Consider the following 230,686-nt stretch of genomic DNA (forward strand, 5'->3'; position numbering starts at 1 on the left):
CGGCCTCGCCGTGGGTCATGGAGCCCGTCGCGGACAGCACGGCCTGGACCCGCTCGTAGCCGACGACCGCGCGGGGCAGCTCGGCCAGCACCCAGCCCAGCGCCCGGATCGGCCAGGACAGCAGGGTGAACAGGTAGGCCACCTCGACGAGGGTCCCCGGGGTGACCGCGCCGCTCTCCAGGCGCATCGACCCGATCAGCAGCACGGCGAGCACGCCGAGGGTGGGCAGCGCCTCCAGCAACGGGTCGAACAGGCCGCGGACCCGGCCGACGGCGACGTTGGCGTCGCGCAGCCGTTCGGCGCGGGCGCGGAACCGCGCGGTCTCCTCGTCCTCGCGGCCGAGGGTCTTGACGACCAGGGCGCCGTCGAAGCTCTCGTGCGCGATCTCGCTGACCTCGGCGCGGAGCTGCTGGGCGCGGGTGGCCAGGGGGCTGAGGCGGCGCTGGTAGAGCAGGTTCAGCACGGCGATCGCGGGGAAGATCAGGAAGCCGACGAGGGCGAGGACCGGGTCGGTGAGGACCAGCGAGACGGCCGCGGTGACCAGCATGACGACCACGCCGACCGCCATCGGCAGCGGCGCCAGCGGCGCCCAGGCCGCCTCGGCGTCGGAGCTCGCGTTGGACAGCAGCTGCCCGGTGGGGTGGCGGTGGTGCCACGACAGGGGCAGCCTCAGGTACTGGCGGGTGACGCCGCGCCGGGAGGATGCCTGCATCCGGTACTGCATGAGGCCGGCGAAGTAGCGCCGGCCGGCCACGCCGAACGCCTTGAAGACCGACACGCCGACGATCAGGGTGGCCCCGAGGGCGAGCGCGCCGCCGGTGACCCCTCCCTGACGGAACGAGGCGAGCACCACGTGCTCGGTCGCCCAGCCCAGTGCCCACGCCGACGCGACCGTCATCACGCCGTACAGGGCGCTGGCCAGGACGGCGGCCGTGAAGACCGCCTTCTCGGCGCGGACGGCCACCCCGAGGACGCGGAGCCCTTTACGCATGACCGCCGAGGTCACCTTGCTCGCCACTCGGGAGGTGTCCTTTCGATGAGAAGAAGCCGGGGGTACGTTTCCACGTAAGTCACTATCACGCCAGATCATGTCCTTATTCCCCGCGCGCCTCGCCCAAGGCGCCCATTACCGGCAAAATCCCCCAAACCTAGGGGTTGTTAGGATCGTCGAATGACCCATGCCCGCGCCGAACGCGCCGCGCTGAGCGACCTGTTCCTCCAGGTCGGACCGGACGCCCCCACCCTGTGCGAGGGGTGGACGGCCTTCGACCTGGCGGCCCACCTCGTGCTGCGCGAGCGCCGCCCGGACGCCGCGGGAGGCATCGCGATCCGGCGGCTGGCCGGCCGTACCGCCGCGGTGCAGGAGTCCCTCAAGGCCCGGCACGGCTACGCCGGCCTGGTGGGGCTGGTCCGCTCCGGCCCGGCGGGACTGTACGGCCTCGTCCCCGGCCTGGACAGCACGGTCAACACCGTCGAGCTGTTCATCCACCACGAGGACGTACGGCGGGCACGGCCGGGCTGGGAGCCGCGGGAGCTGCCCGCGGCCTTCGAGGAGCTCCTGTGGAAGCGGCTGCGCGGCCTCGGCCGCCTGCTGCTGCGCAGGTCGCCCGTGGGCGTGGTGCTGCGCCGCACCGGCGCCCCGGCCGGCGGGGGCCCCCGCGACGTGCTGCTCGGCGGACCCCGGGGCGGCGCGCGGGTGGAGGTGTCGGGCCGGCCCGGCGAGCTGGTGCTCTTCTGCTTCGGCCGCCAGCCGTACGCCAGGGTCGAGCTGAACGGCTCCCAGGAGGCGGTGGCGCGCCTGCGGGACGCCTCCCTGGGGGTCTGAGCGGTCTGAGCGGTCTGAGCCGCTCAGCCGTCACCGTCCCCTGGACCACAGGGCCCTTCTGAGCCGTCGCCGAACAGGCGGGCCGAGGCGCCGGCCTGCGCGATCCGCCGCAGCGCGGCGACCAGCGCGTCGCCGAGCGAGGTCCCGACCACGACCAGCTCGACCATGCCCTCCAGATCCGTCCGCTCGGCCACGGCCGCGACGTCGGCCCGCGCGATCAGCTCCGCCGCCTCGGCGTACTCGTCGAGGCGGTCCAGCATGCCGTCGTAGCCCAGCCCCGCCGCGGTGAGCAGCACGCCCGTGACGGTCTGCATCGCGGGGCTGTCGGGCTCCTCCTCCCAGCCGTGGCGCCGGATCAGCTCCCTGGCCCGGCGCTCGGCTCTGTCCCACTCCTCGCCCTCGCCCGGCTCCCGGCGGGGGGTGACCGCCTTCTGCGCGACGCCGAGCTGGTCGTGCAGGCTACGGCCGGGCTCGCCGAGATGGGCGAGCAGCTCGCGGATGTCGGCGATGGACAGCCCGGCGTAGTCGGCCAGGGCCCGGACCAGCATGATGCGGCGCACGTGCCGCTGATCGTATCTGGCCTGGTTGGGGCTGGTCCGCTCCCCGCCGGGGAGCAGCCCCTCCCGCAGATAGAACTTGATCATCGGCACGGAGACGCCCGTCGTCCGACTCAGCTCCGCCATCCGCACGGCGTTCCTCCTCTTGTGGTCCCCCCAGAGTTTAGCTATAGATAGTAGATATATCCGTTATCCGCTTGGAGGGACGCCCCGTGCCTCGCCCGCACCGCCCCCTGCTGTGCATGTCCGCCGTCATGGCCGTCCTCGCGGTCGTCGCCACCGGCGGCCTCCTCCTCGACGACCGCACCCTGGACGGAGCGCCCGTCTGGGCCAAGCCGCTGAAGTTCGCCCTCTCGCTCGGGATCTACGGGGTCACCTGGTCCTGGCTGCTCTCCCTCGTCTCCCCGGCGACGTGGGCCGCCCGCTGGAGCCGGTGGCTGGGCACCGCCCTGGCCGCCGCCGCCCTGGGCGAGATGGCAGTCATCGTCACCCAGGCGGTCCGGGGACGGCGCAGCCACTTCAACGTCTCCACCCCGCTGGACTCGGCCCTCTACTCGGCCATGGGCACCACCATCATCGTGCTGATGGTCGCCAACGTCCTGGCGGCGATCCTCGTGGCACGCGAGCGGCGGGCGGAGCCGGCGGACACCTGGGCGGTCCGCATCGGGCTGGCCGTCTCCGCCGCGGGCATGGCCCTGGGCTACCTGATGATCCGGCCCAGCGCCGCCCAGCTCGCCGCCCCCGTGGTCACCGTCGTCGGCGCGCACGGCGTCGGCGTCGCCGACGGCGGGCCGGGCCTGCCCCTCCTGGGGTGGAGCACCACCGGCGGCGACCTGCGCATCCCGCACTTCGTCGGCATGCACGCCCTGCAGGCCCTGCCGCTGCTCGCCCTGGCCGTCCGCCGCGTCGCCGACCGGGCGGCCCGGCTCCGCCTGGTCGCCGCCGGCGGCCTCGGCTACGCCGGACTGACCGCCCTGGTGACCTGGCAGGCGCTGCGCGGCCAGCCGCTGCTGCGGCCCGACGGCCCGACCCTGGCCGCCGCCGGGCTGCTCCTGGCCGTCACCGCGGTCGCCGCCCTTCCCGCCCTCTCAGCCCTCGTTCCCCCGTCCGCGCCCGCCGCCCGGCGGGCCGCCGCCCCCGCCGAGGTGAAGCCGTGATCGAGACCCTCTTCCAGCTCAGCTTCCTGGCCGCCGCGCCCTTCTGGGCCCTGATGATCGTCGCGCCGGCGTGGTCGCGCACCCGGCGGATCATCGGCTCGCCGCTGATCGTGCTGCCCTCGCTCGCGGTGTGCCTGACGCTGCTCGTCCCCCTGCTGGCGGACTTCTGGCCCGTGGTGACCCGTCCCACCCTGCCGGGTCTCGTCGCGCTGACCCGCGACCCGCAGGCGCTGTCCGCCATGTGGGCACAGATCATCTCCTGGGACCTGCTGGTGGGCCGGTGGATCTATCTCGACAGCCGGGAGAGGGGGATCCATCCGCTGGTGACGGGGCCGATCCTGATTTCCGCGATCCTGCTGTCCCCCCTATCCCTACCGGTATATCTGGCCCTGAGGGGTTGGACATCGCGGCGTCCCGACCGCACGATAGCGAAGGCGAGTCATGCCGATCCCGCGAAACCGCAATGGGCGGCCGAAGCGGGGCAGGTATGATGATCAAAATCCGGGAGCCACTCGGGCCGAAGATGCCAAAGATCTTAAAATCCGGGTATATACGGCTGGGACGGGAACTGCAGGAGGCCCCCAATGCAGGTCAAGAAGATCCTCACCTATGTGGCGATAGCCTTCGTGGCCTTTTATCTCTTCACCAAACCGGCCCAGGCCGCGGACGCGGTGAACGGCGTCTTCGACGGGATCATCAGGGGGGCCGACCAACTCGCCGTGTTCTTCACACGTGTGCTGACCTGATCCCGGCGGGTCCGCTCCGACCTTCACCCCGGCGCTCCCGCCGACCCCGCGGGAGCGCACGGCATCCCGGAGCCGCGTCCGCCACGACGCCACCGTGACGCCTCAGGCGTCCCCCCGAAAAGCCCCCGAGACCGCGGGGAGACGCGGCGGGGACCCCGGGTGAGCCTCCGGCGGGCCCCTGGGCGCACCCCGGCGAGCCCTCGGTGACCCCGTGGTGACCCCAGGGTGACCCCATGGCGTCACCGGCGCGGCCCGGATGTGCTTCCGCCGTACCGCCGGACGTGTTACGCACGAGACATGTCAGATCGTCACAGCGGGACCGGAGCCCATCCGCCCGACCCGGAGGAGCGGCGCGTCCTCGAACGCGCCGAGACCGAGGGCATCGAACTGGTCCGCTTCCTGTACGCCGACCACGGAGGCGTCATCCGCGGCAAGGCCGCCTCACGCTCCCGGCTCGCCGAGCGGCTCGGCTCGGGCATCGGTCACACCGTGGCGATGATGGCGATGAACATGCTCGACCAGCTCCAGGAGGTCGAGCGCCTCGGCCCGGTCGGCGAGGTCCGCATCGTCCCCGACCCGGCCACCTTCGTCGCCCTCCCCTACGCCCCCGGCGCCGCGGCCATGGTGTCGGACCTGCGCCGCACCGACGGCTCCCCCTGGGATGCCTGTCCCCGCACCTTCCTGCGGGACGCCGTCGACGCCCTGGCCGCCGAGGGCCACGCCCTGGTCGCCGCCTACGAGCCGGAGTTCACCCTCGGCCGACGCGTGCCGTCCCCGACGGGCGGCCTCGACCGGCTGGTCCCGATCGACGACAGCCTGTGCTACGCCACCCCCGGCTTCAACCAGGCCCACGACTACACGATGCGGCTGGTGCGCGCCCTGCAGGGCCAGGGGTTGCGCGTCGAGCACTACCACCCCGAGCTGGGCCACGGCCAGCAGGAGCTGTCCGTCCGCCACGCCCCCGCGCTGCGCGCCGCCGACAACCACGTGGTCTACCGCGAGACCGTCCGCGGAGTGGCCTCCGCCATGGGCCTGTGGGCATCCCTGGCCCCCAAGCCGCTGGCCGACCAGGCCGGCAACGGCGCCCATCTGCACCTCTCCCTGTGGGACCGCGACCTGCGGGTCAACGCCTTCGGTGACGCGGGCGACCGCTACGGCCTCTCGCCCCTCGCCTACCGCTTCATCGGCGGCCTCCTCGCCCACCTGCCCGCCCTGACCGCGCTGACCTGCGGATCGGTCAACGGCTTCCGACGGCTGGCGCCCCGGATGTGGGCGAGCGCCCACGCCTGCTACGGCATGGACAACCGCGAGGCCGCGGTGCGGATCTGCTCCCCCGTGGGCGGCGACGCCGAGGCGTCGGCCAACCTGGAGTTCAAGCCCTCCGACTCCTCGGCCAACCCCTACCTGTCGCTGGGCGCCGTCATCCACGCCGGCCTGGACGGCATCCGCCGTGGCCTCGACCCCGGCGACCCGGTGAACGTCGACCCCGCCACCCTCCCCGAGGGAAGCGTGCCCCGGCTGCCCGCGACCCTCCCGGAGGCCCTAGACTCGCTGGAGGCCGACGAGCTCCTCATGAACGCCCTCGGCCCGCTGCGCGCCGCGGCCTACCTGGCCGTCAAACGCTCCGAGGCCCGCGCCTTCGCCCTCCAGGACGCCGACTACGAGCTCTTCCACCACTTCCGCGTCTTCTGAATCCGGGGGCACACCGGTGGCGGACGTGGACGGCTCCGTGGTGACCGTCTCGCTTCCACTCGTCCGCCCACGCCGCTCGCGGTACGGCGGACGATGCCCCTCCGATGGTTTCGGGTGGCTTTTTCGTGGAGTTTCGGACGGTAATTCACAGCGGATGGTCATCAAGAGGGCGTAAAGTGCGCGAATGCATCCTCCGCAGCACCCCGGCCAGCCGCCGCAGCCCGACCGGCCGGAACAGCCCGGTCAGTGGCCCGGGCAGCACCCGCAGCAGCACGGGCAGTGGCCCCCGGGGACCGGCGGGCAGGGCGGACCGGGCGGACCGGGCGGGCCGCAGCCGTACCACCCGTCCGGACAGTGGTCCCACGGGACCGGCGCCCCCGGGCAGCAGCCCGGCAGCCAGTGGCCGGGCCAGGGCGGCGGACAACCCGGCGGACAATGGCCGGGGCAGGGCGGTGGACAGCCCGGCGGACAGCACGGTGGGCAGTGGCCAGGGCAGCAACCCCAGCACCCGCAACAGCCGTACGGCTCACCGGCCCCGCCGTACGGCCCGCAGGGGCGGCACCCCTACCCCTCCCAGCAGCCGCAGATCCACCCACCCCGGCAGGACGGCCCGCAGGGCTGGCAGCACCAGCAGCCGGGCCCGACGGCGTGGGCGCCGCCGAGCTGGCAGCCCGGAGCGCAACCCCCCAAGAAGGGCGGCGGCCCGAAGGTGGCGCTGCTCGCGGCCGGCGGCGTGCTGGTCCTGGCCGCCGCGATCGGCGGCGTGGTGGTCCTCACCGGCGACGACGACCCCGTGGCGGCCACGCCGGCCGTGACCACCATGCCGAAGGAGGAGCCGACGGAGCGGTCGCAGCCGACCGGGGAGCCGGAGTCCAGCGCGGAGCCGACCGGCAGGCCGACCCCGGAGCCGGAGTCCAGCTCGGGCGGCGGGCAGCAGGGAGGGAACGAGGAGGTCTTCCTGATGACCGTGCGGCAGCGGCCCACGCTGAAGAAGGCGGACTCGGCCACGCTCCTGCGGCTCGGACGCTCGATGTGCAAGGCCCTGGACGACGGCAGTAGCCTCACCGACGTCGCGACCGGCAACGCCGACCGGTACGGGCTGGAGACCTCGGCGTTCGTGACGGGCGCGGCCATCGTGGCCCTGTGCCCCCGCCACCGCGACCTCGTCCCGAGCTGAGACCCGCTGAGGGCCCGGCCGCGACCGGGCCCGCGGCTCAGCGGACGGGGTGGCCCGCTGCGCGCAGGGTGTCCTTCACCTCACCGATCTTGAGCTGGCCGAAGTGGAACACCGACGCCGCCAGGACCGCGTCGGCCCCGGCCTCCACCGCCGGCGGGAAGTCCGCCAGCTTCCCCGCGCCGCCGCTGGCGATCACCGGGATCGACGTGACCGCCCGCACCGCCCGGATCATCTCCAGGTCGTAGCCGTCACGGGTGCCGTCGCCGTCCATGGAGTTGAGCAGGATCTCCCCCGCCCCCAGTTCCTCACCGCGCCGCGCCCACTCCACCGCGTCGATCCCTGTGCCGCGGCGGCCGCCGTGGGTGGTCACCTCGAACCCGGACGGCGTCGGCGGCCCGTCCACCACCCGGCGGGCGTCCACCGACAGCACCACGCACTGCGAGCCGTACCGCCGCGACGCCTCCGTCAGCAGCTCCGGCCGGGCGATGGCCGCGGTGTTCAGGCCCACCTTGTCCGCGCCCGCCCGCAGCAGCCGGTCGACGTCCTCCACCGAGCGCACCCCGCCGCCGACCGTCAGCGGGATGAACACCTGCTCCGCCGTACGGCGCACCACGTCGTACATCGTGGAGCGGTCGGAGCTGGAGGCCGTGATGTCGAGGAACGTCAGCTCGTCGGCCCCCTCCGCGTCGTAGCGGCGGGCCAGCTCGACCGGGTCACCGGCGTCGCGCAGGTTCTCGAAGTTGACGCCCTTGACCACCCGCCCGGCGTCCACGTCCAGGCAGGGGATCACTCGCACCGCGACGGTCATCTCATGTCTCCTTGGTTCACGCGGGCGCTCACGACGGGCGCCTCGCGGTAGGCGTCGACCTCCACCTCGACCAGCATGCGCGGGTCGATCAGGCCCGCCACCCGCACCCCGGTGCAGACGGGCCGCACATCGCCGAACAGCTCGGCATGCGCCCGGCCGACCTCGTCGTAGTGGTCGTCGTCGACCACGAAGTAGCGGACCCGCACCACGTCGCGGCGCGACAGGCCCGCCCGCTCGATCGCGTCGAGCGCGACGCCGAAGGCGGTCAGCGACTGCCGGTAGGCGTCGCCGGCGTGCCGCACCTCCCCCTCCACGGCGGCCGTGCAGCCCGACACGATCACCCACGGCCCGGCCACCACCGCGCGGGCGTAGCCGTACCGTTCCTCCCAGACTCCGCCGCTGAACACCCTCGTGCCCGAGCGGCGGCTCGTCGTGTGCCCCCCGATGTGCCGCATCGTCAGGATCTCACCGCCGCCAGCGCGTCCTCCAGGGAGAACGCCTGCGCGTACAGGGCCTTGCCCACGATGGCGCCCTCGACGCCGATCGGCGTCAGCGCGGCCAGGGCCCGCAGGTCGTCCAGCGACGACACGCCGCCGCTGGCCACCACCGGCCTGTCGGTACGGGCGCAGATCTCCCGCAGCAGGTCCAGGTTGGGGCCCCGCAGCGTGCCGTCCTTGGTCACGTCGGTCACGACGTAGCGGGGGCAGCCGTCGGACTCCAGGCGCTCCAGCACCTCCCACAGGTCGCCGCCCTCCTTGGTCCAGCCCCGGCCGGCCAGGGTGGTGCCCCGGACGTCGAGGCCGACCGCGATCCGGTCGCCGTAGTGGGCGATGGCCTTGGCGCACCAGGAGGGATTCTCCAGGGCGGCGGTGCCGATGTTCACCCGGCGGCAGCCGGTGGCCAGCGCGGCCTCCAGGGAGGCGTCGTCGCGGATGCCGCCGGACAGCTCGACCTTGACGTCGAGCGCGCCCACGACGGTGGCGACCAGCTCGCGGTTGGAGCCCCGGCCGAAGGCGGCGTCCAGGTCGACCAGATGGACCCACTCCGCGCCGGCCTCCTGCCAGGCGAGCGCCGCCGACAGGGGGTCGCCGTAGGAGGTCTCGGTGCCCGCCTCCCCCTGGACCAGGCGGACCGCCTGTCCGTCGGCGACGTCCACGGCGGGCAGCAACTCTAGCGACATCTGATCAGGACCTCCGGTCGAAGACGAGGATGACGAAAAGCGGCGCGAACAGCGCCGAAAGCACCAGCACGCCCAGCCGCGCGGCCCACGAGGACCACAGCAGCCAGGCGATCACCTGCACGATGAGGAACAGGACCGCGACCACGCCGTTCTGCGCCCGGCGGCGGCGGGCCCGGATGCCGCCCTGCGCGGCGATCCGGACGGGCCTGCGGGGCATCAGGGCGGTGACCCTGCCGATCCGCCGGCGCCGCCGGGCCAGCCGGGCCTCCCGCTCCGCACGGAGCGTCGCCTGGCGGGCCCGCTCGGCCTCCCGTTCGGCCCGGCGCCGGGCGCGTTCCCTGCTCACCGCGGCCCGCGACGGATATCCGCCCCGCCCGCCCGGCCGCTCACCCGAGGCTGCCGAGCCAGTTGGCCAGCAGCTGAGCTCCGGCGTCACCGGACTTCTCCGGGTGGAACTGGGTCGCCGACAGCGGGCCGTTCTCCACCGCCGCGACGAACGGCGTGCCGTGCTCGGCCCAGGTGACCAGGGGCGGGACGAAACCGTCGCCCACCGGCATGTCCCAGGACCGCACGCCGTAGGAGTGGACGAAGTAGAACCGGGTCTCCGGGTCGAGCCCGCCGAACAGCACGCTGCCCTCCGGAGCCGCGACCGTGTTCCACCCCATGTGCGGCAGGACCGGTGCCGAGAGACGCTCGACCGTGCCCGGCCACTGGCCGCAGCCCTCGGTGACCACGCCGTGCTCGGCGCCCGTGCCGAACAGGATCTGCATGCCCACGCAGATGCCCAGCACCGGCCGCCCCGCGGCCAGCCGCCGGTCGATGATCCGGTCGCCCTGCACCGCGCGCAGCCCCGCCATGCAGGCGGCGAACGCGCCGACACCCGGGACGACGAGGCCGTCGGCCTCCATCGCCACGGTCCGGTCGGACGTCACCGTCACCTCGGCGCCGACGCGGGCCAGCGCCCGCTCGGCCGAGCGCAGGTTGCCCGAACCGTAGTCCAGGACCGTGACCTTCTTCACCACAGCTTCACCAGCTTCACCACCACAGCACCGCCGCCGTCGTCGCCATCGCCGCCAGGACGGCCAGCAGCAGCGCGCCCTTCTTCAGCCCCTGCTTGTAGAACGAGAGGATCCCGCCGACCAGGAACAGCGCCACGAAGGCCATGGCGACGGCCGTCCAGTTGTCGCTCACGGGCCCTCCCCCGCCCCCGCGGAACCCGCGAGGGTCACAGGACCCCCTTGGTGCTCGGCACCCCACTGGCCCGCGGGTCGAACTCCGACGCCTCACGCAGCGCCCGTGCCAGCGCCTTGAACTGCGCCTCCACGATGTGGTGGGCGTTGCGGCCGTAGGGGACGTGGACGTGCAGGCAGATCGCGGCCTGCGCGACGAACGACTCCAGGATGTGCCGGGTCATCGTCGTGTCGTAGTCGGGGCCGATCATCGGGGCCATGCCCTCGGGCTCGGTGTGCACGAGGTACGGGCGGCCCGACAGGTCGACCGTTACCTGCGCCAGCGCCTCGTCCAGCGGGCACGACGCGCTGCCGAACCGCCGGATGCCCGACTTGTCGCCCAGGGCCTCGCGGAACGCCGCACCCAGCGCGATCGAGGTGTCCTCGATCGTGTGGTGGGAGTCGATGTGCAGGTCGCCCTCGGTCTTCACGGTCAGGTCGAACAGGCCGTGCTTGCCGAGCTGGTTCAGCATGTGGTCGTAGAACCCCACACCCGTGGACACCTCGACCTGCCCGGTGCCGTCCAGGTTGACCTCCACCAGCACCGAGGTCTCCTTGGTGCCGCGCTCCACCCGGCCGCGGCGCTCCGGAACGTCTCCGGCGGGACTGCTCACAGGATCTCCTCCAGGGCGGCGCGGAACGCCGCCATCTCCTCGCTCGTACCGATCGAAACCCGCAGCCACCCGGGCGGGCCCACCTCCCGGATCAGCACCCCCCGGTCCAGGAGGGCCCGCCAGACCGCGTGCCGGTCCTCGAACCGGCCGAACAACACGAAGTTGGCGTCCGAGTCCGCGACCGCGAGACCCCTGCCGCGCAGCCACGTCACCGTGGCGTCACGCTCGGCCCGCAGCGCGTCGACCGTGCCCAGCAGCTCGCGGCCGTGGGACAGCGCCACCCGCGCCGCCGTCTGGGTGAGCGTCGACAGGTGGTAAGGAAGGCGCACCAGCAGCAGCGCCTCGACCACCGCCGGATCGGCCGCGAGATAACCCAGCCGGGTCCCCGCCATCGCGAACGCCTTCGACATCGTCCGCGTGACGATGAGCCGGGGGTGCTCCGGCAGCAGGGTCAGCGCCGACGGGGTGCCGGTCCTGGCGAACTCGAAGTACGCCTCGTCCACCACCACCATGCCCGGCGCCGCCCGCACGACCCCCGCGATCACCTCCGGGTCCAGCGCGGTGCCGGTCGGGTTGTTGGGCGAGGTCAGGAACACGATGGCGGGCCGGTGCTCCTCGATCGCCGCCACGGCCTTGCCAGGGTCGATCCCGAAGTCGTCCTCGCGCGCCGCCGGGACCCACTCGGTCGAGGCGCCCAGAGCCAGGAGCCGGTGCACCGAGTAGGAGGGCTCGAAGCCCATCGCGGTGCGGCCCGGCCCGCCGAAGGCCAGCAGGATCTGCTGGATCACCTCGTTGGAGCCGTTGGCCGCCCACACCCGCTCGCCGGTCAGTCCGTGCCCGAGATAGGCCGCCAGGTCCGCGCGCAGCGCCGTCGCGTCGCGGTCGGGGTAGCGGTTCAGCTCGCCCGCGCCGCGCCGCACCGCCTCGGCCAGGTCGGCGACCAGCGTCTCCGACGGGCCGTAGGGGTTCTCGTTGGTGTTGAGCCGGACCGGGACGTCGATCTGCGGCGCGCCGTACGGCGAAAGCCCCCGCAGGTCGTCGCGGATCGGCAGGTCTTCGAGTCTCATGAGGGGATCTCCCAGTCGAACCGGGCACGGACCGCCGCGCCGTGCGCGGGGAGGTCCTCGGCGTCGGCCAGCACGCACACGTGCGCGGCGGACTCCGCCAGGGCCTCACGGCTGTAGTCCACGACGTGGATGCCGCGCAGGAACGTCTGCACCGACAGGCCCGACGAGTGACAGGCGCAGCCGCCGGTGGGCAGCACGTGGTTGGACCCGGCGAGGTAGTCGCCGAGCGAGACCGGGGCGTAGGGGCCGATGAAGACCGCACCGGCGTTGCGGACCCGCGCGGCCAGCGCCGCGGCGTCGGCCGCCTGGATCTCCAGGTGCTCGGCGGCGTAGGCGTCCACCACCGCGAGGCCCGCCTCCATGTCGTCCACCAGGAGGATCCCCGACTGCCGGCCCGCCAGCGCCTCGGTGATCCGCTCGGAGTGCTTGGTCGCGGCGACCTGCCGGGGCAGCTCGCGCTCCACCGCGTCGGCCAGCTCCGCCGAGTCGGTGACCAGCACCGCCGCGGCGATCGTGTCGTGCTCGGCCTGGCTGATCAGGTCGGCCGCGACGTGCACCGGGTCGGCCGTGCGGTCGGCGAGGATCGCGATCTCGGTGGGCCCGGCCTCGGAGTCGATGCCGATGCGGCCCTTGAGCAGCCGCTTGGCCGCCGCCACCCAGATGTTGCCCGGCCCGGTCACCATGGTCGCCGGCCGGCACTCCTCGGTGCCGTAGGCGAACATCGCCACCGCCTGCGCGCCGCCCACCGCGTACACCTCGTCCACCCCGAGCAGCGCGCACGCCGCCAGGATCGTGGGGTGCGGCAGCCCGCCGAACTCGGGCTCACCCTCACGCGAGTGAGGAACACCATCCTTCTGGGGTGGCGAGGTGACCGCGAGCGACTTTACCCCGGCCTCCTGCGCGGGCACCACGTTCATCACCACGCTGGAGGGGTAGACCGCCCGGCCGCCCGGGACGTAGAGGCCCACCCGGTCGACCGGCACCCAGCGCTCGGTCACCGTGCCGCCGGGCACCACCTTCGTGGTGACGTCGGAGCGCCGCTGGTCGCGGTGGACCAGCCGGGCGCGGCGGATCGACTCCTCCAGCGCCTCACGGACCCGCGGGTCCAGCGCCTCCAGCGCGGCGGTGATCGCCTCGGCCGGGACGCGAGTGGATTCCAGCTCGACGCCGTCGAACCTCGCGGTCAGCTCCCGCACCGCCTCGACGCCGCGATGATGCACGTCCTCACAGATCGGCCGCACCTTCTCCAGGGCGGCTTCGACGTCGAGCTCGGCACGGGGCAGCACGTCTCGCAGGTCCTCGGGCAGGACTCCGCGCAGGTCGGTACGGGAAATCACCCGTCCAGTCTACGGATGCCCGGCACCCGCCGAGGTTCCGTCCGGCATCCGGACATCGCCTTTACGACGTAGATTTCTATCAGACACTAGACTCCGCCCGTGAGCAAGAGCAGGAACAAGGGCGGTCAGGGCACCCCGGCGACGGTCGCGCTGACCAAGGCGGGAACCGGTTTCACCCTCCACCCCTACGAGCACGACGCCGACGCCCAGGCCTACGGCGAGGAGGCGGCCGACGCGCTCGGCGTGCCGTACGAGCGGATCTTCAAGACGCTCGTGGCGGAGGTCGAGGGCGGCCTGGCGGTCGCCGTGGTGCCGGTGGCGGGCAGACTCGACCTCAAGGCGTTCGCCGCGGCGCTGGGGAGCAAGCGGGCCGCGATGGCCGACGCCGCCAAGGTCGAGCGCGTCACCGGCTACGTCGTGGGCGGGATCAGCCCGCTGGGCCAGCGAAAGCCCCTGCCGACGGTGGTCGACGCCTCGGCGCTGGACTTCGAGACGATCTACTTCTCGGCCGGGCGGCGCGGGCTGCAGATCGAGACGGCCCCCGCGGAGCTGGTCCGCCTGACCGGGGCGGTCACCGCGCCCATCGGCAGGACCGGCTGACCGCCGGTCCCGTGCCCATCGGCGGGGCGGCCCGGCCACCGCCGGTCCCGTGCCCCGTCCCGCCGCCGCGGTCCAGGCAGCGCTCCGAGCCGTGCCCGTGCGGGCACGGCTCAGGGGGCGGCGGGCAGGACCACCGAGAAGGCCGCGCCTCCGCCCGGGGAGGTCCGCAGCTCGATCCGGCCGCCGTGCGCCGCCACCAGCGACCACGCGATGGCCAGGCCGAGCCCCGCTCCCCCGTCTCCGGTCCGGGCACGGGAGCCGTCGGCGCGGTAGAACCGGTCGAACACCCGTTCCGCCTGCTCCGGGGTGAGACCGGGACCGCGGTCCTCGACCACCAGGACCGACTCCGCGCCTGACCTTCCCACCCCCACGCGGACGGGCGTGCCGTCCGCGGTGTGCGCGACCACGTTGCCGATGAGGTTGCTCACCACCTGGCGCAGCCGCGCCTCGTCCCCGAGCACCGGCCCGGGTCCGGGCGCGCCGCCCCGTGGGCCCGTCAGCTCGACCGGCCGGTCCGGCGCCAGCGCCCGCAGGTCGAGGAGGGCGTCGGCGGCGAGCGTGCGCAGGTCCATGGGGGCGAGCTCCAGCGGGAAGGCGTCCCCGCCCTCGTCCAGCCTGGCCAGCAGGAGCAGGTCCTCGACGAGCCGGGTCAGGCGCCCCGCCTCGCTCTCGATGCGGGCCATCGCCGGCGCCACGTCGGCCAGGCCGCCCATCCGGTAGAGCTCGGAGAATCCCTTGATCCCGAAGAGCGGGGTGCGCAGCTCGTGACCCACGTCGGCGACGAGGCGCCGCAGCCGCGCCTCCGACTCCGCCCGCGCGGCGAACGCCCGTTCGAGCTGGCCCAGCATGCCGTTGAGCGAGTCCGCGAGGCGTCCCACCTCGGTGCCCGGACCCGCGTCCCGGGGGATCCGCCGGGTCAGGTCTCCCGACGCGATGGCCGCGGCGATGTCCTCGATCCGGCGGAGCGGGCGCAACCCGGCCCTGATCGCGAACCATCCCGTCAGGGTGAGCAACGCCAGCAGGATCACCCCCGCGCCCAGGAGGACCGCTCGCAGCCTCCCCACGGTGGACCGCACCGCGCCGAGGGAGGCCGCGACCACCACGCCGCCGTCCGGCGCGGACCGGGCCGCCCCGGCGGGGGGCGGCGCCGGGGCCCGCCCGGCCGGAACGGGCAGGACGACGACCCGCCAGCTCTCCGGGCCGCGCCCGCCCGCGGCGTCGAAGGGGCGCCGGGCGCGGGCCGCGACCGCCCCGGCGTCGAGGACCGGCAGCTCGGGACCGTCCACGGCGGCCCCCGCGGTCCCCGGCCGCGACGGCAGGCGCGTCTCCTCCCGCACCGTGCCGTCGGGCGCCAGGCGGGCCAGATAGACCTCTGTGATCATGTCGAGGCCGGCCACGCGCCCCTGTACGGCGAGCGCCCCCGGTGAACGCTCCGTCCACATGCCGGGCGGAAGGGCGGCGGCCAGCCCGCCGAGCGTCAGGAGCCGGCCGTCGACACGTTCCACCAGGGTGGAGCGGAACCATTCGACCGCGAAGGACCCGCCGAGGGCGAGTCCCGACGCCAGCAGCGCGCTGGTGATCAACAGGAGCCGGGCGCGCAGCGACGGCCGCGCGGGCCGGAACCGGGGCCACCGGAGGACACGGGCGCGGCCGGCGCCGGCGAGACGGGAGGGCGAGCGCGTCATCGCGGCACGCGCAGCACGTAGCCCACCCCGTGCACGGTGTGGATGAGCCGGGGGCCCGCGGCTCCGAGCTTACGGCGCAGGTAGCTCACGTAGGTGTCGACGATGCCGCAGTCGCCCGCGAAGTCGTACCGCCAGACGTGTTCGAGGATCCGCGCCTTCGGCACCACCCGGCCGGCGTTCAGCATCAGGTGGTGCAGGAGGCGGAACTCGGTGGGCGACAGCCGTACCGGGTCGCCGGCCCACAGGACCTGATGGCCCTCCGGGTCGAGTTCGAGATCGCCGACGACCAGGGTGTGCGCGCCGGGGAGACCGGCGCGGCGCAGGATCGCCCTGATCCTGGCGATCAGCTCCTCCAGGTCGAACGGCTTGGTGACGTAGTCGTCGCCTCCGGCCGTCAACCCGGCGATCTTGTCCTGCGGCGAGTCCCGGGCCGTGAGGAACAGGACGGGCACCGGGGGCCAGGTGAGCTCACGCAGCCGCCGCACCACCTCGAACCCGTCCAGGTCGGGCAGCATCACGTCGAGCAGCACCAGGTCGGGCGGGGAGTCCCGGACCGCGTCGACGGCTTCGGCTCCGGTCGCGGCCGACGCGACGGTGAAACCGGCGAAACGCAGGGTCGCCGACAGCAGTTCCCGCATCGTGGGCTCGTCGTCGACCACCAGCAGCCGCTCCCCGGGACGCGGACGCCCCGGGCCGGACGCGCGATCGTCTGAGTTCATCCGTCCCTCCTCGTCGTCGGCGCCCCGCACGGCCGTCCGCGACGGCGGCCGGCCACCCCCGCCGGGAAGCCCCCGCGCCCGCGGCGCCCTCGCCCTCCCCCGACGGTACGGTGACCGCCACCGGGACGCGGGGAACGTGGGGAACGCGGCAGGGACGCCTCAGGCGTCGCGCCCGCGCAGGACGGCGAACGCGCCGAGCAGCGCCACGGCCACGTAACCGCAGAGCAGGGCGTATCCCGTCCACGGAGCCAGGAGGTCCGGATCAGGGCGCACGCTCAGCAGCCGCCCGCCCGCGTTCGCCGGCCAGTACTTCACCACGAGCTCCGCCGCCCACGGCGGGAGGAGCGGCGCCATGGCCGGGACCAGGATGCCCACCATGATCATGATCGTCAATGCCCCCGCCGTGGCGCGTACCAGGAATCCGGCCGCCAGCCCCAGCAGGGCCGTCGCCGCCGCCAGGAGCCCGCCTCCGGCGAGGGCGCGGCCCACGCCGGGATCCGCGAGGGAGTATGCGGGGACACCCCCGGAGAGCAGCACCGCCCGCCCCACGACGAAGACGGTCAGGGTCGTCGCCCAGCCCACCGGCAACGCCAGGGCCGCGCAGGCCACGGCCTTGGCCGCCAGGAGGCGTCCCCTCCGGGGCACGGCCGTGAGGCTGCCCGGCATCGTGCCCGCGGCGTACTCGACGGTGACCGCCCGGAGCCCGAGGTAGCCGACGACGAGCTGGACGAACATCATGGAGCGGAAGACGGCGTCGAAGGGGTCGAAGCCCGCCCGCTCGGCCGCCGTGCTCTGCGTGTACTCCCTGATCCCCGCACCGGCGAAGAGCGTCGCGAACAGCGCGCCGGTCAGCACGACGGTGAGCGCCGTGACCCAGGTGGACCGCAGGGTCCGCAGCTTGGCCCACTCCGACCGCAGCAGGTCGGGGAACCCCGGCAGCCAGGGGGTGCCGGTGAGCGCGCCGCCGGCGTGTCCGGTCGTCGCCCCGGCGGACGCGCCCGCGCCGGACCGGCCGGCCCCGCTCCCGGCGATGCCCGCAGCGCCCGGTGCACGGCTCCTCACGGCCCGCGGATCCCTCACCCTCATCCTCGCCTCCCGTCCCGCGCGCCGTACTCGGCGTCGTCGCGCGTCAGTTCCATGAACACCTGCTCCAGGGAGGCCCCGCGCGACGTCAGCTCGTGCAGGACCACGCCCCGCGCAGCCGCCAGGCGGCCGACCTCCCCGGCGGTCATGCCGGTCACGACCAGCCCGTCACCCGCCGGGTCCTCCGGACCGGGTACGGCGGGCCGGACGACGGCTCCGGCGCCGGTGAGCTCACGGGCGAACTCCCCCGCGGCCGGCGTCCGCACCAGCACCTCGTCCGACCGGACGAAGGTCTCGAAGGGGGCGTCGGCGATCAACCGGCCGCGCCCGATCACGACCAGGTGGTCGGCGGTGAGCGCCATCTCGCTCATGAGGTGGCTCGACACCAGCACCGTGCGGCCCTGGGCGGCCAGCTCCCGCATCAGGGTGCGGATCCACACGATGCCCTCCGGGTCGAGCCCGTTCACCGGCTCGTCGAGGATCAGGACCCCGGGATCGCCGAGCAGCGCGGCGGCGATGCCCAGCCGCTGTTTCATGCCCAGGGAGAAGGACCCGGCGAGGCGCCCGGCCGCCGGGGCGAGGCCGACCTGGTCGAGCACCTCCCCGGCCCTCGCGCGGGGTATGGCGTTGCTCGCCGCGAGACACCGCAGGTGGTCACGGGCGGTTCGTCGCGGGTGGACCGCCTCGGCGTCGAGCAGCACGCCGACCGCGCGCATCGGCGCGGGCAGGTCGGCGTACCGGACCCCGAGGACCCTCGCCTCGCCGCCGTCCGGCCGGTCGAGGCCGAGGATCATGCGCATGGTGGTCGTCTTGCCGGCCCCGTTCGGGCCGAGAAAGCCGGTGACCTTCCCCGGGCCGACGTCGAAGGTCAGGTCCCTCACCGCGTCCACCGGACCGTGGCGCTTGCACAGCCCTCTCACCTCGATCATCGCGCTCCTCTCCGCGTACGGGTCTTTCCTCGCCGGAGGAGGATGGCCCCGCCGGCCGCACGGCTCCGGAGAGGTTCTGTGAGATCCCTGTGAACCGGAGGGCGCCGAGAGGGTCCGGGGCGGCGAACCGGCCCCGGATGCCCCGTCTCCGGCCCGGGTTCCCAGGGGATTCCCAGATCCGGTCGCCCCCTGGGGGTCCGCCGGCGGCGCGGACGGTCCTTCCCGGTCCGCGTGTTGTGGAGGGTTGACGAGGCGCGCGGCGACGCCCCGGAGCAGACTCGGGCACGGGACGCACACGCGACACGGGAGACGGAGCGACACATGACCGGGGACGAGACGTTCTACCTGACCGCCGTCGAGATGGCCCGGCTGCTGCGCGCCCGTGAGATCAGCGCGGTGGAGCTGCTCCAGGCGCACCTGCGCCGCATCGAGGAGGTCGGCCCGCGCGTCAACGCGATCGTCACGCTGGTGGCCGAGCGCGCCCTGCGGGAGGCGGAGGAGGCCGACCGCGACCTGGCGCGCGGCCACTGGCGCGGACCGCTGCACGGCCTGCCCGTCGCGCACAAGGACCTCGCCGACACCGCCGGGATCCGCACCACGTACGGCTCGCCGCTGTTCGCCGGCCACGTCCCCGACGCCGACGCGCCCGTCGTGCGGCGGATGCGCGCGGCCGGGGCGATCACGGTCGGCAAGACCAACACCCCGGAGTTCGGCACCGGCTCGCACACCGTGAACGCGCTGTTCGGCGCCACCCGCAACCCCTACGACCTGTCGAGGTCGGCGGGCGGCAGCAGCGGCGGCGCGGCGGCGGCCCTGGCGAGCGGGATGGTCGCCCTGGCCGACGGCTCCGACATGGGCGGCTCGCTGCGAAACCCGGCGTCGTTCTGCAACGTGGTGGGACTGCGGCCCACGCCGGGGCGGGTGCCGTCCACCTCCGACACCGCGGCGTGGTTCACCCTGGGCGTGCCGGGGCCGATGGCCCGCACCGTGGACGACCTCGCGCTGCTGATGAGCGCGGTGGCCGGGTTCGACCCCGCCTCCCCGCTGTCGATCGCCGAGAGCGGCGCGGTCTTCGCCGGCCCCTGGGAGGAGGAGGACCTGTCCGGGGTGCGGATCGCCTGGAGTCCCGACCTGGGCGGCCTGCCTGTCGACCCGGAGACGGCGAGGGTCACCGCGGAGGCGCCGCGGGTGTTCGAGGGGCTGGGCGCCCGGGTGGACCGGGTGGACCTGGACCTCTCCGACGCCGAGGACGCCTTCCGGACCTACCGGGCCTGGTACTACGCGCTGTCCTACGGCGACCTGCCGCCCGGCGGCCTCGGGGAGAACGTCCGCTGGAACGTCGAGCGGGGCCGCGAGGTGACCGGCGCCGACCTGGCCAGGGCCGAACGGCTGCGCAGCGGCCTGTACCGGCGGATGAGCGCCTTCTTCGAGACCTACGACCTCCTGCTCGCGCCGGTCAGCCAGGTGCCGCCGTTCCCGGTGGAGGAGCCGTACGTCACGGAGGTCGCCGGGCAGGCGATGCCCGACTACCTGGCGTGGATGCGCTCGGCCTACTGGATCAGCGTGCTGCACGCCCCGGCCGCGTCGGTGCCGTGCGGCTTCACCTCCGGCGGGCTGCCGGTGGGCGTGCAGCTCGTCGGGCGGCCCTTCGCCGACCTGCGGGTGCTGCGGTTGGCCCGCGCCTTCGAACGGGCCACCGGCCACCACCTGCGCCGCCCGTCCTTCCGCTGACCGCCCCGCCCCGGACCCCCGCACCCCGGTTCCCGGGGCGGCGGGTGACGGTCAGCGGTCCAGCGGGCCGCCGTAGCCGGGGAGCGGGCCGTACGGTTCCTCGCCGCCGAAGGGGCGGCGCAGCGGCGAGTCGCGGTAGCCCGCGACGGCCTCCAGCGCGAAGAACAGACCGGCGGCGAGCGTCGGCCAGACGTAGAGCACGCCGTGGGCGGTGAGGTTCAGCGGCCCCGGCACCAGCTGCACCCCCGCCGGCGCGGACCCGGCCACGTCCGCCGCGCCGAGGTTCACCGCCCGGCCGACCGCCAGCGCCAGGTGGGAGCCGAGCAGGCCGCCCACCGCCAGGCCGAGCACCGTCGCGACCGGGCGGCGGCGGCGTGACAGCGCGTATCCGGCGACGCCGCAGGCCAGGCCCAGGACGCCGGTGACGACGGCGAACCAGCCGTCGGCCGCGATGAGGGTCTGGGTGGTGGAGTCGGCCAGGACCCTGCCCTGCCCGGTCACCGCGTACGGCGGGCGGGGGGCCAGCAGCGACCACACGGCGCCGGCAGCCACGCCCAGCACCGCGAGCGCCAGCACCGTGACGGCGAAGTCACGCACGTGTCGCAATGTGGTTCCCCTCACGCTCTGTACTGATGCGCCCGATGTTACCCATGACCCGCCCGGTGCTCCCGGTGAGCGGGGGTGAATCCCGTTAGGCTGTCCGGGTGAGCGAAGAGGTATGGCTGATCGAACCGTCCGGGCCGCTACGGGGCGATGTCGAGGTCCGCGGGTCGAAGAACGGCGTGTCCAAGCACATGGTCGCCGCGATGCTGGGCATCGGGGAGAGCACGATCCACAACGCCCCCGAGGTGGGCGAGGTGGAGATCACCGCGCGGATGCTGCGGGCTCTCGGCATCAATGTGGAGATCACCTCCCGGGCGATCACCATCGCCCAGGGGGAGCAGATAAATCCGCACGTCCCGGCGGCGTTCACCGGTCTCAACCGGATCCCCATCCTGATGCTGGGCCCCCTGCTGCACCTGGCCGGTGAGGCGTTCGTGCCGCTGGTCGGCGGCGACCCGATCGGGCGGCGGCCCGTCGACTACCACGTCGAGGCGCTGCGCGCGATGGGCGCCGAGGTCGAGGTGAGCGACACGGGGGTGTACGCCAAGGCCAAGCGGCTGCGCGGCACCCGGCTGGAGCTCCCGTACCCGAGCGTGGGCGCGACGGAGACGGTCCTGATGTCGGCGGTGCTGGCCGAGGGCAAGACCGTCCTCAAGGGCGCGGCCATGGAGCCCGAGGTCGTCGAGCTCGCCCTGTTCCTGCAGCGCATGGGCGCGCGCATCGAGCTCAGCCCGGACCGGCGCATCGTGATCGAGGGCGTGGAGCGGCTGCACGGCGCGTCCACCTGGCTGAACGGCGACCGGATCGAGGCGTTCTCCTATCTCGCGGCCGGGCTCATCACCGGCGGCGAGGTACGGGTGCACGGCTGCCCCCAGGACCGCCTGGTCACCGCGATCACCACCCTGGCGCGGATGGGCGCCGAACTGGACATCACCGACGACTACGTGTCGGCCTCGGCCCCGGACGGCCTGCGGGCGGCGGCGGTGCAGACCGACACCCACCCGGGGTTCATGACCGACTGGCAGACTCCGCTGATGGTGCTGTTCACCCAGGCCCAGGGCATGTCCGTGCTGCACGAGACGGTGTTCGAGAACCGCCTGGTCTACGTGCCGGCGCTGCAGAGGATGGGCTGCGAGATCGAGGTCTTCGACGTGTGCCTGGGCGGCCCGGCGTGCCGCTACCACGACACCAACGCCAAGCACTCGGCGGTCGTGCGCGGCGTGTCGAAGCTGCGCGGCGCCGACGTGACGCTGCCCGACATCCGGGCGGGCTTCTCGGCGGTGCTGGCCGCCGCGGCGGCGGAGGGCACCTCCACGCTGCGCGGGGTGCACCACATCGAGCGGGGATACCACCGCCCGTTCGAGCAGTTCGCCTCCCTCGGGCTGAAGATCAGCAGAGAGAACGCCCCCGAAAAGTAAAATCTTCCGGCCCGGTGTTTGGCTTTGATCAACCGGACGCACGTTACTATGCGTGACATCGCCACCACCGGAGGTGAGACGAAGCCTCATCGCCTGCCTGCGGGGCCTGCTCGTCTGCGGTGTGCTCGGCGGGTTGCTGGCCGCCGCCGCGGCGATGCCGCTGGCGGGCGGCGCCGGGCTGGCCGGCAAGGAGGTGGCCGCCACCTTCGTCGACCTGCCGCCCAGCCCGCATGAGGAGCCGCTCCCCCAGCGGACGGTCCTCCTGGACCGCAACGGCCGCAAGTTCGCGCAGTTCTACACGGAGAACCGCACGGTCGTGCCGCTGGAGCGGGTCGCGCCGGTCATGCGGCAGGCGATCGTGGCGATCGAGGACTCGCGCTTCTACGAGCACGCGGGCCTGGACGTCAAGGGGACGCTGCGCGCGCTGATCGCCAACACCCAGGCCGGCGGGGTACGGCAGGGCGGCTCCTCGCTCACCCAGCAGCTCGTCAAGAACATCCTGGTGGAGAACGCCGAGACCGACGCCGAGCGCGAGGAGGCCAGGGCGCCGAACCTCAGGCGGAAGATCATCGAGCTGCGGTACGCGCTGGCGATGGAGAAGAAGTACAGCAAGGCCGAGATCCTGGAGCGCTACCTCAACATCGCCTACTTCGGCGCGGGGGCGTTCGGGGTGGAGGCGGCGGCCCAGCGGTTCTTCTCGGTCCCGGCCTCGGAGCTGAGCCTGCGGCAGGCCGCGACGCTGGCCGGGGCGGTGCGCACGCCGTACGCCACCGACCCGTCGCTGGGCAGGCAGCGGCGGATACGGCTGCGGGAGCGCCGGAACATCGTGCTGGACCGGATGGCCCAGCTCGGCATGGTCCCCCGGGCGCAGGCCGAGGAGGCCGAGCGGTCCCCGCTGAAGATCCGGCTGAAGTCCGAGCCGGGCGGGTGCGCGGGCAGCGACTACCCGTACTTCTGCCTGTACGTGCATCGGGAGCTGCTGAACAACCCCGTCTTCGGCGCCGGGCGCGCCGAGCGGGAGCGCCGCCTGGCCAGGGGCGGCATCGTGCTGCGCACCACGCTCGACCCGGCCGCCCAGCGGGCCGCGCAGCGGGCGATCTCCGCGCGGGTCGGGGCCAGGGACACCGAGGTCGCGGCCGAGGCCATGGTGGAGCCGGGGACGGGACGGATCCGGGCGATGGCGGCCAGCAAGAAGTACGGCCGCAACTCCGGCAACGCCAACGACGGCCCCCGCACCACCTACAACCTGCCGGCCGACGTGGCGCACGGCGGCGGCCTGGGCTTCCAGGCCGGATCGACGTTCAAGGCGTTCACCCTGGCCACCGCGCTGAAGCAGGGCTGGCGGTTCGACGACGGCTTCGACACCCCGGGCAGCTTCACCCCCGACCACGGCTTCACCGACTGCCGGGGGCGCAAGGTGAACGACCCCGGCGCCGAGATCCTCAACGCCAGCGGGGAGGGGACCGGCGGGCCGTACAGCATCTCCACCGGCACGTGGAAGTCGGTGAACATCTTCTACATGATGCTGGAGCAGCGGGTCGGGCTGTGCAACGTCGTCACGACGGCCAGGTCGCTCGGCGTCGCCCGCGCGGACGGCAAGCCGCTGCGGGAGGTGCCGACCTTCACCCTCGGGGTGAACGAGATGGACCCGGTGACGGTCGCGGCGGCGTTCGCCGCGTTCGCCGCCCGGGGCCGCTACTGCCACCCGATGGCGATCACCGAGATCTCCGAGCAGGGGGGCCGGCGCATCCAGGTGCCGCCGAGCTGTGGCCGGGCGATCGAACGCGACGTGGCCGACGCGGTCAGCCACGTGCTGTCGGGGGTGTTCACCAAGGGCACCATGACGGGGCAGGGCATCGGCCGGGACGCGGCGGGCAAGACCGGCACCAACAACGGCTACACCTCGGCGTGGTTCGCCGGCTACACCCCGGACCTGGCCGCGGCGGTCAGCCTGGGCGACATCCGCGGCTCCTACCGCTACCCGCTGCGCGACGTGACGATCGGCGGTGAGTACTACGGCGCGGTCCAGGGCGCCTCCCTGCCGGGCCCCATCTGGGTGGCCTCCATGGAGGCGGCGCTGCGCGACGTCCCGGAGCGGCACTTCCACACCCCCGACATGCGGCGCTTCGGCGGGGGGCACACGCCGGGCCTGGAGAAGGAGGAGGACGAGAAGAGACGGCGGGAGGCGGTCGGCCGGGACGGCGAGTGGCGCGACGGGGACCGGGAGCCCATCGGCCGCCGGGAGGGCGGGTGGCGGCGCGGTCACCGGGACCGCCTCTCCGCCGAGCGCGCCTACCGGGTGTGGCGGGAGGAGTGGCGCCGCTGGCGGCGCGGCCACCGCTGACCCGCCCCGCTGCTCCCCGCCCGGACGGTCCCGCCCCCGCCCGGAGGCCGGGCGGGCTCACCCGGTGGGGACGGACGGGGCGGATCCGTCCGGGGAGTCGCCCGGCGTCACGGGTTCGGCCGTCGGAGCCGGCCCCTCGGACGCGGCGCTCCCATCCGGCGGGTCGGGCCGGTCCATGGACCCGAGCCCCTCGCCGATCCTCCGCAGCTCGCGCCCGACCGCCTCCGGGCCGCCGAGGTCCCCGGCGTAGGACGGGCTGAGCATCACCTCGGCCCGCCGCGTGCCCCCCAGGTCGAGGAGGAGGGACGGGGTGCCCGGCCCCCCGTCCTCGTCGACCCATTGGTTCACCAGGTACGCGGTACGGCCGCCGACGGTCACCTCCTCGCCCTCGCCCCGGTCGCGGTGGTCCCGCAGCCGCTCGTCGAACTCCCCGGCCGCCGACCCCTCGTGGACGAAGATCTGGACGCAGTAGGGGCCGTTCTCGTCGCCGTCGTAGTTCCAGGCCGTGGTGTACTTCTCCGCCCGGTCAAGCCACCAGTGGGTCCAGCGCAGCCTCGGGGGCAGGTAGGTGACCTTGACGTGGCCGAGGACCCGTTCGTTGAAGACCCGGGAAGACCCGGCCGGGCCCGTGGCGACGGCGGAGGGCCCGTCGCTCGCCGTCACCGGCGCGGGGCCCCGGGTGAGGAACAGGTGGACCGGGACCACCGCCGCGACCACGGCCACCGCGACGGCCAGCGCGGCGCGCCCGGCCCGCCGGGTGTTCCCACCACGGGCGGAACGCATGACGCGCTGGGCCAGATCCGGCGCGGCGCGCAGCTCCCGTGTCTCCTCCGCCATGACCCGGCGCAGGATCTCCTCAAGAGCAGGCACTTCCGAGCACCCCTTCCAGTGACTCGTGGCCGACGGCCGTCCTGAGCTTCGCGAGAGCCTTCGACGCCTGGCTCTTCACCGTGCCCGCCGAGCAGCCGAGGATCTCGGCGGTCTGCGCCTCACTGAGGTCCTCCCAGTACCGCAGGACGACCACGGCGCGCTGCCGGGGCGGCAGCGCGCGCAGGGCGTCCATGAGCATCCCGCGCAGGTCGAGGTCGACCTCCCGGGCCGGCCTCTCGGGCGGGGTGTGGGTGGGCAGGATCCGCAGGATCGCCCGGCGCCGGGCGCGGTTGATGGCGGCGTTGACGATGACGCGGCGGACATACGGTTCCGGATTGTCGTGCCGCACCCGATCCCACCTGCGGTACGTCCGCTCCAGCGCCGTCTGCAGGAGGTCCTCGGCCTCCCGCTCGTCACCGCACGCGAGGTGGGCGACGCGCAGCAGGCTGGTGCCCCGCGCGGCGACGAACGCGACGAACCCGTCGTCGTCGGGACCGCTCATCCCTGTTCGTCCGATCTCATGTCCCCTCAGACAACCGGGCCGGGCGGAAGGTTGCCCGGTACCCGCGACCTGCCTGACCGCGCCGGAACGTGCCCGGCTGTTGCGGAACGGGAGAATCCGATCATCCGGGCAACCCGGGACGCCGCCCGGTTGTATCAGGTGTCATGAAATCGATCATTCTCCGAGGGCCGTCCGGGCGCTCCGGCCCGCCCGCCCGCCGGGCGGCCTCGGCCGCAATCGCCATGGCCGTCGCGGGAGCCGTCATCCTGCCGGGCACGACCGCGACGGCGGGCACGGCGGAGGCCGCCGGGCCCCGGCCCGTGACCGCCGCCCGCGCGGGGACGGCCTCCGCGGAGGGCGCCTACTGGCACACGAGGACGCTGACGACGTACACCCGCTCCCGCCCGCTCGGGCGCGGCGCGAACCGCTACCGGGTGGTGGAGCGGGAACTCCTGGAGGAGTGGACCGCGCGCGACGGCGAATCCTGGTCCGGCGTCCGCAAACTGGGAGTGCGGCCCGCGACCGCGGCGGACGAGCGGGCGTGGCGCCGGGACGGCTCCCCCACCACGTGGAAGGACGGGGGCCTGCGGCTGTCCACCCGGCCGGACGCGGGCGCCCTCAACAAGACCAGGAACGTCACCGGTTTCTACCTGGTGGAGCGGTGGCGGCCGTACCGGGAGATCCAGGGGCTTCCCACGGAGCCGGAGGCGCTCAAGGCGTGGATCGAGAAGGCCGCGCGGAACGCGCCGAACCCGGACGACGAGCCGGATGCGAGGATCCCCGAGGAGATCCTCGACGGCTACACGGCCGAGGTGCTGGTCTCGCTGCTGTACAGCGTCCCGGTGTCGAAGGCGGTCCGGACGGCGGCCTACCGGGCGCTGCCGACGGTGCCCGGCGTCCGCTCCCTGGGCGGGGTGAAGGATCCGCAGGGCAGGGCCGGCAGGGGTTTCCTCATCCGGAGCGATTACAGGGGCTCCGCGTCGGCGGTCAGGGCGGTCGTCGACACCGGCGCCATGACGCTGCTCAGCGAGCACCACGAGAGCGGGGAGAGCGGCAAGCCCGCCATCAAGGACCGGACCTCGGTGATCCTCGAGGCCGGGTGGACGGACGACCGGCCCTCGGTCCCCGCCCTCCCCTGATCCCGCCTCCTCGGCCGGGCGGGCCGTGATCCGGTGGGGCCGATCACGGCCCACGAGGTCCTCTCCGGGCCGTGGTCCGGCGGGGGCCGATCACGGCCCGCGAGGGCTGATCCGGTGGCCGGGCCCCGCGTGGGCCCGGCCCGGAGAGGCCGGAGACCGTCCGCCCCCGGCCGAGGCCGCTCAGGCCCCCAGGCAGGCCGGGCCGAGGAGCTGCTTCAGGTCGCCCATCAGGGCCGGGGACAGGGCGACCCGCAGGCGGTCGTCGAGCCGCATGACGGTCGTCCGGGGACCGTTGTGGACCTGCAGGTGGACCTCGGTGGTGCCCGGATGGGTGACCAGGACCTCCTTCAGCCGCCCCACCACGGGCGGGGTGCAGCGGGTGAGCGGCATGCTGACGACCAGGGGGCCGCCGCCCTCGACGGACAGGTCGGGGGCGGTCACCTCCATCGCGATGATCTTGCCGACGTCCTCGCGCTTGTCCAGGCGGCCCTTGACGAAGACGATCGCGTCCTCGGCGAGGATGGTCGAGCAGAGCTGGTACGTCGAGGGGAAGACCATCACCTCGATGGCGCCCGCCAGGTCCTCCAGCATGGTCAGGACCCAGGTGTCGCCCTTCTTGGTGACCTTGCGCTGCACGCCGCTCAGGATGCCGCCGACCGTGACGATCTGCCCGTCCGGGCGGTTCTCGTCCTGGAGTGCGGCGACCGAGCAGTCCGCGCCGGAGGCGAGGATGTGCTCCACTCCGAACAGCGGGTGGTCGGAGACGTACAGGCCGAGCATCTCCCGCTCGAACGCCAGCAGGGTGGTCTTGTCCCACTCCCCCGGCGGGATCTGCACGTCGAAGGTCTGGTCCTCGGCGCCCTCGACCGCGCCGAACAGGGAGTCCTGGCCGATCGCCTCGTTCTTCTTGATGTCGATGATCGCGTCGACGGCCTGCTCGTGGACCAGGACCAGGCCCTTGCGGACGTGCCCGAAGGAGTCGAACGCGCCGGCCTTGATCAGCGACTCGATGACGCGCTTGTTGCAGACGATCGCCGGGACCTTGCGCAGGAAGTCCTTGAAGTCGGTGTAGCGGCCCTTCTCCTTGCGCGCGGCCAGGATCCCGTCGACGACGTTGCCGCCGACGTTGCGGATGGCCGACAGGCCGAAGCGGACGTCGGAGCCACGCGGGGTGAAGTCGAAGTCGGAGTCGTTGACGTCCGGTGGGAGCACCTTGATGCCCATCCGGCGGCACTCGTTGAGGTAGAGGGCCGACTTGTCCTTGTCGTCCTTGACGGAGGTCAGCAGGGCCGCCATGTACTCGGCGGGGTAGTTCGCCTTGAGGTAGCCGGTCCAGTACGCGACGAGGCCGTAGCCGGCGGTGTGGGCCTTGTTGAAGGCGTAGTCGGAGAAGGGCAGCAGGATGTCCCACAGGGACTTGATGGCCGCGGCGGAGAAGCCGTTGTCCTTCATGCCGCGCTCGAAGAACTCGTACTGCTTGTCCAGCTCCGACTTCTTCTTCTTGCCCATCGCGCGGCGGAGCAGGTCGGCGCCTCCGAGGGAGTAGCCGGCGACCTTCTGCGCGATGGCCATGACCTGCTCCTGATAGACGATCAGGCCGTGGGTCGTGTCGAGGATCTCCCTGAGCGGCTCCTCCAGCTCCGGGTGGATCGGGATGATCTCCTGCTGGCCGTTCTTGCGCAGCGCGTAGTTGGTGTGCGAGTTGGCGCCCATCGGGCCGGGCCGGTAGAGCGCGAGGGCGGCGGAGATGTCCTCGAAGTTGTCGGGCCGCATCAGGCGCAGCAGCGAACGCATGCCGCCGCCGTCGAGCTGGAACACGCCGAGGGTGTCGCCGCGGGCCAGCAGCTCGTAGGTCCTGCGGTCGTCCAGCGGCAGCTTGAGCAGGTCGATCATGGTGCCGGTGTTGGCCTCGATGGCCTTGAGGCAGTCGTCGATGATCGTGAGGTTGCGCAGGCCCAGGAAGTCCATCTTCAGCAGGCCGAGCGTCTCGCAGGTCGGGTAGTCGAACTGCGTGATGATCGCGCCGTCGGAGTCGCGGCGCATGATCGGGATGTGGTCGGTCAGCACCTCGGACGACATGATGACGCCCGCGGCGTGCACGCCGGTCTGCCGGATCAGGCCCTCCAGGCCGCGGCCGAGGTCGACCGCCGCCTTGACGTCGACGTCCTCCTCGTACAGCTTGCGCAGCTCGCCGGCCTCGTTGTACCGGGGATGATCGGAGTCGAAGATGCCCGACAGCGGGATGTCCTTGCCCATCACCGCGGGCGGGAACGCCTTGGAGACCCGGTCGCCCAGCGCGTACGGGTATCCCAGGACGCGGGCCGCGTCCTTGATGGCGGCCTTCGCCTTGATGGTGCCGAAGGTGGCGATCATCGCGACCTTGTCGGAGCCCCACTTCTCGGTCACGTAGCGGATCACGTCACCGCGCCGGCGCTCGTCGAAGTCGATGTCGACGTCGGGCATGGAGACGCGCTCGGGGTTGAGGAACCGCTCGAAGATCAGGCCGTGCGGGATCGGGTCGAGGTCGGTGATGCCGAGGGCGTAGGCCACCAGCGAGCCCGCCGCCGAGCCACGGCCGGGGCCGACCCGGATGCCGTTGTTCTTGGCCCACATGATGAAGTCGGCGACCACGAGGAAGTAGGACGGGAAGCCCATCTGGACGATGACGCCGAGCTCCTTCTCGGCCCAGGCGCGGTGCTCCTCGTCGACCCCCTCGGGGAAGCGGCGCTCCATGCCCTCCCAGACCTGCTGCCGGAAGAACTCCTCCTCGGTCATGCCGTCGGGCACCGGGAAGGTCGGCATCAGGTTCTTGAAACCGAACATGCCGGACGGGTCGACCTTCTCGGCGACCAGCAGGGTGTTGCGGCAGCCCTCGGCCCACAGGTCGGAGGAGTCGACGGCGCGCATCTCGTCGGCGGTCTTGATGTAGTAGCCGCTGCCGTCGAAGCGGAACCGGTCGGGGTCCGACAGCTGCTTGCCCGTCTGGATGCACAGCAGGGCGTCGTGGGAGGAGGCGTCGGACTCGTAGGTGTAGTGGGAGTCGTTGGTGACCAGCGGCGGGATGCCCAGTTCCCTGGAGATGCGGGTCAGGCCGTCGCGGACCCGGCGCTCGATGTCGAGCCCGTGGTCCATGATCTCCAGGTAGTAGTTGTCCTTGCCGAACAGCTCCTGGTATCTCGCCGCGGCGGCGAGGGCCTCGTCGTACTGGCCCAGGCGCAGGCGGGTCTGCACCTCGCCTGACGGGCAGCCGGTGGTGGCCATCAGGCCCTCGGAGTGCTCGGCGAGGATCTCGGCGTCCATCCGGGCCCACTTGCGGACGAAGCCCTCGGTGTAGGCCCGGGAGGAGAGCTTCATGAGGTTCTTCAGGCCGCGGTCGTTGCGCGCCCAGATCGTCATGTGGGTGTAGTAGCCGCCCGCCGAGACGTCGTCCCTCTTCTGGTGCGGCTCGCCCCACAGCACCGGCTTCTTCTGGTGCCGGGAGGCCGGGGCGACGTACGCCTCGATGCCGATGATCGGCTTGATCCCCGCCCCGGTGGCCTGCTTGTAGAAGTCGTAGGCGCCGTGCATGTTGCCGTGGTCGGTGATCGCGATGGCGGGCATGCCCAGGTCACCGACCTGCTTGAACATCTGCTTCAGACGGGCCGCTCCATCGAGCATGGAGTACTCCGTGTGAACGTGAAGATGAACAAACGAGTCTGGCATGCGGCCTCGCCCTCCCCTGGTCTCCTGTCGGCGTGGGAAGCCTACGCGTTCGGGCCCTCACCGGGTGCCGCACCACCCCGTGACGGCGGCGGGACTCGGCTACTTTGAGCGATGATTCATGTGAGAAGAGTGAACAGGGGGGTCACGTGAGGACCGAAGAGGGCTACAGCCACGCGCTCGGCAACCGCCAGGTGCAGATGATCGCGATCGGCGGCGCCATCGGCGTCGGGCTGTTCCTGGGCTCCGGGGGGCGCCTTCAGGCGAGCGGGCCGGCGCTGGTGCTGTCGTACGCGGTCGCCGGGCTGGCGGCCTTCTTCGTGATGCGCGCGCTGGGCGAGCTGGTGCTCCACCGGCCCACCTCCGGCTCCTTCGTGGACTACGCCGCCGAGTTCGTCGGCCCGTGGGCGGCCTTCGCCAGCGGCTGGATGTACTGGGTCAACTGGGCCTTCACCGGCGTCGCCGAGCTGACCGCGATCTCCGTCTACGTGCACATGTGGGCGCCGGACTTCCCCCGATGGCTCACCGCGCTCGTCGCGCTGGGGTTCGTGCTGACCGTCAACCTGCTGTCGGTGCGGCTCTTCGGCGAGCTGGAGTTCTGGTTCGCGCTGCTGAAGGTGCTGGCCATCTGCGCGTTCCTGGTGGTCGGGCTGGCGGTCGTGCTGCTGGGGACGGAGGTGGGCGGGACGCCCGCGGGGGCCGGCAACCTCACCTCCCACGGCGGTTTCTTCTCCATGGGGTTCCCGCCGGTGCTGATGAGCCTGCAGTCGGTCGTCTTCGCCTACTCGGCGATCGAACTGGTCGGCATCGCCGCCGGCGAGACGAGGGACCCCGGCAAGGTCATGCCCAAGGCCATCAACAGCGTGATCTGGCGCATCGGGGTCTTCTACGTCGGCTCGGTGCTGCTGCTGTGCATGGCGCTGCCGTGGACGTCCTACGGCCCCGGCCGGTCGCCGTTCGTGACGGTCTTCGCCGCCCTCGGCGTGCCCTGGGCCGCCGACGCGATGAACCTGGTCGTGATCACCGCGGCGATGTCGTCGTGCAACTCGGGCCTGTACTCCACCGGCCGGATCCTGCGGGCCATGGCGGTCAAGGGCGAGGCGCCCGCCGTCGCGGGACGCCTCAGCTCGCGTCACGTGCCCTTCGGCGGCATCCTCATCACCGCGGGGGTGCTGCTGGCCGGGGTGGTGCTGTACTACTTCGTCCCCGAGCGCGCCTTCAACATCGCCACCGCCGTCGCGTCCCTCGGCGTGATCACCACCTGGGCCACCCTGCTCTACTGCCAGCTGCGGCTGCGCCGCGCCGCCCTGCGGGGCCTCGTCGAACGGCCGTCCTTCCGGATGCCCGGCTCGCCGTACACCAACTGGTTCACGCTGGCCCTCCTCGCGCTGGTGGTGGTGCTCATGGCGTTCGCCGACCCCGACCAGCGCATCGCCTTCTTCTGCGTCCCGGTGCTGGCCGCGGGGATCGCCCTGGGCTGGCGCGTCGTCGGCTCCCGCCGCCGCGCCGGGGCCCCGCTGGCCGACCGCATGCCCGGCTGAACCCCGCGTACGGCGGGCCCGCCGCGCCCCCGGCAGGCGGCGCGGCGCGGCGCGACGGTCAGGCCCCGTCCCGGGCGCGGCGCTCCTCGGCCACGTGCAGCCCCGCCTCGATGACGGCCTTCATGATGGGTGCGAGCCGCTCCTCGCCCAGCGTGGGGGCGCGGCGGGCCATCTCGGCCACCAGGCGGCGCTCGCGGTCGGGGTCGCGGCCCGCGAAGCCGCCGACCGGCTTGAGCCGCTGGATGACTCCGGCGAGCCCGATCCGGCGCTCCAGCAGGACGGCGAGGGCGGCGTCGACGCGGTCGATGGCGCCGCGGGCGGCGAGGATCGAGCCGGGCGTCTCCGGGCGGGTCAGCGCCCCGACGACCCGGGCGGCCTCCAGCGCGCCGCGGACGGCCTCCTCCGGGGCACCGGGCGACAGCAGCAGGCCGTCGGCGCCGGCGGCGACCGCCGCCGCGGCCAGGCCGGCGCCCTCGCCGAGGCCCGCGACGACGGGCCGGCCGGACCTCTCCCGGGCGGCGCGCAGCAACGCCAGGTCGGGGGCCGGCTCCGCGACGCGCGCCCGGCCCCCGCTCTCGCACAGCACGATCCGGTCGTTGCCCTCGGCCGCGCACTGCCCGGCCACGGCCAGCCACTCCTCCAGCGTCGCGGCGGGACCGCGATGGACCACCACGGGCAGTCCGAGCCGGGCGGCCGCGCGGACCAGCGGCAGGTCGCGCGTCCAGGCCGCGCCGACCACCACCGCGTCGGCGCCGGCGGCTATCGCCGGCAGGTCGTCCGCGGCGGACGGCTCGACGAGGAGCGGCCCCTCCCAGGAGGCGCGGACCCGGGTCAGCGCCTCGGCCGCCGGTTCCCGGCGGACCCGCAGGTCGAGCAGCCGCGCCTCGGCGCCAGGCCCGCCGATCACCACGGCGGGCCCATCGCCCACGGTGAGCGTCCCCAGGCGCACGGCCCGGCGTTCCAAGTCTGCGGTCAACATCACGGCTCCCTGACTGGGCCGGCACGCCCCGCGAGCCGGCGGATCGGAGAAACAAAAAAGGCAGAGATCTCAAGGTCTCTGCCTGTGGCCGGCTCCGGAAGGTCGCTACGTCACGTCGTCACGACCGGCTCCCCGGAGCCGGCCCGATAAACGCGAAGTTGCATGTCACGGCATCGACGATAGGCCATCTTCCGGCGACACGCCAGGTGGTGAGCAGATTCGTCTCATATGCCGAACACACCGCGCGCGAGAGAGTCGATCACCCCACCTGGCCTGTGAGAGTATTCGGTGGCTTAGAAAGGGGTAGGTGCGGTTGATGGCCGAAGCACAACCTGAGGGACGCCGCGTTGCCTCCCGCTACCACCTGCTCGAACCCATCGGCCGGGGTGGCATGGGCATCGTCTGGCGGGCCCACGACGAGCTGCTCGACCGCGAGGTCGCGGTCAAGGAGGTCCGCTACGCCGACACGCTCGGCGAGGACAACCAGGAGAACTTCAACCGGCGGACCAAGCGCGAGGCCCGCGCCGCCGGGCGGCTGACGCACCCCAACGTGGTGGTCGTCCACGACGTCGTCGAGGAGGACGGCCGTCCCTGGATCGTCATGCAGCTGGTGGAGTCCCGCGCCCTCGGCAAGGTGCTGCGGCAGGACGGGCCCCTGCCGCCCGAGCGGGTCGCGGAGATAGGGCTCCAGGTTCTCGACGCGCTGCGCGCCGCGCACGCCCAGGGCGTGCTGCACCGCGACGTCAAGCCCGAGAACGTGCTGATGGCCGACGACGGCCGCGTCGTCCTCACCGACTTCGGCATCGCGACGCTGGAGTCGGAGACCGCGCTGACCATGACCGGCATCGCGGGCACACCCGCGTTCATCGCGCCGGAGCGGATCAAGGGCGGCACCGCCCAGCGCGAGTCCGACCTGTGGTCCCTCGGGGCGACGCTGTACGCGGCCGTGGAGGGCCGGGCCCCGCACGACCGCGGCGGGGCGCTGCCGACCATGCACGCCGTGCTGAACGACGAGCCCGACCCCCCGGCGCGCGCGGGGCGGCTGGCCCCGGTGCTGGAGGGGCTGCTCCGCAAGGACCCGGCGCGTCGCCTGTCGTACGACGAGGCGGAGCGGATGCTGCGCGAGGTCGCCGAGGGCGGCCGGCGGAGCGCGCCCGCCGCCGAGCCGCGGGAGCCCGCGAGGACGGCCGTCATGCCGGTCGCCGAGGCGCCGGACGCCCCGAAGCCCCGCGAGGCGCGGGAGGCGCCGGAGTCCCCCGACGACGCGGCGGCCGCGGCGACCGACCCGCAGATCAGCCTGGAGGCCGGCGGCCCGCCGTCCACCGGGGCCAGGCTCGGCACGACCGCGCCGGCGGCGGAGGAGGACGTCCCGTCCGTCCCCGCGCCGGCTCCGCCCGCGTCCCCGGCCCCGGCCGGGCGCGCACCGTCGGCCAGGCCGGCCAAGTCAGCCAAGTCGGCCAAGGCCGGGCGCGAGCCCGTCCCCCCGGTAGGACGCGCCGGGGCGGACCCCGCGCCCGCCGCCCGGCCGGAGCGGGAGCCGGAGCCGCGCGAGGCCGTTCCGGCGCCCCGGCCGGAGCCCGTCGTCCCCCCGGCGAGCCGGGAGCCCGCCGTACGGTCCCGGCCGTCCGCGCCGCCCGTCCCGTCCACCGCCTCGTCGTCCGCCCCGTCCGCGGCGGCCCCGTCCGCGGCGTCCGCGCCGCCCACCGTGCCGCCGTCCGCGGCGGGCGACGTGCTGCCCACCTCGCCCGGGAACGGCGGCGGGGGGTCCAGGTCCGTGCTGCGGTGGGCCCTGCTGATCGTGCCGGCGATCCTGCTGGTGGGGGCGCTCGCGGCGTGGCTCGGAGCGCAGAGCGCCCGCAAGGACGACGGCTCCTCGGCCTCGCGGGCCGGCCGGTCGGCCGAGCCCACCGGCGACTCGAAGACCTCCGGGACGTCCCAGCAGCCCACCTCCGGCCCCACGTCCTCCGGGTCCCCCGGCACCGGCGAGAGCCCGAGCACCGCCCCCTCCCCGTCCCCCTCGGCGTCGGAGAGCGGCGAAGACGAGAAGGACGAGAAGAAGGACGAGCCCGCGCTGCCCGCCGGGTGGCGCATGCACAAGGACCGCAACGGCTTCTCCATCGGGCTGCCCAAGGGGTGGGACGAGGACAAGCGGGTCGGCAAGCAGGTGTGGTTCCGCAGCCCCGACCGGGCGAGCTTCGTGTTCGTCGAGTACGTCGACAAGGCCGGGCCCGACCCCAAGAAGGACTGGGAGAACCAGGAGCCCTACAGTCGCGGCAGGTTCCCCGGCTACAAGCGGATCCGCATCGAGAACGTCGACTACATGGAGAAGGCCGCCGACTGGGAGTTCACCTGGAACACGAGCTCGGGCAAGGCCCGCGTGATCAACCGGGGGTTCGTCACCAAGGGCGGCCGGGGGTACGCGATCTACTGGCACACCCTCGCCTCGAAGTGGGACGAGAACCTGCACTACTTCAAGGGGTTCACCGAGACCTTCTCCTCGAAAAAGTGAGGTCCGCCCCGAACGGCTACGATGCCTGGGTTTGGGAGGGGCGGCGACAATGACCGAACGGAAGGTGGCGGGCCGGTACCACCTGATCGAACCCATCGGCGAGGGCGGCATGGGCGTCGTGTGGCGCGCCCACGACGAGCTCCTCGACCGGATCGTGGCGATCAAGGAGGTCCGTTACCGCGACGTCGACGATGCCGCGCGGGCGGACCTGAACCGGCGGACCATCCGCGAGGCCAGGAGCGCCGGGCGGCTCGACCACCCGTCTGTGATCATCATTCACGACGTGGTGGAGGAGGACGGCCGCCCCTGGATCATCATGCAGCTGGTCCGGTCGCGGTCGCTGGGCCAGGCCGTCCGCGCCGGGGGGCCGCTCCCGCCCGGACGGGTGGCGTCCGTGGGGACGCAGGTGCTGGGCGCGCTGCTGGCGGCGCACGCCGCCGGGGTGCTGCACCGCGACGTCAAGCCCGAGAACGTGCTGCTGGCCGATGACGGCCGCGTGGTCCTCACCGACTTCGGCATCGCCTCGATGGCTCAGGAGACGGGGATCACCCGGACCGGCGGGGTCGTCGGCACCCCGGCGTTCCTGCCGCCCGAGCGGCTGCACGGGCTGCCCGCCACCCCCGCGTCGGACCTGTGGTCCCTCGGGGCGACGCTGTACGCGGCCGTGGAGGGCCGTCCGCCGTTCGAGCGCGCCACGGCCGCGGCGACGATGATGGCCGTCCTGCACGGCGAGCCCGCGCCCATGGCGCACACCGGGCCGCTCGCCATCGTGATCCTGGGGCTGATGGCCAGGGAGCCCGCGGAGCGGATGCCGGCCGAGCACGCCATGGCGCTGCTCACCCGGGCGTCCTCCGCGCCGTCCGGCGCGAACGAGACGGGCGCAACGGGCACGACGGGCATCGCAGGCACGGCGGGCACGGCGGGCGTCCTCCCGCCGCCGGGCACGCTCCCCGCGGCGGACGCCGGGGACCCCGCCGGGCTCACCGGGCCGCCGACGCGGCACTCCGGCCGCGGCTCCCGGACGGCCCGCTCCGGAGAACGCTCCGGGGAACGCTCCCGGCCCGCCGAGACCGCGCCGCCGGGGTCGCCGCAGGGGTCCCACGCGCGGTACGGGCCGGACGAGGGGACATGGCACGGCCTCCCGGAACAGCCGGAGCGGCAAGCCTTCCCCGAGAGCCCGGCCACCCCCGGGCACGCGTTCCCCGGCGGCCCCGCCGCTTCCGGCCACACGTTCTCGGACGACCCGCGGCGGGCCCTCCACGAGGGCCCCGGGCACGGGGGGCGGCCCGGACGCCCCGACGAGCCGCCGTACCGGGACGAGGCACCGTACCGGGACCGGTCGCCGTACGGGGGCCTTCCGCCGTACGGCGACGGCCGGGACCCGAACGGGCCGCCGCGGTCCGGGACGCCGTACCGGGAGGTGCAGGCGCATCGGGAGGTCCCGCCGTACCAGGGCGGTCCGGTGCCCGGCGGGCGCCCGTCGCACGGCGGCGACCCGGAGCTCCCCGCCTACCGGAGCGCTCCGACCCGGGCGGGGCACGGGGGACACCCGGACGCTCCGCCGCAGATGGGCCATCGGGCGCACCAGGACGCTCCCCCGCGGGCGGAACACCGGGCCTACCCGGATGCGCCCACGCAGGCCGGGCACCGGGCGCGTCCGGACGCCTCGCCGTACCCGGGCGAACGGCCGGGCCGCAGGCGGGCCGCCGGGGACGACGCGCCCGGGGAACGGCGGTTCCCGGTGGCGCAGACCGCGCTGGCGGCGGGGGCCGCCGCGCTCGCCGTGCTGCTCGGCATCGGCGGCTGGCTGGTGTTCCAGGACTGGAAGCCCGCGACCGGGACGGTCAGGGAGACGGCCTCCCCGTCCGGCGAGGCGACCGCCTCCCCCCGGCCCTCCGGGACGCCCCGCCCGACCGCCGCCCCGTCGACGGGCACGGACCGGACGCCGCCCAGGGGCTGGCGGACCCACCTCGACCGGCTGGGTTTCAGGGTCGACGTGCCGCGCGGCTGGACCGCCCGGCGGTTCCCCGACCGGGACCGCGTGGAGTTCCGGGCCCCGGGGTCGAAGACGTTCCTGTGGATCGAGTCGACCGAGGACCCGGAGAAGGACCCGGTCCGGCACTGGCTGAAGGTGGAGCGGAGCGGACGGGCCAGGAACCTGTGGCCCGGCTACCGCCGCGTCGGCATCAGCGCGCGGACGTACCTCACCCGGAGCGCCGCCGACTGGGAGTTCACCTACCTCAGGGACGGGGTCCGCACGCACGTCCTCGACCGGGGGTTCCGCACGGCCGCCGGCCGCCCGTACGCGATCTACATGGAGAGTCCCGAGTCCGACTGGGACCGGACCCTGTTCGACAACGTCGCCAGGAGCTTCCGGCCCTGACCGGCGCCCCGGCCGGGGCGCCGGCAGACCACCGGCAGACCATCGGCAGGCCACCGTCCGGCCCTGCCCGGCGCCGTCCGACGGATACGGCTCTGGAATTCCGCGAATGTGATGGTAAATCCTGGGTATTCGGCACCCCATGACCGATTCTCAGGTGATCATCAGCTCCCGATACCGGCTGTTGGAGCAGATCGGCCGGGGAGGCATGGGCACGGTCTGGCGGGCGCGGGACGAGGTGCTCGGCCGGGACGTCGCGGTCAAGGAGGTCATCCCCTCCCCCGACCTCTCCAGTCTGGAGCGTGAGATCTTCACCCTGCGGACGCTGAGAGAGGCCCGCGCCGCCGGGAGAATCGGTCATCCGGGCGTCGCGACGGTCTACGACGTCATCGAGGAGAACGGCCGTCCCTGGATCGTCATGCAGCTCGTGGACTCCAGGACACTGGGGGCCGTGCTCCGCGAGGACGGCCCGCTCCCGCCCAGGCGGGTGGCGGAGATCGCGCTCGACGTGCTCGGGGCGCTGGTCGCCGCCCACCGGGTGGGCGTGCTGCACCGCGACGTCAAACCCGACAACGTCCTGATCGCCAGGAACGGGCGGGCCGTGCTGACGGACTTCGGCATCGCGATGCTGGAGGGCGACTCGTCGGTCACCCGGACCGGGGCGCTCATCGGCACCCCGGCGTTCATCGCGCCCGAGCGGGCGAGCGGGGGGCCGGCGGAGTTCGCCTCCGACATGTGGTCGCTCGGTGTGACGATGTACATGGCCGTCGAGGGCCGCTCCCCCTTCGAGCGCGCGCATCCGCTGGCGACGCTCAGCGCCGTCATGCACCAGGACCCGCCGCCGATGCGGTTCGCCGGACCGCTCGCGCCGGCCGTCTTCGCCCTGCTCCACAAGGACCCGGCGCAGCGCATGACCGCCGAGGAGCTCCAGATCCACCTGCAGGCGGTCCTGAGCGGGGCCGAGCCGCAGTCCACCGCGCCCGTCGCGCTCCCCGCGGGCACGGTCCCGCGGCCCCGGAGCGAGTCCGGCGTCCTGCCCGTCGGGGCGGCCGCGGCCGCCCCGGGAGCGGAGGCCACTCCGTCGCCGGAGTCCCCCGGAGAACCCCCGGAATACGCCACGAGCGGCCCGCCGCAGCGGAGGCTGTCGAGCGGCGCCCTGGTGGCCGCGGCGCTCGCCGCGACCCTGGTCTCCGGCGCCTTCGCCTGGGTGAACGTCGCCGACCCCGGGTCGGACACCGTACGGCAGACCATCCCGGCGAGCGTCCCCGTCAAGAAGAAGGCCCCGGAGAAGGCGAAGCCGTCCGAGAGCCCCGCCGCGAAGGAGCCCGCCAGGACCGACGGCGGCGTCCGCGACGACGGCGGGACCGGGCGCTCCGCCACGCCGCCTTCGGCATGGCCCCGGCAGGGCGGCGACGCCCGGCGGGACGGCGAGGACGGCAAGGACGGCAAGGACCGCGCCGAGGACACCCCCGCCCCCGAGCCGGACGGCAAGCCGTCGAAGGATCCCGGGAAGGGGGCGGACAAGGCGGGGAAGAAGCCGGAGAAGAACTCCGGCGAGAAGCCGAAGGACCAGGGAAAAGCACCGGCGGACTCCGGCGAGGAAAAGAGCCCGGAGTCCGACGGGGGAACGGCGGAGGACACGCGGGATCAGGGAGAGAACCAGGGCGGGGACTCGGTCGATCCGTACAGCGAGCCGAACGCGTCGGGGGGAAAGGCGCCGCGAACGGCAAAGGACACGGGAAAGGTCACGGTCCTGGCGGGCGGTAGCGTCTGACCCCGCCCGGGAGGACCCCGCCCGGGAGAGGTCACGGACCCGGCGGGCGGCGCCCTCCGGCCGGTGGGCCCGCGGGCGGGCCCGGAGCCGTCAGAAGTCCGCGCCGACGAGTTCCAGCGCGCGCGCCAGGTCCTCGGGGTAGTCGGTGGTGAACGTCATCCACTCCCCCGTCACCGGGTGCTCGAAGGCCAGCGAGACCGCGTGCAGCCACTGCCGGGTCACGCCCAGCCGCGCGGCCAGCTTGGGGTCGGCGCCGTACAGCATGTCGCCGACGCACGGGTGACGCAGCGCCGACATGTGGACCCGGATCTGGTGGGTCCGGCCCGTCTCCAGCTTGATGTCCAGCAGCGACGCGGCGCGGAACGCCTCGATCGTGTCGTAGTGGGTGACCGAGTCCTTGCCGCCCGCCACCACCGCGAAACGGCCGTCGCCGACCGGGTGGCGGTCGATGGGCGCGTCCACCGTGCCGCGCAGCGGGTCGGGATGGCCCTGGACCAGCGCGTGGTAGCGCTTGTCGACGGTGCGTTCCTTGAAGGCCCGCTTCAGGCGGGAGTAGGCGGTCTCGCTCTTGGCCACGACCATGGCGCCGGTGGTGTTGGCGTCGAGACGGTGCACGATGCCCTGCCGCTCGGCGGCACCGCTGGTCGCCACCCGGTGCCCGGTGCCGAGCAGGCCGCCGATCACGGTGGGCCCGGTCCAGCCGACGGTGGGGTGGGCGGCCACGCCGACCGGCTTGTTGACGACGATGACGTCGTCGTCCTCGTAGACGATCGTCATGCCGGGGACCGGCTCGGCGACCGGCATCGGCGCGGTGGGCGGGGGCGGCAGCGTGACGTCCAGCCACGCGCCCGCGTGGACCCGGTCGGACTTGGCCGCGGGCGAGCCGTCCACCAGCACGTCGCCGGAGGCGACCAGCTCGGCCGCGCGGGTGCGGGACAGCCCGAACAGCCGGGACAGCGCCGCGTCGAGGCGCTCGCCCTCCAGGCCGTCGGGAACGGGGAGACTCCGCTGGTCGGTCATCACTTCTCTGCTCTTCCGGTGTCGCGGGTGCCGTCGATCTGGTAGCCCCTCCAGGCGAGGAAGACGGCCAGGATCCCGCCGCAGACGATCGCCGAGTCGGCGACGTTGAAGACCGGGAAGTGGCCGGGGAAGGTCTCGACGAAGTCGACCACGTGCCCCTGGAACGGCGAGGGCCGGCCGAAGCCCGAGGGCCAGCGCAGGAGGCGGTCGGTCAGGTTGCCGAGCGCCCCGCCGAGCATCAGCGCGAGCGTGACGGCCCACGGCAGGCTGCGCAGGTGCCGCGCGGTGCGCAGGATGGCGACCACCACGGCGGCGGCGACGAACGTGAAGACGATCGTCATGCCGGTGCCGATGCTGAACGCGGCCCCCGAGTTGAAGATCACCCGGAACTGGAGGAGATCGGGGATGATGACGAAGGGGTCTCGGCCCTCCAGGGTCTTCAGCACGAGCGTCTTGGTGAGCAGGTCGAGACCGTAGACGATCGGGACGATCGTGGCGAGGACGGCGATCCTCCGCCTGCCCGGCGGGGCGGCCGTCGCCGCCCCCTCCGCCGGGCCGCCCGTCAGCGGCGCTCCTCCCGCTGCTTGCAGGCCACGCACAGCGTCGCCCTCGGGAACGCCAGCAGGCGTTCCTTTCCGATCTGCTTGTGGCACGATTCGCACACTCCGTAGGTACCCGCGTCGATCCGGGCGATCGCTCGCTCATTCTGCGCGACCAGGTCGCGTGAATTCAGGGTAAGGGCGATCTCACGTTCTCGTTCATACGTCCGTGCCCCGGCGTCCGCCTGGTCGTCCCCCGCCCCGTCGGTCACGTCACGGGCGGCGATCTCGCTCTCCGCCTTGACGATCTCCTTGGTGAGCTCTTCGATCTCCCCGGCCAGTCGCTCGCGGACCTCAGCCAGTTCCTCGGCCGACCAGGTGGCGGGACCGTCCTGCGACGGCCCCGTGGCGCTCTCGTCTGCGCGCACAGTCGCGGCCATGCCGGCCTCCTCGTTCTGTCGGACCGTACCGATGCGGTAAACGGTGCGGGCAGCATAGGTCCGCGATAACAGAACGGCAAACGACCCGCCCATATGTTTACCGATCCCGTACGATCCGGCCCCGCGCCTCCCCTCCCGCCGTCCCGCGCGTGGACGGCGCCGCCGCGCCCCTTCCCCCGTTCCGTGCGCGGACGATAACCGGGAAGATTCCGGCGGGCGGGTGCGTTATCGTGGGAGTTCGCAAAGGCGTTGACGGGGACGAGTACGTCCGGGGCCCCTCGCGCGAGCGACCCGGGGACGGTGTGAGCCCGGGGCGAGGACCCGGGCGGAAATCACCCCCGAGCCGCCGGAGGAACGGCCCGCGACGGGCTCAGTAGAACCGGCAGCGAACCGAAGGAAGAGGGCCTCCCACCGCCGTTCCCGGCGGCAGGGGGTCAAGGAGGGTGGTACCGCGGGGCCGCGAGGTCTCGTCCCTCCACGCCACTGCCAGCACCAGCGTGGAGGTCCCGCCCGTCATGTCAGCCCGCTTCCGCCCTCTTCCCGCGCAGGTCGACCTGCCCGCGCTCGAACACGAGATGCTCGGCCGCTGGCGCGACGGCAAGATCTTCGAGCGCTCCGTCGAGCAGAACGCCGGCGGCCCCACGTGGGTCTTCTACGAGGGTCCGCCCACCGCGAACGGCATGCCCGGCGTCCACCACGTCGAGGCCCGCGTCTTCAAGGACGTCTTCCCCCGCTACAAGTCGATGCAGGGCTACAGCGTGCCGCGCAAGGCCGGCTGGGACTGCCACGGCCTGCCCGTCGAGGTGGCCGTGGAGAAGGAGCTCGGCCTCTCCGGCAAGAAGGACATCGAGTCGTACGGCGTGGCCGAGTTCAACGCCCGGTGCCGCGAGTCGGTGCTGCGGCACGTGGACGCCTTCGAAGAGATGACCGAGCGGATGGGCTACTGGATCGACCTGGCCCAGGCGTACCGCACGATGGACCCCGACTACGTCGAGTCGGTCTGGTGGTCGCTGAAGGTCGTCTTCGACAAGGGCCTGCTGTTCCGCGACTTCCGCATCACCCCCTACTGCCCGCGCTGCGGCACCGGTCTGTCCGACCACGAGCTGGGCCAGCCGGGCGGCTACGAGACCGTCTCCAGCCCGTCGGTCTACGTCCGCATGCCCGCCACCTCCGGCCCGCTGGCCGAGCTCGGCGCCTCGCTGCTGATCTGGACCACCACGCCGTGGACCCTGGTGTCCAACACCGCGGTGGCCGTGCACCCCGACGTCACCTACGTCGCGGCGCGCCCCGCCGGGTCCGACGAGGTGCTGGTGGTGGCCGAGCCGCTGCTGGCCGCCGCCCTGGGCGAGGGGGCCGAGGTGCTGGCCTCCTTCCGGGGCGCCGACCTGGAGCACACCTCCTACTCCCGCCCGTTCGAGCTGGTCGACATCCCCGGCGCCCACTACGTGGTGCTCGGCGACTACGTCACGACCGAGGACGGCACCGGCCTGGTGCACCAGGCCCCGGCGTTCGGCGCCGACGACATGACGATCTGCAAGCGGTACGGCCTGCCGGTGGTCAACCCGATCGGCCCGGACGGCCGTTTCCTCGACACCGTGCCCCTGGTCGGCGGCCGGTTCTTCAAGGACGCCGATGACGAGCTGACCGCCGACCTGGACGCGCGGGGCCTGCTGTACCGCGGCGGCCACTTCGAACACAGCTATCCGCACTGCTGGCGCTGCCACACCGCGCTGCTGTACTACGCGCTGCCCGCCTGGTACATCCGGACCACCGCGATCAAGGACCAGCTCCTCGCCGAGAACGAGAAGACCAACTGGTACCCGGAGACGATCAAGTGGGGCCGCTTCGGCGAGTGGCTGCGCAACAACGTCGACTGGTCGCTGTCGCGGTCGCGCTACTGGGGCACGCCGCTGCCGCTGTGGGTCTGCTCCGCCGACGACTCGCACGTCACGTGCGTGGGCTCCCTGGAGGAGCTGGGCCGGCTGGCGGGCCGGGACGTGTCCGCGCTCGATCCGCACCGCCCCTACGTCGACGACGTCACCCTGCCCTGCCCCGACTGCGGGGCCGAGGCGCGCAGGGTGCCGGACGTGATCGACGCCTGGTACGACTCCGGATCGATGCCGTTCGCCCAGTGGGGCGCCCCGCTGCGCAACGCCGAGATGCTGGATTCGGCGTACCCGGCGCAGTTCATCTGCGAGGCCACCGACCAGACCCGCGGCTGGTTCTACTCCCTGATGGCGGTCGGCACGCTGGTCTTCGGCCGGTCCTCCTACGAGAACGTGCTCTGCCTCGGCCTGATCCTCGCCGAGGACGGCCGCAAGATGAGCAAGCACCTGGGCAACGTGTTGCAGCCGATCCCGTTGATGGACCGGCACGGCGCCGACGCCCTGCGCTGGTACATGGCCTGCGGCGGCTCCCCGTGGGCCGCCCGCCGGATCGGCCACGCGGCCCTGGAGGAGATCGTCCGCAAGGTCCTGCTGACCTACTGGAACACCGCGGCGTTCTTCACCCTGTACGCCGACGCCGAGTCCTGGACGCCGTCGGCGCTCGCCGAGGCCCCCTCCCCCGCCGACCGGCCGCTGATCGACCGCTGGGCGCTGGCCGAGCTGCACCGCACGGTCGCCGAGGTGACGGCGTCGCTGGACGGCTTCGACACCGCCAGGGCCGGACGGCGGCTGGCGGAGTTCCTCGACGACCTGTCCAACTGGTACGTGCGGCGCTCCCGCCGCCGGTTCTGGTCCGGCGACGTCTCGGCGTTCGCCACGCTCTACGAGTGCCTGGAGACCGTGACCCGGCTGATGGCGCCGGTGGCGCCGTTCATCACCGACCACGTCTGGGACGTCCTGCGTGACGACGACGCCCCCGTCTCGGTCCACCTGGCCTCCTGGCCCGCCGCGGACCCGGCGCTGCTGGACGCGGAGCTGTCGGAGCGGATGGCGCTGGTGCGCCGCCTGGTGGAGCTGGGCCGCTCGGCCCGCGCCTCCAGCGGGGTCAGGACCCGTCAGCCGCTCGGCCGGGCGCTGGTGGGCGCCCGCGGCTGGGCCGCCCTCCCGCCGGAGCTGCGCGAGCTGATCGCCGACGAGCTCAACGTGCAGGCGCTGGAGGACCTGTCGGATGTGGAGGCCGACCTGGTCTCCTTCACCGTCAAGCCCAACTTCCGGGCGCTGGGCAAGCGGTTCGGCTCGCAGACCAAGCTGGTGGCCGCGGCCGTCGCCTCCGCCGACGCGACCGGGCTCGCCCATGCGCTCCGCGCTGGTTCCACCGTCACGGTCGAGGCCGCCGGGCTGGGCCCGGTGGAGCTGACCGCCGAGGAGGTCATCGTCACCGAGCAGCCGAAGGCCGGCTGGGCGGTCGAGACGGGCGCCATCGGCACCGGGACCGGCGAGACGGTCGCCCTCGACCTGGCGATCACCGACGAGCTGCGCCGCGCCGGTCTGGTCCGCGAGGTCGTCCGCCTGCTCCAGGACGCCCGCAAGTCGACGGGCCTGTCCATCTCCGACCGGATCGACGTGTGGTGGTCGGCCGCCGACGCCGACCTGGCCGGGGCCCTGCGGGCGCAGGGCTCGGTCGTGGCCGACGAGGTGCTGGCCGTCTCCTTCACCGAGGGGGTCGCCGACGGGCTCGACGTGCACCGCGACGACGACCTCGGGCTGGCGTTCCAGCTCCGCCGTACGGCCTGAGCCCTCCCGGCGGTCCTCTCCTGGAGGGGAGGACCGCCGGGGCGCGGAGAGAAGGCGGAAAGGGCCGCCGGGAGGTCTCCCGGCGGCCCTTTCCGTGTCGTTCGGGCTCAGCCGCGGCCTGCGCGGCAGACCGTGCAGCCGCTCAGCCCGGCCTCCTCGGCCTCGGCCACGGTCATCGTCTCGACGCCGTCGTCGTCTCCGCCCCGGACCAGGGGGCAGGACGGGTCGTGGAAGCGGCGGGTGCCGACGATCACCTTGACGGTCCCGGCGGGCGGCTCGTCCCGGATGGCGGGGAACCCCCGGGGGGCGGTGTCGTCGTCGGAGGTGTCGTCGTCGGAGGTGTCCCCGTCGTCGGCGGCATCGGCGTTCCCGCCGGCGGAGGCGCTTCCGGCGGTACTTCCCGCGGCGGGCTCGCTCCCGGCTTCGGCGGCGCTTCCCGCGGCGGGCCCGCCGCCGGCCGCGGCACCGGCGTCGTCGGAGGCTTCGGCGGCGTCACGGGAAGCGGCGTCACGGGAGACGGCGTCCTCGGCGGTGGCGGCGCTTCCGGCGGGGTCGCCACCGTCCGCGAGGTCGTCACCGTTCGCGGGGTCGTCACCGTCCGCGGGGTCGTCACCGTCCGCGGGGCCGGAGGCGGCCGGGGGGTTCCCGGCGGTGGCCGGTCGCTCCGGGGAGTCGCTCCCGCCGGAGCCGGGAGACCCGGAGGTCTCGGAGTCATGGAGGGCCCCGGGGGCCCCGGAGGTCTCGGGGGTGACGCTCTCGCCCGAGCCGGGGGCCTCGGGAGCCCCGGAGGCGACGATCTCATCGGCGCCGGAGGATTCCGCCGAGGTGGAGTCGGCCGTCGGCCGCGACCCGGCGCGCCCGGGAACGGCCTCGGCCGGCTCCACCGGCTCGGAGTCGCCGGATCCGGGCTCGACGGCCTCGGACTCGGCGGGTTCGGACTCGACGTCCCCGGATCCGGTGTCCGCGGACTCGGCCGGTTCGGGCTCGGCGCCCTCAGGCTCAGCGGAATCAGGCCCGCCGGCCTCCGGCGTCGCGGACACGGGCTCGCCGGCCTCCGGCTTCACGGCCTCGGGCTCAGCGGGGTCGAGCTCCGCGGGCTCGGCGGGTTCGGGCTTCACGAGCTCGAGCTCCGCGGGCTCGGCGGGCGCGGAGCCGGCCGGAGCGGGCTCGGAGGCCGGCCGCCCGGTCACCGGGCCGGCCGTGGTGCGGCTGAACCAGCTCGTGGCGTTGGGATCGTCGGAGGGGGTCTCCGGCGCGGGCCGCGAGGGCCGGGCGGGGGACGGCGGCACGGCCGTCCCCGAGGCGCCGGAAGGCGGACCGGCCTGCGCGTCCGGTGCGGCGGACGCCTGGGCGGCGGGCCGTTTCGCCGGAGCCGGGGACGCCGGCTCGGCGGGTGAGGCCACGGCGGCGGAGGCCGCCGGGGGCTTCGAGGCCACCGGAGACGCCGGGGCCGTCGGCTGGTCGGGAAGGCACGTGGTGCAGGGCGTGAAGCCCTCCTCCCGCGCCTCCTCCTGGGTGAGCTCCTCGTGGTCCCGGCCTGCGAGCTGCCGGCATCCCACGACGTGGTAGCGCCTGCGTCCCGGGATCACCAGGACGATCGCCCCGGCGCCCGGCAGGCCCCGCCTCGCGGAGGGAGCGGCGGGGGCGGTGGCGGCGACCCGGCCCGGCCGAGGCCGAGCCGGGGCGGTCGCCGTCTGCCGCGCCATCGGGTGGGAGACCGGCGTGGCCGGTCGGCCCGGTGGCATGTGCGGCACGGGCGCGGGGCCGGTGGGCGCCGGCTCCCTCGGCTGGAGCGGCGGGGCCGCTCCGGCGCGCCCGCCGCCGGGGAACAGTTCGTGGCGGCGTAACAACGCCCCGATCACCAGGAAGACCGCGGACAGCACGCTGATCGCGATCGACCACATGACCAGGAAAGGTTTGGCCAGCACGAATCCCACGATGAGCAGGACGATGGCCGTGAGGACCAGACCGGCGCTGATGAGGATCACAGGGGAACTCCCGGATACGGGTCAGGACGAATGACCCGACACCCTAGCGCCGGTCGTTGTGAGGACCGTCAACGCCCTGGAAGGCACCCGAGTGCTGCGCCTGCTCGCCGCCGAACGGACCGGGGGCGCCCTGCATCGGCTGCGGGCCTCCCTGAGCCACGGCGTGGGACATCGCCGGGGGACCGCCCACGATCGGGAACGCGCCACTGCCCTCGCCCGCGACGTTCAGCTCGGCGAGCTGGTTCTCCAGGTAGAGCTTCAGTCGGCTGCGATACTCCCGTTCGAAGCTGCGCAGCTCCTCGACCTTGCGCTCCAGCTCGTCGCGGTTCTGCACCAGCGAGCCCATGGCCTGCCGGTGCCGCTCCTGCGCGTCGCGCTCCAGCGTCTCGGCGCGTGCGCGGGCGTCGCCGATGACCTGCTCGGCCTGGCGGCGGGCCTTGCCGAGGATGTCGTCGGCCTCGCGGCGGGCCCGGGTCACCGTCTCGTCCGCCTCCCGGCGGGCGTCGGCGATGGCCTGGTCGGCCGTCTGCTGGGCCAGCGCGAGCACCCGCGCCGCGGTGTCCATGTTGTCCTCGGCCTGCGGCATGCCCATGGAGACGGGGACGGGCTGCTGGTGCTGGACGGGCTCCGGAGCGCGCATCGGCTCCGGCTGCTGCATCATCATCTCGGGCTTGGGCTCGGCGACGGGAGCCGGTGCCATGGCCATGTTGACGTTGCCGGGCACCTTGCCCCGCAGGCACTCCGCCAGCTTCGCGCGAAGCTCCTCGTTCTCCTGGATGAGGCGGTCCAGCTCGGACTCGACCTCGTCGAGGAAGGCGTCAACCTCTTCCTCGTCGTACCCCGGCCTCAGCCGGGTCGTACTGAACTGCTTGTTCCGCACATCAGCGGGCGTCAGCGGCATTTCGGTCTCCTTGGCGCGCTTGGAGTCTGTCCGGAGGGACGGTACCCGATCAACGAAGCGCGGACACGAGTCGGATCAAGACCAAGACCACAATGAACAGCACTGTGAAGCTTAGGTCAAAGGCCACCGTACCCAACCGGAGTGGTGGAATGAAACGGCGGAGGAACTTGAGAGGCGGGTCGGTGACCGTGTATACGGCCTCCGCCAGGACGAGTACGGCCCCGGTGGGCCGCCACTGGTGCGCGAACGCCTGCACCGTCTCAAAGATCATTCTGCCGATCAGCAGAACCAGATAGAGAGAGAGGACGATGACCAAGATCTCGCTAACGATCCCCAAGGTCCACCCTCGTCTCTGATCCGTTCCGCCGCCTCCGGTCTTGTGTGGACCTGTCCGGCCGGTCACTGTTCATGGTGGAACTCTAGCTCTGGTTGAAGAACCCGCGTTCCGCGATTCGGGCCTTGTCCTCGGCGGTCACCTCGACATTGGCAGGGGACAACAGGAACACCTTGTTGGTAACACGTTCAATGCTGCCATGTAGGCCAAAGACCAGACCTGCCGCGAAATCCACAAGCCTCTTGGCGTCGCTGTCAACCATCTCGGTCAGATTCATGATGACCGGGGTGCCGTCGCGGAAATGCTCCCCGATTGTCCGGGCCTCGTTGTAGGTGCGCGGATGAAGCGTGGTGATGCGCGCCAGATCGGTCGTACGGCGCTCGATGACAGCCGTCGCGGGCCTCGGGGCGGGCACCCCGGAATCGGCGTCGTCCTCGCGGTCGTGGACCGCTCCGGGACGCTCCTCCGCCGTCCGCCGCGAGTCGTCGAACTCCTCGTAGTCCTCGTCGGAATAGCTGTCGTATCTGTCGTAGCGGTCGTCCTCCACAAGACCGAGGTAGACCGCCATCTTGCGCATCGCGCCGGACATCGCTGCTTCTTCCTCCGTCTTACTTCGCTTCGCCTGGGGCGGTAGCCGCACCCCCTTGGAGCTCACCACCGATCGACCTCTATCCGGGTACGCGGACGCCAAGGTCCACTTGAAGGGACATTACCTGACCAAGGGCTTCCGGCGACCGAGCAACGCCGTACCGACACGCAGGTGTGTCGCACCGTTGGCGATGGCCTCCGCCATGTCGCCGCTCATCCCCGCCGATATGACGTCCGCGCCCGGATGGGCCTCCCGTACGGCCTCCGAGATCTCCCTCAGCCGGGCGAAGGCCCCGGACGGGTCCCCGCCCAGCGGCGCGACCGCCATCACCCCGCCCAGCCTCAGCCCGCCGGCCCCGGCGACCGCGTCGGCGAGCGCCGACACCTCTTCCGGCCGGGCGCCGCCGCGTGCGGGATCGCCGTCCAGCGCGACCTGCACCAGGCAGGTGACCTCCCGGCCCGCCCGGACCGCCTCCCGGCCCAGCGCGGAGACCAGCCGGAGCCGGTCCACCGAGTGGACGACGTCGGCGTAGGAGACCACCGAGCGGGCCTTGTTGGTCTGCAGCTGGCCGATGAAGTGCCAGGTCAGCTTCAGGTCGGCGCACTCGTGCGCCTTGGCCGAAGCCTCCTGGTCGCGGTTCTCCCCCACGTCGGTCACCCCCAGCCCGGCCAGCAGCCGCACGTCGGAGGCAGGGTAGGTCTTGCTCACCGCGACGAGCGTCAGCTCCCCGCGGTCGCGGCCGGCGGCCCGGCATGCCTCGGCGATGTCCGCCTCGACCCTGGCCAGACCGGCCGCGATCTCTTCACGTCGTGTTGTATCCGTCACTTCTCCGCCGCTCGAACACCGACAAACCGGCGGAACCCATTCTTCCCTGTCACGGCCGGGCATTCCCCGGGCCCCCGGCCGTGAGCAAAGTCACTTCAGGAAGTCGGGGACGTCGAGCTCCTCCTCCTGCTCCTCGAAGACCACCGGACGCCGCCGGGCGGTGTCGGGGACCCGCGCGGAGATGGGCGTGGGAGCGGGCGGCTCGGGCGCCGGACGCGGGATCGACACCGGCGAGGCCGGCGGCTCCTCGGCGCGCGGCGGCTCGGGCTGCTCACCCGGCGCGTGGGCGGGCGCGGCGGGCTGGACCGGGTGGGCCTGCTGGGCCGCCGGGGGCTGCGCGGGCTGGGGCTCGGCCCGGAACTCCGGCTGCGGCGGGGTCGCCGGGCGGGCCGGCGCTGGCGGGTACTCGGCCCTGGGCTCGGCCCGGAACTCCGGCCGCGGCTCGGGACGGGGCTCGGCCTTCACCGTGGGCGCCGCCGGGACCGACGGCCGGGACGGCGGGGTCGCGGCCGGGCGGGCGGGCTGCTGCTGCGGCCGGGCCGCCTGCGGAACGGCCTTGTTCGCCTCCGCGTCGGCCTCGTCGAAGCCGGCCGCGATCACTGTGACGCGGACCTCGTCGCCGAGGGCGTCGTCGATGACCGTGCCGAAGATGATGTTGGCGTCCGGCGCGGCCGCGTTGGAGACGAGCTGGGCGGCCTCGTTGATCTCGAACAGGCCGAGGTCGGAGCCGCCCGCGATCGACAGCAGCACGCCGTGCGCGCCGTCGATGCTGGCCTCCAGCAGCGGGCTGGAGACGGCCATCTCGGCCGCCGCGACCGACCGGTCGTCGCCGCGCGCGTGGCCGATGCCCATGAGCGCCGAGCCCGCGCCGGACATCACGGACTTCACGTCGGCGAAGTCCAGGTTGATCAGGCCGGGCGTGGTGATCAGGTCGGTGATGCCCTGGACACCGGAGAGCAGCACCTGGTCGGCCGCCTTGAAGGCGTCCAGCACGCTCACCTGCCGGTCGGAGATCGACAGCAGCCGGTCGTTCGGGATCACGATGAGCGTGTCGACCTCCTCGCGGAGGGTCTCGATGCCCGCCTCGGCCTGCATCGCCCGGCGCCGGCCCTCGAAGCTGAACGGCCGGGTGACCACACCGATGGTCAGGGCGCCCAGGGACCGCGCGATGTTGGCCACCACCGGGGCTCCGCCGGTGCCGGTGCCGCCGCCCTCGCCCGCGGTGACGAAGACCATGTCGGCGCCCTTGAGGACCTCTTCGATCTCCTCACGGTGGTCCTCGGCCGCCTTGCGCCCGACCTCGGGGTTGGCGCCCGCGCCGAGGCCGCGGGTGAGTTCACGCCCCACGTCGAGCTTGACGTCGGCGTCACTCATCAGCAGCGCCTGAGCGTCGGTATTGATGGCGATGAACTCGACGCCCTTGAGTCCCTCCTCGATCATCCGGTTGACGGCGTTGACTCCGCCTCCGCCGATTCCTACAACCTTGATGACCGCGAGGTAGTTCTGCGGTGCTGCCACGACGAGGGGCCTTTCCGCTCGTTGACTTGCAATTTCCCGCGGCACGGGGTCCCGTGCCGTCGCTTTCAAAACCCTCACCCTCAAGTTGAGATTTAGATTTATGTCAACCTGAGGAGTGATACGGACAGTAGGAGTTACGCTCCGGGCGGGTCAACTAACCGGGCCGCAAGCGCGCCCGGCGTGTCGCGCGCTGTCCTTTTCCCGGTGCCCGCGGCGGGGGCGTCACTTCACCGTCACGACCTCGGGGGAGCTCACGTCGTAGGTGGCCGCCCGGCTCCTCAGGAGCGTGGCGAGGATCCGCGCCTTGTCCTCCGAACGGTCCCGCCCGCCCCAGACCACCGCGCGGCCGTCCTTCAGCCGCAGCGAGACGGTCTCGGGCGAGGGCGCGGCCACCTCGGCCACCCGCCGGGCCAGGCTCTCCGGCAGCGCCCCGACCACGGCCAGCGCCGCGGCGGTCGCCGGGTCGCCCGCCCGCGGACGGTCCACCCGCAGCACGGGAAGACCCGGAGGCGCGACGTCCCTGACCTCGATCACCACGCCGTGGCGGTCCACCAGCGCGGCCCGGTCCCCCTCCGGCACCACGGCCGCCGGGCGGCGCTCCACGACCCTGACCGCCAGCGTGCCCGGCCAGTCGCGGCTGACGGAGACCGACTCGACCCGGCGGATCGCGCCCACCCCGGCCCTGACCGCGGCCACGTCCACGGTGGCGAGCGGCCGGCCGGCGGCCACCCCGGTGGCCCGCCGGATCTCCTCCGCGGGCAGGACCGCGTTGCCCGTCACCCGGATCTCCCGCACGCCGAGGACCGGCGAGAAGAACACCAGCCACACGACGCTGCCCACCACGCCCGCGGTCAGCAGGCCGAGGAAGGCCGTGCGCCAGACTCCGTTCAAGAGTCGCTCACCGCTTCCTTCCTCGCTCCGCGGGCCGCTCGTCCCTCACGAACCACTCCGCTCCCGCGTCGGGCTCGCTCCCTGCTCAAAGGTCGCTCGCCACTCCTTCCTCGCTCCGCGGGCCGCTCGTCCCTCACGAACCACTCCGCTCCCGCGTCGGGCTCGCTCCCTGCTCAAAGGTCGCTCACCGCTCCTCCCCCGCTCCCCCTCGAAGGCCGTTCACCGTGCGGACAGCTCCGCCACGATCCGCGGGCCCAGCTCGGTCACGTCGCCCGCCCCCATGGTGAGCACGATGTCGCCGGCCCTGGCCCGCTCCGCCACCAGGGCCGGGACGCTCTCCCGCTGCGGCGCGTAGCTCACCCGCTCCCCCGGGAGCGGCACCTTGCCCGCGACCAGCGCCCCGGAGACGCCCGGCTCGGGGTCCTCGCGCGCGCCGTAGACGTCCAGGACGACCACCTCGTCGGCCAGGGCGAGGGCCGCTCCGAAGTCGTCGGCGAAGAACCGCGTCCGGGAGTACAGGTGCGGCTGGAAGACCGCGATGACCCTGCCGGAGCCGGAGAAGGACGCCACCACGTCCCGGGCCGCGCGCAGGTCGGCCGCCAGCTCGGTCGGATGATGGGCGTAGCTGTCGAAGACCGCGACCCCGCCGGCCTCGCCCTTGGCCTCGAACCGGCGCTTGGCGCCGGTGAAGGCGGCCAGGCCGTCGCGGATGTCGCCGAAGGAGACGCCCAGCTCGGCCGCGACGGCGATGACCGCGGCGGCGTTGAGGGCGTTGTGCCGGCCGGGTACGGCCAGCCTGACCAGGCCCAGGCCGCCGACCGTGAAGGTGACGCCCAGGCCGTCCGGGGTGATGTCGCTCACCCTCAGGTCGGCGTCGCCGGCCTCGCCGTACGTGACGACCTTCAGGCCGCGGGCGCGGGCCGGCGCCACGAGGGCCGCGGAGCCGGGGTCGTCGGCGCAGAGCACCATGGTCCGGCCGACCCGCTCGACGAAGCGGGCGAAGCTGTCGTAGACCGCGCGGGGGTCGCCGTAGTTGTCCAGGTGGTCGGGCTCCACGTTGGTCACCACGGCGATCTCCGGGGCCAGCATCAGGAAGGAGCCGTCGCTCTCGTCGGCCTCGGCGACGAAGACGTCCCCGGCGCCCTCGTCGGCGCCCAGCCCGGTGGTCACCAGCTGCCCGCCGACGCAGTAGGACGGGTCGGCGCCGCACTTCTGCAGCGCCACCGTCAGCATCGACGTGGTGGTGGTCTTGCCATGGGTGCCCGCCAGGGCGACGCCCGTCCGGCCCGCCATGACCGAGGCCAGCGCGGCGGCCCGCGGGATCACCCGCAGCCCCTGGCGCAGCGCCTCGCCCAGCTCCGGGTTGGAGTCGCGGATCGCGGTGGAGACCACGACCGTGTCGACGTTCTGGACGTGCGAGGCGGCGTGACCGATGTGGATCCTCGCCCCCAGCCCCCGCAGCTCGTTGACCAGCTCGGAACCGCGGGAGTCGCTGCCGGAGACCCGCACGCCGCGCTTGAGCAGGATGCGGGCGATGCCGGACATGCCGGAACCGCCGATCCCGATGAAGTGGACCCGCCCCAGGTCTTCGGCCGCGACCGGATCCACCAACTTGACCAGGCTCATCGGCCGTTCACCATTCCCCGTTTCCCGTTCATCGGTCGCTCACCGCTCCCGCTCGCTCCCCGCTCAAGGTCGCTCACCACTCCTCGCTCGCTCCGCGGGCCGCTCGTCCCTCACGGACCACTCCGCTCCCTCGTCGGGTTCGCTCCCCTTTCACGCCACGCCCCGCGCGATCCGCAGCACCCGGTGGGCCAGCGCCGCGTCGGCGTCCTTGCGGCCCATCCGGGAGGCGGCCTCCGACATGGCGACCACCCGCTCCGGGTCGGACAGCACGGGCAGCACGTTGCGGACGATCCACTCCGCGCTCAGCTCGGCGTCGTCGACCAGCATGCCGCCCCCGGCCCTCGCGATCGGCTCGGCGTTGAGCCGCTGCTCCCCGTTGCCGTGCGGGAGCGGGACGTACGCCGCGGGCAGGCCCACCGCGGTCAGCTCGGCGCAGGTGATGGCGCCGCCGCGGCACAGTGCGAAGTCGGCGGCGGCGTAGGCGAGGTCCATCCGGTCGACGTACTGCAGCACGACGTACTGGGGGTCGCCGGGCGGCGGCTCCTCCTCCAGCGTGTTCTTCGGGCCGATGATGTGCAGCACCTGGATCCCGGCCCGGCGCAGTGCCGGGGCCGCGGCCAGGGCCGCCTGGTTGATCGAGCGCGCCCCCTGGGAGCCGCCGGTGACCAGCAGCGTCGGCAGGTCGGCCTCCAGGCCGAACCAGGAGCGCGCCTTGTCGCCCATGGACAGCCGGTCCAGCGAGGTGATCTCGCGGCGGAGCGGGATCCCGATGTGCTCGGCGCCGGACAGCGGCGTGTCCTGCTGGCCGATGAACACGTGGTCGGTCAGCCGCGCGCCCAGCCGGTTGGCCAGGCCGGGCCGCGGGTTGGCCTCGTGCACCACGATCGGCACGCCGCGGCGGCGCGCCCCGAGGTAGGCGGGGGTCGCGACGTAGCCGCCGAACCCGACGAGGACGTCGGCCCGGACCCGCTCCATGATGCCCGCCGCGGCGCTGATCGCCCCCGCCAGACGGCCGGGAACGGTCAGCAGCTGCGGGGTGAGCGATCGGGGCAGCGGTACGGCGGGCACGAGCTCCAGCTCGTACCCCCGGGCCGGGACCAGCCGTGTCTCCAGGCCGCGTTCGGTGCCGAGGCAGGTGATCCCGATGCCGGGATCGAGTTGGCGCAGCGCGTCGGCCAGGGCCAGCGCCGGTTCGATGTGACCGGCCGTCCCGCCGCCGGCGAGGACCACCCTCATGTCGGTCCTTTCCCCTGTCGTCTTCCGTCTGCCGGCCGCCGTCCGCGGGCCGGGCCACCCAGGCCAAGCCAGCTTAGGCCCCGCGCCACCGGTCCCGGGCCACGCGCGGCCAGGGCCTGCCGCGCGCCGGGTTCCTGTTTGGCGAAGCTCAGCAGCATCCCGAGCGCGGCCAGCGTGGGCAACAGCGCCGACCCGCCGTAGGAGACCAGCGGCAGCGGGATGCCGGTGATGGGCACCACGCCGATCACCGCGCCGATGTTGACGATCGCCTGCCCGGCGATCCAGGCGACGGTGGCGGCCGCGGCGAGCCGGACGAAGGTGTCCCTCACCCGGACGGCGACCCGCAGCCCGGCGTAGCCGAGCAGCCCGAAGAGGGCCACCACCACCAGGGTGCCCATCAGGCCGAGCTCCTCGCCGATGATCGAGAAGATGAAGTCGCTCTCGGCGTGCGGGATCCAGCTCCACTTCTGCCGGCTGGAGCCCAGCCCCAGCCCGAACCAGCCGCCGCTGCCCATCGCGATCTGCCCCTGGACGGCCTGGTAGCCCTCGTTCTGGGCGTACTTCCACGGGTCCAGCCACGCCTGGACCCGGTCCAGGCGGTACCCCTCGGTACTGATCATGACGACGGCCGCCAGCACCGCGACGGCCATGATGCCGCCGAACAGCCGCAGCGGCGCCCCGACCACCCACAGCAGGGACAGGAAGATCAGCATCAGCACGATCGTGGTGCCGAGGTCGCTGCCCAGCATGACCAGCAGGGAGAGGATGACCGCGCCGGGCATGAGCGGGATGAACAGGTGCCGCCACTCGATCGTCCCGGCGCGCGCCCGGCGCGCCAGCAGGTCGGCCCCCCACAGCATCAGCCCCAGCTTGGCCGGCTCGGAGGGCTGGATGGTCAGCGGGCCGATGTAGATCCAGCGCTGCGCCCCGAGCTCCGCCCGGCCGATGAACAGCACCAGCACCAGGCCGAGGATGGACAGGACCATCATCGGGTATCCGGCCAGCCGGAAGAACCGCGCGGGCAGGCGGGAGCACAGCCACATCAGCGGCAGGCCGAGCGCGACCGAGATCGACTGCTTGAGGAACCAGTAGAACGGGCTCATGTCCTTCTGCAGCGCCTCGATGCTGGAGGCCGACAGCACCATCATCAGGCCGAGGGCCAGCAGCAGCGCGCAGCACCCGAGGATCAGGTAGTAGGAGGTCAGCGGCCGGTTGAGCAGTTCGCGGAAGGCGGTCAGCCGCTCGCGCGCCCCGTTCCCGCGCCGGGCGTCCGCCGGGCCCCCGGCCTCCGTCGCGCGGCCCCCGCCGTCCCGCTCCCCCACGGCCCCCGACGGGACCGCCGGAGCCGCGGGGACCGCCGCGGCGCGCCCGCCCGCGGAACCCGCCGTCGCGGTCGCGGCACGTCCGGCGGCCCCGGCGGGCCGCCCGTCGCGCGCGCTCACGCCCGCTCCCCTTCGCCCGTCTCCGCGAGCCGGTGTACGGCCCGCGCGAACGCCTCCCCTCGCGCTGGGTAGCCGGCGAACATGTCGAGGGAGGCTCCTGCGGGGGCGAGCAGCACGGTGTCCCCGGGGGAGGCGAGCCGGGCGGCTTCGGTGACGACGCGATCCATGACCCCAGTGTCTTGCCCCGCCACCTCCACCACCGGGACATTCTCGGCGTGTCGCGCCAGAGCCTGACGGATCCGCTCGCGGTCGGCGCCCAGCAGCACCGCGCCGCGCAGCCTCGGCGCGGCCCGCCGTACCAGGTCGTCGACGTCGGCTCCCTTGAGCTGCCCGCCGGCGACCCAGACGATCGAGGGGTAGGCGGCGAGCGAGGCGGCCGCGGCGTGCGGGTTGGTGGCCTTGGAGTCGTCGACGTAGTCGACGCCGCCCACGCACGCGACGTGCGCGATGCGGTGCGGGTCGGGGACGAAGTCGGCCAGGCCGCGCCGTACGGCCTCCGGGGGCACCCCGTAGGAGCGGGCCATGGTCGCGGCGGCGAGCGCGTTGGCGACGTTGTGCGGCGCGAACGGCCGGATGTCGGCGAAGCCCGCCAGCTCGGCGGCCTCGCGCACCGGGTCGTCGGTGAACGCCCGGTCCACCAGCAGGTCCTCGACCACGCCGACCTGTCCGGGACGCGGCACGTCGAGCGTGAAGCCGACGACGCGGGCGGCCCCGCCCGCGTACGGCCCGGCCAGGCGGGCCGCCTGCTCGTCGCCGGCGTTGAAGACCACCGTGCCGGCCCGCTCGAAGATCCGCCCCTTGTCCCGGGCGTACGCCTCCAGGGAGCCGTGCCAGTCGAGGTGGTCGGGCGCCACGTTGAGCACGGCGGCGGTGTGCGGGGCCAGGCCGGGCGAGCGGTGCAGCTGGAAGCTGGACAGCTCCACGGCCAGCACGTCCCAGGGCCCGCCGACGGCCTCCACGACGGGGGTGCCGACGTTCCCGGCGGCGAGCGCGCGGTGCCCGGCGGCGGACAGCATGGCGGCGAGCATCCGTACCACGGTGGTCTTGCCGTTGGTGCCGGTCAGCGCGAGCCACGGCGCCGCGCCGGCCGGGCGCAGCCGCCAGCCGAGCTCGACCTCGCTGATCACCTCGATTCCGGCCTCCGCGGCGGCGGCCATCACGGGGTGACGCGGCGGCCAGCCGGTGGTGACGACCAGGGAGGCGCCGGCGGGCAACCCGGCGGACTCGCCGAACCGGACCTCGACCCCCAGTCCGGCCAGTTCCGCGGCGGCGGCCCGGGCTCCCTCGGTGTCGCGGCCCTCGAGGACGACGACCTTCGCGCCCCGCCCGGCCAGCACGCGGGCGGCGGCGGTGCCGGAGACGCCGAGCCCGGCGACCACGACCGTGCCCCCGGCGCCCCCGGCGCCCGTGAGGTCTGAGGTCGTCACGGCTTGGGCATCCATTCGACGTAGAACAACCCGAGGCCGGCGGCGGCGCACAGGGCGGCGATCAGCCAGAAGCGGACCACGATGGTCGTCTCGGCCCAGCCCGACAGCTCGAAGTGGTGCTGGAGCGGCGCCATCCGGAAGACCCGTTTGCCGGTCATCTTGAAGAACCCGACCTGGATGATCACCGACATCGTGATGACCACGCACATGCCGGCCAGGATGATCAGCAGGCCCTGGGTGCGGGTGGTGATGGCCAGGCCCGCGATCACGCCGCCCAGGGCCAGCGAGCCGGTGTCGCCCATGAAGATCTTGGCGGGCGGGGCGTTCCACCACAGGAAGCCGACCAGCGCGCCGAGCACGGCGGCGGCGACCACGGCCAGGTCGAGCGGGTCGCGGACCCAGTAGCAGTTGGGGCTGAGCTGGACCGTGCAGCTGTTGCGCAGCTGCCAGTTGCCGATCAGCACGTAGGAGGCGAGCACCACGCCGGTCGCGCCGCTGGCCAGGCCGTCGAGGCCGTCGGTGAGGTTCACCGCGTTGGAGAAGCCCACGATCATGATGAGCACCCAGATCGTGAACCCGATGATGCCGATGGAGGGGCCGAAGTCCCGCAGGAACGACAGCCGGGTCTCGGCGGGGGTGATGAGGTAGGCGTTGGGGAAGCGGGTCACCAGGACCGCGAAGACCGCGCCGACGACGAGCTGGCCCAGCGCCTTGGCGCCGCTGCGCAGGCCCAGGCTGCGCTGCTTGTAGATCTTGATGAAGTCGTCGAGGAAGCCGACCATGCCCAGGCCGGTCATCAGGAACAGCACCAGCAGCGCCGAGACGGTGGGCTGGGTCCAGGCGACCAGGTGGGCGCAGGCGAACCCGATCAGCGCCGCGATCACGATCACGGTGCCGCCCATGGTGGGGGTGCCGCGCTTGTCGTGGTGACCGGAGGGGCCCTCCTCCCGGATGCTCTGGCCGTAGCCGCGCCGGGAGAACAGACGGATCGCCAGCGGCGTGCCGAACATGGACAGCAGCAGGCTGACCGCCGCCGCGATGAGGATCTCCCTCATCGGCGTTCACCCCCGAGCAGGGCCTCGGCCACCCGTTCCAGGCCGGCCACCCGCGAGCCCTTGACCAGCACCACGTCGCCGGGCGCGAGGATCGCGGAGACCTCGGCGACGGCCGTCTCGACGTCGGGGACGTGCGTTATCCGGGGGACGTGGCCGCCCGCGGCACGGGCCTCCTCCGCGGCGGCCCCGGCCCCGGCCAGGACCGGCTCGGCGTCGGCGCCGACGACGAACAGCGCTTGGAGGCCCGCGGCGACGGCCGTACGGCCCACACCCTCGTTCAGCTCGGCGCCGTGCTCGCCCAGCTCGCTCGGGGAGGCGATGACCGCGAGGCGGCGCCGGCCCCCGGCGATGGAGCCGAGGGCGCCGAACGCGGCGCGCATGGACTCGGGGTTGGCGTTGTAGGCGTCGTTGATCACGGTGACGCCGTCGGCCCGGTCGGTGACCTCCATCCGCCAGCGGCTGCGGGGCTCGGCCTCCGACAGCTCCTCGGCGATGGTGGCGACCGGCAGCCCCAGCTCGTAGGCGGCGGCCGCCGCGGCGAGCGCGTTGTCCACGGCGTGCTCGCCGTACAGGCGCAGGGAGACCGGCGCGGCCCCGGAGGGGGTGCGAAGCGTGAAGGAGGCGCGGCCGCGCCCGTCGAGGACGACGCCCTCGGCCCGCACCGTGGCGCTCTCGCCGCGGCCGTACCAGGTGACGCGGGCGCGGGTCCGGCCGGCCATCGCGGCCACCAGCGGGTCGTCGGCGTTCAGTACGGCGACGCCGTCGGCGGGCAGCGCCTCGACCAGCTCGCCCTTGGCCCTGGCGATGGCGTCCCGGCCGCCGAAGACCCCGATGTGCGCGCTGCCGACGTTGAGGACCACGCCGATCTTCGGCGGGGCGATCTTCGCGAGGTGGGCGATGTGCCCGACCCCGCGGGCGCTGAGCTCCAGCACCAGGTAGCGGGTGCCCTCGTCGGCCCGCAGCACGGTCAGGGGGTGGCCGATCTCGTTGTTGTACGAGCCGACCGGCGCGACCGTGGGGCCGATCCGCGCGGTGAGGCGGGCCAGCAGGTCCTTGGTGGTGGTCTTGCCCGCCGACCCCGTCACGCCGATGACCGTGGCGGCCGGCAGCGCGGCGCAGACCGCCGTGGCCAGGTAGGCCAGGGCCCCGACGACGTCGCCGACGACGACCGCGGGGGCCTCGACGGGCCGGGAGGCCAGCACGGCGACGGCGCCCGCCTCCACGGCGGCCGCGGCGAAGTCGTGCCCGTCGGACCGCTCGCCCTTGACGGCGACGAACAGCGACCCCGGCTCGACGGCCCGGGAGTCCACGACGACCGGGCCGCGCACGACCGCGCGGGGGTCGGCCATGCCCGCGAGGGCGCCCGAGGTGATCTCGGCGATCCTGCCCAGCGGCAACGGGATCATGATGAGGCTTCCTTACTCTCCATACACGCCTGACGCCCGGTACGGCTCCGCCGCCTGCCGATCGCGTCGGCCACCACTTGCCTGTCATCGAACGGGAGGACCCGGTCGCCGACGTACTGGCCCTGCTCGTGCCCCTTGCCGGCCACGACGACCACGTCGCCGGGGCCCGCGCGGCCGATCGCCAGATCGACGGCCGCGGCCCGGTCCGGCTCAATGATCACATGAGCCCGCTCCTCCTCGGGCACGCCGAGGACCCCGTCCATCATCTCGGCCAGGATCCGCAGGGGGTCCTCCGAGCGGGGGTTGTCGCTGGTGAGGATGGCGACGTCGGCCAGCCGGGCGGCGGCGGCGCCCATCAGGGGGCGCTTGCCGCGGTCGCGGTCGCCGCCGCAGCCCAGCACGACGGTCAGCCGGCCCCCGGTGACCTCGCGCAGCGAGCGCAGCACCGACTCCACCGCCCCGGGCTTGTGGGAGTAGTCCACGATGGCCTCGAAGCCGTCGGCGCCCGGCACCCGCTCCATCCTGCCGGGCACCCCGGCCAGCGTGCCGATCCCGGCCACCGCGGCGCGCAGCGGCACCCCCGCCTCCACCAGGGCGACGATCGCGCCGAGGGCGTTGGCGACGTTGAACGGGCCGGGCAGCGCCACCGTGGCGTCCTCCTCGACGCCTCCGGGGCCCACCACGCGGAAGGAGCTGCCGTCGCCGCCGAGGCGCACGTCGGCGGCGCGCCAGTCGGCCTCCGGGGCCCCCTGGGCGGAGAAGGCGGTCATCGGGATCTTCGCCGTGCCGAGGAGCTCGCGGCCGTGGGCGTCGTCGATGTTGACGACCCCGGCGCGGCTCATCTCGGGGGTGAACAACCTGGCCTTCGCGGCGAAGTAGTCGTCGAGGTCGCGGTGGAAGTCGAGGTGGTCCTGCGACAGGTTGGTGAACAGCGCGACGTCGTAGAAGAGCCCGTCGACGCGGCCGAGGGCCAGCGCGTGGCTGGAGACCTCCATCGCGGCGGCGGTGACGCCCCGCTCGCGCATGAGGGCGAACAGGCCGTGCAGGTCGCTGGCCTCCGGGGTGGTCAGCGTGGACTCCAGGCGCAGGTCGCCCACGCGGATCTCCACGCCGCCGACCAGGCCGGTGGTGTGCCCGGCGGCCCGCAGCCCGGCCTCCAGCAGGAAGGTGCTGGTGGACTTGCCGCTGGTGCCGGTGACGCCGATGAGCGTGACGGCGGCGGCGGGCGCGCCGTACACCCAGGAGGAGACCTGGCCGAGCACGGCCCGCGGGTCCGGCACGACGAGGACCGGCAGGCCGGTCGCGACCGCCGCCTCCCGGCCCGCCTGGTCGGTCAGGATCGCGGCGGCGCCGGCGGCGAGCGCCTGGGCGCAGAAGTCCGCGCCGTGGACCGTGGCGCCCGGCAGCGCGACGTAGAGGTCTCCGCGCCGCACCCGGCGGGAGTCGATGGTGACCCCGGACACCGCGGCGAGCGGAGCCCGCGACGTGCCGGAGGGCGCGCCGAGCAGGCTCGCCAGCCCCGACAACGGCCGGGGCGAACTGTTTGAGGGTCGCATGGACGACGGGGGACGCACGGCGAGAGCGTACCTTCCCTCGTCAGCGGCCGGTGCGGATCGGCACCGAGGCCGGCGGCCTGGTCGCGGTGGGCGGGATCTTCTGGCTCTTCAACGCGAACGTCATCACTTTCTTGAATACCGGGGCTGCGACCTCTCCACCGTAGTGGGCTTTCTGAGGATCTTGGACGACCGCCAGGACCACCAGGCGGGGCGCGTCCGCCGGGGCGAAGCCGACGAACGTCGAGGTGTACCCGCAGTATCCCCGGCACTCGGCGTCGTAGCGCATCGCGGTGCCGGTCTTGCCCGCCACCCGGTAGCCGTCGATGGCGGCCAGGTTGCCGGTGCCCTCGGCGCCGACGGCGGCCTCCAGCATCCCGGCGACGTCCGCGGCGGTGCGCTCGCCGATCACCCGCGTCCGCGCGCCGGGCGCGGCCGGGGTGAGGACGCCCCGCTCGTCGGTGGTGCCGGCCACGATCCTCGGGGCGACGCGCACGCCGCCGTTGGCGATGGTCTGGTAGACGCTGGCCGTCTGCAGCGCGGTGACCGAGACGCCCTGGCCGTAGGCGATCGTGCAGCGCTGGCTGCCCGACCAGTTCCGCCAGTCGGGCAGCAGGCCGGCCTCCTCGCGGTACAGGCCGCTGCCCGGCTTGGCGCCGAACCCGAAGCGCCGCATCATCTCGTACAGCCGCTGGTCGCCGATCTTCTGCGCGGCCATGATCGTCCCGACGTTGCTGGAGGTCGCGACCACGCCGGAGAAGGTCAGCCGCTCCACGGGGTGCGGGTGGGAGTCGCGCAGCACCTGGTCGGCGCAGCGGATGTTGTCCGGGACCCGCATGGCGGTCTCCGGCCGCAGCGCGCCCGACTCCAGGGCGGCCGCCGCGGTGATGACCTTGTTGGTGCTGCCCGGCTCGAACACGTCGGTCACGGCGCGGTTGACCCAGTCCTCGGGGGAGGTCCGCCGCCAGTCGTTCAGGTCGAGTTCGGGGGCGTTGGCCATGGCGTACACGCGGCCGTCGCGGACGTCCATCACGATGACGGTGCCGGTGCGCGCGCCGGTGGCCTTCACCTCGTCGGCGATCGCCTTCTGGGCGGCCCACTGGATGTCGCGGTCGATGGTGAGCCGGACGTCCCTGCCCTCGACGGGCGCCTTGACCGTGCTGCGGGTCATCGGGATGCGCTGCCCGGCGCGGCCGGTCTCGATGATCTGCTCGCCGTCGCGGCCGGCGAGCAGGGTGTCGTAGGTGCTCTCCAGCCCGCTCAGGCCGTTCCCGTCGTCGCCGACGAAGCCGATGAGGGTCCCGGCGAGGTCGCCGCCGGGGTAGTCGCGGACGTACCGGCTCCTGGTGCCGAGTCCCTCCAGCTTGAGCTTCGGGGCCCGCTGCATGATCCGCTCGGCCACGGACGGCTCCACGGCGGCGGCCAGCTTCTGGTAGCGGCTGCCGGGTACGGCGAGCTTGGCCGCGATGTCCTGCTTGGGCTGGTTCAGCTCCGCGGCGAGGAAGGCGGCCATCTGGTCGCGCAGGGCCGGCTTGACCTGTGAGGGGTCGACGTAGACCTCACGGGCCTCCCGGGTCAGCGCGAGCTCGTGCCCGGCCGAGTCGGTGATGGAGCCGCGGCGGGCGGTCAGCTTCTCGCCCTGGACCCGCTGCTTGGCCGCCTCGGCGGCGTAGACCTTGGAGTCGAGGCCCTGGAGCTGGATGAGCCGCCCGGCGAAGATGGACAGCACGAAGGTCATCGCGATCAGGCCGACGCTGATCCGCCGGCCGGGGTTGCCCAGGCGCAGCACCGCGGGCGGCCGGGCGGGCGGCCTGGGGGGCCTGCCGCCGCCTCCCTTCTCGCCGCCGCCCTTTCCGCCGCCTCCGTTCCCGCCGGCCGGGGGGGCGGTCCGGGGCGGGCGCGCCTGGTCGCCGGGCGGACGGACGCGCGGCCGGCCCGCCGGGCCCGCCGGCTCCTCGGGGCGCGGGGAGCGGCCCGGCCTGCGGGGCGCGTCGGGGCCCGGCGGGCGGCCGGGCCGGCCCGTCGCACCCGCGGGGGCGGGCCTGCCGGTCGCGGGACGGCCGGACGCCGGGTGCCTGGCGGAGGACTTCGCGGAGGCGGAAGGCTTGTTCGCGGAGGCGGAAGGCCTGGAGGAGGCGGAGGGGCCGGAGGAGGCGGGACCGGGCTTGGCCGCCGGAGACTTCGCGGAGCCGGAGCCGGAGCCGGAGCCTGAGCCGGGCCGTCCGCCGCGGGCGGGGCCGTCCCCGGCGTCGCGGGCGTTCCGGGCCGGCGACCCGGCGCGGGGCCTGCCCGGCGGTACGGCGGAGCCGCCGGTCCGGCCGGCGGAGGCGGATCCGCCCGCGCCACCGGAACGGGCGCCACGGCCCCCTGAATCCTCCGGGCGGTCCGGCCGGCCGGACCCGGAGTCCGGACGCGCGGAACGGCCCGGAGCGGCCTGCGGGCGTGAGGGACGGCCGGATCCGGCCTCGGGACGGGCGGGACGGCCGGAAGCCCCCTCGGAGCGGGGGGGACGGCCGGATGCGCCCTCGGGGCGCGCGGGCCTTCCGGGCGACTGGCCGCGGGAGGACCCGCCGGTCCCGCCACCGCCGGACGCGGAGGATCCGCCCCGGCCGCCGGAGCCGTCCTGCTCGGGGCGGCCCCGGCCGGACGTCCCCCGGGGGGCGTCCGGACCGCCGGAGCCGCCGGGACGGCCCGGCCCCTTCGGGACCCGGCGGCCGGATCCTCCGGCGGGGCCGCCGGAGCCGCCGCGGCCCGGGCCGGAGCCCCGCCCGCCGGTCTCCCTCACCTGCCCGTGCCCTCCACCCGCTCGGGCGCGAAGGGCTCCTGGCCCTGGCCGGCGACCCGGCTGTCGATCGTGTTCATGTCGTCCCAGTCGGGGTCCTGGCCCTGCAGCTCGGCCCGCTTGGCGAGTTCCTCGGGCGTGTCGAGCCGGGCGTTCTCGTTCCTGCGCTCCTCCCCCTGCTGCTTGAGCTTGCTGATGCCCTGGCGCAGCTCGTTGAGCCGGTAGGAGTCCTGGGCGAGGACGACGTTCAGCAGCAGCAGGCTGACCAGCCCGCCGCAGAGGAGACCCACGACGAGCAGCACGAAGGGAGCGCGCGGCGGGCGGGCCTGCCGGGACGGCCGCGCCGTACGGGCGGCGGAGGGCCGGGCGGGCCGGCCCGGAGCGGCCTTGGCGGGCGCGGGCTTGGCGGGCGCGGAGGTCCGGCCCGGCACGGTCCTGGCGGGCTTGGCGGGTTCGACGGTCCGGCTCGGGGCGGGCGCGGCGGGCTTGGCGGGCGCGGTGGCCCCGCGTCCCCGCGGCACGGCGCGGGAGACGCGCCCCGGCCGCGCGGTGCGGACGTCTGTGTCACTCCTCGTCAACTGCCTCACGGATCCTCTCTGCAGCCCGGCACCGGGCGGAGGCCGCCCGCGGGTTGCGGGCCACCTCCTCTTCGCTCGGGAGTTCGGCACCCCTCGTCAGCAGCGCGAACCGCGGCTGGTGGGCCGGCAGCGGGACCGGCAGCCCGGGGGGGCTGGTGTCCCTGGTCCGGGCCGCCAGGACCTGCTTGGTCAGCCGGTCCTCGAGGGAGTGGTAGGCGAGCACCACCACGCGCCCGCCGAGCGTCAGAGCGTCGAGCGCCGCGGGGAGCGCACGTTCCAGCGCCGTCAACTCCGCGTTCACCTCGATCCTCAGTGCCTGGAAGGTCCTCTTGGCGGGGTTGCCCCCGGTCCGTCGCGTGGCGGCGGGGATCGCCGTACGGACGATCTCCGCGAGCCGCTTGGTAGACGTTATGGCCTCGTTGCCCCTTTCTTTGATGATTAGGCGCGCGACACGCGGGGCGAATCGCTCCTCGCCGTAATCCCGCAGGATCCGGATGAGCTCGGCGGCCGGGTACGTGTTCACGACCACCTCGGCCGTCAGCTCCTGGTCGGGATCCATCCGCATGTCCAGGGGCGCGTCATAGGAGTAGGCGAAGCCCCGCCCGGCCTCGTCGAGCTGGGGCGAGGAGACGCCCAGGTCGAACAGGACGGCGTCGACCCGGGGCCGGCCCAGCCGGGCCAGCACCTCGGGCAGTTCGTCGGAGACCGCGCGGACCAGGGTGATCCGGTCGGCGTACGGCGCCAGCCGGGCGGTGGAGCGCTCGATGGCGGCGGGGTCGCGGTCGATGCCGATCAGGTGCAGCGAGGGGTGGGCGGCCAGCAGCGCCTCGGCGTGGCCGCCGAGGCCGAGGTTGGCGTCGACGGCCACCGGGGCGGGACCCGTCAGGGCGGGGGCCAGCAGTTCGAGCACGCGGTCGAGCATCACGGGCACGTGGCCGCCCGGAGACGCGCCGGAGCCCGGAAGATCAGACATGTCGTTTTCAGCGCGCATGAAGCGCAAACCCCCTCTTGCCGCCTCGCTCGCGGATGTGCGGCGACGCTCACCGGTGTTCCTGATGGCCCCCACCACGGGCCGCCCGGCCAGGTCCCCATCCGCACCCGCGTGCCGGCCCGTCACCTGACACCGGGGAAGGTGCATCAGCTGACGGGGGCTTGGTTGCGGGTGGAGACCTCGCCGAACGACATGCTCACCGATGAGTCGACCGTGGAGTCACAAGATCCCTGGCAGCACCTCCTCCGACAGGTCGGAAAAGGCCTGTTCCTGCTTGGCCAGATAGGCGTCCCAGGCACCCGACTCCCAGATCTCCAGGCGGGTGTTGGCGCCGATGACCGCGCAGTCACGGCTCAGGCCGGCGTACTCGCGCAGGGGCTGCGGGACGGTGATCCGGCCCTGCTTGTCGGCGACCTCGTCGGACGCGCTGGCGAAGAAGACACGGCTGTAGTCACGGACCGCCTTGGCGGTCACCGGCGCGGTGCGCAGAGCCTCGGTGATGCGCCTGAACTCCTCTACGGGAAAGACGTAGAGGCAGCGCTCCTGGCCTTTGGTGATCACCAGACCCTCCGCCAGCTCCTCGCGGTACTTCGCCGGCAGGAACAGCCGTCCCTTGTCATCGAGACGCGGATGGTGAGTGCCGAGGAACACCGGCCCCACCTCCCGTGCCTTGCGGAGGGCGAGCCACTTTCGTCCCTGCTCTCCACTGCGCACCACCATACTCCACTTCTCTCCACCGTCAACTGATTCCGCGGCTCCCGGCGATCGACTTCGGTGAAGAAATCCCAGGTCAGAAGGGGTGGAGCGAAGTGGAGGGGGTGGGAGGCCCCGGTACGTCACGGGCGTGTCGGGAAGACGGCCCATGGCCGAACGATCATGAAATCGGCGGACCGGCGGCGATGTGACGCGGGCGCGGCGCGGCGGGCAGCCCGAAATGAGGTCTCATGCCCACATCGGGTCGCCCGGGAACTTCCGGCACCGTAATGTCGGTACCCACAATGAAAAGGGGCGCTAAAGCCCCGAAATATGACCCCCGGCGCAAAACCGCCGCACCCTCATGGAGGCCTGGTGGCAGTAACCCATGACGTCCCTCCCCGGCTCGACGAGCTGGTGGTCACGGCCCAGCGGATCCACCAGGCGATCGAGTCGGTGATCGAGGGCAAGGCCGACGTCGTCCGCCTCACCCTCACCGTTCTCCTCGCCGAGGGCCATCTGCTCATCGAGGACGTTCCCGGAGTCGGCAAGACCATGCTCGCCAAGGCGCTGGCGCGGTCCATCGACTGCCCGGTGCGCCGGATCCAGTTCACCCCCGACCTGCTGCCCAGCGACATCACCGGGGTCAGCGCATACAACCAGCAGACCAGGGAGTTCGAGTTCAAGCCCGGACCGGTGTTCGCCAACATCGTGGTGGGCGACGAGATCAACCGGGCCTCGCCGAAGACCCAGTCGGCGCTGCTGGAGTGCATGGAGGAGCGCCAGGTCACCGTGGACGGCTCGACCTACGTGCTGGACGGCCCCTTCATGGTGATCGCCACCCAGAACCCCATCGAGATGGAGGGCACCTATCCCCTCCCCGAGGCGCAGCGCGACCGCTTCACCGCCCGGATCGCGATGGGCTACCCCGGGGCGGGCGCCGAGCTGGAGATGCTCGACGTGCACGGCGCCGCCTCCCCGCTGGACAAGCTGGAGCCGGTGGCGACCACCGCCGAGGTGCGGGCGCTGATCGACGCGGTGCGCGCCGTCTACGTCTCCCAGCCGATCAAGAAGTACGCCGTCGATCTTGTGACCGCCACCCGCACCTCCCCCGACCTGCGGCTGGGCGCCTCTCCCCGGTCGACCCTGCAGCTGGTCCGGGCCGCTCGGGCGCACGCCGCGCTCTCCGGCCGCGACTACGTCATCCCCGACGACCTGCAGGAGCTGAGCGGTCCCGTGCTCGCCCACCGGCTGCTGCCCAGCGTCGAGGCTCAGGGCCAGCGCCGGATGCCCGAGCAGGTGGTGGCCGAGCTGGTCCGGCGGGTGCCCGTCCCCGAGGCCCCGGCCAAGTGACCTCGGGACTCAGGGCTCTGACGTCGCGCGGCCGGTCGTTCATCGCCTCCGGCCTCGCGGCGATGCTGTGCGCCGTCGTCCTCGGGGAACAGGACCTGCTCAGGATCGGCGTGCTGATCGCCGCCCTGCCGCTGCTGGCGGCCGTGGTGGTGGCCCGCACCCGATACCGGCTGAGCTGCGCGCGGCGGCTGGATCCGCCCAGGGCCGAGACCGGCAGCGACGCCACCGTGACGCTCCGCCTGGAGAACATCACCCGGCTGCCGACCGGCCTGCTGCTGATCGAGGACACCGTCCCCTACGCGCTCGGGGCGCGCCCCCGGTTCATCCTGGACCGGGTGGAGTCCCGCGGCGTCCGGGAGATCGACTACCGGGTGCGCTCCGACCTTCGCGGCCGCTTCCCCATCGGCCCGCTGACGGTCCGGATCAGTGACCCGTTCGGCCTGGTGGAGCTGAGCAGGTCGTTCACCGTCAGCGACACCCTCGTGGTGACCCCGCGGGTGGTGGCGTTGCCGCACGTCCGCCTCTCCGGGGAGTGGAGCGGCGGGGGCGAGAGCCGTACCAGGAGCGTCGCCGCGGCCGGCGACGACGACGTCGCGCCCCGCGAGTACCGGCAGGGCGACGACCTGCGGCGTGTGCACTGGCGCTCGACCGCCCGGTACGGCGAGCTGATGGTGCGGCGCGAGGAGCAGCAGTGGCAGAGCCGCGGCGCGCTCCTGCTGGACACCCGCAGGTACGCGCACCGCGGCGAGGGCCCCCGCTCGTCGTTCGAGGTAGCGGTCTCGGCCGCGGCGTCCATCGGGGTACACCTGGCCCGCGAGGGGCTGGGGCTGCGGCTGGTCACCGACCAGGGGGCCCAGCATCTGGACGACGTCGGGACGAGCTGGTCGCTGCTGGACGCCCTGGCCGTGGTGCGCACCGGTTCCTCCCGCTCGCTGGAGTACGGCGTGGGCGCGCTGCGGCAGGGCGGCGGCGACGGCCTGGTGGTGGCCGTGCTCGGCGGGATCGATGTGGAGCAGGCCGAGGCACTGGCCCGGCTCAGGCACGGGAACATGACCGGGGTGGCCGTGCTGCTGGACGTGGCCGGGTGGGAGCGTCCGGAGCTGGGCTCGAACGAGGAGTACCGGGCGGCGCAGGCCGTCCTCGCCGGGGCGGGCTGGCGCGTCGTGCGCCTGCCGTCCGGCGTCTCGATCGCCGACGTGTGGCCGGAGGCCGGGCAGCGCGGGCGGTTCGCCACCAGTGGAGGTGCCGTATGAGGCTTCAGGGACGGTTCGCACCCGGCGGGGCCGCCGCCGGGGCCGCCGCCGGGGCGGTCCGCGACCGGTGGACGCCCCGCATGAGGTGGTCCGCACGGGGTGGAGGCGCGGCATGAGGCTCACCGTCGCGGCGGGCGCGGCCACCGGAGCGGTCGCGGTCGCTCTCTACCCCCTGTTCTCCGGCGGCGCCTGGTTCTGGTCGAGCCTCGGGGTGATCCTGGTGGTGACCGGGACCGGCCTGCTGGCCGGCCGCCACGCCCTGCCGGACTGGCTGGTGGCCCCGCTCCAGCTGCTGACCGTCCTGATCTTCCTGACCGCGGTCTTCGCCCGGGACGAGGCGTGGGCCGTCCTGGTGCCCACCGTGTCGTCCGTGCGCGTGCTGGGCCGGCTGCTGGCCACCGGCTTCACCGACATCCAGCGCTACGCCGCCCCGGTGCCGGCGAGCCCCGGCATCGTCCTGCTGACCTGCGGCGGCGTCGGCCTGATCGCGATCGTCGTCGACCTGCTGGCGGTCCGGATGCGCCGGGCCGCGCTGGCCGGGCTGCCGCTGCTGACGCTGTTCACCGTCCCGGCGGCGGTGATCGCCGACCCGATCAACTGGCTGGCGTTCATCATCGCGGCCACCGGCTACCTCGGGCTGCTGGCCGCCGACGGGCGGGAGCGGATCAGCCACTGGGGCAGGGCGGTGCTGGTCCGCCGGGCCCCCTCCTTCGTCGCGCCGAGACCGTCCGACGCCGAGACGGGAACGCTGCGCATGTCGGGCAAGCGCATCGGCTTCGCCGCGGTCGCGCTGGCCGTCCTGGTGCCCGCGCTGCTGCCCACCCTGGAGCCCGACCCGCTGTTCGGTTTCGGCGTGGGCAACGGCAGGGGGCGGGGCGGCAACTCGATCAGCGTCTCCAACCCGATGGTCAGCATGCGGGGGCTGCTGTCGCTGCCGGAGAACTCCACCGTGCTGAGCTACACCAGCAGCGACGGCCTGTCCCGCTACCTGCGGACCTACGCCCTGGACGTCTTCGACGGCGAGCAGTGGACGATGTCGGAACCGCACGGCCGCCCCGAGGACCGCACCTCGGAGGGGCCGCTGCCCGCGCCGCCGGGGCTGGCCCCGGCCACGCCGGTCACCCGTGCCACCACCTCGATCACGGTGAGCGAGGACGTCAGTGGCATGAGCTTCCTGCCGCTGCCGTACCCCGCGGGCCGGGTCGACGCCGAGGGCGACTGGCGGCCCGACCGGGACACGCTCATGGTGTTCTCCACCAGCGACACCGCCGCGGGGCTGACCTACCGGGTCACCAGCGCCGAGCCCATACCCACCGCCGAGGCGCTCAAGGCCGCCGGGACCCCGCCGGACTCCGTCGGCGAGCGCTACCTGCGGCTGCCCCCGGACCTGCCGCGGGAGGTCCGGGCGCTGGCCAGGCGGGTGACGGAGGACGACGCGAGCCCGTACGAGAAGGCGATCCAGCTCCAGGAGTTCTTCACCAAGAAGGGCGGGTTCACCTACAGCCTCGCCACCCGGGGGCACACCGGCTCCGCGCTGGCGGACTTCCTGCTGCGCAGCCGGACCGGCTACTGCGAGCAGTTCGCCGCCTCGATGGCGGTGCTGGCCCGGATCCTGGGCATCCCCGCCCGGGTCGCCGTCGGCTACACCGGGGGCACCAACGTCTCCGGCGTCTGGCAGGTGCGCGCCCACGACTCGCACGCCTGGCCCGAACTGTACTTCGAGGGGACCGGCTGGCTGCGGTTCGAGCCCACCCCGGCCGGGTCGGCGGGCCAGGGCACCGCGTCGGTGCCCGTCTACACCCGCCCCCAGGTCACCACGGACGGCTCCGACCGGCCGGACTCCGCCCCGGAGACGGATTCGGGCGGCGCGGACACGCCGCGCGACCCCTCGGCCCGCTCCCGCGACGACCGGACGCTGCAGCGCGACCTCACCGGGGTGCCGGTCGCGGTGGACGAGGGCACGCCGGTCGCCGCCTGGGCCGGCCTCGGCCTGCTGGCCGTGCTGCTGGTGGCGCTGGTGCCGGCGGCGCTCCGCTGGGAGCTGCGCGCCCGGCGCCGCAGGTCCTTCTCCCGGGGCCCGGGCCGGCGGCCCGGGGAGCCCGGCGGCCCGTCCGCGACGGCGCCCGCCGAGGCGGCGGAGGCCCGGACCGGCCGCGGCGCCGCGGAGGGGGCGGTGCCGGCCGCCTGGGCCGAGCTGGACGACGTCCTGTGCGACTACGGCATGCGCCGGCTGCCGAGCGAGAGCCCCCGCGCCCTGGCCGGGCGGCTGGCCGGGCAGCACGGGTTCGACGCCGACGAGGCGGCCGCGCTGAGCAGGATCACCGCCCTGGTCGAGCGGATGATGTTCGCCCGCACCCCCGGTGAGACCGGCCCCCTGCGGGAGGACCTGCGGCTGGTACGGCGGGCGCTGGCGGCCCGGGCGACGCGGGGCCGGCGGATCCGCGCGGTGCTGATGCCGCCGTCCACGCTCCTGCGGATACGCCGGGCGGGCGGGCGCCTGCTGGAGGCCGCCGAGCGGCTGGAGAGCGCGCGGCTGCGGCTGACGGCCAGGCTGGACGGCCTGACCGGCGGCCGGCTGACCGGCCGCGCCTGACCACGGGACCGGAACGGGCCGCCTCCGTCGAAGGAGGCGGCCCGTGGCGCGCCGGTGGGCGGGGGGCCGCCCAGACGCGGGTTCCGTGCCGCGGACTCCGGTCACGCCGGAGGCCCACGGGACGGAACCTGACGATCAGAACCCGGCGATCGAACCTAGCGATCGTCGTGCCGGCGGCGCCAGCGTTCCTCCATCCGCTCCATGAAGGTCTGCCGGGGCCCCGGATGACGGACCGCCCCGCCCTTCTGCCGGCCCGGCTTGGCCCCTGGGGCGTCACCGAAGCCGTTCATCCGCTTCCAACTCGACAGACCCCAAAGACACGCGGCGAGCATGACCACGAAACCGCCGACACCGATGGGGATCTCATTGATCACGACGCCGACCATCAGAAGGGCGATGCCGAGGACGAAGCCGATGGAGGCTTTCACCAGGCGGCGCCGGTAATGGCTGCGCGGGTCACTGATCCTGACGGTGTTGGCCCACTTCGGGTCCTCGGCGTAGAGGGCCTGCTCGATCTGTTCGAGCAAGCGCTGCTCGTGCTCAGAGAGCGGCACGGCGCCTCCCAAGGACGGCCCCAGGACGGGGAAGACGGTGACGGACGACACGGGGTGTCCGAACCTCGCGGTCGGTTATCCCCAGAATACGAGGCTGTAGACGTAGACGAAAGAAAACGTCCAACGTAGTCCAAACCGGAGGTGACGTCATAGATCTATTTCATCAAACGGAGGGCGGACAAGAGAAGCCGGGAGCACCACATCCCGTCCGAACCTGCGGGCCGCCCGGTCCATGGCCCGCTCCGCCTCCCGCCAGCCCTTCTCCCGCTCGTCCAGCCCGAGCTGCCGGGGGGTGTCGGCCGCGGGGCGGAGGTTCTCCACCCGCACCCCGACCAGCCGCAGCGGCGTCCGGACCAGGCCGGAGGCGGCGTACAGCTCGCAGGCGACGGTGTAGAGGTCGCGGGCGACGTCGGTGGGCTCCCGCAGGGTCCGCGACCGGGTGATGGTGCTGAAGTCGGCCCGGCGGAGCTTGACGCCGACCGTGCGGCCCACGTGACCGCCCTCGCGCAGCCGGGCCGCGACCCGCTCCGACAGGCGCAGCAGCTCGCGGCGGATCTCCACCGGGTCGCCGACGTCTGTGGCGAACGTCTCCTCGGCGCCGATGCTCTTGTCGGGCACGTCGGCCCGCACCGGGCGCGGGTCACGCCCCCAGGCCAGCTCGGCCAGGTGCGTCCCGGCCGCCTGGCCCAGCTCGCGCCGCAGGGTGTCGACCGGGGTGTGGGCGAGGTCGCCGACCGTCTTCACGCCGAGCCGTACCAGGGAGCGCTCGGTGCGCTCGCCGACGCCCCACAGGGCCGCGACGGGCAGGGGGTGGAGGAAGTCGACGACCTCGCCGGCGGGGACCACCAGCAGGCCGTCGGGCTTGCAGTGCTGGGAGGCGAGCTTCGCCACGAACTTGCTGCCGGCCACCCCGACGGAGCAGGTGATCCCGTGCTCCCGGACGACCTGCTCGCGGATCGCCGCGGCGATCACGGCGGGGCGGCCGAGGCGCTTGCGGGCCCCGCCGACGTCGAGGAACGCCTCGTCGGAGGCGATGGGCTCCACGTCGGGGGTGATCGAGCGGAAGATCTCCATGACGCCGCGGGAGACCTCGGTGTACTTGTGCCGGCTGGGCGGGATGACCACCGCCCGGGGGCAGAGCCGGCGGGCCCGGGTCATGGGCATCGCCGAGTGCACCCCGAACCGCCTGGCCTCGTACGTCGCGCTGAGCACCACGCCCCGCGCGCCGGGGTCGCCGATGATGACGGGGACGCCGCGCAGCTCGGGGCGCTCGCGCAGCTCGACGCTCGCGTAGAAGGCGTCCATGTCGACGTGCAGGATCGGGCAGCCGGTGTCGTCGGTGCCCAGCGCCGGCCCGGGACGTGGCACCTGCTGTTTCCTCGACACCCCGCCATCCTATGGGAACAGGCGTTCGGCACAACCCTCATCGGTGACCGAGGACGTGCAACTGGGTCGCGATGTCCCGGAGCACCGGGTGCGCGGCGGCCGCCTGCTCCAGCGCGACCAGCGCGCGGGCCGCGCCCGGCTCGCCGTCGAGCAGCCGGCTGGGGACCAGGTCGGCGAAGATCCGCACGCCGTGGGCGTCGCCGGGGGCGAAGCCGGCCCCGGCGAGGAGCCGTGACAGGGCCTCGCGGGTGAAGCGCCGGGGCGTGGGGTCGCGGTCACCCCAGCGGCCCTCGGGGTCGTCCAGGACCTCGCGGGCCTCGTCGAACCGGCCGGCGACCGAGCGGTGCAGCGCGGCGGCGACCGGGTTGGCGGCCAGCACGCTGATCACGCCGCCCGCGCGCAGCAGGCCGCCCATGGCGGCGAGCGCCCCCGCCGGGTCCTCGACGTACTCCAGCACGCTGTGGCACAGCACCAGGTCGGCGGAGCCTGCCGGGAGCAGGTCGCCGAGGTCGGCGGCGTCGCCCTGCAGGGCGCGCACGCCCACGCCCGCCTCCGCGGCGCGCCGTTCCAGGGCCGCCAGCGAGTCGGGGCTGGGGTCGACGACCGTGACGGCGTGCCCCAGTTCGGCCAGCGGTACGGCGAAGCCCCCCGTGCCGCCCCCGGCGTCGACGATGTCGAGCCGGTCCCGGCCGGTCGCGGACGACCGTTCGGCGAGCACCGTCCGCAGGACGTCCCAGACCACGGCGGTGCGGACCGCCGGGGTGCCTGACTGCCGTGAAGTGCCTACGGCGCGCAACTTCTGATCGCCTCCCTATGGCCTGTGACGAGCCCAGCCTACGGCCCGGACCCGGGTGCGGCCCCGGCGGCCTCCGGGGAACCGGGGGCCGCGGGGGTCCGCGAGGGGGCCGGCGGGCTCGCGCCCTACAGCGCCAGGGAGGGCTTGAGCTGCTTGAACCGTGCCATCAGGCCGTTGACGAACTGCGGCGACTCGTCGGTGGACAGCTCCGAGGCGAGACCGACCCATTCGCTGATGACGACGCCCTCGGGGACGTCGGGCATCCACAGCAGCTCGTAGGTGCCGCCGCGCAGCAGGTTGCGGTCGACCGCGGGCATGCGGTCGAGGGTCCAGCCCTCGGAGTACGTCGTGATCAGCTCGTCGATGCGGTCCCGGTGGCGGCACACGCCCTCGACGATCGCCGCGGTGTACTCGTTGACCGGCGGGTCGGCCCGCTCCAGGCGCTCGGCGAGGATCTTGAGGGGGTCCTCGCCGCGCGCCTCCGCCTCGAACAGGATGTCCAGCGCGCGCCTGCGCGCCTTACCGCGTGCCGACATCAGGCGCGGCCGAGGTAATCGCCGGTGCGGGTGTCGACCTTGACCTTCTCGCCGGTCGTGATGAACAGCGGCACCTTGATCTCGGCGCCGGTCTCCAGCGTGGCGGGCTTGGTGCCGCCGGTGGAGCGGTCGCCCTGCAGGCCCGGCTCGGTCTCGGAGATGGTCAGCTCGACGGCGGCCGGGAGCTCGACGTACAGGACGTTGCCCTCGTTGATCGCCACGGTGGCGAGCATGTTCTCCAGCAGGTAGTTCGCGGCGTCGCCGACCGCGACCCGGGAGACGTGGAGCATGTCGTAGGTCTCGGTGTCCATGAACACGAACTCTTCGCCGTCCATGTAGGAGAACTGCATCTCCCGCTTGTCGACGTTGGCCACCTCGACCTTGACGCCCGCGTTGAAGGTCTTGTCCACGACCTTGCCCGACAGGATGTTCTTCAGCTTGGTGCGGACGAACGCACCACCCTTGCCGGGCTTGACGTGCTGGAACTCCACGACGGTCCAGAGCTCGCCACCGTCGAGCTTGAGCACCAGGCCGTTCTTGAGGTCGTTCGTCGTCGCCACTAGTTTCTCCTGCGTACGGCCGCTCTTAAAGGACAAGCAGCTCTTTGGTCGTCCGTGTGAGAAGTTCCGGTCCGTCATCACGCGTCACGAGCGTGTCCTCGATGCGGACGCCGCCCCTGCCCGGTATGTAGACCCCGGGCTCAACGGTGACCGGCACTCGATCCTCTAGTCTAGCGTGCTCGCGCCCTGGCTCGGCCTTCGCTGCGGCCGGGGCCGGGGACAGGAACGGCACCTCGTGGATCTCCAGCCCGACGCCGTGACCGAGGCCGTGACCGAAGTGCCCGCCGTGGCCGGCCGCCGCGATGAGGTCGCGGGCGGCGGCGTCCACCTCGTGGACGGAGACGCCCGGCCGTACGGCCTCGCGGCCCGCGCGCTGGGCGGCGCGGACCAGGTCGTACAGCTCGCGCTGCCAGCCGGCGGGCTCGCCGATCGCCACCGTCCGGGTCATGTCGGCGTGGTAGCCGCCGTGGCGCGCCCCGAAGTCCATCGTGACGAGGTCGCCGCGGGCGAGGGGCCGGTCCGAGGGCGAGTGGTGCGGGATGGAGCCGTTGGGCCCGCTCGCCACGATCGTGGCGAAGGCGGGCGCGTCGGCGCCCAGGTCCGCCATGTGGCGCTCCAGCGCCCGCGCGACCTCCCGCTCGGTCAGGCCGGGCCGCAGCGCAGGCAGCAGCTCGGCGAACGCTCCGTCGGTCAGCTCGCACGCGGTGCGCAGCAGGCCGATCTCCTCCTCGTCCTTGACCCGGCGCACCGACTCCACCAGGCCGGACAGCCGCAGCAGCTCCCCGCCCAGCGCGAAGTAGGCGTCCGCCGTCATCCGGTGGGCCTCGACCGCGAGGCGGCCGGGCGGCGAGTCCGCCAGGGCGGCCGCGGCGAGGACCCCGGCGACGTCGCGGTCCTCGATCACCTCGACGTCGGGGCAGAGCCGCCGGGCGGTCTCGGCGTAGCGGGAGTCGGTGGCGAGCGCGGCGCGGGCGTCGGCCCGGACCAGCAGGGCCGCGTTGGAGCTGTCCAGGCCGGTCAGGTAGCGGACGTTGACGCCGCCGGTGACCAGGATCGCGTCCGCCTCGCGGGCGGGGAGCAGGGCCGCCAGCCGCTCGCGGCGCCGGGTATGAGTGACGGTCATCACGGCATGGTATTGCCCGTTCCGCGGCTCTCTCCGCGCCGCCCGGCCGGGGCGGGGTGCGGCGCCGTACGGAGGTCACCCGCGTGCGGGCCCGGATCGTCCGGGACACCGGGGCGCGCGGGACGGCCGGTACGCGCGCCGGGCACCGGCCGCGGGACGCGCGGAGGGCGGGCCCCGGCGGACCGGGACCCGCCCTCCGGCGGGGTGCGTCAGGCCGACAGGGGCTCGGCCCGGCCGGGGGTGGGAGCGGGGGCGGGGGCGGGGGCCTCGTCCAGGGACTGCGGCGGGGCGTTGAGGACCGCCTCGTCGAGCCTGCCCTCGGAGCGGGCCACGATGACCGGGACGACCATCTGGCCGGCCACGTTGGTGGCGGTGCGGATCATGTCGAGGATCGGGTCGATGGCCAGCAGCAGGCCGACGCCCTCAAGCGGCAGGCCGAGCGTGCTGAGGGTGAGGGTGAGCATGACGATCGCGCCGGTCAGGCCGGCGGTGGCGGCGGAGCCGACCACGGAGACGAACGCGATCAGCAGGTAGTCGCCCACCCCGAGCGGGACGCCGAACACCTGCGCCACGAAGATCGCGGCGAGGGCGGGGTAGATCGCGGCGCAGCCGTCCATCTTGGTGGTCGCCCCGAACGGCACGGCGAAGGAGGCGTAGTCGCGGTCCACGCCGAGGCGCTCGGTGGTGACGCGCTGGGTGAGCGGCATGGTGCCGACCGAGGAGCGGGAGACGAAGGCCAGCTCGATGGCGGGCCAGGCGTTGCGGTAGAAGGTCAGCGGGCTGACCCTGCCGGCGAGGGCCAGCAGCAGCGGGTAGCTGACGAGGAGGACCAGGGCGCAGCCGATGTAGACGCCGGCGCTGAACTTGGCGAGGGGGGCCAGCAGGTCCCAGCCGTAGGTGGCCACGGACTTGCCGATGAGGCCGGCGGTGCCGATCGGGGCCAGCCGGATGATCCACCACAGGGCCTTCTGGACCAGTTCGAGGACCGACTGGCTGATGTCGAGGAACGGCTTGGCCTTCTCCCCCACCGCGATGGCGGCGGCGCCGAGGGCGGCCCCCAGGAAGACGATCTGCAGGACGTTGACCTCGGTGAAGGAGGTCACGATGTTGGTCGGGATGATGCCGGTCAGGAAGTCGACCCAGGTTCCGGCGCCCTCCAGGTCGGGGGCCTTGGCGCCCGCGGTGGAGATGGTGACGCCCTGGCCGGGGTTGAGCAGCAGCCCGAGGCCGATGCCGAACGCGACGGCGATCAGTGAGCTGCCCAGGAACCACAGCAGCGTCTTTCCGGCCAGCCGGGCGGCCCCGTTGACGTTGCGCAGGTTGGCGATGCTGACGATGACGGCGGTGAAGACCAGCGGCGGGACGGCCAGCTTGAGGAGCTGGACGAAGATCTTGCCGACCTCGGTCAGGGTGGCGGTGAGCCAGGCGACGTCGCCGGCGCGGGCGACGAAGCCGAGGACGAGGCCGACGGCCAGGCCCAGCAGCAGTTGCAGGGAGAAGGAGAACTTCTTCATGGTGAGACTTTCCGGAAGAAGGCACGCCGGGGCGGACACGGTCGTGCCGGTGAGGAGAAGGGGGTGATCGGGGGTGGACCGGGTTCAGCGACAGAGACGGCTGCTGGTACGGCACAGATCGACGTGCAGCCGCTCGACGAGCCACACGATCACCGGGAAGAACCTCACGAGGGGGTAGAACCGGCACATTCGCCACACAATTCCCCCTTTCCCTGTGATCCACCTCACATTTCATGGAAGATAAGGGGGTTTGTCAATACTCCGGGTTCCTCAGGGAACGACTCCGGGTCCCCAAGGAACGACGAGGGGCCCGGCCGGAACCGGGCCCCTCGGAGATCGCCCACGCCGAAGGCCCTCCCCCGCGTCCTCACCCGGGCGCGGAGCCTCAGGAGATCACCGGAGCGGCGGGCGCAGGAGCGGGCTCACAACGGGAACTGCGCCTCCACCTCCCGGTCGACGGCCGCGCTCATGGGCGAGTAGCGGGCGTAGAACTCCCTGCCGCACTCGAGGTCGTCGAGCGCGTCCTCGATCTCCTCGGCGAGGTACGGCCTGGCCTGCGCGGGCGTGAGCTCAGGCCAGGACTTCCCCTGTTCCTTCCCGAACCTGCCGACCTGCGCCAGCGCGGCCTTTCTCCCCCTGTCGGCCAGGTGGCTCGGCGTGAGCGAGGCGATCGTGTAGCCCTTGCCCCTGAGGCAGGCGCCGAACGGCTTGGCCAGACTCACCAGCCGGGCGTCGCCGTCGAGCCGCTGGACGGTGAGCCGCTTCTTGAGCTCGATGTGCTTCATGAGCACGTCCATCCGGTTCTTCACGTCCTTGTTCAGGACCGCCTTGAACGCCTTGGCCAGGCAGGCATCCTCCGCCGCCTTGTAGGCGTCGAACTGCGTCTCGTTCATGCGGGCCCCCGGGTTGGGGTCCTCCCCGCGCTCCTCGACGACCAGCGCGCCCGAGGCGGAGTCGTCGGGATAGACGAACTGGGCGAAGATCCGGTAGCCGTACTTCGTCCTGACCTCCTTGGCCGCGGCGTAGTCGCCGGCCTCGGCCTTCCTCTGCGTCTCCGTCTCCTTGGGCCCGGACTCGACGAACGGGGTGTACTTGAAGCCCTTCTGCTTCATGCAGCCGGCCTTGAACCGCTCCAGCTTCCACTTCGTCTCCTGCGCCGCGTCGGCGGTGGCCGGAGCGGCGGGGCCCGGCGCCGCGGCGGCGTGTCCGGTCAGTACGGCGAGCGTCAGGGCGGTCGTGACGAGCACTCTCATGAGATCTCCAAGGGAATGTCGCGCCGGAGGATCGGCGCGGGACGGTTCTGCGGTGCCCGCGCGCCACCAGGACCGCGGTGACGGCGGGGAGAAGGAATGTCGCGCCGGAGGATCAGCGCAGGGCGGTTCTACGGTGCCCGCGCGCCACCATGACGGCGGTGACGGCGGGGAGGGCGAGCAGGGCCCAGTAGGCCAGGTGCCGCACGGTCAGGTACGGCCCGTGCTCGGCGAGCGCCACGGTGACGGCGAGCAGGTGGACCAGGGCCGCCACCCCCCAGCGCGGGTCTCTCGCCAGGCGGGCCGCCCAGACGGCCAGGACCAGCAGCCCCGGCTCGACGACCGCCCGGACCACGCCGACGGGGAAGACCGACTCGCCCATCAGGACGGGACCCGCGCAGAGGGCGGGCGCGACCGCGAGCCACCACCAGGAGCGCGTCCTCAGCGGACGGGCGCCCGCCGCCAGCACGAGCGACCCGGCGAGGGTGAGCGCGTAGGAGAGGGCGACGACCTGGGGGCCGGTGGTGGCGAACAACCCCTCGTGGGGCCGGAGGCCGGACTCGATCGGCATCAGGGCGTGGTCGAACAGGGGAACCCCCGCCGCGATCGCCGTGGCCTTCGCGCCGGTGAGGAGCAGGAGGGGCAGGGCCGGCCGTACCCGCCCCCGCAGGACGGCCAGTACGGCGAGGGCGGACAGGGCGGTCCACAGCGGGATCGCGGCGGCGAAGGGGAGCAGCGCGGCCAGGTTCGCGACGGCCAGCGCGGTGACCCCCAGGTGCAGGCCGTCGCGCCGGGCGGGCCCCGTCGCCGCGTGCTCGACGCGGGTGCGCAGCCCGCCCATCAGCAGACCCAGGGCCTCCCTGGGCTCGGGCCTGCGCCGCCCCGGTTCCGCCGTGTCGAGCAGGACGTCGACGAGCTCGTCGCCGTGCGCCCTGCGGTAGCCCGCGGGATAGGCCAGGAGCAGCCTGCGGTAGCCCCGCTCCAGCCGCGTCACGCGAGGGCCGTGCGGTCGAGGACCAGGGCGGCCGCCTCGTTCATGCGCCTGGCCTCGCTCCTGGCGATCGCCGCCCCCTCGTCGGTGATCCGGAAGTAGCGGCGGGCCCGGCCGTTGACCGTCTCCTCACGGTCGACGACGAGCACTCCCCGGGCGGCGAGGCGTTCGAGGATGGCGTAGAGGGTGCCGACCGTCGGCCGGACCCGGCCCGCCGACAGCTCGCCGATCCGCTTGAGGATCGCGTGGCCGTGCAGCGGGCCGTCGAGCAGCGCGGCGAGCACGAAGTACATCGGCTCGCTCACCTCTGATGATCTTCTGGGCACGACCGAGACCATACTCTGTTCAACAGAGTATGGCAACGGGCCGGCGGGCCTCCGGCGCGCGGCGGCGCCCGCAGCGCTCCACGGACGCGCGGGGCGCGGGGCGTCAGGCGGTGAGGTCCCTGACCTTCTCGATGAGCCGGACCCGCTCGGCGTGCGTGCGGCCCAGCGGGGCCACGTTGATCGTGGTGACGCCCGAGTCCCGCATCACCGCCAGGCGCTCGCGGACGTGGCTCTCCGGGCCGATCAGCGACATCTGCTCCAGCAGCTCGTGCGGGACGAGCGCGGCGGCCTCGTCCTTCTTACCGTCGAGGTAGAGGTTCTGGATCTGCTCGGCCTCCCTCTCGTAGCCGTAGCGGCGGGCGAGGTCGTTGTAGAAGTTCTTGCCCTTGGCGCCCATGCCGCCGATGTAGAGGGCGGCCATCGGCCGGCCCAGCTCCAGCCACTCCGACACGTCCTCGCCGATGGCCAGCGGCGCCTGGGCGATGACGTCGAGCTCACCCAGGGCCGGGTCACGCCTGGCCTTTCCCGCGGCCAGCGACGCCCCCCAGACGTCGGCGGCCTTCTCCGGCATGTAGAAGATCGGTTCCCAGCCCTCCGCCAGCTCCGCGGCCAGCTCGACGTTCTTGGGCCCGATGGCGGCGATCACGATGGGGATGCGGTCCCTGACCGGGCGATTGATGATCTTCAACGGCTTGCCCAGGCCGGTGCCCTGGCCGGCGGGGAGCGGGACGTTGTAGTACCTGCCCTCGTAGGTCAGGCGCTCGCGCTTCCAGACCCGGCGGCAGATCTCCACGACCTCGCGGGTACGGCCCAGCGGCGCGGTGTACGGCACGCCGTGGAAGCCCTCGATCACCTGCGGCCCCGAGGCGCCCAGGCCCAGGGTGAAGCGGCCGTCGGAGACGTAGTCCATGCCGGCGGCGGTCATCGCCAGCAGGGTCGGGGTGCGGGAGTAGATCGGCAGGATGCCGGAGGCGATCTGCAGCCGCTCCGTCCTGGCCGCGATGTAGCCCATCTGGCTCACCGCGTCGAAGCTGTACGCCTCGGCCACGAAGACGATGTCGAGTCCCGCCTTCTCGTAGTCGGCCAGTTCGGCCACCGTCTCCTTGAAACCCCCCGAGTAGTTCAGGGCCATGCCGATGCGCATCGTGAGATCGTCCTTCCGCCCGCGTCCGGGCCCGCCCGCGGGCCTTTTTTCCGGATCGCCCGGCCTCCCGGACGGCCCGGGAGAACCGAATGATGTTCCGTTGTCTTCGCGGGACAGGCTATCGACTCACCGGCCTGCCACCAAGCGCCCCCCTTCCCGCCGCGAAGCGGGTAGCGTACGCGTTTCGGGGCAGTAGAGGATCATCATCAGACGGGCGGGGAGCGGTGCTGTGCTCGAGCGGGTGATCATCGTGTTGGCGGGAGCGCTCGCCCTGGTCCTCGGCGGCCACGGACTCCTGCCGGATCTCGGCGGGTTCACGCCGGTGCTGGAGAGCGGGCTGCCCTGGCTCGGCGTCGCCGTGCCGTTCCTGCTGCTGGGCGCGCTGCCGGCCCGCTCGTGGAAGGCCGTCGCCGCCGCGCTGGTCCCGGCGACCGTGTGGGGGGTCATGTTCGGCCCCGCCCTGCTGCGCAGGCCGCCCGGCGGGCCGAGCGACCTGTCGGTCGCCACGCTCAACGTGGGAGTGACCAACGCGGCCTCCGGGCGGGCCGTACAGCGCCTGGCCGAGGGCAGGGACCTCGTCGCGCTGCAGGAGCTCACCCCGGGCGGCCCGGCGGCGAAGGCCCTCGGCGAGACCTTCCCGTACCACTACCAGGTCACGACGGTGGGCCTGTGGAGCCGGTTCCCGATCGTCGAGGCCCGCAAGGCGGACATCGGCCTGGACTGGGCGCGGGCGCTGCGGGCCGTGGTGAACACTCCCAAGGGCAGGGTGACCGTCTACGTCATGCACCTGGCCTCGGCCCGTCCCGGCGAGACGGACCTGCGCGACAAGAACCTCTCCTACGTCCGGCGGATCGTCGACGCCGACGACAGCCGGCGGCTGCTCCTGCTCGGCGACCTCAACACCGCCACCACCGACCGCAACCGCTCCGGCCTGGTGCCCCCGCTGCTGGACGCCCAGCAGGAGGCGGGGTCGGGGCTCGGCTTCACCTGGCCGGCGTCCTTCCCCGTCACCCGGCCCGACCACATCCTCTACCGCGGCCTGACCGCCACCGGCGCGGCCGTCGAGGAGGCCGCGGGCAGCGACCACCGCGCGGCCGTGGCCACCCTGCGCTTCTAGGCTCTGTCCACGGGAGGTCCGGGAGGTCCCGAAAGGTCCCAGGAGGTTCCGGGAGCCCACCGGAGGTCCCGGAGGTCCCGGAGGTCCCGGAGGTCCGGGAGCTTCCGCCCGGATCACGGCCGTGACGGCGCGGCACGCGGCACGGCCCACGGCGTACGGCACGGCCCGCGCCGTCCGGCGCGGGTCACCGCTCCCGCAGCGCCGACAGGTCGGCCGGGGTGTCGATGTCGGCCGGATCGCCGACGTCGTCACAGGCCACCGGGACGACCAGTTCGGGGTGGGCCCGCAGGAACGGCCGGGCGCCGACGTCGCCGGTCGCCATCGCGGCGACCCGGCCGAAGTGCTCCCTCGCGATCAGCACCGGGTTCCGCCGCGCCCCGCCGTAGACGGCGACGGCCACCGACGCCCCCTGCCGCGCCGCCCGGATCAGCCGCCGCACCGCCTCCGGCCCGACGAACGGCTGGTCCACCAGGGCGATCACCACTCGCTCGGCGTCGTCCGGCAACGCGGCCAGGCCGGCGCGCAGCGAGGAGCCCATGCCGGTGCGCCACCCGGGGTTGCGCACCGTCACCGCCCCGCGCACCTGCGCGGCCGCGGCCCCGAGCACGACGACCACCGGGTGGCAGCCGCCCTCGCGCAGCGTCCGCACCCCGCGGTCGACCAGCCGCTCCCCCCGGAACTCGACCAGGGCCTTGGGCGTGCCGAGCCGCGAGCCCGCCCCGGCCGCCAGCAGCAGCCCGGCGGTGACCGGCTCGGCGGACCCGCCCGGCTCCCGGAGCCCCGGATCCCGGATCCGTGGATCTCGGATCCCCGGGCCCCCGAGATCCGGGTCCGGGTTTCGCGGGTCCGGGGTCCCCGGGGTCCCCGGGGTCACGGCCGGGCCCCGTCCCCGTGGATGCGCCCGGAACCGCCGGTGAGCGGCCGCCCCGAGCCGCCCCAGCGCAGCTGGACCAGTTCGGCGGCGATGGACACCGCGGTCTCCTCGGGGGTCCGCGCGCCCAGGTCGAGCCCGATCGGCGAGCGCAGCCGCGCCAGCTCGGCCTCCCCCAGCCCGGCCTCCCGCAGCCGCTCCAGCCGGTCCTCGTGGGTACGGCGCGAGCCCATCGCGCCGACGTAGCCGGCCGGGGTGCGCAGCGCGACCTCCAGCAGCGGCACGTCGAAGCGGGGATCGTGGGTGAGCACGCAGATCGCGGTGCGCTCGTCCACGGAGATCGAGGTCAGGTAGTCGTGCGGCCATCTGACGACGACCTCGTCGGCGTCGGGGAAGCGCTTGGCGGTGGCGAAGACCGGCCGGGCGTCGCAGACGACCACGTGGTACCCGAGGAACTTGCCGATCCTGGCCACCGCGGCGGCGAAGTCGATCGCGCCGAAGACCAGCATCCGGGGCGGCGGGGCGAAGGAGTGCACGAAGACCGCCAGGTCGTCGAGCCGCCGCTCGCCCTGCGGGCCGTACCGGCGGATCCCGGTGATCCCCTGGGCGAGCATGCCGCGGACGTCGTCGTCGACGGCGTCGTCCAGGCGGTCCCCGCCGAGGGAGCCGGAGGCGCGGTCCGGCCAGACGACCCGGCGGGCGCCGGTCCGGCCGGGCCCGGACAGCACGGTCGCCACCGCCACCGGCTCGCGGGCGGAGACGGAGGCGGCCACCTCCCCCAGCTCGGGGAACGCCTCCCGCGAGACCGGCTCGACGAACACGTCGAGGATTCCCCCGCAGGTCAGACCAGCCGAGAAGGCGTCGTCGTCGCTCACGCCGTACCGCTGCAGGACCGGGGCGCCCGAGGCGGCCACCTCGCGGGCCAGCTCGTAGACGGCGCCCTCGACGCAGCCGCCCGAGACGCTGCCCTCGGCCTCCTCGCCGAACACGGCCATGGCGGCGCCCGGCGGGCGGGGCGCGCTGCGGAAGGTGCTCACCACGGTGGCCAGGCCGAACGTCTCCCCGGCCGACCACCACCGCACGATCTGCGACAACACGTCACGCATGAGCCCCTCCCAGGAGCGCGGCCAGTTCCTCGAACGCCGCCAGGCTGTGCCCGGCGACGAAGTCGTCGATGTACGGCAGGGCCGCGCGCATCCCTGCGGTGAGCGGCCGGTAGCCCTCCCGCCCCCGGTGCGGGTTGACCCAGATCACCCGGTGCGCCACCCGCGACAGGCGGGCCATCTGCGCGCCCAGCAGCGAGACGTCGCCGCGTTCCCACCCGTCGGAGGCGATGACCACGGTCGCGCCGCGGGCGTCGTTCAGCGCGAGGAGCCGGCGCAGCTCCTCACCGAGGCGGGTGCCGCCGCTCCAGTCGGGGATGGCGCGGGAGGCGGCGTCCATCGCCGCGGCCGGGTCGCGGCGGCGCAGCTCGGCGGTGACGCGGGTGAGGCGGGTGCCGGCACTGAACACCTCGGTGGCCCGGGGCTCGGCGGCGAGAAGGGCGTGGCCGAGTCGCAGCAGCGTGTCGGCGTAGGGCGTCATGGAGCCGCTGACGTCGACCACCAGGACGACCCGGCGGGGCCTGGTGCGGCGGGCGCGGCGGCGCAGCCGGGCGGTCTCCCCGCCGCGGCGCAGGGTCTCACGGATCGTCGCGGCGGGGTCGAGCCGTCCCCGCCGCGACGGCCGGGACCGCCGCGACCTGCGCCGTTCGCGCCCGGCCCGGAGCAGGGCCAGCAGCCGGTGCACCTCGGCCAGCTCGGCGGCGGTCAGCCCGGCCACGTCCCGGTTGCGCAGCACCTCCAGCTCGCTCGCCCCGGCCGGACGCGCCGTGGACTCCCGCTCGCCGCCGTCGCCGGACTCGCCGCCGAGGGTGGCGACGTGCCGGGTGACGGTCACCGTCGCGGATCGGGCGGGGCCCGCCCGCAGGCCCCCGAAGTAGGCCGCGAACACCCGGTCGTAGCGGGGGAGGTCCTCGGCGGAGGCGCACAGGGTGAGCCGGCCCGCCCAGTAGACGTCCCCGGGCCGGGCGGCGTCCAGGCAGGACAGCGCGCGCAGCAGCCCCTGGGTCCTGGCGTGGTCGGCGGGGACCCCGGCGGCCCGGAGCGTCCTGGCGAACCCGGTCATGACGGCGACCAGGTCGCGGCCGTCAGCGGCGGAGGTCATCGAACAGCCCGTCCCCGAGCGCGGCCTCGTGGTCCTCACGGTGCTTGAGCAGGGCGCCGAGCGTGGCGGCGGCCAGGGCGGGATCGAGTTCGCGGGCGCCGAGGGTCAGCAGGGCCTCGGTCCAGTCGAGGGTCTCGGCGATCCCCGGCGGCTTCACCAGCCCGGCCCCGCGCAGCCGCCCGGCCGCGCCGGCGACCTGCCGGGCGAGCGTCTCGGAGCAGGCGGGCAGGCGCCGCAGCAGGATGGCGACCTCCCGGTCGAAGGAGGGATGCTCCAGCCAGTGGTAGAGGCAGCGCCGTTTCAGGGCGTCGTGAACCTCCCGGGTGCGGTTGGAGGTCAGCACGACGACCGGGGGGTGCTCGGCGCGGATCGTGCCGAGTTCCGGGACGGAGATCGCGAAGTCGGAGAGCACCTCCAGCAGGATCGCCTCGAACTCCACGTCGGCCCGGTCCACCTCGTCGATCAGCAGGACGCTGGGCCAGGTCTCGATCGCCCGCAGCAGCGGCCGGGCGATCAGGAAGCGCCGGTCGTAGACCTCCGTCTCCAGCCGGGCCGGGTCGGCGGTCCCGCCCGCCTCGGCGGCCTTGAGGTGCAGGAGCTGGCGGGCGAAGTCCCAGTCGTAGAGGGCCTGGGGGCCGTCGAGGCCCTCGTAGCACTGGAGCCTGATCAGCGGCGCGTCCAGCACGGCCGCCAGGGCCCTGGCCAGCTCGGTCTTGCCGACCCCCGCGGCGCCCTCCAGCAGCAGCGGGCGGCCCATCCGCAGCGCCAGGAAGGCGGCGGTGGTCAGCCCCTCGTCGGCGAGGTACGCCTGCCGGTCGAGCAGCCCGGCCAGCTCGCCGGGCGAGCCGAGGCCCGGCACGTCGGTCAACCGCACCACATCAGGCTACGCCCGCCCACCCGTTTCCAGGGGTTCCGGCGGTGTCCGGTTCCGGCGGGTTCGGGGCCGCTCAGTGGCGCTCGTCGGTCTCCCCGCGCTCCCGGATGAGCGCCAGCAGCTCGCGGACCTGCCGTACGGTCCGCTCCTTCTCCGAGCCCTGCAGGCCCATGGCGCCGACGGTCGCGCCGTCGGCGAAGTCGATCTTGGCCCAGGGTTCGCTGTCGATCAGCGTCACCCCCAGGACCTCGGGCCACTCGTAGCGGTGCACCCGCAGCGGGTTGACCACGGTGACGCCCCGCTCGTCGGCCTCCACCCGGCACCGCCCGAGCAGGTGCAGCAGCCAGGCGATCACCCCGCCGAGCCCGACCATCGCGATCCGGTCGGGCAGGTGGAACGGCGCGGGCAGCACGAACGCCATCACCAGGGCGCCCAGCATGACCAGCCCGGCGAAGCCGTAGGCCACGGCCCGTCCCTTCTTCGGCCGCCACACGACGGGCAGCGGGGGCGCGGGGACGCTCTCGGGGCTCATTCGGGGCTCACTGAACGATCACGATCCTTCGGGAAACCGCCGCTCAGAGCGGTCGTGGCGGCAATCACGGCACCTGACGAAATCTATCGCACACCCGGCCGGCCCCTGCTCTCCGGTCCGGCCGGCGTCCGGCGTCGCGTCCCACCGCGGTCGTACCCGTGTGCGACCACGGGATCATCCGGAACTCGATCTCGGCGACGAGGCGGACGCCCGCCCGCGCGCCGAGGATTGATCTCGTTCCCACGCCGCCGGAGGACGCCGAAGCGCTCCCCCACCGGAAGACACCGAAGCGCTTCCCGCCAGCGGCCGCCGAAGCGGCTCCTCCGCCGGCGGCCGCCGCCGGGAGTCCGCCGGGCGGCCCGCTCCCCCGAACCGATGAGGACCCCCTGATGTCACGTACCGTCGCGATCGCCCTGGCCGTCACCGCGTTCCTCGGGGCCGCGGCACCCGCCCACGCGACGACGCGCCCGCGGGACGACCTGGCCGAGGTGCGGAGGACGCTGGACGGGATCGTGGCCGCCGGGGCTCCGGGGGTGCTCGCCCGCGTCGACGACGACGAGGGCGCCTGGATCGGCACCGGCGGCGTCGCCGACCTGACCACCCGTGCCCCGATGCCGCCGCAGGCCCGGTTCCGGGTGGCCAGCCTGACCAAGAGCGTCGTGGCCACCGTCGTCCTGCAACTGGTCCAGGAGGGGAAGGTACGGCTCGACGACCCGATCGCCGCCCTGCTGCCCGGCCTGATCAGGGACGGCGACCGCGTCACCGTCCGGCGGCTGCTCAATCACACCGGGGGGCTGGCCGACTACATGGAACACGCCGAGTTCGCCGATCCCGGGCACTACGCGCGGCGCGCCTACCGGCCCGAGCGGCTCGTCGCGTACGCCGAGCAGGTCGAGAGGCCGGAGCCCGGCGCCTTCCACTACTCCAACGCCGGGTACATCGTGCTGGGGATGCTGGTGGAGAAGGTGACGGGCCACACCCTGAGCGCCGAGGTGGACCGGCGGATCCTCGGGCCCGCCCGCATGACCCGCTCCTACCTGCCGGTCACCGACCCCCGCATCCACGGCCCGCACGCCACCGGCTACTACCTGCCCGAAGGCGCGGACACGGACGGGCTGCGGCCGCTCACCCGCATCGATCCCTCCTGGGCCTGGGCCGCCTTCGGCCTGGTGAGCGACGGCCGCGACGTCAACCGCTTCTACCGGGCGCTCTTCGGCGGGCGTCTCATCGGCCCGCGGCTGCTGGCGGAGATGCGGACCGGGGTGGGGACCCCGCAGGCGCCGGTGTTCCCCCGGTACGGCCTCGGCCTGGAGGCGGTGGCGCTGACCTGCGGGGAGAAGTGGGGCGCGACCGGTTCCATCCCCGGATACGTCACCTTCGGCTTCGCCGACGACACCGGGAGGAGGCGTATGACGATCTCGGTCAACGTCCAGCGGAACGACCCCCGGGCCGGGCTGCTCATCCTCGCGGCCGTCAACTCCCTCAACCAGTACTTCTGCGGCGAGCCGTACGAGATGCCGCGGGGGTGAGCCCGGGCCGGCGGTGCGGGTGGCACCGCCGGCCCGTATGCCCTGCGGCCGTCCGGCCTCGGGACATGAGGGTCCGTGCCCGGCGCGGGGTCTCCGGCGCCGGACGCTAGCGGGACGTTTCGCCGGAGGCGAGGCCGCGCAGCAGCAGCGCGGTCTCCAGGGCGGCGACGGTGGCCTCGTAGCCCTTGTCCTCCTTGCTTCCCGGCAGCCCGGAGCGGTCGAGCGCCTGCTGGAGGGTGTCGCAGGTCAGCACGCCGTTGCCGACCGGCGTCCGTTCGTCGAGGGAGATCCGGGTCAGGCCGGAGGTCACCGAGTCGCAGACGTAGTCGAAGTGGGCGGTGTCCCCGCGGATCACCGCCCCGAGGGCGACGACCGCGTCGCAGCGGGCGGCCAGCGCCTGGGCCACGACGGGGATCTCCAGCGACCCGGCCACCCGGACGACGGTCTCGGTGGCGCCGCTGTCCCTGGCGGCCTGGACGGCCCGCTCCACGAGCCGGTCGGTGATCTCCGCGTGCCACCGGGCGGCCACGATGCCGACGGTCAGCCCGGCGGCGTCGGCGGCGTCGGCCGGGGGCCTTCCGGTGCCGCTCACGCGTCCTCCCGCCCGCCGCGGACGCCCGGCGCGACCGGCACACCGATGTCCCCGGCCGCCGTCCCTCCCGGCGGCTCCTGCCCGATGTCATGGCCGAGGCGGTCGCGCTTGGCCGTGAGGTACCTCTCGTTGTACGGGTTCACCGCCACCGGCATCGGCTCACGGCCGAGCACCTTGACGCCGTAGCCGTCCATCCCGCGCAGCTTGGCCGGGTTGTTGGTGAGCAGCCGTACCGACTTCACGCCCAGGTCGGCGAGGATCTGCCCGGCGTTGGAGAACTCGCGGGCGTCCACCGGCAGCCCGAGCTCCAGGTTGGCGTCCACGGTGTCGCTGCCGGCGTCCTGAAGGCTGTAGGCCCGGAGCTTGGCCAGCAGCCCGATGCCGCGCCCCTCGTGCCCGCGCAGGTACACGACCACCCCGCGGCCCTCCTCGGCGATCATCGACATGGCGTTGTCGAGCTGCACCCCGCAGTCGCAGCGCAGCGAGCCGAGCACGTCGCCGGTCAGGCACTCGGAGTGGGCCCGGACCAGGACGTTCTCGCCGTCCTCCAGGTCGCCGTAGACGAGGGCGAGGTGCTCGCCGCCGTCCAGGGCGCTGGAGTAGCCGAAGGCGCGCCACATCCCGTGGCGGTTCGGCATCCGGGTCTCGGCGACCCGGGTCACCATCCGCTCGGTACGGCGGCGGTACTCCGCGAGCTGCTCGATGGAGACCAGCGCCAGGTCGTGCTCGTCGCAGAACTCGCGCAGCTCGGGCAGCCGCTTCATGGTGCCGTCGTCGTTGACGACCTCGGCGAGCGCGCCCGCCGGGGTCAGCCCGGCCAGCCTGGCGAGGTCCACGGCCGCCTCGGTGTGACCGCGCCGCGCCAGCACGCCGCCCTCGCGGTAGCGCAGCGGGAAGACGTGGCCGGGCCGTACCAGCTCGTAGGGCTCGGTCGCCGAGTCGCACAGGGTCCGGATCGTCTTGGCCCGGTCGGCGGCGGAGATGCCGGTGCTCACGCCGTCGCGGGCGTCCACGCTGATCGTGTAGGCGGTGCGCAGCCGCTCGCGGTTGTCGTTCACCATCAGCGGCAGGCCGAGCCGGTCGAGGGCCTCGCCGGGCATCGACACGCAGATCACGCCGCTGCTGTGCCGGATGGTGAAGGCCACCAGCTGCGGGGTGGCGCGGGCCGCGGCGAAGATGATGTCACCCTCGTTCTCGCGGTTCTCGTCGTCGACGACCACGACGGGCAGGCCGTCGCGGATGTCGTTGACGGCACGTTCGATCGGGTCGAGCACGGTCACAACGCCTCCTCGGGGACGAGTGCCGCCCGGGAAGAGCGGTACTCCTTGAGCCAGTTGAGGAACCCGGCCAGGACGAGCACGAAGAACACCCCGTACACCGCCCCGGACACGACGAGTCCGGACTTGAAGGCCAGCGGCACGCCGACCAGGTCGACGGCCACCCAGACGATCCAGAAGTCGACCAGCGCCCGCCCCTGCGCCCAGGTGGCGACGGCGCTGCCGACGAAGATGTAGGCGTCGGCGGCGACCAGGTAGTAGCCCTCGGGCGGCGGGACGGCCGCGCCCCAGGACAGCTTGGCGACCCAGAAGACGACGCCCACCGCGATCGTGCCGACCAGCAGGGTCGCGATCATCCCGGCGCGCTCGAAGAACCGCGCGGGCCGCACGGGCAGGCTCCCGCCGTCGCGGACCCCGCGCGACCACCGCCACCAGCCGTAGACCGCCAGGCCGCCGAACATGACCTGCTTGAGGGCGTTGCCGGTGACGTGCGCGGTGAGCGAGGCGATGAGCAGCAGCACCGCGCCGGTGAGCTGCACCGGCCAGGTCCACAGCGACTTGCGGATCGCCAGCAGCACCGTCGCCAGGGAGGCGACGTTGCCGACCAGGTCGGTCCAGAGCACCTTCGTGCCGAGGACCTCGAATCCCGCCTGCGTCCAGTTCACGCCCGGCCCCCGGGGGCGTAGGCGGCGGTCAGCTTCTCCACGTGCTTGGCGATGACGTCGGCCTCCAGGTTCACCGGGTCGCCCGGCCGCTTGGCGCCGAGGGTGGTGAGCCGCAGCGTGGTGGGGATCAGGCTGACGGTGAGGCTCTCGCCGTCCACGCCCGCCACGGTCAGGCTGACGCCGTCCACCGCGATCGAGCCCTTCTCGACCACGTAGCGGTTCAGCTCGGCCGGCAGCGAGATCCTGACGACCTCCCAGTGCTCGCCCGGCTCGCGCGACAGCAGCGTGCCGGTGCCGTCGACGTGGCCCTGGACGATGTGGCCGCCCAGGCGCGCGTCGGCGCGGACGGCCCGCTCCAGGTTGACCGGGGAGCCGGGCCGCAGCGCCCCGAGGGAGCTGCGGTCCAGGGTCTCCTTCATCACGTCGGCGGTGAAGACGTCCCCGTCCACCTCCACCACGGTCAGGCAGACGCCGTTGACGGCGATCGAGTCGCCGTGCCGGGCGTCGGCGGTCACGACCGGTCCGCGGACCGACAGCCGCGCCGCGTCCGGCAACGGCTCGACCGCGGCGATCTCGCCGAGCTCCTCAACGATTCCGGTGAACATCCGCATCTCCTCGAAGGGGTATCGGCCGGGCGGTGAGCCGCAGGTCCGGGCCGGTGGGGGTGACATCCTCGAACTCCAGGCGGTGGGTGCCGGCGATCGTGGCGACGCCGGCCGGGCCGAGCGCGGCGGCCCCCGCGCCCAGCAGCGCGGGCGCGAGGTAGCCGACGACCCGGTCCACCAGGCCCTCGCGCAGGAACGAGCCGGCGAGCGTGGGACCGCCCTCCAGCAGCACGCCGACGACCTGGCGGCGGCGCAGCTCGGCGAGCAGCTCCGCCAGGTCGAGGCCGTACGGCTCGCGCCGGGTGAGCCGTACCACGTCGGCCCGGCCGGCGAGGGCCTCGACCGCGGCGGGGTCGGCGTCGGCGGCGACCACCACCAGGGCGGGGGTCCGGCCGTCCAGGACGCGGGCGCCGGCGGGGACGCGGGCGGCGGAGTCGACGACCACGCGCAGCGGCTGCCGGGCGGGCGGCCCGCTCGCGGGGCGGGCGGTCAGGAGGGGGTCGTCGGCGAGGACGGTGCCGATGCCCGCCACGACCGCGTCGGCCTCGGCGCGCAGGCGGTGCACGTCGGCGCGGGCCTCGGGGGAGGTGATCCACTGACTGGTGCCGTCGGCGGCGGCCGAGCGGCCGTCCAGCGTCGCGGCGTACTTCCAGGTGACGTGCGGGCGGCCGAGCCGTACGGAGGTCAGCCATTCGGCGTTGCCACGCCCGGCCTCGGCGGCGAGGACGCCGGTCTCCACCGTCACCCCGTGCCGCCGCAGCCGCTCGGCGCCGCCCGCCGCCTCCGGGTTGGGGTCGCGCACCGCGACGACGACGCGGGCGACGCCCGCCGCCAGCAGCGCGGCCGAGCAGGGCCCGGTGCGCCCGGTGTGGTCGCAGGGTTCGAGGGTGACGTAGGCGGTGCCGCCCCGGGCACGCTCACCGGCGGCGCGCAACGCGGCCACCTCGGCGTGGGGGCCACCGGCGCGGGCGTGGAACCCCTCCCCCGCCACCCGGCCCGAGGCGTCGAGGACGACACAGCCGACCACGGGGTTGGGGCTGGTGGTGCCGCGTCCGCGTGCGGCGAGCTCGATGGCCCGGCGCATGTGCGCCAGATCGGTCACCCGGGTCTCCTCGTCGCCAGTAGCTTTGCCTGCCACGGCGGCCCCGGGGGAGATCACGACGGCACGCGCGCCGCTCACGGCGGCGGCCCGCACCGTCATCGGCGAAAGGAGTGCCCGAAGACACCTCTTCCGCCCGCGCGCTTCCTCCCATCCGGACTTTGACCGTCGGTCCCGGAATTCCACCGGGTCAACCGGTCGATGGATTCGACCGGGTCGCGGACTGTAACCGCCGGTTCGGAGTTTCACCGACCCCGGAGCACGCTGCTCTTGCTTTTCCTGCCTTCTCGCTTTCGTACGGACGCCTCGCCGAAGGCCGGCGTCCGTACATCAGTGTGCCACGCGTGGCAAACCGCATGGAACACCCCTACCGGATGCCGCAACCCCCTCAAGGGCGGTCCGGAACGCTCAGGCGGCCCGCTCGGCCGTCAGGCGCCGCGCCCGGCGGGCGTCGGGGCTGTAGCGCACCGGAGTGGGGACCAGGCCGATGCCGGTCTGCAGCGCCCGCAGGGTGGCGGTGGCCCACAGGTCGCCGAACGGCGTGCCGGGCAGGCCGTACAGCCTGCGGGCCCAGCGCGGCATGGTGGCGAAGGCCAGCACGGTCAGCGCGGGCAGGACCGGCTTGAACGGCACGAGGTACGGCGGGAGCGGCGCGCTGATCGACTGGGTGATCGACTGGCGCAGCGGGTGCGGCACCTCGGGGGCGAAGTAGAGGCCGGGCCGGCGGGCCTCGATGTAGTCGCGCATCTCACGGACCGAGCCGGGCACGGCGTCCGGGCTGAGGCCGACGACCTCGGCCGCGCGCCGCTGCTCGGCCACGAACAGGTCGGCGTCGGCGTCGCTCAGCCGCACCCCGGCCCGCCGGGCGACCGACAGGTAGGAGTCGACCTCGCCGACGTGGACCCAGGCCAGCGCGTCGGGGTCGTCGAGGCGGTAGCGCTCACCGGTGTCGGGGTCGAAGGCCCGGAGACTCTCGTGGATCCTCCTGACCCTGGCCCCGGCGGCGGCGACCTCGGCGGTCGTGCCGTAGGTCCGCACCCGGACGAACTCGGAGGTGCGCAGGAAGCGCGACCACGCCTCGCCCGGGTCCATCAGCGCGGAGTTCTGCGCGACCCCGCGCATCGCCCTGGGGTGGAGGCCCTGCATCAGCAGCGCCCTGAACCCGCCGACCAGCAGGATCGGCTCGCCCATCACGCGCCAGGTCACCGAGCCCGGTCCGAACAGCCCGTGGTCCATGCGCCACCTCCCGTCGGATGCGCGTGGGCGCCCCCGGTGGCCGGGGGCGACACGTCTCGGGTCCATGACACAAGCATCGCAGAACACCGGCGGGACCGGACGGGCCGGCCGGGCTTTCCCGGCGGCCGGGCTTTCCCGGCGGCCGGCTGCGCCCGCCGGGGTTCCGCTCCCGTGGCCGGGGTTCCCCGCCGGTCAGGGTTCCCTACCGGTCGGGCCTTCCCACCGGTCACCGGGAAAACGCTCCCGCCGGTCGGCTACTCCCATGGTCAGGGTTCCCCGCCGGTCGGGATCCCCGCCGGTCAGGCGTTCTCGCCGGCCGGGTCCGTCTTGGCGGCGATGGACCGCAGGACGTCCACCGCGTGGGCCGGGTCCTCGGCGCCGTAGACGGCGTTGCCCGCCACGAAGACGTCCGCGCCCGCCTCGGCGCAGCGCTCGATGGTGCGCTCCGACACGCCGCCGTCCACCTGCAGCCAGACCCGGCCGCCGTGCGCCTCGATCAGCTCGCGGGACCGGCGGATCTTGGGCAGCACCATGTCGAGGAACTTCTGGCCGCCGAAGCCGGGCTCGACCGTCATGAGCAGCAGCATGTCGATCTCGCCGAGCAGGTCCTCGTACGGCTCGACGGGGGTGGCCGGGTTCAGCGCGAGACCGGCGCGCGCCCCGGCGGCGCGGATCTCACGCAGGGTGCGGACCGGGGCCTTGGCGGCCTCGGCGTGGATCGTCACGCTGCCCGCCCCCGCCTCGGCGTAGGCCGGGGCCCAGCGGTCCGGGTCGTCGATCATGAGGTGGCAGTCGAGCGGCAGCGGGCCGGCCTTGACCAGTGACTCCACGACCGGCAGGCCGAGGGTCAGGTTGGGCACGAAGTGGTTGTCCATGACGTCCACGTGCAGCCAGTCGGCGTTGGAGACCGCCGCGGCCGCCTCGGCGAGACGGGCGAAGTCGGCGGACAGGATGCTGGGTGAGATCTGTACGGCCATGATGCGGCCGAGTCTATTGGGCGGCCCCCACCGGCCCTCCCCCGGCCGCCTCGATCACCCCGTCGGTCCGCCGGCCTTTCGGCACCGGCCACGTCACCCGTGATCCTCCTCGCCGCACTCAGCCGATCTCCATCACCTCACCCGCCCCGATCACCCGGCGAACGCCGTCCCCACCCGGACCGTCCGGACGCGGGACCCCGGAATGTCGTAGATGATCTACGTTCGTGGGTGTTCTAAGCTGGAAGCCGATGCCGATGCCGGAGCCGGTGCTCGTCCCCGCTCCCCGCCGGGCCGCGCGGTTCGCCGGGCGCGCCTGGCTCGCCCTGACCGGCGCCTCCATCGCGGCGATGCTGCTCCTCTGCCTGGCGGGCCCCTCGGCCGCGGTGCCCGCCCTCGGAGACGGACCGCCCTGGTCCTTCGCGTCCGCCTCCGCCGCCACTCCGGTGATCCTGCTGAGCGCCGCGGCGATCGTCGCCGGCGCGCTGGGAACCGGTGCCGGGCTGTACGCGCTGCGCCGGGGCCGGCACCTCGCGCCGGGCGCGATGCTCGCGGCCTCGGCGGTGGCCGTCCTCGTCTTCGTCCTCGTGCCGCCCGCCGGTTCGACCGACGCCCTCAACTACGCGATCTACGGGCGCATCGCCGCGCTGGGGCACGACCCGTACGTGGTGACCCCGGCGTGGCTGCACGCCGTGGGCGACCCGGTCGGCGCGTTCTCCCCCCCGGCCTGGCGGAACGCCCCGTCGGTGTACGGGCCGGTGGCCACCTGGGCGCAGCAGGCCGCCTCGTGGCTGGGCGGCGCGTCGATGGCCCGCACGGTCTTCGCCTGGAAGGCGATGGCCGGGCTGGCCTTCCTGCTGTCGGCGTTCCTCCTGGACCGGCTGGCCGGGCCCGCCCGCGAGCGGCGGGTCCGCGCCCACCTGCTGTGGAGCCTCAACCCGCTGATGCTGTGGCACGTGGTGGCCGGCGGCCACGTCGACGGGCTGGGGACGCTCCTACTGCTCGGGTCCTTCCTCGCCGCGCGGCGCAGCGGCCTGGCGGCGGGTGTGCTGCTCGGCGCGGCGGCCGCCGTCAAGGCGCCGTTCGCGCTGGCCGGGGCCGGGCTGTTCTGGGCGGCCCGCCGGTCGCCCGCCACGCTGGCGGCCACGGCCGCCGGGGCGGTCGTGGCCCTGACGGCTGCCTACGCCACCCGGGGCCCGGAGGCGCTGGCGAACGTCGCGGGCAAGGTCGCCTCCCGCGCGCTGGCCGACCCGTGGCGGGTGGCGGTGGCGGCGTGGCTCGGCGAGGGGCCGGAGGCGGTCGCGCTGGAGGGGCGGCTCGCCCTCGGCGCGGCCGTCCTGGTCGGCGCGCTGCTGTGCCTGCGGCTGCCCGCGGCGCCGTACGGACCGCACTCCGGACCGCATTCCGGGGCGCAGGCCGGGCCGGGGGCGGGGACGCCGGCCGTACGGACGGCGCTGGCGTGCTGCCTGGGCTGGCTGCTCACCTCGCCGATGCAGCACCCCTGGTACGACGCCCTGCTGTTCCCGCTCCTCGCGCTCATGCCCGCCTGCCGCCTGGACGGGCTGATGCTGGTCCGCGGCGTCGTGACGAGCCTGGTCTACCTGCCCGGGGCCGCGGGACTGCTCACGCTCCCGCCCACCCCGGTCGTCCGCTGGGCCGTCGAGGTCTACCGTCCCTGGGTTGCCCCGCTGGCCTCCGACGTCGTCATCGCCTGCGTCGTGGCGCTGGCCCTGGCCGGACGGCTGGGCGCCCGGCCGCTGCCGCCGGACACCGCACCTCCCACCGGAGCGGGACGCGCGGGACGGGCGGCGGGCCGGACGGGTCCGCCGGGCTGAGCGTCTCCCCGGACGGACCCGCCGGACCCCGCTGGACCTCACTAGACCCCGCCGGACCCCGCCGGACCCCGCCGGACCCCGCCGGGGATCCGAGCCCGGTCAGAGGTCGAGCCGGACGTCGTACTCGGCCATCCAGGCGTTGAGCTGGAGAAGCCCCTCCAGCTGCGCCCGGGCCCCGTCCGGGGCGCCGCCGGGACCGGCGGGCCTGGCGAGCGCGGCCCGCGCCCTGCCGACGTCGATCAGCGGTGCGACGGGGATGTCGCGGCGGTCGAGCAGCCGGGCCGCGCGCTCGCGCAGCGCCGCGTCGTAGCCGGGGTCCTGCGTGGAGGGGTAGGGGCTCTTGCGGCGTTCCAGGACCGAGCGGGGCAGCACGTCCGTGGTGGCGGCTCGCAGCAGGCTCTTCTCCCGCCCGTCGAAGGTCTTCATCGACCAGGGCGCGTTGAAGACGTACTCCACCAGGCGGTGGTCGCAGAACGGCACCCTGACCTCCAGCCCCACGGCCATGCTCATGCGGTCCTTGCGGTCGAGGAGGATCTGCACGAACCGGGTGAGGTGCAGGTGGGAGATCTCCCGCATGCGCCGTTCCAGGCCGCTCTCACCCGGCAGGCGCGGCGACTCGGCGAGCGCCTGGTGGTAGCTCTCGGCGCGGTAGGCGGGCAGGTCGAGCTTGCGCAGCAAGGCGTCGTCGAGGAGCGCGGCCAGCCCGCCGAACCGCCCGGCCCCCGGCGTCACCAGCCACGGGAAGGTGTCGGCGGCGACCGTCTCCGGATCGTGGAACCAGCGGTAGCCGCCGAACACCTCGTCGGCGGACTCCCCGGACAGCGCCACGGTGGAGTGCCGGCGGACCGCCGTGAACAGCAGCAGCAGGGAGGCGTCCATGTCCCCGATGCCGGTGGGCAGGTCGCGGGCCCGCAGGACCGCCGCCCGTACGGAGGGGTCCATGAGGTCGGCGGAGTCGAGCGTGATGTCGCTGTGGTCGGGGGCGACGTGCCGTACGACGTCGTGGACGTAGGGGGCGTCGGGGGTGTCCCGCATCTCGTCGGGCCGGAAGTTGTCGCTGTAGCCGGCGAAGTCGACGGCGAACGACCGGATTCCGCCCGCGTCGTGCTCCTTCGACGCCTTCGCGGCCAGCGCGGTGACGGCGCTGGAGTCGAGGCCGCCGGACAGCAGGGTGCACAGCGGGACGTCGGAGACGAGCTGGCGCTCGACGATGTCGTCCAGCAGGTCGCGCACGGTCCGGACGGTGGTGTCGAGGTCGTCGGTGTGCTCGCGCGCCTCCAGCCGCCAGTAACGGCGCCGGGCCAGGCCCCGGCGGCTCACCGTGACGATCTCGCCGGGACGGACCTCGTGCATGTCCCGGTAGATCGCGTGCCCCGGTGTCTTGACGAGCGCGAGCGCCTCGCGCAGGCCGTCGGCGTCGACCGCCGCCGGGCGGGCGAGCGGATTGGCCAGGATCGCCTTGGGTTCGGAGCCGAACAGCACGCCCGCCGGGGTCGGCCGGTAGTACAGCGGCTTGACGCCCATCCGGTCGCGGACCAGCAGCAGTTCCTCGCGGAGGATGTCCCAGATCGCGAAGGCGAACATGCCGTTCAGCCGGGTGACGAAGTCGCCGCCCCACTGGAGGTAGGCGCGCAGCACGACCTCGGTGTCGCTGCGGGTGCGGAAGCGGTGGCCGCGGGCGGCGAGCTCGTCGCGCAGCTCACGGAAGTTGTAGACCTCGCCGCTGTAGGTGAGGACGGCCAGCGGCCGGCCGTCCTCCTCGGCGACCATCGGCTGCCGGCCGCCCTCGACGTCGATCACGGCCAGCCGCCGGTGTCCCAGCGCCACGTGCGGGGCCAGCCACAGCCCCTCGTCGTCGGGCCCCCGGCAGGCCATGGTGGCGGTCATGGCCAGCGCGGTGCGTCCCGCCTGCCCGAGGTCGCGGTCGAAGTCCACCCAGCCGGATATTCCGCACATTTTCCGCACCCCGTCCCGTCGCCGGTCGTCGCGCGTCCGGGACGGCCCGCCGTACCCGCCGCCACGCCGGTTGCAGCGGCACGGCGGCCGGCGAGCGCCCGCGAACGCGCAAAAGACCATTGGAACCCGGTGAAGCCGTCAGGTCCACAGGGGCGCGCCAACGAGTCGGCGGCGCACCGGACCCGGTCCGGCCTCCCCCGTCCCGCCTTCCAGCGTACGGTCACCCGCTCCGGGACGGCCGTCCCCACCCGGCGGATGACCCGGCGGCCCGGTGGCGTGCGGGAACGGACAGCGGCCCCAGCCGGCCTCAGCCGCGGCGCAGCAGGGCCAGGAACATCGCGTCGGTGCCGTGCCGGTGCGGCCAGAACTGGGCGTACGGGCCCTCACCCAGCCCCTCGATCCCGGGGAGGTACGCGCGGGCGTCGAGGGCCTCGATGTCGTCGCGACGGCGCAGCAGGTCACCGACCACGGCGGAGGTCTCGGCCAGGTGCGGCGAGCAGGTGACGTAGGCGACGACCCCGCCGGGGCGCACGGCCTCCAGGGCCGAGTCCAGCAGCGCGCGCTGCAGCCGTCCCAGCTCGGGAAGGCTGCGCGGGTCGCGCCGCCAGCGGGCCTCCGGCCTGCGGCGCAGCGCGCCCAGGCCGGTGCAGGGGGCGTCGACCATGACCCGGTCGAACGCCCCGGGCCGCCAGGCGGGGGCCGTGCCGTCCGCGGTGATCACCGCCGCCTCGCGGGTGGACTGCCGGACCAGCCGGGCGCGGTGGTACTGCAGCTCGGCCGCGACCAGCCGGGCCCCGCCCCCGAAACCCGCCGGTCCCGGCTCCCCGGTCGCCCCGGCCCCGGTCGCCTCGGCCCCGGTCCCGGTGGCCGCGGACTCTTCGGCTCCGGTGACCGTACCGGCTCCGGCGTCGCGGGCGGCCGGGTCGCCGTGCGTGGCGATGGCGTCGAGCAGGCCCGCCTTACCGCCGGGCCCCGCGCACAGGTCGAGCCAGCGGGTGTCGCGGCCGCGCACCGGGACGCGGGCCAGGGCCAGCGCGACGAGCTGACTCGCCTCGTCCTGGACGGCGGCGCGCGTCTCGGCCACCGCCGGGACGGCGCCGGGGTCACCCTCGGGGAGGTAGGCCGCATAGGGGGAGTACGCGGCGGGCAGGGCCCCTTCCCGGAGCAGCTCCTCGACCGACGCGCGGCCGGGACGGGCGACCAGCGTGACGCGGGGGCGTTCGTTGTCGGCGGCCAGCAGCGCGGCGGTCTCGTCGAAGCCGCCGCCCACGGCGTCGCGCAGCGCGGTGACGATCCACCGGGGGTGGCTGTGGACCACGGCCAGATGACCGACCGGGTCGGCCTCCGGGCCGGGGGCCACGATCCCCAGCCACTGCTCACGCGACCGGGTCGCCACCTTGCGCAGCACCGCGTTGGCGTACTTCGACGCGCCGGTGCCGACGCGCAGCCGTACCAGGTCGACGGTGGTGCCCACGGCGGCGTGCGGCGGCACCCGGGTGGCGAGGAGCTGGTGGACGCCGAGGCGCAGGGCGTCGAGCAGCGGCGGGTCCACCTCCTCGGGGGCGCGGTCGCTGCAGGCGGCGATGACCTCGTCGTAGGTGCCGAGGCCGCGCAGCGTGCCGTAGGCCAGCTCGGTGGCCAGGCCCGCGTCACGGCCGGTCAGGCGGCGTTCGCGCAGCAGTGCGGGCATCAGCAGGTTGGCGTAGGCGTCGCGCTCGTCGACGGCGCGCAGCAGGTCGTAGGCGGCGTTGCGCGGCTCGTCGCGCGCCGGCCGCCTCGGACGGCCGCCGCCCGAGCCCCGGCCGCCCCGGCCGCCCGAGCCGCCGTTCCGGCCGGGGCCGTGCCCGCCGCGGGACGCGCCGCCGCTCCCCTGGCCGCTCATGACGCGCCGCCCATGAGGTCGTCGTCGCCCGGCCGCACGCCGCGGGCCCACTCCAGGGCGCTCATCACGCGCTTGCCCTGCGGCTGCACCTCGCCCAGCTCCACCGGGAAGGTGGCCGTGCCGACCAGCACCGACCTCCTGGAGGCCAGGATCCGGCCGGGGGCCGGGGCGTCCGGGCCGGCGGCCTCGGGGACGGGCCGTACCGGGCCGAGCTTGAGCCGCAGGCCGCGGAACTCCGTCCACGCGCCGGGAGCGGGCGTGCAGGCGCGGACCAGCCGGTCGATCCGCATGGCGGGCGCCGACCAGTCGACCCTGGCGTCGTCCACGGTGATCTTCTTGGTGAAGCTCACCCCCTCGGGGGGCTGCGGGACGGCCTCCAGCGTGCCGTCCTCGATCCCGTCGAGGGTGGCGGCGAGCAGCCCGGCACCGGACTCGGCGAGCCGGGCGAGCAGGGCGCCGCTGGTGTCGGAGGCCCGGATCTCCTCGGTGAGGACGCCGTAGACCGGGCCGGCGTCCATCTCCTTGACCAGCCGGAAGGTGGTCGCGCCGGTGATCTCATCGCCGTGCAGGATCGCGTGCTGCACCGGGGCGGCGCCCCGCCAGGCGGGCAGCAGCGAGAAGTGCAGGTTGACCCAGCCGTGGCGCGGGACGTCCAGGGTGGCCTGCGGCAGCAACGCGCCGTAGGCGACCACCGGGCAGCAGTCGGGGGCGATCAGGCGCAGCCGCTCCAGGAACTCCGGATCGCCCGCCTTCTGCGGCCGGAGGATCTCGATGCCCGCCTCCTCCGCCAGCTCCGCGACGGGGCTCGGGTGGACCTTCCGGCCGCGGCCGGACTGGGCGTCCGGCCGGGTGACGACGGCGGCCACCTCGTGGCGCGAGGAGTCGAGCAGGGCCCGCAGGGAGGGCAGGGCGATGTCCGGGGTACCGGCGAAGACCAGACGCAAGGTCCTACAGAGCCTTCCCGTGGGTGGTGTGCGGGGAGAACTTGATCGCGGGCGCGGCGATCCCGCTCCACTCGGCCTCACGGATCGCCTTCATGGCGAGCTTGCGCTGCTTCGGATCCATCCGGTCGATGAACAGGATGCCGTCGAGGTGGTCGGTCTCATGCTGGAAGCAGCGGGCCATCAGGTCGGTGCCCTCAAGGGTGACGGGCTCGCCGTGCATGTCGAACCCCTTGGCCACGGCCCGGATCGCCCGGGGCGTGGGGAACGACAGGCCGGGGAAGGACAGGCAGCCCTCCTCGCCCTCCTCGTCTTGGTCGTCGGACAGGTCGAGGTCGGGGTTGATCAGGTGCCCGAGCCGGTCGTCCACGTAGTAGGTGAAGACGCGCAGGCCCACGCCGATCTGGGGCGCGGCCAGGCCGGCGCCGGGGGCGTCCATCATCGTGTCGGTGAGGTCCTTGACGAGCTTGCGCAGCTCCTTGTCGAAGTCCTTCACCGGCTCCGCGGGGGTGCGCAGCACCGGGTCGCCGAAAAGACGGATCGACTGAATGGCCAACAGGCTCTCCTCACGCTTCTCAGGGGATCCCCCAAGTCTAAGGGCCCGGACCGGGTCCACCGGCTGTGCTCATGGCGACGCTGCGCGTCGCGGCTCGGGGGCTGGTAACCGGTGCCTTCCCTCGTCACTCCGCCGCTTCGCTCCCTGTTGATGGCGACACTGCGTGTCGCGGCTCGGGGCTCTTGATCCGGTGCCTTCCCTCGTCACTCCGTCGCTTCGCTCCTGCGTTCCTCAGTCCAGACACCGGCGCCCCTCGCGGCGCCCCTCAGTCCAGACACCGGCGCCCCTCGCGGGTCAGCGCGAGCGGGCCTTCATCGCGGCCTTGCGGGCGGCCTTGGCGACGGCCGGTTCGCCGTGCCGGGCGGCCAGCAGGTCGAGTACGGCGATCGTGTCGGGGTGGCCGGCCCGGGACATCTCCTCGATCACCCGGACCGGGTCCTCGCCGGGTTCGAGCAGGTCGAACTCGCGCGCCACGTCGGAGGCCCGGCCGGGACAGGTCATCGCGGCGAGGGTGTCGACGGTGAGCCAGGTGCGGTCGGCGAGCGTGAGGGCGGGCGCGGGCAGGTCGCGGATGTGCAGCCAGGAGGCGGCGTAACGCCACATCGCGGGCTCGGCGAGGGCCTCCCGCAGCGGGACCTCGGCCTCGGGGCCGAGCTCCTCCAGGATGGAGCCGACGGTGGCGCGCTGGGCGGCCGTGCCGGACGCGGCGATCTTGACCAGTTCCCGGGCCGCGGCCTCGGGGGTGCGGGAGGCGAGCCACACGGTGACGGCGCTGGGGGCGGCCGAGCGGTTGGTGACCGCGTCGACCAGCTCGGTGGCGTCGATGCCGGCGAAGACCGCGACCTCGGCCGCGGTGGGCGCGTCGTGGCCCTCGCGCAGCAGGTCCTGGCGGACAGCCCACATGCCGAGCGGGGTCAGCCGGGGCAGGCCCGCGGGGGAGGTCTCGATGATCCCGCAGTAGCCCAGCAGCTCCAGCGCCGCCTCCAGCTCGGCGGGCAGCGCGGCGGCCAGGGCCCGCATCTCCGCCGGGCGGGCCTGGCAGGCCACCTCGTGGGACTGCAGGATGCCCTTGACGAGCGTGGCGCGGGACAGGCCCTCGTTCACGGCGTACATCGTGGCGAGCATCTCGGCCAGGTGGTCGTCGACCACGGCGGAGCCGGTCAGCGACTCGTCGGCGCGGTCCAGGACGTCCATCACCACGCCGTCCCAGAACTCCAGCAGCACGGCGGGAGGCGGCGAGGCCGGCGGCGCCAGGGGGCCGGGCGACGCCACGCCCCGCATGATGCGGATCATGCGGGTGTTGACCGCGACGACCCACAGCAGGTGCAGCCGGGCCGGACCCGGCAGGCCGAGCTCGGCGCAGGGCAGGAACGGGTCGGGCAGCAGTCCCTCGGGCGTCACCTGGCGGGTGCCCGTCCACGCGGCCAGCCGCCGGGCGTCGCGCACCAGCGGGACGTCGAGAACGGCGGCGGCCAGCTCCTCGTCGGGGGCGAGCCGGACCGGCGGGAAGCTCAGCGCGTCGGGACCGCAGCCGGGGCAGTCGCAGTCGCCGTCCGCGGCGACCTCGTCGAGGACCGCGGCGCGCGCCTCGCGCGACCCCGATCCCAGCTCCTCCACGAGCCTGCGCAGCTCGCCGAGATCGAAGACGTTGCCGGAGTTCCCGCTCTTTGCCACCCGAGCAACTTACTGCACTCGAGCCCCACGGGTGTACGGCTAGCCGATGGCGCGGGAACGTGCCTTGAAAGCGGCCTTGCGGGCGGCCTTGGCGGTGGCCTGGTCGCGCATGGAGCGGCCGAGCAGCTCCAGGACCTCGACGACCTCGGGGTGGTCCACCCGCCACATCTCCTCGATCACGTGGGCCGGCGGGCCGGAGGCCGAGATGTTCTCGGCGAACGCCTCGGGGTCGTCCTCGGCGGCGGAGATGGCCAGGGCGAGCATGTCGACGCTCATCCACAGCGCCTCGTCGGGGGTGAGCCCCGGCGCGGGCAGCCCCCGGGCGGAGAGCCAGTGGATGGCGTGCGGGCGCAGCTCGGCCTCGTCCAGGCGGCGGCGGACCGCCTCCTCGGCCTCGGGTCCGAGCCGGTCGACGATCGACACCGCGACGCCCCTGACGACCGCCGCCGCGCCGGAGGCCGCGTCGAGCAGCTCGACGGCGGCCTCCAGCGGCGGCCTGCCGCGCAGCCAGCCCTCGATGTCGGCCTCGGCCATCTCCTCCGGGATGCCCGACAGCAGCTCCTCGATGAGCTCGGGGGCGCCGACGGCGACCATGTCGGCCACCTCCGGCGCCTCGATGCCGAAGGCGCCGTACAGCTCCCGCATCCCCCACACGGCCAGCGGGGTCAGCTCCAGGGCCTCCGGAGCCGGGTCGTCGTCCTCGCCGTCGCCGGGACCGCCGCCGGGACCGCCGTCGCCCTCGTCGTCGGCGGGGCCGTCCACGCCGGTCTCGGCCAGCCCGCAGTAGGCCAGCCGCCGCACGAACGCGGAGAGGTCCACCGGCCCGTCGTCCAGCAGCCCGATCCCCTCCAGGTGCTCGGCGACCGTGGGCAGCGGCACGGGCTCCTGGAGGCGGTAGGCCATGTCGAGCAGGGTGTAGAGCTCCTCGTCGAGGGCCGGGTGGCCGGTGACGGCGCCACCCGGGCCGGAGGTCAGCAGGAAGCCCACGGCCGCCGTCCAGACGTCGAGCGGAGCGGGGTCCTCGCCGTCGAAGACGGCGTTGCGCTCGACCCGCACCAGACCCGCGTGCACCGCGAGGTCCCACAGCAGGACCGGGTCGGCCACCCCGAGCTGGGCGCGGGCCTCCGCGGCGTCGCGGACCCGCAGCCGCCCCCTGACGGTCGGCGTGCGGCCCCCGGCCAGCATCCACTGGGCCAGCCGCCGGGCGTCGCGCACCAGGGGCACCCGCACGACGTCGGCGGCCAGCTCCTCGCGGGGCGCGAGCCGTACCGGCGGGAGCGGCGGGGAGCAGGCGGGGCAGTCGCACGGCTCGTCGCCGTGCTCCCCGTCGTGTCCCCCGGCCCCGGCCTCCGACGGCTCCGGCGCGTCATCCTGCTCCAGCGAGTCGGCGCCCATGGCGCTGAACAGGCTCTTGGCCATGCCGAACAGGGAGGTGTCGGCGAGCGCCACCGGCATCTCCGGCTCGATCCGGTCGAGGGTGGAGCGCATCCGCGCGGCCATCTTGCCGCCGATCTCCTCGGTGGCGAGCAGGAAGTCGACGAGCGTCCGGGCGGCGGCGACGGTCTCGGCGGCGCTCTCCGGCGGGGCGATGACCTTCCGCGGGTAGATGTCGAGCAGCAGTTCCTCGAAGGTGACCGGGGTGAAATCCCCCAGTTCGTGCACGTTCAGATAGTCGCTCGCGTAGTCGCAGAGCAGCCGGACCTCGTCGACGTCGACGTCGACGTCCCGCGTGCGCCCCCACTCGCGCAGGTCGGCGACGGCCCGATTCACCCATTCGATCGACACAGGGGAAAATTAACGGCTTACCGACGGCACCGCGAATCGGGGAAACACGTCAAATCACATCGAGAGGGTCAATGCACACCCGGACCGGCTCCGGGCTCTTGCGTGCCGAGCGCACTCCGACGGCCCCTTTCAGCGCGGTGGCGAGCGCCGTCCCCGACCCCTGTGAGACCCGTATCATGGCGCGTTCCCGCACCTGGTCGCCCCTGTGCGTCTCGACCGGCACGGGTCCCAGAACCTGCGCCCCGTCCGGCAGCGTCACCTCGCCGAGCATCTCCCTCACCGCCGCCGGCGAGCCGGTGAGGGTCGCCATCCGCACCGCGGGGGGGAAACCCAGTTCTGTCCTGTCGGCCAGTTCCCGTTCGGCGTGGGTGATGGGATCCCAGCGCAGCAGCGCCTGCACGGCCGGCGCCCCGGAGTCGGCCATGACGACCAGCTCGGCGCGGGGCCGCAACAACGCCGCGGCGTTCATCCAGCGGCGCAGCGTCTCCTCGCCCGCCCGCAGGTCGGGCCGGCCGAGCAGGGCCCAGCCGTCCAGCAGCACGGCGGCGGCGTAGCCCTCCTCGGCCACGGGCTCCGCCCCGGGCGTGGCGACCACCAGCGCCCGGCCGGGACCGACCGTGGTCAGCACGCCGTCCCGGCCGGAGGTCCTCACCTGGATCGAGGGGAAGGCGCGCCCCAGCTCCTCCGCCGTCCGGCGGACCCCGACGATCTGCGCGCGCACCCGGGACGCGCCGCAGGCCCGGCAGCGCCAGTCGCCCGCGATCCGCCCGCACCAGCGGCAGTACGGCACGGCGTGGCCCGACCGCAGGGCGAGCGGCCCGGAACAGTGCCCGCAACGGGCCCGCGCCCGGCAGTTCTGGCAGGCCAGCGCGGGGAGGTAGCCGCGCCTCGGGACCTGCACCAGCACCGGGCCGCGCTCCAGACCGGCCCGCAGGGCCCGCCAGGCGAGGCTGGGCAGCCGGGCGGCCCGCGCCGCCTCGTCCCTGGCCAGCTCCGCGTCCTCGCCGGCCGGCCGTACCCAGGGGGCCCTGGTCCGGACCGTCTGGCGGGCGGCGACGAGGGTGCCGGCCCAGCCGGTGGCCAGCAGCCGGGTGGCCTCGGCGGTCCGGGCGTGTCCGCCGACGAGCAGGCCGGCGCGGCTCTGGTGGGCGCGCAGCGCGAGCACCTCGCGGGCGTGCGGGTACGGCGCGAGCCGCTCGGCGTGCAGGTCGTCGCCGTCGTCCCAGATGACCGCCAGCCCGAGACCGGTGACCGGGGCGAACGCCGCGCCCCTGGTGCCGACGACGGCGCGCACCCGTCCCCGGGCGACCCGCAGCCACCGGCGGTAGCGCTCGGCGGGCCCCAGGTCGGCGGTGAGGGCGACGTGCGCTCCCGGGCCCAGGACGGCCGTCAGCGCCGCGTCGGCCAGCGCCACGTCCTTTCCGTCGGGCACCACCACGAGCGCCCCCCTGCCGCCGCGGAGGGTCTCCCGTACGGCGACCGCGACGGCGCGGGGCCACTCGGGACCGTCGCCGGTGACGCCGGGCAGCGCGGTCCACACGGCGCGCGGCGCGCGTCCTTCGGCGAGGGCCGAGAGGAACGCCTCCCCGTCGGGGTAGTCGGCCCAGGGCCCCGGGCCGCCGGAGACCGGAGAGGAGGCGGGACCGTTGAGATCGCCGGGATCACCGGGACCGCCGGGACCGCCGGGATCGCCGGGACCGTCCCCGGGAGCGGTGCCGCGCCCGGGATCGCCGGGCGTCTCCGCGCGCTCCTCCGCCTCCGCCCGGGCGTGGCGCGGGGGCACGGCCAGGCGCAGCACGTCGGCCATGGTCCCGGCGTAGCGGTCGGCCACGGCGCGTGCCAGCGCGGCGATCCCGGGGGTGAGCACCGGTTCCGGGGAGACCACCCGCTCCAGGCGGGCCAGCCGGCCCTGGTGCTCGCTGGCCTCGGCCCGCTCCAGCAGGAACCCGTCCACGAGCTTGCCCGCGAAGCGGACACGGACCCGCACGCCCGGCACCGCCTCGGCGTCCATGGCGGCCGGGACGAGATAGTCGAACGGCCGGTCGAGGTGGGGCAGCGGGGTGTCCACGGCGACCCTGGCGACCGGCAGCACAGCGGCCGGCTCCGGCACACCCCTGGCGGGCGCCCCGGCCCGCCGCGACGCGCCCGGCGCCGCCTCCCCGGCCCGCTCCCGGCGCACGGCGTCGAGCGGCAGCAGCGCACCTTCGTCGCAGGACGGGCGGGCGCCGGGTGCGGGTCGGGTCTCGGTCACCCACCTGGTCTACCAGACCCGGCCACCCTGCCGGGCATGGGAGGATCCGGCCGCCGCCATCGCCGGCGGCGCCGTGGGCCGGCCACCCGCCGGGCATGGGTGGAACACCCCACCCGGCGGCGGACGCCCGGGCCGCGTCGCGCCGCGCCACCGGGTGGGAGACGCGTCCAGGGCCAGTGGGTCACGCCCGACACGGGGCGCGTCCCGGCGACAATCAGGTGGAAGGGGACCCCTCCCATGTCCCACCCGAACGCTGCGGAAAGCCGGCACACGCGTGGTGCCCCACTGGCCGCGTCCATGATGACGGCCCGGCTGGGCGTTCCGCATCGGTTGATGTGCCTATATCGGGCTCGTCCCTGTCCGTTCCCATCCGTCCTTGGGCGTTCCCCGGCGTTCCATCCGTCCTTGGGCGTTCTCCCACGTTCCCGCCCGTCCTCGGGCGTTCCCCGGCGCTCCCGGCCGTCTCCGGGCACGGGGCCGGTCGCCGTACCGGAGCCGGTCACCGTACGGTGTCGTCCCCGGACGCACGCGCGGGCGGCTGCCGGTCGCTCTCGGCCACCCAGGCGGCCACCTGGGTGCGGGAGGCCAGTCCTCCCTTGGCGAGGATGTTGCGGACATGGGCGTCCACGGTGCGCTTGGCGATGCCCAGCCGCACGGCGATCTGCGGGTTCGACAGCCCCTCGGTGATCAGCTCGGCCACCTGGAGCTCCCGGGCGCTGAGCGTCCCGGCGACCGCCTGTCCCGTCCGCGCCGGCTGGCGGGCCCCGCACACGGGCCGCCAGACGCCGCGTGGCTGCCGTGGCGCGGACGGCCGCGCCCGGTGCCCCGCCGGGTGCTCAGGGCGCTCGGGATGCGCGGGATGCTCGGGGCGCTCCGTGAGCTCCGGGGGCTCGGGGCCGAACCGCCGGTAGAGCTTCGGCATCCGGTACCGGTCCCCCGGCTCGCGCAGCACCACCGACGACTCGACCAGCTCGGCCAGGACCGGCGCCACCCGGTCCGCACCGAGCGCCGCCGCGCAGGCCCGCTCGGCGGCGGCCAGGTCGAAGGGGCCGGGCAGGGTTCCGAGCATCGACCACATCCTCCGCTGCTCGGCGTCGCACAACCGGTGACTCCACTGCACGGCCGCCCGCAGGTCCCGGTGGCGCGGCAGCACGCTCCGGCTCACGCCTCCCAGCAGGGTGAACCGGTGGCGCAGCTCCTCCAGCAGATCCCCGGCCGACATCGAGCGCATCCGGGCCGCGGCCAGTTCGACGGCCAGCGGCAGCCCGTCCAGCCTGTCGCAGATCTCGGCGACCACCGGCGCGGCGGCGGCGGTCAGGGTGAAACCGGGGTCGGCGGCCACCGCCCGGTCCTCGAACAGCCGCACGGCGTCCGCCTGCGGCAGCGGCGCCAGCCGCAGCACCCGCTCCCCCGGCAGGCCGAGCGGCCTGCGACTGGTGGCCACCACGGTGACGCCGGACGCGCCGGCCATCAGTGACCCGGCCAGCCGGGCCGCCTCGCCGAGGAGGTGCTCGCAGGTGTCGAGGACGAGGAGCATCCGCCTGTCACGCGGCCTCGGCGCCGCCGGAGCCACGCCCGCGGGGGCCGGGCCTCCGGGAACCGCGTCCTCGGTGACGGCGATGGCGTCGGTGGCGGCGGCGACCGTGACGGCCTCCCACACCGTGCCCGGCGCGGCGTCCCGGGCCCCGCTCCCCCTCGCCTCCCGTGGCCCGCTCGACGCCGCCTCCCGCGCCTCGTCCCGTGCGGGGAAGGGCGCGTGCCGCCCCAGAGTCGCGGCGACGGCCGCCGCGGGGTCGCCGGTGCCCGACAGCTCGACCCGCCACACCCCGTCGGGGAACAGGCGGCGCAGACCGCCGGCCAGGCGCAGCGCGGTGCGGGTCTTGCCCACTCCGGCGGGACCGGTGACGGTCAGGAGCCGCGCACCGGCCAGCAGGCGCGCGGCGTCGGACAGCTCCCCGGCCCGTCCCACGAAGCTGGACAGGTCCACCGGGAGGTTCCCCGGCCGCCGTCTTCCCGGCCGTGCCGTCATCACCGCCTCCTCTCCCCCTCCGGCTCTCGTTCCCCGGCTCTCGTTCCCCGGCTCTCCGGCGGATCTTCGGCTCTCCGGGGAACAGAACCTAGCAGCCGGCGCTCACGAGCCCCGGCGGCGCCGGGTCGCCCACGCCGCGATCTGGGCGCGCGCCGAGAAACCCAGCTTGGCCAGGATGTGCTCGACGTGCGAGTCCACGGTCCGCTGGACCACCATCAGCCGGTGGGCGATCTGCCGGTTCGTCAGCCCGTCGGCGACCAACTCGGCGACCTCTCGCTCCCTGCGGGTCAGCGGCGCCCAGTCCCCGGCGTCCCGTACGGCCCCGCCCGGCGCGCCCGCGGTGTTCCCGGCGTCTCCGGCGTCCCGGGCGCCCTGGCCCGGCTCCTCGCCCAGCGCGTAGGCGACCGCCTCCGCGAGGCCCATCCCCGCGCCCTCGCGGGCCGCCCGTTCGGCCTCCCGGGACGGAAGCCCCCTGCCCACCGTCTCGGCCCAGCGGGCGCTGTCGGCCGTCATCACCGGGTAGCCCCCCTCCGGCAGCCCCTTGTCGCTCCGGCCGGCCCGCGCCGCGGCGAGCAGTCGCCCCGCCCGGGGCAGGTCGCCCTCGCAGGCCGCGGCGCAGCCCAGCAACTCCAGGCAGAAGACGATGCCCACCGCGTCCGCCAGCCGCCGTTTGACCCGCAGGGAGTCCCGCGCGTACGCCGCGGCCCGGCCGGCGTCGCCCTCGGCCAGCGCGACCAGGCCAAGGCCGTAGTCGGCGTAGGCGCTCGCCCACTCCTCCCCCAGCTCCATGCAGATCCGGCGGCACTCCAGGAAGACCTCCCCCGCCCGTGCCGTCTCCCCACCCCAGGCCAGGCTCGTGCCCAGCTCGATCAGCGCGGGCAGGAACACCTCGGGCACCTCCCCAGCGGGGACGAGCCGCTCGGCGGCCTCACCCAGCATGCGCTCCGCACCGCGCATGTCGCCCTCCAGGAAGGCGGCCGTGCCGCTCATCTTGAGATGGACCAGGGGGATCAGGGGGGCTCCGGGCGGGGAGTGCCCGGCGCACTCCTCCAGGAGCGACCGGGCGAGCTCCAGGTCTCCACGGGCCTCGGCGATGTAGACGAGGGTGAGCGTCCCCCAGGCGCGGGCGTCGTCCCACGGCCCGGGAAGGGCCAGCAGCCGCTCCAGGTGGTGGCGGCCCTCCCGGAGCATCCCGCAGGCCACCCAGAGGTACCACAGCGACGCGGCCGTCATCAGCCCGATCTCACGCAGAGCGGCGTCCTCGGCGCACAGGTCCAGGGCCGCCCGCAGGTTGGGCCAGTCCCGCCGGACCCGGATCCACATCCGCAGCTGGTCGCCGTGCCGGCCGGCGTCCTTGCCCCGCCGCGCCAGACCGGAGTAGTGGTCCAGGTGGCGGCGGCGCAGCCGTTCCCGGTCGACGCCCCCGGCCGCGACGCCGTACTCGCGGATGATGCCCGGCAGCCGGTAGACGGTGTCCTCGTCCTGCCTGACCGGCACGACGATCGACTTGTCCACCAGCCCCAGCAGTGCCGGGAGCACCCGTTCGGGAGGCAGCTCCCCGTCGGAGCACACCACCTCGGCCGCCGCCACGTCGAAGGAGGAGACGAAGACCGGCAGCCGCGCCCACAGCAGCCGCTCGTCGGCGGTGCACAGCTCGTGGCTCCACTCGACGGTGGCCCCGACGGTCGGGTGCCGCCCGCCCGCCGTACGGCCCGCCAGCAGCCAGAGCCGGTCGCCGAGGAAGCGCAGGATCAGCCCCAGCGGGATCTCGCGGGCCCGGGCGGCGGCCAGCTCGATGGCCAGCGGGATGCCCTCCAGCCTGACGCAGATCTCGGCGATCCTGGCGGCGTCGGCGTCGGAGGGCGCGTAGCCGGGGTTCGCCGCGGTGACCCGCTCCAGGAACAGCGCGACCGCGTCGTACCGGGCGAGCGCGGCCGGGGAGGTCCCGGCCCGCGGACCGGGCAGAGCCATCGGCGGCAGCGCCACGATGTGCTCACCCGGCACGCCGAGCGGCTGCCTGCTGGTGGCCAGGATCCTCAACTCGGGACTGTTCTCCAGCAGGGTCTGCGCCAGCTCCGCGCAGGCGTCCACCAGGTGCTCGCAGGAGTCGAGGACCAGCAGCGCCCGCCCGTCGCCGAGCCGGCCGGCCAGCCCCGGGTCCCCGGGACCGGCGAGCGTGCCGGTGGGGTCGAGCGCCCGGGCCACCGCCAGCTCCAGGTGGCCGGGGTCGCCGACCCCGGCCAGCTCCACGACGTGGACGCCGTCGGCGAAGGCCCGGCGCACCCCGGAGGCGGCCTCCACCGCCACCCGCGACTTGCCGACGCCCGCCACACCGGTGACGGTGACCAGCCTCGACGCCTGGAGGAGGCGCCTGATCTGGCGGACCTCCTTCTTGCGCCCCACGAAACCTGTGATCTCCACGGGCGGTTCGCCCGCCCCCGACCGCCCGTCCACGTTCTCCCCCAAGATCCTTCAGGGAGAAAATACCCCCTGCCGGTGACCGGCTCGCGATCAAGGTCGCCCGAACGGCACAGCCCCCGTGAGCGAGCTCACGGGGGCTGCCGGGCGGATCCGGTCGGCGGATCCGGGTGCGGTCTGCGATCTACAGGCCGGCGGCGGTACGCAGGGCCTCGGCCCGGTCGGTCGCCTCCCAGGAGAACTCCGGACGGCCGAAGTGGCCGTAGGCGGAGGTCGCCGAGTAGATCGGGCGCAGCAGGTCGAGGTCACGGATGATCGCGGCCGGACGCAGGTCGAAGACCTGGAGCACGGCCTCCTGGATCTTCTCGATCGGCGCCTTCTCGGTGCCGAAGGTCTCGACGAAGACACCGACCGGGTGCGCCTTGCCGATGGCGTAGGCGACCTGGACCTCGGCACGGTCGGCCAGACCGGCGGCCACGATGTTCTTGGCGACCCAGCGCATGGCGTAGGCGGCCGAGCGGTCCACCTTGGACGGGTCCTTGCCGGAGAAGGCGCCGCCGCCGTGACGGGCCATGCCGCCGTAGGTGTCCACGATGATCTTTCGGCCGGTCAGGCCGGCGTCGCCCATGGGGCCGCCGATCTCGAAGCGGCCGGTGGGGTTGACCAGCAGGCGGTAACCCTCGGTGTCGATGTCCAGGCCGGCGAGCACCGGGTCGACCACGTGCTCCTTGATGTCCGGCGCCAGCATCTCCTTGAGATCGATCTCGGCCGCGTGCTGCGTGGAGACGACCACGGTGTCGAGGCGGACCGGCCTGTCGCCGTCGTACTCGACGGTGACCTGGGTCTTGCCGTCCGGGCGCAGGTAGGGAACGGTGCCGTCCTTGCGGACCTGGGACAGGCGCTCGGACAGGCGGTGGGCCAGGGTGATCGGCAGCGGCATCAGCTCGGGGGTCTCCCGGCAGGCGTAGCCGAACATCAGGCCCTGGTCCCCGGCGCCCTGGCGGTCCAGCTCGTCGCCGGCCTCGCCCTCACGGGCCTCGTAGGCGTCGTCGACGCCCTGGGCGATGTCGGGCGACTGGGCGCCGATGGACACCGAGACGCCGCAGGAGGCGCCGTCGAAGCCCTTGTGGGAGGCGTCGTAGCCGATGTCGAGGATCTTCTCCCGGATGAGACCGGGGATGTCGACGTAGGTCTCCGTCGTCACCTCTCCGGCGACGTGGACCTGGCCGGTGGTGATCAGCGTCTCGACCGCGACGCGGCTCCTGGGGTCACCCTTGAGCATGGCGTCGAGAATCGCGTCACTGATCTGGTCGGCGATCTTGTCCGGGTGGCCTTCGGTGACCGACTCGGAGGTGAACAGGCGACGGGACAAGTCAGTGGCTCCTCATGCAGCGGCTGCTGGCGTCTGGGGCTCTGGCGTCGGCACGACGCCAGTAGCGCTCCGCCGAAGTCTAGCCCCCCCTGTGACGGCGCCGCGAAACCATCACGTTCGTATCATCTCGTGTCGGGGCCGGTGCCGACATCTCGCATCGTGCCGCTGTGCTCATGGCGACGCTGCGCGTCGCGGCTCGGGGCTGTGTTGATGGCGACGCTGCGCGTCGCGGCTCGGGGGCTTTTTGAGCCGGTGCCTTCCCTCGTCACTCCGCCGCTCCGCGGCTGCGCTCCTCAGTCCAGACACCGGCGCCCCCTCGCGGGTCCAGACACCGGCGCCCCCGAGCGGGCTCACGGCGACGCTGCGCGTCGCGGCTCGGGGGCGGGGTGGGGGTCAGAGGTCGGGGAGGGGGTCCGGGGGGAGGGTCTCGGGGGCGAAGACCTCGGCGTCGGCGGCGGAGATCACCGCCGCGTACTCCTCCTCGATCTCGAAGACCATGCCGCCCAGCTCGATGGCCGCGCCCACCGAGAACTCGACGGGCCCCAGGCGGGTACGGCGCGCGTGCGTGGCGTACACCGAGGTCGGCATATCCCGGTCGAAGAACCGGGTGGACAGGACGAAGATCGACCGGCTGGAGACCACGATCAGGAAGGTGGCCATCCCGGGTGAGCCCACCGACAGGGCGGGCAGGACGTAGCGGATGTCCTCACCGGGGGGCAGCAGGGCGCGGCACCGGGCCCGGACGGCGGCGGACACCGGCATGGTGGACTCCTCCCGGCCGGACGCGTTCCACGACCTTCCGGACGAAGTATCCGCCTACGGGGGAACCCCGGCAAGCGCTTACGGAGATCCGCCGGGAACCTCGCCCGTCACCGGTCGGCGTCAGCCGGGACGGACGCCCCCTGCGGGCACCGGCCGGGACCCCGCCGAGAACCCGGAAGGTGCCCGCCGTACCCGCCGGAGGACACGGCCGGGGTCCGCGGAGGACCCGTGGCGGGCGGCGGGTCAGGCCAGGCGTTCGGCGACGAGGTCCCAGACCACGTCGGCGAGGTCCTCCTTGGGACCGCGGGGCACATCTGTCCGGCCGCCGTCCGCGCCCAGCACCACGGCCGCGTTGTCCGGGGTGCCGAAGGCCAGGCCCGCACCCACCTGGTTGACGACGAGCAGGTCGCAGCCCTTGCGGGCGAGCTTGGCGCGGCCGTTGGCCAGGACGTCGTCGGTCTCCGCGGCGAAGCCCACGATGACCCGCGGGTACGGCTTGAGCCCCTCGCGGCGGCGCTCCCCCAGCTCGGCGAGGATGTCGGGGTTCTCGACCAGGTGGACCGGCTCGGGCCCGGCCGAGGTCTTCTTGATCTTCGAGTCGTGCTGCGCGGCGGGCCGGAAGTCGGCCACGGCGGCGGCCATGACGACCGCGTCGGCGCCCTCCAGCGCCGCCAGGACGGCCTCGCGCAGCTCCAGGGCGGACTCCACCCGGACCACCGTCGCCCCCGCCGGGTCGGGCAGCGAGACGTTGGCGGCCACCAGGGTGACCTCGGCCCCGCGGGCGACGGCCGTGCGGGCCAGGGCGTACCCCTGGAGGCCCGAGGAGCGGTTGCCGATGAAGCGGACCGGGTCGATGGCCTCGCGGGTGCCCCCGGCGGAGACCACCAGGCGGCGGCCGGCCAGATCGGGGCCGCGCCCGCGCAGCGCCCGGCGGCAGACCTCGAAGATCTCGCGGGGGTCGGGCAGCCGGCCGCGGCCGGTGTCGGCGCCGGTCAGACGGCCCACGGCGGGGTCGATGACGATCGCGCCGCGCTCGCGGAGCGTGGCGACGTTGGCCCTGGTCGCCGGGTGCTCCCACATCTCGGTGTGCATCGCGGGGGCGAACACCACCGGGCACCGGGCGGTGAGCAGGGTGTTGGTCAGCAGGTCGCCGGCCAGCCCGTGGGCGGCGCGGGCGAGCACGTCGGCGGTGGCGGGCGCCACCACCACCAGGTCGGCGCCCTGGCCGATCCGGACGTGCGGGACCTCGTGCACCGAGTCCCAGACGTCGGTGGCGACCGGGTTGCCGGACAGCGCGGCCCAGGTCGGCTCGCCGACGAACCTCAGGGCCTCGCGGGTCGGGACGACCCGGACGTCGTGGCCGGACTCGGTGAACAGGCGCAGCAGCTCGCACGCCTTGTAGGCGGCGATGCCCGCGCTGACGCCGAGGACGACGGAGGGGCGGTGCGGCCGGCCCTCCGCGCGCGCCGCGGCGTCAGCGGGGAGGCCGTGCCGGTCACCGGCCGGGTCGCCGATCAGACCGTCGATCGGGCCGTCGTCCGGCGCGGCCGGGCGGCCCGCCGCCGGGCCCTCGCCAGACGTCATCGGTGTGACTAGCCCTCGATCGGCTCGGAGGTGAGCAGGCCCTCGCTGACCTCGCGCAGCGCGATGGACAGCGGCTTCTCCTGCGCGTGGGTCTCGACCAGCGGGCCGACGTACTCGAGCAGGCCCTCGCCGAGCTGCGAGTAGTAGGCGTTGATCTGCCGCGCCCGCTTCGAACCGAAGATCACGAGGCTGTACTTGCTGTCGACGATCTCCAACAGCGCGTCGATCGACGGGTTGGTGATGCCTTCGGAGTAGGAGGAGGTGTTGGTAGCCACGTGTGATTTCCCCTAGCTAGGTGAACGGCCGGGGCGCGAGGCCTCGGGAGCATCAGCCATCAAGGCTATCAGCCGGTGGCATACATCCCGGACGGACGTGTTGACAAGAGTCAGGTCGAACTCGCTCTCGGCCGCCATCTCGACGCGGCCGGCCGCGAGGCGCCGCTCGATGACGTCCTCGGGCTCGGTGCCCCTGCCGCGCAGGCGCTTCTCCAGCTCCTCCCAGGTCGGGGGGGCCAGGAAGACCAGGAGGGCCTCGGGCATGGTCGCGCGCACCTGCCGCGCGCCCTGCAGATCGATCTCCAGTACGGCGGGCACCCCGGCGGCGAGCTTCTCCAGCACGGGGCCGCGCGGCGTGCCGTACCGGTTGCCGGCGAACTCGGCCCACTCCAGCAGCTCGCCGGAGGCGACCAGGCGGTCGAACTCCTCGTCGTCGGCGAAGAAGTACTCCACGCCGTGGGTCTCGCCCGGACGGGGCTTCCTGGTGGTCACCGAGACCGACAGCCACACCTCGGGGTGTGCCCGCCGGAGCTCGGCGACGACCGTGGACTTGCCGACGCCCGACGGCCCCGAGAGGACCGTCAGGCGCCTGCCGGCCGGGCCGGAGAGGGCTTGCGCCCGCTCGCGGCCCGCGGCCGAGGACGTGGAGCCGCCGGACCCGCTTTCAGCGGCTTTCCCCGAGGCAGGGCTGCCGCCCTGCCGCGTCGATCCGGCCACTCCAAACCCCCCGTGATGACATTTCCCGCCTGAGCGGGACGAACATGGTCCTGCGTGAACCGAGACTAGCTCTCGGCTCCGCCGAACTCACGCTCGAGTGAAGCCCGCTGGTTGGCACCCAGGCCCCGCACGCGGCGGGACTCTGCGATGCCGAGCCGCTCCATGAGCTGCTTGGCGCGGACCTTGCCCACGCCGGGGAGCGACTCCAGGAGGGCCGAGACCTTCATCTTGCCGATGACGTCGTCGGCCTGCCCGTCTTTGAGCACCTCAGCCAGAGAGATGGCACCGTGCTTGAGACGGTTCTTAACCTCGGCACGCTCTCGGCGGGCCTTGGCAGCCTTTTCTAGGGCTGCGGCGCGCTGCTCAGGGGTAAGGGGAGGAAGAGCCACGCCGGGTCACCTCGAATTTCCTGTCGATGTACTCGGACGGGAAGGGAAACTAGCTGGTCATGACGCTCCAAGCAACGTCAAGACCGGTTTCTCCCCCCAGAAAATCTACTTTGTCGCCCTGCGTGACGAGATTGTGACATGGTGTCGACGAAAGTACGGTCTACACGGCGTTTTCAGCGACGAAGATCACACCTGCCGTCCGCCCGTCACGACGCTCCTCCGGAGGGCCGCGGCGATGCCCGCGGCGGCCGCGCCGGGGTCGGCCGAACCGGTGATCGGGCGGCCGATCACGAGCAGGTCCGCCCCGTCGGCGAGCGCCCGCTCGGGCGTCGCCACCCGCGCCTGGTCCTGGCTCCCGGAGCCCGCGGGGCGCACACCGGGGGTGATCAGGGTGATGTCCGGCCCCACCTCGCCGCGCACCGCGGCGACCTCCTGCGGCGAGCAGACGAGCGCCTGGGCGCCCGCGCCGACGGCCATGGCCGCCAGACGGCGCACCGCGTCGCCGGACGGGCCCGCGAGGCCGATCCGCTCCAGGTCGGCCTCCGACAGTGACGTGAGCACCGTCACGGCCGCCACCTTCGTGTCTGGAAGGGCCTGTACGGCCTCTGAGATCATCGCGGGGCCGCCCCCGGCGTGGACGGTCAGGATGGCCGGTCTGAGCCGTCCTACGGCCCTGGCGGCGCCCGCGACGGTGTTGGGGATGTCGTGCAGCTTCAGGTCGAGGAAGATGTCGATGCCGCTCGCGCCGCGCACCGAGGCGATCACCTCGGGGCCGTAGCGGAGGTAGAGCTCCAGGCCGACCTTGATCGTGCTGACGTGGGGCGTCACCAGGGCCGCCCAGCGGGCCGCGGTCTCCAGGTCGGGCGCGTCCAGGGCGACGGCGATGGGTGCGGGCCTCACAGGGAACTCTCCTCCAGGTCTGTACGGTGCCGGGCCGATGAGCCCGGCGGGCGGTGGGCCAGCCCGACGGCGTCGGCGAGCCGGTTGAACCCCCGGGCCGCCAGCAGCTCCTCCAGCTCGCGCAGGATCCGCATGCAGGCGTAGGGGTCGTGGAACAGGGCCGTGCCCACGGCGACGACGCAGGCGCCCGCCAGGATGAGCTCGAAGGCGTCCCTGCCGGTCAGCACGCCGCCCATGCCGATGATGGGCACGCTGGGCAGCGCGGCGTGCACCTGCCACACGCAGCGTACGGCCAGCGGCCGCACGGCGGGGCCGGACAGCCCCCCGGTGACCGCGGCGAGCGCGGGCCGCATGGTCTCGGTGTCGATGCTCATGCCGAGCGGATTGTTGATCATCGAGAGCGCGTCGGCGCCGCCGTCCACGCACGCGCGGGCGACGCTGACGATGTCCGGCACGTCCGGGGAGAGCTTGGCCACGACGGGCACGTCGTAGCGCATCACCGAGCGCACCGAGGCGATCACCTCCGCCGAGGCGGCGCCGTCACGGGCGAAGACCCGGCCGCGGTCCTCGATGTTGGGGCACGACAGGTTGACCTCCACGGCGGTCACCCCGGGGGCGTCGGTGAGCCTGCGGGCCAGGGCGGTGTACTCGGCCACGGTGCCGCCGCCGACGGAGACGACCGTCCGCACGCTCCGCTGGGCCAGCCAGGGCAGCTCGCGCTCCAGGAAGACGTCCACGCCCGGCCCCTGGAGCCCGACGGAGTTCAGCATGCCCGAGGGCGTCTCTGCCATCCTGGGCGTCGGACGGCCCGCCCTGGGGGCCATCGTGATCGACCGCGTGGTGAGCGCGCCGATGCGGCCCAGGTCGAAGAACTGGGCCAGCTCGGCGCCCGACGCGGCGCACCCGGCGGCCGTGGTGATCGGGTTGACCAGTTCCACGTGCCCCAGGTACGTGCGCATGTCAACCGGCATGCCGCGATCCCCCACCGGGCGCTCCCAGCGCGTCGAACGGGATCGTTCCGACATCGTCGAAGCGGACGCGCTCACCCCGGAAGACCGGGCCCTCGACGCACGAGCGGACCATCCGGGTGACGCCGTCGTCCCCTATGACCGGCAGCACGCACGTCATGCACACGCCGGTCCCGCACGCCATCCGCTCCTCCACGGCCACCTGGACCGGGATGTCGAACTCGACCGCCACGGCGGTGACGCCGCGCAGCATGGCCATCGGGCCACAGGCGTAGACCGCGTCGGCCCGCACGTCGGCGATCACCCCGGGCAGCACGTCGGTGACCCTGCCGCGCATCCCCACCGAGCCGTCCTCGGTGGTCAGCGTGGTGGTCTCCCCCATCCGGCGGGCGCGCAGCGCGCCGAACACCCGGTCGGCGGAGGCCGCGCCGAGCACGAAGTCGACCCGGCAGCCGCGCCGCTGGAGCGCGTCGGCCAGCGGGAACAGCGCGGCCGAGCCGTGCTCCCCGCCGGCCAGGACGCAGCCCACCGGGTCGCGGGGCAGCGGGAAGGGGCGGCCGAGCGGCCCGACGAGGTCGAGTGTGTCGCGGGCCCGGCGCTCGGCCAGCCACTCGGTGCCCGGTCCGCGCACGGTGAAGACGAACTCCACGGTGCCGCCGTAGTCGGGCTTGACGTCGTGGACGAAGAAGGCACGGCGGGTCAGCGACGACGTCCGCGCGCCGCCGACCGCCACCGCCACGAAGTGACCGGGCCGGAAGCGCTCGGCGATGCCGGGCGCCACCACGGTCAGCGCATGGTAGGCGTCGACCCGGCGCGTCGTCAGCACCGTGCCGGTCACCTGCACCGGAGTAACAGGCGTCTTCCTCACCTCCGCCTGGGGCGTCCGCCCCGCAGATCCGCCGTGCCCGTGGTCTCCTTCGCCTCGCCCCCCGCCTACGTCCTCCCGGGTCTCATCCCCTCAGTCTGCAGTGCCCATGGTCGCGTTCGGCTCCTCGCTCACTCCGCGGACGGCTCATCCTTCGCCGGCCACTTCGCTCACTCGTCCCCTCAGCCGCCCGTCCACACGGTCGCGTTCGGCTCCTCGCTCACTCCGCGGACGGCTCATCCTTCGCCGGCCACTTCGCTCACTCGTCCCCTCAGCCGCTCCGCGTGCTCCTGGAGGGACCGTACCCCCACGTCGCCGCGTACGATCGCCTGGATGCCCTGCACGGCGGCGGCCAGGCCCTGGACGGTCGTGATGCACGGGATGCCCCGCAGCACGGCCGCGGTGCGGATCTCGTAGCCGTCCAGCCGCGGCCCGGACTGGCCGGGGCTGCCAAAGGGCGTGTTCACGATGAGATCCACCTCGCCGTCCAGGATCCGCCGGCCGATGGTCGGTTCACCGTCGGGGCCCGGCCCGTCACTCTGCTTGCGCACGATCTTGGCATGGACGCCGTTGCGGCGCAGCACTTCGGCGGTGCCCTCGCTGGCCAGGATCTCGAAGCCGAGATCGGCGAGCGCCTTCACCGGGAAGATCATGGCGCGCTTGTCCCGGTTCGCCACCGAGACGAACGCCCGTCCCTTGACCGGCAGCGAGCCGTAGGCGGCGGCCTGCGACTTGGCGTAGGCGATGCCGAAGAACTCGTCGATGCCCATCACCTCGCCGGTGGAGCGCATCTCCGGGCCCAGCACCGTGTCCACCGCGTCGTTCATGCTGCGGATGAACCGGTTGAACGGCAGCACCGCCTCCTTGACCGCGATGGGCGCGTCCAGCGGCAGGGTGCCGCCGTCGCCCTCGGCCGGGAGCATGCCCTCCGCGCGCAGTTCGGCGATCCCCGCCCCCATCATCACCCGGGCCGCCGCCTTGGCCAGCGGCACCGCGGTGGCCTTGGAGACGAACGGCACCGTACGGCTGGCGCGCGGGTTGGCCTCCAGCACGTACAGGATGTTCGCCGACATGGCGTACTGCACGTTGATCAGGCCGCGCACGCCCACGCCGCGGGCGATGGCCTCGGTGGCCGCGCGGATGCGCTTGATGTCGTGGCTGCCCAGCGTCATCGGCGGCAGCGAGCACGCCGAGTCGCCGGAGTGGATGCCGGCCTCCTCGATGTGCTCCATGACGCCGCCGAGGTAGAGCTCCTCGCCGTCGAACAGGGCGTCCACGTCGATCTCGACGGCCTCGTCGAGGAACTTGTCCACCAGCACCGGGTGGTCGCTGGCGGCCCCGGCCCGGGACATGTAGGTGACCAGGGTCTCGTCGTCGTAGACGATGGCCATGCCGGCGCCGCCGAGGACGTAGGAGGGCCGCACCAGCACCGGGTAGCCGATCTCGGCGGCGATCTCCAGGGCGTCCTGCTCGCCGGTCGCGGTGCCGTGCCGGGGCGCGGGCAGGCCCGCCTCGGCCAGGACGCGGCCGAACGCGCCGCGCTCCTCGGCGAGGTGGATCGACTCCGGCGAGGTGCCGACGATCGGGACGCCGGCGTCCTTGAGCGCCTGGGCCAGGCCCAGCGGGGTCTGGCCGCCGAGCTGGACGATGACGCCCGCGACCGTGCCGCTCTGCTGCTCGGCGTGGACGACCTCCAGGACGTCCTCCAGGGTGAGCGGCTCGAAGTAGAGCCGGTCGGAGGTGTCGTAGTCGGTGGAGACCGTCTCGGGGTTGCAGTTGACCATGACGGTCTCGTAGCCGGCCTTCGACAGCTCGAAGGAGGCGTGCACGCACGCGTAGTCGAACTCGATGCCCTGGCCGATGCGGTTGGGACCGGAGCCGAGGATGATGACCTTGGGCCGCTCGCCCGGCGGGACCTCGGTCTCCTCGTCGTAGGTGGAGTACAGGTAGGGCGTCCGCGCGGCGAACTCCGCGGCGCAGGTGTCCACCGTGTTGTAGACCGGCCGCACGCCGAGCGCGTGGCGCAGGTCGCGCACCCGCTCCTCGGTCATGTCGCACAGCTCGGCGATCTGCGCGTCGCTGAAGCCGTGCCGCTTGGCCAGGGTCAGCGCCTCGGCGTCGAGCCGCGGGGCCCGGCGCAGCCCGCCGGCGACCTCGTCGATCGCGAAGAGCTGGTCGAGGAACCACGGGTCCACCGAGGTGGCCCCGAACAGCTCCTCGGGCGTCGCCCCGGCGCGGATGGCCTGCTGCATGGCGCGCAGGCGGCCGTCGTGCGGGGTGCGGCAGGCGTCGAGCAGCGCGTCCTTGTCGCCGGGCTCCCCGGCCCAGGTGAAGACCGCGTCCTTCTTCTCCAGGGAGCGCAGCGCCTTCTGCAGGGCCTCGGGGAAGGACCGGCCGATGGCCATGGCCTCGCCGACCGACTTCATGTGGGTGGTCAGCGTCGCGTCGGCCCCGGGGAACTTGTCGAAGGCGAACCGCGGGACCTTGACCACGATGTAGTCGAGCGAGGGCTCGAACGACGCCGGGGTCTCCCGGGTGATGTCGTTGGGGATCTCGTCCAGGGTGTAGCCGATGGCGAGCTTGGCCGCGATCTTGGCGATCGGGAAGCCGGTGGCCTTCGAGGCCAGCGCGCTGGAGCGGGAGACCCGGGGGTTCATCTCGATGACGACCATGCGGCCGGTGGCCGGGTCGACCGCGAACTGGATGTTGCAGCCGCCGGTGTCCACGCCGACCTCGCGGATGACCGCGATGGCGACGTCGCGCATGTTCTGGTACTCGCGGTCGGTCAGGGTCAGCGCGGGGGCCACGGTGACGCTGTCGCCGGTGTGCACGCCCATCGGGTCGAGGTTCTCGATGGAGCAGACGATGACGACGTTGTCGGCCCGGTCGCGCATCACCTCCAGCTCGTACTCCTTCCAGCCGAGGATGGACTCCTCCAGGAGCACCTCGCTGGTCGGGGAGGCGTCGAGGCCGGCCCCGGCGATGCGGCGCAGGCCGTCCTCGTCGTGGGCGAAGCCGGAGCCGACGCCGCCCATGGTGAAGGAGGGGCGCACCACCAGCGGGTAGCCCAGCTCCGTGGCGGCGGCCAGGCACTCGTCCATGGTGTGGCAGACGACCGAGCGGGCCGACTCGGCGTTCAGGCCCCGCTCTGCGGCGACCTTGCCGACGATGGCCTTGAACATCTCGCGGTTCTCGCCCGCCTGGATGGCGTCCACGTCGGCGCCGATCAGCTCGACGCCGTACTCCTCCAGCACCCCGGCCTCGTGCAGCGCGATCGCGGTGTTGAGCGCGGTCTGGCCGCCGAGGGTGGGCAGGAGGGCGTCCGGCCGCTCCTTGGCGATGATCTTCTCGACGATCTCCGGGGTGATCGGCTCGACGTAGGTGGCGTCGGCGAACTCCGGGTCCGTCATGATCGTCGCCGGGTTGCTGTTGACGAGGATCACGCGGAAGCCCTCGGCGCGCAGCACGCGGCAGGCCTGGGTGCCGGAGTAGTCGAACTCGCAGGCCTGGCCGATCACGATCGGCCCGGAGCCGATCACCATGACCGACCGGATGTCCGTGCGCTTAGGCATCCTTATCCTCCGTCTTCATGGTCGCGTGCTGCTCCATCAGGTCGCAGAACCGGTCGAAGAGGCCCGCGGAGTCGTGCGGACCCGCCGCCGCCTCGGGGTGGTACTGGACGCTGAAGGCCGGCCGGTCCGTGAGCCGCAGCCCCTCGACGCAGTCGTCGTTGAGGTTGACGTGGCTGACCTCCGCCGGGCCGTACGGCGTGTCGAACGGCCCGTCCAGCGGCGCCTGTACGGCGAAGCCGTGGTTGTGCGCGGAGATCTCCACCTTGCCGGTGCTCCGGTCCTGGACCGGCTGGTTGACGCCGCGGTGGCCGTAGCGCAGCTTGTAGGTGCCCAGGCCCAGGGCCCGGCCGAAGATCTGGTTGCCGAAGCAGATGCCGAAGAACGGCCTGCCCGCGGCGAGGACGCCGCGCAGCGCCTCGACGGCGGCGTCGGCGGTGGCCGGGTCGCCGGGGCCGTTGGAGAAGAAGACCCCGTCGGGGTCGAGCGCGAGGATGTCCTCGGCGGTGCTGGCGGCGGGCAGGACGTGCACCTCGCAGCCGCGCTCGGCCAGCCGGTGCGGGGTCATCGCCTTGATCCCGAGGTCCACGGCCGCCACGGTGAAACGCTTGGCGCCGATCGCCGGCACCACGTACGGCTCGGCGGTGGAGACCTCCCGCGCCAGGTCGGCGCCCTCCATGCCGGGGCTGCGCCGTACGCGCTCCACCAGTTCCTCGACGGTGGCGAGGGCGTCGCCGGAGAAGATCCCGGCGCGCATGGCCCCGCGCTCGCGCAGGTGGCGGGTGAGGGCGCGGGTGCCGGGGATGGCGATGCCGACGACGCCCTGCTCCCGGAGGTAGTCGTCGAGGGAGCGGCGGGCGCGCCAGCTGGAGGAGACGCGGGCGGGCTCGCGGACGACGTAGCCGGCGACCCAGACCCGCGAGGACTCGGGGTCCTCGTCGTTGACGCCGGTGTTGCCGATGTGCGGCGCGGTCATCGCGACGATCTGACGGTGGTACGAGGGGTCGGTGAGCGTCTCCTGGTAGCCGGTCATCCCGGTGTTGAAGACCATCTCGCCGAAGGTCTCTCCCTCGGCGCCGTAGGGCGCCCCTTGGAAGACACGGCCGTCTTCCAGCACTAGCACTGCGGTCACTCGAAAACCCCGATCATATCGGTCACTGCTCCGCAAAGTATGAAATATCAGGCATGTTGGTGGAGGGTGCCTCCACGATGTGAGACGCGCCGTCCGTCCGGCCCCGCCCGCCCGTTCCCGGGCGCGGGCCGGCCGTCACGCGTCCGCGCACGCGTCGTCGGGTGCGCTTCCCCCCGGCGCTCCGCGCCTTCGCGGGCCGGGATCCGGCGGCCCCTCCCGCCCGCCGTACGGAGCGGACCGTACGGCGGGCGGCGGGGTGAGGCGTCAGACGAGCTTGCCGTCCAGGACGGTCGGCCTGCCGCGCAGGAAGGTCGCGACGACCCGGCCGGGCAGCGTCCTGCCCTCGTAGGGCGTGTTGCGGCTGCGCGAGGCGAAGCCCGAGGGGTCCACCTCCGCGCGCGCCGAGGCGTCGTACAGCGTGATGTTGGCCGGGGCGCCCGCCTCGACGGGACGGCCGTGACCGGCCAGGCGGCCGATCCTGGCCGGGGCGTACGACATGCGCTCGGCGACACCCGACCAGTCAAGCAGGCCGGTCTCCACCATGGCCTCGTGAACCACCGACAGCGCCGTCTCCAGTCCGATCATGCCCATCGCCGCGGCGGACCACTCGGTCTCCTTGTCCTCGACCGGGTGCGGCGCGTGGTCGGTGGCGACGCAGTCGATCGTGCCGTCGGCCAGCGCGAGGCGCAGCGCCTCGACGTCGGCGCGGGTGCGCAGCGGCGGGTTGACCTTGTAGATCGGGTTGTAGGCGCCGACCGGGGAGTCCTCGACAAGGTCGTCGGTCAGCAGCAGGTGGTGCGGGGTCACCTCGGCGGTGACGTCCCAGCCCTTGGACTTGGCCCATCGGATGATCTCCACCGAGCCGGCGGTGGAGACGTGGCAGACGTGCAGCCGGGAGCCGACGTGCGCGGCCAGCAGGCAGTCGCGGGCGATGACCGCCTCCTCGGCGACCGCGGGCCAGCCGGTCAGGCCGAGCCTGCCGGAGACCGCGCCCTCGTTCATCTGCGCGCCCGCGGTCAGCCGCGGCTCTTGGGCGTGCTGGGCGATCACTCCGTCGAACGCCTTGACGTACTCCAGGGCGCGGCGCATGAGCACCGCGTCGGAGACGCACTTGCCGTCGTCGGAGAAGACCCGCACCCGGGCCGCCGAGTCGGCCATCGCGCCGAGCTCGGCCAGCCGCTCGCCCTCCAGGCCGACGGTGACGGCGCCCACCGGGCGCACGTCGCAGTGGCCGGCCTCCTGGCCCAGCCGCCAGACCTGCTCGACGACGCCGGCGGTGTCGGCGACCGGGTCGGTGTTGGCCATGGCGTGGACGGCGGTGTAGCCGCCCAGGGCGGCGGCGCGGGTGCCGGTCTCGACGGTCTCGGCGTCCTCCCGGCCCGGCTCGCGCAGGTGGGTGTGCAGGTCGACGAGGCCGGGCAGGGCGATGAGGCCCCGGGCGTCGATCGTCTCGTCGCCGGTCAGCCCCTGGCCGACCTCCTCGACGACCCCGCCGCGGACGAGGATGTCGGCGGGCTCGCCGCCGAGGATCCGCGCTCCCTTGATCACTGTGCTTCGCTGCTCGCTCACTGTCGGATCTCTCCCCCGAGGTCGGCGCCGCCCAGCAGCAGGTACAGGACGGCCATGCGCGTGGTCACCCCGTTGGCGACCTGCTCGACGATCGTCGAGCGCGGTGAGTCGGCCACCTCGGCCGCGATCTCCATGCCCCGGTTCATCGGGCCGGGGTGCATCACGATGGCGTCGTCGTGCATCCTGGCGACGCGGTCGCGGTCGAGGCCGTAGCGGCGGCTGTACTCCCGCTCGGTGGGGAAGAACGCGGCGTTCATCCGCTCGCGCTGGACGCGCAGCATCATCACCACGTCCGATTTGGGCAGCACGGCGTCGAGGTCGTAGGAGACCTCGCAGGGCCAGGAGCCGACGCTCACCGGCAGCAGGGTCGGCGGGGCGACCAGGGTCACCTCGGCGCCGAGCGTGCTCAGCAGCAGGACGTTGGAGCGGGCCACCCGGCTGTGCAGCACGTCGCCGACGATGGTGACCTTCCTGCCGTCCAGCGGGCCCAGGCGGCGGCGCATGGTGAAGGCGTCGAGCAGCGCCTGGGTGGGGTGCTCGTGGGTGCCGTCGCCGGCGTTGACGACGCTGCCGCGGACCCAGCCGGCCAGGCGGTGCGGCGCGCCGGAGGCGCCGTGCCGGATGACGACGGCGTCGGCGCCCATCGCCTCCAGGGTCAGCGCGGTGTCCTTGAGGGACTCGCCCTTGGAGACGCTGGAGCCCTTGGCCGAGAAGTTGATCACGTCGGCCGACAGGCGCTTGGCCGCCGCCTCGAAGGAGATCCGGGTCCGGGTGGAGTCCTCGAAGAAGAGGTTGACCACCGTACGGCCGCGCAGCGTCGGCAGCTTCTTGATCGAGCGGTCCGAGATCTTGGCCAGCTCGTCGGCGGTGTCGAGGATGAGCAGGGCGTCGTCGCGGCTCAGGTCGGCCGCGGAGATGAGATGGCGCCTCACCGGTCGTCCCCCCTCAGCAGCAGGACGGCGTCGCGGCCGTCGTTCTCCTCCAGGTAGACCTTGACGATCTCGGACTTGGAGGTGGGGAGGTTCTTGCCCACGTAGTCGGCGCGGATCGGCAGCTCGCGGTGGCCGCGGTCGACCAGGGCGGCGAGCTGCACGGCCTGCGGGCGGCCCAGGTCGTTGAGCGCGTCGAGCGCGGAGCGGACCGTGCGGCCGGAGAAGAGGACGTCGTCGACGAGGACGACGACCCTGCCGTCGATGCCGTCGGCGGGCAGGTCGGTGCGGCCGAGGGCGCGGGCCGGGCGCAGCCGCAGGTCGTCGCGGTACATCGTGATGTCGAGCGACCCGACGGGCACCGGGCGGCCCTCGAAGCGGGCGATGTGGCCGGCCAGGCGGCGGGCCAGGTGGACACCCCGGGTGGGGATGCCGAGCAGGACGATGTCCTCGGCACCCTTGGTGCGTTCGAGGATCTCGTGGGAGATGCGGATCAGGGCGCGGTTGATGTCGGGTCCCTCGAGGACCGCCCGCGCGTCCTGGGCATGCGAAACGGCGTCAGCCAAAAGAACACCACCTTTCCCGCCTCACGGGACGGGTCTTAAAGGAAGTCGACGCCTCACGGTAGCAGGCGCGCCGTGATGCCTCCCAACCAGCCCCTTCGCGCCTCCGGCGTCGCCGGGCGGGGCGCGGGCCGTTCCGGCCTTCCGGCGGCGACCTGCGGGAAAAACTCCAAAAAGAGGGAAGAACCCGAAGAACCGGGAAAACCGGGAAAGCAGTGGATGAACCACCCCTGAAGCGCCCGATGCGCATCGAGGCAACACGGAGGACGAAAGACATGACCTTCCACGTCGGCTCCGAGGTGGGCAGGCTCCGCCGCGTCCTGCTGGACCGGCCCGAGCTGGCCCTGCGGCGCCTCACCCCCTCCAACAAGGAGGACTTCCTCTTCGACGAGGTGCTGTGGGTGGAGCGCGCGATGGAGGAGCACCGGCAGTTCGAGCGCATCCTGCGCGAGCGGGGCGTCGTCGTGCACCTGCTGGCCGACCTGCTGCGCGAGACGGTCGAGGTCCCCGAGGCGCGCAAATACGTCCTCGACAACGTCATCGACGAGCGCTACTTCGGGCCGATGGCCGTCGACGCGCTGCGCAACGCGCTGGACTCGATGGACGCGGCCGACCTGCAGCGCCACCTCGTCGGCGGCATCACCAAGCGCGAGCTGGTGGAGCGGGGCACCGACCCCAAGAGCCTGGCGTTCCACACGCGCGAGCCGGACGAGTTCGTCCTGCCGCCGCTGCCCAACCACCTGTTCACCCGCGACACCTCCTGCTGGATCTACGGCGGCGTCTCGATCAACGCGATGCGCCGCAAGGCCCGTCGCCGCGAGACCGTCAACTACCAGGCGATCTACCGCTACCACCCGATGTTCGCCTCCGGCTACGACCGGCCGGGCGAGGGCGGCTACGACGTCTGGATGCCCGGCATGTCGGCCGCGCCCGCCACCATCGAGGGCGGCGACGTCCTGGTCATCGGCCGGGGGGCGGTCCTGGTCGGGATGAGCGAGCGCACCAGGCCCGAGGCGGTGGAGATGCTCGCGCGCAGCCTGTTCGCCCGGGGCGGCGCCGAGCGGATCGTCGCGCTGCACCTGCCGAAGGCCAGGGCGTTCATGCACCTGGACACCGTCATGACGAATGTGGACGTCGGGGTGTTCACCAAGTTCGCCGGCCTGGGCATGCTGCCCTCCTACACGGTCGAGCCCGGCGACACCGAGAAGGAACTCAAGATCACCGACCACGCCCCCGAGGACATGCACCGGGCCATCGCCCGCGCCATAGGGCTGGACGACATCGAGATCCTCACGCCCACGCAGGACGTCCGCGCGGCCGAGCGGGAGCAGTGGGACGACGGCTGCAACACGCTGGCCGTCGAGCCGGGCGTGGTCATCGGCTACGAGCGCAACACCGTCACCAACGACCACCTGCGCGCGAACGGCATCGAGGTGATCACCACCCCGGGCGGCGAGCTCGGCCGGGGCCGGGGCGGCCCGCGCTGCATGAGCTGCCCCCTCGAACGCGACGGCGTCTGAGAAGGTCGCCGTGACGACCACCCCGGGAGGCTGAGCCGTGCGCATCCTGGTCGCCCTCGGAGGGAACGCCCTGCTGCGGCGCGGGCAGCGGCCCGACGCCGAGGCGCAGCGGGACAACGTCCTGACCGCCGCCGCGTCGCTGGCGAAGCTGGCCGTACGGCACGAGCTCATCGTGACCCACGGCAACGGCCCCCAGGTGGGCGTGCTGGCCCTGGAGAGCGCGCACGACCCCGAGCTGAGCCGGCCCTACCCGCTCGACACGATCGGCGCCGAGACGCAGGGCATGATCGGCTACTGGCTGCTGCAGGCGCTGCAGAACGCCCTGCCGGGGCGTCAGGTCGCCGCGCTGGTCAACCAGACGCTCGTCTCGGCCGTGGACCCCGCCTTCGACGACCCCGCCAAGTTCGTCGGCCAGGGCTACGAGAAGGAGGAGGCCGAGAAGCTGGCCGCCCGGTACGGCTGGACCGTCAAGCAGGACGGCGACCGCTGGCGGCGGGTCGTGCCCTCCCCCGTGCCGCAGCGGGTGGTGGAGACCCGGCTGATCCGCCGCCTGGTCCGCGACGGCGTCCTGACGATCTGCGCGGGCGGCGGCGGCATCCCGGTCATCCGCAACGAGGTCGGCCTGCTCCAGGGGATCGAGGCCGTCGTCGACAAGGACCTGACCGCCGCGCTGCTCGCCGAGGCGCTGGAGGCGGACGTGTTCATGTCGCTGACCGACGTGCCGGGGGTCGCCAGGAACTTCGGCACCCCGCGGCAGGAGGAGATCGCCCGCACCACGCCCCACGAGCTGCGCGCCGAGCACTTCCCGGCCGGTTCCATGGGGCCCAAGGTGGAGGCGGTCGCCCGGTTCGTCGAGACGACCGGCGACATGGCCGCCATCGGCAGGCTGGAGGACGCGGCGCGGATCCTTGAGGGCACGGCGGGCACCATCGTCACGCCCGGCGGCACCTGGCCGCCGGACGGCGTGCCGTGACCTCCGGGGCCTCCGGGGCCCGGCCGCGGGGCCCCGCCGTACGGCCCCGGGAGGCCGGGGACCCCGCCGTACGGCCCGGCGGCCTCCGGGACCCCTCCGTACGGCCCGGCGGCGTCCGGGGCGCCCGGCCGGGGTAATGCCCTCCGCGAGGGGCGGAGCAGGGCGCGGGCCGCGCACCCGCGCGCGACGAGGGGAAGGGGGCGCCGATGGTCTCCATGGCGCGCCGGCTGCTGCGCACCAAGCCGGCCGACGAGATCGTCGCCGAGGGCGGCCACGGCGAGGGCGGCGAGCTGCGCCGGACCATGACCATGTGGCAGCTGACCCTCTTCAGCGTCGGCGCCACCCTCGGCACCGGCATCTTCGTCATCCTCGGCCAGGCCGTGCCGAAGGCCGGTCCCGCGGTGGTCGCCTCCTTCGTGCTGGCCGCGGTCACCGCCCTGTTCTCCGCGCTGTCCTACGCCGAGCTGGCCGGCACGATCCCGGTCTCCGGGTCGTCCTACTCCTACGCCTACGCGACGATGGGCGAGCTGGTGGCGTGGGTGTGCGGCTGGTGCCTGATGCTGGAGTACGCGGTCTCGGTGGCGGCCGTGGCGGTCGGCTGGGGCGAGTACCTCAACCGCTTCCTGGAGGACCTGTCCGGCACGCGCCTGCCCGACGCCGTCACCCACTCCCCCGGCGACCAGGGCGGCGTGCTGAACCTCACCGCGATCCTGATCGTGCTGCTGGCCACCTGGCTGCTGCTGCGCGGCGCCTCCGAGAGCGCCAGGGCCAACGTCGTCTTCGTGCTCATCAAGATCGTGGTGCTGGTGTTCTTCTGCGCGGTGGCCTTCAGCGCGTTCCGCGCGGGCAACCTCACGCCGTTCGCCCCGCTGGGCATGGCCGGCGTCACCGCCGCCGCCTCGCAGGTGTTCTTCTCCTACATCGGCTTCGACGCCGCCTCCACGGCCGGAGAGGAGGCGCGCGACCCCAAGCGCGACCTGCCGCGGGCGATCATCCTGTCCCTGGTCATCGTCACGATCGTCTACGTCGCGGTGGCGCTGTCGGCCGTCGGCGCCATGCACTGGCGGCTGTTCGACCCGAACACCACCGAGGCCAGCCTCGCCCTGGTCGCCGACCGGGCCACCGGGGCGACCTGGCCGGGGATCGTCATCTCCTTCGGCGCGGTCGTCGCCATCGCCAGCGTCGTGCTCACCGTCCTGTACGGCCAGACCCGCATCCTGTTCGCGATGTCACGCGACGGCCTGATCCCGAAGGTCTTCCAGCGGGTGGACCCGCGCCGTCAGGTGCCGGTCGCCAACACCCTCATCGTGGCCCTGTTCGTCTCGACGCTGGCCGGGTTCGTCCCGCTCGGCCAGCTCGCCGAGGCGACCAGCATCGGCACCCTGTTCGCCTTCGCGATCGTCAACGCGGGTGTGCTCGTGCTGCGCCGGACCCGCCCGGAGCTGCCGCGCAGCTTCCGCACGCCGTTCTTCCCCGTCACCCCGATCCTCGGGGTGATCTTCTGCTTCGTCGTGATGGCCGGGCTCGCGTCCGTCACCTGGCTCGCGTTCGGGGCCTGGATGGCGGCCGGTCTGCTCGCCTACTTCCTGTACGGCTACCGCCACTCCCGTCTCAACCGGAGCGCCAGATGAAGATCGAGCACATCCTCGCCGGGTTCATCCCCGAGACACGGGGCAGGGACGGGCTGGCGCTGGCCGTGCTGCTGGCCAGGCAGGCCGGGGCCCGGCTGACCGTCGGACACGTCCACCCGCCCGCCTGGCCCACGCCGGGCCCCGGGAAGGTCGACGCCGAGTGGCGGGCCTACATCACCGCGCAGGCCGCCCAGGCGCTGCAGCAGGCGCGGCTGGCCCTGACCGGCGTCCGGGACGTGCCGATCGGCTACATGCTGGAGGCCGACCGCGGCAGCGGGCGCGGGCTGGTCGGGCTCGCCGGGCGGATCGGCGCCGACGCGGTGGTCATCGGCTCCGCGCCCAGGGGCTCCCGGGGCCGCATCGCACTGGGCAGCACCGCCGACCAGCTCCTGCACTCCTGCCCGGTGCCCGTCGCCCTGGCCCCGCGCGGGTACGCCGAGGACCACCCGCCGGCGATCCGGCGGCTGGTCGTGGCCTACCGCCGCGACCCCGCCTCCGACGACGCCGTACGGCCGGCCGCGGAGATCGCCGTGGCGCTGGGGACGCCGCTGCACCTGATCACCCTGGTCGTGAGCCGGGGGATGCGGGTGAAGGCGGCCGAGCAGACGCTCGACCGGCTGCGTGAGCGGGCCGCCGCCGACCTCGGTGAGGCGGCGCACGGGCACGACGTGGAGGTCACGACGCAGGTGCTGGAGGGCGGGGACGTGGCGTCCGCGCTCGGCGGCGCCGGGTGCGAGGGCGCGCTGCTGGTCTGCGCCTCCAGCACGGCCGGCCCGCTGCGCCGGGTCTTCCTCGGCGACACGTCAATGAAGATCATCCGCGCGTCGGCGTGCCCGGTGATGATGCTGCCCCGCAACCCGCCGCCGCGGCCGTCCGGCACGGCGACCCATGGGGCCGTATCGCCCATGCGGGACAACTGCGGCCTTTGAGGCGGAACCCACCGGACCGGATTCCGCATCTTTTTTCCAATCAGCTTGACCTTGGGCGTCCACCGCTTTACCGTCACTGTCCGTAACCGCACCTCGCGGCCTTATCGGGTAAACCCTGACGCTCCCGTCACCGAAGGTCCCTGTCCCGCGCACCAACCCAGCGGTTGGGGCATAAGTTGCGAGGGAGCACAATCAAGTGAAAGCAGTGCATAACAGAGCCGGGGGGCCACACTATGCCGTCTGAGTACGCCAAGTCGCTGGGTGCACGACTCCGTGCCATCCGCACCCAGCAGGGCCTGTCCCTGCACGGAGTCGAAGAGAAGTCGCGCGGGCGCTGGAAGGCGGTCGTGGTCGGCTCCTATGAGCGCGGTGACCGCGCCGTGACGGTCCAGAAGCTTGCCGAACTGGCTGATTTCTACGGCGTGCCGGTTTCGGAGCTGCTGCCCGGCGGCGCCGCGCCGAGTCCGCTCGGCCCGACGCCGAAGCTTGTCATCGACCTTGAGCGCCTTGCCCAGCTCCCCAAGGAGAAGGCCGGCGCGCTGGCCCGTTACGCCGCCACCATCCAGAGCCAGCGTGGCGACTACAACGGCAAGGTGCTGTCCATCCGCCAGGAGGACCTCCGCTCCCTGGCGGTGATCTACGACAAGTCCCCGGCCGAGCTCACCGAGGAGCTCATCAACTGGGGCGTGCTCGATCCCGAGGCACGGCGCGCCGTCGAGTCGTTCTGACCGTCGCCGTGGGCGTGCCGCCGCGGCGCGCCCACGGCCGCGGAGCGCGACACGCCGTATCCCCGGAAGATCACTCGCATACCGCCACAGAAGACCTTCGCTGTGGTAGGAAAAGGCAAATACGGCTTTAGCGAGATGTGGTGAACATGGCACGGAGAGAGGATCGGCACGATCACTCTCCTCCGTCCCCGAAAAGCCGCCTCGACGTCGTCGTGGCGATGCTCGGCTCGACGAAGACCCGCGCCTTCCTGCGGCTGCTGACCTCCGTCGGGGCCAGCAGGACCCAGGACACCCTACGGCTGCTGCCCTTCGTCGTCATGGCCGTGGTCGCCCTGGCCGACCTCGGCTCGGGCCCGGAGACCGGGCTGCTCCCCCTGCTGGCCCTCGGCCCGGCGTTCGCCAGCGTCGCCTGCGGCCTGGGCCGGACGACGGTGGTCGGGATCGTCGCGCTGGCGCTGTGCGTCGCCCTCGGCCTGCACTACGACGTCCTGTGGAGCTCCCGCACCAACATCACCATGATGGCCATCCTGGGCGTCACCATGGCCAGCGTGCTGGCCAGCGCCGGCCGGCTCCGCCACGAACGGCAACTCGCCGACGTCCGCTCGGTGGCCGAGGCCGCCCAGCGGGTTCTGCTGCGGCCGGTGCCGCGCCGGGCCGGACCCGAGATCGGCGTCGCCGTCTCCTACACCTCCGCCACCGCCGAGGCCCGGATCGGCGGCGACCTGTACGACGTGGTCACCACCCCGCACGGGGTGCGGATCATCGTCGGGGACGTGCAGGGCAAGGGCCTGGAGGCGGTGGAGACGGCCGCGGTGGTGCTGGGCGCCTTCCGGGAGGCCGCCCACGACGAGACCGGGCTGCTGCGCGTGGTGACCCGCCTGGAGAACGCCCTGACCAGAGAGCTCTCGGGCGAGCAGTTCGTGACGGCGATCCTCGCCGAGATCACCGGCGACGCCTCCATCACCATCGTCAACTGCGGTCACCCGCCGCCCATGGTGCTGGGAGCCGGCGGCAAGCAGTGCTTCGCCGAACCGCCCGAGGAGGCGCTGCCCCTGGGCATGGGCGCACTGCGGGTCAGCGAGCCGAAACCGTACCGCATCCCCTTCGAACCCGGGGAGCAGGTGCTCTTCTACACCGACGGGGTCATCGAGGCGCGCAACGGGGCGGGCGAGTTCTATCCGCTGGAGGCGCGGGCGCACCTGCTCGGCGGATCGGATCCGCAACTGGCCCTGGACGCCCTGCGCGCCGACCTGCTGCGGCACGTGGGCCGCCCGCTGGGCGACGACGCCGCGATGCTCCTGCTGCGCCACCGGGTGGACCGCCGGACGGACTCCTCGGACGCGTCAGCCCCCTCGGCGGTCCCCTGAGCCCGGCCCGGGTCTCCTGAGCCGCGCCCTGCCCCAGGTCTCCTGAATGCCCGGCAGGGGTCTCTTGAGCGCCCGGCAGGGGTCTCCTGAGTGCCCGGCAGGGCCACAGGACGGGACCGGGACGCCGCGGACGCGGGCGACGGGATGACGGAACGACGCGGTGAGGGGCGCGCCTGCCGGCGTGTGAGGGGGTGCGCCGGGCGGCGGGGTCAGCCGGCCAGCGGGACGCTGCCGGGCAGGGTGGGCTGGACGGGCACGCCGAGCATCTTCTCGACGGTGGCGACGAACCGCTCCGCCTCGGAGATCAGCTCCTCGGCGTCGCGCGCCGACACCACGCGCGTCATGCCGGCCTCGGCCGAGGCACGCTTGGTGGCGCTCATCTCGAAATAGGGGGCCCAGTCGGCCAGCCGGGGCTCCGCCTCCGGCAGCAGCTCCCAGGCGCTGCGCAGCCTGCGCCTGCGGCCGTCCATGGGGCGCGGGCGGGCGGCCAGGACCGCGGCGGCGGCACGCAGGGCCGCCAGGTGGGCCGCGACGTAGCGGGTGGCGGGGGTGGTCGCGGCGGCGGCCTCCTCCAGGCAGTCGCGCGCATCGGCCAGATGCGCCCGGACCGTGGGCGAGAGCCGGGGCCCGCCCGAGTCACCGGGTCGATGGATCACTGCGCTTCAACCTCCTTGGTCGCAAGCGGCTCCCGGCGTTCTCACCGGTGATGTCAAGGCTCGCAGACACCACCGACAAATCCGCCGGGCGGCCGGACGAGGAGCTTCCCCTCTCCCCGTCCGGTTCCCGCCCGCCGTCGCCGCCGTGACGGCGGCGACGGCGGACGACCGCCCCTGGACGCGAGCCGCGAGCCTCGCATCTTTACATCGAACATAAATTCGATCACCCGCACTGTCAAGCAGTGCGGCGAACAAAGGTTCGATCGGCGGGAAAAGCGAGAACCCCGGGAGATGGGGATCTCCCGGGGTTCTCCGCGCTCGAACAGGCGCTCGGGGACGGCCGGCGAACCGGCGGGACGGGCTCCCGCCGCGGCCGCCGCGCGCCCCCGCGGCCTCCGCCGTACCGGCTCCGCCGGGGAACGGCGGGCCGCGGCGGAGACGGCGTACGGGGAGGCGGCGGACGGGCCGCGGTGGAGACCGCGGACGGTCCCTGTGGGCTAGCTCACGAACCTCCTGCGGACGGTCCCCGTGGGCTACCGCACGAACCTCCCGCGGACGGTCCCCGTGGGCTACCGCACGAACCTCCCGCGGACGTGCACCGGCACCCCGGTGCCGAGCAGCTTGGGCAGTGCCGACGCGACGTTCATCGGCAGCCGCACACAGCCGTGCGAGGCCGGGGCCAGCGGCACCGACAACGCGCCGTGCAGGGCGATGCCGCCGTTGAAGAAGATCGGGTTGTACAGCTTGCCGAGGTAGGAGGTGTGCCAGCCGCTTCGCCGCCAGGTCGTCCGGTAGTCGCCCGTCGGCGTGCGGGCGTTGCCGCAGAACCGTTGGGTCCGGCCGTTCCAGGTGGCCGTCTCGCAGTAGGGGATCCCGCTGCCGGAGGAGATGTGGCTGATCAGCCGCACCCTCCCGCCGACGTACAGGACCATCACCTGCTGGGTGAGGTTCACCTCGACCCGGGTCGCCCGGCCGCCCGGCACGAGCACCCTCGGGGCGCGCGGAGCCTCCAGCGCCCGCCACGTCCTGCTCGCCACGGTGCTGGTCGGCGCGATGCCGTTGACCTTCTGGAAGGCCCACAGCGCGGTCAGGGTGCCCCCGCCGTACCGGCCGTCGGCCGTGCCCGGCATGTAGCCGAGCTGCTGCAGCCGCGTCTGGAGCACCTTGACCTCGGCCCCCTTGGCGCCGAGCCGGAGCGTCCGGCCGGGCGCGGTGAACGCGGGCGCCGCCATCGGGACCGCGGCCGCGCCGACCGGGGCCCCGGTGACCGTGGAAGCGGTGACCGGGACCGCGGCGGCCGGGAGGGCGCCCGCCGGGGTGCGGGGAGCCGCCGCGGCGCTCGCGAGACCGGGTGAGGAGACAAGGAGGGCCGCCGCAGCCAGCGTGGCCGCTCCGAGCCGCCGTCGGACTCTCATCTGGACCATCCCCTCGTTACCGTGATTTCTGGATCAAGGGACCATAGTGCATCGGCGTCTCGTCCCCATCACGGTCAATGGGACGGCATGCAACGGTCCAACTGTTTAGAGTGGCCGCGTGCCAGAAAAGTTGCATCCGAATGTGGAGAAGGTCGCCGCGGTCCTCCGCGAGCACGGCGCCACCGGTGAGATCGTGGTGTTCGAGGAGGCGACCCCGACCGCGGCGACGGCGGCGGCCCGGCTGGGCTGCGAGGTCGAAGCGATCGCCAACAGCCTGGTCTTCGACACCGACGGCGAGCCGCTCCTGGTGCTCACCAGCGGCGCCCACCGGGTGGACACCGCCCTGGTGGCCCGGACGGCCGGCGTGGCGAAGGTACGGCGCGCGAGTCCCGACTTCGTCCGGGCGGCCACCGGCCAGGTGATCGGCGGGGTGGCCCCGATCGGCCATCCGGCCCCCCTGCGGACCCTGGTCGACACCTGGCTCGGCCGGTACGAGACGGTGTGGGCCGCGGCGGGTCACCCGCACACGGTCTTCCCCACGTCCTTCGCCGAACTGCTCCGCCTCACCGGGGGCGTCGCGACCGAGGTGGAGGAGCCGGCCCTCGCGCGGGAGACGGCCTCGGCGGAGGAGAGGACCACCGCCGGGTAGGAGGCCCGTGACGCCGCGGGCCGTCGGCCGCCGGCGCGCTCACCGGGACGGCCGGCCGGTTCCCGCCGCGCCGCCGTACCGCCGGGCGTTCATTTCCCGGCTCGGTCCGGTTCGGGCGGCATCGTCCCTGCTAGGGTGCGGAAGGTGATCGGACTGCGCCGGGTCGGACCCGCTGAGTTCACCTCCCGGCTGGACGCGGTCCTCGCCGTCTACACCGCCGCGATGAGCCCGCCCGAGGAGCAGGTCCCGGGCCGCAGGACGATCATGGAGAACCACTCCGTCCAGCCCGGGTTCTCCTGCGTGTTCGCCGAGGACGCCACCGGCACGCCGGTGGGTCTCGCCTACGGCTTCCACGGGGTCCCCGGGCAGTGGTGGCACGACGTGGTCATGCGGGCCCTCGCCGACCGGAACGGCGAGGGGAGCGCGCGGGGCTGGCTGGGAGACGCCTTCGACCTCGCCGAGGTCCACGTCCACCCCGACCACCAGGGCGGGGGCATCGGCCGGGCGATGGTCGTCGCGGTGTGCGGCGGCCGTCCGGAACGCACCGCCGTGCTGTCGACCCGTGACCGGCCCACCGCGGCCAGGCACCTCTACCACAGCATGGGCTTCGTCGACCTGCTCACCCGGTTCGTCTTCCCGGGCGGCCACGAGCGCTACGCCATCCTCGGGACGGTGCTCCCCCTCAGGCCGATGGCCGGACGGCCTCCGGAGGCGTGAGCCGGACGGCGTGAGCGGGGTGACGCGGCGGGCAGCGCGAAGCCGCCGCCCACCGATCCGCCCGCCGTGCCGTCCGCGTCCGGCCCCGGTCCGCGGCCCGCCGTGCCGCCCGCCATGCCGTCCGCGTCCTGCTCCGGCCCGCCGCGCACCCGCGACCGGGCTTGAGGCTCCGGGACCCGGCTCAGGCGAGGGCGGCCTGCGGGGCGACGGGGAGCCCGGGGGAGATGTCGAGCGCCTGGAAGACCTCGCGGGTCGCGCTGGAGCGGTTGAAGGTGATGAAGTGGATGCCCGGCGCGCCCTCGTCGAGGAGCGTCCGGCACAGCTCGATGGCGTGCTCGATGCCCAGGCGGCGCACGGCGGCGGGGTCGTCGGCGACGGCCTCGAACCGCGCCGCGACCTCCGGCGGGAACGGCGCGCCCGACAGCTGCTCGGACCGGGCGATCGTGCTCATCTGGGTGACGGGCATGATGCCCGGGATGATCGGCGTGTCGCAGCCGGTGGCGGCCACCCGGTCGCGCAGCCGGAGGTAGTCCTCGGCGCGGAAGAACATCTGGGTGATCGCGTAGTCGGCGCCCGCACGGCACTTGCGCACGAAGTACTCGGTGTCGGACTCGATCGTGGCCGACCTGGGGTGCTTGTAGGGGAAGGCGGCCACGCCCACGCAGAAGTCGCCGGACTGGCGGATCAGCCGGACGAGGTCCTCGGCGTACTGGACGCCCTCGGGGTGGCGCACCCACTCGCCGGTGGGGTCGCCGGGCGGGTCGCCCCGCACCGCGAGGATGTTGCGCACGCCCGCGCCGGCGAACCGGCCGACCAGGTGGCGCAGCTCGCGCAGGGAGTGGTTGACCGCGGTGAAGTGGGCGACCGGGGTCAGCGTGGTCTCGTGGGCGAGCCGCTCCACGATCTCCACGGTGCGGTCGCGGGTGCCGCCGCCGGCGCCGTAGGTCACCGACACGAAGGTGGGACGCAGCGCCTCCAGCTCCCGGATGACGCGCCAGAGCTGACGCTCGCCCTCGGCGCTCTTCGGCGGGCCGAACTCGAAGGAGAAGGAGCGGCCACCGGCGGCGAGGAGCTCGCGGACGGTGGGCACGCGGTCGGGAAGGACGGACGGGCGACCCAGAGCCATGCCCCAAGGGTACTCGGAGCGCCGCCGCCCGCCGTACTCGTGGGATGCGCTGTCGCGTCGCGCCGCCCGGTGCGCGGCGGGACGGTCGCGCCGCGCGGCGGAGTCGTCGCGCCGCGTCGCCCGGTACGCGGAGGGTCGCGAGGGCCGGGGGGCACGGCCGCCCGCACGGCCCGATCCATGGGGACGCGGCCGCCGCACGGCCCGATCCGCGGGGCGTCGTCGCACCGCGTCACCCCGGGCGCGGGGGCACGGCGGCCGGCGCGGCCCGGTTTCCGGCGCCCTTCCTGCTCGGGGGCCTTTCGGGTGTCCCTTCCTTCGGTAACGGTGCGTGCGAAACGCCGTAGTGTCCCGCGGATAGGAATCCGTCCGCTTGGACCGATAATGTCTGGGCATGACCACTTCCGCAGCCACACTCGATATCGTCCGCATCGAGGTGGACCGCGCCCTCAGGGAGTTCGTCGACCGGCAGCGGCCCCAGGTCAGCGCACCCGAGGCGGCGCCGCTCATCTCCGCCGCCGAGGACTTCCTCTCCGCGGGGAAGCGGCTGCGCCCGGCGTTCTGCTACTGGGGCTGGCGCGGCGCGGGCGGCGAGGACGACCCGGCGTTCTTCAACGCCGCCGCGTCCCTGGAGCTCCTCCAGGCGAGCGCGCTGGTCCACGACGACGTGATGGACGCCAGCGACATGCGCCGGGGCATGCCGTCGGCGCACCGCAGGTTCCAGGCCCTCCACGAGGACGCCGGCTGGCACGGCTCGGCCGCGCAGTTCGGCATGGGCTCCGCCATCCTGCTGGGCAACCTGATGCTCATCTGGTCGGGCGAGATGTGGCGGTCCAGCGGGCTGCCGCCGGCCGCCCTGGCCGCGGCCCAGGACGTCCACGACCACATGCGCACCGAGCTGATGTGCGGCCAGTATCTCGATCTGCTGGAGCAGGCCCACGGCGAGGGCACCTTCGACAGCGCGCTGCGGGTCGCCCTGTTCAAGAGCGGGAAGTACTCGGTCGAGCAGCCGCTGCGGCTGGGCCTGGTGCTGGCCACGCGGGGGCGCGAGCCGTGGATCGACCGGCTCTGCGAGGAGTACGGCCAGTGCGTGGGCATCGCCTTCCAGCTCCGCGACGACATCCTCGGCGTGTTCGGCGACCCGCTGGAGACCGGCAAGCCGGCCGGCGACGACCTGCGCGAGGGCAAGCGGACCATGCTCATCGCCCGCACCCTCGCGGCGGCCTCCCCGGCCCAGGCGGCCCAGGTGCGCGCCATGCTCGGCGACCCGGCGCTGGACGGGGCCGGGGTGGACCGGCTGCGGCAGATCATCCAGGAGACCGGGGCGCTCGCCGCGTGCGAGAGCCTGATCCGGGAGTATCTCGACGACGCCCTGCGCTCGCTGGAGCACGCCCCGATCACCTCGGAGGCCCGTACGGCGCTGGCCGAGCTGGCCGTGGCCGCGACGTCCCGCCGCACCTGACCGGCCGCGGCCGGTCAGCCTCCGGCGGTCAGCCGGCGCCTGAACTCCTCGGCCGCGGCCTTGGGGTCGTCGGCCTCGGTGATGGCCCGCACCACCACGACCCGGCGCACGCCGTACGACATGACCTCGTCGAGGTTGGCGAGGTCGATGCCGCCGATGCCGAACCAGGGCCGGTCGGTCGCGAGGGCCGCGGCGTGCCGGAGCAGGCCGGGGCCCGGCGCGGACCGCCCGGGTTTGGTGGGCGTCGGCCAGATCGGGCCGCAGCAGAAGTAGTCGACGCCGGGCTCGACGGCCGCGGCGGACGCCTCCCCGGGGGCGTGGGTGGAACGCCCGATGAGGATGTCGTCGCCGAGGATGTCGCGGGCGACCGGCACGGGCAGGTCGTCCTGGCCGAGGTGGAGCACGTCGGGCCGGGCCGCGTAGGCGATGTCGGCGCGGTCGTTGACCGCCAGCAGCCGGCCGTGCCGGTCGCAGGCGTCGCGGAAGACCTCCAGCAGCGCCAGCTCCTCACGGGCCTCCAGGCCCTTCTCCCGGAGCTGGACGATGTCGACGCCGCCGCTCAGGGCGGCGTCGAGGAAGTCCGCGAGGTCACCGCGGTCACGGCGGCCGTCGGTGCAGAGGTACAGGCGGGCGTCAGAAACCGAGGGCCTGGGCACGTCTCTTGACCTCGGTGTGTCGGCCCGCGGCGATCGCCTCCACCGGCGATCCCGGCAGGCTGTCGTCCGGGGTGAAGAGCCAGCGCAGCGACTCGACGTCGTCGTATCCGGCGTCGAGCAGCACGGTGAGCGTGCCCGGCAGTCCCTTCAGGACGTCGCCGTCGGACAGGAACACGGCCGGGATCTGGGGTTCTCCCCCGCCCCGGCGCACCCCGATGAGCTTGCGGTCCTTGAGGAGCTGCTTGGCGCGGCCGGCACTGAGGCCGAGCCTCCGGGCCACCTCGGTCAGGGTGAGCCACTCGCCCACCAGCTGGTCGGTCTCCCGGTCGATCTGCGCAACAGAAAGCGTCACGAATCCACCACTACCACATCGAGCCTTTCGCCAAACACCGGCGCGGGATCACGCCGCGCAGTCGCGCAACGCTACCGCAGGGTCGGCCAGGCGCTCGACGTCGAGGGGCCGGCCGCCCTCGATGAGGCGCCTGCCCTGGACGAGATCGCGAGGCCGGTCGACGGACAGCACCGCGACGAGCCGGTCGCGGTGGTCCACCCAGCAGGCCCCCCACTTCGGGTCGGTCCCGGGGTCGCCGCGCATGACCATGCGGCCGCCGTCGTGCCGCCCGGCGTACTGGACCATGTGGCCGAACTGCTCCGACCAGAAGTAGGGCACCGGGTCGTAGACCGCCGTCTCCCCCATCAGGGAGGCCACGGCCACCTCGGGGGCGTTCAGCGCGGTGTCCCAGTGCTCGACCCGCAGGCGGCGGCCGTAACGGCGCGACCACCAGGCGGTGCAGTCGCCCGCGGCGACGACGCCGGGCAGCCAGGTGCGCAGGTGCTCGTCGGTGACGACGCCGTCGTCGAGCCCGACGCCGGAGCCGGCCAGCCACTCGACCGCGGGGCGGACGCCGACACCGGTGACGACGACGTCGGCCTCGATCGCCGAGCCGTCGGCCAGGATCAGCCCGCCGTGGTCGACGGAGGCGACCGCGGTGCCGAGCCTCAGGTCGACGCCCGCCTGTTCGTACCAGGGAACGGTCCGCGCGCCGACCGGGCCGAGGGCGGCGGCCAGCGGGACGCCGGCGGCCTCGACCACGGTGACCTCGCAGCCTGCCCGGCGGGCGGCTGTGGCCACCTCCGCGCCGATCCAGCCCGCGCCGACGACGGCGATCCTGACCCCCGGCGCGAACAGGGCGCGCAGCGCGAGGGCGTCGTCGATGGTGCGCAGGACGTGCTGCGGGCCGTCGCCGAGCAGCCGGACCGGGCGGGCGCCGGTGGCGATGACCAGCCCGTCGTAGGGCAGCTCACCCTCGGTGGTCTCCACCACGCCGGGCCGCAGCCCCTTGGCGGCCACCCCCGGGCGGAACGAGACCTCGAGGGCGCCGAGGTCGGAGTCGACGACCGTGGAGTCGGTGCCGCCCAGCAGGACGGCCTTCGACAAGGGGGGGCGGTCGTACGGCCGGTGCCGTTCCTCCCCGATCAGGGTGATCGTGCCGGCGAACCCACGGGCCCGTAACGCCTCGACGCTGCGCACGCCGGCCAGGCCGGCGCCAACCACCACGACATGATTCACACCTCATCAGCCTAGGCGGCCGGAGGACCTCCGGCTATCTGCTACGTGCGCTGAAACCGACATTTAACTCACGGAGGGTGCTACGCCCTCCCCGGGAGGCACCCCTTATGGTTGGGATGTCAAGACGCGCGGGAGCCCGGCACGCACCGGGCTGAGAGGAGGGCCGCGAGACCGCTGAGGAGCGCGGAGCCGTGCACCGCGACCGGAAGCGCCCCCGGTGGGCGCCGCCGGGCGACGCGGGCGGGCCGCGACCCGGCGTGACCGCGAGCGGGCCCTCGACCGCCAGGAACCTGATCCGGGTCATGCCGGCGAAGGGAGCGGGATGGGAATGCCGCAGCGGTTCGACCTCCTGGTCGTCGGCGGAGGGGTGATCGGCCTCTCGGTGGCCTGGCGCGCCGCCAGAGGAGGCCTGCGGGCCGCGGTGATGGACCCCGCCCCCGCCTCCGGCGCCTCGCACGCGGCGGCGGGCATGCTGGCGCCGGTGAGCGAGGTCACCTACACCGAGGAGCCCCTGCTGCGGCTGGGCCTGGCCTCGCTGGCCAGGTGGCCGTCGTTCGCCGCGGAGCTCGCCGCCGACGCCGGCCGCGAGGTGCGCGACCTCGACTACGGCGACGGCGGCACCCTCGACGTCGCCTTCGGCGCCGACGACATGGCCGCGCTGGAGGAGCTCGCCGCGTTCGCCACCGGGCTGGGACTGCCCGCCCGGCGGCTGACCGGCCGCGAGTGCCGCCGCCTGGAACCGATGCTGGCCCCGTCCGTCCGCGGCGGCATGCTCGCCGAGCGGGACGCCTGGGTGGACCCCAGGCGGGTCACCGCGGCCCTGCTGTCCGCCCTGGAGCGCCGGGGCGTCACCCTCCTGCGGATGCGCGCCGCCGCCCTGGAGACGTCCGCCGGGCGGGTCACCGGGGTACGGCCGGCCGGCGGCGCGGCCGTCGGGGCCGACCGGGTGGTCCTGGCGACCGGGGCGTGGTCCGGAGGCCCCGCCGGCTCCGGGGGCGCGGGCGGACCCGTCGCGATCGAGGGCCTGCCGCCCGGGGCCCTGCCGCCGGTCCGGCCGGTCAAGGGCCAGATCATGCGGCTGCGCTCCCCCGAGCCGATCCTGGGACGCTGCGTGCGCGGCACGGTCCACGGCTCGCACGTCTACCTCGTGCCGCGCGCGGACGGCGAACTGGTCGTCGGGGCCACCCAGGAGGAGCTGGGCTTCGACACCAGGGTGACGGCCGGGGGGCTGTGGGAGCTGCTGCGCGACGCCCGGGAGCTGGTGCCGGGCGTGACCGAGCTGGAGCTCTCCGACACGGTCGCGGGCCTGCGCCCCGGCACGCCTGACAACCTCCCGGTGATCGGCCCGGCCGGCCCGCCGGGCCTGTGGCTGGCCACCGGCCACCACCGCAACGGAGTGCTGCTCGCCCCGCTGACCGCCGACCTGTGCGCGGGCGACGGCGACCCCGACCTTCTGAAGATCTGCTCACCCCTCCGCTTCCAGGAGCCCTGTTGAACGTGACCATCAACGGCGTCGCGCGCGAGCTGCCCTCCGGGGCCACCGTCGCCGAGGCCGTGAAGACCCTGACCGAGACCCGGAACGGGGTGGCCGTCGCCGTGAACGGCGAGGTCGTCTCGCGGGGCGCGTGGGACTCCACCGCGCTCGCCGACTCCGACGCGGTCGAGGTGCTCACCGCGGTGCAGGGAGGCTGAGGGACGTGGACGACGACCTGATCATCGGCGGCGAGAAGTTCGCCTCCCGGCTCATCATGGGCACCGGCGGCGCGCCCTCGCTGGAGGTCCTGGACGCCGCGCTGGCCGCCTCGGGCACCGAGCTGACCACGGTCGCGATGCGGCGGCTGGACCCGTCGGCGCGCGGCTCCGTCCTCGACGTGCTGCGCCGGCGCGGCATCAGGGTCCTGCCCAACACGGCCGGCTGCTTCACCGCCCAGGAGGCGGTGCTGACCGCCCGGCTGGCCAGGGAGGCGCTGGAGACGGACTGGGTCAAGCTGGAGGTGATCTCCGACGAGCGCACCCTGCTGCCCGACCCGATCGAGACCTTCGACGCGGCCGAGCGGCTGGTGGCCGACGGGTTCACGGTGCTGCCGTACATCGGCGACGACCCGGCCCTGGCGCGCCGGCTGGAGCAGGCGGGCTGCGCGGCGGTGATGCCGCTCGGCGCGCCGATCGGCTCCGGCCTGGGCATCCGCAACCCGCACAACATCGAGCTGATCGTGGAGGCGGCCGGGGTGCCGGTGATCCTGGACGCCGGGATCGGCACCGCCAGCGACGCGGCCCTGGCGATGGAGCTGGGCTGCGACGCGGTGCTGCTGGCGACCGCGGTGACCCGGGCCCAGCGGCCCGACCTGATGGCGCGGGCCATGCGGTCGGCGGTCGACGCGGGGCGGGCCGCCCGCCTGGCGGGACGGATCCCCCGGCGCCGCTACGCGGAGGCGTCCTCCCCCATGACCCCCTGAGAGGCCGGGGCCCCGGCCCGGGGCGGCCGTACGGCTTCGTGAAGGACGTTCCCGGACACCGGGCGGGGTGCCCGGCGGTTCCCGGCGAGGTGCCCGGCGGTCCTGGGCCGGGACACCGGAAACGGGCGCGGCGGGCCGTCCCGTGGATCTCGGAATGCCCTCGGAATCCGCAGAAAACAGTCAACTTCTCGGCATCGGTTTGGAACACCGGCACCCTGTGGACGCCAAAACGCCCGTAAACTCAGCCGGGTGGACACGACGGTTACTGACCCCCTGGTCGGGAGACTCCTGGACGGGCGTTACCGTGTCGAGTCCCGGATCGCCCGAGGCGGAATGGCTACCGTCTACCTGGCCATGGACATCCGGCTCGACCGCACGGTCGCCGTGAAGGTGATGCACCGATCCCTCGCCGAGGACCCCTCCTTCGTCCGGCGGTTCATCGGCGAGGCGAAGTCGGTGGCGAGCCTGTCGCACCCCAACGTGGTGCACGTCTTCGACCAGGGCACCGACGGCGGCAACGTCTATCTTTCGATGGAGTACGTCCCGGGGCGCACCCTGCGCGACGTGCTCCGCTCCCGCGGCCGGCTGCCCGCCCGCGAGGCGCTGGAGGTCATCATCCCGGTGCTCGCCGCGCTGGGCGCCGCGCACCAGACCGGGATGATCCACCGCGACGTCAAGCCGGAGAACGTCCTCCTCAGCGACGACGGCCGGATCAAGGTGGTGGACTTCGGCCTGGCCCGCGCGGTCGAGGCGACCAACCAGACGCGGACCGGCGTCATGATCGGCACCATCGCCTACATGTCGCCCGAGCAGGTCACGGCGGCCGCCGCCGACGCCCGCAGCGACGTCTACGCGGCCGGGATCATGCTGTTCGAGCTCCTCACCGGCAGCCAGCCGTACGAGGGCGACACCCCGATGTCGGTGGCCTACCGGCACGTCCACGACACCGTGCCGCCGCCGTCCGGCCTGCTGCCCGACATCCCCCCGCAGCTCGACGCGCTGGTGGCCCGAGCCACGGCCCGCGACCCCGAGGGCCGTCCGGCGGACGCCACCGCGATGCTGGTCGCCGCGGTGGAGGCGCACCGGGCGCTGCCCGCCGACAGCGGCCCGGCGCCGCAGGTGCCGGTCGCCCCGGTACGGCCCGCCGGGCGCCCGGGGCCGGCGGGCGCCACGGCGGTGCAGCCCGCCGTCAGCCACACCCTGGTCCAGCCGCGCGGCGACCTGCTCACCACCCCCGCCTCCGATCACCCCGGCGCCCCGGCCGCGCCCGGGGCGCGGGCGGCCGCTCGGCGCCGCGGGTCCCGGCCCACGTGGTTCCTGATCGCGCTGGCCCTGGTGATGGTGGCCGGGATCGGCCTGACCGGCTGGTGGTTCTCCCAGACCCGCACCGTCAAGGTGCCCGACTCGCTGGTGGGCATGAACGTCAAGCTGGCCGAGAAGGAGGCCGCGCGGCTCGGCTTCGACGTCGTGATCGGCCAGGCCCAGTACGACGAGAAGGTCCCCAAGGACAACGTCCTGTCGACCGACCCGGCCGGCGGCACCGAGGTCGAGCCGAAGTCGCGGATCACCCTGATCGCCTCCGCGGGCCCCAAGCGGGTCCCGGTGCCCAACGTCGTCGGCATGGACCAGAACGCGGCCCGGTCGAAGCTCGCCGAGGTCAAGCTGGTCGCCGGGAACGTCCGGCGGCAGGGCAGCGGCACCGTGCCGCGTGATCAGGTCATCAGGACCAGCCCGGCGGTGGGCAACCCCGTCAAGGAGGGCAGCAAGGTCACCCTGGTGGTCAGCGCGGGCCTGCTCATGCCGGACGTCAAGGGCATGCCCCGCGACCAGGCCGACGCCACGCTGCGCACCGCGGGCTTCCTGCCGGAGTTCCTGGAGCAGACCGACGCCGCCACCCCCTGCACGGTCATCGCGCAGGACCCCAGGCCCGGGGCGGAGGTGGACAAGGGCATCACCGTGCGGATGACCCTCTCCAAGTGCGACAACCCCGGCTGGCACTGGCCGTGGGAGAACGACGGCCAGCCCGGCGACGGCGACGGCAGGCAGGTGATCGTCGTCCCCAACGTGATGTTCAAGGAGGCCAAGGCGGCCCGCGAGGAGCTGCGCGCCGTGGGGATGAACGTGAAGATGCGCAGGGGTCCGGGCCGGGGGCTGGTGGTGGCGCAGCTCCCGGGGGGCGGTCAGCAGGTCCCGCCGGGCACCGAGGTGACCCTCTGGTTCTGACCGGCCGCACGCTCTGACCGGCCGCACGCTCTGACCGGCCGGGTGCCCGGCGGGCCGTACGGCTCAGGGCCGGTGGAGCAGGCCGTGCAGCCGGACCCGGGCCAGGCCGCCGTCGGGGAAGACGTCCACCTTGACGTGGGTGGTCACCGGCGCGTCCGCGAGGCGGAAGCGGTGGCGCGTGTCGGGCAGCAGCGGGGTCCTGGGCAGCAGCTCCGTCCAGGTACGGCCGTCGGCCGTACCCCGGAGCGACACGGCGGCCGGGGCGTTGAACAGCAGGTTCGTCGTGTCGATCTCGGCGAGCCCGATCACGCCGGGCCCGGCCAGGCGGATCACCAGCCAGTCGTTGCCGCCGTCGCGGCGACGGGCCGTCTCCCAGCCCTCGGCCTGGTGCCGGGCGAGGCCGGGGGCGATGACGTTGCCGGGCGGGGAGTAGAACCCGTCGGAGCACTCGGTGACCAGCCCGCCGTTCTCCAGCGCGGCCAGGTCCAGGCCCAGGCCGTCGTAGACGGTCAGGTCCGGCCTGGCCTCGCCGTGCACGCGCAGCCGGGCCACGCCGCCGTCGGGGAAGATGTTCAGCCGCACGTGGGTGCGGCGCCGCTCCCCGGTCACCGCGAAGCGGTGCTCGGCGTCCCCGGTGAGGGCGGCGCGCGGGACGATCTCCTCCCACTCGGCGGCGGCCAGCTCCGCCGCGGTGGGGTACCCGGTGACCTCGGCCGCCTCGACGGAGGCGTGCGACGGGTGGTTGGCCCGGAACCAGGCGGTGTCGATCACGACACCGCGGACCACGCCGGGCACGCCGAGGCGGACCACGGCCCAGTCGTGGCCGGGCTCGCGCCGCCGCCGGGTCTCCCAGCCGTCGTAGACCTGCCCCTTGGCGCCGAAGGTGTGGGCCTGGAAGCCGGGCCGGCCGGGCCGGATGAGGTTCTCCCGCTCGGCGAAGGACTCGTCGCTGGCCGCGACGACCGCGCCGCCGTGGGTGCGCAGTGCCAGGTCGGGCAGGGTGGTGAAGTCGTTCACGGCGGGGTCCTTCCGATGTCGGGCCGGCGCAGCAGAACTCCTCGGGGCTCACCACCGGGTTCGCCGCCGGGCTCACCACCCGTGAGGCGGCCGCGCAGCCAGGTGGCGCGGACCACGCCCCGCAGCGTCCTGCCGTGGTACGGCGTGACCGGGTTGCGGTGGTGCAGGGCGGCGGCGTCCACGGTGTGTTCGGCGTCGGGGTCGAAGGCTACCAGGTCGGCGTCGCGGCCCTCCTCGATCGCGCCCTTGCGGGTCAGGCCGGCCAGCGCGGCGGGGCCGGCGGCCATCCACCGGACGACGTCCTCCAGGCCGTGCCCGCGCCGCGCCGCCTCGGTCCAGACGACGGACAGGCCGAGCTGGAGGGAGGAGACCCCGCCCCAGGCACGGGCGAAGTCGGGCACCTTCAGGTCCGGGGTGGACGGCGAGTGGTCGGAGACGACGCAGCTCAGCACCCCGTCGGCGAGGCCGCGCCAGAGCGCGTCGCGGTTGGCCGCGACGCGGATCGGCGGGCAGCACTTGAACGCCGTGGCGCCGGGCGGCACCTCCTCGGCGGTCAGCGCCAGGTAGTGCGGGCAGGTCTCGGCGGTGACCCGCGCTCCCCGCGCCCGCGCCGCGGCCAGCGGCGCGAGGCACAGCGCCGACGACACGTGCAGGATGTGGACGCGCGCGCCGGTCTCCCCGGCCAGCGCCGCGACCCGCTCGACCGCCCGGCTTTCGGCCTCGCCGGGCCGGGAGCCGAGGAAGTCGGCGTAGCCGGGCCCCGGGGGGTCGGCGAGCAGCGCCGGATCCTCGGCGTGGACGATCAGCAGGCCGTCGAAGGAGGCGATCTCCGTCATGGCCCGCCGCAGCCCCTCGTCGTCGAGCGGCGGGAACTCCTCCACGCCCGACGGCGACAGGAAGCACTTGAAGCCGAACACCCCGGCCTCGTGCAGCGGCCGCAGGGCGGCGGCGTTCCCGGGGACCGCGCCGCCCCAGAAGCCGACGTCCACCGCGCACCGGCCCTCGGCGGCCCGCCTCTTGACGTCGAGCGCGGCCACGTCCACGGTCGGCGGCAGCGAGTTGAGCGGCATGTCCACGATCGTGGTGACGCCGCCGGCCGCGGCGGCCCGGGTGGCCGACGCGAAGCCCTCCCAGTGGGTACGGCCGGGCTCGTTGACGTGCACGTGGGTGTCCACCAGGCCCGGCAGCAGCGCGACGTCGCCGAGGTCGGCCCGTTCGGCGGCGTCCGGGGGCGCGTCGTGGGGGTGCAGGCCGGTGATCCTGCCGTCCCGTACGGCGACGGCCGCCGGGGCCTCGCCGCCGGGCAGCACCACCCGGCGGGACCGGACCACCAGGTCCGGCCGCCGCCCGTCCGTTCCCCACCCGGTCACGGGCCGTCCTCCTCTTCCGTCGACTTCCGTCAACGGCGCTCCCCGGCTGCTCCCCGGCTCTCGTCACCGGCGTTCCCCGGCTCCCGTGGACTCCCGGATCCGGTCACAGGCGTTCCGCGGCGATCCGGCGCGCGAGGCGCTCCAGCAGGGGGCCCGCCTGCGCCATGCACACCTCGGGGTCGGGTTCGAGGTCGGTGAGAGCGTAGGCGGCCGAGATGCCCGCCGCGGCCAGTTCCTCGTCGCCCAGCGACCGGCGGCCGCACACCGCGACGACCGGGATCCCAGCCTTGGCCGCCGCCGCCGCGACGCCCGCGGGCGCCTTGCCGCGCAGGGTCTGCTCGTCCAGCGACCCCTCCCCGGTGACCACCAGGCGGGCGCCGGGGAGCCGGTCGTGGAAGCGCAGCAGGTCGAGCAGGTACTCGATGCCGGGCCGCAGGTCCGCCCCGAGGAAGGCCAGGGCGGCGAAGCCCACTCCCCCGGCGGCGCCCGCGCCCGGCCGGGCCGCCACGCCCATGGCGCGCACGACGCCGTCGTGCTCGGCGGCGCCGCCCAGGCCGTGGGTGTGCGCGGCGACCGCGGCGAGCCGCCCCAGCGCCTTCTCCAGCAGCGCGACGTCCTCGGGCCCCGCGCCCTTCTGCGGGCCGTACACGGCGGCGGCGCCGTGCGGGCCGAGCAGCGGGTTGTCCACGTCACTGGCGATCACGTACTCCACGCCGCCGGACGGGCCGAGCCCGGACGCCTCGAACCCGGAGGCGTCGATCCTGTCGAGGTCCGCCAGGGCCGCGCCGCCCGGGGGCAGCTCCCGCCCCTCGGCGTCCAGGAACCGGACGCCGAGCGCCGCCATCATGCCGGTGCCGCCGTCGGTGCAGGCGCTGCCGCCCAGTCCGAGCACGACGCGCCGCGCGCCGCGCCGTACGGCGTGGGCGATCAGCTCGCCGGTTCCCCGGCTGGTCGCGGTGAGCGCCCGTGGGCCGGCGGGCAGGCGGCGCAGCCCTGACGCCTCGGCCAGCTCGACCACGGCCGTCGCCGTCCCGGCGTCCTCACGCCAGGCGTAGGCGGCGAGGACCGGCTCCCCCGTGGGCCCGGTGACCTCGGTCTCGACGCGGCCGAACCCGGCGGCGACGGCCGCGTCCACGGTGCCGTCACCGCCGTCGGCCACCGGCACCGCGACCGTGGCGATGTCCGGGCCGAACCCGGCGGCGACCCGCGCCGCGACCTCGGCCGCGGTCAGCGACCCCTTGAACTTGTCCGGGGCGATGACGACGTGTCCCGACGACTCAGACAACCCTGCTCCCTGGTGTGCGGCGGGCCGGCGCGGTCCGCCCGGCGCACCCGGGCGGCACCGGCCCGGGTCCGGTGAGGTGGGTCACCATCATCACATCACCCCGGAAAGGGATTTCCAGGGTGTCCCGGATTCTCCGGGAGTCCCGGCCCCTCCGGAGCCGCCGGATTCCTCTGACGTCGTGGGTCTCCCGGGCCTTCCGGGCGTCCCCGGTCCTCCGCGGGTCACGGCTTCCCGTCCTTTCCGCCCCTCACGGGCCTCACGCACGTCACGGGCGAGGAGCCGGAGGGGAGACGCCCCGTTCGGCGGCCAGGCGCATGAGGCGGCGGTGGGCCTCGGTGCCCGCCCGGCCCAGCTCGTCCTGCGGCGCCGTGCGCAGCTCGTCGTCCGCCACGACCGTCTCGCCGCCCACCAGGAGCCGGACCAGCGGCGGCTGCCGGGTCCCGAGGACCAGGGCGTGCACCGGGTCGGCGACGGCCCCGGCGAAGGAGTCGATCCGCCACAGCGCGATGTCGGCGAGCTTTCCCGGCTCCAGGGAGCCGAGCTCCGCCTCGCGGCCGAGGTTGCGCGCCCCGCCGAGGGTGGCGGTCTCCAGGGCCTGCCGGGCGGTCAGCGCCCCGGGCCCGTGCCTCGCCCGCTGGAACAGCAGCGTCTGACGCATCTCCCCGGCCATCGAGGTCAGCTCGGCCGAGGCGCTGCCGTCCACCCCGAGGCCGACGTTCGCGCCGCGGCGGAGCAGCTCCGAGACCCGGGCGATCCCCGCGCCGAGCCGTCCGTTGGAGCTGGGGCAGTGCGCGACGCCGGTGCCGGTGCGGGCGAGCCGGTCGATGTCGGCGTCGCTCAGGTGGACGGCGTGGGCGAACCACACGTCCGGGCCGAGCCAGCCGAGCTTCTCCATGTGGTCCACCGGGCGCACGCCGTACCGGGCCAGGCAGTGCTCCTCCTCGTCGAGGGTCTCGGCGAGGTGGGTGTGCAGACGCACACCCCTGTCCCTGGCCAGCGCGGCGGACTCGGTCATCAGCTCCGTACTGACCGAGAACGGCGAGCAGGGCGCGACCGCCACCCGCAGCTTCGAGGAGAAGGAGGGGTCGTGGTGGGCGTCGATCGCCTCGGCGGTCGCGGTGAGGATCGTGTCGAGGTCCTCCACCACGTCGTCCGGCGGCAGACCGCCGTCGGAGGCCCCGCGGTCCATGGAGCCCCGGGCGGGGTGGAAGCGGACGCCGACCGCGCGGGCCGCGTCGATCTCGGCGGCCAGCAGGTCACCGCGCCCGGCGGGGAAGACGTAGTGGTGGTCGGAGGACGTGGTGCAGCCGGACAGCGCGAGGTGGGCCAGGCCGGCGCCGGCCGCCCCCCTGACGACCTCGGCGTCCATCGCCGCCCAGACGGGGTAGAGCGCCACCAGCCACTGGAACAGCGTGGCGTCCCGGGCGAACCCCTGGGAGGCCCACTGGTAGAGGTGGTGGTGGGTGTTGACCAGGCCCGGCGTGGCCAGGCAGCCGGCCCCGTCGACACGGCGCGCGCCGGGGAGGTCGGGCGCCGGTCCCGGGCCGATCGCCTCGATCCGGTCGCCCCGGACGACGACGTGCCCCGAGGGGATCTCCGGGCCGGTCACCGGGACGAGATAGGCGCCCTCGATCACCAGCGCGCCGTCCGCCGCCCCGGGTACGGCCGGTGTGCCCGCGACCTCCCGCCCGCCTGGAAGGCCCGCGGAGGAGCCGCCGGTCACAGCGCCTCCGGTCACAGCGCCTCCGCCTTCCGGGTGGCGGCGAGCCGTACCGCGTCGAGGATCTTCTCGTAGCCGGTGCACCGGCACAGGTTGCCCGCCAGCGCCTCGCGGATCTGGGCGTCGGTGGGGCGGGGCGTCCGGTTCAGCAGGTCGTGGGCCTGCACGACGAGGCCGGGGGTGCAGAAGCCGCACTGTACGGCGCCGCACTCGGCGAACGCCTCCTGCACGGGGTCGAGCCGGCCGTCCCCGGCCAGCCCCTCGACCGTGCGGACCTCGCGGCCCTCCGCCTGCCCGGCCGCGACCAGGCAGGCGCAGACGGGCAGACCGTCGAGGTAGACCGTGCAGGAGCCGCACTCGCCCTGCTCGCAGGCGTTCTTGGAGCCGGACAGCCCCAGCCGCTCGCGCAGGACGTACAGCAGGCTCTCGCCCTCCCATACGTCGTCGGCCGTACGGCGCCGGCCGTTGACGGTGAGGCTGACGCGCATCAGCCCTCCTTCCACAGATCGTGCCAGGCCCAGGTCAGGGTGCGGCGCGCCAGCACGGCGACGGCGTGCCTGCGGTAGTCCGCGGTGCCGCGCACGTCGTCGATGGGCGAGGCGGCCTCCGCGGCCAGCTCGCCGAAGCGCCGGGGCAGCCCGGGGTCGAGCCGGCCGGTGTCCCAGTCGAGCTCGGCCGCGAGGAACTCCTCCGCCGCGACCGCCCGGCGCGGGGTGGGGGCGGCCGACCCGACGCCGGTCCCGGCCCGCCGCTCGGCGGGGTGCAGGGCCAGCGCGAACGAGCAGACCGCGATCACCATGGCGTTGCGGGTGCCGACCTTGGAGAAGTACTGCGGGCCGCCCGCCGGACGCGTCCAGAACGCCCGGATCAGCTCGTCGGGTTCCAGCGCGCTGCGCTTGACGCCGAGGTAGAACTCCCCGGCCGGGATCATCCGCACCCCGCGGGCGGCCGACTCGACCTCGATCTCCGCGCCGGCGGCGAGCAGCGGCGGGTGGCCGTCCCCGGCGGGCGAGGCCGCGCCGAGGTTGCCGCCCACGGTGCCCCGGTTGCGGATCTGCGGCGAGCCGACCGTGCGGGCGGCCTGCGCCAGCCCGGGAAGCCGGTCCCCCAGCTCGTCGATCAGCCGCGCGTACGTCACGCCCGAGCCGACCCGGAGCCGCCCGTCCTCCTCGGCGCTCCACTCGCCGAGCGCGGCCACCCGGTTCAGGTCGAGCAGCGCGTCGGGCCGGCGGACGTCGAAGTTGAGCTCGACCATCACGTCGGTGCCGCCCTGGACGGGCACGGCCCCGGGCCGCTCCGCCTTGGCCTCCAGCGCCTCGGCCCAGGTCGCGGGTCTCAGGAAGTCCATCGTCACTCCCACGCGAAGCGGGCGTCGGGGGCCGCGTCGTCGAGGACCGTGCCCTCGATCAGCCCGTAGGGGCGGTCGGCGGCGTGGAAGATCTCGCCCGGGTTGTCCAGCCCGAACGGGGTGAGGTCCACCGCGAAGTGGTGCCGGTTGGGCATCGCCAGCCGTACCTCGCAGATCCCGGGGCACGTCCGGAGCACCAGGTCGCCCATCGCGTAGAGGGTCTGCTGCAGCGACAGGCTGTAGGTCCCGGCGAACGCCTCCAGCAGGCGGCTCCGCACCTCCTCGTACGACTCGCCGAACCCGTACGGCCGGGGCGGCCCTGACGCGCCGGATGACCCGGGCGGTTCGGGCGGTTCGGGCGGCCCGGCGGATCGGAAGCCGTCCGGCAGGTGCCGCCAGCGGGCCGAGACCTCGGTGGCGAGGACGCGGTCCCGGGTGGGCGGCAGGGTGGTGTACTCGTCCTGGATGAAGCCGTGGAACTCCGAGCCGGTGGAGTTCAGCACCACCAGGTCCCGCAGGCCGGAGACCACGGTGGAGGAGCCGTCGCGGTCGTGGTGGACGACGCAGGTGCGCGTCTCCCGCCCCGAGCGGACGAAGGAGTGCCGCTCGTCCCGGCCGTCCGGCGGGGGGATGCGGTCCCAGAAATACTCCTCGATCTCCACCCGGGCGTGGTGGATCGAGGGGTGGGAGTCCACGTGGTGGCGGGCCAGCAGCAGCGCGAAGTCCTCGATCTGGTCCACGCCGTGCTTCCTGGCGAAGGCGTAGACGATGTTCTTCTGCGTGTCGGTCGGCAGGACCGCGGAGTTGTCCCCGGTCAGGTGCGCGTCCTCCATGTCCCCGGAGAGGGACGTGCGGACGTTGAGGTCCTTGAGGTGGTGGACGGCGCCGTCCCTGACGACGCGGACCAGGCGGATCTCCGCCTTGCCGTAACGGTTGGGTCCCAGCACGACCGCCATGCCCCGTCTCAGCTCCCTCGGTACGTCGAATAGGCGAACGGGCTCAGCAGCAAGGGGACGTGGTGGTGCTCGGCGGGGTCGGCGACGGTGAAGTCGACCGTCACCTCCGGGTAGAAGGTCGCGATCCCCTGGGCGGCGAAGTACTCGCCGGTGGCGAAGACCAGCCGGTGGGCGCCCGTCTCGGTCGTCTCCCAGCCGCCGATCCGGCCGTCGGCGCCGGTGACGCCCTCGGCCAGCACCTTCCCGCCGTGCTCCAGCCGTACGGGGACGCCCGGGGCGGGCCGGCCGATCGATGCGTCCAGGAGGTGGGTGGACAGGCTCACGTACTCTCCTCTCCCGTGTCCGGGTGGTTTCCCGTGCCGGAGTCTCCGGGTCCTCCGGATCCTCCCGATCCGGCCGCCCGGTGGGTGCCCGTCCGGGGACGTCCGGCCGTCACGCCGTTCCCTCCGGGCCCTCCAGCAGCCGCGCCACGCGCAGCCGGGCGATCCCGGCCAGCTCGGCCCGGACGACGTCCCGCTCGGTCCCCTCGTCGTTGCGCAGCCGTTCCCGCAGGCGGTCCAGCATCTCCCCGGCGGTCAGGCCGGCGGCGCGGACCAGGTAGACGTGGCCGAAGCGCGCCTCGTAGGCGCGGTTGCCCTCGGCCAGCGCGGTGAGCACGGCGGGGTCCGCCCCGGCGACCCCGGACTGCTCCCGCCGTGACCAGGACGCCTCCCGCCCGCCCGCACCGGAACCGGACGCGCCGGGGCCGGACGCGCCGGGGCCGGACGCGCCGGAACCGGACGCGCCGGAACCGGCCACATCGGGGCCGGTCACGCCGGGACCGGGCGCGCCGGGCGCGGCTCCGTCGTCGCGGGGCGGCTCGCCGATCCTGGGGTGGGCGGCCAGCGCCGTCAGCACCTCCGGCCAGCTCAGGCCGAGCACGGCCTCCTCGACCGCCGACTCCAGCGCGGCGAGGTCGCGGCAGGGGCGCCGGGCGGCCACCTCCCGCGCGAAGACCGGGGACGCGCAGCACGACAGCAGCCCGGCCTCGGCCTCGGCGGCTCCGAGCGCGTTGAACCCGGCGAGTCCCGCCTCGGCGGGGGCGTCGATGTTCGGCATGTGAGCAGTACACACAGCGCCGCCGCGCCGGTCCAGCAGCGGGAACTCCCAACCGGGCCAAAGGTTGGTCCCGGTTTTTCGTGTCATGCTCCAAAACGCCGACGACGGAGGCGGCCGGGAAACGTCGGGGCCGGCGCATAAACTGACGGCACCATGTCTTCTCTCTCCCTCATCGGCGGACACGTCTCCGTCACCGGCGGCCTGGGCAAGGGCGGCCTGAAGTGCGCCGCCGACATCGGCGCCGAAATGATCCAGGTGTTCGTCACCAACCCGCGGGGCTGGGCGCTCGCCGACGGCGACCCCGCACAGGACGCCCTGCTCCGCGAGTCGGGCATGCTGTCCTTCGTCCACCTTCCCTACCTCGTCAACATGGGCACGCCGAGTGCCGAGACCCTGGAGAAGTCCACGGCCGTCGTCCGGCACGGTCTCCGGCGGGCGTACGCGATCGGCGCCCCCGGCGTGGTGGTCCACACCGGCTCGGCGGTCAGCCAGCCGCGCGACGACGCCATGCGCCAGCTCCACGAGCACCTGCTCCCCCTGCTCGACGAGATCCCCGAGGACGGCCCCGACCTGCTGCTGGAGCCGATGGCCGGGCAGGGCGCGATGCTGTGCGCGACCGTCCAGGACCTGGAGGCCTATCTCGCGGCCCTCGACTGGCATCCCAAGGCGGGCGTCTGCTTCGACACCTGCCACGCCTTCGCCGCGGGCCACGACCTCTCGACCGCCGAGGGGGTCGCCGAAACGCTCGACGCGCTGCACGCGATCGCCCCCGGGCGGCTCCGGCTGATCCACGTCAACGACTCGAAGGACCCCCACGGGTCGAAGAGGGACCGCCACGAGAACATCGGCGCGGGTCACATCGGCATCGACCCGTTCGCCGTCCTGATGCGCCACCCGGTCGCGGCGGGCATCCCGCTGTGCGTGGAGACCCCGGGCGGCCCGGAGAAGCACCGCGAGGACATCGAGCTGCTGAAGAAGCTCCGCGACACGCCCGGCGCCTGACGTCCGCCGTCCCCTCCGGACCGCCGCGCCCCCCGTGGCGCGGCGGCCCCCCGCCGCCCGCGCCGCCCCCCGTGGCGTGGCGGCTTCCGCGCCGCCGGGCGGGTCGTGCCCGCCGGCGGGGCGGAACGGGACGCCCGTTCCCGCGATCCGGCCGCCCCCGCGGACCGGATCACGGCTCCCCGCCGCCTCAGGGCGGCGCGGGCGTCCCGTCACACCGGAGCCGGCCGGGCCCTCCCCCGATGTCGGAGCCCGGCGCGGGTGGCCGCAGGAATCGGCCACCCGGAAATCCCGTCGCGTCAGACCACGTCAGGGGCCTTGCAGGCCCCTCGTCCCCCCGCTGACCCGGCGGTTTCGGCTCTCCGGTGTGTGAGAACACTAGAGCGGCGCCCCGGCGGGTGAACCGGGGTTCCCGCGCAGCGCGGTCAGCGGCGCGTAGTTGTCGCCGTACGGAGGGTGGCGGCGCGACGAGCGGCGCCCGGGAGACGACGAGCGGTCGCCGGAGACCCCGTGAACCCCATCCGCACCATGAGACACATGAGCATCGGGCGTCCGGACTCACGATCAGCCGGCCGCGCCGGAGGGCACCGGCCGGTCCTGGAACTGGCGGACGAGCCGCTCGCGGACCTGCCGGGTGTGGCGGCGGCTGACCGGCAGGGTCTCCTCGCCCACCTGGAGCACCACCCGGCCGCCGTCGAAGCGCAGCTCGCTGACGTGCCGCGCCGAGACCAGCGTGCTGCGGTGGACGCGGATGAAGCCCGAGGCGGCCCAGCGCCGCTCCAGCGCGGCCAGCGACATCCGTACGAGGTAGGCGCCGTCCACGGTGTGCAGCCGGACGTAGTCGCCTTTGGCCTCGGCGAACCGGACGGTCTGCCGGGCGACGAACCTGGTCCGCCCGCCCAGCTCCACCGGGATGACGTCCTCGGCGGGCGGCTCCGCCTGGGCGGGCTGCAGGGACGCCGCGGACTCCAGGCGGCGCACGGCCTCGGCCAGCCGGTCGGCCCGCACCGGCTTGAGGAGGTAGTCGACCGCCTCCACCTCGAACGCCTGGAGCGCGCAGTCCTCGTGGGCGGTGACGAACACCAGGCGGGGAGGGTTGGGGAAGGCGCCGATGAGCCGGGCCAGGTCGAACCCGCCGAGACCGGGCATCCGGACGTCGAGGAACACCCCGTCGAGCCGCGCCCCGGAGCCGACCATCTGCACCATGTCCTGGAGCGCGGTGACCCCGCCCTCGGCGGTGGAGACGTGCTCGATGCGGGGGTCCTGGCGCAGGAGGTAGGCCAGCTCCTCCAGCGCGGGGACCTCGTCGTCGACGGCCAGGACTCGCAGCATGCCCCCACGCTGCTCCCAAACCGCGCTCACCGCAAGAGACATGTCAACTTTAGGTAATGCTATGACTACAAATAGCTATTGGAGGAGAGCGGCTCAGGAGACGAGCTTGGGGACGCGCAGCCGGACGGTCGTCCCCGCGCCCGGCGCGGTCTCCAGGACCAGCCCGTACTCCTCACCGTAGATGCGGCGGAGCCGCACGTCCACGTTGGACAGGCCGATGCCGCCCTCCCCGCACCGGTCGTCCCGCCCGGCGCCCGGAATCGTCCCGGCTCCGGCGCCCAGGAGCGTCCTGGCGCGCTCCGGGTCCATCCCGAGGCCGTCGTCGGCCACGCTGATGTGCGCCTCCCGCCCGGCGTCCACGGCCACCACCCGCACCCGCCCCGCACCGCCGCACAGGGCGGTGCCGTGCTTGATGGCGTTCTCCACCAGCGGCTGCACGCACAGGAACGGGACCGGCACCGACAGCACCTCGGGGGCGACCTCGACGGTGAAGCGGAGCCGGTCGCCGAACCTGGCCCGTTCCAGCTGCAGGTAGCGGTCCACGCAGTGCAGCTCGTCGGCCAGGGTGGTGAGGTCGCCGCCGCTGCGCAGCGCGTACCGGGTGAAGTCGGCGAAGTCGACCAGCAGCTCGCGGGCGTGCTCGGGGTCGGTGCGCACGAAGGAGGCGATGGTGGTCAGGCAGTTGTAGACGAAGTGCGGGGAGATCTGCGCGCGCAGCGCCCGCGTCTCCGCCTCCGTCGCGCGCCGCCGGGAGGAGTCCAGCTCGGCCAGCTCCAGCTGGGCGGAGACCCAGCGGGCCAGCTCGGCGACGGTCCGGACCGGCGGCTCGCCCGCCCCGGCGCCGTAGGCGGCCAGCGCGCCCACCACCCGGCCGTCCACCGTCAGCGGCGCGACCGCCGCCCCCCGTACGGCGCAGCCCGGCGTGCCGCAGGCCGCGGCATCCCCCGCCTCGGCGAGCGGACGGCCGGCGGCGAGCGCGGCGCGGGCGTGCCGGACCGCGTGGCCGCGGTGGCAGCCGGCCGCGCCGTCCCAGGCGAGGACCTCCTCGGTGTCGATCACCGCGACGGCGTCGGCGCCCAGCAGGGCGCGCAGATGGCGGACCGACTCCCGGGCGGAGCCGCGGCTCAGGCCGGTCCGCAGTGACGGGGCCGCCCGGGCCGCGACGCGCAGGGTGGCGAAGGTGGCCGCCGCCGCGTCCGTCGCCTCCTCCGGTGGTCCCTGCGGGTTCCGGCGGGTGGCCGCCCACCGGGACAGGACGAACCCGAGGAGCACACTGGCGGCGCACAGGAGCGCCCAGCCGCTGGTCGACATGACGCAAACCGTAGTCAAACCATTACGGTCCATCACGGGAAAACCTGGATCAGGGGGGACCTTCGCCTGGTTCCTCCTGATACGAGTAGCGCTGCTCGCTCCAGGGGTCGGCGACGTTGTGATAGCCGCGGTCCTCCCAGAAGCCGCGCCGGTCCTCGACCATGTACTCCACGGCCCGCACCCACTTGACGCTCTTCCACGCGTACAGGTGCGGGACGACGAGCCGGACCGGGAAGCCGCGCTCGGGGGACAGGGGCGCGCCGTCCAGCTCCAGCGCGAAGAGCGTGTGGTCGCGGGTGAAGTCGGCCATCCGCACGTTGGCGCTGTAGCCGTACTCGGCCCAGATCATCACGTGCCTGGCCTCGGGCGCCGGCGGGGCCAGCTCCAGCAGCGTCGCGGCGGCCACCCCGCCCCACTCGTTGCCCATGATCGAGAACTTGGTGACGCAGTGGAAGTCGGCGAGGACCGTGGCGCGGGGCAGCTCGGAGAACTGCGGCCAGGTGAACCGGTGCTGATCCCCGGAGGCGGTCGCCCCCATGACCTGGAACGCCCACGTCGCCGGGCGGAACGTCGGCACCCTGCCGTAGTGGATCACCGGACGGCCCCGGGGGACGTACTGCCCCGGAGGCAGGCGAGGTTCCTCCCGTGGAGGTTCGGACTGCTCCACCATCATTCCCCTCGCCTTCCCCGACGGCACGGGGTAATCCTGCCACCGCGCCTCCGGCGGCCTTCCGGTGCCCCCTCCCGCGGTCGGCGGCGCGGACCGGCGGCACGACACGGGGCGGCGCGACGGGGCGGCGCGGGGCGAGGCGGCGCGGGGCGGCCGGTCCACGGCGCGGGGATGACGGTCCGCGGCGCCGGACGCCGGCCATGCGCTAGTATTGCCCGCGATGCGTACCGCGTTCTGGTTTTGGTATGGCGACGGACCCGTAGGTCGGACCGATCGCCACCGGATGCTGCGCTGACATCCAGGCGAACGAAGGCCCCGGGTCCACCAAGGACCCGGGGCCTTCGCTTTCCCCGGGGCCCCTCGGAGGATCTCCCGCCGGCCTTCGGCGAACTTCCAAAGGTTCCTAAGGAGAGACATGGTCATCGTCATGAGCCCCGGCGCGACCCCCTCGGACATCGAGGCGATCGTGGAGACCATCGGCACGGCGGGCGGCGAGGCGTTCGTCAGCCGGGGTGTGAACCGCACGATCATCGGCCTGGTGGGCGACATCGTCCGGTTCGAGGCCCTCGACCTGCGCGCCATGCCCGGGGTGGCCGACGTGATGCGGGTGAGCACGCCGTACAAGCTGGTCAGCCGGGAGAACCATCCGGAGCGGTCCACGGTCCGGGTCGGCGGCGTGCCCATCGGGCCCGGCACGGTGACCCTCATCGCCGGCCCGTGCGCGGTGGAGACGCCCGAGCAGACCCTCCAGGCCGCCGAGATGGCGAAGGCGGCCGGCGCGACCCTGCTGCGGGGCGGCGCCTACAAGCCCCGCACCTCCCCTTACGCGTTCCAGGGCCTCGGCGAGGCGGGCCTGCGCATCCTGGCCGATGTGCGCGAGGAGACGGGCCTGCCGGTGGTGACCGAGGTCGTCGACGCCCACGACGTCGACCTGGTCGCCTCCTACGCCGACATGCTCCAGGTCGGCACCCGCAACGCGCAGAACTTCGCCCTGCTGCAGGCGGTCGGCGGGGCGGGCAGGCCGGTCATGCTCAAGCGCGGCATGAACGCCACCATCGAGGAGTGGCTGATGGCGGCCGAGTACATCGCCCAGCGCGGCAACCTCGACGTCGTGCTGTGCGAACGCGGGATCCGCACATTCGAGACCGCCACCCGCAACACCCTGGACGTCTCGGCCGTGCCGGTCGCCCAGCGCCTGTCGCACCTGCCGGTGATCGTCGACCCGTCCCACTCCGGCGGCCGGCGCGACCTGGTGCTCCCGCTCGCCCGCGCCGCCATCGCGGTCGGCGCCGACGGCGTGATCATCGACGTCCACCCGCACCCGGAGCAGGCGCTCTGCGACGGGCCCCAGGCGCTGGTGGACGGCGACCTCACCGAACTGGCCGACGTCATGCGACGCTTCCCGGCGCTGCTGGGCAAGACGGCCGCCGGTGAGCTGCTGACGCCCGCCTGACCCCGCCCTCCGCGCCCCGCCGGACCGGCTCAGCCCTCGATCTTGTACTCCTGGAGGGAACCGGCGAGCTGTACGGCGAGCTCCTCGGCGTCGAGCCGCTGCTCGATCCGCCTCAGGTCGGCGACCTTCGCGGCGGTCTCGGCCCGGCGGGGCGCCAGGAGGGTGCAGCAGTCCTCGTCGGGGAGCTCGGAGATCTCCAGGGTGCCGATGCGCCGGGCCTCGGCCATGATCTCCGTCTTGTCCAGGCCGATGAGCGGGCGCAGGATCGGCATGTCCACGGCGTCGTCCTGGGCGGTGATGTTCTGCAGGGTCTGCGAGGAGACCTGGCCGAGGGAGTCGCCGGTGACCAGCGCTCCGGCGCGGAGCCGCCGGGCGACCTCCTCGCCCGTCTTGAGCATCAGGCGCCGCTGGGCGATCACCGCCAGGCGGTCCTGCCCGGACGCCTTGATCGACTGCTGGGCCTTACCGAACGGCACGACCCACAGCCGGGACCTGCCCTGGAACTTGTCCAGCGCCCGCACCAGCGCGTACGCCTTGTAGATCGACTCCGACGTGGTGAACGGGATGCCGGAGAAGTGCAGGAAGTCGACCCGCAGGCCGCGGCGCATCATCCGGTAGGCCGCCACGGGCGAGTCGATGCCGCCGGACATCAGGACCAGGCCGCGGCCGCTGACGCCGACCGGCAGGCCGCCCTGGCCGGGCAGGCCCCCGGTGAAGACGAACACCTCGTCGCGGTCGACCTCGATGGAGACCACCAGGCCGGGGTTCTTCAGGTCGACGGGCAGGCCGTAGATGTCGTTGAGCTCTCCGCCGACCGTACGGTCGAGCTGCATGGACGTCAGCGGGAAGCGCTTGTCGCGGCGGCGGGAGCGGACGGCGAAGGAGACGCCGCGCCGGACGTCCTCCCGGTCGGCCAGCAGCTCGATCGCCGCCTTGGTCACGGCTCCGGGGTCCTTCTCCACCCGCCAGGCCCGGTGGACCCAGACCAGTCCGGGGACGTGGGAGAGCCGCCGGGCCACCTCGTCGGCGACCTCGACGCCGGTGCCGTCCGGCAGGAAGACCGCGATGACGCCGTGGCGCTGGCGCACGTCCGGTTTCGGGCCGAGGTCCTTCAGCGCCGCCTTGATGTTGGACTGAAGCCGCCGTTCGAAAAGCTCGCGGTTGTCCCCCTTGAGGACGACCTCGCCCAATTTGAGCAGCACGCAGGGCTCGCCCAAGGCGGACATGGTCATGGTGCAACCTCCGGTGGCGCTTCGAGGGGAATGTAGGGGTACGGCCAAGTCTGGCGCGGTACCGCGTAAAGGCAATGGCTCGACCTCGCCACTTTAGTCGCCGTCATGACCTGTCAGCGCCCGCGCAGAGGCGGGACGGGGCCGGGAAGCGGGCGCGCGAACGGGACACGGGCGGGCGCGAGCAGAGCCGGAGCGGGGCGGAACGGGACCGGAGCGGGGCGGAGGTCCGGGGCAGAGTGAGACGCGTCCGGGACAGGGTGGCGCGGGCAGGGCGCGAGTCGAAGAGCGGGGCACGGGAGCGCAGGGACAGGCCGCGGACGGCGCGGGAGCAGGCCACGGACGGCGCGGAAAACGCCGAATGGGAGAACACCGCGCGAGAGAACATGGCGCGGGAAAGCCCGAGCGGAAAACCCGAGCGGAAATCCTGGGCGGAAAGAACGGACCGACGGCGCGCGGAACGGCTCCGCGGCGCGGGCGCTCCTTCCCCGCACCACTCGGGGCGGGCGGAAAAGGAGCGCAACGGCCGTTCAGCGGCTCTTCGGCATGGGCGCCGGCCGGGGCGGTTCAGCCGCCACCACCGCCGCCGCCGCCTCCACCGCCGCCACCGCCGCCTCCGCCACCGCCGCCACCGCCGCCACCGCCGCCACCGCCGCCTCCGGCAGTGTTGATGTTGGTATTGGTGTTGGAGACATTGGCGCCACCGCCGCCTCCACCGCCTCCGCCACCGCCACCGCCACCTCCGCCACCGCCTCCACCGCCTCCACCGCCGCCTCCGCCACCGCCGCCACCTCGGCGGGCGTAGCACCTGGCGGGATTCCTCTTCTTCCAGCAGGGCGTCGCCGCGGAGACGACGGCGGACGTGGAGGAGACGGTCTCGACTGTGGTTCCGGCGCTGGCCGGCTGGGCGGACATCGTCACGGGGACGGCGAGAGCGGAGGCCAGCAGCGCGCCGGCGGCGATCGCGTTCTTCGTCTTGATCATGGGAGATCACTCCATGTCGTACGGGGCCGGCCCGGCCGACACCCGGGGCTGAGTGAGACGTGGAATCGGCGCCGGAGAAGGCGCCGGAGCGGCACAGAACCGCAAGTCCCACGGTAAATCGCAGCAAGTCCGACGCTCATCACACCGAAGCAAAAGCATTGATCCGCACGAATTACCTTTCGATTCAACCGCGAAACAGAAAGGAATCGACCGGTCACCTTATGTGACAACGATTCGGCGGAGGGCTTTCCCGGCGAAGATTCTCAGCGGCCCCGGAAGGCAACGGCCGGGTAGGTCGTCACGACCCGGCCCGGCCGTCTGGGGGAAATGATTCCGTCCGGCTTCTGGGACGGAAAGGCGGGGGTTACCGCCGTTTGGGAATGACGACGGCGTCCGTCGCGGGCGCGCGTCCCACGGGAGGGGCGGAACGGAGGAGGGCCCGCGGAGACGTCGTCCTCCGCGGGCCCTCACCGGCGGCCGGCCGGCACCGGATCCGCCCGTTCGGCCGACCCGGCGACTCCCGTCGGCAGGCCCGGCGACCCCGGTCATCCGATCCGGTGATCTCCATCGACCGGCCCGGAGACCTCTGCCGTCCGGCCCGGTGGCTCCCGTCAGCCGAAGAAGACCTCCGCCTCCTCGTAACGGCCGACCGGCACCGTCTTCAGTTCCTCGGTGGCCTCGCCGAGACCGGCCCGGACGATGTCGGTGCCCCGGAGCGCCACCATGACGCCGAACTCGCCGTCGTGGACGGCGTCGATGGCCTGCAGCCCGAACCGGGTGGCCAGGACCCGGTCGAAGGCCGTGGGTGTGCCGCCGCGCTGGATGTGGCCGAGAACGGTGGTGCGGGCCTCCTTGCCGGTCCGCTTCTCGATCTCCTTGGCCAGCATCTCGCCGATGCCGCCCAGCCGGACGTGGCCGAACGCGTCGAGCTCGCCGGCCTGGAGGGTCATCTGACCCTCGATCGGGTGGGCGCCCTCGGCGACCACGATGATCGGCGCGTACCGGGTCTGGAAGCGGGACTCGACGTAGGCGCAGACCCGGTCGATGTCGAACGGCTTCTCCGGGATGAGGATGACGTTGGCGCCTCCCGCCATGCCCGCGTGCAGGGCGATCCACCCGGCGTGGCGGCCCATGACCTCGCAGATGAGCGCCCTGTGGTGGGACTCGGCGGTGGTGTGCAGGCGGTCGATCGCCTCCACGGCGATGTTGACGGCCGTGTCGAACCCGAAGGTGTAGTCGGTGGCGTTCAGGTCGTTGTCGATGGTCTTCGGCACACCGACGACCTTGACGCCGCGGTCGAAGAGCTGCTTGGCGACGCCGAGGGTGTCCTCGCCGCCGATGGCGATCAGGGCGTCGACCCCGGACTCGGCCAGGTTCGCCTTGATCCTCTCAACGCCGCCTTCGATCTTCAGGGGGTTGGTCCGGGAGGAGCCCAGGATGGTCCCGCCACGTGGCAGGATCCCCCGGACCGCATTGATGTCCAGCGGCACCGTCTCACCTTCGAGCGGGCCGCGCCAGCCGTCGCAGAATCCGACGAACTCATGTCCGTAGACGCCCACACCCTTGCGCACGACGGCGCGGATCACGGCGTTCAGTCCGGGGCAGTCGCCGCCCCCGGTTAGCACTCCGATACGCATGGCATCCTCCGGTGGTTCCGAAACAAGACAGCCAGAACGAGTGGGGTGACACGACCGGCGAGGTCTCCCGCGCCGACCTCACGCATTCTGCCTGCTGAAAGACCAATGGTCTAGACCAAATGGAGGAGACTTCGACGTTGTCCGCGCCTCCCGTGCCGGTACGCCGCGGGCCCGCTCCCGGATGTCCGCCGCGACGGGCGGGGCCGGTGCGGCCCGGGATGCGCGAGGAGATACCTTCCCGCATCCGGGCCGCGCGACACGGGTACGGCCGTACGTTCCGGGCCGGTCAGCGCGCGCCGAGGCCCGCCGAGGCGAGGTTGTCCACCGCCGGGTGGCTGCGCCCGGCCGGGCCGGCGGCGAAGGCCCGCAGGATGTTCACCGTGCTGCGGCGGACGAACGCCCTGGCCCGCCCGGTGACGCCGTGCCCGCATCGGGCGCCGCGCAGCGCGCAGACCCAGCGCATCGTGCCGGAGTTGAACACCCCCGCGCCGCTCGGCGCGGTGTAGTAGGCGCTGTGCGCGACCGTGGACCGCCCGCCGCAGTCGACGGGCGAGACCGACAGCACCTCCACGGGGCGGGGCGCGTTCAGGCCGATCCGGTCGGTCTCCACCCCCGCCATTCCGGGGAAGCGGGTGCCGCGCCGTACGCCGGTGCCCTGGAAGATCCAGCTCCGCGGGCGGTGGACCACGTAGGCCGCCTCGGCGGGATAGCAGTCGTACATCGGGCCGGTCAGCGAACTCTCGGGACGGCGGTCGCGCCACAGGCCGGTGCGGGGGTCCTCGGCGGTGTCCTTGTGGCAGACGACCAGCCGGCCGGGGCCCAGCGGCGTCGCGGCGAACCTGATCCGCCAGTAGACGGCGTTGGCGCCGAGGAAGGCGATGTTGACGCCCCTGTCGCGGGCGGTCTCGACGACGCGGCGCATGCGCGGCGACCAGTACTCGTCGTGCCCGAGGGAGACCAGGCCCCGGGCGCCGTCGAGGGCGTGCGGGTCGTCGTCCAGGTCAACGCTGGTGAGGTAGGCGAGCGGGACGCCGGTGCGCTCGGCGAGGGCGATGGCGTCGTACTCCATGTCCAGGAAGAGCCGGGCGCCGGAGGTGTCGTAGGGGCGGTCGAAGCTGACCGCCCGGGAGCGGTCCTCGAAGCCCCCGGGACCCAGGTAGAGGCTGCGGCCGCCCCAGTCGTTGTACGCCTGCCAGGTGGTGACCGCGTTGACGACCGCCGTCCGCCCCCGCGCCGAGGCGGACCTGACGGTGACGGGGACGTAGCGGCCGCCGCCGGTGGCGGCGTCCAGGCGGATCAGGTAGGAGCCCTCGGGCCAGCCGGTGGTGTCCACCTCCGGGCCCGGCCGCCAGCGGGCGGCGGTCACCGTGCGGGTCGCGGCGACGACCTTGGGCGCCGGCTGCCGGACGCCGGGCAGCCCGGCCACCCGCCACACCCGCCGCGCGCCGGCTCCGCCGTACCAGCCCATCCGGAAGGCCGTGGCGGTGTAGCGGTCGGCCGTGGTCGAGACGTACAGCCGGAACCTCTCCCCCGGCAGCACGCTGACCCGGTCGGCGAACCCCTCGATCTCGTGCGCGGCCCCGAGGCGGCGCAGCCGCCAGTGCGGGTCTCCCGGCCTGGCGTTCTCGGCGGCCGTGTCGTTCCCGGCGGCGCCGCCGGGACTCCCGGGGTCCCCGGCGGCGCTCCCGCCGCGGGCATCACCGGGCGCGGCGGGCCGGGAGCCGGAGGGCGCGAGAGTGCTCGCGGGGTGGTGGGCGGCGGTCGCGCACCCCATGACCAGTGCCGTGGTCATCAGCAGGGTGACCACCAGATGCGAGGGCGTGCGGGACATGCCCGGCATCATCGCCGCCCGGCGTACGCCCCGTCCGCGACTTGACCGGCTCCTGCCCCATCCGTGGGGAAACCGTCAGGACGGCGGCAGGACGCACGAGGGCGTGCCGACGGCGAACGTCTCCTCGGCGTCCCCCGGGACGCCGTCCCTCATCGGCAGTACGGCCACGCCCGCGGACCGCTGGTTGGCCACGTACATCCGGTCCCCGGCGACGGCGAAGTGCCGGGGCCACGCGCCGCCGCAGGGCACCTCGGCGACCGGCTCCAGGCCGGGCGTGGAGAACACCGAGATCGTGTCCGGGCCCCGGTTGGCGACGTAGACGAAGCGCCCGTCCCCGGACAGCTCCAGGTGCGAGGGGTGGTTCTCGCCGCCGGCCGCGCTGGCCGGGACGGCCCGGACCTCCCGCCAGCCGTCGTCTCCGGCGTCGTAGGCGCGGACCGTGCCGTCCAGCTCCCCGGCGACGTACCAGCGGTCCCCCGCCCTGGCCATGTGCCGGGGCCCCATGCCCTCGGCCAGCCGCACCGGGCCGCCGGGGTGCGGGGTCACCCGGGCCTCCGCCCGGCCGGGTTCGGCGACCAGGTAGCGGCGGATCTCGCCGGCGCCCAGGTCGGAGACGTACAGCACGCCGTCCGGCCCGAAGACGGACTGGTGGGCGTGGGAGTCCTCGCGGTGCGGGAAGACCTGGGGGGCGGCGAGGACGCCGGTCTCGTCGATCGGGTACACGCTGACGACGCCGTCGCCGTAGTTGGCCACCGACAGCAGGGTCCCGGAGGGATCGACGGCCAGGTGGCAGGGGGTGTCCCCCTCGCTGGGCCGTCGGTCGGTCTCGGTGAGCGTCCCGTCGGCGGCGCGGGCGAAGACCGCGACCGTGCCGGGCTCGCCCTCGCCCACCGCGTACAGGACCGGCAGCCGGGGATGGACGGCGAGGAACGACGGGCTCGGGGCGGGCGTCTCCGCGACCCGGGTGAGCCCGGCCGGCTCCATCAGGGTGATCCCCGGGCCCGTGCCCTCGGTCCCCGGCGTGTCTCCCGGTGTGTAGCCGCCGATGTACGCGATCTCCGCCATCACTCTCCCACCGCAGTGGGGACCGGCCCGCGCCGTCCCCGAACCTTTCCCGGCCTTCCGTGCCGCGCCGGACCCTTCCGGGCCCTCCGGGCCTTTTCGCCCGTCACGGCCAGGTTGAGAACCTAGCGCACCCGGCCTTCCCACGAGAGGACGCTTAATTCATTGACTCGGTCATCGAAATGGTTGATCGTGTCAGGCATGGTTTCGGACATCGACCGCCGTGTGGCGGACATCCGCGCGTTCAACCGCTTCTACACCGGCGTCATCGGCGTGCTCCACCAGGGCATCCTGGACACCCCCTACTCCCTCACCGAGGTGAGGGTGCTGTTCGAGCTGAACGGCGGGGACCGGACGGAGACCGGCGAACTGCGGCGGCTGCTCGGCCTCGACGCCGGCTACCTGAGCAGGATCCTCGGGCGGTTCGAGAGCGACGGCCTGGTCACCCGCGAGCGGTCGGCGGCCGACGCGCGGCGGCAGGTGGTCTCGCTGACCGCCGCCGGCCGCGCCACGTTCGCCACCCTCGACGAGCGCTCGGCGGCCGAGGTGCGGGGCCTGCTGGAAGGGGTCACCGAGGAGGACGCGCGGCGGCTGGTGGCGAGCATGGCGACGATCCGGGAGATCCTCGCCCCCGCCCGGCGGGCGGAGCCGTACGTCATCCGCCCGCCGCGCCCCGGCGACCTGGGGTGGGTGGTGCACCGGCACGGCGTGCTCTACAGCCAGGAGTACGGCTGGGGCGCCGACTTCGAGGCGCTGGTGGCGAGGATCGTCGCCGACTACGTCGACCACCACGACCCCCGGCGCGAGGCCGGGTGGATCGCCGAGGTGGACGGCGAGCGGGCCGGGTGCGTGTTCTGCGTGCGCAAGGACGACGGGACGGCACTGCTGCGGATGCTGCTGGTCGAGCCGTCCGCCCGGGGCATGGGGATCGGCGGGCGGCTCGTCGGCGAGTGCGTGGCCTTCGCCCGGGCGGCGGGCTACCGGCGCATGGAGCTGTGGACCAGGAGCGTGCTGACCGGCGCCCGGCGGATCTACCGGGCGGCGGGCTTCGAACCGGTCGAGGAGCGGCGGGCGGGCGACGTCGTCGAGGAGGTCTGGGCGATGGACCTCTGACCCGCTCCGCCCGGGAGCCGTGGCGGGGCCCGGGCCGGGCCGGGGGCCGGACGACGGGTGAGGGTGACCGGGATCCGGGGCGGGCGGTGGCCGACGCGGTGGAGCCGCCCCGGCGTGGGGCCGCACACCGGGCGAAGGCAAAGTTCCAGCAAGGACACGGGCGGGCGTCCTTCAAATCGGACCGTCCCATCCTCAAGATCCGCATCCGTGGACCCCCGGGGGTCCACAGTGGATCTACGCAGATCTCGCGCGGACCCCGCGTGGACCGTGGACCCCCGTACAGGGACCCGCGGGTCCCGCGTGAGATCCCTCGCCGCCGCCCCGGGAGGACCGTTGAGCGAAGGACTCGCGTTCGCCGAACCGATCCCCGAGGTCCCCGAGGCCCCCGAGCCCCCTGGGACCGCCACCCGGACGGGCGCGCGACGGGCCCTCGTCTTCCTGGACGCGCCGCCCGCCACACCCGACCGGCCCTTCGACCCCCCGGCCGCCGGACGACCGGACATCCGCCTGGCGGCGGTGCTGCGCGCCGAGGGCTTCACCGTCGACGCCCGCCCCGGCGAGGGCGCGCGGGACGACGGCGAGCGGGTGTGGGAGTTCCTGCGGTCTGCCGGGGACGGCGACGTGCTGATGATCCGGCTGCCCGGAGGCAACGCCTGGACCTCCGGCCAGCTCGGCTCCATGATCGGCGCGTTCGGCCGGCGGGTCGGCGAGTCGGCCGCGGCGGCCGTGCTGCTGGTCGTGGACTTCGGCTGGAGCGCCCTGGACGGCTCGGCCCCGCCGCTCAGGCAGCTCGGCGTGGCCGGTGAGCCCCGCCTGTCCGCGGCGGCGCTCACCCTGGCCCTGCGGTTCGGCGAACCCGCCCACGGGCCCGCCCCCAGCCTGACCGGTGTCCTGGCCGACGGCCTGGCCGCCCTGGCCGCCGACCCGGCGCGCGGCCCGGTCACCGTCGGAGACCTGCACGCCCACGCGCTGCGCCACTACGCCGCCGTCTCCTCCCCCCGCACCCCCATCCTGCTGGCGTACGGCCCCGCCGCGGCCGTCCCGCTGACCCCGCCCCGTCCCCCGGCCGTGCCCGTGCCCTCGCCGGTGCACGCCGCCTTCGCCCGCACCCTCACCGTGCTCGGCGACCCCGCTCCCCCGGCCTCGGGCACCGAGATCGTCCGGCGGGTCTACGAGCTGCACCTGAGCGAGCACGCCCGGCAGGTGCTGCGCGGCGCCTCCCTGCTGGAGGAGGGCGAGCCGGTCGAAGAGATCCTCGGCGACGCCGCCGAACTGCGACACTGGGGACTGCTCGGCGAGACGGCCCTGTTCGCCCACCCCGACGTGCGGGCCTTCGGCTACTCCCGGCTGAGCCCGGCGGAGCGGGCGCGGACGTCCGCGCTGCTGCGGCGATGGCGGGCCGGGCGGCGGGCCGTACAGCCCCGGGCCAGGCTCACCGCCGACCGGTGGACCACCGACGACCAGCTCGGCCACCGGGTCTACGCCGAGGCGATCGCCGCGTTCGTCCGCCACCCCGAGACCCGGCCACCGCTCACCATCGGCGTCAAGGGCCCCTGGGGCGCCGGCAAGACCTCCCTGATGCGGATGATCCAGGACCTCCTGGACCCGGGGGCCGCCGGGGACGGCCCCGCCGAGATCCACCTGCCGGACCCCGGCGGAGCGGGCGACCTCACCAACGCCGAGGTGCTGTCCAGGGCCGGGCGGCGACGGCGCGGCGACGCGGGCCGGGCCGAACCCGGAGCCCTGCCGGTGCGGCGGGCCGACTGGCGGCCGACGGTGTGGTTCAACCCGTGGATGTACCAGAGCGGGGAGCAGGTCTGGGCCGGGCTGGCGCACGAGATCATCAGCCAGGTCACCCGGCGGCTGCCCCGCACCGAGCGGGAGCGGTTCTGGCTGGAGCTGAACCTGTCCAGGATCGACCCCGAGGCCGTCCGCCGCCGCGCCTACCAGCTCGCGGTGACCCGGCTGGTGCCGCTCGCCCTCGGGCTGCTCGCCGCCCTCGTCCTCACCGGCGCGCTGCTCGCCGGGGCGGCGCTGCTGCCGGCGTTCGACGCCCTGCTGCGGAGCACGGCCGCCGCGGTCGGCGCGGCCGGGGCGGTCACCGCGGTCGGGGCGGGAGCCGTACGGCTGGCGAGGTTCTTCGGCGAGTCCGCCGGAAACGCCTTCTGCGACCTGGTCAGCCAGCCGGACCTGTTCGCCCCCGGACCGGCCGACGGCCCGGCCGGCGAGCTGATGGGCGGCCCCGGTTACCGGTCCAGGGCGGGTTTCCTGCACCTGGTGCAGACCGACATGCGGCAGGTGCTCGACCTGGTGGCCACCGAGGAGCGGCCCCTGGTGGTGTTCGTCGACGACCTGGACCGGTGCTCGCCGGGGACGGTGGCGCAGGTCATCGAGGCGATCAACCTGTTCCTCGCCGGGGAGTTCCCCAACTGCGTGTTCGTGCTGGCCATGGAGCCGGAGGTGGTGGCCGCGCACGTCGAGGCCGCCTACCGGGACCTGGCCGAGACACTGCCGGCCGACGGGCGGTCCGGGCTGGGCTGGCGGTTCCTGGAGAAGATCGTGCAACTGCCGCTGAGCGTGCCGCTGCTCGACGACGCCGACCGGCTGCCGGCCTTCGTCCGGGCGCTGCTGGGCCTGCCGGAGGCCGCCGACGTCCCGCCGCCGTCCCCGTGCGGCGAGCCCGGGAACGGTCACCGTGCGGCCGGCGACGGCCGGGACGCGACCGGAGACGGGCGGGATGGCGCGGGCGCCGGAGACGCGGGCGGGGACGGGGCCGCCGGGACGGCCCGCCCCGACGTCCCCGAAGCGCGCGCACCGGTCGGCGTGCCGCTCGCCGTATCCCGGCCGGGACCGGTGAAGCCGCCGGACCCGTCGCTGGTGAGCCGCCTGGAGGACGCGATCTGGGCGCTCCGCCCGACCGCCGCGACCCTGGACGAGGCGGCGCGGCGGGCCCAGGAGGAGCTGGGCGTGGACTGCCCGGACGCGATCGGCGGACTGGCCGCGGCGACCCGCGAGGCGGCCGACCGGGTCTTCGACGAGCTCTACAGCGACGAGAACGCCTACCGGGCCATCGAGTTCGTCCTGCCTGCCCTGATGTTCTTCAACCCCCGGGAGATCAAGCGCTACGTCAACGTCTTCCGCTTCTACTCGTTCATCGCCTACCGGCGGACGCTCGCCGGGGCGGAGCCCGCAAGCGACGGGGAGGTCGCCAAGCTCGCCGCGCTGACCATCCACTGGCCGCACCTGCTGACCTCCCTGGCCAGGGAGACGGGCGGGACGACCGCGCTGGAGCGGCTGGAGGCGGCCGCGGGCGACGACGCCGCCTGGGAGCGGGCCGTGCGCGAGTGCGGACTCGCGGCGGTCCGCGAGGCGGGGTCTCCGGGGCCGTTCCCTCCGGAGCCGTACGGACCTCCGGGACCGTACGGACCTCCGGGACCTGCCGGGCAGTGGGGAGCACCGGGGCTCCGGGGACCGTCGGTGATGCCGGGGACGCCGGGGCCGGACGACGACGGGGACGTCGTCCACCTGGACCCGCTGCGGAACCTGCTGCGTTTCCCGCACCCCGTCGCAGCCCTGGCCCGCCACCTCCTCTGACGGCCCGCCATCTTCTCTGACGGGAGGTACCGAGCCGGTCTCGCCCGCGGACCCGCCGCCGCATGGACGCCCCGCCCGTGAGGACCGGGAGACCTTCGACTTCGAGACCTGACCGGCCAGGACCGGACGCCCCGCCCGCGGGGACCGGGAGCCGCCCGGCCGAACCCGGCGGCGCGGCCGGGGCCTACCGGCGGCCGGCGGACGAGGGACCCCGCCACGCGGAGGGGTTCCGGGAGGCCCGGCCCGGCTGGCGCAGGGTGTCCTTGCGGACGTCGCCCTGCTTCTGGCGGCGCTTGCGCATGAACAGCCAGCCCGCCCCGAGGGCGACCATCCCGAGGGGCGTCTTGGACAGCCAGCGGGTCGCCACGAGCTGCAGAATCCTCTTCATCTTCTCCCTCTTCCCGGTAGCCTCCGTCCCCTCTACCCAGGCCCCCGCCCCCCATGCGGGGTTACGGTCCCGGCCGCCCGGCGTGGATCCTTGGGTTCGGCGGCGGCCGGATGTCCGGACCGGGGCGGCGGCTCCGACGTATCCGGCGGAAGGCGCCCGAGGGGGTGCCGGCGGAGGAGAAGACGATGAAATACATGATCATGCTGTACGGCTCGCAGCGGGACTACGACGCCCTGTCCGGCAAGGACTCCGGCGACCGGCCGGGCTGGACCGCCGAGGAGGTCGCGGCGATGCACGAGTCCATGGGGGCGTGGAACGCCGAACTGGCCGAGTCGGGCGAGTTCGTCGACGCCCGGGGCCTGTCGGCTCCCGTGCACGCCAGGAGGGTCGAACTGCGGGACGGCGTCCCCGTCGTGACGGACGGGCCGTACGCCGAGACGCAGGAGGTCATCGCCGGGTACACGATCGTCGAGTGCGCGAGCTTCGACCGGGCGACCGAGATCGCCGCACGCCTGGCCCGCACGCCCGCCCCGAAGGGCGCGACGCCGGACCGTGTCTGGTACGTGGATGTGCGGCCGCTCGACGACGGTCCCGGCGGGTTCGACGCGTAGTGATGGCCGGTGACGGTGTGGAGGACCTGCTGCGCCGGGAGGCGCCGCAGGTCCTCGGCGCGCTGGTGCGCCGCTACGGGCATTTCGACACCGCCGAGGACGCGGTGCAGGAGGCGCTGCTCGCCGCCGCGACCCGGTGGCCCGCCGACGGCGTCCCGGACAGCCCGCGGGGCTGGCTGATCACGGTCGCCTCGCGGCGGCTGACCGATCTCCTCCGCGCCGAGCAGGCCCGCCGCGCCCGCGAGGACACCGTCGTCCGGTGGACGCTTCCGGAGGACTGGCTGACGCCCCCCGCGGACGCCGGGACGCCGGACTCCGACGACACGCTCGTCCTGCTGTTCATGTGCTGCCACCCGGCGCTGTCCCCGGCGTCGCAGATCGCGCTCACCCTGCGGGCGGTCGGCGGCCTGACCACCGCGGAGATCGCGCGGGCGTTCCTCGTGCCGGAGGCGACGATGGCCCGGCGCGTCAGCCGGGCCAAGCAGCGCGTCCGGGACAGCCGCGTGCCCTTCGGCCCGCCGTCGGCCGCCGACCGGGACGGGCGGCTCGGCGCGGTCCTGCACGTCCTCTACCTCGTCTTCACCGAGGGCTACGCCGCCCCCTCCGGACCGTCCCCGGACCGCGCCGGCCTGTCCGCCGAGGCGATCCGGCTGACCCGCATGGTCCACCGGCTGCTGCCCGGTGACGGCGAGGTTGCGGGGCTGCTGGCGCTGATGCTGCTCACCGAGGCGCGCCGTCCGGCGCGGACGGGCCCCGACGGCGCGCTGATCCCCATGGCCGAGCAGAACCGGGACCTGTGGGACGCCGGGCTCGTCGCCGAGGGCGTGTCGCTCGTCACCGGCGCGCTCTCCCGCCGCAGGCCGGGACCGTACCAGTTGCAGGCGGCGATCGCCGCGGTGCACGACGAGGCGCCGAGCGCCGCGGAGACCGACTGGCCGCAGATCACGGCGCTGTACGAGCTGCTGCTACGGATCTCCGACAACCCGGTGGTGCGGCTGAACCACGCCGTGGCGGTGGCCATGGCCCGCGGCCCCCGCGCCGGTCTCGACCTGCTCGCGCCGCTGGAGGCCGACGAGCGGATCTCCGGGGATCACCGGCTGCCCGCCGTACGGGCCCACCTGCTGGAGATGAACGGCGACCGCGCCGCGGCCCGCGCCGCCTACCTGGAGGCGGCCCGCCGCGCCACCGGCTTCCCCCAGCGCCGCCACCTGCACACCCGCGCCGCCCGCCTGACGGACGACTGATCCACGGTGGTGTCCCTTTTCGGGCCGGGCCGACGGATGACTCGTCAGCTCCACCTGGGCCGACGGCTTCGGCCCAGGTGGAGCTGTGATCCCAACGAGTCAGATGTCCGGATCCGGTCCCCGGTTCCGACGTCCCCGCTGAGCGGCACCCGGAAGGGGTGCCTTTTCCGGAAAGAGGAGAGATCGGTGCGGAACAGACTGCTGATGTGCGGGGTGATCGCCGGTCCGCTGTTCCTGGCGACGGTCCTGGTCCAGGCGCTCACCCGGGAGGGGTTCGACGTGACCCGCCACCCGCTGAGCCTGCTGAGCCTGGGGAACGCGGGGTGGGTCCAGATCGCGAACTTCACGGTGACCGGCGCGCTGTACGTGGCCTGCGCGGCCGGTCTGCGGCGGGCCCTGCGACCCGGCCGGGCCGGCACCTGGGGGCCGCCGCTGGTCGGCGTCCTCGGCGTCGGTCTGGTCATGGGCGGGGTCTTCCTCACCGACGCGGGCGCCGGGTTCCCGCCGGGCGCGCCGGCCGGGGCGCCCGAGATCACCTGGCACGGCGCCCTGCACGGCGCCGGGGCCATGGTGGCGTTCACCGGGATGAGCGTGGGCTGCCTGGTCTTCGCCCGCCGGTTCGCCGCGCTGCGCCGGTGGGGGTGGGTGACGGCGTGCGCGGCGACCGCCGTGGCCGTCCTCGCGCTGAGCTCCTGGCCCGACCCGGAGGGCATGAGCGTACGGCTCCTGCTCGCCTCGGCGATCCTCTTCGGCTTCGTGGCCGCCCTGGCGATCCGCGTGACGCGCGGCCTCCCGGACGCCCCCGCCCACCGGCGGACCGTCGCCCGGCGGGAAAGCCCGGTCCTTCGCAGCTGACACAGTCGGCGAACTCCTCGGCTCGGTCCCCGTCCCCGGTGACTCCACTGAGGCTTTTCCAACCTGGTCGGGCTGATCAGCAGGAGAGAACCGGGACGGGCCGGCATGAGAAGAGGCTCTTGGCAGCTCGTACGCCCGGGTCTGACCCCATGAAGACCAGTAGGCTCCTGGCTGCCGTATGTGCCGGCTGAGCGGTCTTTTGACGGCTCGGATCATGTGTGGAGGGATCTCGGTGATGATGATCAGCCAGCTCCTGATCGCCGGACTGTTGTTACCGAACCTGTCCGTACAGGCACGGCCACCTCTCCTCCACGTGATGACGTGGAACGTCTGCGCGGGCACCAACGCCGGGTGCGCGCTCTTCCGCCGCTCGAACGCCGAGCTGGCCTGGCACGTGGCAGTGCTGGCGACCGAGGCGGACGTGGTCTTCCTTCAGGAGTTCTGCACGGGCGCCGACGCCGACCTGGAGCGCGAGCTCGAACGCCGTACCGGCCGGAACTGGAGCGTCCGGTCGGCGGGGCTGATGTATTCGGACGGTTCTCCGTACCAGTGCCTGCCCGACAGAAACGGCAGGCCACGCGGGGTGCTGAGCGTCACCCTGGCCGTGGCCGGAACGGACACCGGCCTCGTCGTGCACGCGCTGACCTCGCCGCCGTGGGGAGCCCGCAGGTACGCCGTCTGCACGGCCGACCGGACGTTCTGCACCGCGCACTTCTCGTCGGGATCGAGCTACGACGACAGGCAGAAGGGCAGGCCCTACCGGCACATCCAGTTGCGCGAGCTGTTCAAGCTCGGCCGGGGTGTGATCGGCGGCGACCTCAACCTGGTGCCGCGCGACGCCGCCGCGGCCTACGAGGGCCGCGACGAATGCGACCCGCGCCGGCGCTGGACCTACGTGACCCGCAAGCGGAAGATTGATTACGTGTTCGCCGGCGAGGGCCGCGTACGGAAATGCTTCGTCGATTACGCCCGGAGCACGTGGTCTGATCACGTCCCGCTGCACGCCTGGGTGAGAGCAGGCTCAACGCCGCCTGCACCACGTTGAGCCGGCCAGCACCAGGTTGTTCATCATGCTCTACCGGCGAAACGCGGATTTGCGCATCCATCCTACCGGCCAGGGACGAATTGGGATGCGCCCTCACTGATTCACCGGGCTGGAGTCGTTCCCCGATACCGGGTCGGCGCGTGTACCGGCGACGTCGATTTCACGGCGATCCCGAATGAGACTCATCCCGACGACGGTGCCCGCCCCGGCGTCGCCGCCTAACCCTTCGAGCCCGGATTCCAGTCCTGGACGAGAAGTCCCAGCAGCACCTCGTCCAGGAACTCGCCCATCACCCAGGCCGAGGAGCGCAGCACGCCCTCGCGGGCGAAGCCGTTGCGCTCGGCGGAGCGCAGCATCGCGGCGTTGTCCGCCAGCGTCTCGATCTGCAGCCGCCGCAGGCCGCGCACGACGAAACCGTAGTGGCACAGCACCGCGACCACGTCGGTGCCGTAGCCCTTGCCGCGGGCCGACGGCAGCAGCCCCAGCCCGATGTGCGCGGACCGGTTGTGGCCGTCGATGCCCCACAGCGTCGCCGCCCCGACCAGCGTGCCGCCGCCCAGCTCCACAACGGAGAACGGGACGTGCCCTTCCTCCTTGTCGTCCACCGCGAACTGCGAGTGCTTCGAGCCGGGCGTGATCGGCCGCCACGGCCCGCTCGCGGCCCGCGAGGCGTTGACCACGTCGTCGTGGAGCTCGGTCTGCAGGATCGGGATGTCGTCCTCGTGCCGGGCCCTGAGCCCGATCTTGTCACCTCTCAGCACGCAGGCTTCCTACCGGACCGGGCCGTCCGGCGGCAAACCGATGAGAGCTCCCGCCTCTCCGCGACGCCCCAACGCTCATCACATCAGGAATCGCCCTGGAGTACTCCAGCGGTCTTCATTCGGGCCGGTATACTCAGCGGTATGACCTCAACCACCATTAAGGTTCCCAAGACGACCCGGGACCGCCTTCGTCGTCTCGCAGCCGCCGATGGCCTGACTCTTGCCCAAGAGATCGACAAATTGATCGAACAGCAACAGCCCCGGCCGAAACCATCTATAGGCGGCTTCCGTAGCGATCACCCGCTTGACGCGGAGGAGATTGACACCGAGCTTGCACGAGGTTTCGGAGCGTGACGGCGATCATCATCGACACGAGCGCCATCTTGGCGCTCTTCGATGAGTCCTACGACGAGCACAAGCCGATCGCTGACATCATCTCGTCCGCACCCGGGCCGCTGGTCGTCTCCCCTTTCGTCGTCGCGGAAGCCGACCACATGCTCTACAGCAGACTCGGTGCGGTGGCGGCGCGCCGGTTCGCCAATGACATCGTCACCGAAGCCTACGAACTCGTCGAATGGACACCCAGCGATCACGCGACTGCCTTGACGATCATCGAGCGACATCGAGAAGGCAAGGACTACGTAGGCGTTACCGACGCTTCCAACGTGGTGCTCGCTGATCGATACCGTACGACCGACATCCTCACGCTCGATCAGCGTCACTTTCGGCAACTACGGCCATTGTGGGGGGCCGATCACTTTCGAGTGCTTCCGCACGACGTGTGACCGGCCCAGCTGGCGCCAGTGGGCGCGGAGGCAGAAGAGACGGAGGGCAGAGAGAAGGTGCGCGGGGCGGCTACCAGCAATCGGGGCCGCTGGCGAGATCGGCTCGGCAGCTCCCATCAGGAGACGGGGAAGTCGAACTCGCCGTCCTTGACGCCGCCGACGAACGCCTCCTGCTTGGCGTGAGTGTAGGCGATCAACGGTCTTCCTTGGATGTTCGCCCTGGCCAGGCTGTTCGAGGACTCCGATGGGGTGAAGGGCCGTGAGCGGGTGCTGCCGTACGGGCTGGAGCTGCCGGACGGCACGGCGGCGACCGTCGGCGCGGACGGTCACGGGTTCGGCAGCTGGACGAACGCCGAGCGCGCCGCCCTGCGCCTCGACTCCGACCTCGTCTGGCTCGGCGGCGGCGAGAACTGATGTGCGGCCGCCGCGACGAGACGGCTCAGAAGTCGGCGCGCCACTCGTACCAGGGGCCGCGCAGGTGCGTGTAGCCGCCTTCGTGGCGGTGCGGCGGGCCGCCCGGGGGGCTCCAGGCGAAGCCGTGCGTGCCCAGGAAGCCGGTGTTCCTGACCATGAAGATCACATCGCCGTCCACCCGCCTGGCGTACACGGGGTAGAGCCCCACCCACCCCTCGTGGTACGCGGGCCCGTTCCCGGCCGTCATCTCCTGGGCCAGGCGCTCCAGGCCGGGTTCGGACAGGGCGAACCGCACGTCGTAGGGGACGTGGAAGCCGATGAGCGCGGCGGTCACCGCCCCCATGACCGGCAGTGCGGCCCAGCGCGCCCGGTGCCGGAGCAGGCCGGGGCGGCCCTCCGGCCGCAGCAGCCCCGCCAGGAAGCGCGGCACCCAGGCGACGGCCACGGTGAGGCCCAGCAGGATTCCGGAGCCCACCTCCGTCAGGTGGCCCCCGGGCGCGCTGGCGCCGTACAGCAGGCAGGCGCAGGCGAACGCGGCCAGCGGGATCATCATGAGACCGGGGGGACCGGTGAACATCCGCCCGAGCGAGGCGCGAACCGGTACGGCGAGCCGCGGCCGGGCGGCGTCTCCGGTGACGGAGGAAGCGTCCTCGGACGCGGAGGAGGCGTTCCCCGGCGGCTCGGGGGCGTTTCCCGGCGGCTGGGATGTGTTTCCGGGGGTGCGGGGGGCGTTTCCGGGCATGCCGCAATCTAGCGCGGCAGTGATCACATAGCGAGACGGATCCGGTGTCGGCGGGGCCGGGCACGGACGAAGCGGAGCCGGGCACGGACGAGGGCGGACCCCGTACCGGCGGGCCCGGACGCCGGCGAGGCGGATCCGGTGTCGGCGGGACCGGGCGTGGAAAGGCGCCCCGGCGGCCGGGGCGCCCGGGAGTGCGCCCCGGCCCTGGCCGGGCCGGAGCGCCGGGGACGTGCCGGACGGGTCCGGCGCGGAGAGGCGGCCTAGCGCTGGGCCTCCAGCATCCAGTGGTGCTTCTCCAGGTCCTGGGTGATCGTGATGAGGATGTCCTGGGTCACCGGGTCCGGCTCCTCGGTGGCGGCGACGCGCTCGCGCATCCTGCGGATCATGGACCCGAGGATGTCCGTCATCGCGGCGACGACCTTGCCGTCGTTGATGTAGCCCGCTTCCATCTGCTGCAGCTCGTTCGTGTTGGCCAGCGTGGACGGCCGGCCGTCGGGGTTGCATCCCAGGGCCACCGCGCGCTCGGCGACGGTGTCGGCGTGCTCCCGGGCGGCCGCGACGATCTCGTCGAGCTGCAGGTGCAGGGAGCGGAAGTTGTGGCCGATCACGTTCCAGTGCGCCTGCTTGCCCAGGAGCGAGAGGTTCAGCAGGTCGACGAGTGAGCCCTGGAGGGTCTCGCCGACGACCTTCTTGTTCTCGGGAGTGAGCGGGCTGGTGATCGTGGACATGAGATATCTCCCCGTTTTGGCTTTATGTCCCTCTATGTCGGAAACGGCCATACCCATCGAAGCGCTCCTTATGTTGACAGTGTCACGATGACAGTGTCACTGTGGAGGCATGGAGGCCATGGAGTGGACGATCGGTGAGCTGGCCGAGCGGGCGACGACCCTGCTGGGTCCCACCGCCCAGCTCAGCGGGCGTGTCCGGGACGCACCCAACGAGCGCCTCATCCGGTGGTACACCACGATCGGGCTCCTCGACCCGCCCCTGACCCGCAGGGGCCGCGTCGCCCTGTACGGCAGGCGCCACCTGCTCCAGCTCGTCGCCGTCAAGCGGCGTCAGGCCGAGGGCCGGACCGTCGCCGAGATCCAGACCGAGCTGGCGGGGGCCACCGACCGGACGCTGGAGGCGATCGCCGACATCCCCGGGTCTTCCGGGCCGCCGGCCGCACCGCCCGTCCCACCACGTCCCGCGCGCCCGCGCTTCTGGGCCGAGCCACCCGCCGCGACCGGCGCCGGGGCCACCCCTCCCCCGTCGCCCGCCGCGCCGCCTGGTGCACCGCCAGGCATCCCGCGGTCACCCACCGGCCGGCCGCCCGTCACCGCACCCACCCCTCCCCCGCGCCCGGCGACGCCCGGGACCGCCGGGCGGTCCCTCCGGCGCGCACCCCACCCCGCCGGGGCACGACCCGCGCCGCTCCCGGAAGCCGGGCCGCCCCCATCCCCTCCCGCCGCCGCGAGGCCGCCGGCACCGGACGCGCCCGCCGGGCCGTCCACCCCGCCGGGACCGCGGGCCCCCGCCCCGCCCCCGGGCGTGCCGCAGGCCGTGGCCGTCCACGGCGTACGGCTCGCACCGGGCGTGACGCTGCTGCTCGACGGCGGCCGCGCGCCCTCCCCGGACGACCTCACCGCGATCGGCGCCGCCTCCCGGGCGCTCCTCGCGGTCCTGCGTGAACACGACCTCGTCCCTCCGGAAGGAGAGCAGTCATGATCAGCTCGATAGGAACGCTCAGCCCGGAGGAGTACGCGCCGGTACCGGACACCGGGCTGGGCGCGCTCGCCACCGAACGCGGCAACCTGCCGCTCGATGCCGTGGACGTCACCGCCGCGGTGTCCGGGCTGGTCGCCGGGGCCGAGGTGACCCAGGTCTTCCGCAACCCCCACGACGTCGCACTGGAGGCCACCTACGTCTTCCCGCTGCCCGACCGGGCCGCCGTCACGGCCTTCCGGATGGAGGCCGACGGCCGGGTCGTCGAGGGGATCCTCAAGGAGCGGGGCCAGGCCAGGGCCGACTACGACCGGGCCCTCGCCGAGGGCAGGCGGGCCGCGATCGCCGAGGAGGACCGGCCCGACGTCTTCACCATCCGGGTCGGCAACCTCGTGCCCGGCGAGCGGGTCACCGTACGCCTGACGCTCAGCCAGCCGCTGCCGTACGAGGACGGCGCCGCGACCTTCCGCTTCCCGCTGGTCGTGGCCCCCCGTTACATCCCCGGCGCCCCGCTCGACGGTGAGCGGTCCGGCGACGGCCGGTCCCCGGACACCGACGCGGTCCCGGACGCCTCCCGGATCTCGCCCCCGGTGCTGCTGCCCGGTTTCCCGGCCCCGGTACGCCTCTCGCTCTCGGTCACCGTCGATCCCGCCGGGCTGGAGCTGCGGGAGATCCGTTCCAGCCTGCACGCGGTCCTCCAGGAGGACGGCGGGGAGGGCGTCACGGTCAGCCTGCGGCCCGGCGAACGGCTGGACCGCGACTTCGTCCTGCGCCTGGCCTTCGACGCCTCGACCTCCCTGACACTGGTCCCCGACCCGGCCGGACCGGCCTCCGGAGCGCACGGGCCGTCCGCCGGTGCGGACGGGGCGGCCTCCGGTGCGGACGGGGCGGGCGCCGAAACGGCAGGGCAGGTCCCCGGCGCGGGCGGAACGCCATCCGGCACGACCGGAGCCGCCGATACGGCCGGAGCCGCCGGAGCGTCCGGGGGGACGTTCACGCTGACCGTCGTGCCCGGACCGGCCCCCGCCGCCGCCGGCCCCAAGGACGTCGTGCTCGTCCTCGACCGCTCGGGCAGCATGGGCGGCTGGAAGATGGTCGCCGCCCGGCGGGCCGCCGCCCGCATCGTCGACACGCTCACCACCGGCGACCGGTTCGCCGTGCTGTCCTTCGACCACGTGGTGGAACGGCCGCCCGGACTGGGCGAGGGGCTGGTGGAGGCGACCGACCGCAACCGTTACCGGGCGGTCGAGCACCTGGCCCGGCTGGAGGCGCGCGGCGGCACCGAGATGCTGTCCCCGCTGGAGGAGGCCGTCGCGCTGCTGAACGGCCGCCCGGAGCCCGTGTCGCCCGGACGTCCCGGAGCGTCCGGGGACCCCGCCGGGTCGGCCGGCGCCGTACCGGCCGGGCCGGCCGACCGAGTCCTGGTCCTGGTGACCGACGGCCAGGTCGGCAACGAGGACCAGATCCTGGAGCGGATCGGCGGCGGCCTGGCGGAGACGCGGGTGCACACGGTCGGCATCGACCGCGCGGTCAACGCCGGGTTCCTCGGCAGACTGGCCGGGCTCGGCGCGGGCCGCTGCGAACTGGTGGAGTCGGAGGACCGGCTGGACGAGGCGATGGAGCACATCCACCGCAGGATCGCCTCCCCGCTGGTCACCGACCTGTCCCTCGACGCCGACGGGCTCGACGTCGTCCCGGACACGACCGGCCGCCTCGGTTCGATCCACCACGGCGTGCCGCTGACCGTCCACGGCCGGTACCGGGGGGACGCCGCCGGGGCGCTGACCGTCCGCGGGCTGGACGAGGCCGGGCGGCCGTGGGAGCGCAGGGTCACCGGCGTCCGCGGCGGCAACCCGGCCGTGCGGGCGATCTGGGCGCGCGCCCGGCTGCGCGAGCTGGAGGACCGCTACGCCGTCGGGGACCGGTCGCTGGAGGAGGAGATCGTGACGACCTCCCTCGGGTACGGCGTGCTCTGCCGGTTCACCGCCTTCGTCGCGGTCGACTCCAGGGTGGTCGCCGAGGGCGGTCCGGAGCACCGCGTGATCCAGCCGGTGGAACCGCCCTCGGGCTGGGAGGGCGCGGGCGGCGCGCCGATGGCGATGATGCAGGCCGCGATGCCCATGATGCCGGCCGCCGCCTCCGGGCCGATGCCGGCGCCCGGCGGCCCCGCCCCGTCAGGTCCTCCCGTGGCCTTCGCTCCCGCCCCGGGTTCCGCTTCGGCCCCCGGCTTCGCGCGCGCGATGGGCGCCCCGCCGAGCGGCCCGCCGAGCGGTACGGCGGGCCGCCCCGGCTCGCCCGCCCGCGCGGCGAAGGCTCCGGCCCCGCGGGCGTCCGGTACGGCCCGGCGGTCGGAGACGCTGCGGGTCCGGCTCGGCGAGGAGCTGGAGCGGCTGCGCGCCGCGGAGTCCCTCCCGGCCCCGGCGAAGCTGCGCTACCTGGACGATCTGGGCAGCCGTCTCTCCGCCCTCGCCGCCTACCTGGGCGGTCACGCCGAACTCGCGGCCCTGGCCGAGGAGCTGCAGGCCGGCGGCGACCCGGACGCGCTGTGGCGCAGGGCCGTCGAGGCGTTGTCCGCCCTCCGGGACCCCGGCGGCCCCGGCGGCTCGGGTGGCCCCGGCGGCTCGGGTGGCTCGGGTGGCCCCGGTGGCTCGGGTGGCCCCGGTGGCTCGGGTGAGCCGGGCGGATCCGGCAGGCGCAGGCCGTTCTGGAAGCGCTGAGGACCGTTCCCTCCGGGTGGCCGGGCCGACGGGCCCGGCCACCCGGAGTACGCCGGGCTCCCCGGCGTACCGGTCGGTTAAAGTGCCGGGATGACCAGCCCGATTTTTGCGCTCTGCGATGAGTACGTGACCCGTTCGGCGGCCCTCGACCCGGTCGGCGCCGGCATGGAGGGCGTGGACGTCCCGTTCGCCCCGGCCACCGACTACAGCCCGGAGGGTCACGCCGCCCGCGCGGCGCTGATGAAGGACACCCTGGCCAGGCTCTCCTCCCTGGAGCCGCTCGGCGAGGCCGACGTGCGGGCCGCCGCCCACCTGCGGGAACGGCTGGAGGCCGAGCTGGCCCTGCACGAGACCGGCGAGCACCTCCGCGCGGTGCGCGCGCCGTTCGGACTGGTCTGCGAGCTGTGGGAGAGCACCGACCTGCTGCCGCACCGCACCGAGGACGAGTGGCGCGACGTCGCGACGCGGCTCGCGGCCATCCCGGGGATGCTCCGGGGCTGGCAGGCGAGCCTCTCCGCCGGACTGGACCAGGGGCTGCGCGCCGCGCGCCGGCAGGCGCTGGAGTCGGCCGTCCAGGCCGCGCGCTTCGCGGAGGACCGCACGCACCGGTCCCTGGTGGACGCCTACGGCGACGGCCCGCTCCGGGACGAGCTCGCCGACAGCGCCGACGCCGCGCACGCGGGCTACGCCGAGGCCGCCCGCTACCTGCGCGAGGAGTACACGCCCCGGGCGAGCGAGGCCGACGGGGTGGGCGCCGAGCGGTACGCCGTGCACTCGCGCCTCCAGCTCGGCGCCGACATCGACCTGGCCGACGCCTACGAGTGGGGCTGGGCCGAGCTGGCCCGCATCGAGGCCGAGCTGGCCGCCGAGGCCGACCGGGTGCGGCCGGGCGCCTCGGTGGAGGAGGCGACCGCGATCCTCAACGAGACCTGCTACGTCGAGGGGCGGGACGCCTACCGGGAGTGGCTGCAGGAGCGCCACGACCGGGCGATCGAGCGGCTGCACGGCACCCACTTCGACATCGCCGAGCCGCTGCGGCGGGTGGACGTCGTGCTGTCCTTCGACGCCAGCGCGGGCGCGGCCTCCTACATGAGCCCCAGCGAGGACCTGTCCCGGCCGGGCCGTACCAACTGGCCGGTGACCCCGGACCGGAACCGGTTCGAGGTCTGGAACGAGCTGACCACCGTCTTCCACGAGGGCGTCCCAGGTCACCACCTCCAGATCGGCACCACGCGGGTCGTCGGCGAGGGCCTGTCGCGCTTCGGCCTGGCCTCCTGGGTGAGCGGGCACGGCGAGGGCTGGGCGCTGTACGCCGAGCGGCTCGCCGACGAGCTGGGCTGGTTCGACGAGCCGGGCACCCGGCTGGGCATGCTGGCCGGGTCGGCCCTGCGGGCGGCCCGGGTCGTCATCGACCTCGGCGTCCACCTGGACCTGCCGCTGCCCGACGGTTCCCGGTGGACCTTCGAGCGGGCGTGCGAGGTGCTGCGGGACCGCGGCCGCTGCGAGCCGCACCGGGTGCACAACGAGGTGGTCCGCTACTTCGGCTGGCCCGCGCAGGCCCCCTCCTACAAGCTGGGCGAGCGCGCCTGGCTGGCCGCCCGCGAGGAGGCCCGGCAGCGGCTGGGCGCCGGCTTCGACCTGCGGCGCTGGCACACCGCGGCGCTGGAGCTGGGCCCGGTGGGCCTGTCGAGCCTCACCGAGGCCCTGCGCCGGATCTGACCACCCGGCGGGCCGCCCGGCCCGGCCGTACGACCCGGCCCCGCCGTACGGCGGGCGTCGTGGACCGGCCCGACCGGCCCGACCGGTCCCTCCGTGCCGCACCGCGCCGCACCGGATGCGGCCCGGCCGCGTACCCGGCGTGGGGTACGCGGCCGGACGGGCGGCCGGCCCGCGGTAAACCCACGCCGGTCACATGGATTTATTACCTCCGCGCCCAGTGATCCGCGGGGTTGCGGGAATGCTGTCCTCCCCGCCCCGGCGGGCCCTTTCCGAAGATCTTCGGGGCGGTGGCAGGTCGCCCCGAGTGCCTTAGGGTGGCGAGATGGTGATTCTGGACGGCGGACTGGCCACACATCTGGAGACGCTCGGCGCGGATCTCAAGGACGAGCTCTGGTCGGCGAAGCTGCTGGTGGAGGACCCTTCGGTGATCCGGCAGGCGCACCTCGACTACTTCCGCGCCGGAGCCAACGTCGCGATCACCGCGAGTTACCAGGCCAACGTCCCGGCGTTCATGCGCCGGGGGCTGAGCGCCGCCCAGGCCGAGAACCTCATCCTGCTGTCGGTGCGCCTGGCCGTGGAGGCTCGCGACCAGTACGGCGAGGGGACCGTGGCGGCCAGTGTGGGACCGTACGGGGCCTCCCTCGCCAACGGCGCCGAGTACACCGGCGACTACGACCTCGACGAGGACGGCCTGGCCGACTGGCACCGGGACCGCTGGCACATCCTCGCCGGGAGCGGGGCCGACCTGATGGCCTGCGAGACCATCCCCTCCTACGCGGAGGCCAGGGCACTGGCCCGGCTGTTCGCCGAGACCCCCCGGATGCGGGGGTGGGTGAGCTTCTCCTGCCGGGACGGCGAGCGCATCAACGACGGCACCCCGCTCAAGGAGGCCGCCGCGCTGTTCGCCGGCAACCCGCAGGTGATCACGGTCGGCGTGAACTGCACGGCGCCGCGGCACGTCGCCGACCTCATCGGGCAGATCCAGGGCAAGCCCGTGATCGTCTACCCCAACTCCGGCGAGACCTGGGACCCGGTGGGCCGCCGCTGGCTCGGCCTGGCCGACCCGGTCGAGTTCGGCGCCGCGGCGGCCGGGTGGCACGCCGCCGGCTCGAACTTCATCGGCGGCTGCTGCCGTACCACGCCGGAGCACATCCGCCAGATCCGGCGGCACCTGCGGGCCGGCTGAGCGGAGGGTCCTCCCGGGTGCCCGAGTCTCCCGGGCGGCTCCGGGAAGGCCGCCACGTTCCAGGCTCTCCGGGCTGCTCCGGAGAGACCCCTCCCTGGCGCCGACAGCGACGAATCGCCACAATAGCCCCAACGCCACCGTTCCGTACCGCCGGTACGGCACGGCACCGGCCGGGTCCTCCCGGCCTCTCCGCACACGCCCGATCCCGGGAGACCTCTTGTTCGTCGACATGCCGCTGGCACAGCTGCTGGAGTACCGTCCCGACCGTCACGAGCCCGAGGGGTTCGACGCCTTCTGGGAGCGCACCCTGGCCGAGACCCGCGCCCACGACCTGGGCGCGGTCTTCACCGAGGTGGAGACCGACCTGGCGCTGGTGCGGGTGTTCGACGTCCGCTACGCGGGTTTCGGCGGCCACGAGATCCGGGGCTGGCTGCTGACGCCCGCCGCGGCCGAGGGGCCTCTGCCGTGCGTGGTGCAGTACATCGGCTACAACGGCGGCCGGGGCGTCCCGCACGACTGGCTGACCTGGCCGGTGGCCGGGTGGGCCGTCTTCGTGATGGACTCGCGCGGGCAGGGCGGCGGCTGGCGCGTCGGCGACACCCCCGACCCGGTGGGGGGCACCGGTCCGCAGGTGAGCGGCAAGCTCACCCAGGGGGTGCTCGATCCGGACGACTACTACTACCGGCGCCTGTACGCCGACGGCGTCCGGGCCGTCGAGGCCGCCCGGACCCACCCCCTGGTGGACCCCTCCCGAGTGGTCGTCTCGGGCGGCAGCCAGGGCGGCGCCATCGCGATGGCGGTCAGCTCGATGGTCCCGGACCTGCTGTTCGCCTTCATCGACGTGCCGTTCATGTCCCACATCCGCCACGCCGCCGTGATCACCGACGAGGACCCCTACGCCGAGCTCGGACGCTTCCTGAAGTCGCACCGCCACCGCCTCGACCAGGTGTTCGCCACCCTCGACCACTTCGACGGCGTGAACTTCGCGGCCCGCAACACCACCCCGGCGCTCTTCTCGGTGGGGCTGCGCGACGGCGTCACCCCGCCGTCCACGGTGTTCGCGGCCTACAACCACTACGCGGGCCCCAAGGACATCCGGGTGTGGCACTTCAACGGGCACGAGGGCGGGGAGTCCGCCCAGGTGGCCGAGCACCTGAAGGCGGCGCGGAAGCTGCCGGCCGGCCGCTGAGCACGCGAGCGTGACCGGGCCGCCGGTCCGGAGCCCGTACGGAGGCCGGGGCGGCGACGGTCGGCCGGACGGGGACGACGCCGTCAGCCGGTGAGGGCGCGGGCGATCGCGAAGCCGACGGTCGCCGCGCCCAGACCGGCGGCGACCGAGGCGGCGACGTTGGCGGCGGCGAGCGTCCTGAACCCGCTCTCGGCCAGCCGCAGCGTCTCGTAGGAGAACGTCGAGTAGGTCGTCAGCGCCCCGCAGAGGCCGGTGCCGAGCAGCAGCTGCGGGCCGGCGCCCACGGCTCCGGACAGCACCGCCCCGGTCAGCGCGCCCAGCACCAGCGAGCCGATCATGTTGACGACGAGGGTGCCCCAGGGGAAGGCCGTGGCGTGGCGGGCCTGGACGGCGCGGTCGGTGAGGTAGCGCAGGGGCGCGCCGAGGGCGCCCCCGAGCAGCACCAGCAGCCAGCTCACAGGATCGCCCGGGTGGCACGCGACCCGGCGGTCACCGCGGTCAGGGCGACCACGGGGGTGGCCGCGAGGTAGGCGAGGGCGGCGCCGGGACGCCCGCCGATCAGCAGGCCCTGGATGTCCACGCTGAAGGCGGAGAAGGTGGTGAACCCGCCCAGCACCCCGGTGCCCAGGAGCGGCCGGATCCAGGCCGGGGCCGCCGGGGCCGCGGCCAGGGCGGCCATGAGGACGCCGATCAGCAGGCAGCCGGCCGCGTTGACGCCCAGCGTGGTCCACGGGAAGGAGCCGTCCGGGGTGGGCCACAGCAGGCCGGCGCCGTACCGGGCCGCGGCTCCGGCGGCCCCGCCGGCGGCGACGATCGCCAGGACGGCGTGGTGCGAGCGGCTCAGCTCGCCCCGCTGGCGTTCGTCGGTGAGATCGACGTCGGGATCGATGGGCTCGGCGGCCATGACAGCCAGCTTAGGGTCCGTCCGGACCACGAGGCCCGGCCCAGCCGCACGTCCCGGGTTCCGTTCCGCGGTTCTCCGCCGTGGCGAGGATCCACGGAACAGGACCTAGTCGTGCTTGGCCTCCCCGGCCTTCCTGATGTTCCTGGCGTCCTTGGTCGCGCGGACGGCGTCCTTCGCCGCGTCCTTGGCGGCGCGGGCCGCTCCCCTGGCCGCCTCCTTGGCGGCGCGGGCGGCGTCCTTGGCGGCGCGGGCCGCCTCGGCCTTGGCGGTGGCGGCGTACTTGTCGACGTACTCCTGGCCGGAGAGCTCCATCAGCGCGTACATGATCTCGTCGGTGACGGCCCGCAGGACGAGGTGGTCCTCCTCCATCCCGTAGTAGCGGGAGAAGTCGAGCGGCTTGCCGAACTTCACCCCCGGGCGGATGCCCAGTCTGGGCAGCGGGCGGCCGGGGGGCATCATCTCGAAGGTGTTGACCATCACCCACGGGACGACCGGCACGCGGGACTCCAGCGCCAGGCGGGCCACGCCGGTCTTGCCCTTGTAGAGGCGGCCGTCGTGGGTGCGGGTGCCCTCGGGGTAGATCGCGAGCACGTGGCCCTCGGAGAGGATGCGCTTGCCGGTGCGCAGCGCGGCCTCGCTGGCCTTGCCGCCGGAGCGGTCGATCGGGACGGTGCCCACGCCGCTGAAGAACGCCTTGCTGGCGAGCCCCTTGAGGCCGCTGCCGGTGAAGTAGTCGGACTTGCCGAGGGTGATCACCTTGCGCGGCAGGGGCAGCGCCCCGAAGAAGTGGTCGGCGAACGACAGGTGGTTGCCGGCCAGGATCACCGGCCCTTCCACGGGTACGTTCTCCACCCCCTCCGCCCACGGGCGGAAGATGAGATGGAGGAAGGGCCAGAGGATGGCCTTCACCACCCAGTAGAACACGCGGGGCTCCTTCGGTTGACAGGCGTCGAACTGGAGTTATCTTCGCACTTTCGGACTCAGCCAACTACACCGCGAAACCACCCAAATCCACCTCTCGCAAAACACGGCCCACTCGTGCGACGATCGGGCGGACCTGACAAGGAGCTGCGATGCCAGTCATGCCTGGTGCGGAACCGTACCACCACAGAGGTGGACAGATCGGCGTGCTGCTCTGTCATGGGTTCACCGGCTCGCCCCAGTCGCTGCGTCCCTGGGGCGAGTATCTCGCCGCGGCCGGCCTGACCGTGTCGCTGCCCCGGCTGCCGGGCCACGGCACCACCTGGCAGGAGATGAGCCACACCCGCTGGGAGGACTGGTACGCCGAGCTGGACAAGGCGCTGGCCCGGCTGCGGGCCGACTGCGCCGAGGTGTTCGTGATGGGCCTGTCGCTGGGCGGCTGTCTGGCGCTGCGGCTGGCCGAGGTGCACGGCCGGGCGATCAGGGGCGTGGTGGTCGTCAACCCTTCGGTGGCCAACGACGTCCCACTGCTGAGACTCGCGCCGCTGCTGCGGCTGGTGGTCTCCTCCGTGCCGGGAGTGGCCGGGGACATCAAGAAGGAGGGGGTGTCCGAGCTGGGGTACACGCGCACGCCGGTCAAGGCCGCCGCCACCCTCCCCCGGCTGTGGGCGCTGACCCAGGCCGACCTGGAAAGAATCACCCAGCCGGTGCTGGTATTCCACAGCCCGCAGGACCATGTGGTGAAACCGACCAGTGTGCGCATTCTGCGTGAGAAGCTGACGAGGGGGAATCTCGATGTGGTGGAACTCCGCGACAGCTATCACGTCGCGACGCTCGACAACGACGCCGAACAGATCTTTGCGAGGAGCCTGGAGTTCATCGACACGAACGCCTCTGTACCCTTGCAAGGAAGTTGAACGCGGGTGGGGGATGTGCGGTTTCCGGGAGAAAGAGGCCGCCCGATGAGTGACGGGCCCAGCTAGGTGACGCCGCAGAGCGATGAGGACGAGGTCTGGCGTCAGATCGTCGCGTCCTTCAATGACACCGCCGAGCGCGACTCGGCGGATCAGCCGTGGCCGGACAGCGAGAACCTCCCGGCGGAGCCCGCCCCGCGGGTGGTCCGGCGCTCGGACGAGGAACTCCTCGCCGAGGACGACTACGGCGACGGCGACGCTCCCGGCGACGACGGCCGGGAGGACCCGGAGGACCGCGAGGAGACGGACGAGGGCCACTACGTGCCCCCGCCGCCGCCCCCGCTGCCCAAGACCGACGCCACCACGAAGATCGCCTGGCTCGGCCTGTTCGGCGGTCCGGCCTACCTGCTGCTCAGCGCGGCTCTCGACTGGAGCCTGCCCGGCTGGGTGCTCTTCACCGCGGTCGCCGCGTTCATCGGCGGCTTCGTGGCGCTGGTGGTGCGGATGGGCGACGGGCCGCCCAGCGACTCCGGCTGGGACGACGGCGCCGTGATCTGACGCGGCGCGCGAACGGACGGGCCAGGCGACGCCGTGGTCCGGCGCCGCACACGGCCGGGCGGGCCGGACCGCGACGCCGTGGTCCGGCGCGGCGTCCCGCCGGGCGGGTCAGGATTTGGCCCGCTCCGGGAGGCCGAACCGCTCGATGACGTCGGTGTAGCGGCCCTTGGCGTCCACGACGTGGCCCACGGCCAGCACGCCGCCGTCCTTGGGGAGGTAGGCGACCGACTGGAGCCGGACGGTGCGCCGGGCCTCGGCCGGGGCGCCGCGCACGGACTTGAGCGTGCGGCCGTCGTACCGCAGCAGGAACGCCTCCCCCGGCCGTTTCAGGTCCACGCCGGAGATCCAGAAGTGCCCCTTGTGGTCGCCGGTGACCCCGTACAGGTTCATCCGGTCTCCGCGCACGCGCACCCGGGACCACTTCTTGCCGTTCCACGACAGGATCAGCGGACCGGCCTCGCCGGAGTCCCCCCGGTAGACGCCGCCGACCGCCAGTGCCCGCTTCGGTCCGTCGATGTGGACGTCGCGGAGGTAGCCGTCGGGGATGTCGGGGGCCTTGACGGTCTTCCACCGCCCGCCGGAGAGCCGGGCGAGCAGCGGCCCGTCGCCGTCGTCGCCCACCGCCCAGCCGTCGTCCTTGCCGGACAGCGCCACGCCGTACAGCGTGCCCTCGCCCTTGAGCGCGGTGACCTTCCGCTTGGCGGAGGTCACCGTGAGGATCATCGGCTGCTTGCCGCGGCGGCCGACCGAGACCATCCGGCCGCCGGTCGCGGCCACCCCGCCCAGCCAGTCGCCCACGCGCAGCCCGTCGACGGCGAACCGGTCGAAGCCCGTGCCGTCCCCCCGCGCGAGGTACGGCAGGCCGTCGTGGCCCTCGCCGACGGCCCACAGCTCCGTCGGGGAGGCCGCCGCGATCGAGCGCAGGACGCCCGCCCCGGTGGGGTCGTTCCGGACGCCGACCTCACTCCAGGCCGAGCCGTCCCAGTGGGCGATCGCCCCGCGGCTCTGCCAGATGTCCCAGACGCTCTGCTGGCCCACGGCCCAGGCGCTGCTCGCCGAGACCCCGGCCACGTCGGACAGCGACCCGTCGCTGCTCAGGCGAGCGCTGGTCGGCGTCTGCCAGACGACGCCGGCCGATGGAGGGTCGGCGGGCTCGGCGAACGCGGCGGGCGGGTGCGAGGACAGAAGGAGCATGCCTCCCGCGCACAGCGCCAGCGCACGCCGCGGAAGGCGACGGGTCATGCACCAAATGGTACGGGGCCGGAGGGGATCACGTGTGCCACTCCCCCCTCCCGGGACATCTTCGGCACACCGGGAGGGGGGTCATCCGCTCCGGCCGGCCGTACGGCGCAGCTCCGCGACCACCGGCAGATGGTCGGTGGCCGCCGTCAGATCGGCCGGGTCGGCCCCGCCCCCGCCTCGGGACACCACCCGGAGGTCCCCGGCCGCGAAGATCGCGTCGATGCGCAGCCGCGGCCCGCGCGCCGGGAAGGTGAGGCCGTCGCCGCGCGGCGAGACGGGGTGGCAGTCGGCCAGCCGTCCGGCGATGTGGCGCCAGGCCGGCTCGTGGGCCTGCTCGTTGAGGTCTCCGGCGAGCACCGGCAGGGCGTCGAAGCGGCGGGCCGTCGCACGCAGCAGGGCCAGCGCCTCGACCGCGTGGTACAGGCGGGCTCCCCGGTCGAGGTCGAGGTGGACCGAGCCGACCGCCAGCCGCTGCCCGCGCGCCTCCACCACGGCGATCGCGACCGCGCGGCGCTCCAGGCCGGGGAACCACCGCAGGTGGTGGCCCGCGCCGTGCAGCACCCGCACGTCCGGGCCGACCAGGACGGCCACCCCTCCGGAGCGAAGGCCGGCCGCCGGCGTCAGCCCGCCGAAGGCGGCCAGCTCCCGGCGTCTGCTCCGCCAGCGCAGGAACCGGGGCGCCTCCTGCACGCAGAGCACGTCGGCGCGGAGCGCGGCGATCACCCGGCCCAGGGCGGCGGTGTCGTCCTTCATGGAGCGCACGTTGTAGGCGGCGACCCTGATCGTCACCGCGTCAGCGCCTCCTGGCGAGGTCGGCCGCGCCGACCAGGCCCGCGGACGCGCCCAGCTCGGCGAGGCGGATCTCGGCCAGCGGACGGTGCCCCCTGCCGGTCACGATCCGCGCGTAGGTGTCGCGGACCTCGTCGAACCAGAACTCCGCGGCGCGCGAGACGCCGCCGCCGAGCACGAAGCAGCCCGGGTCGAGGATCGCGGTGAGATCGGCCAGCCCCTGGGCGAGCCAGCCCGCGACCGAGGAGAACGCGGCCAGCGCGGCCGGGTCCCCCTCGCCCGCCGCCTCGGTGACCTCCTGGCCCTCGATGCGGTCGGGCGTGCCACCGGCGATCTCCAGCAGCCGGGCCGCCCGGCCCGGCTCGGCGCCGGCGATCTCCTTGGCCTCGTGGACGAGGGCGTTGCCGCTGGCGTACTGCTCCCAGCAGCCGAGGTTGCCGCACCCGCACAGGCGCCCGCCGGGGACCACCTGCATGTGGCCCAGCTCCGCGCCCATGCCCCAGCGCCCCCGGTAGAGGGAGCCGTCGAGCACGATGCCGCCACCGATGCCGGTGCCGACGGTCAAGCACACCAGGTGGGTCTCGCCGCGCCCGGCGCCGAACCGCGACTCCGCCCAGGCCATCGCGTTGGCGTCGTTCTCCACCACGACGGGCAGGCCGACGAGGTCGGAGACCTTCTTCTGCAGCGGCTCCTCACGCCAGGCCAGGTTGGGGGCGAAGCGCACGACGGACCGCGTCTCGTCGACGAACCCGGCGGCGCCGAGCCCCACGGCCTCGATCGAGCGGTCCTCCGACAGCTCCTTGACCACCTCGGCGATGGTCTCGGCGACCTTCTCGGGGTTCTGGGCCGGGGTGGGCCTCAGCAGGTTCTCGACGATGTGGCCGTCCTCGTCCACCACACCCGCCGCGACCTTGGTGCCGCCGATGTCAACGCCGATGGTCAGCGCCATGTTCTCAACCTCTCTCGCCGGGGTCCGCCCCCGGCCGTTCCACTTCGGGGGTCACCCCAGGTCGATGTGCTCCACCGGGGTCTCGTCGCGACGGCGCTCCCGGGCCCGCTGTGCGGGCGAGGGCCGGTTGAGGCCGTCCACGGCGGTCCTGAAGGCGGCGAACAGCTCGCTGCCCGCCTGCACCAGGTGGTCGGTGACCGCGACGCCCGACTCGCGTTCCCGGTCCCGCCGGTCCGCCTTCGCCCGGCAGACGGGGCAGGCCCGGCAGATGTACTCGTCGTGCCCGGACACCGCCTCCTCCCACACGTCCCGGCCGGCCGTACGGCCACCGCCACCGCCACCGCCACCGCCGAAGACTCCGCCGACGGTGCCCCGGACGTCCCGGACGGCGCCCCTGACCAGGCTCTTGCCCAGCTCCCTGGCGGCCCGCTGCTGGAGGGAGTCGAAGAGCTTGAACGCCTCCTCGACGGCGCCGCCCAGCGGGTCCGCGGAGCCGCCGCGCGCGTCGTTCCGCGCACCGCCGCGCGGGTCGTTCCGGGCGTGGCCGGGCGCGCCGTCCCGTACGCCGCCGCGCGGGTCGTTCCGGGTGCCGCGTGGGGCGTCCCGCACCGTGCCGCCCACGTCGTCGCTCACGTCGCCCCACACGTCGTCCCGCGCGTCGCCGCGTGATCCGTCCGGCGCGATGTCGCTCACGCCGCTCCACACGTCGTCCCGCGCGTCAGACCCGGCGCTTTCCGCTTTACCGGTCTTGTCGGTCATGTCAGTCATCTGGCCCTCCCGACTCGAACCGTACCCGGAGAACCCCGTCGCGGAGCACCGCCTCACGCACCCTTCTGCGGGACAGGGCGGCGGGCAGGGCCAGCACCCGCCGGTGTGAGCCCGCGGTGACGATCAGCTCGTCGCCCTTGCGCGCCAGGTCCACCTCGTCCCGCTCGGCGAGCGGCAGCGCCAGGACCAGCTCACCCTCCGGGGTGATCCGCAGCGGCGGGTCCCCGGCGGGCGGCGCGAAGGGGTCGGCCGCGCCGTACACGGCCTCAGCGACCTCGGCGAGCGAGTCGGCGCCGACCGGCTCGGCGTCGAGGTAGGGAACCGTGTGCAGGGGCAGCGGAGAGAACGACTGGCGGACCTCCGCCAGGCGGCCGGTCTGGGCCTTCACCCAGCCGCGCCGCCACGGGTCGGCACCGCCCGCCGGGAAGACCCGGTTGGCGATCACCGCGTCGACGCGGTAGCCGTACAGGCTGAGCGAGGTGAGCGTACGGCGGGCCTCGGCCAGCACGACGGCCTCGGGGGTGAGGACCAGCCGGACACTGGCGTCCGGGCCGGTGAGCAGCTCCCGGACCTCCATCAGACCCCGGTGCAGGCGCTCCCCCGCGCCGAGCACGTGGTCCTCCGGCACGCTGACCTGGGCCACCCTGCGGACCACCGGAGAGAGCGCGCGCAGCAGCCGCCGGCCGGTCGGCAGCAGCCGGTTCACGTGCCAGTCGAGGGCCTCGGGCAGGGCGAGCAGCCGGAGCGTCTCGGCGGTGGGCGCGCAGTCGACGACGATCACGTCCCACCGGTCGTCGCGGGCCTGCTCGCGCAGCTCCAGCAGCGCGATGACCTCCTCCGCGCCGGGCAGCACCGTGATCTCCTCGGCGGTGATCTCATCCAGGCCGAGGTCGGCGAGGACGTCCCTGGCGTAGTCGCGCAGCTCGCCCCACTGGCGTTCCAGCGCCTTCTGGGTGTCCACCTGGTACAGGTGCAGGCCGGGCTCGACCTCGGCGGGGCCGTCCCCGGCCGTCACGCCCAGCGCGTCGGCCAGCGAGTGCGCGGTGTCGGTGGAGAGCACCAGCGTCCTCCGCCCCGAGCGGGCGGCGAGGACGGCGGTGGCGGCCGCCACGGTCGTCTTGCCGACCCCGCCCTTGCCGGTGAACAGCAGGACCCGGCTCACGCGGCCTCCAGGCCCGGCGCGACCCCGGTACGGGCCGCCATGACCCGGGGACGGCCCGGCACGGTCTCCAGGCCCGCCGGAGCCCGCCCGCCGCGGCTCATGCGGCCTCGACGCGCTTCTTCAGTCCCTTCAGGGCGGTGTCGACGATGACCTTCTCGGCCTTGCGCCTGATCATGCCGATCATCGGGACCTTGAGGTCCGCGGTGAGCTCGTACGTCACCTCGGTGCCGCCGCCCCGCTCGTCCAGGACGTAACGCCCGGTGAGCCCGGAGATCATCCGGCCCTCCTTCGCGATCCGCCAGCCGACCGACTCCTCGCCGTCCCAGGTGTAGGCGAGGGTGTACTCGTCGTTGATGACGCCCGCGTCCAGGACGAACCGGACCTCGGCCGGGCGGCCGTCCGGCCCGGTGGACAGGACCTCGGCCTCCTTCACCTGGCCGGCCCACCGGGGATAGGCGGGGAAGTCGGCGATCACGGCCATGACGGCCGGGCGGGCGGCGTCGATCGTGATGCTGGAGGAGGTGCGATCAGCCATGGGGTTACCGTACTCGTTTCCGCTCTCCCCGGATCACCGCCGCGCGCCCGGCTCACCATTCGAGGACGAAGGGCGTTCCCCGGCCGCGGAAGTGACCCACGTTGACGCACTCGGTCCGGCCGATCCGGGTGCGCGGCGACAGGGGCTGGTGGACGTGCCCGAACAGGGCGTAGCGCGGCTGCGTCCGCCTGATCGCCTCCAGCGTGGCCTCGCTGCCCCGCTCGAAGCGCCGGGCGACCACGTCGTAGAGCAGTTCGGGGACGGCCGGGGGGATGTGGCAGCAGAGGACGTCCACCTCGCCGACGGCCTCCACCTTGCGGGCGAACTCCTCGTCGTCGATCTCGTTCGGCGTCCGGTACTGCGTGCGCAGCCCGCCCCCGACGAAGCCGAACCGCAGGCCGCCGATCTCCACGGTCTCCCCGTCGAGCACGCGGTGGCCCTCGCGCAGGTAGTCGGGCCACAGGCGGGGCAGGTCGACGTTCCCGTGGGTGAGGTAGGCCGGGGCCGGCATCGCGGCGAAGGTCTCCTCGTACTGCCTGCGGACGGCGCGCTCGATGTGGTCGCGGGGGTCGCCGCCGAGCGAGGCCCACAGCGCCGCCGACATCTCCCGCGCCTCGCCGAACCGCCTGGCCGTGCGCAGGGCGATGAAGCGGGCGGCCTGCTCGGCGCCGAACAGCTCGGCGAAGATGCCCCGGGAGTGGTCGTCGTAGTCGACGAACAGGATGAGGTCCCCGAGGCAGACGAGCGCGTCGGCCCCCTCTCCCGCGCGGGCCAGGGCGTCGGTCCTACCGTGCACATCACTGACGACATGAACCCGCATGGCGGACATCCTAACCGGGCCAAGAAAGCGGACATAAGTAACAATCAATTCGCGACCGGTACGGTGCGACCGTCCCGGACGGCTGGGCTGATACCGTGAATCCGCCTCGGACAACGCCTGGTCGGCGGCCTTACCCACGCGTAACATGTCGCGTCGAACCTCAGGCAGACCCATCGATCCGTGTGACCTCAGGAGTGCCCGTGCGCGAGTACAGCGTCCCCGTGCTGGTGGATGTCCCCCCCTCCGCCAATCTGACCGACACGGTGTTCCAGCGTGCCGATCGGGAGCCGGGCGCCGTGGTCATGCGCCGCAAGGTCGGCGAGGAGTGGAAGGACGTCACCGCCGGGGAGTTCCGCGACCAGGTCGCCGCCCTGGCCAAGGGTCTGATCAGCGCCGGGATCGAGCCCGGCGACCGGGTCGCCCTGATGTCGCGCACCCGCTACGAGTGGACCGTCGCCGACTACGCGATCTGGGCCGCCGGCGCGGTGGGCGTCCCGATCTACGAGACCTCCTCCGCCGACCAGGTGAAGTGGATCGTCTCCGACAGCGGCGCCAGGGCCGCCTTCGTGGAGCTCGCCTCGCACGAGGAGACGGTCCGCGAGGTGACGGACGAGCTGCCGGACCTCAAGGACGTCTGGCGCATCGACGGCGGGGCCCTGGAGGAGCTGAGCGCGGCCGGGGCCGGGGTGCCCGACGAGACCCTGACCGAGCGCAGGACCTCCCGCGGCATCGCCGACCTGGCCACCATCGTCTACACCTCCGGCACCACCGGCCGGCCCAAGGGCTGCCGGCTGACCCACGACAACCTGCTGTTCACCGCGCGGAACGTGGCGGCCGGCCCGCTGGAGGCCCTGTTCACCACCGAGGACCGGGCGGCGCTGCTGTTCCTGCCCCTCGCGCACGTCTTCGCCCGCATGATCGAGATCGTGCTCGTCGAGACGGGCACCGTCATCGCCCACACCCCCAACATGAAGAACGTCGCGCCCGACCTCCAGGCCACCATGCCGACGTTCCTGCTGGGCGTGCCCCGGGTGTTCGAGAAGGTCTACAACGGCGCCGAGCAGACGGCCGCCGCCGGCGGCAAGGGCAAGATCTTCCACGCCGCCGTCGACGTCGCCATCGCCTGGAGCCGCGCCGAGTCCGCGGGCGGCGCCGGGCTCGGCCTGACGGTCAAGCGCGCCGTGTTCGACCGGCTGGTGTACCGGAAGCTCCGCGCGGCCACCGGCGGGAAACTGTCGGCCGCGGTGTCGGGCGGCTCGGCGCTGGGCGAGCGGCTCGGCCACTTCTTCCGCGGCGCGGGCATCGAGGTCTTCGAGGGCTGGGGCCTGACCGAGACCTCCGCGCCGTCCGCGGTCAACATGCCCGGCGCCAACAAGATCGGCACCGTCGGCAAGCCGTTCCCGGGCGTCACGCTCGCCGTCGCCGACGACGGCGAGATCCTGATCAAGGGCCGTCACGTCTTCCACGGCTACTGGAAGGACGAGAAGGCCACCGCCGAGGCGATCGACGCCGACGGCTGGTTCCACAGCGGCGACGTCGGCGAGCTGGACGGGGACGGCTACCTCCGCATCACCGGCCGCAAGAAGGAGATCCTCGTCACCGCCGCCGGCAAGAACGTCGCGCCCGGCCCGCTGGAGGACCTCATCCGCGCCCACCCGCTGGTCAGCCAGGCGATGGTGGTCGGCGACGGCCGGCCGTTCGTCTCCGCGCTCGTGACCCTCGACCCCGAGGCCCTCGAGCAGTGGAAGAAGACCAACGGCAGGGAGGGGGCCTCCCTGGCCGACCTCAGCACCGACCAGACCGTCCTCGCCGAGGTGCAGAAGGCGGTGGACACCGCCAACCGGTCGGTGTCCAAGGCCGAGCAGATCAAGAAGTTCACGGTGCTCGACACCGACCTCACCGAGGAGACCGGGCACGTCACGCCCAGCCTCAAGATCAAGCGCAACCTCGTGATGCGCGACTTCGCCGACCGGATCGACGCCCTGTACGGCTGACACCGTACGGCCGGCCGCACCGCCGGCGCCCCCGCCGCACCGCCTCCGCCCGGCCCGTCGCGGGCCGGGCGCCGCCGTACGAGGTCCCCGGCTCACAGCCCGGCGGGCGCCGGCTCACGACCCGGTGGACGCCGGGTCCCGCAGCAGTTCGGCGAAGCGGGCGGACACCAGGTCCCAGCCCCACTCGCGGGTGACCCAGTCGCGCCCGCGCTCGCCCATCTTCCGCGCCCGCTCCGGGTCCTCCAGCAGCCCGGTCACGGCCCGCGCCACCTCCCGCGGGCGGGTGCCGTCCACCACCACGCCGGTCTCCCCCGGCAGGACCGCGTCCGGCGCGCCGCCGGAGGAGCCCGCCACCACGGGCAGGCCGCTGGCCGACGCCTCCAGGTAGACGATGCCGAGCCCCTCGACGTCGATGCCGCCCAGCCTGGTACGGCACGGCATGGCGAACACGTCGCCCGCGTCGAGGTGGGCCGGCAGCGCGGCCCACGGCACCGGCCCGGTGATCCGGACCGCGTCGCCCAGCGGCCGGGCCAGCCGTTCCAGGGTGCGGCGGTACGGGCCGCCCCCGACGATCACCAGCACGGCCTCCGGCACGGCCCGCAGCACGAGCGGCCAGGCCCGCAGCAGGACGTCCTGGCCCTTGCGCGGTACCAGCCTGGACAGGCAGACCACGACCGGCCGGTCCCCCAGGCCCAGCGCCGCGCGCACCTCATGCCCGCCCGCGCCGGGCCGGAACGCCCCGGTGTCGACGCCTGGCGCGAGCCGGGCCAGCCTGCCGGAGGGGATCACCCGCTCCAGCCTCCGCCGGGTGTACTCCCCCAGGTAGGTGACCACGTCGGCGTGCCCGCCGATCCTCGCCAGCAGCCCGCGGGCGCCGGGGACGCCGGCCCAGGCCGCCTCGTGCCCGTGGGTGACCATGACGATCCGGCGGGCCCCGGCGGCGCGCATCGCGGGCGCGAGCAGCCCGAGCGGGGCCGCCGCCCCGAACACCACCGTGTCGCAGCCGTACGCCGCCACGACCTCGGCGGCCCGGCGGGCGACCCCGCGCGTGGGCAGCATCAGCGAGGTGGGGTGGCGCACGACCGGGTACGGCCGGCGGGCGTCGAAGTCGTCGCAGCCGGGCCAGCGGGGGGCGTAGACGACCACCGAGTCCGGCGGGCGGCCGTCGGCCAGGCCGCGCACGAACGCCTGGATGCCCCCGGGCCGGGGCGGGAAGTCGTTGGTGAGGAACAGCGCGCGGCTCACGGCTCCGGGACGCCGTTCAGCCGGGCCCATGAGCGCGCCATGGCGATCCGTTGCGGCGTCGTCGGGTGAGAACCGTAGAGGACGTATTCCAGGAAGTCCGGCGACAGGTCGGAGACGTTGGTGACCGACAGGCGCCGCTGCATCGCGGCGAACGTCTCCGGGTCGCGGGTCAGCTCCAGCGCGTGCGCGTCGGCGCGGGCCTCGATCTGCCTGCTGACCAGGTTCTGCGCGGGCCCGGACAGGACCGTGGCCAGGCTCAGCAACCCCATGATCAGGCCCACGGCCCGCGGGTCGGCCGCCGAGGCGACGCCGGCGCGACGCCGTACGGGGCCCGCGGCGAGCACCAGGTACAGCAGGCAGGCGCCGAAGGCGGCGCCCAGCCCCCCGACGAGCGTGCCGTACAGCACGTCGCCCGCCTTCGCGTGGCCCAGCTCGTGCGCCACCACCAGCTCGACCTCTTTCGCGGGCGCCCGGAGCAGGGTGTCGTAGACCACGATCCTGCGGGTCGCGCCGAACCCGGAGACGTAGGCGTTGAGCGCGGTGGTGCGCCGGGAGGCGTCGGCGACCAGGACGTCCTCGACGGGCACGCCGTCGCGGGCGGCCATGGCCAGCAGGTCGTCGCGCAGCGGCCCGGCCGCCATCGGCGTGAAGTCATTGAAGATCGGCTCGATGACCACCGGGTAGGCGAAGGACGCGGCCACGGTCAGCGTGAACGCGCCGGCCGCGGCGGGTATCCACCAGCGCCGGAAGCGCCCGGCCAGCACCGTCACGGCGAGCACCATGATCGCGAGCAGCGCGGTCCGGACACCGATGTCCTTGAGCCGGTCCGCGGTCCAGGAGGGCCAGGTCTGGGTGGACAGGCCGTAGGCGCGCAGCTGCGTCTCCGACCACATGCCCAGCGGCCAGCGTAGGGCCTCGACCGCCGCGGACAGCCCGGCGACGCCGAGCAGCGCCCGCACCCACCGGGGTCCGCGCAGCCGTCCGAGCAGCCGGGCGCCCAGCGGGGTTGCCACCAGCACCCCGGCGACCAGGAGGGTCAGCCCGAGCGAAAGGTAGGCGGGCGCGGTGAGCGCGGCGTCGAACGCCTCGGAGCGGGCGATCTGCCCGGCGGTGAAGTCGCGCGCCGGGTCGGGCGCGACGGCCGGGGCGGCGGACGGCAGGGCCCGCCAGGGCGTGGTGAGCGCCACGACCGCGACCGTGGCCGCGCCCAGGGCGGCCAGCGCCCATCCGGCGGGCCGCCACCCCCCGGGCACGACCGCCGCCGCTGCGGCGTCGGCCGCATCCGGCGCGGCCGATCGCCGGGACACCGCCCTCGGGCGTGGGGAGGACGTCAACCCAGCTCCCTTCTCAGGTGGTCGCGCCAGCCGGCGGCGAACTCCGCCGGGGACAGGCCCAGCACATCGCCGACATCGCTACCGTAGAGCCTCACCAGCGTCCGCTCGCCGTACCGCCGCGCGACGTAGTGGCAGGCGAGCCACGCCTCCTCGTACGCCTGCGCCCGCCGGGGGGCGTCCGCGGCGAAGTCGGCGGGGCCGGGGAGCCGCTCGGGCAGGCGGCCCGCGCGCACCTCGGCGGCCAGTTCGGCGGCGGCCGCCGGGACCGCGATCCCGGCGTCACGGTAACCGACGTAGTCGGCGAACCCCTCCGACAGCCAGACCGGCACCCGGCCGCCGCGGGTGGCGCCGGTGGCCACGTGGGTGAGCTCGTGGGCGAGCACCACGTCCCGGCCGGTCCCGCTCAGCCTGGCGTACCCCGACGGCAGGACGATCACCCGGCCCGCGTCGGCCAGCGCGGCCAGGCCGGCGACGGCGGCGGGCGCGGCGCCGGCCAGCGCCGCCGCCTCTGCGTCGTCCGCGGGGAACAGGACCACCGCCCGGACCGGCCCCCAGACGTCGAGGACCGTACGGCGGGCGCGGTCGGCGCCGGCCGCCAGGTCGGCGAGGCGGGCCGCCGGGACGCGGTGGCCGATCACGACGGAGTGCTCGCCGCGGACGGTGACGGAGCCGCCGGGCCACGGGTCGCGCGGCGCGGGGAACGGGCCCGCGCCGGTGGCCAGGGCGGCGACCGCCAGTGTCAGGGTTCCGGCGAGCACGGCACGACGCTCTGTCGGGACGCGCACACGTCCGATGTTAGCGACCGGCCCCGGACGCGCGGCGGCCCCGCCCGTCCCTTCGAAGGGACGGGCGGGGCCGTCTTCCCGGCCGCCCCAGGGGGGCGGCGGCCGGGATCCGTCAGGCTCCGGGACGGACCGCCCCGGAGAAGGAGGACCGGTAGTACCCCTTCAGGGGGACGACCCTGACGGTCTTGCCGCTGCTCGGGGAGTGGACCATCTTCCCCTTGCCGACGTACATGCCCACGTGGCCCTTGCCGTAGAAGAACAGCAGGTCACCGGGGCGCAGGCTGCTCCACGAGACCTTCTTCCGCACGGCTCGGTACTGACTGTTCGTGACCCTGGGGAGGGAGACGCCGGCCTTGCGCCACGCGTACCGGACGAGACCGGAGCAGTCGAACGCGCCGGGACCGGAGGCTCCCCACCGGTACGGATCGCCGATCTGCTTCTTGGCCGCCGAGACGGCCTTGGACGCCTTCACCTTCTGCAGTGCGGTCCTGCTCAGCGTGGTCTTCTTCGCCTTCGCCGTCTTCTTGGCGCTGGTGTGCGCCGCGGAGGCGGCGGAGGCGGCGACCGGCCTCTCAACCTGAGAGGCGGTGCTCCTGACCTGGAGAACGGGACCGGTTCCCGTGTCGGCCAGCGCCGCCGGGGAGCCCATCGTGACCGCTCCGGCCGAGGCCGTCACGGTGAGGGCGAAACCACTGGCGCAAACGCGGAAAAAGCGCGACGAACGGGGGTTACGCGGGGTGGTAGACAGGATTTCTCCTTGGGACTTCCGCTGACGCCTACCGGGTTAGCTGACGGGTTCGGGCCGGGAAGAAGCCCTACGGCGCGTCGGGCGCGCCGATTCACCCCTGGCCACGTGTCGGGCCGGTGGGTCCCCGGTTCCGTGCCTCCTGGCTGCACGGATTCGGCAGGCCGTCGCAGGTGGGAGCGCTCCTCGCAGGGTGCGACGGCCGAATGGATCTTTATGGATCTTTGACAGGCGCCGGCATGACGGGCCGGGCCCGGCGCGGTGGCATGGCTTGCTCGCCGCGACGCCAGAAGTTACCCCTGTTTCCCAGGAGAGGGCAAAGGAATCACAAAAGATACATAGATCGAAAACGCCTCGGGCGATCGACGGGCCACTGTTCAGGGGCCGATTTCACCGGGCAAATATGACGCTTGTCACACTTCCGTGATCAGTCCGAAAAATCATGGCTTTTGTGACGTGAATCACGTGATGGTAACGATCATTGACGGAGCGTGCGACCGGCCGTGCCACCGCCCCGTCGTCCCGGCCCGCGTCGGGGGACGGCCGGGGACGGCCGGGGACGGCCGGGGACTCCGTGTATCGCCGGCGTATCGAAAATCGCATACGTCCCCGCAACGGCCCTCCCCCTTCGATGGGAGGCATGAACCGGAGTGCATCCCTGTCAGCACCGCCCCGCCGTACGCGCGGGATCGTGCTCGCCTGCCTGGCGGTCCTCGGCCTGGCGGGCGTGGCGTTCGTCCTGCGGCGGCCGCTCCTGATGGCCGCCCCGAGCTGCGCGGCCGGCCGGTGGCACGGCTGCCTCGGCACGGAGAACGGCGTGCTGCTCATGACACTGGTCGCGGTGCCGCCGTCCGCCCTGGTGGCGTGGGCTCTGGCGCGCGTCCGGCGTGCCGCCGGCGCCGCGTCGGCGTGGCGGACGTCGCTGGCCGAGTTGGGCATGGTCCACGGCACGGTGCCGTTCGTATGGATCACCATGATGCCCGGCCCGGAGGCCGGCGTCGCCCCCGGCCGGGTGAGTCTGCTCCCACTGCAGGATCTGCCCACGATGGGGCCGCTCGGCATCGGCGGCAACCTGCTGATCTTCGCGGCGCTGGGGTTCTTCGCCCCGATGCGGTTCGCGGCGCTGGCGTCCGTACCGCGGATCCTCGCGCTCGGGGCAGGCTGCTCGATCATGGTCGAGACCGCGCAGTACGTCCTGCGGCTGGACCGGGTGTCCTCGGTGGACGACGTCCTGCTCAACGCCGCCGGCGCCGCACTGGCCGCCCTGGCGTCGCACCGCTGGTGGCGCACCGCGGCGGAGGCTCCGCCGGGCCGGTCCCGCCCCGAGCCGGCGCCGGTGGGCTGAGCCGAGTGCCCGCCGCGTACAGGTCCTCGCATACCCCGGCGATATGCCGGGCCGCCTAGGCTTCCGGCATGCGCGTACTGATCGTGGAGGACGAGCCGTACCTGGCCGAGGCCGTCCGTGACGGTCTGCGGCTGGAGGCGATCGCCGCCGACATCGCCGGCGACGGCGACTCCGCCCTGGAGCTGCTCAGCGTCAACTCCTACGACCTCGCGGTCCTCGACCGCGACATCCCCGGCCCCTCCGGCGACGAGATCGCCCGGCGCATCGTCGCCTCCGGCAGCGGCATCCCGATCCTCATGCTCACCGCCGCCGACCGGATCGACGACAAGGCCTCCGGGTTCGAGCTCGGCGCCGACGACTACCTCACCAAGCCGTTCGACCTCCGGGAGCTCGTGATGCGCCTCCGGGCGCTCGACCGCAGACGCGCCCACGCCCGGCCCCCGGTCAGGGAGATCGCGGGCCTGCGGGTGGACCCCTTCCGCCGGGAGGTCTTCCGGGACGGACGCTACGTCGCGCTCACCCGCAAGCAGTTCGCCGTGCTCGAGGTCCTCGTGGCCGCCGAGGGCGGGGTCGTCAGCGCCGAGGAGCTGCTGGAGCGGGCCTGGGACGGGAACGCCGACCCCTTCACCAACGCCGTCCGCATCACCGTCTCCGCGCTGCGCAAACGGCTCGGTGAGCCGTGGCTCATCGCCACGGTGCCCGGCGTCGGCTACCGGATCGACACCGGCGGCGCGGGCGGCGATCCCGCCCGCCCCGGCGCCCGTTGAGCAGGAGCCCGTTGAACAGGCGTCCGGGGCCCAGCGTCCGGCTGAGGCTCACCATCAGCTACGCCGGGTTCCTCATGCTCGCCGGCGCCCTCCTGCTGGCCGTGGTGTGGGTGTTCCTGCTGCGCTACGTGCCCGACGGCGCCCTCGGGACGGGGCCGGAGGCGGCCCGGCCCGGGGCGCCGGCCCTGCGGTTCATCCCCAACCGCACCGACCTCCAGCGCGCCTTCGTCCCCCGCGCGGCACAGGCACTGGCCTTCCTGCTGGCGTTCGGCCTGCTGGGCGGATGGATCCTCGCCGGCCGGATGCTCGCGCCGCTCACACAGATCACGGACGCGGCCCGGATGACCGGGAACGGGTCGCTGTCCCACCGGATCCGCCTGGAGGGCCGCCAGGACGAGTTCCGTGAGCTCTCCGACGCGTTCGACTCGATGCTCGAACAGCTGGAGTCCCACTTCGCCGAGCAGCAGAGGTTCGCCGCGAACGTCTCCCACGAGTTGCGCACCCCGCTGGCGATCTCACGGACGCTCCTCGACGTCGCCCGCAGGGACCCCGCGCGGGACCGGGACGAGCTCATCGAGCGCCTGCACACCGTCAACCAGCGGGCGATCGACCTCATCGAGGCCCTCCTGCTGCTCAGCCGGGGCGACCGCGGGAACTTCACCCGCGAGAGCGTCGACCTCTCCCTCCTCGCCGAGGAGGCCGCCGAGACGCTGCTCCCCCTCGCCGAGCAGCGCCGGATCACGCTGGACGTCACCGGCGGGGCGGCCAGGACCGGCGGCTCCGCCGAGCTTCTGCTGCGGATGGTGACGAACCTCGTCCAGAACGCCGTCGTCCACAACCTCCCCGCCGGCGGCACCGTGACGGTCCGCACCGAGGCGCACGACGGCACGAGCGTGCTGCGGGTCGAGAACACGGGCCGCAGGCTCCCGCCGGAACTGGTGCCGGCCCTCACCGAGCCCTTCCGGCGCGGAACGGAACGCGTGCGCACCGGCGAGCACCCCGGCGTCGGGCTCGGCCTGGCCATCGTGCACAGCATCGTCCGCGCCCACGACGGGACGCTCGTCCTCGCCCCCCGCCCCGACGGCGGCCTCCTCGCCACGGTACGGCTCCCCGGCGCGCCGTAGACGGGTGTCCCCGCCGGCCCCCGGGGTCCCGGGCGGCTCAGGGGCGGACGGCGCCGACCAGGGCGCTGCGGAGGGGAGCGATCTTGACGACGTCCCCGGTCTGCGGGGCGTGCACCATCTTCCCTCCGCCGACGTAGATGCCGACGTGGCCCAGGCCCGAGCTGAAGACGAGGTCGCCGGGCTGGAGCGAGCTGACCGGCACCCGGCGGCTGGCGCCCCAGCTCCACTGCTCCCAGGTGGTGCGGGGCAGACTGACGCCCCCGCTCCGCCAGGACGCCTGGACGAGCCCGGAGCAGTCCCAGCTCCCCGGGCCCGTCGCGCCGTACCGGTACGGCTTGCCGATCTGGGCGTAGGCGAAGGCGAGGGCGGCGCGGGCGTTGCCGGAGGCCGGGCCGTTGTACTTGATCCCGGTTCCGTTGGGATTGCCCCGCTGGTAGGTGCCCAGCCGGTCCAGGAGCCTGGTCTGCGCCTTGACCAGCTTCTCGACCTTGGCCTTCTCGCCGGCCAGCTCGTCACGCGTCTTGTCGGCCTCGGAGAGGGCGGTCTTGGCCCGGTCCCGGTTGTCGCGCAGCGTCTTGGTGGCCTCGTCGAAGGCGTTGAGGTAGCGGGCGCGGGAGGCGGCCATCTGGTCGGCCGCGGCCATGCTGCTCAGCAGGGACCCGGGGTCGCTCTGGTTGATCAGTCCCTCCCAGCCGGTCACGGAGCCGTACTGGTAGGAGCTGACCGCCATCGTGACGAGCTCCTCGCGCAGGCCGGCGACCTTGGCCGTCTGCTTGGAGAGGTCGCCGTTCAGCGTCTCGTACTTCTTGCGGGCCTTCTTCCACTTCTCGCCCGCCTGGTTGTACTTCTCGACGATCTTGTCGGCCTCGTCGTTGAGCTTCGCCAGCTTCCGCTTGGCCTGGGCGAGCGTGGGTTGCGGATCGGCGGTCGCACCGCCGACCGGCACCAGGAGCAGCGCGAGGGCGAGCCCCGCGGCCACCGGTACACGTCCAACCCAAACCGGCATACCCGCCACGGCCACAGTGCCGCCTCCCCAGTGCGAAGACCTGGGGCGAAATAGTACAGAACAGGTAAGGGCTGGCTCACCTTTTCGGGGGTTTTGCTTGATTTCGAAGTGATCTCTCCCGATGGCCCGGCGTGTCCCGGCCGGGACACGGGCCTCAGGTACGCCCGAGACGCCGCAGCAGCAGCACCGAGGGCACCGGCCGGGCGCCCATCCGGCGGACCGACTCGGCGACCTCCCGGTCGGAGGAGACCACCGCGACCGCGCGGCCGACCGGCTCGGCGCGGACGAGCTGGCGGATGAGGTCGTCGGCGATCTGCCCCGGCGAGCTGAACATCACCCGCACCCCCCGCGGGGCCGACACCGGCACCGGGCCGTTCAGCTCGGCGCCGTCGAAGACGCAGGTCAGCTCGACCCGGGTCTGCGCGTACAGCCCGCCGAGGCCGGTGAGCAGCCGGGCCCGCTGGTCGGCCAGGGTGAGCGTGCCGTACCCGGTCTTGGTGACGTTGTAGCCGTCCACGATCACGTGGATCTGCGGCAGCGCGAGCAGCTGGTCGAACAGGGCCGGGTCGTCGTCGGCGAGCGCCCGCGCGGGCACCGCCTGGGCCCCCTGCCCGCCGGGCGCCACAGAGAGCACCGAGTCGGCGGGCCGGTGGATGCCGGAGGGCAGGGCGAGCTCCCGGCGCAGCCCCGCGGCGGCGTCCTGGAGGGCGTCGAGCAGCATGCGGACCTTGGCGTCCTCCAGGCTGCGGCCCTCGCGGGCGGCCCGGCGGGTGGTCTCCAGCTGCCGCTCGGCGTCGGCGAGGCGCTCGCGCAGGCGGCGCAGCTCGCTCTCCCCCGCGCTGCCCGCCGACGCGGCGGCGGCCATGGCCTCGCGGGCCTCCTCCTCCGCCCCGGCGGCCCGCGCCTCGGCGGCCCGGGCGCGCTCGCGGGCGTCGTGCAGCCGGCGCCGCAGGTCGGAGATCTCCGAGCGGGCGCCCTTGAGCTGCTCGCGCAGCCGTTCGCCCTCCTCCTTGGCGGCGGTCTTCTGGGCGGCGAGCTGCTCGCGCAGCCGGGTGACGGTCTGCTCCATCGCCGACCCCTCGGCCGCGGCGGCCGACCGCTCCAGGTCGTCGCGGGCGGCCTCGACCATGTCCGCCCAGCCGGGCGGGCGCGTGAGGTAGGCCGCGGCGGCCACCAGGGACGGCTCTGCCGCCGGCGGCGCCACGCCCTCGGCGAGGCTCGCCACCAGGTCCGGCCACTCGGCCGCCAGCGCCTCGGCGACCACCTCGCGGAACTCCTTGTCGTTCTCCAGCTGGGCGGCGATCGGCGCGCTGCCCAGCCTGGCCCGCTTGCGCGGGTCGAACTTCGCGATCCCCCTGAGCGGGGAGGGCACGGCGGCGGCGGGCATCGCCCCCAGGACCTGCGCCGCCAGCTCCACGACGTGTGAGCGGACCTGCTCGGGCAGCGGACGAGACAGGCCCTCTCCGGCTGAACTCATCACGGCCCCTACTCGGATCGGTCTTGACGTCAAGGGTACGGCCAGCCCGCGACGGCACCGACCTGAGCGGAGATCACCGCGTACGGCCGTCCCCGGCGGCACCGGCCCGAGCGAAGATCACCGCGTGAGATCGGCCCCCGGCGGCACCGGCCCGAGCGGAGATCGACGGCTCCGGCCCGCCGGGCGGACACCGGGGGCCGGGCGGCGAATGTCGGTGGGGGCTTCTATGGTCTTGAACCGTGGAGTACGCCGTACAGGGAACGCTGGACGAGCTGGGCACCCCCCTCGACCAGATCACGTTCGTCGTGTTCGACCTGGAGACCACCGGTGTCTCCGCGGCCGAGCACGCGATCACCGAGATCGGCGCGGTCAAGGTCAGGGGCGGCGAGGTCCTGGGTGAGTTCGCCACGCTGGTCGATCCCGGGTCCCCCATCCCCCCGTTCATCTCCGTGCTGACCGGCATCACCGACGGCATGGTCGTGGCCGCCCCGAAGATCGAGGCGGTGCTGCCGTCCTTCCTGGAGTTCGCCCGGGGCGCGACGCTGGTGGCGCACAACGCCGGGTTCGACGTGGGCTTCGTCAAGGCGGCCTGCGCCGCCCACGGCCATCCCCCGCCCGACCACCCGGTGGTCGACACCGTGGTGCTGGCCCGCCGGCTGCTGACCCGTGACGAGGCCCCCAACTGCAAGCTGGCCACGCTGGCCCGGCTCTTCAGCGGCACCGAGCCCCGCCACCGCGCCCTGGCCGACGCCCGCGCCACGGTGGACGTGCTGCACGCGCTGCTGGAGCGGGCCGGGTCCTTCGGCGTGCACACCCTGGAGGAGCTGCGCGGCTTCACCCGGGCGCCCACCCGCGAGCAGCGCCGCAAGCGCCATCTCGCCGACTCGGTGCCCGCCGCCCCGGGCGTGTACGTCTTCGAGGACCACCGCGGCGACCCCCTGTACGTCGGCAAGAGCGTCGACCTGCGCACCCGCGTGCGCAGTTACTTCACCGCGAGCGAGACCCGCCCGCGGATCCGCGAGATGGTCGGGCTGGCCGAGCGGGTCAGGCCCATCGTCTGCGCGACCCCGCTGGAGGCCGAGGTCCGGGAGCTGCGGCTGATCGGCTCGGCCAAGCCGCGCTACAACCGCCGGTCGCGCTTCCCCGAGCGGGCGGTCTGGCTGAAGCTGACCGCCGAGCGGTTCCCCCGCCTGTCGATCGTCCGCGAGGTCAAGGACGACGGCGCCGCCTACCTCGGCCCGTTCGGCGGCTCCCGCGCCGCCGAGGACGCCCGCGCCGCCCTGCACGAGACGGTCCCGCTGCGGCAGTGCACCGAGCGGATCACCCCCCGCTCCCGGCGCCCGGCCTGCGCCCTGTTCGGCATCGGCCGGTGCGGCGCGCCCTGCGAGGGCCGGCAGAGCCCCGAGGAGTACGGCGAGCTCGCCGCGGCCGCGCGCCGGGCGATGGAGCTGGACGCCTCGGCGGTCTTCGCCGCGATGGAGGCGCGGATGACGCGCCTGTCGCTCGACCAGCGCTACGAGGAGGCCGCGGCCGACCGCGACCGGCTGGCCGCCTACGTCCGGGTCGCCGCGCGCATGCAGCGGCTGCGGGCGCTGACCTCCCTCCCCCATCTCGTCGCCGCCGCCCCCGCGGCGGACGGCGCCTGGGAGGTCCACGTCGTACGGCACGGCCGGCTGGTCTCGGCCGGGGTCATGGCCCGCGGCGTCCACCCCGTGCCCTTCGTGGAGGCGCTGGTGGCCACGGCCGAGACCGTCGTGCCGGGGCCCGGCCCGCTGCCCGCCGCCCTGGCCGAGGAGACCGAGTGCGTGCTGCGCTGGCTGGAGGGCCCCGGAGTGCGGCTGGTGCAGGTGGAGGGCACCTGGAGCCTGCCGGTGCACGGGGCCGGGCGGCTGCGGGCCCGCATCGACCACGCCTACCGCGGGATGGACTCCCACCGGCCGCGTGAGGGCCGCCCGGAGCGCTGATAGCTTCTGAGACTGCAAGCAGCTTTGCGAGACTGCAAGCCGCACTCAACGAGGAGGAAGCCCGTGGTCACCGCGATCGTGCACATCACCGCCGAGGTGGACCGGATCCCCGAGGTCGCCCAGACGATCGCCGAGCTCGACGGGGTGAGCGAGGTGTACTCCATAACCGGCGAGTACGACCTGATGGCGATGGTGCGGGTCCCTGCCTACGAGCAGATCGCCGAGGTCATCCCGGGCAGGATCAACAAGGTGCCCGGGGTGCTGCACACCGAGACCCACGTCGCCTTCCGCACCTACTCCCGGCACGACCTCGACGCCGCCTTCTCGATCGGCCTCGGCGAGTCCGACTGACGTCTCCCCGGCCGGCCCGCGCGACGGACGGGGCCGGCCCGGCCGGGTCCCACGGGCGGACTCCCGGCCGGGTTCCACGGGCGGACTCCCGGCCCGGATCCCTCAGGCCCGGATCCTCAGGGTCCGGGCCCTTCGGCCCCGTTCCCGGCTTCCGGCCCGGGTTCCGGGGCTCAGGCCCGCTTCAGCGACCGGCTGGCGGCGATCCAGCGGTCGAGGAGCGCGGCGGCGGCGCCGGAGTCGACGGCCTCCACCGCGCGGGCGTAGGCGGCCGTCATCGCGGCGTCCAGGTCGTCCTCCGGGCCGTCGTGGGCGACCAGCGCGGCGGCGGCGTTGAGCAGCACCGCGTCGCGGACCGGCCCGGTCCGGCCGCCGACCAGGTCTCGGACGGCCTGGGCGTTGAAGACCACGTCGCCGCCGCGCAGCGCGTCCGGGGCCGACCTGGGGATGTCCAGCACGGCCGGGTCGAAGACGGTCTGCGTGGCGGATCCCTCACGCACCACCCAGACCGTGGAGGTGGTGCCGGTGGTGAGCTCGTCCAGCCCGTCGTCGCCCCGGAAGACCAGCGCCGACACGCCGCGCTCGGCGAACACTCCGGCGATCACCGGGAGCATGCGCGGCTCGAAGATGCCGATCGCCTGGGCCTGGGGCCGGGCCGGGTTGGTCAGCGGGCCCAGGAAGTTGAACACCGTCGGGATGGCCAGCTCCTTGCGGGCCGGACCGGCGAAGCGCAGCGCCGGGTGGTAGAAGGCCGCGAAGCAGAACGCGATGCCCACCTCGGAGGCCAGCCGGGCGGTGGCGGCGGGCGGCAGGTCGAGCACGATCCCGAGGTGCTCCAGGACGTCGGCGGCGCCCACGGAGGAGGACGCCGAGCGGTTGCCGTGCTTGACGACCCGCGCGCCCGCGGCGGCGGCCACGATCGCGGCCATCGTGGAGACGTTGACGGTGTGGGCGCGGTCCCCGCCGGTGCCGACGACGTCGACGACGCGGCCCTCGACGGTCAGCGGCGTGGCGTGGTCCAGCATCGTGCGCGCCAGGCCGGTCACCTCCGCGACCGTCTCCCCCTTGGCCCGCAGCGCCACGGCGAAGCCGGCGACCTGCGCGGGCGTGGCCGTACCGGACATGATCTCGTTCATCGCCCAGGCGGTCTCGTCCGCCGTCAGGTGCTCACCGGCGATCAGGGCCGACAGCAGCGCGGGCCAGGTGGTGCGCGCGTCCATGGGGTCTCCGGGGTCCTCGGGGTCTTCGGCGGGCGGGGTCAGTGGGCGGTCAGGCGGCCGGACAGCCGGCGGCGCATCAGGCCGGCGACGGCGTCGGCGAGCGTCACCGGGTCGATGGGCTGCGGCACGACGGCGTCGGCCCGCGACCACTCCGCCAGCCAGCGGTCGTCCCTGCGGGCGATCAGCAGGCAGATCGGCGGGCAGTCGTGGACCTCGTCCTTGGCCTGGCGGGCCACCCCCATGCCGCCGGCCGGCTGGGCCTCCGCGTCGAGCACCGCCACGTCGATCTCGCCGGAGTCGAGGTGCTGGACGACCTTGGCGTGGGTGGCGCACTCCACGATCTCCACGAGGGGCACGTCGGCGGCCGGGCGCCTGCCGACGGCCTGCCGCACCTTCTCCCGGGTGGCGGCGTCGTCGCTGTAGACGAGGACCCTCATCTTGTCGTCGGTGCTCACGGTCTGCGCTCACTCATCCCTTGTCGATGTATGGTCACCTGGGATGCTACCGGTCACCCCGCCCGCGGACCCAGGGCGGAGGCACTGACGGACGGAAAACTCTGTTCGTCCTGTTTGAGGTGACATTCAGGGCCCCTATCGGGGGGCCGTGCGGCGACCCGACCAGGGGAGCCGCAATAATGCTGGGCGTGGCGACAGCATCCGCAATCTCAACGACGACGACAGCACACTCGTCCCGCAGGCCCGACCTGGTCAGCGTGGGGACGATCGTCTGGCTGTCCTCCGAGCTCATGTTCTTCGCGGCGCTGTTCGCGATGTACTTCACCATCCGGTCAGTGAGCATCGGCCGGGGCATGCCCTGGCCCGAGGCTCATCTGAACGTCCAGTTCTCGCTGGTCAACACGATCATCCTGGTCCTGTCGAGTGTGACCTGCCAGCTTGGCGTGTGGGCGGCCGAGAAGGGCCAGGTCGCCAAGCTGCGCTTCTGGTACATCGTCAGCTTCCTGATGGGCGCCGTGTTCGTCGGCGGCCAGCTGTACGAGTACAGCCAGCTGGTCCACGAGGGGCACACCCTGTCGCACTCCGCGTACGACTCGGTGTTCTTCCTGACCACGGGCTTCCACGGCCTTCACGTGACCGGTGGACTGATCGCGTTCCTGTTCATGCTGGGACGCACGTACGCCGCGAAGCGCTTCACCCGTGAGCAGGCGACCAGCGCCATCGTCGTGTCCTACTACTGGCACTTCGTCGACGTGGTCTGGATCGGCCTTTTCGTGACCATCTACGGCATTCACTAAGGAATCGGGGATCTCTGTGACTAGGATCACCGCTGGACGGCGGCATCCCCTCGCGAGATACGCCGTCCTGCTTCTGGCCCTCGGGCTGCTCGGAGGTCTCTACACCTTCGTGGCCTCGACGACGGGGCGCGCCGACGCCTCCATCGCGGCGGGCCGGGCCGACGACGTAGCCGAGGGCAAGAAGCTCTTCCAGCAGAGCTGCGCCAGCTGCCACGGCTTCAACGCCGAGGGCGGCGACCAGGCGCCGTCGCTGGTCGGCGTCGGCGCCGCGGCCGTCGACTTCCAGGTCAGCAGCGGGCGCATGCCGCTGGCCAAGCCCGAGGCCCAGGCGCCGCGCAAGCCGCCGCCGCCGTGGGTCAACGAGACGACCATCCGCCAGCTCTCGGCCTACATCCAGTCGCTGGGCGGCGGCCCCGCCGTCCCCGCGGCCGAGCAGGTCGACCCGGCCAAGGGCGACCCGGCCAAGGGCGGCGAGCTGTTCCGCGCGAACTGCATCCAGTGCCACAACTTCGTCGGTGCCGGAGGCGCCCTGACCCAGGGCAAGTACGCCCCGAACCTGACGCAGTCCACCCCGACGCAGATCTACGAGGCCATGATCACCGGTCCGCAGGCCATGCCGGTGTTCAACGACAGCATCATCACGCCCGAGCAGAAGCGGGACATGATCGCCTACATCACGGGCGTCCGCAGCCAGGTCGACCCGGGCGGCGCCGGTCTCGGCCGCATCGGCCCGGTCACCGAGGGTCTGACGGCCTGGATCGTCGGTCTCAGCCTGCTCGTCCTGGCCGCCATCTGGATCACCGCGAAGAAGCGACAGGCCAAATGACTGACAACAACCACGACATCGAACAGCCCGAGGGGCGCGTTCCCAAGCGCGTCATCGGCACCCCCTCGCCCGCCACGAGCACGCCCGTGCTCGGCGTCGACGAGCGCCCCGGGGACCAGAGCGTCCCCGGGGTCGTCCCGCAGGCCGAGGCGACCGCGAGGAAGGGCGAGCGGATCGCCGCCCTCTGCTTCCTCCTGACCGCCCTCGGGGGCGTCGCCTTCATCGTCTCCTACGTGGTCTTCCAGGTCGGGGACATCGACTCGGCGCGCGCCTCCAACGTGGCCCTGGGCGGCTCGCTCGCCCTCGCGCTGCTGGCCATGGCCGCCGGCATGGTGGTCTGGGTCCGCCTGGTCATGCCGAAGTACAACATGGTCCAGGAACGCCACGAGATGGCCTCCGACGGCCCGACCCGCGAGTACGTCACCGAGACGTTCAAGCACGGCGTCGACGAGAGCGGCTTCGTCAAGCGCCCGATGCTGCGCCGTACGCTGCTGCTCGCCGCGGCCCCGCTGGGCCTCGCGCCGCTGGTCCTGCTGCGCGACCTCGGCCCCCGCTACAAGGACTTCCCCGCCAAGCTCCGGCACACCGTCTGGGGCGAGAAGACCAAGGACGGCAAGCCGCGCAGGCTCGTCGTCGAGGGCACCGGCGCGCCGATCCGCGCGGCGGACTTCAACTCCCCCGGCGGCATCCTCTCCGTGGTGCCCGAAGGGTACGAGCACGACCTGAACGCGCTGGCCAAGGCCACGCTGATCCTGCTCAAGTTCCGGCCGGAGGAGCTCAAGTCCGGCACGAACCTGAACTGGACGCACGACGGCATCGTGGCGTACTCGAAGATCTGCACGCACGTCGGCTGCCCCGCGGCCCTGTACGAGCAGACCACGCACCACATCCTCTGCCCGTGCCACCAGTCCACCTTCGACGCCGCCGACGGCGCCAAGGTGATCTTCGGCCCGGCGGCCCGGCCTCTGCCCCAGCTCCCCATCGACGTCGACGAGGAGGGCTTCCTCGTCGCCACGGCGGACTTCGCCGTCCCGCCCGGTCCCAGCTTCTGGGAGCGCGGGGACGCCGAGGCGAAGGTCCGTGAGAACGGAGGCCACGCGTGAGCACCACGACCGTCCCGAAGCCCATCGCGGGAACGAGCACCTTCCTCGACGACCGCCTGGGCGCCGGGAACTTCATGCGGCGCAACCTGAGGAAGATCTTCCCCGACCACTGGTCCTTCCTGCTGGGTGAGATCGCCCTCTACTCGTTCATCGTCCTGCTGCTGACCGGCACGTTCCTGACGTTCTTCTTCAAGCCCAGCATGGGCGAGGTCCCCTATGACGGCTCCTACGAGCCGCTCAAGGGCGTCATGATGTCCGAGGCGTACGCCTCGTCGCTGCACATCAGCTTCGACGTGCGCGGCGGCCTGCTGATGCGGCAGATGCACCACTGGGCGGCCCTGCTGTTCATCGGCGGCATGATGGTGCACGCGCTCCGTGTGTTCTTCACCGGTGCGTACCGCAAGCCGCGCGAGCTGAACTGGCTGATCGGCGTCGGCCTGCTGACGCTGGCCCTGCTGGAGGGCCTGACCGGCTACTCCCTCCCCGACGACCTGCTCTCCGGCGCCGGTCTGCGGATCACCGAGGGCGTGGCGATCTCGCTGCCGCTGGTCGGCACCTGGATCACGTTCTTCCTCTTCGGCGGCGAGTACCCCGGCGAGGACGTGATCTCCCGGTTCTACTCGCTGCACATCCTGCTCATCCCGGGCATCCTCCTGGCGCTCATCTCCGCCCACATGATCCTGATGTGGGTGCAGAAGCACACCCAGATGCCGGGCAAGGGCCGGACGAACGAGAACGTCGTCGGCGCGCCGTTCTACCCCGCCTTCATGGTCAAGGCCGGCGCCTACTTCATGTTCACCTTCGGCGTCATCGCGCTGCTGGGCGCCTTCGCCCAGATCAACCCGATCTGGCTGTTCGGCCCCTACACCCCGGCGGACATCTCGGCCGGCTCGCAGCCCGACTTCTACATGGGCTTCCTGGAGGGCTCGCTCCGCCTGATGCCCGCGTGGGAGATCAACGTCGCCGGGTTCACCCTGCCGATGAGCGTGCTGATCCCGGCGCTGGTCCCGATGGGGATCATCATGACGGGCCTGGCGCTGTACCCGTTCATCGAACAGTGGGTCACCGGCGACCGGCGCGAGCACCACATCGCCGACCGCCCCCGCAACAACCCGCACCGCACCTCGATCGGCATGGCGGCGGTCACCTTCTACGGCGTCCTGTGGCTGCTGGGCGCCAACGACGAGCTGGCCGCGTTCTTCCACGTCTCGCTGAACGCGACCACCTACACCGGCCGGGTACTGATCTTCCTCGGCCCGGCGATCGCCTACTACGTCACCTACCGGATCTGCCTCGGCCTGCAGCGCGCCGACGCCGCGGTCATCGGGCACGGTGTGGAGTCGGGCGTCATCAAGCGCCTGCCCACCGGTGAGTACATCGAGGTCCACGTCCCGCCGAACCCGATCATCGAGGCCCACGTGCGCGGCAAGGCCGCGGTCCCGATGCTCCCGGGCGCGGACGGCGACGGCGGCGGCGAGCGCGACGGCGTGCCGCCCAGGCAGCTGCGCGGCCCGATCGGCAGGCTCCGCGTCAAGATGAGCCGGGCCTACGGCGGCGAGAAGATCCCGCTGGAGGACGGTCACGGTCACGGCGACGAGCACGCCGCGATCGAGCCGGGCGAGGACAGGTCCCTCACCCACTGATCCACCGCTGATCCGCCACGGGAAGGGCCCGGACACCGCCACGGTGTCCGGGCCCTTCTTCCGTCTCCACACGGCCCCTCAGGGCTTCGTACGGCCTCACCGGCCGATGACCCCTGAAGCTGGGGCGACGACGTCCGTACGGCCCGCTCAGGGCCTTTCGGAGGGTGGTCACAGCTCCTCGGTGACGAAGTGCTTGGTGCTGCTCCACTTCAGCCAGTCCTTCCAGCTCTCCTGCCACTGCCCCCAGCCGTTGGTGGGCTCCAGCGGGCGCGGCGAGCCGGTGATGATGATCGGGTCGCCGATCAGCGTGTTGTCGAGGAACCACTTGGCGTCCGCCGGGCTGACGTTGACGCAGCCGTGGCTGACGTTGGAGTTGCCCTGCGAGCCGACCGACCACGGCGCGGCGTGGACGTACTCGCCGCTGTTGGAGATCCGCACCGTGTCGTAGACGGTCATCTGGTAGTAGCCCGACTCGCCGGGACCGATCCCGGGCGATGTCATGACCGTGACGTTCTCGCGTGACATGGCCAGGTGGATGCCGTTGGTCGTGTAGTACTTCCACGCGCCGCCCTGGCCGGCGCTCATCGGCATCACCCGCACCTTCCTCCCGTCGCGCCTGACGGTCAGGTAGTGGGTGTCGGTGCTGCCCCGGGTGATCTGCGAGCGGCCGACCTTGAAGTCCAGCGTGAGGTTCCGCTTGCCGTACAGGCCGTCGCCGCCGCGGACCCCGGCGAGGCGGGCCTCCAGCCTGACCTTTGTGTGGGCCGGCCAGAAGGTCTTCGGGCGGAAGTGCACGGTCTTGTCGTCGAACCAGTGCCAGGCGCCGGAGACCGGCTTGGAGGCGGTGACCAGCAGGTTCCGCTCGACCGAGACGCGGTCGGTGATCGGCTTGTCGAAGGTGAGCATGATCGGCATGCCGACGCCGACGGTCAGCCCGGTGTCGTCCCTGTTCGGCTGGACGCTCTCGATCGAGAAGGTCTCCCGGGCCTTGACCGTGGTGAAGGAGCTGGTGGTCTGGGTGAGCTTGCCGTCGGGGTTCACCGCGGTCACCGTGACCCGGTAGGAGGCCCCCGGCGGGATCGTGCCCCAGCTGTGCCAGCGGGTGCCGTCGGCGCTCATCGCGCCCGCCAGGGGGCCCTTGCGGCCCGTGACGGTGACGTTCTTCAGGGTGCCGTCGCGGGCGGAGACCAGGACGGTCGCGTCGGTCGGCACGTTGAGGGCCCCGTTGAGAGGGCTCACGGCGACGGCGGCGTCGGCGCGCGGCGTGGCGCCCGGCGTGCCCGCCGTCCGGGTGGAGGTGGTGTCCGAGCAGGAGGAGGCCGCCAGCGCCAGGGCCAGCAGGCTCACCCCCCATATCGGACCACGGATCGCCTGCCGCACATGAACTCCCTGTCCCGGTTCTGAACCACTAATTCAGTTATTACCCGGAGTAAGGGGATCACTACGGAGGACATCCGGCTTGTGCAGCTAACAAACGCCAAAAAGCGGACCACGGAAACTTTCCGTGGTCCGCTTTCGGATGTCCCGCGGGGCCCTCGCCGCGGCGGGGACCCCGTGGGGGCGGAGACCGGCGGGGCCGGTCAGTGGGAGAAGTGCCCCCGGTAGTACTCGAAGACGAAGCCGATCATGCTCATGATGACCGCGAAGACACCGATCATGAACAGCCACCAGCCGATGACCAGGCCGACCGCGGTGAGCGCGACGGCCAGGCAGACGAACAGCGGCCACCAGCTGTGCGGGCTGAAGAAGCCCAGCTCCCCGGCGCCGTCGGCGATCTCGCCCTGCTTGTCGTCCTCGGGCTGGTCGCCGATGCGGCGGGCGGTGTACATCAGGTAGTAGCCGATCATGAAGGCGAAGCCCACCGAGATGGCCATCGCCGTCGTGCCGACCGGCTCCTTGGACCAGTACCAGTAGACGACGTCCACCGCGGCGAAGAAGACGCCGCAGAGGATGAACAACCAGCCCTGAACCTTCATCGGGCGTCCTCCAGCTCACGAGGCGCGGTCACGTGCGGGTACTTGAGGTCGAACGCCGGACGCTCGGAGCGGATGCGCGGCAGCGAGGTGAAGTTGTGCCGCGGCGGCGGGCAGGAGGTCGCCCACTCCAGGGAGTTGCCGTAACCCCACGGGTCGTCCACCGTGACCTTCGGCGCGTACTTGGCCGTCTTCCAGACGTTGTAGAGGAACGGCAGCGTGGAGGCGCCGAGGATGAAGGCTCCGACCGAGGAGATCATGTTCAGGTCGGTGAAGCCGTCGATCGGGCTGTAGTCGGCGTAGCGACGCGGGAAGCCCTCGGCGCCCAGCCAGTGCTGCACCAGGAAGGTGGTGTGGAAGCCGATGAACAGCGTCCAGAAGTGCCACTTGCCCAGCCGGTCGTCCAGCATCTTGCCGGTGAACTTCGGCCACCAGAAGTAGAAGCCGGAGAACATCGCGAAGACCACGGTGCCGAAGACGACGTAGTGGAAGTGGGCCACCACGAAGTAGGAGTCCGAGACCTGGAAGTCCAGCGGAGGCGAGGCGAGGATGACGCCGGTCAGACCGCCGAAGAGGAAGGTGACCAGGAAGCCGACCGCGAACAGCATCGGCGACTCGAACGACAGGTGGCCCCGCCACATCGTGCCGATCCAGTTGAAGAACTTCACCCCGGTCGGGACCGCGATGAGGAACGTCATGAACGAGAAGAACGGCAGCAGCACCTGGCCGGTCGGGAACATGTGGTGCGCCCACACGGTGATCGACAGGCCGGCGATGACGATGGTCGCGCCGACCAGGCCGATGTAGCCGAACAGCGGCTTGCGGCTGAAGACCGGGATGACCTCGGTCACGATGCCGAAGAACGGCAGCGCGATGATGTACACCTCGGGATGGCCGAAGAACCAGAACAGGTGCTGCCACAGGATCGGCCCGCCGGTCTCGGGGGCGAAGATCTGCGCGCCGAGCTTGCGGTCGGCCTCCAGGGCCAGCAGGGCGGCGGCGAGCACCGGGAAGGCCATCAGCACCAGGATCGAGGTGAGGAGGACGTTCCAGGTGAACAGCGGCATGCGGAACATGGTCATGCCGGGGGCGCGCATGGTGACGATCGTGGTGATGAAGTTCACCGCGCCGAGGATCGTGCCCAGACCGGAGATGGCCAGGCCGCAGATCCACAGGTCGCCGCCGACGCCGGGCGAGCTGATCGCGTTCGACAGCGGGGTGTAGGCGAACCAGCCGAAGTCGGCGGCGCCGCCCGGGGTGAGGAAGCCCGACAGGGCGATGAGGCTGCCGAAGGTGAACAGCCAGTAGCTCACCATGTTCAGCCGGGGGAAGGCCACGTCCGGCGCGCCGATCTGCAGCGGCATCAGCTCGTTGGCGAATCCGGCGAACAGCGGCGTGGCGAACATGAGCAGCATCACCGTGCCGTGCATGGTGAACAGCTGGTTGAACTGCTCGTTGGTGGTGACCTGCAGACCCGGCTGAGCCAGCTCCGCCCGCATGATCAGCGCCATCACGCCGCCGATCAGGAAGAACGCGAACGAAGTGATCAGATAGAGGTGCCCAATGATCTTGTGATCGGTGGAGGACAACCACTTCGCGATGACGGAGCCCTTGCGGTCCGGCACCGGGACGGAGGTGAGGGGTTCGTTAAGTGCGGTCACTGGGCACCCGCCTGACTAGCGACGTACTGGTCGAACTCGGCCTGGGGGACGAGCTTCACCGAGAAGAGCATGCGACTGTGGTCCACACCGCACAGCTCGGCGCAACGGCCGGCGTAGACGGCGGGCTTGTTCAGCGTGTCGACCTCGAACTTGTTGTCCACGCCCGGGATCACGTCACGCTTGAAGTGGAAGGCCGGCACCCAGAAGGAGTGGATGACGTCCGGCGAGTGCAGGTCGAACTCGACCTTCCTGTCCACCGGGAGCACCAGCTGGGGGCCCTTGGTGTAGTCGCTGACCGGCCGGCCGACGACCTCCACCTGCTTGCCGTTGTAGTCGGTGGTGAAGCGCCAGCTCCACTGGAACGCCTCGACCTTCACCTTCACGTCGGGCTTGCCGGACATCTGGTCGATGTAGGTCTCGTCCCGGGCGGTGAAGTAGAAGAACACGCCGACCATGATGATCGGGACCACCGTGTAGAGGATCTCGATCGGGAGGTTGTAGCGGACCTGGGGAGGCAGCTCCTCCTTCGAGTTCTTCCTCTTGCGGTGGAAGGCCGCGGACCACAGGATCAGGCCCCACACGACCACACCGGTGGCGAGAGCGGCGATCCAGGATCCGTTCCACAGACTCTGGACCGTTTCGGCCTGCTTGGTGATGCCGACGGGCATGCCGGCGCGCTTCCACTCATCGGCACTGCACGCCGTCACGGAAACCAGCAGCAGCGCCAGAGCGGCAGCGCGTGGCACCCGGCGGCGGGCCAACGGACGCCGTGCAGAACGGCGGGTCGGACTCACGGATCGCCTACCCCACAGATGAAGCCCAGAAGTCACTCCTGGGCGGTCGTTTGTTCGTATTAACAACTCGTAGTTCACAGCTTCACGCTGGGGGACACATTAGCGCGGACTCACCTCGCCCCCCCGCGCAGCCCCCGGTTCCACCGAGCGGTGCGACGATTGAGGAATGGCGTACTTCGACGCGGCCTCCACCGAACCGCTGCACCCCCAGGCGCGCGAGGCGCTGATCGCGGCGCTCGACGCCGGCTGGGCCGACCCGGCGCGGCTGTACGGCTCAGCCCGCCGCGCAAGGATGTTACTGGAACAGGCGCGCGCCGAGGTCGCCGAGGCGATCGGCACCCGGCCCGACGAGGTCTCCTTCACCGCCTCCGGCACCCAGGCGGCGCATCTGGGCGTGCTCGGCGCGCTGTCCGGCCGCCGCAGGGCGGGCCGCCGCCTGGTGGTCTCCGCGGTGGAGCACTCCGCGGTGCTGCACGCCGCCGCGCTGCACGAGCGCGACGGCGGAACCGTCGAGACGGTCGGCGTGAACCGGGCGGGCGCGGTCGATCCGGCCGCCTTCGCCTCGGCCGTCGGCGCCGGGGACACCGCCCTGGCCTGCCTGCAGAGCGCCAACCACGAGGTGGGAACCTCACAACCGGTGGCCGAGGCCGCCGCGGCGTGCGCCGAGGCGGGCGTGCCGCTGCTGGTGGACGCCGCGCAGACCGTCGGCCGGATGCCGGTGCCGGCCGGCTGGTCGGTGCTGACCGCGAGCGCGCACAAGTGGGGCGGCCCGGCCGGGGTCGGGGTGCTGGCGGTCCGCAAGGGCGTCCGGTGGCGTTCCCCGCTGCCGGAGGACGACCGGGAGCGGCGGCGGGTCCCGGGGTTCGAGAACGTGCCGGCGATCATCGCCGCGGGGGTCGCGCTGCGGGCCGCCGCCGCCGACGCGGCCCGGGAGTCGGCCCGCCTCTCCGCGCTCGTGGACCGGATCAGGAGCGAGGTGCCGAGGATCGTGCCGGACGTCGAGGTCATCGGCGACCCCGTGGCCCGCGCCCCGCACATCGTCACCTTTTCGTGTCTTTACGTGGACGGCGAGGCACTGTTGACAGAGTTGGATAGGGCGGGGTTCGCCGTGTCGTCCGGCAGTTCGTGTACGGCGAGCACGCTTCGCCCGTCGCATGTCCTGGAGGCCATGGGGGTGCTGACACACGGGAACCTCCGGGTGTCGCTGCCCCGGGGGGCCTCCGCGGCGGACGTCGACCGCTTCCTCGCCGTCCTGCCGGACGTGGTGAAGAGGATCCGCGAGGAAGCGGGGATGCAGCCGTGACCGACCATTCTTCGGGGAGTGAAGTTGCCATGACGGCCGGCCAGACGACCGCGGAGGGAGCCGGGCAGACCCCGGCGCTGACCATCGACGCGCTGGGCAAGAAGTGCCCGATTCCGATCATCATGCTCGCCCAGCAGATCAACGACGTCCCGCGTGAGGCGATCGTGTCGGTCCTCGCCGACGATCCCGCGGCGTTCACCGACATCCCGGCCTGGTGCCGGCTCAAGTCGCACCACCACGTGGCCAGCCACGAGCTTCCCACGGGCGGCTGGGCCATCCACGTGCGGCGCAACTACTGAGCCGCACGGCCCGGCACGGGCCGTCCGCCGCCGTGCCCGGCGTGCCGTACGGCCGGGACCGCCTGGTCCCGGCCGCGGATCACCCCGCCCGCCACGGGGTGATCCGCGAGGCAGGCGCTAGGGGTGGTGGCAGCGCACGTGGCGGGAGACCTCGTCGGCGGCCTCGGAGCCGTAGGCGGCGGCGAAGCGGTCGAGGAAGACCCGCTGGCCGAGGCGGTACTCCTGCCCGCCGACGTGCTCCAGGACGTGGGTGGCGGTGAGGTTGCCGAGCTGGCCGCAGCGCTCCAGGGACAGACCCCAGGCCAGGCCGGCCAGGAATCCGGCGCGGAAGCCGTCGCCGACGCCGGTGGGGTCGGCCTTGCCCAGCTCGGGAACGGCGGGGACGTGCAGGATGGGCTCGCCCCTGCGCTCGATCGCGACGCCCTTGGGGCCGAGCGTGGTGACGCGGACCTCGACGCGGTCGAGGACCTCGTCGGCGGACAGCCCGGTCTTCTGCTCGATCATGCCCTTCTCGTAGTCGTTGCTGAACAGGTAGGCGGCGCCGTCCAGCAGCGGGCGGATGTCGTCGCCGGACATGCGGGCGATCTGCTGGGAGAAGTCCGCGGCGAAGGGGATGCCGCGCCGGCGGGCCTCCTCGGTGTGCCGCAGCATCGCGTCGGGGTCGTTCGGGCCGACCAGGACGAGGTCGAGGCCGCCGAGCCGCTCGCCGATCGGGCCGAGCTCGATCAGCCGGGCCTCGGCCATCGCGCCGGTGTAGAACGAGGCGATCTGGTTGTGGTCGTCGTCGGTGGTGCACAGGAACCGGGCCGTGTGGTGCAGCTCGGAGGTGTGCACGGAGTCACAGTCGACGCCGTGCCGCTCCAGCCAGGACCGGTAGTCGGCGAAGTCGGCGCCGACCGCGCCGACGAGGACGGGCCGAAGGCCGAGGCACCCCATCCCGAAGGCGATGTTGGCCGCGCAGCCGCCACGGCGGATCTGCAGGTCGTCCACGAGGAACGACAGGGACACCCGGTCGAGCTGGCCGGCGATCAGCTGGTCGCTGAAGCGCCCCGGGAAGGTCATCAGATGGTCGGTCGCGATGGAACCGGTGACGGCGATGCGCACGGGGTTCTTCTCCTCGTTGTCGGCATCAGGAAGATGGTCGTGGGGCGGGCCGTGCAGGCGTGCGGACACCCTGGCATCGGGCATGCGGACACCCTGACATCAGGCGTGCGGACACACGGCTTCGGGCATGTGAACACACTGACATCGGGCGTGCGGACACATGACTTCAGGCGTGCGGACACACGACGGCCCCGCCGGGTGGGTCAGCTCACCCGGCGGGGCCATCGTATTGCGACTAGTTGAAAGAGTCGCCGCAGGCGCACGAGCCCGTGGCGTTGGGGTTGTCGATCGTGAAGCCCTGCTTCTCGATCGTGTCGACGAAGTCGATCGTCGCGCCCATGAGGTAGGGGGCGCTCATCCGGTCGGTGACCACACCGACCCCGTTGAAGTCGGAGACGACGTCGCCGTCCATCGAACGGTCGTCGAAGAAGAGCTGGTAGCGCAGGCCGGAACAGCCGCCGGGCTGCACGGCCACGCGCAGCTGGAGCCCCTCCTCGCCCTGCTGCTCCAGCAGGCTCTTGACCTTGGCGGCGGCGGCGTCGCTGAGGATCAGGCCCTGCGCCGTGGTCTCGCTGCTCTCAACCGACATGTTGGTGACTCCCGCGTCTACGTCAACCGCCCGTTCGAGACGGTTGTCTGTTTCTGACGTCCTACTAAGACGCTACCAACACCCGCGCGGGCCCACACATTCCTGCGGGTCCGCCCTCCCGGCGCCGGCGCGCCGTGACCGGGCTCGCCGACCCGTGCGGACCCTCCCCCGCACGGCCGCGACACCGCCGCGACACCGCGGAGACACGGCCGCGACATGGCCGCCACGCGGCCCGGCCGGTCGCCGTGCCCCCGGGCCCGCCGGGGACCCCGCCCGTACGGCCATGCCCCCTCCGATCAGGACGTTCACCCCGATCGGCTCCCCCGGGAACAAAAACCCCCGGCCGTGTGTCATCATTAGTCGTCACTTCGACGATAAGGGGGTGGTGGTCGTGACGACCACCGAGACCGGCCTTCCGCTCTTCGTCCTCGGCAGGGAAACCGACCCGCACAGCGAGCGCGGTGTCGACTGCCCCGGCGAGCTGCCGCCCGCGTCCGACCCGGCGCTGGTGGAGCGGGCCCGCCGGGCCAAGGCCGCGCTGGGCGAGCGGGTCTTCGTGCTGGGCCACCACTACCAGCGCGACGAGGTCATCCAGTTCGCCGACGTGACCGGCGACTCGTTCAAGCTGGCCCGCGAGGCCGCGGCCCGGCCCGGCGCCGAGTACATCGTCTTCTGCGGCGTCCACTTCATGGCCGAGTCGGCCGACATCCTCACCTCCGACGCGCAGCAGGTCGTCCTGCCCGACCTCGCCGCCGGCTGCTCCATGGCCGACATGGCCACCTTCGACCAGGTCGAGGAGTGCTGGGAGGCGCTGCAGGACGCCGGGATCGCCGACGTCACCGTCCCGGTCACCTACATGAACTCCAGCGCCGACATCAAGGCGTTCTGCGGGCGCAACGGCGGCGCCGTCTGCACCTCCTCCAACGCCCGGCGCGCCCTCGACTGGGCCTTCTCCCGGGGGGAGAAGGTGCTCTTCCTGCCCGACCAGCACCTGGGGCGCAACACCGCGGTGCTGGAGATGGGCCTGTCCCTGGACGACTGCGTCGTCTACAACCCGCACCGGCCGAACGGCGGGCTGACCGCCGAGCAGCTCGCGAACGCCAAGATGATCCTGTGGAAGGGGCACTGCTCGGTGCACGGCCGCTTCAGCGCGCAGTGCGTCGACGACGTCCGGGAGCGCATCCCCGGCGTCAACGTGCTGGTCCACCCCGAGTGCCGCCACGAGGTGGTCACCAAGGCCGACCACGTCGGCTCCACCGAGCACATCATCGAGACGCTGCGGCGGGCGCCCGCGGGGTCCTCCTGGGCCGTGGGCACCGAGCTGAACCTGGTGAAGAGGCTCGCCCGGATGTTCCCCGACAAGAACGTCACGTTCCTCGACCGGACCGTCTGCTACTGCTCGACGATGAACCGGATCGACCTGCCGCACCTGGTGTGGGCTCTGGAGTCGCTCGCCGCCGGTCAGGTCGTCAACCAGATCACGGTCGACGACGACACCGCGCACTGGGCGAAGGTCGCCCTCGACCGGATGCTCGCACTGCCCTGACGGTCCCCGGGGCCGCTTCCCCGGGTCGCCGGGGACCCCGGATCACGCGATCGGCGCGGCCGCGCACCGCTTTCCCGAGGCCACCGGGTCCACCGGGTCCACCGGGGACGGTGAACGCCGCGACGCCCCCGCCGCCGCTTCCCGGGCGGCGGGGGCCGCGGCTAGAGCACCATCGAGTAGACCACCTGCACGTGCACGGAGACGTTCTGCTGCCCCGGGCTGATCGAGCTGCGGTCGGCGACCCCGGCGGCGGCGAACATGATGGGCCGCGGCGGCGTGACGTCCTGCTCCCTGATCGTGATGACGTCGCCGAGCGTGCCGCCGGCCAGTCCCGCGTACTGCTGGGCGCGGGCCTTGGCGTCGGCGAACGCCCGGTTCCGGGCGGCCCGCAGCGCGGCGCCGTTGTCGGAGAGCTCGAAGGAGACGCCGTTCAGCCGGGCCTCGGGTCCGACGGAGACAATCGTGTCCACCACCTTGTCGGCGTTGTCGAGGTCGCGCACCACGACCTCGACGCCCTGCGCCGCCCGGTACCCGGCGATCTTCGGATAGTCGTCGTACACCGGGGCGAGGGACAGCTCGGTGGTCCGCAGGTCCTTGGGGTCGACGCCCGCGTCGAGCAGCGCCTGGGTGAGCTTGGCGGCGGCCTGGCGGGCCTCGGAGAACGCCTGTCCCGGCGTGTCGGCGCGCACCTCGACGCCGGCGTTCAGCCGCATGACGTCCGGGGTGACGAGCAGTTCGCCCTCCCCCGTGACCGTGACCTTCGGAGGGTAGTCGTCCGCCGTCGCCCGCGCCGTTCCGGGTGCGGTCGCGGCGCCGGGGTCGGTGCCGGCCAGGGCCGTGCCACACATGCCCGCGGTGGCGATCGCGGCCGCCGCCGCGGCGACGGCCAGGGCGTGAGATATCTTGATCATGAAGTCATGGCACCACGGGGCGGCGGGCCCGCCGG

The 230,686-nt window shown here is 73.7% G+C and carries 207 protein-coding genes and 2 riboswitches (1 of these 209 running past the window's edge); of the genes, 67 read left to right on the forward strand and 140 right to left on the reverse strand.

Annotation, left to right across the window (positions count from 1 at the left end):
- On the reverse strand, positions 1-991 hold the 5' portion of the coding sequence (locus ACFYSC_RS00400) for an ABC transporter ATP-binding protein (protein WP_389954589.1). 890 nt of this gene lie to the left of the window's left edge; 991 of the gene's 1,881 nt are visible here — the first part of the coding sequence; its start codon is at positions 989-991; the stop codon falls past the left edge of the window.
- Between the two features lie 180 nt (positions 992-1,171).
- On the opposite strand from ACFYSC_RS00400, the gene ACFYSC_RS00405 reads away from it, so the two are divergent.
- Positions 1,172-1,825, forward strand: a complete 654-nt coding sequence (locus ACFYSC_RS00405; RefSeq protein WP_389954591.1) for a TIGR03085 family metal-binding protein — start codon at positions 1,172-1,174, stop codon at positions 1,823-1,825.
- A gap of 23 nt (positions 1,826-1,848) precedes the next feature.
- On the opposite strand, the gene ACFYSC_RS00410 is transcribed toward ACFYSC_RS00405, so the two are convergent.
- Positions 1,849-2,508: a MerR family transcriptional regulator gene (locus tag ACFYSC_RS00410; RefSeq protein ID WP_389954593.1), complete on the reverse strand. Its 660-nt coding sequence runs from the start codon at positions 2,506-2,508 to the stop codon at positions 1,849-1,851.
- Positions 2,509-2,594: 86 nt separating this feature from the next.
- On the opposite strand from ACFYSC_RS00410, the gene ACFYSC_RS00415 reads away from it, so the two are divergent.
- From ACFYSC_RS00415 to ACFYSC_RS00435, 5 genes are all read left to right on the forward strand, one after another.
- Positions 2,595-3,539, forward strand: coding sequence for a hypothetical protein (locus ACFYSC_RS00415; protein WP_389954596.1), 945 nt, complete (start codon positions 2,595-2,597; stop codon positions 3,537-3,539).
- Positions 3,536-4,030 carry an ABA4-like family protein gene (locus tag ACFYSC_RS00420; RefSeq protein ID WP_389954598.1) on the forward strand — a complete coding sequence of 165 codons (495 nt, stop codon included), beginning with the start codon at positions 3,536-3,538 and terminating at the stop codon, positions 4,028-4,030. Before ACFYSC_RS00415 ends, ACFYSC_RS00420 begins: the two co-directional genes overlap by 4 nt.
- 93 nt (positions 4,031-4,123) lie before the next feature.
- Positions 4,124-4,285, forward strand: a complete 162-nt coding sequence (locus ACFYSC_RS00425) for a hypothetical protein (protein ID WP_362945543.1) — start codon at positions 4,124-4,126, stop codon at positions 4,283-4,285.
- A gap of 297 nt (positions 4,286-4,582) precedes the next feature.
- Entirely contained in the window at positions 4,583-5,977 is a 1,395-nt protein-coding gene (locus tag ACFYSC_RS00430) for a glutamine synthetase family protein (protein ID WP_389954602.1), read from the forward strand.
- Positions 5,978-6,161: 184 nt separating this feature from the next.
- Entirely contained in the window at positions 6,162-7,154 is a 993-nt protein-coding gene (locus ACFYSC_RS00435) for a DUF732 domain-containing protein (RefSeq protein ID WP_389954605.1), read from the forward strand.
- Positions 7,155-7,191: 37 nt separating this feature from the next.
- Here ACFYSC_RS00435 and hisF read toward each other — a convergent pair whose 3' ends face one another.
- Genes hisF through hisD form a run of 9 tightly spaced genes read right to left on the reverse strand, consistent with a single transcriptional unit; the run spans position 7,192 to position 13,389 of the window.
- Complete coding sequence (gene hisF / locus ACFYSC_RS00440) at positions 7,192-7,962, reverse strand: imidazole glycerol phosphate synthase subunit HisF (RefSeq protein WP_362945549.1); 771 nt, start codon at positions 7,960-7,962, stop codon at positions 7,192-7,194.
- Entirely contained in the window at positions 7,959-8,417 is a 459-nt protein-coding gene (locus ACFYSC_RS00445; RefSeq protein WP_362945551.1) for a RidA family protein, read from the reverse strand. The genes hisF and ACFYSC_RS00445 overlap by 4 nt, the downstream gene beginning before the upstream one ends.
- Positions 8,418-8,419: 2 nt before the next feature.
- The gene (priA, locus tag ACFYSC_RS00450; protein WP_389954608.1) at positions 8,420-9,142 is read right to left on the reverse strand and encodes a bifunctional 1-(5-phosphoribosyl)-5-((5-phosphoribosylamino)methylideneamino)imidazole-4-carboxamide isomerase/phosphoribosylanthranilate isomerase PriA; all 723 of its coding nucleotides are present in this window, start codon (positions 9,140-9,142) and stop codon (positions 8,420-8,422) included.
- Between the two features lie 4 nt (positions 9,143-9,146).
- Entirely contained in the window at positions 9,147-9,488 is a 342-nt protein-coding gene (locus ACFYSC_RS00455) for a hypothetical protein (RefSeq protein ID WP_389954611.1), read from the reverse strand.
- A 40-nt stretch (positions 9,489-9,528) separates the two neighbouring features.
- Positions 9,529-10,164: an imidazole glycerol phosphate synthase subunit HisH gene (gene hisH / locus ACFYSC_RS00460; RefSeq protein ID WP_389954613.1), complete on the reverse strand. Its 636-nt coding sequence runs from the start codon at positions 10,162-10,164 to the stop codon at positions 9,529-9,531.
- Between the two features lie 13 nt (positions 10,165-10,177).
- Entirely contained in the window at positions 10,178-10,333 is a 156-nt protein-coding gene (locus ACFYSC_RS00465; protein WP_362945559.1) for a hypothetical protein, read from the reverse strand.
- Between the two features lie 34 nt (positions 10,334-10,367).
- Positions 10,368-10,985 (reverse strand): imidazoleglycerol-phosphate dehydratase HisB, encoded by a 618-nt coding sequence (gene hisB / locus ACFYSC_RS00470; protein WP_362945561.1) that lies wholly within the window; start codon positions 10,983-10,985, stop codon positions 10,368-10,370.
- Complete coding sequence (locus ACFYSC_RS00475) at positions 10,982-12,052, reverse strand: histidinol-phosphate transaminase (RefSeq protein WP_389954618.1); 1,071 nt, start codon at positions 12,050-12,052, stop codon at positions 10,982-10,984. The genes hisB and ACFYSC_RS00475 overlap by 4 nt, the downstream gene beginning before the upstream one ends.
- Complete coding sequence (gene hisD / locus ACFYSC_RS00480) at positions 12,049-13,389, reverse strand: histidinol dehydrogenase (RefSeq protein ID WP_389954620.1); 1,341 nt, start codon at positions 13,387-13,389, stop codon at positions 12,049-12,051. Before hisD ends, ACFYSC_RS00475 begins: the two co-directional genes overlap by 4 nt.
- A gap of 99 nt (positions 13,390-13,488) precedes the next feature.
- Here hisD and ybaK point away from each other — a divergent pair, with 99 nt between their 5' ends.
- Positions 13,489-13,989 (forward strand): Cys-tRNA(Pro) deacylase, encoded by a 501-nt coding sequence (gene ybaK / locus ACFYSC_RS00485; RefSeq protein WP_389954623.1) that lies wholly within the window; start codon positions 13,489-13,491, stop codon positions 13,987-13,989.
- Between the two features lie 110 nt (positions 13,990-14,099).
- Here ybaK and ACFYSC_RS00490 read toward each other — a convergent pair whose 3' ends face one another.
- The 4 genes from ACFYSC_RS00490 to ACFYSC_RS00505 all read right to left on the reverse strand — a co-directional run bounded on the left by ACFYSC_RS00490 (position 14,100) and on the right by ACFYSC_RS00505 (position 18,405).
- Positions 14,100-15,674, reverse strand: a complete 1,575-nt coding sequence (locus ACFYSC_RS00490; protein WP_389954626.1) for a sensor histidine kinase — start codon at positions 15,672-15,674, stop codon at positions 14,100-14,102.
- Positions 15,671-16,393 (reverse strand): response regulator transcription factor, encoded by a 723-nt coding sequence (locus ACFYSC_RS00495; RefSeq protein ID WP_389954628.1) that lies wholly within the window; start codon positions 16,391-16,393, stop codon positions 15,671-15,673. Before ACFYSC_RS00495 ends, ACFYSC_RS00490 begins: the two co-directional genes overlap by 4 nt.
- A 159-nt stretch (positions 16,394-16,552) precedes the next feature.
- Positions 16,553-17,455, reverse strand: a complete 903-nt coding sequence (locus ACFYSC_RS00500) for an ABC transporter permease subunit (protein ID WP_389954631.1) — start codon at positions 17,453-17,455, stop codon at positions 16,553-16,555.
- A gap of 20 nt (positions 17,456-17,475) precedes the next feature.
- Positions 17,476-18,405: an ABC transporter ATP-binding protein gene (locus ACFYSC_RS00505; protein ID WP_389954633.1), complete on the reverse strand. Its 930-nt coding sequence runs from the start codon at positions 18,403-18,405 to the stop codon at positions 17,476-17,478.
- 321 nt (positions 18,406-18,726) lie between these two features.
- Here ACFYSC_RS00505 and ACFYSC_RS00510 point away from each other — a divergent pair, with 321 nt between their 5' ends.
- Entirely contained in the window at positions 18,727-20,136 is a 1,410-nt protein-coding gene (locus ACFYSC_RS00510; protein WP_389954637.1) for an amidase, read from the forward strand.
- 51 nt (positions 20,137-20,187) lie between these two features.
- Here the strand turns inward: ACFYSC_RS00510 and ACFYSC_RS00515 are convergent, their stop codons facing one another.
- Complete coding sequence (locus ACFYSC_RS00515) at positions 20,188-20,733, reverse strand: hypothetical protein (protein ID WP_389954640.1); 546 nt, start codon at positions 20,731-20,733, stop codon at positions 20,188-20,190.
- 107 nt (positions 20,734-20,840) lie between these two features.
- Between ACFYSC_RS00515 and murA the strand changes: the two genes are divergently transcribed.
- Positions 20,841-22,157 (forward strand): UDP-N-acetylglucosamine 1-carboxyvinyltransferase, encoded by a 1,317-nt coding sequence (murA, locus tag ACFYSC_RS00520; RefSeq protein ID WP_389954643.1) that lies wholly within the window; start codon positions 20,841-20,843, stop codon positions 22,155-22,157.
- Positions 22,158-22,230: 73 nt separating this feature from the next.
- Positions 22,231-24,501: a transglycosylase domain-containing protein gene (locus ACFYSC_RS00525; RefSeq protein ID WP_389954646.1), complete on the forward strand. Its 2,271-nt coding sequence runs from the start codon at positions 22,231-22,233 to the stop codon at positions 24,499-24,501.
- Positions 24,502-24,558: 57 nt separating this feature from the next.
- On the opposite strand, the gene ACFYSC_RS00530 is transcribed toward ACFYSC_RS00525, so the two are convergent.
- Together ACFYSC_RS00530 and ACFYSC_RS00535 are read right to left on the reverse strand one after the other, a co-directional pair.
- On the reverse strand, positions 24,559-25,371 hold the full coding sequence (locus ACFYSC_RS00530; RefSeq protein WP_389954648.1) for a hypothetical protein: 813 nt from the start codon (positions 25,369-25,371) through the stop codon (positions 24,559-24,561).
- Entirely contained in the window at positions 25,358-25,873 is a 516-nt protein-coding gene (locus ACFYSC_RS00535; protein WP_389954651.1) for a SigE family RNA polymerase sigma factor, read from the reverse strand. Before ACFYSC_RS00535 ends, ACFYSC_RS00530 begins: the two co-directional genes overlap by 14 nt.
- Before the next feature lie 164 nt (positions 25,874-26,037).
- Between ACFYSC_RS00535 and ACFYSC_RS00540 the strand changes: the two genes are divergently transcribed.
- Positions 26,038-27,012: a hypothetical protein gene (locus ACFYSC_RS00540; protein ID WP_389954654.1), complete on the forward strand. Its 975-nt coding sequence runs from the start codon at positions 26,038-26,040 to the stop codon at positions 27,010-27,012.
- 180 nt (positions 27,013-27,192) lie between these two features.
- Here ACFYSC_RS00540 and dnaE read toward each other — a convergent pair whose 3' ends face one another.
- A complete protein-coding gene (dnaE, locus tag ACFYSC_RS00545) occupies positions 27,193-30,714 on the reverse strand; it encodes a DNA polymerase III subunit alpha (protein ID WP_389954657.1) in 3,522 nt (1,173 codons plus the stop codon).
- 146 nt (positions 30,715-30,860) lie between these two features.
- On the opposite strand from dnaE, the gene ACFYSC_RS00550 reads away from it, so the two are divergent.
- Complete coding sequence (locus ACFYSC_RS00550) at positions 30,861-32,252, forward strand: amino acid permease (RefSeq protein ID WP_389954659.1); 1,392 nt, start codon at positions 30,861-30,863, stop codon at positions 32,250-32,252.
- A 58-nt stretch (positions 32,253-32,310) separates the two neighbouring features.
- On the opposite strand, the gene ACFYSC_RS00555 is transcribed toward ACFYSC_RS00550, so the two are convergent.
- Positions 32,311-33,231, reverse strand: coding sequence for a chorismate mutase (locus tag ACFYSC_RS00555; protein WP_389954662.1), 921 nt, complete (start codon positions 33,229-33,231; stop codon positions 32,311-32,313).
- 316 nt (positions 33,232-33,547) lie between these two features.
- On the opposite strand from ACFYSC_RS00555, the gene ACFYSC_RS00560 reads away from it, so the two are divergent.
- The 3 genes from ACFYSC_RS00560 to ACFYSC_RS00570 all read left to right on the forward strand — a co-directional run bounded on the left by ACFYSC_RS00560 (position 33,548) and on the right by ACFYSC_RS00570 (position 39,894).
- Positions 33,548-35,740, forward strand: a complete 2,193-nt coding sequence (locus ACFYSC_RS00560) for a protein kinase (RefSeq protein WP_389954665.1) — start codon at positions 33,548-33,550, stop codon at positions 35,738-35,740.
- 49 nt (positions 35,741-35,789) lie between these two features.
- Positions 35,790-38,123, forward strand: coding sequence for a protein kinase (locus ACFYSC_RS00565; RefSeq protein ID WP_389954668.1), 2,334 nt, complete (start codon positions 35,790-35,792; stop codon positions 38,121-38,123).
- Positions 38,124-38,262: 139 nt separating this feature from the next.
- Positions 38,263-39,894: a protein kinase gene (locus tag ACFYSC_RS00570; protein ID WP_389954670.1), complete on the forward strand. Its 1,632-nt coding sequence runs from the start codon at positions 38,263-38,265 to the stop codon at positions 39,892-39,894.
- A 90-nt stretch (positions 39,895-39,984) separates the two neighbouring features.
- On the opposite strand, the gene ACFYSC_RS00575 is transcribed toward ACFYSC_RS00570, so the two are convergent.
- The 3 genes from ACFYSC_RS00575 to ACFYSC_RS00585 are packed head-to-tail and all read right to left on the reverse strand — an operon-like array spanning position 39,985 to position 41,881.
- Entirely contained in the window at positions 39,985-40,914 is a 930-nt protein-coding gene (locus ACFYSC_RS00575; RefSeq protein ID WP_389954674.1) for an RluA family pseudouridine synthase, read from the reverse strand.
- Complete coding sequence (gene lspA, locus ACFYSC_RS00580; protein WP_389954677.1) at positions 40,914-41,513, reverse strand: signal peptidase II; 600 nt, start codon at positions 41,511-41,513, stop codon at positions 40,914-40,916. The genes ACFYSC_RS00575 and lspA overlap by 1 nt, the downstream gene beginning before the upstream one ends.
- Positions 41,477-41,881, reverse strand: coding sequence for a TraR/DksA family transcriptional regulator (locus ACFYSC_RS00585; protein WP_389956269.1), 405 nt, complete (start codon positions 41,879-41,881; stop codon positions 41,477-41,479). Before ACFYSC_RS00585 ends, lspA begins: the two co-directional genes overlap by 37 nt.
- A 527-nt stretch (positions 41,882-42,408) precedes the next feature.
- Between ACFYSC_RS00585 and ileS the strand changes: the two genes are divergently transcribed.
- Positions 42,409-45,573 (forward strand): isoleucine--tRNA ligase, encoded by a 3,165-nt coding sequence (gene ileS / locus ACFYSC_RS00590; protein WP_389954679.1) that lies wholly within the window; start codon positions 42,409-42,411, stop codon positions 45,571-45,573.
- Between the two features lie 107 nt (positions 45,574-45,680).
- Here ileS and ACFYSC_RS00595 read toward each other — a convergent pair whose 3' ends face one another.
- The 18 genes from ACFYSC_RS00595 to mraZ all read right to left on the reverse strand — a co-directional run bounded on the left by ACFYSC_RS00595 (position 45,681) and on the right by mraZ (position 67,366).
- Positions 45,681-47,561: a hypothetical protein gene (locus tag ACFYSC_RS00595; RefSeq protein ID WP_389954682.1), complete on the reverse strand. Its 1,881-nt coding sequence runs from the start codon at positions 47,559-47,561 to the stop codon at positions 45,681-45,683.
- Between the two features lie 43 nt (positions 47,562-47,604).
- Positions 47,605-48,462: a DivIVA domain-containing protein gene (locus ACFYSC_RS00600; protein WP_362934728.1), complete on the reverse strand. Its 858-nt coding sequence runs from the start codon at positions 48,460-48,462 to the stop codon at positions 47,605-47,607.
- A gap of 49 nt (positions 48,463-48,511) precedes the next feature.
- Positions 48,512-48,799, reverse strand: a complete 288-nt coding sequence (locus ACFYSC_RS00605) for a YggT family protein (protein ID WP_355646174.1) — start codon at positions 48,797-48,799, stop codon at positions 48,512-48,514.
- 82 nt (positions 48,800-48,881) lie between these two features.
- The gene (locus ACFYSC_RS00610) at positions 48,882-49,385 is read right to left on the reverse strand and encodes a cell division protein SepF (protein ID WP_362934725.1); all 504 of its coding nucleotides are present in this window, start codon (positions 49,383-49,385) and stop codon (positions 48,882-48,884) included.
- A gap of 120 nt (positions 49,386-49,505) precedes the next feature.
- Positions 49,506-50,210: a YggS family pyridoxal phosphate-dependent enzyme gene (locus tag ACFYSC_RS00615; protein WP_389954686.1), complete on the reverse strand. Its 705-nt coding sequence runs from the start codon at positions 50,208-50,210 to the stop codon at positions 49,506-49,508.
- 90 nt (positions 50,211-50,300) lie between these two features.
- Positions 50,301-51,728: a cell division protein FtsZ gene (ftsZ, locus tag ACFYSC_RS00620; protein WP_362934719.1), complete on the reverse strand. Its 1,428-nt coding sequence runs from the start codon at positions 51,726-51,728 to the stop codon at positions 50,301-50,303.
- Between the two features lie 222 nt (positions 51,729-51,950).
- Positions 51,951-52,619 (reverse strand): cell division protein FtsQ/DivIB, encoded by a 669-nt coding sequence (locus ACFYSC_RS00625; RefSeq protein WP_389954690.1) that lies wholly within the window; start codon positions 52,617-52,619, stop codon positions 51,951-51,953.
- Positions 52,620-52,838: 219 nt separating this feature from the next.
- Positions 52,839-54,245 carry a UDP-N-acetylmuramate--L-alanine ligase gene (gene murC / locus ACFYSC_RS00630; protein ID WP_389954693.1) on the reverse strand — a complete coding sequence of 469 codons (1,407 nt, stop codon included), beginning with the start codon at positions 54,243-54,245 and terminating at the stop codon, positions 52,839-52,841.
- Between the two features lie 150 nt (positions 54,246-54,395).
- Complete coding sequence (gene murG, locus ACFYSC_RS00635) at positions 54,396-55,481, reverse strand: undecaprenyldiphospho-muramoylpentapeptide beta-N-acetylglucosaminyltransferase (RefSeq protein ID WP_362934710.1); 1,086 nt, start codon at positions 55,479-55,481, stop codon at positions 54,396-54,398.
- Positions 55,478-56,923, reverse strand: coding sequence for a putative lipid II flippase FtsW (gene ftsW / locus ACFYSC_RS00640; RefSeq protein WP_389954696.1), 1,446 nt, complete (start codon positions 56,921-56,923; stop codon positions 55,478-55,480). Before ftsW ends, murG begins: the two co-directional genes overlap by 4 nt.
- Positions 56,920-58,350 carry a UDP-N-acetylmuramoyl-L-alanine--D-glutamate ligase gene (gene murD / locus ACFYSC_RS00645; protein ID WP_389954698.1) on the reverse strand — a complete coding sequence of 477 codons (1,431 nt, stop codon included), beginning with the start codon at positions 58,348-58,350 and terminating at the stop codon, positions 56,920-56,922. The genes ftsW and murD overlap by 4 nt, the downstream gene beginning before the upstream one ends.
- Positions 58,347-59,405 (reverse strand): phospho-N-acetylmuramoyl-pentapeptide-transferase, encoded by a 1,059-nt coding sequence (mraY, locus tag ACFYSC_RS00650; protein WP_362934704.1) that lies wholly within the window; start codon positions 59,403-59,405, stop codon positions 58,347-58,349. Before mraY ends, murD begins: the two co-directional genes overlap by 4 nt.
- Positions 59,402-60,811: a UDP-N-acetylmuramoyl-tripeptide--D-alanyl-D-alanine ligase gene (gene murF, locus ACFYSC_RS00655; protein ID WP_389954703.1), complete on the reverse strand. Its 1,410-nt coding sequence runs from the start codon at positions 60,809-60,811 to the stop codon at positions 59,402-59,404. Before murF ends, mraY begins: the two co-directional genes overlap by 4 nt.
- Positions 60,808-62,367, reverse strand: coding sequence for a UDP-N-acetylmuramoyl-L-alanyl-D-glutamate--2,6-diaminopimelate ligase (locus ACFYSC_RS00660; protein WP_389954704.1), 1,560 nt, complete (start codon positions 62,365-62,367; stop codon positions 60,808-60,810). The genes murF and ACFYSC_RS00660 overlap by 4 nt, the downstream gene beginning before the upstream one ends.
- A gap of 40 nt (positions 62,368-62,407) precedes the next feature.
- Positions 62,408-64,153, reverse strand: coding sequence for a peptidoglycan D,D-transpeptidase FtsI family protein (locus ACFYSC_RS00665; RefSeq protein ID WP_389954707.1), 1,746 nt, complete (start codon positions 64,151-64,153; stop codon positions 62,408-62,410).
- A gap of 992 nt (positions 64,154-65,145) precedes the next feature.
- Entirely contained in the window at positions 65,146-65,724 is a 579-nt protein-coding gene (locus tag ACFYSC_RS00670) for a hypothetical protein (RefSeq protein ID WP_389954710.1), read from the reverse strand.
- Entirely contained in the window at positions 65,711-66,715 is a 1,005-nt protein-coding gene (gene rsmH / locus ACFYSC_RS00675) for a 16S rRNA (cytosine(1402)-N(4))-methyltransferase RsmH (protein WP_362934689.1), read from the reverse strand. Before rsmH ends, ACFYSC_RS00670 begins: the two co-directional genes overlap by 14 nt.
- A 219-nt stretch (positions 66,716-66,934) precedes the next feature.
- Complete coding sequence (gene mraZ / locus ACFYSC_RS00680) at positions 66,935-67,366, reverse strand: division/cell wall cluster transcriptional repressor MraZ (RefSeq protein WP_362934791.1); 432 nt, start codon at positions 67,364-67,366, stop codon at positions 66,935-66,937.
- Positions 67,367-67,741: 375 nt separating this feature from the next.
- Here mraZ and ACFYSC_RS00685 point away from each other — a divergent pair, with 375 nt between their 5' ends.
- The 3 genes from ACFYSC_RS00685 (at position 67,742) to ACFYSC_RS00695 (ending at position 72,607) form a co-directional block, all read left to right on the forward strand.
- Positions 67,742-68,761, forward strand: coding sequence for an AAA family ATPase (locus tag ACFYSC_RS00685; protein WP_389954714.1), 1,020 nt, complete (start codon positions 67,742-67,744; stop codon positions 68,759-68,761).
- Positions 68,758-70,014, forward strand: coding sequence for a DUF58 domain-containing protein (locus tag ACFYSC_RS00690; RefSeq protein WP_389954717.1), 1,257 nt, complete (start codon positions 68,758-68,760; stop codon positions 70,012-70,014). The genes ACFYSC_RS00685 and ACFYSC_RS00690 overlap by 4 nt, the downstream gene beginning before the upstream one ends.
- Positions 70,015-70,126: 112 nt before the next feature.
- Positions 70,127-72,607: a transglutaminaseTgpA domain-containing protein gene (locus ACFYSC_RS00695; protein ID WP_389954720.1), complete on the forward strand. Its 2,481-nt coding sequence runs from the start codon at positions 70,127-70,129 to the stop codon at positions 72,605-72,607.
- Between the two features lie 155 nt (positions 72,608-72,762).
- On the opposite strand, the gene ACFYSC_RS00700 is transcribed toward ACFYSC_RS00695, so the two are convergent.
- The 12 genes from ACFYSC_RS00700 to ACFYSC_RS00755 all read right to left on the reverse strand — a co-directional run bounded on the left by ACFYSC_RS00700 (position 72,763) and on the right by ACFYSC_RS00755 (position 82,787).
- Positions 72,763-73,161: a DUF3040 domain-containing protein gene (locus ACFYSC_RS00700; protein ID WP_362934677.1), complete on the reverse strand. Its 399-nt coding sequence runs from the start codon at positions 73,159-73,161 to the stop codon at positions 72,763-72,765.
- Between the two features lie 147 nt (positions 73,162-73,308).
- Complete coding sequence (dinB, locus tag ACFYSC_RS00705) at positions 73,309-74,547, reverse strand: DNA polymerase IV (protein ID WP_389954724.1); 1,239 nt, start codon at positions 74,545-74,547, stop codon at positions 73,309-73,311.
- A gap of 37 nt (positions 74,548-74,584) precedes the next feature.
- Positions 74,585-75,343, reverse strand: a complete 759-nt coding sequence (locus ACFYSC_RS00710) for a methyltransferase domain-containing protein (RefSeq protein ID WP_389954727.1) — start codon at positions 75,341-75,343, stop codon at positions 74,585-74,587.
- Positions 75,344-75,468: 125 nt separating this feature from the next.
- Positions 75,469-75,879 carry a transcription antitermination factor NusB gene (gene nusB, locus ACFYSC_RS00715; RefSeq protein WP_362934668.1) on the reverse strand — a complete coding sequence of 137 codons (411 nt, stop codon included), beginning with the start codon at positions 75,877-75,879 and terminating at the stop codon, positions 75,469-75,471.
- Positions 75,879-76,439 (reverse strand): elongation factor P, encoded by a 561-nt coding sequence (gene efp, locus ACFYSC_RS00720; RefSeq protein ID WP_389954730.1) that lies wholly within the window; start codon positions 76,437-76,439, stop codon positions 75,879-75,881. The genes nusB and efp overlap by 1 nt, the downstream gene beginning before the upstream one ends.
- A gap of 25 nt (positions 76,440-76,464) precedes the next feature.
- The gene (locus ACFYSC_RS00725; RefSeq protein WP_389954733.1) at positions 76,465-77,562 is read right to left on the reverse strand and encodes a M24 family metallopeptidase; all 1,098 of its coding nucleotides are present in this window, start codon (positions 77,560-77,562) and stop codon (positions 76,465-76,467) included.
- A gap of 209 nt (positions 77,563-77,771) precedes the next feature.
- A complete protein-coding gene (locus ACFYSC_RS00730; protein ID WP_389954736.1) occupies positions 77,772-79,076 on the reverse strand; it encodes a dicarboxylate/amino acid:cation symporter in 1,305 nt (434 codons plus the stop codon).
- Between the two features lie 84 nt (positions 79,077-79,160).
- Positions 79,161-79,265, reverse strand: a complete 105-nt coding sequence (locus tag ACFYSC_RS00735; protein ID WP_362934656.1) for a putative leader peptide — start codon at positions 79,263-79,265, stop codon at positions 79,161-79,163.
- A 233-nt stretch (positions 79,266-79,498) separates the two neighbouring features.
- On the reverse strand, positions 79,499-80,329 hold the full coding sequence (locus ACFYSC_RS00740; RefSeq protein WP_389954739.1) for a hypothetical protein: 831 nt from the start codon (positions 80,327-80,329) through the stop codon (positions 79,499-79,501).
- Between the two features lie 112 nt (positions 80,330-80,441).
- Positions 80,442-81,320, reverse strand: coding sequence for a hypothetical protein (locus tag ACFYSC_RS00745; RefSeq protein ID WP_389954742.1), 879 nt, complete (start codon positions 81,318-81,320; stop codon positions 80,442-80,444).
- The gene (locus ACFYSC_RS00750; protein WP_389954744.1) at positions 81,317-81,643 is read right to left on the reverse strand and encodes a PadR family transcriptional regulator; all 327 of its coding nucleotides are present in this window, start codon (positions 81,641-81,643) and stop codon (positions 81,317-81,319) included. Before ACFYSC_RS00750 ends, ACFYSC_RS00745 begins: the two co-directional genes overlap by 4 nt.
- A 103-nt stretch (positions 81,644-81,746) precedes the next feature.
- Positions 81,747-82,787, reverse strand: a complete 1,041-nt coding sequence (locus ACFYSC_RS00755) for an LLM class F420-dependent oxidoreductase (protein ID WP_389954746.1) — start codon at positions 82,785-82,787, stop codon at positions 81,747-81,749.
- Positions 82,788-83,028: 241 nt separating this feature from the next.
- Between ACFYSC_RS00755 and ACFYSC_RS00760 the strand changes: the two genes are divergently transcribed.
- Positions 83,029-83,904, forward strand: a complete 876-nt coding sequence (locus tag ACFYSC_RS00760; protein WP_389954748.1) for an endonuclease/exonuclease/phosphatase family protein — start codon at positions 83,029-83,031, stop codon at positions 83,902-83,904.
- Positions 83,905-84,088: 184 nt separating this feature from the next.
- On the opposite strand, the gene ACFYSC_RS00765 is transcribed toward ACFYSC_RS00760, so the two are convergent.
- The 5 genes from ACFYSC_RS00765 to ACFYSC_RS00785 form a co-directional block, all read right to left on the reverse strand.
- Positions 84,089-84,697 carry an NTP transferase domain-containing protein gene (locus ACFYSC_RS00765; protein ID WP_389956272.1) on the reverse strand — a complete coding sequence of 203 codons (609 nt, stop codon included), beginning with the start codon at positions 84,695-84,697 and terminating at the stop codon, positions 84,089-84,091.
- A gap of 77 nt (positions 84,698-84,774) precedes the next feature.
- Positions 84,775-85,881: an XdhC family protein gene (locus ACFYSC_RS00770; RefSeq protein ID WP_389954750.1), complete on the reverse strand. Its 1,107-nt coding sequence runs from the start codon at positions 85,879-85,881 to the stop codon at positions 84,775-84,777.
- Positions 85,874-86,980 carry a VWA domain-containing protein gene (locus ACFYSC_RS00775; protein WP_389954752.1) on the reverse strand — a complete coding sequence of 369 codons (1,107 nt, stop codon included), beginning with the start codon at positions 86,978-86,980 and terminating at the stop codon, positions 85,874-85,876. The genes ACFYSC_RS00770 and ACFYSC_RS00775 overlap by 8 nt, the downstream gene beginning before the upstream one ends.
- Positions 86,964-87,854 carry an AAA family ATPase gene (locus tag ACFYSC_RS00780; RefSeq protein ID WP_389954754.1) on the reverse strand — a complete coding sequence of 297 codons (891 nt, stop codon included), beginning with the start codon at positions 87,852-87,854 and terminating at the stop codon, positions 86,964-86,966. Before ACFYSC_RS00780 ends, ACFYSC_RS00775 begins: the two co-directional genes overlap by 17 nt.
- Before the next feature lie 73 nt (positions 87,855-87,927).
- Complete coding sequence (locus tag ACFYSC_RS00785; protein WP_389954756.1) at positions 87,928-88,386, reverse strand: PH domain-containing protein; 459 nt, start codon at positions 88,384-88,386, stop codon at positions 87,928-87,930.
- A gap of 389 nt (positions 88,387-88,775) precedes the next feature.
- Here ACFYSC_RS00785 and ACFYSC_RS00790 point away from each other — a divergent pair, with 389 nt between their 5' ends.
- On the forward strand, positions 88,776-89,915 hold the full coding sequence (locus tag ACFYSC_RS00790; protein ID WP_389954758.1) for a serine hydrolase domain-containing protein: 1,140 nt from the start codon (positions 88,776-88,778) through the stop codon (positions 89,913-89,915).
- Between the two features lie 106 nt (positions 89,916-90,021).
- Here the strand turns inward: ACFYSC_RS00790 and ribH are convergent, their stop codons facing one another.
- The 7 genes from ribH to rpe form a co-directional block, all read right to left on the reverse strand.
- Entirely contained in the window at positions 90,022-90,507 is a 486-nt protein-coding gene (ribH, locus tag ACFYSC_RS00795; protein WP_389954761.1) for a 6,7-dimethyl-8-ribityllumazine synthase, read from the reverse strand.
- A complete protein-coding gene (locus ACFYSC_RS00800) occupies positions 90,504-91,787 on the reverse strand; it encodes a bifunctional 3,4-dihydroxy-2-butanone-4-phosphate synthase/GTP cyclohydrolase II (protein ID WP_389954764.1) in 1,284 nt (427 codons plus the stop codon). The genes ribH and ACFYSC_RS00800 overlap by 4 nt, the downstream gene beginning before the upstream one ends.
- The gene (locus ACFYSC_RS00805; protein ID WP_389954767.1) at positions 91,784-92,449 is read right to left on the reverse strand and encodes a nicotinamide riboside transporter PnuC; all 666 of its coding nucleotides are present in this window, start codon (positions 92,447-92,449) and stop codon (positions 91,784-91,786) included. Before ACFYSC_RS00805 ends, ACFYSC_RS00800 begins: the two co-directional genes overlap by 4 nt.
- Positions 92,446-93,054: a riboflavin synthase gene (locus ACFYSC_RS00810; protein ID WP_389954770.1), complete on the reverse strand. Its 609-nt coding sequence runs from the start codon at positions 93,052-93,054 to the stop codon at positions 92,446-92,448. Before ACFYSC_RS00810 ends, ACFYSC_RS00805 begins: the two co-directional genes overlap by 4 nt.
- Positions 93,035-94,156: a bifunctional diaminohydroxyphosphoribosylaminopyrimidine deaminase/5-amino-6-(5-phosphoribosylamino)uracil reductase RibD gene (ribD, locus tag ACFYSC_RS00815; protein WP_389954772.1), complete on the reverse strand. Its 1,122-nt coding sequence runs from the start codon at positions 94,154-94,156 to the stop codon at positions 93,035-93,037. Before ribD ends, ACFYSC_RS00810 begins: the two co-directional genes overlap by 20 nt.
- A gap of 133 nt (positions 94,157-94,289) precedes the next feature.
- A riboswitch (FMN riboswitch) is annotated at positions 94,290-94,420 on the reverse strand.
- A gap of 141 nt (positions 94,421-94,561) precedes the next feature.
- On the reverse strand, positions 94,562-95,389 hold the full coding sequence (locus ACFYSC_RS00820; protein ID WP_389954775.1) for an oxygenase MpaB family protein: 828 nt from the start codon (positions 95,387-95,389) through the stop codon (positions 94,562-94,564).
- A 299-nt stretch (positions 95,390-95,688) separates the two neighbouring features.
- On the reverse strand, positions 95,689-96,366 hold the full coding sequence (gene rpe / locus ACFYSC_RS00825) for a ribulose-phosphate 3-epimerase (RefSeq protein WP_389954777.1): 678 nt from the start codon (positions 96,364-96,366) through the stop codon (positions 95,689-95,691).
- A 248-nt stretch (positions 96,367-96,614) separates the two neighbouring features.
- Here rpe and mptB point away from each other — a divergent pair, with 248 nt between their 5' ends.
- Positions 96,615-98,198, forward strand: a complete 1,584-nt coding sequence (gene mptB / locus ACFYSC_RS00830; RefSeq protein ID WP_389954780.1) for a polyprenol phosphomannose-dependent alpha 1,6 mannosyltransferase MptB — start codon at positions 96,615-96,617, stop codon at positions 98,196-98,198.
- A gap of 99 nt (positions 98,199-98,297) precedes the next feature.
- Here the strand turns inward: mptB and asnB are convergent, their stop codons facing one another.
- The 23 genes from asnB to pyrR all read right to left on the reverse strand — a co-directional run bounded on the left by asnB (position 98,298) and on the right by pyrR (position 129,287).
- A complete protein-coding gene (gene asnB / locus ACFYSC_RS00835) occupies positions 98,298-100,154 on the reverse strand; it encodes an asparagine synthase (glutamine-hydrolyzing) (protein WP_389954783.1) in 1,857 nt (618 codons plus the stop codon).
- A 307-nt stretch (positions 100,155-100,461) separates the two neighbouring features.
- Positions 100,462-102,036 carry an RsmB/NOP family class I SAM-dependent RNA methyltransferase gene (locus tag ACFYSC_RS00840; protein ID WP_389954786.1) on the reverse strand — a complete coding sequence of 525 codons (1,575 nt, stop codon included), beginning with the start codon at positions 102,034-102,036 and terminating at the stop codon, positions 100,462-100,464.
- Complete coding sequence (gene fmt, locus ACFYSC_RS00845; RefSeq protein ID WP_362934602.1) at positions 102,033-102,980, reverse strand: methionyl-tRNA formyltransferase; 948 nt, start codon at positions 102,978-102,980, stop codon at positions 102,033-102,035. Before fmt ends, ACFYSC_RS00840 begins: the two co-directional genes overlap by 4 nt.
- Before the next feature lie 4 nt (positions 102,981-102,984).
- Complete coding sequence (def, locus tag ACFYSC_RS00850; RefSeq protein ID WP_362934599.1) at positions 102,985-103,533, reverse strand: peptide deformylase; 549 nt, start codon at positions 103,531-103,533, stop codon at positions 102,985-102,987.
- 294 nt (positions 103,534-103,827) lie between these two features.
- Positions 103,828-105,207, reverse strand: coding sequence for a hypothetical protein (locus tag ACFYSC_RS00855; protein ID WP_389954789.1), 1,380 nt, complete (start codon positions 105,205-105,207; stop codon positions 103,828-103,830).
- A gap of 39 nt (positions 105,208-105,246) precedes the next feature.
- Positions 105,247-106,992 (reverse strand): hypothetical protein, encoded by a 1,746-nt coding sequence (locus ACFYSC_RS00860; RefSeq protein ID WP_389954791.1) that lies wholly within the window; start codon positions 106,990-106,992, stop codon positions 105,247-105,249.
- A 49-nt stretch (positions 106,993-107,041) separates the two neighbouring features.
- Positions 107,042-109,243: a primosomal protein N' gene (locus ACFYSC_RS00865; RefSeq protein ID WP_389954794.1), complete on the reverse strand. Its 2,202-nt coding sequence runs from the start codon at positions 109,241-109,243 to the stop codon at positions 107,042-107,044.
- A 499-nt stretch (positions 109,244-109,742) separates the two neighbouring features.
- Positions 109,743-111,272, reverse strand: a complete 1,530-nt coding sequence (locus ACFYSC_RS00870; protein WP_389954797.1) for a LuxR C-terminal-related transcriptional regulator — start codon at positions 111,270-111,272, stop codon at positions 109,743-109,745.
- 102 nt (positions 111,273-111,374) lie between these two features.
- Positions 111,375-113,738 (reverse strand): ATP-binding protein, encoded by a 2,364-nt coding sequence (locus tag ACFYSC_RS00875; RefSeq protein WP_389954800.1) that lies wholly within the window; start codon positions 113,736-113,738, stop codon positions 111,375-111,377.
- A 136-nt stretch (positions 113,739-113,874) separates the two neighbouring features.
- Entirely contained in the window at positions 113,875-115,062 is a 1,188-nt protein-coding gene (gene metK, locus ACFYSC_RS00880) for a methionine adenosyltransferase (RefSeq protein WP_362934581.1), read from the reverse strand.
- Between the two features lie 393 nt (positions 115,063-115,455).
- Positions 115,456-115,824, reverse strand: coding sequence for a hypothetical protein (locus ACFYSC_RS00885; protein ID WP_389954803.1), 369 nt, complete (start codon positions 115,822-115,824; stop codon positions 115,456-115,458).
- Between the two features lie 243 nt (positions 115,825-116,067).
- On the reverse strand, positions 116,068-117,408 hold the full coding sequence (coaBC, locus tag ACFYSC_RS00890; protein WP_389954806.1) for a bifunctional phosphopantothenoylcysteine decarboxylase/phosphopantothenate--cysteine ligase CoaBC: 1,341 nt from the start codon (positions 117,406-117,408) through the stop codon (positions 116,068-116,070).
- 8 nt (positions 117,409-117,416) lie between these two features.
- Positions 117,417-117,683 (reverse strand): DNA-directed RNA polymerase subunit omega, encoded by a 267-nt coding sequence (gene rpoZ, locus ACFYSC_RS00895; RefSeq protein WP_362934571.1) that lies wholly within the window; start codon positions 117,681-117,683, stop codon positions 117,417-117,419.
- 12 nt (positions 117,684-117,695) lie between these two features.
- On the reverse strand, positions 117,696-118,268 hold the full coding sequence (gene gmk / locus ACFYSC_RS00900) for a guanylate kinase (protein ID WP_389956275.1): 573 nt from the start codon (positions 118,266-118,268) through the stop codon (positions 117,696-117,698).
- A gap of 197 nt (positions 118,269-118,465) precedes the next feature.
- Complete coding sequence (gene mihF / locus ACFYSC_RS00905) at positions 118,466-118,789, reverse strand: integration host factor, actinobacterial type (protein WP_012889515.1); 324 nt, start codon at positions 118,787-118,789, stop codon at positions 118,466-118,468.
- Between the two features lie 186 nt (positions 118,790-118,975).
- Positions 118,976-119,689 carry an orotidine-5'-phosphate decarboxylase gene (pyrF, locus tag ACFYSC_RS00910; RefSeq protein ID WP_389954810.1) on the reverse strand — a complete coding sequence of 238 codons (714 nt, stop codon included), beginning with the start codon at positions 119,687-119,689 and terminating at the stop codon, positions 118,976-118,978.
- Positions 119,686-120,660 (reverse strand): dihydroorotate dehydrogenase, encoded by a 975-nt coding sequence (locus ACFYSC_RS00915; protein ID WP_362934565.1) that lies wholly within the window; start codon positions 120,658-120,660, stop codon positions 119,686-119,688. The genes pyrF and ACFYSC_RS00915 overlap by 4 nt, the downstream gene beginning before the upstream one ends.
- Positions 120,650-121,501, reverse strand: a complete 852-nt coding sequence (locus ACFYSC_RS00920; RefSeq protein WP_389954815.1) for a dihydroorotate dehydrogenase electron transfer subunit — start codon at positions 121,499-121,501, stop codon at positions 120,650-120,652. The genes ACFYSC_RS00915 and ACFYSC_RS00920 overlap by 11 nt, the downstream gene beginning before the upstream one ends.
- 257 nt (positions 121,502-121,758) lie before the next feature.
- Positions 121,759-125,094 (reverse strand): carbamoyl-phosphate synthase large subunit, encoded by a 3,336-nt coding sequence (gene carB / locus ACFYSC_RS00925; RefSeq protein WP_389954818.1) that lies wholly within the window; start codon positions 125,092-125,094, stop codon positions 121,759-121,761.
- Positions 125,087-126,223 (reverse strand): glutamine-hydrolyzing carbamoyl-phosphate synthase small subunit, encoded by a 1,137-nt coding sequence (gene carA / locus ACFYSC_RS00930; protein WP_389954821.1) that lies wholly within the window; start codon positions 126,221-126,223, stop codon positions 125,087-125,089. Before carA ends, carB begins: the two co-directional genes overlap by 8 nt.
- A gap of 264 nt (positions 126,224-126,487) precedes the next feature.
- Entirely contained in the window at positions 126,488-127,792 is a 1,305-nt protein-coding gene (locus ACFYSC_RS00935; protein ID WP_362934556.1) for a dihydroorotase, read from the reverse strand.
- The gene (locus ACFYSC_RS00940; RefSeq protein ID WP_389954824.1) at positions 127,789-128,724 is read right to left on the reverse strand and encodes an aspartate carbamoyltransferase catalytic subunit; all 936 of its coding nucleotides are present in this window, start codon (positions 128,722-128,724) and stop codon (positions 127,789-127,791) included. The genes ACFYSC_RS00935 and ACFYSC_RS00940 overlap by 4 nt, the downstream gene beginning before the upstream one ends.
- The gene (gene pyrR / locus ACFYSC_RS00945; RefSeq protein WP_389954826.1) at positions 128,721-129,287 is read right to left on the reverse strand and encodes a bifunctional pyr operon transcriptional regulator/uracil phosphoribosyltransferase PyrR; all 567 of its coding nucleotides are present in this window, start codon (positions 129,285-129,287) and stop codon (positions 128,721-128,723) included. Before pyrR ends, ACFYSC_RS00940 begins: the two co-directional genes overlap by 4 nt.
- Positions 129,288-129,559: 272 nt before the next feature.
- Between pyrR and ACFYSC_RS00950 the strand changes: the two genes are divergently transcribed.
- The 6 genes from ACFYSC_RS00950 (at position 129,560) to ACFYSC_RS00975 (ending at position 136,432) form a co-directional block, all read left to right on the forward strand.
- Entirely contained in the window at positions 129,560-130,804 is a 1,245-nt protein-coding gene (locus ACFYSC_RS00950; protein WP_389954829.1) for an arginine deiminase, read from the forward strand.
- Positions 130,805-130,841: 37 nt separating this feature from the next.
- Positions 130,842-131,777 (forward strand): carbamate kinase, encoded by a 936-nt coding sequence (gene arcC, locus ACFYSC_RS00955; protein WP_389954832.1) that lies wholly within the window; start codon positions 130,842-130,844, stop codon positions 131,775-131,777.
- A gap of 206 nt (positions 131,778-131,983) precedes the next feature.
- Entirely contained in the window at positions 131,984-133,408 is a 1,425-nt protein-coding gene (locus ACFYSC_RS00960) for an amino acid permease (RefSeq protein WP_389954835.1), read from the forward strand.
- Entirely contained in the window at positions 133,405-134,337 is a 933-nt protein-coding gene (locus ACFYSC_RS00965) for a universal stress protein (protein ID WP_389954837.1), read from the forward strand. The genes ACFYSC_RS00960 and ACFYSC_RS00965 overlap by 4 nt, the downstream gene beginning before the upstream one ends.
- A gap of 233 nt (positions 134,338-134,570) precedes the next feature.
- Positions 134,571-135,065: a transcriptional regulator gene (locus ACFYSC_RS00970; protein ID WP_179818469.1), complete on the forward strand. Its 495-nt coding sequence runs from the start codon at positions 134,571-134,573 to the stop codon at positions 135,063-135,065.
- Between the two features lie 146 nt (positions 135,066-135,211).
- Positions 135,212-136,432, forward strand: coding sequence for a PP2C family protein-serine/threonine phosphatase (locus ACFYSC_RS00975; RefSeq protein WP_389954841.1), 1,221 nt, complete (start codon positions 135,212-135,214; stop codon positions 136,430-136,432).
- Between the two features lie 209 nt (positions 136,433-136,641).
- Here ACFYSC_RS00975 and ACFYSC_RS00980 read toward each other — a convergent pair whose 3' ends face one another.
- Both ACFYSC_RS00980 and ACFYSC_RS00985 read right to left on the reverse strand, forming a co-directional pair.
- Positions 136,642-137,088 (reverse strand): SAV_6107 family HEPN domain-containing protein, encoded by a 447-nt coding sequence (locus ACFYSC_RS00980; protein WP_362934532.1) that lies wholly within the window; start codon positions 137,086-137,088, stop codon positions 136,642-136,644.
- Positions 137,089-137,657: 569 nt separating this feature from the next.
- On the reverse strand, positions 137,658-138,503 hold the full coding sequence (locus ACFYSC_RS00985) for a L,D-transpeptidase family protein (protein ID WP_389954845.1): 846 nt from the start codon (positions 138,501-138,503) through the stop codon (positions 137,658-137,660).
- Positions 138,504-138,621: 118 nt separating this feature from the next.
- Between ACFYSC_RS00985 and ACFYSC_RS00990 the strand changes: the two genes are divergently transcribed.
- Both ACFYSC_RS00990 and ACFYSC_RS00995 read left to right on the forward strand, forming a co-directional pair.
- A complete protein-coding gene (locus ACFYSC_RS00990; protein WP_389954848.1) occupies positions 138,622-139,152 on the forward strand; it encodes a YbaK/EbsC family protein in 531 nt (176 codons plus the stop codon).
- A 144-nt stretch (positions 139,153-139,296) separates the two neighbouring features.
- A complete protein-coding gene (locus ACFYSC_RS00995; protein ID WP_389954851.1) occupies positions 139,297-139,869 on the forward strand; it encodes a GNAT family N-acetyltransferase in 573 nt (190 codons plus the stop codon).
- Between the two features lie 181 nt (positions 139,870-140,050).
- Here the strand turns inward: ACFYSC_RS00995 and metF are convergent, their stop codons facing one another.
- On the reverse strand, positions 140,051-140,995 hold the full coding sequence (gene metF / locus ACFYSC_RS01000) for a methylenetetrahydrofolate reductase [NAD(P)H] (protein ID WP_389954854.1): 945 nt from the start codon (positions 140,993-140,995) through the stop codon (positions 140,051-140,053).
- Positions 140,996-141,386: 391 nt separating this feature from the next.
- Here metF and ACFYSC_RS01005 point away from each other — a divergent pair, with 391 nt between their 5' ends.
- Complete coding sequence (locus ACFYSC_RS01005; RefSeq protein WP_389954857.1) at positions 141,387-142,454, forward strand: polyprenyl synthetase family protein; 1,068 nt, start codon at positions 141,387-141,389, stop codon at positions 142,452-142,454.
- Between the two features lie 14 nt (positions 142,455-142,468).
- Here ACFYSC_RS01005 and thiE read toward each other — a convergent pair whose 3' ends face one another.
- Genes thiE through ACFYSC_RS01020 form a run of 3 tightly spaced genes read right to left on the reverse strand, consistent with a single transcriptional unit; the run spans position 142,469 to position 144,668 of the window.
- Positions 142,469-143,110, reverse strand: a complete 642-nt coding sequence (gene thiE / locus ACFYSC_RS01010; protein WP_362934514.1) for a thiamine phosphate synthase — start codon at positions 143,108-143,110, stop codon at positions 142,469-142,471.
- Entirely contained in the window at positions 143,088-143,462 is a 375-nt protein-coding gene (locus ACFYSC_RS01015) for an Rv2175c family DNA-binding protein (RefSeq protein WP_389954860.1), read from the reverse strand. The genes thiE and ACFYSC_RS01015 overlap by 23 nt, the downstream gene beginning before the upstream one ends.
- Positions 143,463-143,510: 48 nt before the next feature.
- Positions 143,511-144,668, reverse strand: a complete 1,158-nt coding sequence (locus ACFYSC_RS01020) for an NAD(P)/FAD-dependent oxidoreductase (RefSeq protein WP_389954862.1) — start codon at positions 144,666-144,668, stop codon at positions 143,511-143,513.
- 334 nt (positions 144,669-145,002) lie between these two features.
- On the opposite strand from ACFYSC_RS01020, the gene thiO reads away from it, so the two are divergent.
- The 4 genes from thiO to pknB all read left to right on the forward strand — a co-directional run bounded on the left by thiO (position 145,003) and on the right by pknB (position 149,359).
- Entirely contained in the window at positions 145,003-146,175 is a 1,173-nt protein-coding gene (gene thiO, locus ACFYSC_RS01025) for a glycine oxidase ThiO (protein ID WP_389954865.1), read from the forward strand.
- Positions 146,176-146,177: 2 nt separating this feature from the next.
- A complete protein-coding gene (gene thiS / locus ACFYSC_RS01030) occupies positions 146,178-146,372 on the forward strand; it encodes a sulfur carrier protein ThiS (RefSeq protein WP_389956277.1) in 195 nt (64 codons plus the stop codon).
- A 5-nt stretch (positions 146,373-146,377) separates the two neighbouring features.
- The gene (locus tag ACFYSC_RS01035; protein WP_362934502.1) at positions 146,378-147,136 is read left to right on the forward strand and encodes a thiazole synthase; all 759 of its coding nucleotides are present in this window, start codon (positions 146,378-146,380) and stop codon (positions 147,134-147,136) included.
- Between the two features lie 249 nt (positions 147,137-147,385).
- Positions 147,386-149,359, forward strand: coding sequence for a Stk1 family PASTA domain-containing Ser/Thr kinase (gene pknB, locus ACFYSC_RS01040; protein ID WP_389954869.1), 1,974 nt, complete (start codon positions 147,386-147,388; stop codon positions 149,357-149,359).
- A 63-nt stretch (positions 149,360-149,422) separates the two neighbouring features.
- Here the strand turns inward: pknB and alc are convergent, their stop codons facing one another.
- The 9 genes from alc to ACFYSC_RS01085 form a co-directional block, all read right to left on the reverse strand.
- Positions 149,423-150,376 carry an allantoicase gene (alc, locus tag ACFYSC_RS01045; protein ID WP_389954872.1) on the reverse strand — a complete coding sequence of 318 codons (954 nt, stop codon included), beginning with the start codon at positions 150,374-150,376 and terminating at the stop codon, positions 149,423-149,425.
- Positions 150,373-151,746 carry an allantoinase AllB gene (allB, locus tag ACFYSC_RS01050; protein WP_389954874.1) on the reverse strand — a complete coding sequence of 458 codons (1,374 nt, stop codon included), beginning with the start codon at positions 151,744-151,746 and terminating at the stop codon, positions 150,373-150,375. Before allB ends, alc begins: the two co-directional genes overlap by 4 nt.
- 103 nt (positions 151,747-151,849) lie before the next feature.
- Entirely contained in the window at positions 151,850-153,031 is a 1,182-nt protein-coding gene (locus ACFYSC_RS01055) for a glycerate kinase (protein ID WP_389954877.1), read from the reverse strand.
- A 265-nt stretch (positions 153,032-153,296) separates the two neighbouring features.
- Positions 153,297-154,670 (reverse strand): 8-oxoguanine deaminase, encoded by a 1,374-nt coding sequence (locus ACFYSC_RS01060; RefSeq protein WP_389956280.1) that lies wholly within the window; start codon positions 154,668-154,670, stop codon positions 153,297-153,299.
- 95 nt (positions 154,671-154,765) lie between these two features.
- Positions 154,766-155,239, reverse strand: coding sequence for a (2Fe-2S)-binding protein (locus ACFYSC_RS01065; RefSeq protein ID WP_389954880.1), 474 nt, complete (start codon positions 155,237-155,239; stop codon positions 154,766-154,768).
- Positions 155,239-156,099 carry an FAD binding domain-containing protein gene (locus ACFYSC_RS01070; protein WP_389954882.1) on the reverse strand — a complete coding sequence of 287 codons (861 nt, stop codon included), beginning with the start codon at positions 156,097-156,099 and terminating at the stop codon, positions 155,239-155,241. The genes ACFYSC_RS01065 and ACFYSC_RS01070 overlap by 1 nt, the downstream gene beginning before the upstream one ends.
- 2 nt (positions 156,100-156,101) lie before the next feature.
- Positions 156,102-157,055 carry a factor-independent urate hydroxylase gene (gene pucL, locus ACFYSC_RS01075; RefSeq protein ID WP_389954886.1) on the reverse strand — a complete coding sequence of 318 codons (954 nt, stop codon included), beginning with the start codon at positions 157,053-157,055 and terminating at the stop codon, positions 156,102-156,104.
- A gap of 8 nt (positions 157,056-157,063) precedes the next feature.
- Positions 157,064-157,378, reverse strand: a complete 315-nt coding sequence (gene uraH, locus ACFYSC_RS01080) for a hydroxyisourate hydrolase (protein WP_362934475.1) — start codon at positions 157,376-157,378, stop codon at positions 157,064-157,066.
- Between the two features lie 109 nt (positions 157,379-157,487).
- Positions 157,488-158,153 (reverse strand): 2-oxo-4-hydroxy-4-carboxy-5-ureidoimidazoline decarboxylase, encoded by a 666-nt coding sequence (locus ACFYSC_RS01085; RefSeq protein WP_389954889.1) that lies wholly within the window; start codon positions 158,151-158,153, stop codon positions 157,488-157,490.
- Positions 158,154-158,306: 153 nt separating this feature from the next.
- Here ACFYSC_RS01085 and ACFYSC_RS01090 point away from each other — a divergent pair, with 153 nt between their 5' ends.
- On the forward strand, positions 158,307-159,155 hold the full coding sequence (locus ACFYSC_RS01090) for a deoxyribonuclease IV (protein ID WP_389954892.1): 849 nt from the start codon (positions 158,307-158,309) through the stop codon (positions 159,153-159,155).
- 561 nt (positions 159,156-159,716) lie between these two features.
- On the opposite strand, the gene ACFYSC_RS01095 is transcribed toward ACFYSC_RS01090, so the two are convergent.
- The 3 genes from ACFYSC_RS01095 to ACFYSC_RS01105 all read right to left on the reverse strand — a co-directional run bounded on the left by ACFYSC_RS01095 (position 159,717) and on the right by ACFYSC_RS01105 (position 162,465).
- A complete protein-coding gene (locus tag ACFYSC_RS01095; protein ID WP_389954894.1) occupies positions 159,717-160,484 on the reverse strand; it encodes a LytR/AlgR family response regulator transcription factor in 768 nt (255 codons plus the stop codon).
- Between the two features lie 93 nt (positions 160,485-160,577).
- Positions 160,578-161,795 (reverse strand): sensor histidine kinase, encoded by a 1,218-nt coding sequence (locus ACFYSC_RS01100; protein ID WP_389954898.1) that lies wholly within the window; start codon positions 161,793-161,795, stop codon positions 160,578-160,580.
- A 49-nt stretch (positions 161,796-161,844) separates the two neighbouring features.
- Entirely contained in the window at positions 161,845-162,465 is a 621-nt protein-coding gene (locus ACFYSC_RS01105; protein WP_389956283.1) for a molybdopterin-dependent oxidoreductase, read from the reverse strand.
- A 415-nt stretch (positions 162,466-162,880) separates the two neighbouring features.
- On the opposite strand from ACFYSC_RS01105, the gene aroF reads away from it, so the two are divergent.
- On the forward strand, positions 162,881-163,918 hold the full coding sequence (gene aroF, locus ACFYSC_RS01110; RefSeq protein WP_389954901.1) for a 3-deoxy-7-phosphoheptulonate synthase: 1,038 nt from the start codon (positions 162,881-162,883) through the stop codon (positions 163,916-163,918).
- A gap of 29 nt (positions 163,919-163,947) precedes the next feature.
- Here aroF and thiI read toward each other — a convergent pair whose 3' ends face one another.
- Together thiI and ACFYSC_RS01120 are read right to left on the reverse strand one after the other, a co-directional pair.
- Positions 163,948-165,150, reverse strand: coding sequence for a tRNA uracil 4-sulfurtransferase ThiI (gene thiI, locus ACFYSC_RS01115; RefSeq protein ID WP_362934457.1), 1,203 nt, complete (start codon positions 165,148-165,150; stop codon positions 163,948-163,950).
- Between the two features lie 527 nt (positions 165,151-165,677).
- On the reverse strand, positions 165,678-165,938 hold the full coding sequence (locus ACFYSC_RS01120) for a hypothetical protein (RefSeq protein WP_389954905.1): 261 nt from the start codon (positions 165,936-165,938) through the stop codon (positions 165,678-165,680).
- Positions 165,939-166,009: 71 nt separating this feature from the next.
- Between ACFYSC_RS01120 and ACFYSC_RS01125 the strand changes: the two genes are divergently transcribed.
- Positions 166,010-166,183 (forward strand): hypothetical protein, encoded by a 174-nt coding sequence (locus ACFYSC_RS01125; RefSeq protein WP_362934451.1) that lies wholly within the window; start codon positions 166,010-166,012, stop codon positions 166,181-166,183.
- Positions 166,184-166,742: 559 nt separating this feature from the next.
- On the opposite strand, the gene ACFYSC_RS01130 is transcribed toward ACFYSC_RS01125, so the two are convergent.
- The 3 genes from ACFYSC_RS01130 to ACFYSC_RS01140 form a co-directional block, all read right to left on the reverse strand.
- A complete protein-coding gene (locus ACFYSC_RS01130) occupies positions 166,743-167,768 on the reverse strand; it encodes a 6-phosphofructokinase (RefSeq protein ID WP_389954909.1) in 1,026 nt (341 codons plus the stop codon).
- 286 nt (positions 167,769-168,054) lie between these two features.
- Positions 168,055-169,599 (reverse strand): N,N-dimethylformamidase beta subunit family domain-containing protein, encoded by a 1,545-nt coding sequence (locus ACFYSC_RS01135; protein WP_389954912.1) that lies wholly within the window; start codon positions 169,597-169,599, stop codon positions 168,055-168,057.
- A 75-nt stretch (positions 169,600-169,674) separates the two neighbouring features.
- Positions 169,675-170,664 carry a lactonase family protein gene (locus ACFYSC_RS01140; protein WP_389954915.1) on the reverse strand — a complete coding sequence of 330 codons (990 nt, stop codon included), beginning with the start codon at positions 170,662-170,664 and terminating at the stop codon, positions 169,675-169,677.
- Positions 170,665-170,862: 198 nt separating this feature from the next.
- Between ACFYSC_RS01140 and ACFYSC_RS01145 the strand changes: the two genes are divergently transcribed.
- Together ACFYSC_RS01145 and ACFYSC_RS01150 are read left to right on the forward strand one after the other, a co-directional pair.
- Positions 170,863-171,774 carry a GNAT family N-acetyltransferase gene (locus ACFYSC_RS01145; protein WP_389954918.1) on the forward strand — a complete coding sequence of 304 codons (912 nt, stop codon included), beginning with the start codon at positions 170,863-170,865 and terminating at the stop codon, positions 171,772-171,774.
- 333 nt (positions 171,775-172,107) lie between these two features.
- Positions 172,108-175,368, forward strand: coding sequence for a P-loop NTPase fold protein (locus ACFYSC_RS01150; protein WP_389954921.1), 3,261 nt, complete (start codon positions 172,108-172,110; stop codon positions 175,366-175,368).
- A 184-nt stretch (positions 175,369-175,552) separates the two neighbouring features.
- Here the strand turns inward: ACFYSC_RS01150 and ACFYSC_RS01155 are convergent, their stop codons facing one another.
- A complete protein-coding gene (locus ACFYSC_RS01155; protein WP_389954925.1) occupies positions 175,553-175,756 on the reverse strand; it encodes a DUF6203 family protein in 204 nt (67 codons plus the stop codon).
- 185 nt (positions 175,757-175,941) lie between these two features.
- Here ACFYSC_RS01155 and ACFYSC_RS01160 point away from each other — a divergent pair, with 185 nt between their 5' ends.
- The 4 genes from ACFYSC_RS01160 (at position 175,942) to ACFYSC_RS01175 (ending at position 179,511) form a co-directional block, all read left to right on the forward strand.
- Positions 175,942-176,367: a YciI family protein gene (locus ACFYSC_RS01160; protein ID WP_389954928.1), complete on the forward strand. Its 426-nt coding sequence runs from the start codon at positions 175,942-175,944 to the stop codon at positions 176,365-176,367.
- Between the two features lie 2 nt (positions 176,368-176,369).
- On the forward strand, positions 176,370-177,611 hold the full coding sequence (locus ACFYSC_RS01165) for an RNA polymerase sigma factor (RefSeq protein WP_389954932.1): 1,242 nt from the start codon (positions 176,370-176,372) through the stop codon (positions 177,609-177,611).
- A 186-nt stretch (positions 177,612-177,797) separates the two neighbouring features.
- Positions 177,798-178,466, forward strand: coding sequence for a DUF998 domain-containing protein (locus tag ACFYSC_RS01170; RefSeq protein ID WP_389954935.1), 669 nt, complete (start codon positions 177,798-177,800; stop codon positions 178,464-178,466).
- A 235-nt stretch (positions 178,467-178,701) separates the two neighbouring features.
- The gene (locus ACFYSC_RS01175) at positions 178,702-179,511 is read left to right on the forward strand and encodes an endonuclease/exonuclease/phosphatase family protein (RefSeq protein WP_389954938.1); all 810 of its coding nucleotides are present in this window, start codon (positions 178,702-178,704) and stop codon (positions 179,509-179,511) included.
- Positions 179,512-179,729: 218 nt separating this feature from the next.
- On the opposite strand, the gene ACFYSC_RS01180 is transcribed toward ACFYSC_RS01175, so the two are convergent.
- The gene (locus ACFYSC_RS01180; protein ID WP_389954940.1) at positions 179,730-180,272 is read right to left on the reverse strand and encodes a GNAT family N-acetyltransferase; all 543 of its coding nucleotides are present in this window, start codon (positions 180,270-180,272) and stop codon (positions 179,730-179,732) included.
- A gap of 141 nt (positions 180,273-180,413) precedes the next feature.
- Here ACFYSC_RS01180 and ACFYSC_RS01185 point away from each other — a divergent pair, with 141 nt between their 5' ends.
- From ACFYSC_RS01185 to ACFYSC_RS01195, 3 genes are all read left to right on the forward strand, one after another.
- Entirely contained in the window at positions 180,414-180,626 is a 213-nt protein-coding gene (locus ACFYSC_RS01185) for a hypothetical protein (RefSeq protein ID WP_389954943.1), read from the forward strand.
- The gene (locus tag ACFYSC_RS01190) at positions 180,623-181,057 is read left to right on the forward strand and encodes a PIN domain-containing protein (protein WP_389954946.1); all 435 of its coding nucleotides are present in this window, start codon (positions 180,623-180,625) and stop codon (positions 181,055-181,057) included. Before ACFYSC_RS01185 ends, ACFYSC_RS01190 begins: the two co-directional genes overlap by 4 nt.
- Positions 181,058-181,267: 210 nt before the next feature.
- Positions 181,268-181,471, forward strand: a complete 204-nt coding sequence (locus ACFYSC_RS01195; protein WP_389954949.1) for a hypothetical protein — start codon at positions 181,268-181,270, stop codon at positions 181,469-181,471.
- Positions 181,472-181,496: 25 nt separating this feature from the next.
- Here ACFYSC_RS01195 and ACFYSC_RS01200 read toward each other — a convergent pair whose 3' ends face one another.
- Together ACFYSC_RS01200 and ACFYSC_RS01205 are read right to left on the reverse strand one after the other, a co-directional pair.
- Entirely contained in the window at positions 181,497-182,048 is a 552-nt protein-coding gene (locus tag ACFYSC_RS01200; protein ID WP_389954952.1) for a hypothetical protein, read from the reverse strand.
- Positions 182,049-182,473: 425 nt separating this feature from the next.
- A complete protein-coding gene (locus ACFYSC_RS01205; protein ID WP_362934402.1) occupies positions 182,474-182,941 on the reverse strand; it encodes a DNA starvation/stationary phase protection protein in 468 nt (155 codons plus the stop codon).
- A 109-nt stretch (positions 182,942-183,050) separates the two neighbouring features.
- Between ACFYSC_RS01205 and ACFYSC_RS01210 the strand changes: the two genes are divergently transcribed.
- From ACFYSC_RS01210 to ACFYSC_RS01230, 5 genes are all read left to right on the forward strand, one after another.
- The gene (locus ACFYSC_RS01210; protein WP_389954956.1) at positions 183,051-183,923 is read left to right on the forward strand and encodes a MerR family transcriptional regulator; all 873 of its coding nucleotides are present in this window, start codon (positions 183,051-183,053) and stop codon (positions 183,921-183,923) included.
- Positions 183,920-186,637, forward strand: coding sequence for a VIT domain-containing protein (locus ACFYSC_RS01215; protein WP_389954959.1), 2,718 nt, complete (start codon positions 183,920-183,922; stop codon positions 186,635-186,637). The genes ACFYSC_RS01210 and ACFYSC_RS01215 overlap by 4 nt, the downstream gene beginning before the upstream one ends.
- Before the next feature lie 90 nt (positions 186,638-186,727).
- Positions 186,728-188,356 (forward strand): DUF885 domain-containing protein, encoded by a 1,629-nt coding sequence (locus tag ACFYSC_RS01220; protein WP_389954962.1) that lies wholly within the window; start codon positions 186,728-186,730, stop codon positions 188,354-188,356.
- A gap of 322 nt (positions 188,357-188,678) precedes the next feature.
- Entirely contained in the window at positions 188,679-189,542 is an 864-nt protein-coding gene (gene mmuM, locus ACFYSC_RS01225) for a homocysteine S-methyltransferase (RefSeq protein ID WP_389954964.1), read from the forward strand.
- A 217-nt stretch (positions 189,543-189,759) separates the two neighbouring features.
- The gene (locus ACFYSC_RS01230) at positions 189,760-190,731 is read left to right on the forward strand and encodes an acetylxylan esterase (RefSeq protein ID WP_389954966.1); all 972 of its coding nucleotides are present in this window, start codon (positions 189,760-189,762) and stop codon (positions 190,729-190,731) included.
- Positions 190,732-190,814: 83 nt separating this feature from the next.
- Here ACFYSC_RS01230 and crcB read toward each other — a convergent pair whose 3' ends face one another.
- The 3 genes from crcB to ACFYSC_RS01245 form a co-directional block, all read right to left on the reverse strand.
- The gene (gene crcB, locus ACFYSC_RS01235) at positions 190,815-191,189 is read right to left on the reverse strand and encodes a fluoride efflux transporter CrcB (RefSeq protein ID WP_389954968.1); all 375 of its coding nucleotides are present in this window, start codon (positions 191,187-191,189) and stop codon (positions 190,815-190,817) included.
- On the reverse strand, positions 191,186-191,635 hold the full coding sequence (locus tag ACFYSC_RS01240) for a fluoride efflux transporter FluC (protein ID WP_389954971.1): 450 nt from the start codon (positions 191,633-191,635) through the stop codon (positions 191,186-191,188). Before ACFYSC_RS01240 ends, crcB begins: the two co-directional genes overlap by 4 nt.
- A gap of 105 nt (positions 191,636-191,740) precedes the next feature.
- On the reverse strand, positions 191,741-192,559 hold the full coding sequence (locus ACFYSC_RS01245; protein ID WP_389954974.1) for a lysophospholipid acyltransferase family protein: 819 nt from the start codon (positions 192,557-192,559) through the stop codon (positions 191,741-191,743).
- Between the two features lie 149 nt (positions 192,560-192,708).
- Here ACFYSC_RS01245 and ACFYSC_RS01250 point away from each other — a divergent pair, with 149 nt between their 5' ends.
- Entirely contained in the window at positions 192,709-193,473 is a 765-nt protein-coding gene (locus ACFYSC_RS01250) for an alpha/beta fold hydrolase (protein ID WP_362934375.1), read from the forward strand.
- Between the two features lie 66 nt (positions 193,474-193,539).
- Positions 193,540-194,028, forward strand: coding sequence for a hypothetical protein (locus ACFYSC_RS01255; RefSeq protein ID WP_362934372.1), 489 nt, complete (start codon positions 193,540-193,542; stop codon positions 194,026-194,028).
- Between the two features lie 108 nt (positions 194,029-194,136).
- On the opposite strand, the gene ACFYSC_RS01260 is transcribed toward ACFYSC_RS01255, so the two are convergent.
- The 7 genes from ACFYSC_RS01260 to ACFYSC_RS01290 form a co-directional block, all read right to left on the reverse strand.
- Entirely contained in the window at positions 194,137-195,270 is a 1,134-nt protein-coding gene (locus ACFYSC_RS01260; RefSeq protein WP_389954979.1) for a hypothetical protein, read from the reverse strand.
- 81 nt (positions 195,271-195,351) lie between these two features.
- Positions 195,352-196,059, reverse strand: a complete 708-nt coding sequence (locus ACFYSC_RS01265; RefSeq protein ID WP_389954981.1) for an endonuclease/exonuclease/phosphatase family protein — start codon at positions 196,057-196,059, stop codon at positions 195,352-195,354.
- Positions 196,060-196,063: 4 nt separating this feature from the next.
- Positions 196,064-197,008: an ROK family glucokinase gene (locus tag ACFYSC_RS01270; RefSeq protein ID WP_389954984.1), complete on the reverse strand. Its 945-nt coding sequence runs from the start codon at positions 197,006-197,008 to the stop codon at positions 196,064-196,066.
- A 51-nt stretch (positions 197,009-197,059) separates the two neighbouring features.
- Positions 197,060-197,776 carry a hypothetical protein gene (locus ACFYSC_RS01275; protein WP_389954986.1) on the reverse strand — a complete coding sequence of 239 codons (717 nt, stop codon included), beginning with the start codon at positions 197,774-197,776 and terminating at the stop codon, positions 197,060-197,062.
- Positions 197,769-198,938 (reverse strand): ArsA family ATPase, encoded by a 1,170-nt coding sequence (locus ACFYSC_RS01280; protein WP_389954989.1) that lies wholly within the window; start codon positions 198,936-198,938, stop codon positions 197,769-197,771. Before ACFYSC_RS01280 ends, ACFYSC_RS01275 begins: the two co-directional genes overlap by 8 nt.
- A 97-nt stretch (positions 198,939-199,035) precedes the next feature.
- On the reverse strand, positions 199,036-199,473 hold the full coding sequence (locus ACFYSC_RS01285; RefSeq protein WP_389954992.1) for an SRPBCC family protein: 438 nt from the start codon (positions 199,471-199,473) through the stop codon (positions 199,036-199,038).
- Positions 199,474-199,525: 52 nt separating this feature from the next.
- Positions 199,526-200,293, reverse strand: coding sequence for a metallophosphoesterase (locus tag ACFYSC_RS01290; RefSeq protein ID WP_389954995.1), 768 nt, complete (start codon positions 200,291-200,293; stop codon positions 199,526-199,528).
- Between the two features lie 200 nt (positions 200,294-200,493).
- On the opposite strand from ACFYSC_RS01290, the gene ACFYSC_RS01295 reads away from it, so the two are divergent.
- Positions 200,494-202,287: an AMP-dependent synthetase/ligase gene (locus ACFYSC_RS01295; protein WP_389954998.1), complete on the forward strand. Its 1,794-nt coding sequence runs from the start codon at positions 200,494-200,496 to the stop codon at positions 202,285-202,287.
- A 114-nt stretch (positions 202,288-202,401) separates the two neighbouring features.
- Here the strand turns inward: ACFYSC_RS01295 and ACFYSC_RS01300 are convergent, their stop codons facing one another.
- The 4 genes from ACFYSC_RS01300 to ACFYSC_RS01315 form a co-directional block, all read right to left on the reverse strand.
- On the reverse strand, positions 202,402-203,532 hold the full coding sequence (locus ACFYSC_RS01300; RefSeq protein WP_389955000.1) for a glycosyltransferase family 4 protein: 1,131 nt from the start codon (positions 203,530-203,532) through the stop codon (positions 202,402-202,404).
- Positions 203,529-204,866: a M48 family metallopeptidase gene (locus ACFYSC_RS01305; protein WP_389955004.1), complete on the reverse strand. Its 1,338-nt coding sequence runs from the start codon at positions 204,864-204,866 to the stop codon at positions 203,529-203,531. The genes ACFYSC_RS01300 and ACFYSC_RS01305 overlap by 4 nt, the downstream gene beginning before the upstream one ends.
- Entirely contained in the window at positions 204,863-205,651 is a 789-nt protein-coding gene (locus ACFYSC_RS01310) for a hypothetical protein (RefSeq protein WP_389955006.1), read from the reverse strand. Before ACFYSC_RS01310 ends, ACFYSC_RS01305 begins: the two co-directional genes overlap by 4 nt.
- Before the next feature lie 112 nt (positions 205,652-205,763).
- Entirely contained in the window at positions 205,764-206,327 is a 564-nt protein-coding gene (locus ACFYSC_RS01315) for a C40 family peptidase (protein WP_389955009.1), read from the reverse strand.
- Positions 206,328-206,409: 82 nt separating this feature from the next.
- A riboswitch (cyclic di-AMP (ydaO/yuaA leader) is annotated at positions 206,410-206,568 on the reverse strand.
- A 468-nt stretch (positions 206,569-207,036) separates the two neighbouring features.
- On the opposite strand from ACFYSC_RS01315, the gene ACFYSC_RS01320 reads away from it, so the two are divergent.
- The 3 genes from ACFYSC_RS01320 (at position 207,037) to ACFYSC_RS01330 (ending at position 209,632) form a co-directional block, all read left to right on the forward strand.
- Positions 207,037-207,741 carry a VanZ family protein gene (locus ACFYSC_RS01320; RefSeq protein ID WP_389955011.1) on the forward strand — a complete coding sequence of 235 codons (705 nt, stop codon included), beginning with the start codon at positions 207,037-207,039 and terminating at the stop codon, positions 207,739-207,741.
- 68 nt (positions 207,742-207,809) lie between these two features.
- On the forward strand, positions 207,810-208,508 hold the full coding sequence (locus ACFYSC_RS01325; protein WP_389955013.1) for a response regulator transcription factor: 699 nt from the start codon (positions 207,810-207,812) through the stop codon (positions 208,506-208,508).
- An 11-nt stretch (positions 208,509-208,519) separates the two neighbouring features.
- On the forward strand, positions 208,520-209,632 hold the full coding sequence (locus ACFYSC_RS01330) for a sensor histidine kinase (protein WP_389955016.1): 1,113 nt from the start codon (positions 208,520-208,522) through the stop codon (positions 209,630-209,632).
- Between the two features lie 37 nt (positions 209,633-209,669).
- Here ACFYSC_RS01330 and ACFYSC_RS01335 read toward each other — a convergent pair whose 3' ends face one another.
- Positions 209,670-210,611, reverse strand: coding sequence for an NlpC/P60 family protein (locus tag ACFYSC_RS01335; RefSeq protein WP_389955020.1), 942 nt, complete (start codon positions 210,609-210,611; stop codon positions 209,670-209,672).
- A 181-nt stretch (positions 210,612-210,792) separates the two neighbouring features.
- On the reverse strand, positions 210,793-212,115 hold the full coding sequence (locus ACFYSC_RS01340) for an NYN domain-containing protein (protein ID WP_389955023.1): 1,323 nt from the start codon (positions 212,113-212,115) through the stop codon (positions 210,793-210,795).
- Positions 212,116-212,354: 239 nt separating this feature from the next.
- Between ACFYSC_RS01340 and ACFYSC_RS01345 the strand changes: the two genes are divergently transcribed.
- Entirely contained in the window at positions 212,355-214,079 is a 1,725-nt protein-coding gene (locus ACFYSC_RS01345) for a DEDD exonuclease domain-containing protein (protein ID WP_389955026.1), read from the forward strand.
- A gap of 63 nt (positions 214,080-214,142) precedes the next feature.
- Positions 214,143-214,430, forward strand: a complete 288-nt coding sequence (locus ACFYSC_RS01350) for an Lrp/AsnC ligand binding domain-containing protein (RefSeq protein ID WP_362945608.1) — start codon at positions 214,143-214,145, stop codon at positions 214,428-214,430.
- 170 nt (positions 214,431-214,600) lie between these two features.
- Here the strand turns inward: ACFYSC_RS01350 and trpD are convergent, their stop codons facing one another.
- Both trpD and ACFYSC_RS01360 read right to left on the reverse strand, forming a co-directional pair.
- The gene (gene trpD / locus ACFYSC_RS01355) at positions 214,601-215,647 is read right to left on the reverse strand and encodes an anthranilate phosphoribosyltransferase (protein WP_389955030.1); all 1,047 of its coding nucleotides are present in this window, start codon (positions 215,645-215,647) and stop codon (positions 214,601-214,603) included.
- Positions 215,648-215,685: 38 nt separating this feature from the next.
- Positions 215,686-216,084, reverse strand: coding sequence for a hypothetical protein (locus tag ACFYSC_RS01360; protein WP_389956286.1), 399 nt, complete (start codon positions 216,082-216,084; stop codon positions 215,686-215,688).
- A gap of 197 nt (positions 216,085-216,281) precedes the next feature.
- On the opposite strand from ACFYSC_RS01360, the gene ACFYSC_RS01365 reads away from it, so the two are divergent.
- Genes ACFYSC_RS01365 through ACFYSC_RS01380 form a run of 4 tightly spaced genes read left to right on the forward strand, consistent with a single transcriptional unit; the run spans position 216,282 to position 220,471 of the window.
- Positions 216,282-216,899: a heme-copper oxidase subunit III gene (locus ACFYSC_RS01365; protein ID WP_362945612.1), complete on the forward strand. Its 618-nt coding sequence runs from the start codon at positions 216,282-216,284 to the stop codon at positions 216,897-216,899.
- Positions 216,900-216,915: 16 nt separating this feature from the next.
- On the forward strand, positions 216,916-217,725 hold the full coding sequence (locus ACFYSC_RS01370; RefSeq protein WP_389955033.1) for a c-type cytochrome: 810 nt from the start codon (positions 216,916-216,918) through the stop codon (positions 217,723-217,725).
- Positions 217,722-218,828, forward strand: coding sequence for a Rieske 2Fe-2S domain-containing protein (locus tag ACFYSC_RS01375; RefSeq protein WP_389955037.1), 1,107 nt, complete (start codon positions 217,722-217,724; stop codon positions 218,826-218,828). The genes ACFYSC_RS01370 and ACFYSC_RS01375 overlap by 4 nt, the downstream gene beginning before the upstream one ends.
- The gene (locus tag ACFYSC_RS01380; RefSeq protein WP_389955040.1) at positions 218,825-220,471 is read left to right on the forward strand and encodes a cytochrome bc complex cytochrome b subunit; all 1,647 of its coding nucleotides are present in this window, start codon (positions 218,825-218,827) and stop codon (positions 220,469-220,471) included. Before ACFYSC_RS01375 ends, ACFYSC_RS01380 begins: the two co-directional genes overlap by 4 nt.
- 168 nt (positions 220,472-220,639) lie before the next feature.
- Here the strand turns inward: ACFYSC_RS01380 and ACFYSC_RS01385 are convergent, their stop codons facing one another.
- The 4 genes from ACFYSC_RS01385 to coxB form a co-directional block, all read right to left on the reverse strand.
- The gene (locus ACFYSC_RS01385) at positions 220,640-221,851 is read right to left on the reverse strand and encodes an Ig-like domain-containing protein (protein WP_389955043.1); all 1,212 of its coding nucleotides are present in this window, start codon (positions 221,849-221,851) and stop codon (positions 220,640-220,642) included.
- Positions 221,852-222,051: 200 nt separating this feature from the next.
- A complete protein-coding gene (locus ACFYSC_RS01390; RefSeq protein ID WP_189244589.1) occupies positions 222,052-222,447 on the reverse strand; it encodes a cytochrome c oxidase subunit 4 in 396 nt (131 codons plus the stop codon).
- Positions 222,444-224,105: a cytochrome c oxidase subunit I gene (gene ctaD, locus ACFYSC_RS01395; RefSeq protein WP_389955047.1), complete on the reverse strand. Its 1,662-nt coding sequence runs from the start codon at positions 224,103-224,105 to the stop codon at positions 222,444-222,446. Before ctaD ends, ACFYSC_RS01390 begins: the two co-directional genes overlap by 4 nt.
- Positions 224,102-224,773, reverse strand: coding sequence for a cytochrome c oxidase subunit II (gene coxB / locus ACFYSC_RS01400; protein ID WP_389955051.1), 672 nt, complete (start codon positions 224,771-224,773; stop codon positions 224,102-224,104). The genes ctaD and coxB overlap by 4 nt, the downstream gene beginning before the upstream one ends.
- A 292-nt stretch (positions 224,774-225,065) precedes the next feature.
- Between coxB and ACFYSC_RS01405 the strand changes: the two genes are divergently transcribed.
- Positions 225,066-226,202 carry a cysteine desulfurase family protein gene (locus tag ACFYSC_RS01405; RefSeq protein WP_389955054.1) on the forward strand — a complete coding sequence of 379 codons (1,137 nt, stop codon included), beginning with the start codon at positions 225,066-225,068 and terminating at the stop codon, positions 226,200-226,202.
- 29 nt (positions 226,203-226,231) lie between these two features.
- Positions 226,232-226,501, forward strand: a complete 270-nt coding sequence (locus ACFYSC_RS01410; RefSeq protein ID WP_389955057.1) for a sulfurtransferase TusA family protein — start codon at positions 226,232-226,234, stop codon at positions 226,499-226,501.
- A 117-nt stretch (positions 226,502-226,618) separates the two neighbouring features.
- Here the strand turns inward: ACFYSC_RS01410 and ACFYSC_RS01415 are convergent, their stop codons facing one another.
- Both ACFYSC_RS01415 and erpA read right to left on the reverse strand, forming a co-directional pair.
- Positions 226,619-227,605, reverse strand: a complete 987-nt coding sequence (locus ACFYSC_RS01415) for a carbohydrate kinase family protein (RefSeq protein WP_389956288.1) — start codon at positions 227,603-227,605, stop codon at positions 226,619-226,621.
- Between the two features lie 235 nt (positions 227,606-227,840).
- On the reverse strand, positions 227,841-228,194 hold the full coding sequence (gene erpA / locus ACFYSC_RS01420) for an iron-sulfur cluster insertion protein ErpA (RefSeq protein WP_362945633.1): 354 nt from the start codon (positions 228,192-228,194) through the stop codon (positions 227,841-227,843).
- A gap of 391 nt (positions 228,195-228,585) precedes the next feature.
- Here erpA and nadA point away from each other — a divergent pair, with 391 nt between their 5' ends.
- Positions 228,586-229,740 (forward strand): quinolinate synthase NadA, encoded by a 1,155-nt coding sequence (nadA, locus tag ACFYSC_RS01425; protein ID WP_362945636.1) that lies wholly within the window; start codon positions 228,586-228,588, stop codon positions 229,738-229,740.
- Between the two features lie 161 nt (positions 229,741-229,901).
- Here the strand turns inward: nadA and ACFYSC_RS01430 are convergent, their stop codons facing one another.
- The gene (locus ACFYSC_RS01430) at positions 229,902-230,651 is read right to left on the reverse strand and encodes an SIMPL domain-containing protein (protein WP_389955061.1); all 750 of its coding nucleotides are present in this window, start codon (positions 230,649-230,651) and stop codon (positions 229,902-229,904) included.
- Positions 230,652-230,686: the final 35 nt, after the last annotated feature.

The sequence above is a fragment of the Streptosporangium sp. NPDC004379 genome, from assembly GCF_042873875.1.
Lineage (GTDB): Bacteria > Actinomycetota > Actinomycetes > Streptosporangiales > Streptosporangiaceae > Streptosporangium.

Coding starts and splice junctions, on each gene's coding strand:
- ACFYSC_RS00405 (WP_389954591.1), top strand. CDS start 1,172: ATGACCCATGCCCGCGCCGAACGCGCCGCGCTGAGCGACCTGTTCCTC.
- ACFYSC_RS00410 (WP_389954593.1), bottom strand. CDS start 2,508: ATGGCGGAGCTGAGTCGGACGACGGGCGTCTCCGTGCCGATGATCAAG.
- ACFYSC_RS00425 (WP_362945543.1), top strand. CDS start 4,124: ATGCAGGTCAAGAAGATCCTCACCTATGTGGCGATAGCCTTCGTGGCC.
- ACFYSC_RS00430 (WP_389954602.1), top strand. CDS start 4,583: ATGTCAGATCGTCACAGCGGGACCGGAGCCCATCCGCCCGACCCGGAG.
- ACFYSC_RS00435 (WP_389954605.1), top strand. CDS start 6,162: ATGCATCCTCCGCAGCACCCCGGCCAGCCGCCGCAGCCCGACCGGCCG.
- hisF (WP_362945549.1), bottom strand. CDS start 7,962: ATGACCGTCGCGGTGCGAGTGATCCCCTGCCTGGACGTGGACGCCGGG.
- ACFYSC_RS00445 (WP_362945551.1), bottom strand. CDS start 8,417: ATGCGGCACATCGGGGGGCACACGACGAGCCGCCGCTCGGGCACGAGG.
- priA (WP_389954608.1), bottom strand. CDS start 9,142: ATGTCGCTAGAGTTGCTGCCCGCCGTGGACGTCGCCGACGGACAGGCG.
- ACFYSC_RS00475 (WP_389954618.1), bottom strand. CDS start 12,052: ATGAGACTCGAAGACCTGCCGATCCGCGACGACCTGCGGGGGCTTTCG.
- ACFYSC_RS00490 (WP_389954626.1), bottom strand. CDS start 15,674: ATGACGCGCTCGCCCTCCCGTCTCGCCGGCGCCGGCCGCGCCCGTGTC.
- ACFYSC_RS00495 (WP_389954628.1), bottom strand. CDS start 16,393: ATGAACTCAGACGATCGCGCGTCCGGCCCGGGGCGTCCGCGTCCCGGG.
- ACFYSC_RS00505 (WP_389954633.1), bottom strand. CDS start 18,405: ATGATCGAGGTGAGAGGGCTGTGCAAGCGCCACGGTCCGGTGGACGCG.
- ACFYSC_RS00510 (WP_389954637.1), top strand. CDS start 18,727: ATGACCGGGGACGAGACGTTCTACCTGACCGCCGTCGAGATGGCCCGG.
- ACFYSC_RS00535 (WP_389954651.1), bottom strand. CDS start 25,873: ATGAGCGGTCCCGACGACGACGGGTTCGTCGCGTTCGTCGCCGCGCGG.
- ACFYSC_RS00540 (WP_389954654.1), top strand. CDS start 26,038: ATGAAATCGATCATTCTCCGAGGGCCGTCCGGGCGCTCCGGCCCGCCC.
- dnaE (WP_389954657.1), bottom strand. CDS start 30,714: ATGCCAGACTCGTTTGTTCATCTTCACGTTCACACGGAGTACTCCATG.
- ACFYSC_RS00555 (WP_389954662.1), bottom strand. CDS start 33,231: ATGTTGACCGCAGACTTGGAACGCCGGGCCGTGCGCCTGGGGACGCTC.
- ACFYSC_RS00560 (WP_389954665.1), top strand. CDS start 33,548: ATGGCCGAAGCACAACCTGAGGGACGCCGCGTTGCCTCCCGCTACCAC.
- ACFYSC_RS00565 (WP_389954668.1), top strand. CDS start 35,790: ATGACCGAACGGAAGGTGGCGGGCCGGTACCACCTGATCGAACCCATC.
- ACFYSC_RS00570 (WP_389954670.1), top strand. CDS start 38,263: ATGACCGATTCTCAGGTGATCATCAGCTCCCGATACCGGCTGTTGGAG.
- ACFYSC_RS00575 (WP_389954674.1), bottom strand. CDS start 40,914: ATGACCGACCAGCGGAGTCTCCCCGTTCCCGACGGCCTGGAGGGCGAG.
- ileS (WP_389954679.1), top strand. CDS start 42,409: ATGTCAGCCCGCTTCCGCCCTCTTCCCGCGCAGGTCGACCTGCCCGCG.
- ACFYSC_RS00600 (WP_362934728.1), bottom strand. CDS start 48,462: ATGCCGCTGACGCCCGCTGATGTGCGGAACAAGCAGTTCAGTACGACC.
- ACFYSC_RS00610 (WP_362934725.1), bottom strand. CDS start 49,385: ATGTCCGGCGCGATGCGCAAGATGGCGGTCTACCTCGGTCTTGTGGAG.
- murC (WP_389954693.1), bottom strand. CDS start 54,245: ATGAGCCTGGTCAAGTTGGTGGATCCGGTCGCGGCCGAAGACCTGGGG.
- murG (WP_362934710.1), bottom strand. CDS start 55,481: ATGAGGGTGGTCCTCGCCGGCGGCGGGACGGCCGGTCACATCGAACCG.
- mraY (WP_362934704.1), bottom strand. CDS start 59,405: ATGAGGGAGATCCTCATCGCGGCGGCGGTCAGCCTGCTGCTGTCCATG.
- murF (WP_389954703.1), bottom strand. CDS start 60,811: ATGATCCCGTTGCCGCTGGGCAGGATCGCCGAGATCACCTCGGGCGCC.
- ACFYSC_RS00660 (WP_389954704.1), bottom strand. CDS start 62,367: ATGCGACCCTCAAACAGTTCGCCCCGGCCGTTGTCGGGGCTGGCGAGC.
- rsmH (WP_362934689.1), bottom strand. CDS start 66,715: ATGCGCGCTGAAAACGACATGTCTGATCTTCCGGGCTCCGGCGCGTCT.
- ACFYSC_RS00685 (WP_389954714.1), top strand. CDS start 67,742: ATGACCCCCGGCGCAAAACCGCCGCACCCTCATGGAGGCCTGGTGGCA.
- ACFYSC_RS00695 (WP_389954720.1), top strand. CDS start 70,127: ATGAGGCTCACCGTCGCGGCGGGCGCGGCCACCGGAGCGGTCGCGGTC.
- nusB (WP_362934668.1), bottom strand. CDS start 75,879: ATGTCGGCACGCGGTAAGGCGCGCAGGCGCGCGCTGGACATCCTGTTC.
- ACFYSC_RS00725 (WP_389954733.1), bottom strand. CDS start 77,562: ATGACCGTCACTCATACCCGGCGCCGCGAGCGGCTGGCGGCCCTGCTC.
- ACFYSC_RS00730 (WP_389954736.1), bottom strand. CDS start 79,076: ATGAAGAAGTTCTCCTTCTCCCTGCAACTGCTGCTGGGCCTGGCCGTC.
- ACFYSC_RS00735 (WP_362934656.1), bottom strand. CDS start 79,265: ATGTGCCGGTTCTACCCCCTCGTGAGGTTCTTCCCGGTGATCGTGTGG.
- ACFYSC_RS00740 (WP_389954739.1), bottom strand. CDS start 80,329: ATGAGAGTGCTCGTCACGACCGCCCTGACGCTCGCCGTACTGACCGGA.
- ACFYSC_RS00755 (WP_389954746.1), bottom strand. CDS start 82,787: ATGCGCATCGGCATGGCCCTGAACTACTCGGGGGGTTTCAAGGAGACG.
- ACFYSC_RS00770 (WP_389954750.1), bottom strand. CDS start 85,881: ATGCGTGACGTGTTGTCGCAGATCGTGCGGTGGTGGTCGGCCGGGGAG.
- ACFYSC_RS00775 (WP_389954752.1), bottom strand. CDS start 86,980: ATGACCTCCGCCGCTGACGGCCGCGACCTGGTCGCCGTCATGACCGGG.
- ACFYSC_RS00785 (WP_389954756.1), bottom strand. CDS start 88,386: ATGAGCCCCGAGAGCGTCCCCGCGCCCCCGCTGCCCGTCGTGTGGCGG.
- ACFYSC_RS00790 (WP_389954758.1), top strand. CDS start 88,776: ATGTCACGTACCGTCGCGATCGCCCTGGCCGTCACCGCGTTCCTCGGG.
- ACFYSC_RS00810 (WP_389954770.1), bottom strand. CDS start 93,054: ATGTTCACCGGAATCGTTGAGGAGCTCGGCGAGATCGCCGCGGTCGAG.
- ACFYSC_RS00820 (WP_389954775.1), bottom strand. CDS start 95,389: ATGGACCACGGGCTGTTCGGACCGGGCTCGGTGACCTGGCGCGTGATG.
- rpe (WP_389954777.1), bottom strand. CDS start 96,366: ATGGCCGTACAGATCTCACCCAGCATCCTGTCCGCCGACTTCGCCCGT.
- mptB (WP_389954780.1), top strand. CDS start 96,615: ATGCCGATGCCGGAGCCGGTGCTCGTCCCCGCTCCCCGCCGGGCCGCG.
- asnB (WP_389954783.1), bottom strand. CDS start 100,154: ATGTGCGGAATATCCGGCTGGGTGGACTTCGACCGCGACCTCGGGCAG.
- ACFYSC_RS00840 (WP_389954786.1), bottom strand. CDS start 102,036: ATGAGCGGCCAGGGGAGCGGCGGCGCGTCCCGCGGCGGGCACGGCCCC.
- ACFYSC_RS00870 (WP_389954797.1), bottom strand. CDS start 111,272: ATGACGGCACGGCCGGGAAGACGGCGGCCGGGGAACCTCCCGGTGGAC.
- ACFYSC_RS00885 (WP_389954803.1), bottom strand. CDS start 115,824: ATGCCGGTGTCCGCCGCCGTCCGGGCCCGGTGCCGCGCCCTGCTGCCC.
- coaBC (WP_389954806.1), bottom strand. CDS start 117,408: ATGACGTCTGGCGAGGGCCCGGCGGCGGGCCGCCCGGCCGCGCCGGAC.
- ACFYSC_RS00915 (WP_362934565.1), bottom strand. CDS start 120,660: ATGCCGGTTGACATGCGCACGTACCTGGGGCACGTGGAACTGGTCAAC.
- carB (WP_389954818.1), bottom strand. CDS start 125,094: ATGCCTAAGCGCACGGACATCCGGTCGGTCATGGTGATCGGCTCCGGG.
- ACFYSC_RS00950 (WP_389954829.1), top strand. CDS start 129,560: ATGACCTTCCACGTCGGCTCCGAGGTGGGCAGGCTCCGCCGCGTCCTG.
- ACFYSC_RS00960 (WP_389954835.1), top strand. CDS start 131,984: ATGGTCTCCATGGCGCGCCGGCTGCTGCGCACCAAGCCGGCCGACGAG.
- ACFYSC_RS00965 (WP_389954837.1), top strand. CDS start 133,405: ATGAAGATCGAGCACATCCTCGCCGGGTTCATCCCCGAGACACGGGGC.
- ACFYSC_RS00970 (WP_179818469.1), top strand. CDS start 134,571: ATGCCGTCTGAGTACGCCAAGTCGCTGGGTGCACGACTCCGTGCCATC.
- ACFYSC_RS00975 (WP_389954841.1), top strand. CDS start 135,212: ATGGCACGGAGAGAGGATCGGCACGATCACTCTCCTCCGTCCCCGAAA.
- ACFYSC_RS00985 (WP_389954845.1), bottom strand. CDS start 138,503: ATGAGAGTCCGACGGCGGCTCGGAGCGGCCACGCTGGCTGCGGCGGCC.
- metF (WP_389954854.1), bottom strand. CDS start 140,995: ATGGCTCTGGGTCGCCCGTCCGTCCTTCCCGACCGCGTGCCCACCGTC.
- ACFYSC_RS01005 (WP_389954857.1), top strand. CDS start 141,387: ATGACCACTTCCGCAGCCACACTCGATATCGTCCGCATCGAGGTGGAC.
- thiO (WP_389954865.1), top strand. CDS start 145,003: ATGGGAATGCCGCAGCGGTTCGACCTCCTGGTCGTCGGCGGAGGGGTG.
- ACFYSC_RS01065 (WP_389954880.1), bottom strand. CDS start 155,239: ATGCGCGTCAGCCTCACCGTCAACGGCCGGCGCCGTACGGCCGACGAC.
- ACFYSC_RS01070 (WP_389954882.1), bottom strand. CDS start 156,099: ATGGACTTCCTGAGACCCGCGACCTGGGCCGAGGCGCTGGAGGCCAAG.
- pucL (WP_389954886.1), bottom strand. CDS start 157,055: ATGGCGGTCGTGCTGGGACCCAACCGTTACGGCAAGGCGGAGATCCGC.
- ACFYSC_RS01085 (WP_389954889.1), bottom strand. CDS start 158,153: ATGCCGAACATCGACGCCCCCGCCGAGGCGGGACTCGCCGGGTTCAAC.
- ACFYSC_RS01090 (WP_389954892.1), top strand. CDS start 158,307: ATGTCTTCTCTCTCCCTCATCGGCGGACACGTCTCCGTCACCGGCGGC.
- ACFYSC_RS01095 (WP_389954894.1), bottom strand. CDS start 160,484: ATGCTGCGAGTCCTGGCCGTCGACGACGAGGTCCCCGCGCTGGAGGAG.
- ACFYSC_RS01100 (WP_389954898.1), bottom strand. CDS start 161,795: ATGTCGACCAGCGGCTGGGCGCTCCTGTGCGCCGCCAGTGTGCTCCTC.
- ACFYSC_RS01105 (WP_389956283.1), bottom strand. CDS start 162,465: ATGGTGGAGCAGTCCGAACCTCCACGGGAGGAACCTCGCCTGCCTCCG.
- aroF (WP_389954901.1), top strand. CDS start 162,881: ATGGTCATCGTCATGAGCCCCGGCGCGACCCCCTCGGACATCGAGGCG.
- thiI (WP_362934457.1), bottom strand. CDS start 165,150: ATGACCATGTCCGCCTTGGGCGAGCCCTGCGTGCTGCTCAAATTGGGC.
- ACFYSC_RS01130 (WP_389954909.1), bottom strand. CDS start 167,768: ATGCGTATCGGAGTGCTAACCGGGGGCGGCGACTGCCCCGGACTGAAC.
- ACFYSC_RS01135 (WP_389954912.1), bottom strand. CDS start 169,599: ATGTCCCGCACGCCCTCGCATCTGGTGGTCACCCTGCTGATGACCACG.
- ACFYSC_RS01140 (WP_389954915.1), bottom strand. CDS start 170,664: ATGGCGGAGATCGCGTACATCGGCGGCTACACACCGGGAGACACGCCG.
- ACFYSC_RS01145 (WP_389954918.1), top strand. CDS start 170,863: ATGGTTTCGGACATCGACCGCCGTGTGGCGGACATCCGCGCGTTCAAC.
- ACFYSC_RS01155 (WP_389954925.1), bottom strand. CDS start 175,756: ATGAAGAGGATTCTGCAGCTCGTGGCGACCCGCTGGCTGTCCAAGACG.
- ACFYSC_RS01160 (WP_389954928.1), top strand. CDS start 175,942: ATGAAATACATGATCATGCTGTACGGCTCGCAGCGGGACTACGACGCC.
- ACFYSC_RS01165 (WP_389954932.1), top strand. CDS start 176,370: ATGGCCGGTGACGGTGTGGAGGACCTGCTGCGCCGGGAGGCGCCGCAG.
- ACFYSC_RS01175 (WP_389954938.1), top strand. CDS start 178,702: ATGATGATCAGCCAGCTCCTGATCGCCGGACTGTTGTTACCGAACCTG.
- ACFYSC_RS01185 (WP_389954943.1), top strand. CDS start 180,414: ATGACCTCAACCACCATTAAGGTTCCCAAGACGACCCGGGACCGCCTT.
- ACFYSC_RS01195 (WP_389954949.1), top strand. CDS start 181,268: ATGTTCGCCCTGGCCAGGCTGTTCGAGGACTCCGATGGGGTGAAGGGC.
- ACFYSC_RS01200 (WP_389954952.1), bottom strand. CDS start 182,048: ATGTTCACCGGTCCCCCCGGTCTCATGATGATCCCGCTGGCCGCGTTC.
- ACFYSC_RS01205 (WP_362934402.1), bottom strand. CDS start 182,941: ATGTCCACGATCACCAGCCCGCTCACTCCCGAGAACAAGAAGGTCGTC.
- ACFYSC_RS01210 (WP_389954956.1), top strand. CDS start 183,051: ATGGAGGCCATGGAGTGGACGATCGGTGAGCTGGCCGAGCGGGCGACG.
- ACFYSC_RS01215 (WP_389954959.1), top strand. CDS start 183,920: ATGATCAGCTCGATAGGAACGCTCAGCCCGGAGGAGTACGCGCCGGTA.
- ACFYSC_RS01220 (WP_389954962.1), top strand. CDS start 186,728: ATGACCAGCCCGATTTTTGCGCTCTGCGATGAGTACGTGACCCGTTCG.
- mmuM (WP_389954964.1), top strand. CDS start 188,679: ATGGTGATTCTGGACGGCGGACTGGCCACACATCTGGAGACGCTCGGC.
- ACFYSC_RS01240 (WP_389954971.1), bottom strand. CDS start 191,635: ATGGCCGCCGAGCCCATCGATCCCGACGTCGATCTCACCGACGAACGC.
- ACFYSC_RS01250 (WP_362934375.1), top strand. CDS start 192,709: ATGCCAGTCATGCCTGGTGCGGAACCGTACCACCACAGAGGTGGACAG.
- ACFYSC_RS01260 (WP_389954979.1), bottom strand. CDS start 195,270: ATGACCCGTCGCCTTCCGCGGCGTGCGCTGGCGCTGTGCGCGGGAGGC.
- ACFYSC_RS01270 (WP_389954984.1), bottom strand. CDS start 197,008: ATGGCGCTGACCATCGGCGTTGACATCGGCGGCACCAAGGTCGCGGCG.
- ACFYSC_RS01275 (WP_389954986.1), bottom strand. CDS start 197,776: ATGACTGACATGACCGACAAGACCGGTAAAGCGGAAAGCGCCGGGTCT.
- ACFYSC_RS01285 (WP_389954992.1), bottom strand. CDS start 199,473: ATGGCTGATCGCACCTCCTCCAGCATCACGATCGACGCCGCCCGCCCG.
- ACFYSC_RS01290 (WP_389954995.1), bottom strand. CDS start 200,293: ATGCGGGTTCATGTCGTCAGTGATGTGCACGGTAGGACCGACGCCCTG.
- ACFYSC_RS01320 (WP_389955011.1), top strand. CDS start 207,037: ATGAACCGGAGTGCATCCCTGTCAGCACCGCCCCGCCGTACGCGCGGG.
- ACFYSC_RS01325 (WP_389955013.1), top strand. CDS start 207,810: ATGCGCGTACTGATCGTGGAGGACGAGCCGTACCTGGCCGAGGCCGTC.
- ACFYSC_RS01340 (WP_389955023.1), bottom strand. CDS start 212,115: ATGAGTTCAGCCGGAGAGGGCCTGTCTCGTCCGCTGCCCGAGCAGGTC.
- trpD (WP_389955030.1), bottom strand. CDS start 215,647: ATGGACGCGCGCACCACCTGGCCCGCGCTGCTGTCGGCCCTGATCGCC.
- ACFYSC_RS01360 (WP_389956286.1), bottom strand. CDS start 216,084: ATGAGGGTCCTCGTCTACAGCGACGACGCCGCCACCCGGGAGAAGGTG.
- ACFYSC_RS01365 (WP_362945612.1), top strand. CDS start 216,282: ATGCTGGGCGTGGCGACAGCATCCGCAATCTCAACGACGACGACAGCA.
- ACFYSC_RS01375 (WP_389955037.1), top strand. CDS start 217,722: ATGACTGACAACAACCACGACATCGAACAGCCCGAGGGGCGCGTTCCC.
- ACFYSC_RS01390 (WP_189244589.1), bottom strand. CDS start 222,447: ATGAAGGTTCAGGGCTGGTTGTTCATCCTCTGCGGCGTCTTCTTCGCC.
- coxB (WP_389955051.1), bottom strand. CDS start 224,773: ATGCCCGTCGGCATCACCAAGCAGGCCGAAACGGTCCAGAGTCTGTGG.
- ACFYSC_RS01405 (WP_389955054.1), top strand. CDS start 225,066: ATGGCGTACTTCGACGCGGCCTCCACCGAACCGCTGCACCCCCAGGCG.
- ACFYSC_RS01410 (WP_389955057.1), top strand. CDS start 226,232: ATGACGGCCGGCCAGACGACCGCGGAGGGAGCCGGGCAGACCCCGGCG.
- erpA (WP_362945633.1), bottom strand. CDS start 228,194: ATGTCGGTTGAGAGCAGCGAGACCACGGCGCAGGGCCTGATCCTCAGC.
- ACFYSC_RS01430 (WP_389955061.1), bottom strand. CDS start 230,651: ATGATCAAGATATCTCACGCCCTGGCCGTCGCCGCGGCGGCGGCCGCG.